Here is a 230686-nt window from a genome sequence, read left to right as displayed (position 1 = left end):
TTGAAACGGTTCAACAACCTGCTGAAAATGCAGTCGTTGCTGGAAATGTCGATGTAGAGCCAGCTGTATTAACTTTATCGAGTGGTGAAGGTAATCAATTATATGCATGCCGTATCAGCGCAGGTAATGATGCGTTAAATGATACAATCATGTCTTCAATGAATGAAGTGTTTGCAGATGAAGCTGATAAATGTCGTGCTGATATTGATGACAACTTTGCAACTGATATGCCAGCAGCACAGTACCTAGGCGCTATATTACCGCTTATTAAGAATACACCTAATGCAAACGTTATCATTAAAGGTGAGGACATCATCGTTAATTCACCAGATGATGCACAACTTCAGCAATTAGTTGCAGATTTGAAAGAGGCAGCGCCAGGCCTAAATGTTATGGCTGAAGGTCCACTTGATTTGCAAGGTGAAATTGATCGCAGTATCACCGAAGCGAATGCTGGACTTGATGCATTAGGTGACAATCCAGATCCTCGTGACGTTGCCCGTGCGCTAAGTCGCCAAGTGGTTAATTTCGAATTTGATGACTCTGCTATACCAGAGGTTAATAAACCTGTTCTAGATCGCGCTGTAGAAATTATGAAGAAAACGCCTGATATGGAGTTAATGATCGTTGGCCATACCGATGCAATTGGCTCTAATGATTACAATATTCCTTTATCTCAGCGTCGCGCTCAGTCTATTAAAGACTATATGGTCTCTAAAGGTGCTGATGCTAATCGTTTGAAAATTAAAGGTATGGGTGAATCTGATCCAATTGCCACCAATGAAACGGATCAAGGTCGTTTCCGTAACCGTCGTATCGAATATGTCGTATATGATGAGTCGATGGGTAAAGCCGATGACAATGGTATTGTGGTAGCGCCAGATTCAGAAATTCGTGAGACTGAAGTAAAAAATAAGGGTACTTCTGCTCCAACGGCTTCTACTCCTGAAGTTTCTAATGACACTGGTATAGAAGTAGATCCTGACTTAAATCCATTAGATGATAATAATGATGATTTATTGGCCCCTGAGTCTGATACTGCTCAATAAATTTTATTGAATAAATCTAAGTCAGTTTAGATTAAGATAATCATAGCCATAATTAAATACCGTCCATATTGGGCGGTATTTTTTTAGAAAAATTAGGTGTAAATTCACTTCATTAATAGAGTGATAGGTAAGCGAGAGTAAGTACCATTCTAATATGATTAATAAGGCTAACACTGTCGTTCTTAAGTTTGTCTACTTCTATATCATTTCTACTTGTATAGATTCGACTAGCTCAAATAATTGGTCGGATCTTTATCTAAATTTGCCGTTATTGACTCCTTGAAAAAAGCCTCAATGATATTTTGCTTAGCTTGCGTCCAGTAATCAAACTGTGCACAGGTAGCCTCCAAACTTCCTTGCCACTGTGGAATGATACTACGCATGGTATGTATACGCTGTTGATGAGGCTTAGGTAATTGATCTGCCATTTCAATGGCTTGTATAGCAGCAGCGCGGTCATTACAAATCAGTGCCATATCACATCCTGCGTCAAGAGCAGCAGTGACTCTCGCTTTGATGTCCCCTGCAATATGAGCCGCTTTCATAGACAAATCATCTGAAAATAAAACACCTTCAAAACCCAGTTGTTGACGGGCTATTTCCTGTAGCCATATTTTTGAAAATCCAGCAGGCTTATCATCTATCTGTTTAAAGATAACGTGAGCTGGCATCAAAGCATCAAGCCAAGGCTGGCACTGAATAAAGGGCTGTAAATCAGTCTTCATTATTTCCTCAAAGCTGCGCTCATCTATCGCTTCTGCCACATGAGAGTCTGGAGCTATTGAGCCGTGACCGGGGAAGTGTTTGCCTGTGGTGGCCATACCGGCAGTTTTCATACCCCGCATAAACTGCATAGACAGTGCAACAATGGCCTCAGTATGCGCATGAAAACTACGATCGCCAATGACTTTACTAACCCCATCAATATCCAATACCGGAGCAAAGCTGATATCGATGCCTACCGCCATCACCTCTGCTGCCATTAAATATCCGCAGTCGTAGGCTAAAGCGAGAGCGTGGCAAGGGTTATGATCGAACAGCTTACCCAACTTTCCCATAGCAGGTAATGGCGTAAAGCCCTGACGTAATCGAGCAACTCGACCGCCTTCTTGATCAACACCAATAATAAGCTCAGGTTTTAGCATATGGATGTTATCGCATAATTCCCGGACTTGCAGAGGGGTGTCGACATTACGTCCAAATAATATAATGCCGCCAACTTCTTCTCTACTGAGTACTAAACGATCCGCTTCAGTCAGTTCGGTGCCTGCCACATCTATCATTAATGGGCCATACATAAGGTGATTCCTTATAAAAATTAATAACATTCGCTGGTTATTATTACAGTATTCTTATTGAATACCAACTCTGCATTGTAGGTAAGTAGGATATTATATAAGGGTATGAGATATGGATATGAGAAAACGTTAAACCTTTTTAATAAAATAACCTATCTTTGTCAGTATGCCAGAACCTACTATTGCAAACATTTGATTAGATTCGTTGAATGGCCTTCCTCAAGAGGTAAATTTTCTAGATTTAGTATTATTTATAATTGTGACCTTTTAGATTTAGTTTCTTGGTTATATAGTCGTAGGCAAACTAAAGAGCTACAGCGTTAGTCTCATTAGCCCTACTAGGATAGTACTTCCGCTAGCTTGACTTATATATCATTTAATTACTTATGACTATACTTTAAGTTTTTCTTAAATTTTGATAGCTTTATTTTAATTATGTATTTAAATTATTAGCCATTGGTTATGAATATGATTAGGTAAGAATGCTTATACAGTTTTAGACTGTTTATTATTGATTGTTATGCTAATATCGGGTCATTATATCCATTATGTAAACATATTAGGTTAAGTGAGATTCTAAATGAGATTTCAACCAACACAAATAGCCTTAAGTGCTGTTGCCATAGGTATTGCAGGAATCGTTTTTTCACAGAGTTATACAGAGGCGGTTGCGGCAGATCATTCTGCATTTGTCGCCACCCCTGAGCAACAATTAACAACCCGTCAAGTTGCTGCCCTATTAGATAGAGCTCATTATTCAAATAAAAGACTTGATGAACAAATGGGGCTCAACATACTACAGATGTATTTTGACCGATTAGATCCAAATCATACGTTATTTTTGCAGTCTGATATCGATGAATTTACTAAGAAATATGGTTACTCGTTAGCCTCTCGATTGAAAAAAGGGGACTTAAGCGCGGCACAAGATATCTTTAAGCGATATACCCAGCGATCCAATGAATACTTTAACTTTGCCAGTGAATTGTTGAGCAAAGATATTAATTTAAATCGTAATGATTATGTGGTTTTAGATCGTGAAGATGAGCCGCGGTTTAGGAGTAAGGCAGATCAACGTACTTATTGGGAACGCCAACTTACCTTACAAATTATTAACTTAACGCTCGGACAAGAAGAAGATAAAGCACGTGATGATCTCTATAGACAAAACCCTGAGTTAACCAAGGGTAATGATCTTATTCTCGCAGAGGATAGAAGCCCTAAAGAGATTCTTTTAAACCGTATAAAGCGTCAGCAAGAGCAGTTAGATCGTATTAAAAGCGATGAGATTATGGAGTCAATCCTCAATAGCGCCACGTTGACCTATGATCCTCACAGTAACTACTATGCGCCTGTTCAAGCAGTTGAAATGCAAGTTCAGTCAAATCTACAACTTGAAGGCATCGGGGTATCTATTCGGCCCTATAGAAAAAATCCTGATTACACTCAGATTGTCACGCTGGTTGATGGGGGCCCTGCCTCAAAATCGGGTAAAATTCAGCCTAATGACTTAATTATGGCAGTCGCTAAAGATGGTGAGAACTTGCAGGACGTCGTGGGTTGGTCTACACGAGAGGTAGTGGCGTTAATCCGTGGTAAACGAGGTACGGATGTCACTGTCAAAGTGAAGCAGCCTAATTCGCCAGATGCTGCGGCACGTACTATCGTACTGACTCGGGATGTCATCGAGCAAGAAGATGCCGGAGTTAGAAGTCGCGTTATTACGGTCAATCCAGAAAGTACCAATGAAGAGAAGCGTATCGGGGTATTAGAGATTCCGAGTTTTTATTTAAACTATCGTGCGCGTCGTAGTGGAGAAAATTACCGCAGTGTCAGTATAGATACCCAAAATGAGCTAAAAAAATTAAACGAACAAAACATCGATGGGCTAGTGGTCGATCTTCGCAACAATCCAGGTGGATCTTTAGATGAAGTCGCCAAAATGTTAGGTCTATTTATAAAACAAGGTCCATTGGTTCAGATACGGGACAATCGAGGCAACGTACAGATTTATCAAGATGAAGATGGTGGTAAACAGCTGTATTCTGGCGATATGGTCGTGGTTGTGAACAAGGCATCAGCCTCTGCCTCTGAGATTTTTGCCGCCGCTATTCAAGATTATGGTCGTGGATTGGTCGTGGGAAGTACCACAACGGGTAAGGGGTCTGCGCAAATTCAGCTGGATAACTTAGCTCTAGGCTCAGCGACCTTAACCCAACGCAAATTTTATCGCGTGACTGGCGGCAGTACCCAAAATAAAGGGGTAGTACCTGATGTTGAGATGGTTAATATTTATGATGGTGCTGAGTTTAGTGAACGTGATCAAAAAAATGCCATGGCATGGGATACTATAAAGACCTCTCCGTTTAAGCCAGAAGGTAAGTTCACTAGCAATACCTTAGCGACTTTAAATCAGCAGTCTAAAATTCGTCAAAATACCAATCCGCAATTTATTTATTTAGATACGTTGAATAAAGTTCGAAATATGGAAGATGATAAAAAGCCTGTTAAGCTTAATATAGAGGAGCGCCGTGATCATCAAAAGCAAGTTGAGTTAAGAACGCTTGAAGCTGAAAATGCGCGACGAGTAGCGTCTGGTAAAAAGCCTTATGCTACTTGGACTGAGTATCAAGCTGCGGTAGAGGCCCAGTTTGAGGTGCGTAGTCGAATGAAAAATGATGCACGTCCTAAGCTACCAGAAGATGAAGCTTATGTGATAGAAGCAGCTAACATTATGCTAGAGGCTAACAAATTACAAAGTCCTTAAACCTTAAGCGAGTGAGACTCTATAAGTCTATATATATGATTATTAAGGTTTATTTATGTAAAGCTGCTAATGACTTCCAAAAATGTAAGCATATGCTTACGTCACTAGACGCTTTAGCGACTTTCATTCACCTTATTAATTTGCGATTATAGTACTACGACATCAAGGATGATAACTCAAAGGATAGAGTGCTTTAGTTGACAACATTCATTTGTTCGATAATAAAGAGTTGTTCAAGGATGGGATAGCTACTTCTGAGTTTTAAATGGATTTAAAGTTCTGAAGATAGTCATTATGCGTCTAATATCTAGCCTGATATGAGAACATAAGTCATCAAGTCAGGATAAAGGGAATATTATTTAGCATCGGATTAATGGTTCTTCAGGTGCTTTAAATGAGCGGGATGCTCACTATTGTTAACTATTCTTGGATGGGGTAGTACGCAGTAGCCAACATGATGACGACAGCATCAGCCACATGACGAAAGTTATGTGGCTTTGTTGTGTCTAGTCTATATCTGGTACACCAATCTCTCCACTAAATGTGCATGTAAGCATATGCTTACACCATTAGACGCTTTAACGACTTACATGACTCTTTAAAATTTGACACTATAACTCTACGGCATCAAGGATGATGACTCAAAGGATTGAGTGCTTTAAATGAACCTTTTAGGTGCAACTACTTAATAGGTTTCAAAAGAAGTTTCCGTATTATGGATAAATATCTATAACAGTGATTCATTATGTTAAGTCACTGTGTATAGAGCTTATGAACAGATATCTAGTAAGATACTTGAACATAAGGTGAGTAAGGAAACAAACACTTTATATTAGCTTCATAGGATGTGATGTTTAGTATAAAGGGTAATGCAATGAGTTGAGCAGGATGCTCACTATTATCACCTATACTAGGATGGGGTAGGAAATAATAGACAGTCAGGATGACAACAACAAAAGCCGCATAACGTCAGTTGTGCGGCTTTGTTGTATTCTGCTAATCTCAAAAGTCTGTAAAACCTTACGAGTATGAATTAGACAATGGATTAACTGTTATTTCGCCCCACACTGCCTTGTAACGCAGTTGGTAGCGCTAAAACGTCTAACTCAGAGGCTTCGATATCATCAGGTCTCGCAACTACTAATGCCTCAAATCCTGAGTTATCACTACTAGGAACGGCATTGACTACTTTAATTTTATCCAGACTATCGCCAGCTTTAGGGGTGTTACCTTGACCTTTAACCCGGTGTAAAAAGGATTTTGGCGCCGCTTTAAAGTATATTCGGGCGATAACTTCTTGTCCTAAGTAGCAGCCCTTATCATAGTCCACGCCGCCCCGCTGATGTAGACGAAGCTCTTGCGGTTGGAACATACCTTGAGTGGCTTCAACAATCCAATAGTTACCTGTCGCAATACTTAGTGCCATCCAACCTTCCGGATCGTTTTTATCTGCACTATGACTAAACGAGGCCTCAGCAGTTTCACTATCGTTCATATGAGTGGATTGGTTATCCGTCTTGTCTAACACGCAGGGATATACCTCGATTGCCTCAGATGTGGTAAATTTTGAAAAGGCACCATATTTCTTGAGATGCGCTTGTAGACTCGGCAAACAGTCACTGCTTATGACGATATCAAACTTATTCTCAGCTTGTTTTTTTACCCAAATACCAAAGGCAATACGCCCTTTTAAATCAGCAATAGCTGCTGGCTGGTAGCTGAGATTAAGCTTGATGATATTCACCGTTAATTGGCTTTGTAAAAATTTACCGGCATCGTCACCCTCTAAGGTGATTTGATTAAAACTTACTGTCGTCACATTTAACGTCCTTATAGTAATTACAATGAAATATCTAAAATCTTATATAAAAAAAGGTAGGGTCTAATCACCTATACCCCCATTTCTGTATGAATTAGGCTACAATATGCCTATATAATATGCGATATAAATTCAACATTTCAAATGAGGATAAAATGAGCCTACCAAATTGCCCAAACTGTGATTCTGATTTAACCTATGAAGATGGTGCTTTACTGATTTGCCCTATGTGTGCTCATGAGTGGACTGCTGCCGAATCTGAACAGTCTACCACTGAAGAAGCATCAAGCGTTATTCGTGACGCGGTAGGCAATGAATTGCAAGATGGAGATACGGTAACAGTTATTAAAGACTTGAAGGTAAAAGGCTCTTCTACTCCCCTTAAAGTGGGTACCAAAGCTAAAAATATTCGTTTACTACACGATGCACCAGATGATCATGATATCGACTGCAAAGTCGATGGATTTGGGCCGATGAAGCTCAAGTCTTCAGTGGTTAAAAAAGCCTAAGTCTTTAACGTATTATCAAAGAGATTTTTAAGTAAAGCCGTATCTTAGGATGCGGCTTTACTAGTTTATAACGCTTGAATATGAAATGGGTTATGGCAGTTAATCAAAACTTTAGCTACTGATGAATTATAGAGGGTAATACCTGCTTTAGGTAGAGTTATAAAATGAGATTAGAAGAATGCTTCACTTATAATATCCTAACCAGATTAACGACATCAGTGACATAGACAACATGAATAGCATAAATCATGCCATAAAGGATTAAATAGGTTGTAAGATGTTAATCCATAACTTATTTAAGGGATTTGAGGCTTGAGTCATAAAACAAGGCATCAATAGAAGGATTAACTAAATAATGGCATTAAAAATTGCTATAATGGCATAAGATTTCAAATTTTCTTTACAATTTTTAATATACAGAGGTGATTATGTCAAAAAAGAGCAATAAAGCCGAAAAAATTGAAGACGGTTATATCACCGATGAAAAAAAGATTGAGAAGTATGAAACGACTAAGAAAAAAGAAGGGGCGCAAGTCAGAACCAAAGAGGTCATCGATGACGTGCTGTTAAAAGATTTAACAGACGGTAACATTGAAGGTCTATCAGATCATCTGCAAGCATTAATTCATGATGCTGCGCCCGATGATCTTGTCAAGCTCAAAAATTTATTTGCTAAACATGCCCTTGCCAATCAGGTTAAAACTGGCATAAAAAAAGATGACGAGCTCTCTGATAATTGGCGTGAAGGGGGTTATCCTTATAAAAACCGATTATCACGTAAGACTTATGAAAAGCAAAAATACCACCTGCAAGTTGAGCTTTTAAAGCTACAAAGATGGGTACGTGAGACAGGACAGAAAGTCGTTATTATATTTGAAGGCCGTGATGCTGCCGGTAAAGGGGGATCGATCAAGCGCTTTATGGAGCACTTAAATCCACGTAGTGCTCGAGTTGTGGCGCTCGAGAAACCGACAGATCGTGAATTGGGTCAGTGGTATTTTCAACGTTATATCCAACACCTTCCTTCGTCAGGTGAAATGGTATTTTTCGACCGTTCATGGTATAACCGCGCTGGCGTTGAGCGTGTGATGGGCTTTTGTACTGATGAGCAGTATCAAATCTTTATGAAACAGACTCCAGAGTTTGAGAAGCATCTCATTGATTCTGGTATTCATCTTATTAAGTTTTGGTTCTCTGTCAGCCGTGATGAACAGCGTCGTCGCTTTGCCCAGCGGGAAGCACACCCATTAAAACAGTGGAAGTTATCCCCCATTGATATGGCGTCGCTTGATAAGTGGGATGACTATACTCTTGCTAAAGAAGCCATGTTCTACAATACTGATACCGCCGAGTCTCCTTGGATTGTGATTAAATCGGATTGTAAAAAACGGGCAAGATTAAATGCGATGCGCTATGTGCTTAATAAACTGCCTTATGACGGCAAAGACAAAAAACAAGTCGGCAATGTGGATCCGCTAATCGTTGGTCGTGCTGGTGCGTTATATGAAGTTGGTGAAAAAGATGACTTAGCCGTGTCTTAAGTTTAGACTTCAGATTTAGGCAGTTGCTTTAAAGCCATGATGTTAATGCCAATCACGCTAATCCAAAAGAGATAAAGGATCTGAATTTACTCCAAACCCTTTAATATAAGGGTAGTATAAAACTACGTTTAAATACGTATAAACAAGTCGACAAAGTGAGCTCATCAGAGCTCACTTTTTTTTGTTAAAATAGGTGCCAGTCTGAATGGTCATCCAATTTGATTTTTCTTCCTATTACCTTCTTAAATACTATTTCTAAAATAATTATCTGTTGATAGCCGAGTTAATATTATGAGTACTAAAAACGAACAACTATTTTTACAAGCCAAAAAACATATACCAGGAGGAGTTAACTCTCCTGTTCGAGCCTTTGCAGGTGTTGGAGGCACGCCTATTTTTATGCACAAAGCAGCGGGCAGCAAGATTTATGATACACAAGACAATGAATATATCGATTACGTCGGCTCATGGGGTCCGATGATCCTAGGTCACGCGCATCCTAAAGTTATCGATGCTGTTAAAGCAGCGGCTGAAGATGGCTTAAGCTTCGGGACGCCGACCACGTTTGAAACCTCGATTGCCGATACCATCTGTGAGCTGGTACCCAGTGTGGAATTAATTCGGATGACCAACTCAGGTACAGAGGCGACTATGAGTGCAATACGTTTGGCACGGGGCTATACTGGCCGTGACAAAATTGTCAAGTTTGAGGGGTGCTACCATGGTCACTCTGATAGCCTTTTAGTAAAAGCGGGTTCAGGGATGCTTGATATCGGTGAGCCGACCTCGAAGGGTGTTCCGGCAGACTTTGCGAAGCACACCATTACCTTGCCCTATAATGATCCGCAAGCAGTGAAAGACTGTTTTGAAAAGTGGGAAGATGAGATTGCGTGTGTCATCGTTGAGCCTATCGCCGGTAATATGAATATGGTGATACCGACACAAGAATTTCATAATACGTTGCGTGAACAGTGCACCCAAGGTGGGGCGGTATTAATCTTTGATGAAGTAATGACAGGGTTTCGCGTGGGATTACATGGCGCACAAGCGCACTTTAATATTGAGCCGGACTTAACGTGCTTCGGTAAGATTATTGGGGCGGGGTTACCCGTCGGTGCCTTCGGGGGTAAGCGTGAGATTATGGAGTGTATTGCCCCTATGGGCGGTGTTTATCAGGCCGGTACGCTATCTGGTAATCCATTGGCGATGCGTGCTGGTATCGCGATGTTTGAAGACCTAACGGTCGAAGGCTTTTATGATGAATTGGCTGATAAGGTCAGCTATCTAGTAGAGGGCATTCAAGCAGCGGCAAATAAACATGGCATTGAGATCCGTTCGACAAAGCTTGGTGGTATGTTTGGCCTATTCTTTGTCAAAGATGACTCTACTGGTGTGCCGCAGAATTTTGAAGAGGTGACGGCATGTGATATGGATAAGTTTAATACCTTCTTCCACGGCATGATAGGCAAAGGGATTTACCTCGCGCCTTCAGCGTATGAGGTTGGTTTTATGTCTTCAAAGCATAGTACGCAAGATTTGGACGCCACGATTAAAGCCGCCGATGAGGTGTTTGCTGAGATGGTAGGTTAAAGGGTTGTCTTAAAGAAGGTTGTCTTAAAATAGAGCTGATTAACTAGTTCACTAAAGCCTCATATAGGGGCAAGTCCTAATAAAGACTATGTTAATTTAAAAAAGACAGTGTTTCGATAGGACCACTGTCTTTTTGATCAATCGAATTATATGGGTATTGCCAACTCTTCAAAATCATAGAGCCAAATATCAACGTTATGACTGTCAATGTAATAGACTTTGCAATCCTTGTGATATTGGATGATAAATATCCTATTAATTAGGGTCAACTTGCCACTGTTTGTTATAAGTGATTTAATGATGATCGAGGTATGAAGTGTACCGATTTTCTTGTTTATGCCATAACAGGCAGTTTAACCCATTTAAGATAGTTTGACCGATTGCATATAGTTTGACCAATTAAGTATTGAACTAATTTTTTTCAGCGAAAATTTGATAGAATTATGTTTAAATTCTATGATTTAGTAGTCCCTAGAAAGATCCTAATTATTGATTAAATTAAGGTTAAACAATTGCATATGCCCAATAATTTTCTTGCGAATGATGAGCTCATGGCGGCCATTGATATTGGTTCGAACAGTTTTCACCTAGCCATTGCTCGTCTAGATCATGGCGAAGTCCGTAAAGTGGCTTCTATGTCTGAGAAGGTGCAGTTAGCTGCCGGATTAGATGAAAATAGAATTCTGAGTGAGGAAGCGCAGCAACGGGGGCTTGATTGTTTAGCTCGTTTTATGGGGCGATTGGGGTCTGTCTCTCCAGATAGACTGCGTATTGTGGCCACAAATGCTTTACGTCAGGCAAAAAATGCAGAAGACTTCATTAAACGTGCCAATGAGATATTACCAAAACCCATTGAAATTATTGCAGGTCGAGAAGAGGCACGTTTGATTTATCTGGGAGTTTCGCATACCAATGCCAGTAGCGATCAACGATTGGTCATTGATATTGGTGGTGGTTCAACTGAATTTATTATCGGTCAAGAGTTTGACCCCTTATTGACCGAAAGTCTGCAAATGGGATGTGTCGCCTTTACTCAGCGTTTCTTTGAGTCAGGGGTTATAGATGAGCAGTCCTTTAATAATGCCATTGCTGCTGCGCGTAAAGAGATTTTGAGGATTAGCGGTGCCTATCAAAAAGCAGGATGGAGCAGTGTGGTTGGCTCAAGTGGTACGATTAAAGCGGTACGCAATGTTTTAGTCGCTGAAGGATGGGCGGATGATCAAGAGCGCATTACCTATCAAGGCGTCAAAAAACTACAAGCGTGCTTGCTTGAGATCGGTGAAGTGGATGATATTGACTTAGACGGTGTTAAAGAACACCGTAAAGCGGTTTTTCCAGCCGGTGTGGCAGTGTTACGTGCCGCCATGAAAGTATTGGGTATTGATACTATTACTTATTCTGATGGTGCCCTGCGTGAAGGGGTAATGTATGACATGTTAGGGCGTTTTGCCAGTGAAGATGTTCGTGACCGTAGCGTACAGGCTCTTGTAGAGCGTTATTCAGTCGATAAAAAACAAGCGAGACGTGTGGTGCAGAGCTGTGAGCAATTATTTAACGATGCGCATGACGCTCTAGGCTTGGGCAGTGAAGATAATGATTTGCTACGTCGCGCCGCTTATTTGCATGAGATAGGTTTGGCAATCAGCCATAGTGGATATCACCACCATAGTGCTTATCTATTAGAGCACTCCGACATTCCAGGATTTTCTCAAGTTGATCAGTTGCGTATGTCACAGTTAGTGCGTAATCACCGACGTAAGCTGAAATCAGAGAGCCTAGAACACGCACAACTTATTGGAGGCCAGTCTCTGGTTTATTTATGCTTGTTATTGCGTCTGGCAGTATTGGTTCATCGCAGTCGAAGTGATCGAGATAACAATGCATTAAGACTCAATGTACTTGATAAAGATCGCTGGCAAATTAAAGTCGAGTCAGATGATTTAGATGAAAATGCGTTGCTGGTCTCCGATCTACAAGACGATATTGATCAGTTTAGTAAATGGGGCGTTGAGCTAAGTGTCGTGTGTGATTAAACGTTGGCTGATGTCGTAGAACTTCTTTTAAACTTAAGTTCATTAAGATTTCAAGACCATAATAATTTTAAAGTTTTAAGGACATATCATGAGCTCAGTATGGGAAAGCGTTAGTTTGGCAAGACATCCTAAGCGCCCCCTCTTTTTGGATTACGTCGGTCAGTTATTTACTGAGTTCGATGAGCTGCATGGGGATCGAGCATTTGCAGATGATAGAGCTGTCATTGGCGGGTTGGCTCGGTTTGATGGGCATCCTGTCTTAATTATAGGTCAGCATAGAGGCCGTAGTACGCGTGAACGTATTGCTCATAATTTTGGTATGGCTTATCCCGAAGGGTATCGTAAAGCAATTCGACTGGTGAAATTAGCAGAGCGCTTCAAATTACCGGTGATGACCTTTATCGACACGCAAGGGGCTTATCCTGGTGTGGGTGCAGAAGAGCGTGGACAAGCACAAGCTATTGCTGAAAGCATTGCTACTTTTAGCAGTTTAAAGACCCCGATCATAGCGACTATTATTGGTGAAGGTGGTTCAGGAGGTGCATTGGCGATAGGGGTGGGTGATAGAGTCAATATGCTACAACACAGTATCTATTCCGTGATCTCGCCAGAAGGCTGCGCCTCTATTTTATGGAAAACGGCTGAGAAGGCACCAGAAGCTTCAGATGCTTTAAAGCTAAATGCGGACAACCTGTATCAATTAGGACTGATCGACAGTATCGTAGATGAAGGGGTTGGGGCGCATATTGATGCCAAGCCGGTTATGGAGAATTTGCAAAAGCTATTAAGTGAGCAATTAGCGGAGCTGATTAAAATAGACACTGACACTCTGGTCGAGCAGCGTTACCAAAAGCTAAAAAGCTTTGACTCCACGGTGAGTCTTGCATAACCTCATAGGATAATCTAACTATGGTCAAAAAGGACAGAGTTTCGCTTTGTCCTTTTTTTTATTGGGTTTAATCTTGTGGCGCTTTCATTTTAAACGCATCTTATAACGTTTTTAATTAGTCAAAGTATAGATAGGTATATCACGTTTTTTCTCATTTTAACGTTTAAATGCGATTTTCTTTGACTTGGTTTAAGTACCTAGCTTTAATTCTTGGCCAAATTTGCTGACGAAGCGTAGAGCAAGCTTATTGTATTGTATGCAAATTGCTACTAACGGTGACACTGTATATCCGTTTGTCCTATACTAAATATACCATTCAAATTTGTTCTATACTTTTTTCTATAACTTTATACACAATCTCTATATACATAGCAGCGATTTGGTAATTGGTGAATAGCGAACACCCTTTTGTGATTACTATCTTTGCGATATATAAATTTAAAGGACTTACGCAGCATCTAATTAACAGCAATTAGGATAATTTTTTTACTGTTGAATAGGTAGCGCCAGACGTTTAGTAAACAATCCCAAATCGCCTTTAAGTGCTTCAATACCGTTATTCGCGTAGCTCCTATGTATAAGTCACCTTACTCTTTGGTCAATTAATGAGGTCTGTCATGCGTAAAATACCCGTTTATAACCACCCAGCGGCTGGTTGGTCAGCTTTAGTCGATTCCTCTCGTGTACTCATGGATTACAAGGCATTTTTGCGAGGGAGCGTTAGTGTATTAGGCAGTAATCAGCCGACATGGGGCTTTGACTGTCCAGGCTGTGCATGGCCTGATCATAAAACGCATAAAACGATTGATGTTTGTGAGACAGGCATAAAAGTTTTGGCGAGTGAGACAATGAGTGCGCTGGCAGATAAGACTTTCTTTGCGAAGCACAGTGTGACGGAGTTACAAGGGTGGACGGGCTACCAACTTGAGCAGGCAGGTCGTTTGGCAGAGCCAATGATATATGATGCGGCGCAAGATAAATACGTGGCTATTGCTTGGGAAGAGGCTTTTTCACGTGTTGCCCAGCAATTAAAAAATCTTGACTCAGCTGATGACGCCTTGTTTTATACCTCTGGCCGAGTTACCAATGAGCCCGCCTTTTTGTATCAATTGTTCGTGCGCCTATTTGGCACCAATAACTTACCTGACTGCTCAAACATGTGTCATGAGCCTACCTCTGTGATGTTGTCTAAACAGATTGGCGTCGGTAAAGCGACTGTGGTATTGGAGGATTTTGAACAGGCAAAACTTATTTTAATGTTTGGTCAAAATCCCGCCACTAACCATCCACGTATGCTTGAGATGTTAGCCCATGCTCACGATCAAGGCTGCCGTATTATCTCGATAAACCCAATGCGTGAGCAAGGCTTAAGTCGATTTAGAAATCCGCAAAAAGTGACGCACATGGTAGCAGGGTCCAGTGATGACATGGTAGATGAAGTCATTCAGATCCAGATCGGTGGCGACGCTGCGCTACTCACTGGTATGGCAAAATGGCTGATAGAAAATGACAAAATAAGTCTAGATTTTATTAAAGAACAAACCTCTGGATACGATGAGTTCTGCAAATGGATAGGAGATCAGAGCTGGTCGGATATAGAACGAGGCTGTGGTATTAAACAGGCTGAGATCATTGGCTTGGCAACTTTAGTCGCTGATAGTTCAGCGACTATCTGTACGTGGGGCATGGGTATTACGCAGCATGTGCAGGGTGAAGACAATGTCGCTATGATTACCAATCTATTGTTGTTGATGGGTATGATAGGCGTTGAGGGTGCAGGGGCGTCCCCAGTCCGTGGGCACTCCAATGTACAAGGTGACCGCACCATGGGTATTCATGAGCGCCCCGCCCAATCCTTGTTAGATAGCTTAGAGCGAGTATTTAAGGCACCGATGCCTCAAGAGTCCGGTTATGATGTGGTAAAAGGCGCACAGGCAATGACTCAAGGTAAGCTTAAAGCCTTTATGGCTATGGGCGGTAATTACTCAGTGGCTGCGCCAGATAGCAAGGCGATTCAGCAGGCGCTTACGCGTAATCAATTGAACGTCTTTGTGGGCACTAAGCTAAACGAGACCATGCTCTATCCTGGTGAGAACAATATTATCCTGCCTTGTTTGAGTCGTACGGAGCGCTATGTGACCGATAAGGGCAATCAATTAGCCACGATTGAAGACTCAATATGTCAGATTGTGCCCACTCAAGGGCAGCTTAAACCTGTCAGTGCCTCCCTTAAGTCTGAAGCACAGATTATTGCAGGAATTGCGGTGCATCTATTCGGTGAAAAGAGCGTCATTGACTGGAAAGCGTTGAGTGAGGACTATGAGCTGGTACGTGATTATATCGCGCAAACTATCAAGGGATTTGAAAACTTCAATGTGCGTATTCGCGAAAATAAGCGAGGCTTCCATCTATATCATCCCGCCCGTCACCATGTCTGGAATACGGACAGTGGTAAAGCTCAGTTTGTTGTGCCGCAATATCCGATAACCTATGTGGCAAATGATATGCAAAATAAGGCAACTGCTTATAGCGAACGTTCAACAAAAGAGGCTTCGTCCGATCATAGTCAGGATTCTCAGCAGGCCATTTGGCAATTTACCAGTGTGCGGGGTCATGATCAGTTTAATACCACGATTTTTGGTCATGAAGACCGTTATCGCCAGACTAAGCGCCGCGATGTGTTGTTTATGCATCCGGATGAAATCAGTCGTATGGGCTGGCATGAAGGCGATAAAATCGAAGTTATTCGTCAGGATAGCCAAGGCAAACGTCGCACATTGGGGCCGTTGATATTGACTAAAATGGATATTGCCTCAAATGCCGTTGCTGCTTATTATCCAGAATGTAATGACTTAATGGACTTAGACAGCCATGCCCCTGAGTCGCATATTCCTTCTTATAAGTCAGTCACGGTTGAGCTACAGCGTATGGCGGAGTCAGCGTCAGTTGCTTAAGTGACTTAAGGTCGCTACAGGCTAGTATCGCCATAATATCAGCAACATTAGCAGCATTAGCAAGGATACATATGATGACGGGTCGTAAATGATAGCCAATAGCATAACGATAGACGATAATCTAGAGTCTGCATCAGCAGAGGTTTCTTTTGAAGATGAGTTTACGTTCAGGGATATAGATCAGCCTGCTACTTTATCCTGTCAACACCTGACTCAGCGCCACTATTATCAATTAAGCAGCTTAAATAGTGTGGGTAACTTAAATAGCTTAAGTAGTTTGAGTAACTCAAGTAGTCAGAATAAAGACTCATTAACAGCGCCTAACGTCGATCAAAGGTCAGAAAGTTTAGCGATTGAAGCAGCAGTCGCCATAGTGATTAATGGTATTCATTACGCGGTACTGATGGCAAGCCCAAGCGACCTTGAGTATCTGGCAGTGGGTTTCTTAATGAGTGAAGGTCTTATTGACAATAGCCAAGATCTATTAGATTGGGAAATTTCGCATCTAACCCCCTCGTCAAACTTACAAGCGTTTACCAGTCATCGTTTTGATGAGTCAATGACACTGACTTCACTCGCCAATCAGTTACAGGATTATGAGGCGTATGTGGTAGAGTTGACTTTGAATCAACGCAGTCATCAGCGTATTAAAGCCCAGCGGCGGCAGCTTTCAGGTCGTACAGGGTGCGGCATGTGCGGGATGACAGGATTGAGTCAAGCATTACCAGATTTAAGTGGCTATCTTGATAAAGACTTGAATTTAAATGATCCTGATGCCCATGGCAATCATGCCCTTAAACCTAAACTAGAAGAATTACTTGCTCTGCGAGAGCAGATAGCCACAGCTCAGCAAACGCATCAGTTAACGGGCGCGGTACATGCTGCGGCCACTGTGTATAAGGGTCAACTTAAAATATTTGAAGATGTTGGGCGTCATAATGCTCTTGATAAGTTGATCGGCTGGCAACAACGGCACAATGTTACCCTTAACTGCGTGGTAATGACGTCTAGACTGTCTATTGAACTGGTTCAAAAAGCCATTCGTGCTCGGTTGCCTTGGTTAGTGGGTATGTCAGCGCCTACAAGCACAGCGGTGCGTGTTGCAGAACGTTATGGTCTTGGTTTGGCAGGGTTTTTGCGCGATGATCGTGTTACCTTTTATTCAAGTTTTGAGCGTTTTCCAGAAAATCCTGATTATAAATAAACGTTGGCCGTGTATTATTTATTGATATTATTGTGTAGTTGATGAAATATACTGAATTGGCTTAATCTAATTATCTTAATCTAATTATCTTAATCTAATTATTTTAATCTAATGAGCTATTTATATAGACAAACTAATGACTAAAATTCAATGACCTTTTTTTAATAAGTCTTTATTGTTAAGCCTCTATTTAAGTCCTTCTATTTAAGCATCCCTATTGAAGCATCCCTATTGAAGCATCCCTATTTATGAGCCTAACCGAGTCACCTTTAACGCAAGCCTTACTGGCCAGTCTTGATCGTTATCGTTTGTCTTTAAACGGCAGGCGAGTATGGTTAGCCTGTAGTGGTGGGCGAGACTCGTTAAGTCTGGCGATGCTGTGTCGTCAATTATTTAATGATGGCGCTCTGCCATTTTTGCCGCAGTTGTTGCATGTTAATCATGGTATACAAGATGCCAATGCTGCTTGGTCAAAGCAAGTAATGAACTGGGCCAATCAGGTGCAGATGCCTTGTCAGGTTATTACCTTAGATTTAAAAGATAAAAGTGAACTATCAGCTCGCACTGCCCGTTATGACGCCATGATAAAGGCAATGAACTGTGACGATGTCTTATTATTGGGTCATCATCAAGATGACCAAGTCGAGACCGTATTAATGCGTTTATTTAAGGGTGCGGGTGTCAATGGTCTTAGCGGGATGCAAGAGTGGTCGGTCAAATACAGTCCTGTCAGACACCATCAGATAGACGATTCTGAAGACAATTATGAGCGTCTCAACACACACAGCAGATTGCAAAAAAAGGTGGTATTATGGCGGCCGTGGTTAACGGTTAGCCGTACTCAAATTACGGACTATGCACAGTCGCACAATCTGGCTTATATTGATGACCCGACCAATGTTATAGCGGATTTAAATAATTATCCCGATGCAGCGGATTATCCTTTAAGCATGACTGCCGACAACTTTTCAAGTAGGCCTTCACTTCATTCTTTCAACACGCCTTTAAATGATCTGGATCTGACACGCCATGCAATAAATGATAGAGCATGGCTGCGCAGTGTGTTACTACCCCATATTATCCAGCGCTATCCGCAGGCTAAGCAGGCGATAGCGAGAAGTAGTCAGCTTATTCAAGCGGCAAGTCGTATTGTTGATGAACAGGTCGCTGATGACTTAAAGAGTATCATCATATCTAACCCATGTCTTGATAACCCTATCTGCACTGGTAGCACTACCTATCGAAAGGACACGTTTAATAGTCCTACAATTTATGAGCCTACAACAGACAGTGCTTGGCAGTCCATTATTGATATTAATAAACTTCATGAGCTATCTGACGCTCGGCAGTCTGCCCTTATTCATGCGTGGTTAAGTCCGTTAGACACAGAGATGCCCCCGTCACAGAGACTGGTTAATGACGTCTTGGCTTTAAGTAAGCGTCGTGATCCTAATCATCAAACGTGCTTATATTGGGACAGTGGTCAGTATGGTTATCAAATCCGTCGCTATCAACACAAGCTATATCGTCTACAGCAACAATGGCTAGACTGGCTTGATTTACCCCCTAAAGTGCAGCAATTAACGGTTAAATTTGAGACGCCTTGCTCTCTTCCTGACAACGTAATACTTAAGCAGTGCCGCTATGGGGTTCAGTGGCATTTAAAAGGCATACATCAACTGTTTGATAGCCTAAAGCGGATGATACAAGATCAAGATATTATGCAGCGCACGAATAATAATATCGATGCGCAAACGGATACTATCACGCTTATGGTGCAACCTCTACCGCGAGATTTAAAACTAACCTTAGCGGGCCGAGTAGGGCGTAAGGCTGGAAAAAAACTATTGCAAGAACTGGATCAACCGAGCTTTCAGCGTCAATCAGTCGTGGTATGTTCATTAAAAGTAAAAGGTCGTGGTAACGATGCCGTACCTTTGTTTGTGATCACGGTAACTGGCATTGTTGTCTTACAAAGTCCTTTTTTCACCTCGATTATCCAACTGGTTGAGCAGCAGTATCTAATGAGTCAAATTATTAAGACTAATTGTTAAGTCAATCCCGCTTAACTATAATTAGACGATGGTTTGATTACCGTTGAGGGTTGTCAGCACTAACCTTGTTTAGCTAATTAATGATATAAGAAGCCTTTGATGTATGGTTTTAGTAGCACTGGTCTGATTATTTAGACGTGCTGGGCTTGACTATAGAATACTTTTAAACCAAGGCATTTTTAGGCAGATGGCTTTCATCCAAAAATTGATGTGCTACACTAACACCCGCATATCGATCTTAGGGGCTGTATAAACTGTCACTCGACAATATCAATGTAAAATATCAGTGAAAACTATCAGTGATAAATACAGATATTAAATACAGTTGTTAAAATTAATAATAAAACTAATAAATTCTAATAAATGAAATATTTGAGGTAATGGAGCAAATAATGTCAGACTTAACTGGGAAAAAAATCAGCTTTATCGGTGGCGGCAACATGGCTCAGGCCTTGATAAGTGGTCTAATCGGACGCGGTATTAAACCCTCCGATATTACAGTAGCAGATCCTTCTGCCGAAATACGTGAGAGCTTAAGAGATAAAAGAATTAATACGGTTGATCCAACGCAAAATACGGAAACAGATAACGCTTTAGTGGCCGTAAAATCGGCAGACTTGATAGTACTGGCAGTCAAGCCGCAAGTCATGAGTAAGGTCGTCGCAGAGTTTGCCCCGGCGTTAAAGCAGCAATTGGTTATATCAGTGGCTGCTGGCTTATCAACTGATTCTCTAAGCAGTATGTTAGGGGGCTATCAAAACATAGTACGCGCCATGCCCAATACACCGGCAATGATTCAAAAAGGGGCAACCGGTCTTTATGCCACTGACAGTATCAGTGAAGCGGACAAACAGTTAGCAGCCTCGGTCATGGCAGCCTCTGGTTTGGTAAGCTGGGTGGCAGATGAAGCACTATTGCATGCTGTTACCGCCATATCGGGCTCAGCGCCTGCCTATTTCTTCTACATGATAGAGTCGATGATTGCGACTGGTGTTGAGATGGGGCTAGACGAAAAGCAAGCGGCTGCATTGGCGATGCAAACAGCATTAGGGGCGGCTCAAATGGCCATCACCAGTCATGAAACACCTGCAGCACTGCGCCGTAAAGTTACGTCACCAAATGGCACCACCCAAGCGGCAGTAGAATCCTTACAAAAAGATGATTTGGCTCAAATCATGAAGTCTGCCATGCAAGCTTGTTATGATCGCAGTGTGGAGATCAGTGAAGAGCTGTCTAAATAGGGCTTATCTGTTATGCTTTGCTTTATATAGGATGAATTGTATAGGGTACTTTATCGAGAGTACTTTATAGAGAGTACTTTATAGAGAGTACTTTATAGAGAGTTTCGTATAGAGAGTTTCGTATAGAGAGTGGCTTATAAAGAGCTTTGCAAATTTTTAACTTCGTCTAAGTCCTATGTATTATAAGCACCTATTATAATAAACACGTATGTATAATAAGCACCTTATAATAAGTACCTATGTATACTAATCAGTTAAATATAAATAATTATTTTAAAATAAAAGTAAATCCAAGGGTTAATAGCCTGTTTATCAGTCAAATTGTAAGAGTAGGTTGAATGACAAGTCTTTCGAGTGCCCTATTTAATATGGTTATCAACTTTGCCATGTTACTTATTTTTATTCGTTTTATGCTTCAGTTTTCGGGGCTAGAACGCAATCATCCTTATGTTGAGCCTGCCTACAAAGCCACTCGAATTGTGGATGTCTTTGGACGTATTTTTCCAACGGTAGGCGATGGGCGAGTGAGTTTAGCGGCTGTCGTGTTGCTATTTTTACTTAAGTTGATCGATATTTCAGGTAATGCTGCCTTAGTGGGTCATGGTTACACCCCTATCAGGCTGTTTTTTGAAGGATCATTATCGCTTATACTCAGTTTTTTAAGTGTGGCACGCTATTTAATTATTGGTTCCATTATTATTAGCTGGATTGTGGTATTTACCCAGAAGATGCATCCTATCTTTGAGCTAATTATTCAGATGGCAGACCCTATACTGGCGCCATTTCGTCGAATTACACCTAATCTAGGTATGCTTGATCTTTCGCCTATTGTGGCTATATTTGGATTATTACTGATAGAGATCTTTGTTGAAATTATTGCCACTAATTTAATGCCAATGATAGGTTGATTTTAATAAACTGAAAAACTTACTTGCAATGACGTTTTATTTTGCTATAATACTCGCCCACAACGTAAGGTAACTGACCAGTTTAACTGGCCACTTAAGTTGTGTTTTAGTAGTTTCGGTGAAGTGGGTGAGTGGCTGAAACCGCACCCCTGCTAAGGGTGTATACGTTAACGCGTATCGAGGGTTCGAATCCCTCCTTCACCGCCATTTATTTTTGAATTGGTTGAATTAATTCAAAAAAATTATTGACTACTAAGAAATTATGGCTATAATAGCCATCCTGTTAACAACAAGTCATTAGAGTTTTTTTTCTTTTGATAGCGTGAGTTAACTTGTTGTATTCGTTATAAAAGTCTAGTTAATACTAGCAAACGTTAGACAGTAGAGTACGTTAGATAATTGTTGAAAGACAAATAAGCGCCTGTAGCTCAGCTGGATAGAGCACTTGGCTACGAACTAAGGGGTCGGGAGTTCGAATCTCTCCAGGCGCACCATCTAGCATACACTTCAAATTAATCGCCCATTGTTAGGCGATTTTTTTATGCCTGTTATTTTATTCTAAGTTTATTTAATTTTGCATTCTTATCTAATATCCTATTCTATAATGCAACTTATCTTTGTCTGGTTTATAAAACCTACTATTTGTCGCATCAGTATACGCCTTCCCCGATATAGTAATTTCTAGATTTGCTATAAATATATTATCTTCATTTCATACCTGCTAGGTCTTTAAAAATAAGCTACAATATCTTTTTGGTAGCTTACACCTTTGTCATCACCGGGTTGTCTTTAAAACTATGTCAAAACGAAGTAAACCTAAGCTTTCGAGCCGTCCTAATCTACTTTCAAGCAGTCGCAATGAGCCGTTACGCCCCTCGGGTATAGAAGGGGTAAAAGTGTCTGGTGAGCCTGAAATCGCTAAGCCGAGCACTCGCGTGATCGCCATTGTTTATGACGGCATGTTGATATTAGCGTTGTTATTTTTAGTGGGTACCGTACTCACCGTCATAGGTACATTAATGACGATGCAGACGGGTGTCACCTCAGATGAGGCGCAGACATTGCCTCGCTGGTATCAAAATCTAGTATTAACCCCAGCCTTTATCTTAACCTTGATTGGATTCTACGGACTATTTTGGCGCAGAGCAGGGCAGACACTGGGCATGCAAACGTGGCGACTGAAAACGGTAGACAGTAAAGGTCAATTGCTCTCATGGCCTAAATCCATTAAGCGTATTTTAGCAGCGTGTCTGATACCAGTTTTGTGTGGTTTGATCGGTTATCTATTGCATGGCTCGCGCCCTGCAATGCTTGCTAGTGCCATTTTTGGCTTAATGTTTAACTATATCTTTTGTCTATTTAATAGCCGCGGCTTGGCAGTCCATGACATGCTATCCGACACCGTCACTTTAAAGATGCCAAAAATTCATCATGAAGGACTTATAAAATCCTTATCAAAGAAGCGTCGTGCTAATAAATAACGGTTAAGTAAGAGGCGGTATTGTAATTAGACCAAAATCTTGATATGAATTTAAAGGCGGTTAAAACGGTTGATATTTATGAGGCGCTAAATAGGAATGGCTTGCATTATTCACATCCTCACACAAAACTAAGGGTAATTAAGACAGTATTTTTGTCAATATCTGCTTATAATTAAGATTAAGCTTTTAAAACGGTAATCTTAAATAGGTACTTTTGAAACGGTACTTTTAAACGGTACTTTTGAAACGGTACTTTTGAAACGGTACTTTTGAAACGGTACTTTTGAAACGGTACTTTTGAGATTAAATTGTGTGACTTGTTATTTATTTTATTTGAAGACTTTGGAGAAAGATAATGAAGGAAGCTACTGGAGTAGATTTTGACCAAGATATTTTTGCGGCATTGAAGGCGAAGCATGAACGACAGCGCGATCTATGTGAGTCGTTAGAAAAAGCGACTGATAACGCAAAGCGTAAGACACTATATACTGATCTAAAGCTTGAGTTGCAAGCACATGCCGCGGCTGAAGAGCGTCATCTGTATATTCCAGTGATGCAGCACGATGAAGGTTTAGACTTGTCACGTCATGCGATTACGGAACACCATGAAATGGATGAGTTGATGGAAACGCTTGACGATGGCCGTATTAGTCAAGACACTTGGGATACGACATGTTCTGACTTAATCGAAAAAGTGCGTCATCACCTCAAAGAAGAAGAAAATGAGTTCTTTAAACAAGCGCGTAAAATACTTGATAACGATTTGCAGCAGCGTCTAGGGGCACTGTATCAAGTTGAGCACGATGAGTTTATGAAAACGCATGCCAATGACTAAATTAATACATCACAACAAAGATTTGGTTTTTGCTTAAAAATAGGCTAAATAATAAACCTCAGAACCAACCCACTAACCTTAGTGGGTTTTTTATTGTGTAAATATAATAAATTGTAACGACCGGTCTAATCGAACGCAAACTAAAATATAATACAGCGTAATATAGTGATGTTGATAGTAATGTTGAAAGATATCGGTAGGATGGTGGGTAGTCTAAAAGATATAAAAATAAGGATTTATTAGATATCATTTTATTAGATTTCATTTTATTAGCTATTTATTAACTTTCGCTTTATTAAATAACCTGACAATCAGGGTCTGTTGATCATTCAAATGTGGAACAGACCCTATTAATAAAAAACACACATTTAAATCTTAAAGGAAAGAAACATGGCTTATGCTCGTTTATTTGACCCTATAAAAGTCGGTAACCAAACCTTAAAAAATAGAATCTTTATGGCACCGCTGACACGCCTGCGTTCGATTGAGCCAAGTGATATGCCGACCATATTGGCCGCAGAATACTATGCCCAACGCTCTGGAGCAGGGTTGATTATTAGTGAGGCGACTCAAGTATCTTTACAGGCAAAAGGCTATGCAGGAGCGCCAGGACTACATAATCAAGATCAGGTGACAGCGTGGAAAGTCATTACTGATGCCGTGCATGCTAAGGGTGGTAAAATGGTGGTGCAGCTTTGGCATACTGGATTAGTATCGCATGAAAGTGTGCAGCCGGAGCATAAAGCGCCAATCTCAGCGTCCGATGTGCATGTCGGCGTTCGCACCTCTCTGCGCGATGACACTGGTAAGCCGATTCGTGTTGAAAGCACCCCGCCAAGACCCGCTAGTCTCGATGAAATTAAACAGGTAGTTGCAGACTTTGCGCAAGCGACTAAGTATGCTCAGCAAGCCGGCTTTGATGGGGTAGAAATACACGGCGCTCATGGTTACTTGCTACATCAATTTTGGGCGGAGCATACCAATAAGCGTGAGGATAACTATGGAGGCAGTCGTGACAATCGCGCGCGCCTGATGCTTGAGGTGATTGATGCCTGTGTCCAAGCGTGGGATAAAGATCATATTGGTATTCGTATCTCGCCGCTTGGTAGCTTTAATAATGTTGACGTCGGTTATAATGAAGAGGAAGCCATTTGGCTGGTTGAGCAGATTAATGAAAGAGGACTCATGTATTTGCATTTATCAGAGCCAGATTGGGCAGGGGGTCAACCTTATTCAACCGAATTTAGACAAAAGCTACGTCACGCTTTTGATAACACTATAGTGGCGGCAGGAGGTTACACAGCTGATAAAGCAGAATCGTTAATCGAGGCAGGTGTTATTGATGCGGTGGCGTTTGGTCGTGATTATATTGCCAATCCAGATCTGGCTGAGCGTATCCAAAAAGGCGCGCCTTTAAATGAACAGCGTCCTGAAAGTTTTTATGGTGGCAGTTCAGAGGGCTATACTGATTACCCTTATATGAAGGATTAAAGTCATATAAATGATGGAAGTCTATGATATCAATAAAGTCTCGCTAAGACTTCAGTAGTGAAAGTTTATAAGCCTATTAAGACATAAAGCATCTTTTTGAAAGCTGCTAATTAATCGATTGGTATTTTAGGAGGCGTTACTTTCAATAGACTGTTTAACAGCCCCTTTACAGATAAACTAAAACAGCCTTACTGATATGTCAGTAAGGCTGTTTTTTTATGGTTCAAACGTTTGTTGCTCAAAGTAGCGCATTAAACCATTTAATAATAAGTTTTCACGAATATGAATCGGATGAGTTAGGTGCTGTGCCAAAATACAGGCGTCGCCGCCTGTCAGGATAAATTCAAAGTTTGCATGGCGTCTAGTAATCTCGTTAATGGCGCCAACGATGGACAGCAATATACCACGGTGGACTGCATCAGAGGTGGTGGTACCCTGTTGAATGCTATTAAAGGCTCCGTCGCTAATACTAATTTGTTTGGTGCCAGAAAATAAGGCGTCGCGTTGCAAATATATACTGGGAAAAATATAGCCGCCCAGATGGTGAGCGTGGTCTGTCAGATCGATAGTAAGTGCGGTACCGCAGCCAATGATACACTGACGTTTTTTGCGATCGACAGCGCCCAATATTTGTAGCCAGCGGTCCACACCTAATTGCGCGGGATCATAATCGCTACTGAGTAGCTCATGACTGGCATCCACATGCACAAACTCAAAAGGGATATCTAAAGTAGCGAGGGTTTCTGAGACTTGGGCATTGACCGCTTCACCCAGTACAGATGAGACGCCGATAAAGTCTGGTGCCAGTCTTGCAAAGCGGTCTGTCAGCCCTATCAATAGCTCTGCTGGCGCTTGCAGGTGTTGTTTGGCAGCACTGGTAATAATTTGGCCAACGTCATCTGTTAGCCAGTACTTCAGTCGTGTATTGCCTAAGTCAAGCCATAGCTTTGCCATAGGTGTTCCTCAAAAGTTTTAAATCCAGCTTTAAACATTATCATATTTAAAGCAATAAGTAATAGGGGTTGTCTAGTATTGATGATGACTCTTGATAGCTAAAATTTGGCGTATTGTAAGCTTAAGATTATATCGTTTCAAGGAGGTTGCACGGTTAAAAAGTTATTTCAATGTCTATCAAAATTAATATGCACGTTCTAAGTTAATTTTGGGCTATCTTAACGTTTTCTTTTATTTGAATTTTATTTTTGATTACTATTTTTAAAACTTATTATTTAAGGTAAACTTAATGATATATAAGAAATAAATCTTATTTTTGATCCACTATTTTAAGGAAAGATATGCACACCGTTAATCTACCCCGTGGCTTTTGCCGTCATAACATCATGCTATTTAGCTTAATAATAGGGTTATCAATATTTTCAATCTCTACAGCTCATGCATTGGATTTCCAAACGACTGAGAAAATGGCAATGGCAGGAGATTCAGATGCTCAGTATAACTTGGCACTAATGTACGATACAGGGGAGGGTGTGGCTCAAGATTATAATAAGGCCCTCATGTGGTATATGAAAGCGGCGGATCAAGGTGACGGCGAGGCAAGCTATAATATCGCGACAATGTACTACAGTGGAGATGGCGTAGAACAGAGCTATCAGATTGCCAAAAACTGGTTTGAACTCTCCTGTGAGGCAAAAGATGAAGATGGCTGCGCCGCTTTAGCAGAGCTTGAAAGTCAAGGTTACTAAGAGTAAGTCCATTAAAAACAGGTCTTTAAAACTAGGTCTTTAAAAAAGCAACATACGAAAAAAGACGCTAACGGGCGTCTTTTTTATATTTAAAATTTTGTGGCTCGTTAGTGGCTCATAAAGGGGTTAATCTAAGGTCATTGAGCGCCTCAAATCATTAACGCTCACTGAGATCACGTGCCACTAATTTTTTAAGCTCTTCAGGTGAGGACCATAGACCTTCTAAGTCGTAAAATTCACGGGCCTGTTTGGTCATAATATGTACCACCACAGCCCCTAAATCAACCAAGGTCCAGTCGCTGTCTTTTTCACCTTCACGGCCAAGAGGCATAAAGCCCGCTTTTTTAGAAATAGCGCCTAACTCATCGGCAATGGCATTGACATGGCGCTTAGAAGTGCCCTCGGCAATCACCATATAATCCATTACATCAGTAAGATCTGAGACATTGAGCACGGTAATGTTTTTCGCTTTCATATCGCTTAGAGCTTCTTGCGACATTTCAAGACAATATTGCAGTCTTTCATCGGTCATTGGGGTTTTTTGATTCATGTCTATCGTCATAGTTATCCTATAAGGTTGTCTGTATTGTCTTCAATAACGTTGTTGCAACGTGTATTTTACTGTTTAAGGCGGTTTATTTTGAATTTAGTGTCTAAAACTTCTCGTTAAATAGTGGCTCAATATCTTAATTGGTAAGTCATCATGTCCTGTTGGAGCAGTGCAATTACTAAATGAGTCAACTCTAGCTTAAGCTTACTGACTAACTTTAAATGTTAAAAAAAGTCTTAAAGGCGTATATGTTTTAAAAAAGAAGGCTCAAAACTATTGTTTTAAAAAGCTAACAAAGTTAAATGATAGGTTGGTGATGTTGTCATGATTATTTAGGGGTTTAGTTATTTATGGGTTTTGGTATAAATTATTTTTCATGATATACGAATATACAGGGTGTGGCAAAGCTGTTTTTGCAATATTAAAGTTACCCTGTGCAATAGCCTGACGGATATCACTGCTTGATAACGCAGGAACAGGCTGTGAATCTATATAAATAAGTCCTTTGCAATGACTTTTCAAGTCCGCTATTGAGCCTGTCACCTGAGCTTTTAATCTATCCGGTAAAAGAGCCATAATATCCGCTTTTGTCTGAAGATTATGGCGAGGAATCACCCATAAATGTGCAAACTGAGTGAGTTTATCGCCCTCTCTCCATTTCGGTAAGCTGTCAATATTATCCGCGCCTACTATAAATATTATGCTATCCGTCGGATTCTCTTCTCGCAGTGCCGTTAGGGTATCAATGGTATAGGTTGGCGGTGTTTGCCAGATCTCATATTCACTAACAGCAAAAGGTGAAGGCGAGGGTTGTGGTGATACAGAGGGAGATATAGAAGGTGAAGAAGATGCAGTTGAAGTTGAAGGTGATGCAATAGAGGTAAAAGATAAAGAGGGTATCGATGCAGGTGAGTGACTAATAGAACTCAAATGGGTAGAACTCAAATGGGAGCTTAAACTAGAACTACTAATAGAAGACTGACAGTCTGAAAATACGCCACTCTCCGCCTGTAATACTTCTGTGGCTAGCTTTAACATATGGAGACGATGGGATGGGTCGCTGCTATTTTGCTTTAAGGGCGAGCGTGACGTTGGTAGGAAATAAGCATAAACGTGTGCATCAACGGCAACCTGAAATGATGAATGACACGTATTCTGCAATAAGGGCATAAGAGGAGCCCGATAATCATAAATAGAAGGATAAATAGACGAATAAATAGAAGGATTAAGAAAATTATAATGACAATAAGAAAGATAAGAATTCAGTTGCCAAGTGGGCGGACACGTTATCAGGCTTCGATACACATGCTTAAGTAGAGCCAAGTGGCCGTTATGGACAGGATCAAAAGAACCTCCTAGATAAAGGTTAATAGCTAGGGGCGATTGATTTAAATCTGGGTGAGAGGTCGAAGCTGTTTGATCTAGCGACATAGAGGTTTCTTATTAATAAGCCTATTTTTTTACAATTAGGATTAATTCCAATAACGGTTAAACCCGAGCTTTTAATATTTAGCCTAAGTTTTAACCTAATAGTTTCTCGTATTGTCTCATTATATTCTAAAAACTTCCTAACGTTAGCTTATGACTATTGCGCTAAAGCAACCCGATAAGATGTAATGGACAAAATTCAGGCTGACACACCCCTTAAAGCTATATACTATATGTATTTGCAGGGTTTGAAAGCCATGAATCAAAACACTGCCATTTTTATGGTGAAAAACGCGGCGAATAAAAAATAGCCAACAGTATCCCTGTTGGCTACCACCGATAGAAAAGGCATACTGCTTGCGGCGGTGTCCTTGAGGCATTAATCGCTAGTGAATGAGCTAAGCACCAAACCGCTTTTTAACCTAATTGGCTCTCATAAAGCCCAACCAAACCCAGTCAAACCTATTAGACATCAGGGCTACTGGCTTGGATGGCCGTTAAGGCAATAGTATATACAATATCATCCACCAATGCGCCGCGAGACAAGTCATTCACTGGTTTGTTTAACCCTTGTAGCATAGGCCCAACACTGACAACATTGGCACTGCGCTGAACCGCTTTATATGTGGTATTGCCGGTATTTAAATCGGGGAAAATAAAGACGTTTGCTTGACCTGCAACAGGAGAGTTAGGGGCTTTTTGTTTACCGACACTGAGTACAGAAGCGGCGTCATATTGTAAAGGGCCGTCGATAACAAGATCTGGGGCACGCTCACGGACAATGTCAGTCGCTTTTTTCACTTTTTCAACGTCTGCACCAGAGCCCGATACCCCAGTTGAATAACTGATCATTGCCACTTTAGGATCAATACCGAAAGCTTTTGCGGAAGCGGCTGATTGAATGGCAATTTCAGCCAGTTGTTCAGCATCTGGATCGGGGTTAATCGCGCAGTCCCCATACACTACGACTTGTTCGGGCAGTAGCATAAAGAATACTGAGGAGACTAGTGAATATTGTGGGGCAGTTTTGATCAACTGGAAAGCGGGGCGTACCGTATTGGCAGTGGTATGGATAGCCCCTGATACCAAGCCGTCCACTTCATCTAAATGAAGCATGGTCGTTCCCAATACCACATTGTCCTGTAACTGTGCGGCGGCTTGATCTGGCGATGCCTTGCCTTTACGACGCTCAACAAATGCGTCTATATATTTGGTAAGCTTGATCTTGGCCGGATCGATAATTTCGATAGTGTCCGGCAGCTTGACGCCCCTATTTTCAGCCACTTGTTTAATCTGTTCTGGATTACCCAGTAGCACGCATTGAGCGATACCACGACTTTGACAAATCGAGGCTGCTTCAATAGTACGGGGCTCTTCACCTTCTGGTAAGACCACACGCATAAGATTACTTTGAGCTTTTTTGACGATCTGATGGCGGAACGCAGAAGGGGACAGTCGAGGCTCATAGTCGCGCTCGAAGTAAGTTTTTAACCAGTCTAAGTCGAGGTGAGCGGCGACAAAGCGGGTGACAGTTTCAGCCCGTTCGATGTCGTCTTTTGGAATCTCATTAGTGATATTTGAGAGTTTCTCAACAGTCTCAAAGCTATTCGTTGGCACACTCATAATTGGCAAGCCAGTTTTTAATGCTGGCTGGCATAGCTTAATGACGGTGTCATTCGGTACGATGCCGCCTGTAAGAATGATACCCGCCATCGGGATTTCATTGATGGCTGCCAGTGCAGTGGCTAGTAACAAATCATCACGATCGCCCGGCGTAACGATTAAAGTACCTCGCTTAAATATTTCTCCGACTCGAGAGATAGTACGGGCCACCAGACTGGTTGAAAGGACACGGCGTTGTTTGGCCTCGCCTTCACTCAGCCAAGAGGCATTTAACTCTTGTGCAATATCCCAAGTACGAGGAACGGATAAGCTATTACTGAAAGGAACCACGCCAATAAGGTGGAAGGCTTCGGTGGCAAAGCTCGGCGAGTGTGATTGCATGGCTTTGATAAAGGCTTCATCGGGATCAAGCGTAGCTTCACCAGGCGCCACAGGCTGATTGTCGAAGGTATTGGGTACATTTCTAGCCCGCATAAGGATACTGCCTAACGTCCGCTCTCCCGTTAAGCCACCAAATATACGGGCATGGACATCGAGCTTATCTGCTAGCTGTTTGGGGTTTTCAATATCGGCCATACTCACAAAAATAACTTTGGCATCCAAAGCAGTAGCAAGTGCGTAGTTCACTTGTGAGGCGTAGTTGACCTCTTCTGTTGGTACCAGTCCCTCACAGATGACGACACTATAGTTGTCACCTTCAAGTTGATGGTAGTTTGAGACGACCTCTTCCATTAGGTCATCAACATTGCCTGCATTCATCATGCGCTCAACGCGCTCACGAGGAATAGAGTCAGGTGGGTTGAGACCAAAGGCTTGGCGTGCAAGCTCACTTGAGCTATCTAGCGTATGCTGTGAGTCATGCGAGTCATCTTGTAAAAACGGCTTAATAAATCCCGCTTTTAAACCGATATAATCTAACGCTTTGATGAGCCCCAGTCCAGCAGAGGTTAGGCCAATACCACGGGCGGTAGGGACCAGTAAAATAGTTTGCATCTTATTATCCTTAGTCGTTCAGTAATCGTTATTTAATTTTTATGACACCCAATTAAAAAGCAATTAAAAAGCAATTTTATGGTTATATTGACTAACCAGCTAAAGGTTTACAGGCCTAATACTTGTCTCGTTTCTTGCGCAATTTGGTACTCTTCATCGGTCGGGATAACCCATAGCTCATATTGACTAGACTCGCTATGGAAGGTGCCTTCGCCGCCGCCATAGAGTGCTGTATTTTTATTTTGATCTATTGCTAAGTTGAAATGACGCATAACATCAAGAATGCCGGTACGAATGGTCGCCGAATTTTCACCAATCCCTCCAGAGAAAACAATGCCAGTCAATGTGGGCAGAGCACAGGACAAAGACGCCAAGTACTTACCAGCGCGGTAGCAGAACATCTCAACGGCCAATTTAGCATCTTGCTGATCAGGATGGCTGTCGTCATTGGCAATAGCTTCAACGGTACGCATATCGTTAGACACCCCAGATACTCCAAGAAGGCCACTTTCTTTATTTAAAATGGCATCAATTTGTTCTAAGGTCAGACCTAAAGTACGCTTTAAGTGAATATGTAAGCTTGGATCGACATCGCCACATCGGGTGCCCATCATCAGGCCTTCAAGTGGCGTTAATCCCATACTGGTGTCTAAGCTTTTACCTTCATAAACCGCGGTCGCGGAGCTGCCATTGCCTAAATGTGCGATAAGCCACCCATGAGGCCCTTCTTGATCTGTTAATTGGCTGGCACGTTCTGATAAATAAGCATGAGAGGTTCCGTGGAAGCCATAACGGCGAATGAAGTCTTTTTCATACATCTCTTTTGGAATGGCATAGCGGAACGCTTTTGGTGGCATAGTTTGGTGAAATGCAGTATCAAATACCACCACTTGCGGTAGGTCAGGGTGAATCGATTGTACTGCCTCGATACCGACAGCATTGGCAGGATTATGAAGTGGAGCCAGTGATTTTAAACGTTTTACTTCTTCTATGACATGCGGGGTGACTTGTACGGCAGCGCTAAATTCTCGACCCCCATGTACCACACGATGCCCCACTGCAATAGGAGACTGATCGCCAAGCAAGTCCATAATGCGTACCAAAGCTGCTTTATGATTAGCGCCCGGAATGCTCACCTCACTCTTTTCACCGTCTAGGTCCTTATGAACAATGCGGGCATTATCTAATCCTAAGTTTTCTGCAAGGCCAGTGATGCGATGCTGATTATCGTCACTAATTAAGGCATATTTAATGGATGAAGAACCACAGTTAATGACTAGGGTAGGTTTAGAGATAATGGTATTGTTCATCTTGCATCCTTACTGTATCTATAAAAAATGAAATAGATTTAGAGAAGATTAAATTTGATAAGATTGAATAGATTGAGTGTAAGCCGTGTTCGAATAAGTAGCTTTTAAATTACAATATTCAACTAGCCTGTTTAAGCAGCAATGTTTAAGCAGCAATGTTTAAGTAGCAATGTTTAAGCAGCAATGTTTAAGTAGCTCTGTTTAAGTAGCAATGTACAAGGTCAATGGTTAAAAGCTGTTGGTGAAAAGCTAAGAATATCATAGAGCGGTGAATGCACCATGACAAGCTTACCTTTTAAATACACCTTATCTATCAAATCTTTTCAAGTATATCTTAGATTAATGACGAAAACAGCGGATAAGTGCTTAAATTTAATAGCAACTTCAACGCAATTGTGTTTAAAAAATGAAAAGCTTTTAGGCAATTATTCATAAGTTTGCTACTATAGCCAGTCAGTTGTGTTTATATTGAACTGGTAGTGTCTTGTTAGTCAAAGGAAGTCTATCCATGCCAAATGTACCCCCTCAAACCCCTCTTAAGCGTTTGCTTAACGATAATCTGTTAAAGCAAAAGAATATATTGAAGCCAAAGCGAGCTAAAGCTGAGGGCAGTTCAATGGGCAATAGTTCAGTGGAGAAGAAACACCTTAGTCTTTTAACTTTTTCGGGTCTTTTTTCGGTTCTGGGTATGGGGCTTTGTTCATTATTATTGACAGGTTTGCTAACGGCTTGTGGCCAAAGTGGCGCTTTATACTTACCAGAAGAGGCACCTAGCAACACCGATTTTATTTTATATAAGAAAAATAAAGCCCAAGATGAAAATCGCTCTTACACCTCTGAAGATGTGGAAAAGGCAGCGGCAGAAGACCCAGAAGATTATTAATCAAATAACTCAAAAGACTATTAATTAAACAAACCAAAAGACTAGTAATGAAATAACTAGTACGAACTACTAGCATAAATGACTAATACGAATAGCTAACCTGTATTAATTTGATATATAAATAGCACTTAAGGCGTCTTTTATACAGCCCCTAAAAAACACATGCCCTAATATTTGCTAACTTTACTTGGATACCCCATTATTATGAGTCATACCTCTCACGCGTCAACAGTCGTACAAAATTTAGAATCTGGATTACGTATCAACCCTCAGTCATTTGTTAATAAATTACCTGGTCTACGTTATGATCAGGATACCTTGTTAACTGAAGATGTGAGTGTCGATACGTTGGTTAAGCAGTATGGTACGCCTTTGTATGTCTACTCTAAGCAGGCCATTTTAGAGGCTTATCACGCCTATACTGATAGTTTTGCCAATATAGCACATCAGATATGCTATGCCGTAAAGGCCAATTCAAATTTAGCGGTATTGCAAGTATTGGCGAATGCTGGCGCCGGGTTTGATTTGGTATCCGTTGGGGAGTTGGCTCGGGTATTGGCAGTGGGGGCAGACCCAAGCAAGATTGTGTTTTCAGGTGTGGGTAAAACCGTATCAGAGCTTAAAACAGCCCTTCAAGCGAATATTGGGTGCTTTAATGTGGAGTCGCTAAGTGAATTAGAGACTCTAAATACAGTGGCAGCAGAGCTTGGGGTTCAAGCGCCAATTTCAATTCGGGTAAACCCGAATGTAGACGCCAAAACGCATCCTTATATTTCAACAGGCCTCAAAGACAATAAATTTGGTATCAGTCATGATATCGCTGTTGACGCTTATAAGCTTGCTAAGAGTTTAGGAAATCTGAATATCATCGGTATTGACTGTCATATTGGCTCTCAGCTTACCGAAATAGATCCTTTTGTGGCAGCGCTAGATAAGGTGAGTGAGCTGATTAATACCCTTAAAAGTGAGGGCATTGAGCTTGAGCATATCGACTTAGGGGGCGGTTTAGGGGTGCTATATATTGATGAGCAGGTCGCCGAAGTCAGTGAATTTGCCGCAGCCTTACTGCCTAAGCTGAAACAGTTAGGTCTCAAAGTATATTTAGAGCCTGGACGTAGCATTGTGGCAAATGCGGGTGTACTACTGACATCAGTAGAAGTGCTAAAGCCTACGGCGGAAAAGAACTTTGCTATCGTCGATGCCGCAATGAATGACCTGATTCGTCCCGCGTTGTATCAGGCAGATATGGCTGTTATTCCCGCCAGCATATTAGATTCGACAAAAGAAGAGCGCAGCTGGGATATTGTTGGCGCCGTATGTGAAACTGGAGACTTCTTAGCCAAGAGACGTCTACTGTCATTGGCAGTAGGTGATATCTTAGCCATCACTGGCGCAGGTGCTTATGGCTTTGTGATGAGTAGTAACTACAATACGCGTCCTCGTCCTGCAGAAGTCATGGTCTCTGGTGATAAACATCAAGTGGTACGTCAACGTGAAACTGTGGCGCAATTGTTCGAAACAGAATCTATATTTCAGGCAGAATAGCGGTTTAATAAAGCCCAATAGCTTTGAAAGGTGTGATTAATAAAATAAAAAGTAGTGATTTAAAGCGTTGCTATTGATTAACCGATATGAAGCCTGCATTTAATCTGCAGGCTTTTTTAATGACATTTGAAAAGTACTGGCGTATAAACGGCGTTGCAAATTGGCATATTAACCTTTTTCTATAAAACAACCTATATTTCTTAAACTCGGTCAGAACTTAAACTCGGTCAGGCTAATAAACCTATTGTTTGTAACGTCTGCTTTGTTATGTTTAACTGGCCTTCCTCGATAGGTTAATTTATAGATTTGGACTAAAATATACGCAGTATTATTGTTAGTAAACCGTTGTTAAGCATTATCATTGTCATATTCTGCATGGTAAGATAGAGCATAAATAAAATCTAAGGAATAGAATAATGCTAATTGAATTTACAAAAATGCATGGTCTAGGCAATGATTTTATGGTCATTGACCTCGTCACTCAGCGCTTAGAGCTGACACCAGAGCTTATTTCACTACTTGCAGATCGTAATCTAGGGATTGGTTTTGACCAACTTTTAGTGGTTGAGCCGCCCATGCGCCCTGATGTTGATTTTCGTTACCGTATATTTAACTCAGATGGGAGCGAAGTGGAGCAGTGTGGCAATGGGGCACGCTGTTTTGCGCGATTTGTGCAAGCTCGTAAGCTGTCGTTCAAGCAGCGTATTCGAGTAGAAACGAAGTCTGGTATTTTAACCCTATCAACCGACGATTATGGCTGGGTAGAAGTCGATATGGGCAAGCCTCGCTTTGAGCCTGCTGAGATACCTTTTACGCCAAAAGCCATTACTAAAATCCAAAATGCCTATCATTTGGATGTCGATGGCACCCCGGTTCAATTGTATGTGGCGAATATGGGCAACCCCCATGCTGTTATTAAGGTCGATGACATATTAACCGCAGAGGTGGAAAAACTGGGTAAAGCCATTGAGTCACACCCTGCGTTTCCAGAACGGGTTAATGTGGGCTTTGTGCAAGTGATGAATCAGCGTCATATTCGTCTGCGTGTCTATGAGCGTGGGGTCGGAGAAACACAAGCCTGTGGTACCGGTGCTTGTGCCGCTGTGGCAACAGGTATTCGTGAAGGCTGGCTTGATGAAGGTGAGGAAATACGTGCACAGCTTTATGGTGGCAGCTTGTTGATTCGTTGGTCACCGGGTTATTCTGTGATGATGACAGGTCCCACTGCCTTTGTGTATGAAGGGGTGTTTAGTCCAGATGGTATTATGGCTCAAGCGGGCATTAAACCATCTGCTTCGTAAACCCTTGTTATAAAAAATAAAATAACAGTATATCAATCAGCCTTAAACCAACTCGTTATCCTATATTAAGATAAAGACCAATGAAAAAAAGGTCAGCAGCATCAAACTCAATACAACCAAGTTTGACACAATATCCGTCTAATAAACGGAAGCAGTCAACATTTGCGAGTGAGGATAGTCTACAACGTTCTGATAATGAGCAAGATGCGCAACTGTCCGCTGAGCTTGAGGCATTATTGTTGTCTGTTGAGCAGTGGCTTGAGGAGCTGAACGTTCGCCAGTTCTCAGCGCATACGATTGATGCCTATTATGCCGGTGTATATCAGCTTGCCTCTTTTTTAGAAGCCGGCAAGCTGAACTGGACACGTTGTGACAAAAGGCAACTGGCTAAGTTTATTGGTAAACGATTAGATAGGGACGCGTTATCCATAGCCAGTGTGCAACAAGAGTTGTCAGCCATCCGCCACTTTTATAGTTGGATGATTGATCATGGTCATGCTCGTATTAATCCGACAACGGGTTACCAGCTAAAGCGGGCGCCACGACCACTGCCAAGTATTGCAGACGGTGATTTGATTGCGCAGTTGCTTGAACAGCCTATGCCCGATACACCGGAACAAGCGAGATTGTGGATTCGCGATAAAGCTATGTTTGAGTTGTTATATAGTTGTGGCTTACGGGTGGGTGAGTTGGTCGGGTTGAATGTCGCTGATTTGCGTATAGATGATCAGGGTGAGCGTGGTGAAGTACGGGTCACAGGTAAAGGCAATAAAACTCGAATAGTGCCTGTAGGGCGTCAAGCGTTAAAGGCGATTAACACCTATTTACCGCATCGATACTTGTGGGAGGAGCAAGGGGATACCGCCTTATTTATTAGTGAAAAATTAGGGACTCGATTGACTACTCGTGCTGTGCAACAGCGGTTGAAAATCGCAGCGACACGAGCGGGTATTGCCCAAAACATGTATCCGCATTTGCTACGACATTGTTTTGCCTCTCATATGTTATCAGGCAGTGGCGATCTGCGTGCAGTGCAAGAGATGTTAGGCCATAGTGATATCAGTACTACCCAGATTTATACCCATGTAGACTTTGCTAAACTGACTCAGGTCTATGATAAAGCCCATCCTAGAGCCTCTCATCCGTCGTCTAATTCTACAAAATAATAGTCTCTCTTCTTTTATTTTCTATTTTCTTTCTCTTTTCTTTCTTTTAATCTGTTTACCCTATTTTGTTTAAGTCAATTCTATACACTAGCTCTTAACGTTGGCTCTCTAAGTTAACGGACTGTTGTAAACTCATTTCAAAAAAAATGATAGCAAATCTAGAAATTAATCTGTCGAGGAAGGCGAGTGTAAACGGTACAAATAGTAAGTTTAACGAGCCTGACAAAGATAGGTTAGTTTATAGATTAGGTATTAATACCTCTTTCACAACTTATTAAAACCCATTGTAGGCTGGCGCTTTTAGCCCAGCAAATCAAAGCCTTTAATCTAAAATGCTGGGCTAAAGCCGCAGCCTACGTTAAGAGTTGAGAATGGGGTATTAATGCCTTTTCAACATTGGTATCACTAGGGTAGTCTATGACAATGATGGATGGGCATATTTTGACGCCAGCTGTGTTGAGCTTGTTGGTCAAATGGAGCAGTAATGAGAGTATAGCCTTCTGTTATGTTGGTGTTGGTTTCACCCGTCTCTATCACCAGTTCGCCATTGGCATTGGCAATGGCACTGTGTCCCCAAGTTTCCCGTTGAGAGTTGGCCGTCTGATGGGTACCCCCTTGCGCCGAACCCACGACCAAACACTGAGAATCTAAAGCACGGGCCTGTAATAGCATTTGCCAGTGTGCTTTGCCCGTTTGATAGGTAAAGGCTGAGGGAGCGGTTAGTATATCCGCACCGCCAGTGCGAAGCTGTTGTGCCAAAGCAGGAAAACGCAAATCAAAACAAACCATCATGCCCACAGCCAGGACTCCCTTATGGGTTTGACACTTGACGGAGGATTCGGACTCGGCGTGTTGTAACAGGTTGGCCATATCGCACTGGGCCACAACTGTGGTATCCCCCGGCTCAAATGTTCTCCCTTCATCATAGCTTCCAGTACTATCTGATACCTCAGCTTTAAACAAATGAATTTTGTCATAGCGAGCAATGCGCTTACCATCAGGCGCGAAAAGTTGACTCACTTGCCTTAAACGTTGATTAGGAACAAGGCGACCATCCGGTCTATAAGGGCAGGGTAGAGTACCTGCGACAATGAACATCTGATGCTCGAATGCCAGATCAGCATACCATTTTGAGATCTCATCAAAACGCTCTGCTAGCTGATGCTGACTACCCATACGGCACGCATTCTCAGGAAGCACCAGTAAATGTACCTGTTGCTGCTTTGCCTGTTGTATCGCCCTCTCAATCGTAGCTAAATTAGCATCGATGTCGAATTGACTGCTGAGTTGCACACATCCAATAGTAGGTAAGGTCATTATTAATTCGTTAGTCTCAGTAAGTTAGATTCATTAAGTTATATGCTAAAAAGTGACATAATAAATCGAAAAAGTTTGCAATGATTAATTTTCATTAAGACTTTCTAAAGCCTATGAACTTGTTTCTTTAATCTGTATTATAAATTAGAATTGTTTTTAACGACTTTATGTTATCACGATTTTAGCTTATCACGCCTAAGTCGATGAATCTAATGGTTTGTTATTGAAGGATGCTTTGTTGAATTGTTTTAGCGATTGAAGTCAGCAGGGTTAGTCCAGAGGATATAAGTTCATTGTTTGCTGAACTAAGATGATGTCAACATTTATCAACAGGCAAGTACTTTAAACCAATAATTCAAACGACCCGTATGTTAACTAACTCATATTCTAACCAACCCATAATTTAACAACTAAATTATCACTATATAACCAAGCAATTGGGTAATTGGGAAACACACATACCTTATGATGAGTAATTCGTTTAATTTAGGATTTAATCTTACTACAGCACAAAAGCTAACCCCGCAGATGCAGCAGGCTATTAAGCTATTGCAGTTATCAAGCCTCGAGCTTGAGCAGGAGGTGCAGATGAAGCTTGATAGCAATCCTTTGCTTGAGCGAATAGAAGATGATGACATCAATGCAGAAGATTTTAATAGCATTGAAGAGATGACTCGATTAGAGCTGAGCGCTGAGGATGCGGCATATGAAGTTTACCAAGACAGTTCAGATGACTTTGATACAGGTGACTTTCATATAGACGACTATGACGTCAATGATTTTGGCATAGAGGACGATTCCACCCATAGCCATGATGGTGATGATGTGATTGATACAGGCTTTATGAATGACAACAACGATGACCTAACTTATGATGATAGAGATATAGAAGGTAGCCTTTCAGAGTCTATTGATTATGAGAACTATGGGTCTAAAAGTGGCGTCAGTGCTGAAGAACGTACGCCCTCTAGTTCTGAAAATGATGGAGCCGTACACAGTGAAGATATCGGTTTAGAGTCTACGCTTGGCGATAGCCTTAGTGATACTTTAGGTGAGTTGTCAATTGATACGGATTGGGACGATATCTACACTCACAGTCCCACGGGAATGGCGAGGCCAGATACGGAAGGAATGAGCGACTATCAAGGAGCGACTTCTACTAGTCTTCAAGATCATATTCGTTGGCAACTTAACTTCAGTCATCTATCTGAGACTGAGGTATTAATTGCGGATTATCTGATAGATGCAATGGACGACTATGGGTTTATCCAGATCGATGTGGCTGAGCTGAAAGACAACTTCGATGAGATGGCAAGCTTCTATCAGTGGGAGGAAAAAATCGAGTGTGAGCAGATCTCTACAGTGATCACCCTTATTCAATCCTGTGATCCTCTAGGTGTCGGGGCGCGGGATCTGGCGGAAAGTTTACAAATCCAGCTTAGAAGCTTGGATGAAAAGGTCGCTTACCGAGACAAAGCAATACGATTACTGGATGAACACCCGCTACTGGTAAGCAATAATATAAAAGAGCTCATTAAAAGAACCGGCATCAAAAAGGATGAGATAAGTGGTTGTATTGACTTAATCAGAACACTAAACGCCGCCCCAGGGCTGGCCTTCTCAAAGGCACAACCTGAGTATGGCTCAAGCCCTGAGGTCTATGATATCCCAGATGTGATTGTTCAATTAAAGTCCAATCAAGCTGATGGTAAGGCTGTTTGGAAAGTTGAGCTAAACCCAGAAACATTGCCTAAGCTTAGAATCAATAATGAATACGCCAGTCTTGTTAAGCGCGGCGATGACAGTCCGGACAATGTTTATTTAAGAGATAACTTAATTGATGCGCGTTTATTCATTCGTAGTATTGAAGAGCGCAATCAAAATCTTCTGAAGGTTGCAACGTGTATCGTTAAGCTACAACAAGACTTTTTATTAGAAGGTCCCACTGCAATGAAGCCCTTAATTTTAAAAGATGTGGCTGAGGCTGTGGATTTACATGAATCAACGGTTTCCAGATTAACCACCAATAAGAGCATTCTAACCCCACAGGGCCTATTCTCACTTAAACATTTCTTTTCATCGCATGTCTCAAGTGATCAAGGTGATATCTCTTCTACCGCTATTAGCGCCATGATAGAGGCGCTCATTCGTGATGAAGATCCGCAAAAGCCATTGTCAGACAGTGCTTTAAAGCAGCATTTGGAAGATCAGGGGATTGATATAGCAAGGCGTACAGTCGCTAAGTATCGAGAGGCTATGAATATTGGATCATCTACCCAGCGTAAGCAAAAGTTTTAATAATTCAATAGAACACAAGAAAGAAAGGTAATTCTAAAAATAAAAAAATTTCAGATTATAAAGGATATAGATTAAAAAGTAGGTTTTTTTTACATTATATTACAATTAACATCCTTGTATAAAATTAAATTTCATGTCAAATTAAGGGTGTCCCAACAAAAGTTTTATCAAAAACATTGTTGTGGATATCAAGGTTTTAATAAGGATATTAAAACCACAACTTAACCGATATATCAGTTTTTTATTCATGTAATGTTGTTTAAAAACAATGAGATATCAAATGACATAGACAGAAGTAAGTGTCATTAACATATGCACTATATGTAGTGTTATAAATAACAGTGACTTGTCATTTTATACCACGTTATTCTGAGCTTATTTCAAGGCTCAAACCATAAAAAGGATGTAAGAATTATGAACATTTCAATCAGCGGCCATCACATCACAATTACCGATGCTATGAGAGACATGGTAATGGATAAGCTTTCTAAAGTAGAGCGCCATTTTGACCAAATTCAAAGTATCAAAGTAATTTTATCTCTGGATAACCATCGAACTGATGCCAGTCATAGTGGTAAAAACAACCATAAAGCAGAAGCAATTATGCGAGTGGCTGGTCAAGAAATGTTCGTACAGTGCTATGATGATGACATGTATAAAGCCATCCATGAAATGGCAGATAAACTAGATCGCCAAGTGCGTAAATATAAAACTCGTATTGAGCGTAAGACTCGTTCCTCAAAACGTAGAGAGCCTATCGCTGAAACGACTCCAGTTATTGATGAGTCATACGCTTATTAATCAGTCGCTATAACTTGAGCTATATATTTTAACTATATATCTTAATACTGAGTGATTTCTAATTAATACCAAATCTAAATTTTCTCCAAAGGTAAGCCCCTATTTTAACTCATTAAAATAGGGGCTTTTTTAATTTTAGGAATTATACTTTAAGTCAAAATTTGAGTTAAGTCGCGAATGTAAATAACTAATTTAAGAGGCTGGGTTACGTGATTAAGTTAAATGGCTCATTTAAGTAGCAAAGTTGAGCAAATAGTTAAGCAAACAGCTTCGCAATAGAAGATCCTTAACCGCCACCGACCGCTTGTACTACTTCAATGACCATGCCTTGTTTAAGTTCAGTGAGATCTAATTCTGATTTGGGTACTAGCTCTCCATTAATCTCAACCGCATATCGGCCTTGTGTCAGCTGCAGCTCATCAAGCATGGGCTTGACGGTGTTATAATCGGTATCCATGCTTTGTCCATTTATCGTCACGCTAACCATACTTTTATCCTGTTTTTTTATCCTAATCATTTTTAATCTTAGTTATATTTGTGAACATGCAAAAATTTTCATTAATATAAAATTAAACTTGTGCGATTAGTGCAATGATGACCAGCGAAAAGGGCTAAATGTTTGCCCGTTTAAACGCCGTATATGCCAGCCACAACCACCCAATAATCATCAATGTACCTCCGATCGGTGTGATAGCACCGAACCATCTAGGTGTACCTAATGTCATTGCAAACAAACTACCGCAAAATATAAGGATACCAAGCTGTAATAACCATGCCGTGGTACTGGTGGTATAGCCAAGTTTAATAAGTATAGCGACCGCAAGTAAACCTAGTGCATGGTAAAAGAAATATTGAGTCCCAGTATGCCACCATGCCATTTGTTCGGGCGATGTGAGAGACTTAAGACCATGCGCACCAAAAGCGCCTAAGGCAACGGCAAGGGCTAGGTTTAATGCGGCAGCAGTTATCCAGTTCATAAATAGTCTATCCAAAGCGACATAAATATACTGACAGAAAAAGAGTAGATTAAAGGGCAGTCTTATAATAAGCGATAAGATGAATCGTCGAACCACTCTTTAAACAGTCAAAAATTACAGCGAATCTTCATTTGGCATGATGACACTATCAATGGTCATGGCTTCACGAATCTTATCCATCGCATTTTTTTCAATCTGACGCACGCGCTCCGCTGAGATATTATAGACAGCTGCCAATTCATGTAATGTTGATTTTTGCTCAGATAACCAACGCTGTTCAACGATATCTCTTGAGCGATCGTCTAAAGTATCCATGGCATCCATTAGTGCATTGGTATTGTTCTCCTCCCAGTCTGCATCTTCTACCACTTCAGCAGGGTCAATACCGTCTTCTAAAAACAATTGTGGTGCGTAATGCCCGTCATCATCGTCACTTGACTGTGCTTCAAAGGAGGCATCGTAAGACGTCAGACGTGACTCCATTTCTAGCACTTGCTTGCGGGTGACATTTAAGTCAGCCGCAATGGCATCCGCTTCTTCTAACGTCAGCTGATTATTAGTTTTCTTCAGGCTACGTAAGTTAAAGAACAGCTTACGGTGCGCTTTGGTGGTCGCTACTTTGACAATACGCCAATTACGAATGACAAACTCATGAATCTCCGCTTTAATCCAATGCACCGCAAAGGATACCAGACGTACCCCTTTATTCGGATCAAAGCGCTTAACGGCTTTCATAAGCCCCAAGTTACCTTCTTGAATTAAGTCAGCTTGAGGCAAACCATAGCCTGAATAACTGCGCGCAATATGAATCACAAAGCGTAGATGTGACATGACCAAGATACGAGCGGCTTCCACATCACCCTCATCATAATAACGATGCGCCAGTTCCTTCTCTTGCTCGGGGGTCAAGATAGGTATTTGATGCACTGAGTTCATGTAAGCGCCAAGATTGACACCGGGTGCCGATAGGTTGATCGGCATCGCAGGCACCAAGTCGCGAGTATTGGTTGTTGGATAGTTGCTTACCCAATCCTCTGCAACTGGATCTGCCACTGGCAATCCATCTACGAGCAAATCCTCATCCACATCGTCGAGTGTCTCATCATCCAATGTGTCATCGTCCAACGTCTCATCGAGAGGCAGTTCTTCCACTTCTATATCCATATCGATAGGCTCAACTTCGGCAACCTTCACAGAGGATGTCTTTTTTGAGGAATCTTTTTTTGTCGTTTTCGCTTTGTCAGTTTTAGGAGTAGCCATATTTTGACCTTAAAAAGTAATATCTTTAATGAGATCTATTGTAAAGGATACTACCAACTAGTTACCATTTGTTTTGGTAATCATGACGTGAAAGATTGTATCGAGTTTTTCTAAACTATCGGTAGATCCGGCACCACTTTGAGTGCTCATCACCATTTTAAGTCCAGATTGCTGACAAAATGCGGCCAAATCAACTTGAGAGTTGGGGTCAGTAGCTAGTACATAAACACTATCTTCCTCCTGCATAGAGCGTAGTGCTACTTTAGTTTTTAGTAACGGCATAGGGCAGGCAAGCCCTCGACCATCCACCAATGCCGTTATTTTTGTAGCGTTTGCGTGTTGCTCAAGAGTACGCTTATCGGCTGTGTCTAAATAGTCAATATATTGCTGGAGTAGGGTATGTTGATTAGTATCAGGTAAGTCAATAGATATCATAAATTCAGCTTATATTATTAAATTTAAATTAGGAGCATTAAAAAGGGTGCGACAAATTATATTACGTTGCTAGTAACGGCTAAAATATCTGCTTTAGATTAAAAAAATTACAACTCAGAGACGATGGTACAAGGTTAATTGGTTAAGATGTAAGATACGATATTTGAAAGCTATTTAAAATGCTGATACCGTTAAAATCAAGCCTTCTTAAGGTCAACAGTTTTTTAAGTCATACAAACGTCAAGGAATAGATATTGAGATGGTTTACTATAATCACCACATTAAACCAAATGAGTGGTAAGTCAATGCTTTATATAAGGCATCAATATATAAGGAATCATCGTTTGTTCTCAATGCCGATTTTACGTTTGGGAGTAGCCGTACTCTTGTCAAATATATTATTAACGAATATGGCCGTTGCTGCCAATGAATCACCGAGTGTAGTCAATTCTAACTCGAGTCGTTCTGGCTATCAAAGCTTTGATATGCCGCCGCAGTATGTGTTTAATTCAACTTATGAGAAGCCTAGCTTTACGCTGCCAGAATTAGGAAGCGGGGGCACTCGATTTATTGAGGCCAACCAGCACAAAGCGCTAGGTGAGTGGTCATTACAGCAGTTAGCTAGAAATGCGCCGATGCTAAATGACCCTTGGGTACAAGAACAACTCGAAATCATGGCGTGGCAGATTAACGCCCAGGCACGCAATCAAGCGCCTTTAGCCTTGCTGGTCATCAACAATCCTACTATTAATGCTTTTGCGATTCCCGGTGGCGTAATGGGCATCCATACCGGTACGGTTATTGAATCTAATAGTATGGATGAGCTTGCCAGCGTGGTCGCCCATGAGGTTGCTCACTTAAGTCAGCGTCACTATGAGCATCGAGATGAGACGAATCGAAAAGTACTACTCATGCAAATTGGTGGTCTATTAGCAGCTATCGCTGCCTCCGCTGCTGATCCGGATGCCGCTACTGCCGTGATGATGGGTAGTCAGACAGCCGCTTTAAACAGTCAAATGGCATTTAGTCGTAGTAATGAGCGAGAGGCCGACCGTATTGGCATGCAACTGATGGAAAAAGCGGGCTATGACCCGAGAGCTATGCCAAGATTTTTTGGTACTTTAAATCAAAAAACGCAACTTAACACTACGCAAAATGCTTATTTGCCCAGTTTTATTATGACGCACCCCTTAAGCTCTGAGCGTCTTAGTGAAGCGCAAAGTCGTGCGAATAGCTATGCTGAAGTAGGACTTACTGAGCAGCGCAGTCCGTTAACGTTTGACTTGTTAAAATGGCGCGTCAATGTGCTGACAAATCGGGTTACTGAAGGTGAGTTGTTAGCGGCCTCGCAAACAAATAGGGGGGCTGCCATTGCATTGGCTTATTGGTATGGTACTCAGGGCCGTTATAAAGAGGCATCTGATCTTTTTAATCAATTAAAAAATAGAGAAACTTCACAACTTAGAGCGTATTCTACTGCTGACTATAACGATCAAGTGACCCTTGATATACTATTGGCGATTACCGAAGCACAAGTCGCCGGTATGCAAGGCAAGTGGCAACAAGCCGAACAGCTGTTATTACCGTATAGCACTTTATACCCAGAGCGTAGAGATATAAAGCTATTATTGACTGAGGCATGGTTACAGTTAGGCAAGTATAACGAGGTAATCACCGCGCTCAAACCTATCGTAACTAGTAAACCTTATGATTTAGAATCTTTATCTCGTATGCAGCGGGCTTATGAGCTTATGGCACGTCAAAGCGTGATGCCAACGAATAGTGCTAATCAAAATATCGCCAACCAAAATAACATCGCTCAGTCTAATCAGTCCTTAGCAAACATCTCTGCGGTCAATGCCTTACGCTATCGAGCTAAGGGTGAGTTATGGCGGGGTCGATATAATGATGCCTTAGTCTCGTTGCAACAAGCTAAAACGCTTATTGAGACTCAGCAGCCTAATAGTGCTAACACTAACACTTATAATTTAGCCCCTTTACTTGCCAATATAAATAGTGATATAGCAGACGTAAAAATAGCTAGAGACTTCAGTCCCTAGCATTCGTAGTAGATATGCAGTTAAGTTGCCATCAAGTGCTATCACTAATGTGGTAAATGCAACTACCCCATTAATGCTTTTTTGACCAACTGCGACATCACCGCAGGGTCTGCGCGTCCAGCAGTCTTAGATTTTAACGCACCCATTACTTTTCCCATATCTTGCATTGAACTGGCACCTTGTGCGGCTATCTCAGTGTTAATCAATTCAGCCAGTTCAGATTCACTCATTTGCTGCGGCATAAAGTCATTAATAATGTCGATTTCGAACTGTTCTTTTTGAACCAAGTCTTCACGACCATTTTCTTGAAAGATAGATAAAGACTCTTGGCGCTGTTTAAGCTGTTTTTGCAATATTTCTAAAACGCCGGAATCATCAAGTTCTACTTTGCGATCAATTTCAATCTGTTTAATAACTGATTGAATATTACGTAAAACCTTAACCTTTTCAAGCTCTCGTGCTTTCATTGACGTTTTGACTTGTTCGGTAATGGTATCTTTTAGTGCGCTCATGATAAGTTCCTATTATTATATGGTCGTATTATAGTGTATGCATTTAAAATTAACGTTAATAAAATTCTAGCATAAAAAAACCACCTATATTATGTCATCATCAGCAATAAGCTAGGAAGAGGACAAAGTAGGTGGTTTTCTTATGAATACTTATAAGCTAGCACTTAACCTTTTACAAGATTTAGCCTTTTAAAAGATAGCTATTTAAGGCTTGATCAAATGCTAGATAAATACCAATTAGTACATACGCGTGGTGCGAATAGACTCACGTTGTAATTTTTTCTTATAACGTTTTACGGCTGCTGCCTTTTTACGCTTACGCTCTTGCGTTGGCTTTTCGTAGAATTCGCGCTTACGGACATCAGATAAAACACCCGCTTTTTCGCAGGCACGCTTGAAGCGACGGATAGCGATATCAACAGGTTCGTTCTCTTTAACCTTAACTGAAGGCATGCAGACTCCTTAATGTAGTAGTGGAAATGAGAGACAAGAAACATTAGCAAGGCTGTATGATTGGTATTAGCCACAGTGTCTCAAAGTGATGTGGCATCAGCTCTTGCTAGGATTAAGTTACAATATTCTATTGGAAATATTAGAATAAGAGCGAGAATATAGCAAAAATGAAGTTAGTAGTCAAGTATTTATCTTGTCGCTGTTGAGTGATAATAGCGAATATTGATGATTCGCCTTACTACTCATGAGATAGTGTTATGGGAAATTAATAGAAAAATATAGGGTTAGATGATGCATACGAAATAAACGCTATAATAGGTGACTAAAATGGCAATAAAGGGTGTTGTCATTAAGAAGTGACGGGTATAAAGTACTGTAATAAAGTCATTCGTTACAATATCTAGTTTAATACCCTTTATAAGACTTAATAAACCTTTAAAAATCATTCATCCTTTAAAATCATCAACCCTTGTCGGAGCGAACAATGTTATTCACTAATCAAAACTATAGTCAAAAATCTACCAACGGTCATCTGTTAAAAGTAGCTGCTGTGATGCTAGGTACCGCAGTAACCTTGACAGCCTGCGGCGGACATGAAGAAGAGGTGAAAGCGGTTGATAAAGTAGAAGAGGCCGCTGAGCTTGCTAGAGCAAACGCGCCTGAGCCTGAGCCCCTTGTCATTGATGAAACAGCCGCTAGCGAAGCGACTGCAGCCACGACAACTGAAGGTGAAGCTACTGATGGAATGGCAACTGATGCAGCAGCGACTACTGGTGAAGCCACCGCTGCTGAAGGAGCCACCCCTGCTGAAGGAGCCATGACGACTGAAGGAGCTGAGCCAACTGAAGGTGCCGCATCTGCTGACATGGCAGGAGCTCCAGCATCTACAGAGACACCTGCAAGTGATACGCCAGCCGCGACGCAGTAAGGTCAAACTATAAGGTTAAGTAAACAGTTACTTTATGTGCTATCAGTGCTAGAGGGTATAGATGTGTTGAATGAAATTAGTCCTTTTTAGGAGCAAATTATGTTATTCACTAACCAGCAAACTCATCAAAAACCTACCAACCGTTATATACTAAAAGTAGTCTCTATGATGCTTGGCGCTGCTATTACTTTAACAGCTACTTTGACAGCCTGTGGCGGACAGGAAGATGTCAATGATGCTAAAAAAGCAGCAGAATCCGCCGTCACCAATACGCCAGAGCCTGCCGTGGTAGAAGACACCGCAACTGCTGCGACTGAACCTGCTGCGATTGAACCTGCTACTACTGATGTAGATAGTACTGAGGCTACTGAAGCGACTGAGAGTGCCTCTGCTGATGATGATGTTACTGAACAAGTAGCGGCATCCACTAGTGATGCACCATTGGCCGCTGATGCGGGCAAAGCACTCTATGAAAGTAAGTGCAAGGTATGTCATGAACAGGGACTATTAGAGTCTCCTAAATTTGGCGATGCTGCGGCATGGGCACCTCGTATTGCACAAGGTAAAGACGTGTTATATAAGCACTCAGCAGAAGGCTTTAAAGCCATGCCAGCCCAAGCTACTGGCGATGTCTCGGTGGAACAAGTTCATGCTGCTGTCGATTATATGGTTGAGCAAGCCAGTTAATCGAACCGAACCGTACTTGGCTTTAGCATTTCTTGGCTTTAGCACTGACATTATCGTACTTAGTTGAACTAGTGAAGCCAGTAACAGATACACCCCTTGATAATCTGATAAACTACCGCCATGGTGTATACACTCTGGCGGTTTTTTAATTCGCTGATTAGGCGTGTGATAGATAACACAATTTAGGTCTACATGCCATAATCGTAAATGCCTTAATAGCGTTTTATACGAACCCCACTCAAAAAACATGACTCAATTATTCATAAAAGTAGGTGCGCGTTGAAAGTATTAGGTTTAGAGACATCTTGTGATGAAACAGGGTTGGCCATCTTTGACAGTGAACGAATCGATCAAGGTGACAATGGCTTGCTTGGACAGGTGTTATATTCGCAAATCGAACTGCATGCCACATATGGCGGCGTAGTACCGGAACTTGCCAGCCGAGACCATATTCGAAAGTTGGTGCCACTGTTAGACGAGTTACTGACCCAATGCGACATGACAAAAGATGACATAGATGCTGTCGCCTTTACCAAAGGTCCTGGGTTAATCGGGGCCTTGATGACAGGGGCATTATTTGGTCGTAGTTTGGCATATGGTTTAGGCATTCCCGCCATTGGTGTGCATCATATGGAGGGACATTTGTTGTCACCTCTATTAGGGCCAAATCCACCCCAATTTCCTTTTGTATCACTATTGGTTTCAGGGGGTCACACCTTACTGGTTGCCGCCCATGCAATTGGTGAGTATGAGATATTGGGTGAAAGTATCGATGATGCCGCTGGTGAGTGCTTTGATAAAGCGGCTAAAATGTTAGGACTGCCGTACCCCGGTGGTCCCAATGTGGCTCGTTTGGCGGAGCAGGGAAACCCTAATGCTTATGATTTGCCCCGACCTATGTTGCATAAAGGATTGGACTTTTCGTTTAGTGGTATGAAGACGGCAGCCCATAATTTAATTAAAGACACGGCTGGATCAGATTCTGATGATAGCATTCGAGCCGATATTGCCGCGAGCTTTCAGCATGCGGTTGTCGATACGTTGGTCAAAAAATGTGTCAAAGCTTTAAAGCAAACAGGGATGTCGCAATTGGTTATTGCTGGTGGTGTGAGTGCCAATATTCATCTACGTGAAAGCTTAGAGACAGAGTTGGCGAAAATAAAGGCGACGGTTCACTACGCCCCATTAGCCTTATGTACAGATAATGGTGCGATGATTGCTTATGCAGGATATCAGCGACTACAAGCGGGTCAGTCCGATGATCTGTCCGTAAGCTGTGTGCCAAGATGGAATATTAGCGAGCTTCCTGCATTGACATAGTCGGGAGCCTAGACTGAGACTAGGCGCTCAGGATTGTAAACGATGCCCTAGTTGCTAGCAGTAGTCGTAAGCTGTTGTTGGTTTATTATAGTCAGCGAACTATAAACGGTTACGGCGTTAACCTCGTTAAGCCTACTCCAGTAGCACTTGCACTCGGTTGCCTTGTAACCATTTTAGACTTCTTTGACTATATTTAGTTTGTCATTTTTAATTCAGTCATAAGTTAGGTGTGCTGATTTCTTATTATACTTACGGGGGCGTTACTATGCAGTGGATAGCGATTGGATTAGGCGCTGCTATAGGGGCATGTTTGCGTGCTTTGCTTGCCAAACTCAATCCTCTACATCATTGGATACCGTTAGGAACGCTGTGGGCCAATATACTAGGCGGACTATTGATCGGCATCGCAATGGTGGTTTTTTTAAAAGCCGGCGAGACATGGCATCCCAATGTGAAATTGTTTGTGGTCACTGGTTTTTTAGGCGGCTTAACGACCTTTAGCACTTTTAGTAGTGAGGTCTTTGGGCTGTTAAACTCAGGCAAAGTGTTTGCAGGTTTTGCGTTAATTGCGCTACATGTGGGATTGACCCTTGCGGCTACTGCCATTGGCTTTTATTTAACGAAGCTTGCTTTATAGCCTGACTTATAATCGTTTGCTTCTATAAGCAGTTGTTTTGTAGTCATTTTTATGAGTCCCTTAAAGTACCTAACTTTTAAGCAAGCCAGTACGTTTAATCCCGCCATAAGAAACCAGCAATAAAAAAGCACATTCCCCTAATAAGGCTTAACGAGCTCATCTAATAGCTTGGCAAACCCTTCCATATACGCAAGCTCTGAGCTACTTTGACGAGTCGCTGCAAACAATTGACAGTAGACACCCGTATCTTTATGAGCGTCAGAACTGGACTTTTGCGAGGTTTGTTTTAATGGTTTTTGAGTCGACTTGTCCTCTATAGAATGCCGTTCTTCAGCAGCGGCAATTAAGGGGCGCGTCACTACCCACCCTTTCTTTTCATACTCGGCTGCCACCCAATCTGGTAAAGCAGCTACGCCTCTTTCACTAGCGACCAATTGGATCAGCATGGCGGTAAGCTCTGTAGTGCGAATTTTTGCAAAGCTAAGCCCAGCTGGTGCCATAAACTTAGCAATGACATCTAGTCTCTTAGATTCCACGGGATACGCTATCAGTGTCTGATCCACTAAGTCTCTAGGAGCGATGCTTGTCTTACTGGCTAAAGGATGGGTAGGCGCTAACACCAATCGGCTTTCATAGGTAAATAAAGGTTGATAGCTGATGCCTTCGATGTCCAAGTCGCTGGTAGTGATCAACAAATCGATTTCACTTTCGGTAAGTAAATGATGTGGCTCAGGTTCAAAGCCTGTGGCAAAGTCCAACTCCACATCTGACCACTCACGACGGAACTGATTTAAAATAGGCATGAGCCAATCAAAGCAGCTGTGGCACTCGGAGGCCAAACGTAACCTGCCTGCCTGCCCGTGCGCCAATCTTTTAAGATTATTTTTTGTTCTGATAACTTGCGGTAAGATACTGTCGGCTAACTTTAGTACCACATTACCTGCTGGGGTAAAACTAAGCGGACGGGTTCGTCTATTGACTAGTCTGACACCATAGTAGTTTTCAAGCTCTTTTAGCTGATGAGAAACGGCTGACGCAGTGACGTGTAATTCGTCGGCAGCTGCTGCTAGTGAACCATGAGCGCGTAGGGCAGTTAAAGTCTGTAAGTGGCGAAGCTCAAGCATAAGAATAGGTCGTTTTTATTGATTGAGGTTTTGTCTATTTTAACGCATTACCCCTCACTTGTTTATCTTGTTCATTTATTCTTTTTGAATAGCGATATTCAATATCAATTAAACTAATTCAGAGATAAAGATGCGTTTGAATATCAAAGAAGTGAGAGTAAAACAAGATACGTCTAATTATCTATTATAAAAATAACTTGCGGGGACTATAACTTTTAATTTATATTGACTGCATACCAAACAAACACATTGATTTACTTTATAGCAAGATTTGGTTTAGCATCATCGTCTGGCTGAATAAGCGATGTTTTAAGTCTGACACTGACTACGCTTTATGAAAGCAATGTGAATAAAAGGCAGTATAGAATCAAAGTACACGTTGAAACTGTTTTATAGGAACTCTACAGCCAGAGCTTAATGTAAGCTTTGTGTCAGAAACTATAAGTAGTTTCTTGTTCTAATAAGTGAAAAGGGATTCTCACTGTTGACCAGGTTTTAAATAATTTAGTTTACTCATAATTAGTTTAAGTTATGAACTGGCATATTTTATCTTTATTTATATAGTGAACTATTTAAACAATGATTTAGTTAAACAAGATAGCTAATACTCGCGAAAATCTTGTTTTTGAGGAAAACCTTATGTGGAAAAATATGGGTCTGACCGGTAAAATTCTGGTCGCAATGGGTCTCGGTATTATTATCGGATTAATAATCAACGTTTTTGCCCTCAATGCTGAAGGTGGTTTTATAGACACTTACCTTATCAATGGTCTATTTAGTATCATTGGTAAGTTGTTTGTTAATTCCCTAAAAATGTTAGTGGTACCTTTAGTGCTTATCTCATTGATTTGTGGGGTTTGTGGTATTGGTGATATTCGATTATTGGGCCGAATTGGTACTAAGACTTTCTTTATTTATATGTTAACAACCGCATTAGCGATTGCGACTGCTATTGGCCTAGGGTCAATATTTGGTATTGGTAAGGGCATGAATTTAGTTGCTGATACCACGTTCGAAGCCAAAGAAGCCCCACCCTTGATAGACGTGTTCTCAAATATCGTGCCGTCTAACCCAATAAGCGCAATGGCAAATGGCGATATGTTATCGATCATTTTCTTTGCGATATTAATTGGTATTAGTATTTTGATGGTAGGTAAGCCTGCCAAGGGCTTGGTGCAAAGCTTAGAGCTGATTAATGAAGTTATCTTAAAGATGGTCACTATCATTATGAACCTCGCGCCCTATGGTGTGTTTGCGCTCTTAGTTAGTGCGATGTCAGAACTCGGATTAGATTTATTTAAGTCACTTATAGGCTATGTTGCTGTACTCATTGGCTCGTTGGCATTTCACTATTTTATTACCATGATGATAATACTGAAGGTGGCATCAGGTCTGTCGATAAAAACGTTCTTGGCAAAAATGCGCGAAGTTCAAATCTTTGCCTTTAGTACCTCAAGCTCAAATGCCACTATTCCGGTGACGCTACGCACGGTGACTAAGCGCATGGGTGTGAATAACTCAGTGGCATCGTTTACCATTCCTTTTGGCGCCACTATTAACATGGATGGTACGGCTATTATGCAGGGTACTGCGACCATCTTTATCGCTAACTTGTATGGCGTAGACTTAGGAATAGCGGAGTACTTAACGGTTATATTGATGTCTGTATTGGCATCTGTTGGGACCGCTGGCGTGCCAGGTGTCGGTCTCATTATGCTATCGATGGTGTTTGCGCAAGTTGGTTTACCTATCGAAGGTATTGGCTTAATCCTTGGCGTGGATCGTCTGCTTGATATGTTACGTACAGCTGTGAATGTGGGCGGTGATGCTGCGGTGACGGCAATCGTTGCGAAGTCTGAAGGTAAGATGGATTTAGCAGTATTTGCTGACCCTCAGGCGGGAACGAAAGACGTATTTGATGGTCATATCGATGAGGATAATGAGCGTGAATTCAGTGGTATCTTGAATGATGGGGTACTTGGTAGTGAATATGATGAGTTAGATAAGCGTTAGATTTGTCTCTATCAATTTGCTAAAACGGATAAATTTAAACTAAATAAAAGCCCCAATTGGGGCTTTTATTTTATGATTTAAGTGACGTTTAACTGTTTTATTGTTTTATTAAATTAAAAGAACAAATTAAAAAAAATTATCCAAGCACGTATTTTGTGACCATAGCCAAACATACAATAACAATCATAGGCCGAATAATTTTACTGCCGCCTTTAATGACCATGTGGGAACCGGCATACGCTCCTATAGTTTGACCGACCATCATAGCAAGACCGACCTTCCAAAGTACGTTACTCCCTAATATAAAAAATATGAGTGACGCAATATTGGTTGATAAATTGAGTATCTTAGCGGTACCCGTAGAGGCGATAATTTCACGACCACGTAATGCCACATTGCCCAAAGCAAAAAACATCCCAGTGCCCGGACCCACATAACCATCATAAAATCCAATCAAAGGCGCCACTACGCGTTGCCAAGTGGTTTCTTTTATTCTCGGTTCTGCCTCGACTTCTCCTAAGCTTGGCGCAAATAAAGTATATATACCAATCGCAGCAATCAAAAAGGGAATGAGCTTCTCAAGTAAAGAGGGGGGCGACATTTGAACAGCAATAGTACCCAGTACCGATCCTATAAAGGCGCCAGCGATCGCCATTTTCATTGTTGCAGGTTTGACAACGCCTTTTTTAATCATCGTAAAAGACGCAGCCAAAGCCCCCGAGGCCGCTTGTAATTTGTTGGTACCTAAGGTTAGAACGGGTGGGATATTAGCCAATAACATGGCGGGAATAGTCAGTAATCCACCACCGCCTGCAATGGCATCAATAAATCCTGCGACAGCAGCAACTGCGGTTAACATTAAGATGACTTCAAGAGTTAAGGAGAAATCCATAAATGACGTTCCATATTTCACAATAAACAAGCATATTAAAGCAGATATCGCCAGTGACAAGGTGTGAATACAGGTTCTTAAAGAAATGTTTACATTTGTTGATGGTCAATGAATAATACCTTACCTCATTATGACAAGCAATAAGGACTACGCTCATTGAAAACAGCAATTAATAATACCGTTTAGAAGCTAGAAGCCAAATAAAACAGTCTAATTGCTATAAATTAAAATGGAACGATATTATCGAAGCTATTGTGAACTGCCTTTGATGCTTATTAACTGTTAACTATAAAGATGTCTTGGTATCAGAGTTCAAAAAAATATGAACCGATACTGTTACCAGTAGTAAATTACCACCTGACAATTTAAGAAGTACAGATCAAGGAGTACAGAGTTTTAGAAAATATTATTACGCAAATTTTGTCGCGATAATGTTGACTTTTCTGCTACCATAAAAGCAAATAAGCAATAACAAATTATAAAACCCCATTGGTGGGATACCCTATTGTTGAGATAAGAGTGCCCCATCAGCTAGGTAGAGAGGTAAAGGGTGTTACAAAATTTAAAAAAACTCTTTGAGTATGAAGCTGCTGGAGGCATTGTTCTTGCGTTAGCTGCCATTGCTGCCATGATAGTGGCAAACTCACCATTACACCATTGGTATGAGTCTTTTATCCATGCGCCAGTTGTGGTACAAGTGGGTAGTCTGGTCATTGATAAAGACGCTCATCACTGGATTAATGATGGCCTAATGGCTATATTTTTCTTTTTGGTAGGGCTTGAGCTCAAGCGAGAAGTATTAATTGGCGAGCTGTCAAACGTTAAACAAATTATCTTACCTGCTGCGGCAGCTATCGGTGGTATGTTGGTACCAGCTTTGGTTTATGTGGCATTCAATTTTAAAAATCCAGAATATTTAGCAGGTTGGGCTATTCCTGCTGCAACCGATATTGCCTTTGCGATTGGCATCTTAAGCCTATTGGGCAGCCGAGTGCCGAACTCACTTAAAATATTTTTGGTCTCTATTGCTATCTTTGATGATATCGGTGCGATCTTAATTATCGCCTTGTTTTATACCAGTGACTTGTCATTGACCTCCTTATTGGTAGCAGGACTGTGCTTACCCTTTTTATATTTTTTAAATAAGCGTAATGTTACCGCGATTACCCCGTATTTATTCTTCGGTATCATCATGTGGGTTGCTGTACTAAAATCAGGGATTCATGCTACTTTAGCGGGCGTATTATTGGCATTGTTTATTCCGATGATTAATGTTGACGACCCTGAGCACTCACCCCTAGAAGAGCTTGAACATGACCTTCATAGTACCGTCGCCTTTGCTATCTTGCCATTATTCGCTTTTACAAACGCAGGCATTTCGCTACAAGGCGCTGGATTTGCTCAATTATTTCACTCAGTGCCATTCGGCATCGCTGCGGGTCTATTTATTGGTAAACAAGTTGGTATTATGCTGATGTCTTGGGCGATCATTAAGGTGGGCCTGGCAAAACTTCCCAACGGAACGAGTTTTAGACATTTATATGGTGTGTCCTTGTTATGTGGCGTTGGCTTTACAATGAGTTTGTTTATTAGTGGTTTGGCATTTAGTGAGGGTACTGAAGGTTTTGATCCGCGTCTGGGAATTATTCTTGGTTCGATTATTTCTGGGGTAGCGGGATACCTACTCCTTAAAGCCACGTTAAAAGAAGAGGTATCTACCTCGACGCTCGATTTAACAAAATTGACCTCTCGCGAATCTTAATAGTTCTTATATATAATCAATCAATAAGCCTGAAGTTAATCTTTCGTAGATTAACCTTCAGGCTTTTTACTATGAGGTTTTAACGAATTTAACACTCCATTTAACTAAGCACTTAAACCCTATTCTCCTCTTAACGTAGGCTGTGGCTTTAGCCCAGCATTTCTGATTAAAGGTTTTTATTTGCTGGGCTAAAAGCACGAGCCTACAATGAGTTTTAATAAGTTTAGAACGAGGTAACTTAATTATCCCCTTAAAATAGTCAATGAATTTATCAAACTTTCTGGCTCAAACAGTGATAGTTAGACGAACTACGTTATTTGGTTACATAAATTAATCAAAAACATGAACTTCAGATTAAAACTGAAGACAAGAGATAACAAACTTATTAGTTCTGATATCTATAATATGATTATATATTTCAAAATTATTAAAAAAATTAATTAGGGAGATAAAAGTACTACATTTTATTGAATACTATTTGTTGGAAACTAAAGCTTATTGTGCTTATAGTATGGTATGACATCGATGATGATGTTGTGACAATAAAAATAATTTGTGGTTTGCAACTTAGGAATAAATAACATATCTGTATAAATCACAAATTCAGAAGAATTACTTAATCCTAAACTCACTTTTTTATTCAACTCTTGGAGTTATATTATGAAAAAACTACTTACTTTGTTACCCTTAAGCGTAATGCTCGCTGCCTGTGCGTCAAATACTACTCAACCTAATACAACTACAGCACAACAAGTTAATAAAGCTTATGATCGCATGGCACCTGAGCGCTTTGTTTGTGAAGACAATGCTACTGTGATGCCAAAGTATTCACGAGATGGTCAACAAGCTATTGTCACTGCGAGCTTACCAAAAGCTAAATGGAACAACCAAACTTTGGTCATGGATATTGCTCCTTCTGGCTCAGGCGCACGTTATGTCAATTCAGATAACCCTAATGTTACCTATGAATGGCATACTAAGGCGAATATGGGGCTTATGGGGATTTCATGGGCAAACGGTGATGAGTATATCGTCAATTGTGAACGCCAATAAGTCAATAGGTTAGATAATCTTAATTTTCATTTTTAAGTGTTATAGTAATATAAAACAGCCATTATTCATTGAATAATGGCTGTTTTAGTATTAGGTTAGCTTGGTTTAGTAAAGCCTAAGTTTTGCTATCTTATTTTTTGAGGTCTGCTATAATACTTCGCTTGGTAAACCAGACGATCGCCGTTTTGATTATACAGAAGGGAGGAAAGTCCGGGCTACATAAGGCAGCGTGCCAGCTAACGGCTGGGCGGGGTAACCCGACGACAAGTGCAGCAGAGAGAAGACCGCCCCGCTACTAAATTGCTTGTCAATTAAGTAGCGGGGTAAGGGTGAAAGGGTGCGGTAAGAGCGCACCGCATGGCTGGCAACAGTTCATGGCAAGGTAAACTCCACGCGTAGCAAGACCAAATAGGTGTCCATTACTTGTCGCCTGCAAGGGACACGGGTAGGTTGCTTGAGCGTACTGGCAACGGTGCGCCTAGATGAATGATCGTTCTCGACAGAACCCGGCTTATCGGTTTACCAACCTTATTAGCGTCTATAAGAGGCATTAGTGTCTCAAAGAGACATTATAGTATACATGTACGTCCTTGTTATTATACGGACACTGTAGTCGTCACCTTAAAGTTTCAGATTAATTTTAATTAATTTCATTTTAGGGGTTGACGGCATACCCTGTTTTAGGGATAATACCGCCCTCAAAAGGCGATGTAGCTCAGCTGGTTAGAGCGCACGACTCATAATCGTGAGGTCAAGAGTTCAAGTCTCTTCATCGCCACCATATTTAGTTTAAACGCACCTCACTATTTCAGCCTTAAGTGCTTATTGTAGCCAATTACTTTGCCATATCAAGCCAAGTAGTTGGCTTTTTTTATGCCTGAATGTTCCGATAATCTAAAGTCGTGTAATATAATACCAAATCTTGAAATTAACCTATTGAGAAATGCAAGTCCAAACTCTATAAATCAAACACTAAAAATAGTAGGTTTAATGAGTCTGACCGAGTCTAATAAGGATAGATTATTCAATCGTGCAGGTATAATGTCGCAACGTCCAAAATTTTTTAAGATACTGACTATAAAATGATAGGTTAATAGATAGATTAACCGCTCTATTCATTAACATTTCATTTCTACCACTTACAAGCCTGCGTAAAGCTGATAGAATAGCTGGTCTTAATAATTATTTTATTCTTATCATTCATAATTTTGAACACAACAACTAGGTAGCCGCAAGACGTGACCGCATTATCAAATATTCGAAACTTCTCCATCATTGCCCATATTGACCATGGTAAATCCACTCTGGCTGATCGTTTTATTCAGACTTGTGGAGCGCTGCAAGATCGTGAAATGCAGGCCCAAGTACTGGATTCGATGGATATTGAGCGTGAGCGCGGGATTACTATCAAAGCACAGTCTGTAACGCTGTATTATGACCATCCCAATGGTGAGCGCTATCAGCTGAACTTCATTGATACGCCAGGTCACGTTGATTTTTCTTATGAAGTATCACGCTCATTAGCTGCTTGTGAAGGTGCGCTTTTGGTCGTTGACGCAGCGCAAGGCGTGGAAGCACAGTCTGTTGCCAACTGCTATACCGCAGTTGATTTAGGCCTAGAGGTATTACCAGTCCTAAATAAAATTGACTTGCCACAGGTAGAACCTGAGCGGGTTATTCAAGAAATAGAAGATATCATTGGTATTGAGGCGATTGATGCGCCTCGGGTTTCAGCAAAGTCTGGTGTCGGTGTTGATGAGCTTTTGGAGGCTTTGGTAGAACATATTCCTGCACCCACGGGCGACCGTGAAGCGCCACTGCAAGCCTTGATTATCGACTCGTGGTTTGATAACTATTTAGGTGTTGTGTCTTTAGTACGTGTACGCCAAGGTACCATTACGAAAGGCGACAAAATTTTTATTAAATCTACTAAGGACGCACATTTAGTCACCTCTATTGGTGTCTTTACGCCTAAACCCTTAGAGACAGGCAAGCTTGAAGCGGGTGAGGTGGGTTTTGTCATCGCAGGTATTAAAGACATACACGGTGCGCCTGTAGGGGATACCATTACTCATGCGAGTACCCCTGATGTTGATTTTATTCCTGGGTTCAAGCAGGTAACGCCTCAGGTATATGCGGGTCTATTTCCAGTAGATTCAAATGACTTTGAGAAGTTTCGTGAGGCATTGCAGAAGCTTCAAATCAATGATTCAGCACTGTTTTTTGAGCCGGATACATCTGATGCACTTGGTTTTGGTTTTCGTTGTGGCTTCTTAGGTATGCTGCATATGGAGATCATACAGGAGCGTTTGGAGCGAGAATATAATCTTGATTTGATCACCACCGCACCTTCTGTAATCTACGAGATTAAACGCAAAAATGGTGAGGTTGCCTTAATTGATAACCCTTCTAAATTACCAGATCCTGGGTTTGTTGAAGAGTTTCGTGAGCCTATCGCCCGTTGTCATATATTAGTGCCGCAAGACTACTTAGGAAACGTGATGACCTTATGTATGGAGCGCCGTGGTGTTCAGGTGGATATGCGCTTTATGGGTAAACAGGTCCAATTGGTATTTGATATTCCATTAGGTGAAGTGGTGATGGACTTCTTTGATCGTCTTAAGTCTGTTTCACGAGGTTTTGCGTCACTCGATTATGAGTTTGATCGTTATGAAGTTGATAAGCTGGTCAAAGTTGATGTGTTAATCAATGGCGATAAAGTAGACGCTTTAGCGATGATTTGTCACCAAGAGCAAGCACGCTATCGCGGCAATCAGCTGGTAGAAAAGATGAAAGAATTAATACCAAGACAGATGTTTGATGTGGCGATTCAGGCGGCGATTGGTAGTCAAATTATCGCCCGAAGTACCGTGAAAGCCATGCGCAAAGATGTCCTTGCAAAATGTTATGGTGGGGATGTGTCGCGTAAGAAAAAACTACTATCTAAGCAAAAGGAAGGTAAAAAGCGCATGAAACAGGTCGGTAGTGTTGAAATCCCGCAAGAGGCATTCCTTGCAGTATTGCAAGTCGACAACCAGTAGTAACCTTTACTTTTGGACCTATGTCGTTTAAACAATGGTTTGACCTTAACAAGTTTTTAGCATAACAAGTTTTTAGCATAACAAGTTTTTAGCATAACAATTTATGAATACAAAAAGAGTAGTGTAAGACGTAGTATTAAATATAGGAATGATTAATATAGGCTTAAGGTTTTAAGACGTAAGCTTAAGAACAATAATTGAGTGGTTAAGGCTGTAGTATGGACTTTGATTTTAATGTGATTTTAGTGCCATTAACCTTGTTACTTGGGGTAATATGGCTGCTTGATAAATTGTGGTTTAAGCAACATAAACGTAAAGGCGCTGGAGTCACAACCAGTGCAGAGGTGCAAGCCGCTCAATTAAATCTTGATAAAAAACGCCATGCATATGAAAGCACGCTGTTATCTCATGACTATATCAGTCAGGAAGAGGTGGGTGATGTAGCGATATTAGAGGGCATTAAAGTTGATGATGCTCCAATGCCTATTAAACTTGCTGAGCGTGAATATCGTGAAGCCAAACGTCACCTACATCTCGCAGCGGTCACTACAAAGCCCAAAGGTTCACAAGCACACTTTTTAATTCGCTGGGCTCATGATTACTTTCCTGTGTTGGCGATTGTGCTTATCGTTCGCTCATTTATTGTAGAACCGTTTAATATTCCATCGTCCTCAATGGTGCCAGCGCTTTATACCGGTGATTTTGTGGCGGTCAATAAATATGCATACGGGATACGTCTGCCACTCATCTATAATAAAGTCATCGATACGGGCAGTCCTGAACATGGAGATGTGGCCGTCTTTCGGTATCCAGAAAATCCCAAAATTTATTATATTAAACGGGTGATTGGTTTACCTGGTGATACGTTAAGCTTTGATAATGGTCAGTTGTCAGTGAATGGTAATCCTGTCCCAACGACACCTTCGGATTTTGTAGCGGATCCTGTGCTAACTGATCGCTTGTATACCGCAGGAAATGAGCCTGGGTTAACCCCTGAGAAAGCTGTTTCAAGAGGTAGAGAGGAAGAAGAAGTAGCACAGTATTTCCAAGAGCAGTTAGGCGACCATACTTATTTACGTCGCTATCTTTCAGGAAATATGTCGTATAATTCGCCATGGAGTATCACTGTACCAGAAGGTAATTATTTTGTAATGGGTGATAACTCAGATCGTAGTGAAGACAGCAGGTTTTGGGGTTTTGTTCCAGATAAGAATTTATCAGGAAAAGCAGTATATGTGTGGATGCATAAGAAGCCTGGATTAAATCTACCCACCTTTAAATACAATCGTGCTATCGATTAGTTTTGCTATTGATTCGTTTTGTTGATCAGCTTTGTGCTTAGTTCGGATAAAGCAAAATGAATACTGCCAAACTAAGTCATAGAATGACTGTCAATTTTAGCCCTTAACTTTTATAAACGTGCCTATATCGGACCTAGATGATAGGCCTGATAATAGCTTCATAATGTGTTTAACTAATATGCCAAAAGTATTTAGAACAGAGCATGGTAAAAGTAGCAAGGATGTAAACTCTATCAAAAGTGTCACTGCAAAAAAGATGTCAAAGCCAACTCAGCGATATACCAGTTTTGAGCAAGGCTTGGATAATCTACAGTCTAAACTAGGCTATACGTTCAATGATGCCAGTTTGGCTAAGCTTGCTTTGACACATCGTTCATTTGATGGCAAGGTAAATTATGAGCGCTTAGAGTTTTTAGGGGACGCGTTGTTAGGAATGATCATTGGCGAAGCATTATACTACCAATATCCCAATCAAAATGAAGGTCGCCTGACCCGTATGCGTGCGACACTTGTTCGTCAAGAGTCATTGGTTGAGGTGGCTCAAAAGCTTGGCTTATCGTCTCATTTGATATTGGGTGTGGGCGAGCGAAAAGGGGGCGGACGTGAACGTGCATCAATATTGGCTGATACGGTTGAATCATTAATTGGCGCTATCTATTTAGACTCTCAAAGTGTCGATATGGTAAAAAAATGTGTTCTTGATTGGTTTGTAGAGCTTATCGATAACGTGAACGATCAGCGGGTGTTAAAAGACGCCAAAAGTCGTTTACAAGAATGGCTACAAGGTCATAAATTTGATTTACCCAATTACGATCTATTAGAAACCCAAGGCAATGCGCCAAACCAGGTATTTGTGGTTCGTTGTGCAGTTGATGTACCACACAGTACCGCTATCGTAGAGTCTGGTGAAAGCCGTCGTATTGCGGAACAAAAAACGGCTGAAAAAATGATCAATCAACTCAATAAATTGGTCAATGATCGTGTTATAAAAGTCAAAACTTAAAAATAAATAATAACCCAATTAAATAGTATATTGAATATACAATGACTAAATACTGAAACGTTAAGTCAAACCAATTTTAAAGCAGCTATTTCAAGCACTTACTTAATAAAAGCTCACTTAATAAAAGCTCTTACTTAATAAAAGCTCTTACATAATGAATGCACTTACTTAATTAAGTCACCTTTTACGCATGTTTTTCCAAATATATCGGATAAAGATTTATGGCAAACGAACCACAAAACACAGCTGATTTAGGCAATGACGCCGCTTCAAATTCTGATACTTTATCAGATAATCTGCTAGACAGTTTTTTTACCGAAGAGGGTAAATCAGAAGTGCCTAAAGGCTATCGTACAGGCTATGTAGCCATTGTGGGTAGACCTAATGTGGGTAAATCGACCTTGATGAACCATATGTTGGGTCAAAAGCTCTCTATCACCTCGCGCAAGCCGCAAACGACGCGTCACCGCATTCATGGCATTTTATCGAGTGAAGATATGCAAGCTGTGTTCGTTGATACTCCTGGTATTCATCACAATGAAGTTCGTTTGATAAATGAGCGCATGAATAAGGCGGCATTTTCAGCTTTAGTGGATGTTGATTTAGTATTGTTTGTGGTCGATGGCGAGCAATGGCGTGAAGACGATCTATTAACCCTAGAGAAGATTGGTGAGACAAAAACTCCCGTTGTGTTAGTGATTAACAAGGCAGATACCATTAAAGATAAAGGCTCAATTCTACCATTAATCGAAACGTATCACGAGAACTTCGATTTTTCTGATATCGTGCCTGTTTCTGCCCTAAAGAATCAAAATTTAGACCGCTTGCAACAGGTCATTCGTTCACACCTACCCGAAGGTAGTCCTATTTATAATACTGAGCAAATTACAGATCGTAGCGAGCGTTTTTTGGCCAGTGAAATTATTCGGGAAAAAATTATGCGCCTGGCCGGCGATGAAGTGCCTTACGATTTAACAGTACAAATCGATGAGTTTAAAGATGAGCCTGCGCACATTGACCCTAAAACAGGACGTAAGCGTAAAGCGGTTACCTTTATTGATGCCACAATATTTGTTGAGCGAAATGGTCAAAAAGCCATCGTTATTGGTGATAAAGGGGCTCGTATTAAGCAAGTGGGTATTGCCGCTCGTGAAGATATGGAAGCTTTGTTTGATCGAAAAATAATGCTGAACCTTTGGGTGAAAGTAAAACAAGGCTGGTCCGATGATGCCCGTGCATTAAGCAGTTTAGGATATTAGGGTCTGTTGAACATTAAATACTGACTCTACTATTTGTCGCGTTTGAATGAGCTTTAATTGATAGGTTGGTTTCTAGATTTGTTCTAATTTTTTAGTGCATAGTTAGGTATAAGGTCATTAGATAGTTGCAAGGGGTATCTTGACAGTGCGAAATGAGCCACTACATGCCTATAGCTTGCATCAACGTCCTTTTCAAGAAAAGCGCACTATTTATTATCTGTTAACTAAAGAGTATGGCGTGCTACATGGTATCGGTAGAAAAGGCATTCCACAGTTTGCGCCCTTAACCCTTTTTGCAACGGGTAAGAAGTCTCTTAAGACTTTACAGGAAGTTAATATTGCAGATGTGGTACCAAGTTTAATTGGTCAACAGCAATATGCCGCATTATATGTCAACGAAATCACATTAAAGCTATTGCCTTTAGAGGACAGCGTACCGTCCGTCTATGCACAATATAGTCATACGATGCAGCAGCTTCAACGTCCACTTAACCGTGAGGAGCTAAAGCTGGTTTTACGTCAGTATGAACAAATATTGTTTAATGAGTTGGGTGTTGCCATTGATTTAGAACAAGATTCTGAACAAGCGTTAATAGAGCCGTCTGCTAGCTATCGTTTTGCGCCAGATAGAGGGTGGTTAAAGGAATACGAAACAAAAGAGCACGAAATAGCTAACACCCCACTGAGTACTGATAATAACACTCAACATGAGGCAACCACGTCGAACCGAAATCCCTCATTTTTAATGCAGTCAACGCCAGTATTAGGCGAGACCATCATTGCGATGCGTGAAGGCATAACCTTAGCCACACTAAATAGTTGGTCTCTTATTCACCGTCAGCTTATTGATCATCTATTTGATTATCAACCGCTCCAAAGCCGTATTTTGTGGCAGCAGTTTTATCAGTATCAGTGATGACATTATTCGTGGCTTAGTTGAGAGTCTTAGTTGTAGAGCTTAATTGTAGAACTTAATTGTAGAACTTAATTGTAGAACTTAATTGTAGAACTTAATTGTAGAACTTAATTGTAGAACTTAATTGTAGAGCTTAATTGTAGAGCTTAATTGTAGAGCTTAGTTGAGTAGCTTAATTGAAGAGACTGGTTGGAAAATTCAGCTGAGCGGCATAGAAGAATGAAAGCTATAGCTTATAACTCACTCCAGTTACTATAAACCCCGTTAACACTGTTTCTTAAATAGGTAGTATAGGTTTTGATAATGACAACTCAGACGATAGAGTCAACTCCCTTATTAGGCGTTAATATTGATCATATTGCGACACTGCGTCAAGCCCGCGGGGTAGGCTATCCTGATCCTGTAGAAGCTGCACTACTGTGTGAGCAGGCAGGCGCTGATGGCATCACATTGCACTTACGTGAAGATAGACGGCATATCCAAGATGCGGATGTGACTCGCATGAAGCCACGCTTAAAAACGCGAATGAATTTGGAGATGGCGACGACTCATGAGATGTTGGAAATTGCTATTAAGATTCAGCCAGAATGGGTGTGTTTGGTACCCGAAAAGCGTCAGGAGTTAACCACTGAAGGTGGGTTAAACGTCACTGATCAAGTCGATAATCTTACAACTTATATCACCGCGTTACATGATGCAGGTATAAAAGTCTCCTTATTTATCGATCCAGAAGTGACACAGATTGATGCGTCAGTAGCATGTGGCGCAGATGCTATTGAGCTACATACGGGTCAGTACGCCGAGGCGACATTAAGCCAAGATGACGCTGCCATACGACACGAGCTGAATAGAATTAAGCAAGCTGTAGACTATGCGATATCGAAGCGTGAGACACTTATCGTCAATGCAGGACATGGTTTAACACGGGACAATGTCTATGCTATTGCTAGTATACCTGGGATTTATGAGTTGAACATTGGACATGCTCTAATTGCCGATAGTCTCTTTATGGGGCTTGAAAATGCGGTTAAAGCTATGAAAGCGGCAATGCAGGGATATTAATGATTCTAGTGACGATATTTCAGTAACATTATCTAATCTAGCTTTATTCAATAAATTGATGATCATCGTTACTGATGAACGACTTGAATGTAGATAATCGTTCATTTGTTTTGATTTTTAATTTTCATTACGGGCAGCTTTTATTACGGGCAGCCTGTTTTTATATAACGATAGGGTTTAAAACGATGATTGCCTTGTGGATTGAGGGAGATTTGATAAGTATTAGCGGTATTGAGATCATAGGGACAGTATTTAATATGCCCAAAGTGTCCGCGTGGTAGCCCAGTATCACCAAAAAACTTAATATAATGTCGATTCCCAAATCTAAGATATAAACGCCCATAGTCTAAATTTAAGGGCTCATTCAGCACCAAGTTATCAATCGCGGGATCAAATTGATGATTACCATCCTTATCACTAAATACTAAAAGATAGCGTGATGCATTTTTGTGACAATGATAGTCATCATCAGTTAGACACATCAGCGTATTATGATGGTTTATAAAGCTCTGAGCTCTCGACACTCTAAAGGTATTGGTAAGATGACCACGCACTTGTTTAGCTTCCCACGCTTTTAATCCTGTCAAAAATGAAGGAATTGCGATAACGCTAATCACAGTCAGTATGATGATGGTGACCAGAGTTTCTAAAAGGCTAAATCCTTTCTCGGCTATAGGCGTCATGGTATTTATAGAGTGTAAACGATGCGGTTCTATTTCTGTTTCTAGTTCTACTTTAAACATAAATTGCTTACCAAAGTTATGAAGTAAGAGATAAGCATTATTTGCTTAGTAAAGCGTTTAGAATGCTAGAAGTTGCCAACCACTTATTGTTTTAAGGTTTTCGAGAATATCTGAGTCTAATCATTTTGATATAAGGCAAAGATTACAATGTCAGCCACAGCATTGAATATGATATCTTTTATATAAATAATACCTTTTAGCTTAATACCTTATCTTTGTTAGACTCATTGAACCTATCCTACTGTGTATCACCTGCTACCGGTTTAGCGTTAACAATCGTCTTCCTTGATAGCGTAATTTCAAGTTTTAAATGAATTAAGGATGCCATAATATTTTCTATTGTCAAATTTTGTTACATTTGGTGAAAAATGATAGAGTAAGGATAGAACTATTTCATCGTATGTATTAGAATTACCTTTAGTAGCTCTTTTATCACATTAATGTTTAAGTTAACAAAAAAAATGTGTATTAATAAGGATTTATTTTAAACAGTGTTTTTTTATTTGGTTTTAAGTTAGTCTTTAAGGTTCAACTTTGTCATTAAATAGTAAATGTGACTTTAAAGTAAACATAGGTCACTTGATGTGAAGTTAATGACGATATGTCAAAAATATGTTGTAAATTTTTTAATTTATAGATAAGCTATTATGCGAAAGTATAAGTGCTTTGTTTCTATTTAAGTAAGAAACTGTTTAAATGCGTTCCTATTTAGAAAGAGCTTAGTATTACAAATAAAGATATTAAGTGTTTTTTTGCACACAAACCATCCCTTGGAGGAAGTTTATGAAACTTAACAAAATGACTTTAGCTATCATTGCTGCAACTGCAGCACCAATAGCAGCGACAGCTGGTGTAACTGTCAGCCCACTTTTACTTGGTTATCATTACACTGAAGCTGATGATACTCGTGAAAAGCAAGGCGAATTATTTGGTAACCAAGGTAACACTGGTGTTTATGAAAACGCTGATGAAACCAAAGGTGGCGTTGCTAAAGAAAGTGGTTTATACACTGGTGCAGCACTAGGTATCGAACTAACACCGTCAACTCAGTTCCAGGTTGAATATGGTATTTCTGATACAGATGCTGAAATTGGCGATGACAAAGTCGGTGATATGGAACATGAAATGATCACTGGTAACTTCCTAGTTGGTTTTGATCAATTTGGTGGTTATAGCGACAGCGCTTTCCGCCCATATGCTTTGATCGGTGCTGGTCAATCTAAACTTAAATATGAAAGTGAAAATGGCCAAAGAGAAGCTGAGACTAAAGATACCATCGGTAACTTAGGCCTAGGTGCTATGTATCGTATCAATGACGCATTAAGCCTACGTGGTGAAGCGCGTGCGATCCATAACTTTGATAACGATTGGTGGGAAGGTATGGCTCTTGCTGGTCTAGAAGTCGTTCTAGGCGGTCACTTAGCACCTGCAGTAGTTGCACCACCTCAAGTACAACCTACTCCAGTTGTAGAACCAACGCCAGTTATCGTAGTTGAAGCGGACCAAGATAGCGATGGTGATGGCGTTCTTGATAGCGTTGACCAATGTCCAAATACTCCAGCTAACGCTGTTGTAGATGCTAGAGGTTGTCAGAAGCAGATTCCAATGACGGATGAGTTAAAAATGGAATTGCGTGTATTCTTTGATAACGATAAGTCAGTTATCAAACCTCAGTACAAGCCAGAAATTGCTAAAGTAGCTGAAAAAATGCGTGAGTATCCAAACTCTACTGCTAGCATTGAAGGTCACGCCTCTAAGACTGGTCCATCAGCTCGTTACAACCAACGTCTATCTGAAGCCCGTGCAATTGCGGTTAAAACGTCATTAACCAATGAATTCGGTATTGCACCAAATCGTCTAAGCACTATCGGCTATGGTTATGACCGTCCAATCGCGCCAAACGATACTGAAGAAGGTCGTGCAATGAACCGTCGCGTATATGCGGTTATCACAGGTAACAAAACAGTGACTGTTGATCAAACTAAAGATATGAACGTACGTTAATATCTAATGATGTTTTAGTAGTTATTCAAAAAAAGCTGCCAATTGGTGGCTTTTTTTTATTTATTACTAGTAATCTTTGCTTTTTTCTTTAACGAACTTAAAATACTGTTTATATAGTGTCATATAATAATGCTATACTGCAGTCCAGAAAATTAGGTTACTAATTATTACCCGTATAAAATTGAGTCTTTAAAATATGTCTAACGAAATAAAAAACTTACGTAATATTGCTATCATCGCTCACGTAGATCATGGTAAAACCACCTTAGTTGATAAATTATTACATCAGTCTGGTACGTTTGATGACCGTGCAAATATTGCCGAACGCGCAATGGATTCTGGCGCTATTGAGCAAGAACGTGGTATTACTATTCTTGCAAAAAATACTGCTATTAAATGGCAGCACCCTGATCGTGATATCGAATACCGAATAAATATTGTAGACACCCCAGGTCACGCCGATTTTGGCGGTGAAGTTGAGCGTGTGATGTCGATGGTTGACTGTGTATTATTAGTGGTAGACGCGGTCGATGGACCAATGCCACAAACTCGCTTTGTTACTCAAAAGGCGTTTGAACAAGGTCTTAAACCGATTGTCGTTATTAATAAAATTGACCGTCCTGGTTCACGTCCTGACTGGGTAATGGATCAAATTTTTGATTTATTTGATAATTTAGGTGCAACGGATGAGCAGCTTGATTTCCCTGTTGTATATGCCTCAGCGTTAAATGGTGTTGCTGGACTGGATGCAGATAATCTAGCAGATAACATGGTGCCGTTGTTTGAGACAATTGTTGATGTAGTAGAGCCGCCACAAGTAGATGCTGACGCTCCTTTCCGTATGCAAATCTCAAGCCTTGACTATAATAATTTCGTTGGGGTTATTGGTATTGGTCGTATTGAGCGTGGTCGTATTTCTACCAATACACCCGTTACAGTAATTGATAAAGAAGGTAAAACTCGCAACGGTCGTATCCTTAAGATCATGGGTTATCATGGATTAGATCGTATTGAAGTAGAAGAAGCTCAAGCTGGTGATATTGTTTGTATTACGGGTATAGATGCCTTAAATATTTCAGATACTATTTGTGATCCTAATAACGTAGAAGCATTACCACCATTGACTGTCGATGAACCGACAGTGTCAATGACGTTCCAAGTCAACAACTCTCCTTTTGCCGGTCGTGAAGGCAAGTTCGTAACTTCGCGAAATATTCGTGAGCGTTTAGAGCGTGAATTGATTCATAACGTTGCGTTACGCGTAGAAGATACGGACTCTGCTGAGAAATTTAAAGTTTCAGGACGTGGTGAGCTTCATCTATCCGTCTTAATTGAAAACATGCGTCGTGAAGGATTTGAGCTTGCAGTATCTCGTCCAGAAGTTATCGTTAAAGAGGTGGATGGTAAACTTCAAGAGCCTTATGAAAATGTTATCTTTGATGTGGAAGAAGAACATCAAGGCTCAATTATGGAACAAGTCGGCTTGCGTAAAGGTGAGATGACGGATATGCAGCTTGATGGTAAAGGTCGTATGCGTATCGAAGCGACCATGCCAGCACGTGGCCTCATTGGTTTCCGTTCTGAGTTCCTAACACTAACTTCAGGATCTGGTATTTTAACGTCTAGCTTCTCGCATTATGGTCCACAAAAGATTGGTGAAGTTGGCGGTCGTACGAATGGTGTATTAGTATCAATGGCAAACGGTGTTTGTCTTGGCTACGCCTTATTTAACTTACAAAAACGTGGTAAGTTATTTGCTGAGCCACAGCTTGAAGTGTATGAAGGGATGATTGTTGGTCTTAATTCACGCAGTGATGACATGGTGGTAAACCCAACAACCGCTAAACAATTAACGAACGTCCGTGCTAGCGGTACTGATGAAGCCTTAACTTTAGTGCCTGCTGTTAAGTTCACTTTAGAGCAAGCTCTAGAGTTCATTGAAGATGATGAACTGGTTGAAGTCACACCAAAGTCGATTCGTCTACGCAAACGCTATTTGACAGAAAGCGAACGTAAACGTCATGGCCGTAAAAAAGAAAAATAACTAACTTCTTTAACATTTTTGTAATGTAGTTTCGTTAAGTTATTGTTTAAATTAACGTTAAAGTTAATAGTCATTTTAAAAGGTTAACATATAATTATCATGTTAACCTTTTTTTGAGTGACTTTATAAAAAAATAGTGTATATTATGTACTTTTATTTCATTAAGTATAATGAAATTTTAAGCAATAGGTATCAGTAGTATTCGTTTATAAGGCTATGAGTAAAATTATCCCTTTTCTTTAAAACATCCCTTCTTTGTTAGGCGCACTGAACCTACTATTTGTAGTGTTTGATTCAATGTGTTTGGATTCGCCATGCTTGATAGGTTAAGTTTTAAATTGGTATTAGTTTTATGGTTGATCTATATACGGATGTCTGTTCGATATTAAATAATCCCTTTTCTGTAAAATAAGCTATTTTTGTCAGGCTCACTGAACCCTCTATTTTTAGCATTTAAATTATAGTGTTTGGACTTGCCTTCCTCGATAGGTTAATTTATAGATTTGGCATAACATTTATATAGGAGTGATATCATGAGTATGATGTCAGAGTTTAAAGAGTTTGCTTTAAAAGGCAATGTGATGGATTTAGCGGTTGGTGTTATCATTGGTGGCGCATTTGCTACTATTACCACCTCGCTTGTTGAAGATATTATCATGCCTATCGTTGCCGCTATTTTCGGCGGTGAAATTAACTTCAAGAATATGTTCATGGTCTTAGGAGATATTCCTGAAGGTGTCGCACAAAATTACGATGCTTTAAAAGCGGCGGGCGTTCCTATACTAGCGTATGGTAACTTTATTACTGTCTTAATAAACTTCTTAATCTTAGCCTTTATTATCTTTATGCTTGTTAAGGGCATGAATAATTTACGTCGTAACAATGAAGCTGAAGAAGGTGTTGAAGAGCCTACAGATGAAGTTTTATTATTACGTGAGATTAGCAATAAGCTAAGTAAGTAATTAATTATTTTATTATTTAATTATTTAATGAGTATAGCCAGTTATATTTTCCGGCCTCAACTATAGTCGGCGAACTTATAAAGAGTCACGGCGTTAACCTCGTTAAGCCTACTCAAGTAGTACTTGCACTCGGTTGCCTTGTGACTACTTTAAAGTTCTTTGACTATATAGTGATGAGTATGGAATATAACGAAGAGTAAGCTAATTGAAAGCATTAAAAAAGAGGGTAACGACAGTTAGCCTCTTTTTTTATTCACATTTAATTTTATAGTAAAGCTAGGTTTGGGATTATTATTCAGTCGCATCAAGTTGGCAGGCAGGACAGTACGTACTTGCCCGGCCGTTTATAGTAACTTTCTCAATCTGCGTACCACATGTAGGGCATGGCTCCTTATATTTTCCATAAACTAAGAGGGTTTGTTGAAAATAACCTGTCGTACCACTAGCCACCGTAAAGTCACGTAATGTAGAGCCGCCCTGTTGAATCGCCCGTAGAAGTATCGCTTTAATATGATCGACTAACGTACGTAGTTGTTTTTTACTTAAACTATTTGCGGGAGTAATCGGATGAATACCAGATAAAAATAAACTTTCAGTGGCATAAATATTTCCCACCCCGACCACAAACTCTTGATCCATAATGACCGACTTAATAGGACGTGAAACAGATTTGAGAGCGGGTTTGTTATTTTTATTTTTAAGCTTATTTTCTGAGACTCTATGTATTTTGTGATACAAGTAATCTCCAGAAAAAGTCTCGGTAAGAGGCTCTTCACCTAAGTGGTTAAATAATTTATCTGCATAGTCAGCATACCAAAGTATCGCACCAAAGCGCCGTGGGTCATGATAGTGCAGCTGGATAGATTGACTGCTATTTTTATCGGACAAGTACTCAATAATCAAATGATCATGCTTACGCTTGGAAGTTCCAATAGGGAACTGTTGAAGGCTACCTGACATACCAAGATGAATGATGAGTGACTTAACATCCTCAGTTTCAGGCTGTCTAAACGTTAATATGAGATATTTAGCCCGTCTTTTAACGTCAGTTAAGACGTAACCCTTCAAAGAGTTAATGTCATCTGGGACTGGCCAACGCAATTTCGGCTGAAATACATTGACCTTTTGGACTCGACGATTTAATAAAGGTTTGAGACTGGTCTTGGTTGTTTCTACTTCGGGTAGTTCTGGCATAATTAGACAGCTCTTCTCGCATGTATTACACCTGGCTGCTGCTCTAGCTTAGCCAGTAGCTTAGATAACTGAGATAACCCTGTCACCTCTAAACGAAACTTTAGATGTGCTACGTTATCATCATCACTATTGGTATCGACACCGCGAATATTGACATCTTCTTTGTCTATAACTTGGGTTAAATCGCGTAGCAATCCTCTTCTATCATAAGATTCGATTATTATTTCAACTGGCTGATAACTGGCGCGCTGTGATATCCAAGATGCTGAGATTTGACGCTCAGGTTCACGTTCTATCAATCGGGCATATTCAGCGCAGCCTCGATTGTGAATAGATACGCCACTGCTTTGCGTAATAAACCCAGCGATAGGCTCACCGTAGACGGGCTGACAACAGTTTGCGAAACGAGTTTCAATGTTGTCAAGCCCATCAATATGAACTTTTAGAGCCTCTACCCTGTCTGTAGATTTGTGATGGACGATTGGAACGTGCTCTTGCTCTTCTTTATCGGTAACGAGATCAAGCTCACGAGAGATGTGTCCAGTTAATTGGTGAATACCAATATCACCCGTCACAAGACCCACTAAAATATCATCAGGACTATTTACATTAAAGTGTTTCACGTAGTCTTTGAGACTGATGCTATTGGGATGAACGGCCAAACGAGTCAACTCTTTAGCGAGCATCTGCTTCCCAATCTCTAGGTTCTTATCGCGATCTTGTTTATTGAACCATTGACGTAATTTAGAGCGTGCTCGAGAAGTTTGAATATAGCCTAAAGAAGGAACGAGCCAATCACGATTGGGTTCGCGAGAAGATTTGGTAATGATTTCAACTTGCTCACCTGTTTTAAGTTGATAGGTAAGTGGCACATAGCGCTGATTGACCCTTGCTGCTTGCGCGCGATTACCAACTTGGGTATGAACGTAGTAGGCAAAATCAAGAACCGTAGCCCCTTTGGGTAACTCAGTGATATCGCCATCACGGCTGAAAATATAGATGTGCTCAAGTTCACCAAAGTCGACCAATTGTTCCTCTTCATCAAGCTCTTGATCAAAGCCATCAACCAATCCAGTCGCCACTAAGTTTTTATTCGTTGTATCGCTACCTGTGAGGAGTAACTGACGTAAAGAGCTGATTTTTTGGTTCAAATAAGCATCTTGTTTATTCTTACCACCTTCTTTGTAATTGACATGGGCACACATACCCAGCTCAGCTTCAAAGTGCATTTGATGGGTACGAATTTGAATTTCTAAGGATTTATTTTCTGCAATAACAGCCGTGTGTAAAGATCGATAGCCGTTAGATTTTGGATTGGTTATATAATCATCAAACTGTTCAGGAATATGTCGCCATAAGCCATGAACGAGACCTAACGTGTGATAACATTCTGGTTGAGTATCGACCAATACCCTTAAAGCACGAATATCATAAAGTTGATCAAAAGACAGGCCTTTGAGTTTCATTTTACGATAAATAGAATAGATATGCTTGACGCGTCCAGATACCTCGCCTTTAATACCGGCCTCTTTTAAGCATGCTTCGAGCTGGGCACGGACACGCTCTATATACTCTTCGCGCTCGCTTCTTTTTTCAGACAACAGCTTAGCAATTTCTTTATAACGATCCGGCGCCAAATAGCGGAATGCCAGATCTTCTAATTCCCATTTTATCTGGGCAATACCCAAGCGGTGTGCAAGCGGCGCATAAATCGTCATGACCTCACGAGCCACGCGTTTCCTACGCTCCTCGCTGGCATAAGACAGCTCACGCATAGCAAAGGTACGTTCTGCAAGCTTGATGAGCACCACACGCACATCGTTGGTCATAGAGATTAGCATGCTGTAGATGTTGGACAGCTGCTCGCGCTGATTATTCACAAAATGATCTTCTAGTCGCTTATTACTTTCGATCGTTTCAGAAAGCTGTCCCATTGCTAGAGCGTCTTTAACAAGAGTAGCTACTTCTTCACCAAAAACGTCATGAATACGGTCATGAGGAATAAGATTAGTTCGAGCAGCACGGTAAAGCATTGCGGCGGTTAAGGCGTCTTCATCTTGATAGAGATAGGTTAAGATATCTGCCATACCAATACCGGTCATAAACGCACTTGAGCGGCTCCCTTCTTCATCCGAGCTTGACTTAGTGCCGATTAGATCACATGCTTTAGCTAAATCAGGTAAGTCAGGTAGATTAACTCGATTAGCAACAGCTTTTAACCAGGCGGGTAGGTCGATAAGGGTATTATCGGCTAGGGCAGTATTGTTCTCATCGGTATTAGATGAGTATTTGTTATCTGATTCATTATGATTAAGATGAAGAGACGAGGTTAAGCCGTCTGATCCCAGCTTACTTTCAGAAAAAGTTAACGTATCAAGTTGAACTTTTTCAACTAAAGACACATCGTTAAGAGGTAAGAATTCTGCCTGTATCGAGCGATCCATTGCTGTGGTCAGCTTTGTGGTCGCTAACTGTTTTTTTAAATCTGCATTAAGCATTCCAAAAGAGACACGGGCAGGATTATAGTAGCCATGTTGCTGTTGAGCAATCATCTGCGCTGCTAAGGAGGCACTATCTTCAGTTGTTGTTTGACCATCGATAAGTGGCAACCCTTCACGAACTTTTACCACGTTTTCCTCCCTTAACCTGTATTGAATCTATTAAGAAGCTGCAGGTAATTCAATCACAGTGTTATTATAATAACTAAACTCTGTATTAGTATTATCTTTTCAATAAAATTTATGTCAATATAATATCTGTGAACAGTTGTAAACTATAGCTTTTGCTGACTTAAGTTCTCTTATTACATAAATAATACTAAGAAGTTGGTTATCTTGATAATATTTAAAAAAAATCCCTAAAGTCTCATAGAGTGAATCACTGCTCTAATCATCAAGTCATACTAAATGGTTTCGATTTTTTCAAAACGGGCTATAGATTCAACATGACCAGTATGGCAGAACATATCCATAACTCCCGCATCTGTTAATCGATAACCTTGCTCAATAAGCGCCTTAGTATCACGTGCTAATGTGGCAGGATTGCAAGACACATATACAATGCGTTTGGCATCAAAGCGAGGCAAATACTGCATAACCTCCCAAGCCCCTGAGCGTGGGGGGTCAATCAAAATTGCATCAAACCCTTGTTGTGCCCATGGCTGATCACTAAAGTCTTGCGTCAAGTCTTGATTATAAAACTCGGTATTGGAAATGCCGTTACGCTTGGCATTGTCAGCGGCGCGAGCTGTCATAGCATCAGAACCTTCAACCCCAATAGCCAGACCTTGCGTACCATCTTCTCCGCCGACAAGACGAGCTAAAGGCAAGCTGAAGTTGCCTAAACCACTGAACAAATCTAGAACACGTTCACCAGCCTTAAGGTCAAGCAAATCACATGCCAATTTAGTCATTTTACGGTTAACAGATAGATTAACCTGGGTAAAGTCGGTCGGAATAAACTCATAGGTCAAACCAAATTCTGGCAGTTGATAGTACAGTCGACCAAACTGCTCGCTGATATCGTCCCCCTCATGTAATGCAATACGCTTAATGCTGTCAGGACCTTTCGACTGTAAATATAGCTGCCAATGACGCGCTTTAAAAAATTCTTTTAGTTTGTCAATATCATCGTCAGAGAGTGGCTCAAGATGGCGTAATATTAGGGCAACTGGCTGATCTCCATCTGCAAGATGAGGTAGTAATTCGCCCATAGCCAACTCAATCTGAGCAATATGTGAACGCGCCTCTAGAGAACTTATCAATTGTTTTAAGTTTTCAAGTTCAAAACCAATACGCTCATCTAAAATATGACATTCATTTAGCTCGGCTAAGAAGTTACTATTTCGCTCACGAAAGCCCACTAACGCTGTTTCTTTTTTGGCAACATAACGTACTCCCATTCGGGCTTTGGTTCGATATCCTAGGCGATCCGCTACCACAGGTTCAAGCCAGTTCTCAGGTTGCACATTGGCTTGATGCTCTAGCAGCTCTGCAAGTACGGTTTGCTTAAAAGCAATTTGACCTTCAGGTTGCCAATGCTGCAAGCTACAGCCCCCACAAGTTCCGAAATGTGGGCAGGGAGGGGTTTGACGCTCCGGATGCGCATTGGCAATAAGCTCAACGGCGTCCCCTTCCTCGAAGCTTTTACGACTGTTAGTTAGACGGACATTCACGGACTCATTAGGGAGTGCAAAGCTAACAAAGACTTTTTTACCATGTTTGTCCTCATTGTGACCTTCGTCAACGCCAAACTCATTGCCATACACAGCCACACCACGTCCATCATGAGACAGACCATCAATCTTAAATGCTATTGGCGGCGTATCTTTTAAGCGGCGACGTACACGTGAGCTAGGTTTAGACAGCTTTTTACTTGGTGCGGTGGCTAAAGAGGTATGATTATCTTTGCCATTAGCGTTGCTATTAGCTTTAGTAGGTTCACTATTATTGTGTGAAACGTTATCGGTGGGCTGCATAAACCTGCCTATTTATTTAAGATGTTAATAAAGGTGCTGATGAAAGGTCTAAAAAATGAGGTATAAGTCATAAGGTATAGGTCATAAGGTATAGGTCATGAGATATAAGTTTGGGTATGGATTTTAACACATAAACCCTTGTCTCGAATTGCGAGTATGTCATACCCTTATTCTTATGACAGTGTGATAGGTAAGACTTGCTAAAATAATAACAGTATAAGAGTTAAGTGTTTAAAGACTCTAATGCCAACACTCCAAAAACTCTTGATGGCGCACACTGCCATCTTTTTCAAGTTTGGACAGTAAAAAGCGTCGAGTCTCTGTTTGCCACATATCAAAGTTTTCAGTAGTTAATGTGCCGATCAAGCGTAGCCAGCGTAAATAAATAAGCCACGTATTGATGACATCAGACTCGCAGTAGCGGGTTAAATCTTGCCACTGTTTCTGAGCCACCATATCTGCAACATCACTTCCATCAACGTCCATTTTCCCTGGCAGCCCATAGAGGCTGGCGACAATAGTCATGGCTTCACGACGACTGGCGCCATATTGACTAAATCTATCCATCAAATCAAGGTGACGGTCTTGGAATCGGTTGACGTAATTGTTATAACGCATGTTGTTAATTCGACTCCCTTCTTCAAATAGTAAAGGAACGCTTACATCATATTGCATAGCCCGATAAATAAGCACAGGGATATCAAAGCCAGAACCATTCCAACTGACGATCTGAGGCAGGTGCTCTAAGTCTTTAAATGCGCGGAAAAAGGTCGCTATTATTTCTTTTTCGCTCATTGTTTCGTTGGATAATGAAAACAGTGAGAACTGTCCATCCTTGATATAAAATACTGAGATACAGACGATGCGCTGTAAGGGTAGACGCATGAAGTCATGTCCGGCTTCTTGTACCCGCAAGCTGGTTAAGGCAGTTAGGGTGTCATCATCGTTAAGCTTTGCAAGTTGCGGATACACCCGTCGGGCGCCTTCAATATCGGGCACGGTTTCAATATCAAAAACCATAACAGGCGTACTAGAAAAATCGGTCATAGCGTATCTACTGAGTCTGATAAGAATTATACTAAAGTTTTTATACTAAGCTCATTGTACTAAGTTCATTGTACTGAGCACATTATATTAAGGTGCTGAACTTAAGGTAATGAGTTACATTGTGTTTAAGATTACTCAGCAGTAAACAGACCCGTCGATAAATAACGGTCACCACGATCACAGACAATAAATGCGATAATAGCATCAGATTGGCTCTCAGAGATCTCTTTGGCAATCTGAATGGCTGCCCAAGTTGCTGCGCCAGAGGATACGCCAGCCAATATACCTTCGGTTCGCGCCAGTTTACGCATATACACTTCGGCGGTATGTTGGTTAATATCTATCACTCGGTCGATGACGCTGGCATCGTATATTTCTGGTCTATATGCTTCAGGCCAGCGGCGAATACCCGCAATAGAGGACTCATCATCCGGTTGTAAGCCAATGACTTGAATGTCTGGATTTTGCTCTTTTAGATATTTACCAGTCCCTGAAATCGTACCCGTGGTACCCATTGAGCTCACAAAGTGGGTAATACGTCCCCCGGTTTGACGCCATATTTCAGGGCCAGTTGTGGCGTAATGAGCAGCGGAGTTGTCCGGATTTGAAAATTGGTTGAGCACCAGACCTTTTCCTTCGGCTTGCATTTGTAAAGCAAGATCACGGGCGTCTTCAATACCTCCTTCAACCTCAATTAAAGTTGCGCCATAGGCTGCCATAGCGTCCTTACGTTCTTGAGTAGACTTAGCGGGCATGATCAAAATCATTTTATAGTCGCGCATGGCAGCAACCATCGCCAATGCAATACCTGTATTGCCACTAGTTGCCTCAATTAGGGTATCACCTGGTTTAATATCGCCCCTTTTTTCAGCTTGCAAAACCATATTAAAAGCAGGACGATCTTTAACTGAGCTTGCCGGATTATTGCCTTCAATTTTGGCCAGCACTTGGACTTGGTTACTAACGCCTTCAAGCTGAGGCAAGCGTTGTAAAGAGACAAGCGGCGTATTGCCAACGCAATCAGATAACGTGGTGACTTGATCAATAAAGTTGACGGAGTGTGTTGAATTTGACATAGGAGTTTCTCAGTACATCTATTGGTAAATTTTAGCCAAAGTGTGTTGTATGATTCTAAAGGTTAAGTTATAAAGGTTAGGAATTATAACATTTTGAACAGCAACTGGTTATCTGCAATACGTTGAAAACCTGTTACACTCAATGACAATGTAGATTAATGGAATAACACATTAATTGAATGAGAGGTTAATAGTTCGTGACCTTGTCATTTTATCCAAGTTTTGTGAATCGATACTTAAGATTATTTACCTCAAAAGAAGTTTATAAACGATGAGAAAAAGAACACTCGTTTTTAACAGTGCTTATGCGCAATTAATACTATTGGTATTTTTACCGATCGTATTGCTGGCAGCTGTGGGCGCCTATTTAGTAGAGAAAGAGTCCAGTAAGTCCATCGAGTCTGAGCAGCGTACCTTAGCGACAGCAGCTTTGATACGCTATGAGCCAATGGTAAAGCAGCTACTGCCGGTTATCTTAACTGATCCAACTGTATTGGAGGCTAAGCGTAAAGACACAAATACGTCTGCATCCGAAGAAACGCCTATAAAAACGCCCATAATTTCAAACACAACCCCCTCAAGACATCGCGACGCCTCTGTAGAAGATGTGGCCGATATGATCACTACGGGCAATCTCATCAATACTGAAGTCTTAGTGGATAAACCCATCATTGAAGAGCAACTACAGTCTTTAGATGATGTACAAAAGCGCATCAGCTATATTTTGTCTTCTATGAATAATAGCCAGCATATTCAACGAGTGGCTATCTTGGATGAGCAAGGAAAGGTTCTGGCCTCGTCTGGGGGGCAGACGGCTATGCCATGGATAGAGATGAACATTCACCAAATGGATGAAGAACAAGGTTTTATCTCGGGAATACCGACTAGTGAAGGGACCGCCTATGGTCACTTGCTGGGTGAGTATCAAGGTATTAATTATTGGCTATTTGTCGATATGGATAATGAACCCTTAACCATTTCTCGCTTAAAAGTATGGTTGGGCTTGGGTGTCACAGGTTTATTTACCTTACTCGTGCTACTGCTTAGTCTAAATATTTATGCGAAGCGCTGGATTGCGCCAATCTATGATTTGCGACTGCATTTACAGCAAATTAACCCTGAGAATATGTATTTGCCTGTGAATACCGACTCAAGTGGAGAGCTTAATCAACTGCAACAAGACTTGGTAAAGACACTGCGCCGATTATACAGCGAGTTTCAAGAGCTTAAAGACTATTCTGATCAAACAGAAGAAGATTTACGCGATGCCTTCGATGAAATGGAAATGCAAAATATTTTTATTCGAGAGGCCCGTGATCAAGCCATATCTAGTAGCCAAGCCAAATCTGCCTTTTTAGCCAATATTAGTCATGAGCTGCGGACACCGCTAAACAGTATAGATGGCTTTATCAACTTGTTGGCACGTCATGGCGATCTAACAGCGGAACAGGACTTATACGTCCAAACCATACGTAAATCATCGGCGCATCTTTTGGCATTGGTCAATGATGTCTTGGACTTTTCTAAAATTGAAGCCGGTAAGTTGGTGCTGGATAAGCATGAGTTTAACTTGTATTCTGCCATCTACGATGTGATGGATATGTTGTCACCCTTGGCTGCCGAAAAAGGGCTGCGGATGGCAGTACTGTACTATAACGATGTGCCTGATACGATCATTGGCGATGCGCTACGAGTCAAACAAGTTCTTACCAATCTGGTCGGAAATGCCATCAAATTCACCGATGTCGGCGAGGTAGTAGTCCGAGTGGGCATTGATGAGGTTGATGACAGCCCTGTGACTCAACAGAATGTCAATAACAGAGCTGAAATCACATCAATAGATATGATTCATATTGCTATTCAGGACACGGGGCAAGGCATATCTGAAAAAGCCAAAACTCAATTATTTGAAAGCTTTAGTCAAGGTGATCCGTCCATTACTCGCCAATATGGTGGCACAGGTTTGGGGCTTGTGATTTGTAAACAACTCACTCGATTGATGGGCGGGAAAATTGGCTTTTATGACAATGAGAATAGTAACTCTAATGGTCAGCTTGTCTTATCAGAGTCAGCAATACAAAACCCTACCGTCAATAAAACATCCGTAAGATCAGGGGTTACCTTTTGGTTTACGATACCATCGCATGTTGAAGTGGATGCGTCCTCTGATACTGAATTTGGTAGCAATTTTGAGTCAATGGATAATGACGATCCTATGCAGTTGCCAATTTTGCGTCCTTTTGCAAAGTCACAGAATGACGATGATAAACCCTTTGATATGCTGGTATGGATAAACCATGCAGCAAGTATGCAGGTATTTCAGGCAGCAGTCAGGCCCTTAGGTATTACAGTCACTATGGTACGCTCTTTAGCAGGAGCACTTGAAAAGCTTAAAGAAGAAGGCAATCGGTGGGACTGGGTGGTCATTGATAGTGGCGAGAGTGATGCGCATGAAGACAAGGTAGCGCTGCTTAAACAAATACGCTTACACTATCAAGGAAAGCTTGCGGTTTATGGTTATCAGGTTGCTTTAGATACCAATCTACTACAGCGCTATAAAGCCATTGGCTTATACCAACCACTGGATAAACGCCAGCTTTATCGAATGCTAGATACCCGAACGACCAATGTCTCGACCATGGTAGCACCGCCAACGTGGCAAGGAGTGACTATATTAGCCGTTGACGATCATCTTCCCAATCTTTTGGTGTTAGATGCGTTACTAAGTGAGCTTGGTATTAAAGTTATTACAGCGGGGAGTGGTTATGATGCTGTGGATATTATCAGTAAACAATTAATGCTCCAGAGTGCTGATAATGACGAAACTGAAGGGGTTGATGGGCAATGGGTAGATGAACAAGGTGTCGATGAACAGGGCGAGGCTGACAAACAAGTTAACGTAGCGTTTGATACAAACGTGGTTGCATCGACAAGTGACGTTAAGCATAAAGACAAAAATAAGGTCAACAAAGATGAGACAATTGACTTAATCTTTATGGATGTACAAATGCCGCGCATGTCCGGCGATGAAGCTGCTAAGAAAATTCGTCAGCTAGAAGCAGATGCCAATAAATATCAAGACGCCTATAAAAAAATACCTATTATAGCGCTAACGGCTCATGGTCTAGCAGATGGCAAAGATAAGCTCATTGCCGCTGGTATCGATGATTATGTTGGAAAACCTATTAGTCGACCGCAGCTGTTGCAGATTTTGCAGCGTTGGCTTGGGCGTGGGGGTGATGCACCTGTTGCCTTAATGAGGGATTATAATGAGTCTCAAAAACAGTTTACGACAGAGGACTTTAACACCTCAAGCCAGTCGTCTACCAGTCTGAGACTGCTCGACGCGAATTCCGATAATGCTAATAATGACAATATTGCTAATATTGCTAATAATAATGAAAATGACGTTAAAGAGGACAATATACCCATAGTAGATTGGCGAGATGCCCTTGTACGCTCAGCAAACAAGCCAGAGCTTGCCAAACAGCTTCTACACATGATGCAGCATTCAGTTCCAGATGAAATAAAAGCGCTAGAGCATGCATGGGAAGCACGAGATCGAGAACAATTAGCACAAGTCGCTCATCGAGTACTAGGGGCGAGTCGTTATTCGGGTGTTCCCCAAATCCGTGAAGCCAGTCAAAATCTTGAGGACAAGTGTTTGCTCAATGTTCAACACACGACACCGAGCCAATTTAGTATGTTAGAAGAGCATTATATGGCGTTAATTTCAAGCTTACAATCTCTGGAGTCTCTCGATTTAGAGGCTCATATTTCAGAGCAAAAAAAGTCACTAGAAGAGGGTATGCTAAGCGAAAACGATATGACTTGGAAAATGATTTAGTCCCTATTATTGATAGTAAAGTCATGCTTTCGATATGAACACTGCCATTATAAACACCACCATTACAAACACTGTCATTCACACGTTTTAAAATGATGTTAATACATTTTTAAACTCTATAAAAATAATATATAGCGAGGCTTTTATGTCAGCAGTCCTAACAAAAACCTATCAACTGCTTGAACTAAATGAGCACAACAATATTCTAACAATAACTCTAAATCGTCCTAATAAAAAAAATGCCATGAGCTTTTTGATGATGAGAGAGCTGATAGAGGTCGCTAGTCATCTCAAAAAAGACAGAGAAATACAGGCGGTTATTATTAGGGGAGCAGGGGATGTGTTCTGTGCGGGTATAGACTTGGGAGATTTAAATAATCCTAAAAATGCGGTTATGGGCGTGGTTGAACTGTTAAAACCAACGCAAAGTATATTCCAGCGCGTATGTTTGATCTGGCGCAAGGTGCCCATGCCAGTGATTGCTGTCACCCACGGATATTGCATTGGTGCTGGTATGCAACTTGCGCTGGCGTGTGATTTTCGGATTACCGATTCTAATTGCCAGTTCTCGATTATGGAGACCAAGTGGGGTCTGGTGCCTGATATGGGCTTAACCCAGTCCGCCTTACAGCTAATACCAGTGGATACGCTCAAAGAGTTGACCATGACGGCACGGTTAGTTAAGGCAGAGGAAGCTAAACAGTTAGGGTTAGTGAGCCATGTCGATGACCAACCTTATGAGCGTGCTCAGTCATTGGCGCAGGAAATCGCCAGTCGTTCGCCAGATGCTGTACTAGCAAGCAAGCGGGTGATAAATCGTATGACCCAACAAAATGCTTGTGCGTTATATTTTGAAAAAATATGGCAACTGAAACTAATGGCAGGTGGCAAGAACCGTAAACAGGCTATTAAAAAAGCGAAAGACAGCAGTGTTGAGTTTTTAAAACGGCAGTTTAAATAAGGGAAGCATTAAGATCTGCTGATAAGTTAATAAGGTGGTGGCATGTTTATATAGTAGGACACCTTCCAATTACTAGAAAACTTATAATAACAGAACCTTATATAAACAGAACCCTAAATAAACTCATGTTAGAATCCGTAGTATCTAACTGGGTATTTTGTTTTATTTAACCTGTAATTGAGTCTTTAGTTATATTTAGCCTTTTAGCCTACTTTATTAGGTCAACGTATTTTTATGTCAAATAATAATATGCACCACTCATCTCCTAAAATGCCCACCGCATGGATTATGATGCTGGGTCTGATTGTTGCCATCGGTCCGCTATCCATTGATATGTATTTACCTGCCATACCTACTATGGCAGATGATTTTGGTATCAGTACGGCAGCAATGTCAAACTCAGTACCTGCTTATTTTGTCGGTTTGGTATTTGGTCAACTGGTCTATGGGCCATTAAGCGATAGGATTGGTCGTGTCAAGCCCTTATATTTTGGTATGATCGTCTACGTTATTGCTTCAATCATATGTGCCACGACTCAAAACGAGTATATTTTATTTGCGGCCCGCACCCTGCAAGCGTTAGGCGCTTGTGTGGGAGCAGTGGTAACCCGCGCGGCCATTCGAGACGTCTTGCCGCCCAAACAAATGGCAAAGGCCTTCTCAATTATGGTATTGGTCATGGGATTGGCCCCTATCTTAGCGCCGTCTTTAGGTGCCGCTTTCTTACATTTTTTTAGCTGGCACGCTATTTTCTGGTTTTTGGCGGGGTTCGCTGTCCTAAATTTAGTATTGACGAAGTTCTTTTTTAAAGAAACGTTGACCGATGAAAACCGTAGTCACCGACCCTTTAATACCATCATTAGCCAATATATAGACCTTTTAAAAGATCCCTCATTTGGCTATCCGGCTATAGGTGCAGGCTTATTAATGGGGTCAATGTTTGTTTATATTAGTGCTGCTCCTGAGCTATTAATGGACGGTTATGGTTTAAGCGAAAGTCAATTTAGTATTGTGTTTGGCACAAACGCGGCAGGATTTATTGGTCTGACTCAGTTAAACCAGTATTTAACCAACCGATATCGGCTGATATCCCTATTACGCTTTGGTGCAGCGATGCAAGCTATATCGGCAATTTGTTTGTTATTGTTAGGCGTGATTTATGGTGCTGACGCCTACTTACCTTTTGTGCTTGCTTGCATTTTCTTTTGTATTGCAGGATTAGGATTGACCCAACCGAATGCTTCTGCGATTGCATTGGCATTTCAAAAGCATCGCGCTGGTATGGCGAGTGCGTTGCAAGGGTCATTAATGTTTTGCGTCGGTATATTTGGCGGGGTGCTGCTTAATCTTTTTCCTGTAAACCCAGTTTTTAAGCTAGGAGCCACTATGGCGATATTGATGTGTTTGGGTACACTGTTGGTTTATCGAGTCGATAAGGATTTAAATCTTGATCATGCCACCTAACGGCTTAATACTTAGTATTTAATACAATGGTATTAACAAAACGGCTGAGTCTGAAAATGCTGAGTTTTAAAATGTTGAGTCTGAAAATGCTCAATCTGCTAATAAGGTTGAGCGATAAATATTAGCTGACTTTCAGACTATCAGACTGTATTACCATCTGCGCGGCCAAAAAGGGGAGTGCCAGTATCGTGGACCATATCCATAGTGACCATATCCCCAAGGATACGGAGTGCTAAGATAGTCTAAATCACGTTGACGTAAATAGTAAAAGCGCCCCTGATTGTAAGCTTCTTCAAGCTTCTCAATACCTTCTATGGGGCAGACGGGTTGCCAAGCAAAGCCTTCTCTACCAAGCTTATAGGCATTGAGCTCAGTACAAAACTCTTTTAATCCCTCTTGCCGACCTGCTTCCCAAAGCTCACGGTTTGGCGTGTTACCAGTAAGTGGTGCACAATTATCAACATGAGTACCAAAGTAGGCGCCAGAGCGTCCAACTGTGCCATCAGCATAGCCTATATCTTTCCAATTAGCGGCTTGGCATTGTTCAGGGGTTAATGATGGAGTAGTGACACACCCTGAGAGCATCAGCATACTGACAGATAGGATACTACTGGCAAAAGTGAACGGTAACAATCTCATGGCTTGCTCCTACTATTTAATACAGGGTAGTATTGATTGTACAATAGTGAAATAGCGGCTTTATCTAGGGTTTAGACTCTATTTTAATGTTTTATAAAACGATAAGACAGATATTTATATTAAATTTATTGGGTTATGATATCTAAACTGGTAAATTATTGATTTTAATGACAACTTTGTAGGCGATAGACATGAAAACAGTATTAATAGCAAATCAAAAAGGGGGCTGTGGTAAAAGTTCAGTAGCGATCACACTGGCTTCAGCTTTAGCGAATCAAGGTCAAACGGTAGCATTAGCCGATGCAGACCCACAGAAGTCAAGTTTGCGTTGGTTAAAGATTAGGCCTGATTCGGCGGCAAAAATCTACGCCGTCGACTGGCGTGATGAAGATGATATCGGAGATTTGCCAAAAAAAGCAGCAAAAAACTTAGGTAAAAAAGATTGGTTAATAATTGATGCACCCGGCTCAGTGAGTGCCAAGCGTGCTGAATCTTTAATCAGTGAGGCAAAAGCGATTTTAATTCCTGTATTGCCATCTATATTCGATGCTGATAGCACCAAACAGTTTTTAAACTCTATTCAAGATATCAAGCGCATTCGTAAAGGCAAAGTTGATATTCATTTGATTGCCAATCGCATTCGCCCCCAAAATAGCAACAATCAAACCTTACAAACTTTTTTTGAAGAAATAGGACAACAGCCTTTGGCTTGGTTGAGTGAAAGAAGCTTATATCCACAGCTTGCCGAAGAGGGACTTAGTATTTTTGATCACAGTCAAAAACGCTATCGAGATATACAAGCTCAATGGCAACCTATCATGGATGCATTAATGCCAAAAGTTGCTAGTAAGTATGAGGAAGTACTGGCAGATGCGACTATACCGGTGAGCTTAGAGAAGTTAGCCAACTCAAGCTCTGAGAAGACACCAGAAGATAGCTCAACTTGGTATGAGTAACTCGATAGTACACACTCAAAATGAAATCATGCACTCAAATTAATTATTAGCTGTAAAGAGCAACTATCAAAAAGTGGCTGTTAATAAGTAACTATCAAACAGTAGCTATAAAAAGTGGCTATGAATAGGCCTTAAAACCGACTACACTTATGCCGTTCTAATTTAACGTTTCAGTATTTAAGAATGGGATATATATGGGTATCTGGGTAGCAGTTGCGATAGGACTATTCGTTTTGGGCAGTATCACGGCTTTAAAGCCTAGTGGTATAGATGTGCGCTTAGATAAGCTTCGTATGTCAGCGCGCCGGCTAGAACTTAATCCTAAGCTCATTGCCTGTCCTAATTGGATTCGTGGTCGCAATAATGAATTTGGTAAGGGAATGATGGGTCAATATGCCTTGATAGTAGACGGTATGAAGTTGCCGGAAACGCGATATCAGGTTATTGATGGTCAACTAAGACCTCTTAACAATAATCAAGATGTCGGAGACAGAGATTCAAACCTCCGCAATTTAGATAATAGCAGTGTACATAACGCGAGTCTTAAAAGTGGTATCAATAATAGTAGCGAAAATAGCGAAACTCAAAACTTAAGTTATCTTGAGCAAGGGAAAACCCAAAAACTAAATATACCCAAAACTCAAAACCCTATTTATAACTCTACTTACACTAACGACACGCATGATAATACTGACTTAAACAGTAGGGTTAATTTTAATTTGGATCGTGAGCCCCTTAATTTACCTGAGACTATCGCGCCATTTGTTAAAGCAGTATACACAAAGGCCAATAGCTTGGTTGTCTTTTGGGATGACAGTAGTTATGTCAAACCCAATACCAATCCACATTACGATCAACGTCAGATAGAGCCTGACTTGCTGGCTTTAAAAACAAGAATGGCGGACTGGGCAGAAATAGTGGCTACAAAATCATCACATTAAGTGTGTAAAATTTTTAATATAGCTTGCCCGTCAAGGCAATAACTTGAAAAACTTGGTTGACAGCGCAACGTTAAGCAGTGTAAGTTCAAGACAACTCAAATATCAGGGTCTTGTAAATTGCACAGAATAAGCCCATATCAAGCTTAAATCATATTATTAAAAAAATATTTTATAAGAAAGTTAAATTAGGACTGTAATATCAATGGTAAAAACCACCAGTAAAAAAGCAACAAGCAGAGCCCCTGCCAGTGCCAAAGGTAAATCCCTGGTCATTGTGGAATCTCCTGCAAAAGCAAAAACGATTAATAAATATCTTGGCAATGATTTTATTGTCCGCTCAAGTATTGGTCATGTGCGAGATCTACCTACCAGTAGTGGTGCAAAGAAAAAAGCGACCAAAGCAGATGATACTTTGAGTAAAGAAGAAAAAGCGCAACAAGCCCTAGTTCGTAGAATGGGTATTGACCCTGAGCATGGTTGGAAAGCGGTGTATGAGGTGTTGCCCAGCAAAACCAAAGTGATTAAAGAGCTTAAGTCTCTAGCAAAAGATGCTGATAAGATCTATCTGGCAACGGATTTGGATAGAGAAGGGGAGGCCATTGCGTGGCACCTGCGGGAAGTTATCGGCGGCGATGACAGCAAATATCAACGGGTGGTATTTAACGAAATCACCAAAACTGCCATACAAAATGCGTTTAAACAACCCGGTAAGCTAGATATAGATCGAGTAAACGCCCAACAGGCGCGCCGCTTTCTGGACCGTGTAGTAGGCTTTATGGTCTCGCCACTGTTGTGGCAGAAAATAGCACGTGGTCTATCTGCAGGGCGAGTGCAGTCAGTAGCGACCCGTCTGGTAGTAGAGCGTGAACGTGAAATTCGTGCCTTTATCCCAGAAGAGTATTGGCAAATTTTCGCCGATACTACTATGAAGGGCAATGACAATGCTAAGGTTGCCAAGGACACCCCTATACGTCTAGAAGCCGTTAAGCAAAATGGCAAAGTCTTAAAGCTTGGCAATAAAGAGCAAACAGACGCTGTATTGGAGGTCTTAAAGCCTGCAAAATATGTGGTGAAAGAGCGTGAGGAAAAACCGACCCAGTCGAAGCCGGGTGCACCTTTCATCACCTCAACTCTGCAACAAGCGGCCAGTACGCGATTAGGCTTTCCCGTCAAAAAGACAATGATGCTGGCTCAGCGTTTATATGAAGCCGGGCATATCACTTATATGCGTACCGACTCAACCTTCTTGTCAGGGGATGCTTTGGCTAGTGTTCGCGGCTTTATTGAAGACAGTTATGGTAAGAAATATTTGCCAGAAAAGCCAAATTTTTACGGTAGTAAGCAAAATGCGCAAGAGGCGCATGAAGCCATTCGACCGACTAATGCCAACTTAAAGTCTACACAGCTAAAAGGGGTCGAGCGTGATGCCATCCGCTTGTATGAGCTGATTTGGCGCCAGTTTGTGGCGTGTCAGATGTTACCCGCCAAATATAAGTCGGTTAATCTTTTGGTAGAAGCTGGAAATGTCGAGCTAAAAGCCCGTGGTCGCACAATGACCTTTGATGGTTTTACCAAGGTTATGCCGCCCGCTAAAACAGATGAGACCTTATTACCCGATGTCAAAAAGGGAGATGAGCTTAACCTGATTAAACTGGATCCCAGTCAGCACTTTACTAAGCCACCCGCCCGCTTTACTGAGGCAAGCTTGGTTAAAGAGCTTGAGAAAAAAGGCATTGGTCGCCCTTCAACCTATGCATCGATTATCTCAACCATTCAAGATAGAGGCTATGTTAAATTAGAAAACAAACGCCTATACGCTGAGAAGATGGGCGATATCGTCACTGATCGATTGACAGAGAGCTTTCCTGACTTGATGGATTACACCTTCACCGCTGGGCTTGAAGGTGAATTGGATCATGTGGCTCAGGGCGATCAGGATTGGAAAGCGGTATTGGATGACTTCTACGGTGATTTTAAAGTCAAACTTGAGCATGCTAAAGATAAAGACGGCATGCGCCCAAATGATCCGACCGATGTGCCCGATGTACACTGTGATTTATGTGACAGACCGATGCAACTGCGTAATGGCTCCACGGGCGTCTTCTTAGGATGTACGGGCTATAACTTACCACCGAAAGAGCGCTGCAAAGGCACCAAAAATCTAATGCCCGTAGAAGCGTTTGCCAACTTAGATGACAGCGAGATAGATGATAGCGTTGAAGTCAAAGAGCTCATGGAGAAGAAGCGCTGCCCTAAATGCAGTACTGCAATGGATGGTTATATCGTCGATGGCGGCTTAAAGCTGCACATATGTGGTAATAATCCGGACTGTGACGGCTACTTGCTGGAAGAAGGCAAGTTTGAGGTACCAGGCTCGGATGCACCAACCATTGACTGTAATAAATGTGATGGTCAAATGGAACTAAAAACAGGTCGATTTGGTCCTTACTTTGCGTGTAATAAATGTGACAATACCCGCAAAGTTCTTAAAAACGGTGAGCCTGCACCGCCGCGCATGGATCCAATCGACATGCCAGAGCTTAAGTCAACTAAGCATGAGGATCATTTTATTTTGCGGGAAGGGGCGGCAGGATTGTTCTTAGCAGCGTCGAAGTTTCCTAAAGTTCGTGAAACGAGACCGCCAAAGCTTGCCGAATTACGAGCCATTAAAGATAAAATGGAAGATAAGTTTCAGTATTTGTTCAATGGTCCAGACGAAGATCCTGACGGCAACCCTACTATTCTACGCTGGTCACGTAAGCAAAAAGAGCAGTACATCGGCTCAGAGAGCTTAAAGACAGGAAAAGCAACGCGCTGGGGAGTCTACTGGCGCAATGGCGAGTGGGTAGAGCAGTAGGCCGAATTATTTAAGCCTTAGCATTTAATAGTAAAAAGCCCAACCTTTAAAAGGTTGGGCTTTTTGTGCTTACTATATTCTGGAGCTATTCCCGCTTTCACTTGTATCTGCCTCGTCAATGGCGTGCGGACTATCGTGGCTAGATAGGTTCCTGTTATCTCGATACCCTACCTATCCACAGTCCGCAACGCCATTGTTGTCAGCAGGATACCGCTGCAATCGGGGCTAGCGGTAACATCAAACCATAACCGCTATTTATCGTGGTAATTGCCTTGAACGGTATTAAATACCAAATAAAATAACAAGACCTAAGGACAAAGTTAGTCTTTTTTCTGATCCAATTTTGCTTTTAATTTTTGCTGTTTACGCGCCTTAATGACCTCTTTGACTTCTGAGCCAATATGGGCTTCACCACGCTGCTTTGCCAATTGGACTTGACGTTGACGCTCACGAAAGCGGGCACGTTGTTCCTCTGTGGCTTTATCGATACAGTGAGGGCATGACTCGCCTTTGACATAGGCAGGATCTTGCTTGTCTTGCTCAGTAATCGGCATTCGGCAGGCATAGCATTGGTCGTAGTTGCTTTTTTCAAGGTTGTGATTGACCGCCACTCGGTTATCGAACACAAAGCAGTCACCTTCCCATAGTGACTCTTCGACAGGAACTTCTTCTAGGTATTTTAAGATACCGCCTTCTAAATGATAGACCTCATCAAAGCCTTGTTCACGTAAGTAGGCGGTAGACTTTTCACAGCGAATGCCACCGGTACAAAACATAGCGACTTTTTTATGCTTATTGGGATCTAGTTCATTTTTGACATAGTTTGGAAATTCACGGAACGTTTCCGTTTTCGGGTTGACTGCATTTTTAAAGCTACCGATTTGAACCTCATAATCATTACGGGTATCGATTAATAGAACATCGGGATCACTGATTAAATCATTCCATTCTTTAGGTTTTACATAGCGCCCCACGGACTGAAGGGGGTCGATTTCTTCAACACCCATGGTGACAATTTCTTTTTTAAGTTTTACTTTGGTGCGAAAAAAGGGCTGGGTATCGGTAAAAGATTCTTTATATTCCAGTTGACCAATGGCAGGAATATTTTGAATATAGTCTAATACTGCATCAATGCCTGCTCGATCGCCCGAGATGGTACCGTTAATGCCTTCTGAGGCAATAAGTAGCGTGCCTTTGACAGCATTATCAAGCATAGTCTGACGTAAAGGCTCACGGTAAGATTCAAAGTCATCAAAACGTGTGAACTTATATAGGGCAGTGACCACAATAGGCCCCGCTGAATTTGGGTTATCAACCGCGGTGGTGGTATTGGTATTCATCGTTATTCTCCAGCTGGCTAGGACGTAAACCTAGTGCGAGTTGTAGGAAAGCTTAAATCTAAAAAGAAAATCGCTATGAATGATAGCGATTTTACTCATAGGATACAACCATCTCTACACTTAATAAAAATCAAGAATCCAGTTAGCTACCAATTCACCAGTGCGCGGTTGAGTCGTGGGGTAAGGTCGCAGTTAATTCACCTGCTCACTACTTGACCGGTTTGCTTCATTATTAGTAGTGGTATTAGTCGTCTGTTTGGGCGGATTTGCGGCGGCGGGTGGCTCTACAGGCTTAGGCGGCTTACGTTCACTCAACGAAGCTCTTGGCGGGGTTGTAACTTCGGTATCACTGCTAGTCGTACTTTCAGCGCTCGTAGCACTACGGGTGCTATTTCTATTACTACTTGGGTTAGAAGAGGTGTTTTTGTTATTAGAGGTATTATCATTAGTCAATGTGACAACCTTAGGTTGCTGCCGCTTTGATTTATCCTTTGTATCAAGCTTGACCCACCGAACGGGTGTTGATTTCAATGCCGAACGCATATAGTCCATCCAAACAGGTAACGCAGCAACACCACCATATTCGCCTCTACCCAAAGTAGAAGGCTGATCAAAACCTAACCATACAACGGTGACTTGGGTGGGCTGAAACCCTGCAAACCAAGCATCTTTCATATCGTTAGTCGTACCCGTTTTACCCCCAATATCACTCCGTCCTAAGGCTTTCGCTCGAGTCGCAGTACCCCGTTGTACGACATCTCTAAGCATATTTGCCATTTCATATGCCACGATAGGCGTCAAAATACGAGGCGCTTGATCTGCTGGACGATAGGTCACAGGAGCAGGTTTTAAACGGTCTGATTTAGGGGAGGCGTTATAACGTAAGTCATCCAAGGAGGTCTGAATAGAGGCCGTACTTTTCGCATCAGTGTCCTCATCTGCCCCCGTACTTTTCGGATCACTGTCATTGGCTGTTAATAACTCAGGATTTTCTTCTAATGCCTTGAGCGTCGCTTCACGTTGTGCTATCTCATCTTCCGTTTGCTTATCAAAGTCTTCTATAGCCTTAGCGTTAATCTTGTCTAAGTTTTCATTAAAGCAGGTAGCACAAGCCCGTTGAGGATTGGCCAAATAAAGTAAATTATTTTGGTAATCATATATTTGATCAATAATATAGGGCTGAATTCGATGACCACCATTGGCAAAAGTGGCATAAGCTGTGGCCATCTGTAAGGGCGTCGCTTGACCTGCGCCTAATGCTAAGGATAGGGTGGTGGGTAATTTGTCTTTGTCTAAGCCAAACTGGTCTAGCAACTGACGCGCATCTTCAGTACCGACTGCTTGTAACAGACGGATAGATACTAAGTTGCGTGAGAGGATAAGACCACGGCGTAAGGTCATAAGTCCATAAAATCGGCCATCAGAGTTTTTAGGCTTCCAGCTACCAATGCGTAAAGGACCATCAGATACCATACTGTCAGGGCGATAGCCTTTTTCAAGGGCGGCAGCGTAGTTTAATGGTTTGATGGTAGAGCCTGGTTGGCGCCAACCTTGTGTGGCTCGATTAAATTTACTGTATCTATAGTCAAAGCCACCGATTAGCGCTTCTATCGCCCCTGTCTCTGGGTCCAATGCGACTAGACTACCTTGCACTTTTGGTATTTGAGTCAGTCGCCATGCCGTTTGGTCTTCGTTAGCAATTAAGCGCACAATGTCATCTTTTTTGACAATATCAGACGCTTGATTGGGGTAGCGTTTAATTCTGTTGGCATCTAAGTATTGTTTGGCCCAGCTCATACCAGACCAAGGTACTGTCACCACATCACCATTTTTTAATTGGGCTTTAAAGCTACGATAACTGACCTCAGTTACTTTCGCAGGCACCATGTTGGAGTGAGTAATGAATTTATCCAAAGGCTCACCATGCGCTTCAGCACCACGCCAACCATGGCGTCTATCGTAGCCAATTAATCCTTTTTTGACTGCGGTATCGGCAGCACTTTGATGCTCACTATCTACTGTCAATTTAACCCGCCAACCTGAGTTAATAATCTCTTCCCCATACTTATCAACTAACGAGCGACGGGTCATTTCGGCCAAATACGGCATATTCACATCAAGTCGTTCTTGATAGAGATGGACACTTATAGGGTCATCAACGGCGTCATTATATTGAGCTTGGGTAATATATCCAAGCTCTAGCATACGTCCAAGAATCCAGTTGCGTCGCTCTAACGCCCCTTCTGGATTAGACACAGGATTATTTTGAGATGGCGCTTTAGGTAGCCCTGCTAAAGTCGCCATTTCAGCAATGGTGAGGTTATCTAGTGATTTGCTAAAGTATTTTTTGGCTGCTGCACGGATACCATAGGCTCCTTCACCCATGTAAATCTTGTTGACATACAAGGTGAGGATTTCTTGTTTACTCAGCTCATTTTCAATATTACGTGCTAAATATAATTCGGTAAGCTTACGGCTAAAGGTGCGCTCTGAGCTTAAAAAGTAGTTTTTAGCGACCTGCATGGTAATTGTTGAGCCACCCGTTTGACCGTCATCATCAGTAATAATTTCGGTGACAGCACGGCCCAAGCCTTTGATGCTGATACCACTGTGCTCATAAAAAGAGGAGTCTTCGGCCGCTAAGAAAGCATTAATGAAGTTTTTAGGAATCTCCTCATAGGTCACAGGCAAGGACATACGATTGCCATACTGGCCAATAAGTTTATTGTCTTTGCTGTATATCTGTAACGGCATTTCTAAAGTAGAGGTTTGGATTTTAGAAATACTGGGTAGATTCGGCTCAATATACATAGCCATCCCATAAAACCCAATAGGAAATGCCAGTACCAAAATGAGGGCAAGCGCAATGATTGCCAGTAGTATAGACACAATATGATGGATAAGATGAGAGGCAGTGGAAGTCTGAGGCATGGTGACTCTATTATTTAGAAACTGAAGTATTATGCGTAATTATTTTCACAATAATCCTATTTAATCTGAGGTCTTTACAGGTTTTCCGTAAATCCGATTAACTTTATTAAAGATTGTGAACTCATGATTACGCTGATGTCGGCACTTAAAATCAAATTATAAAACAAAACATAACGTAAATAACAAAGTAAATTATAAAGCAAATTACAAAGTTTGGGAGTGATATCTTAGAACGTTAATATTATCAATACATAATTAAGGACAGAGTTATCTCTTAACCTTTATTCAAAACCTTTATTCAAAACCTGTATTCAAAAATTCTTATTATGTCAGTTTGCCATTGAAATTGAATAACTATGACAAAAGTTAACTAAACGTATTGTATCACTTCGTAACCCAATAATTAATCTTATAATTATCCTAATAAGCCGTTTAATTGTTATTCAAGTCATCATATATACCAAACATTCATGATATTATTAATCGTTTATAATATTTAAATAAAATTTATCTTGACAAACTTCGAGTAAATTAATAGGGTTACAGGCAATAATTTTCTAAACGACACTCCTTACAATATTAATATTCATAAGCGCTCTATTAAAGTCTGTTTCTAAGAGTGGTTATCAATAGACCCTAAAGTAGTCGTGTTTATCACAGCATAAAAGGGTTTACTTTTTGACATTATTTTCGAGCAAGACGGACTCTTTGTTGTTAGGCGTCAGCGTAACAAGCACTCGGTTAACTATCGTTGAATTAACTTATTATCAAGACATTTATCATCTAAAACATTATGGTATTCAAAAGTTAAACCCAGGTGATGTGGTGGATAATACTATTGTTGACACTGAGCAGATGGGTCTGACCATCGCAGGCTTAGTTCAACAACTCAACGTCGGAAAAAAGCGAGCTGCAACCGATATTCCTCATGCACAAGCTATTAGCAAACTTATTGAACTGCCTGCTGAATTAATAGATATCGAAATAGAAGCACAAATTAGAATAGATGCTGATCAGTATATTCCTTATCCTTTAGCAGAAGTGAGCTTTGACTTTGAAGTAATAGGACCGTCTCCCTTAGACAGTGATTTTGTCCAAGTGCTGTTGGTGGTGTCTCATAATGATCATATTGAACAGCGGGTGGACAGTTTAGCATTTGTAAATATTGAAACTAAAGTTGTGGAAGTAAATTTGCATGCTATCGAGCGTGCTTTTCAGTTAATGTATCCTCGTTCAATACCTACGACATCCATACCTCCATCAATCATACCTCCATCAAACAAATATCTGACATCCAAAAGTCAGTTATCTAAAAGTGAGCTAACAATAGCGTCATTAGGCGTGGCTTTAGTCGATATTGGCCATACCCGCACCACAGTATACGTTGCGAAACAAGGTGAGTTTGTTTTTCAGCATGAGCAATTGTTTGGCGAGGCTCAGTTATCGGAAGCTATTCAAACGGGTTATGACCTTGATTTTGAAGCAGCACACAAAGCTCAATTAAGGTGGGGTAACGACGAATCAGATACACCAGATAGCTATACTAAACTGTACTTTGAACCCTTTGTTGAACACCTTGTTGATCATATTAAGCAAGCATTGCAGTATTATTTTGACGCGGAACCATTAACGGAAGAGTCAATTCTAAGTAGCTTGAACCCTGACGATAAGACTCATACAGACAGTCAAGATGATTCGGGGGTAGATGACATCGCAATTGATGATAATAATGCTAATAACCTTAATTACCTCAGCCGTCAGATAGAAAAAGTCTTGTTATGCGGTGAAGGTGCTTTGATAGCCGATATTGAACACAGCTTACAGTCTAAATTAGGTCTTGATGTTTGCATCGCTAATCCTTTTATAGACATGACTATCCATCCAGATATTGACAGGGTGCAGTTGAATAAGGATGCGCCACTTTTAATGACAGCGTGTGGGCTTAGTTTAAGACGTAACAGCTACCAAGACGGTCAGTTAAGGCAGTCAATATAGTGGCTTATATTAATCTACTGCCATGGCGTGAGCAACGACGACAGCAGCGGAATAAACAGTTTTTAAAGATTATTTATCTATCTATAACCCTAGGATTACTAGGTGTCAGTGCTATTTGGGGTTACTTAAATCATATCCAGCGTAGCCAGCAACAAACAAATGCAGATCTCATGCACCGTAATAGTGAGCTTGCAAAAACGCTGGTCGAGACGAAGACTTCAAAACAGCAACGACATACTACTATAGTGCAAATAAATAGGATTTACGAGGCCAAAAATAATCGTAAATTATTGGTTCATATTTGGAATGAAATTGCCAACACTTTACCCAACACCTTAAGATTGACAGGATTAAATAGACAAGGTGAGTTAATCACCTTTCGTGGAAGGGCAGAAAGTACCGCCTCGGTCTCTGACTGGGCAAATCGTTTAGCGTTAAGCCAAGGAATACAGAAAGTTCAAATCCAATCTGTTAAGCAGGTCAAAACAGGGGATTTAAGTATTGATCAGGAGGATGTTTATCAGGAGAACATTTATCAGAAGAATACGAGAGTTGCTCAAACGGTAGCGGAGCAACCCCCTATGGCAGTAAACGACCTAGCCACTCCTTTTGAGTTTGTGGTCATCGCCGAAGTGGTCGATATTACCCGTCAACAAATTGAACTACAGCAATTGGTATCCTCAAAGTTGGTAGATAGAGAAGATATAACCTCGATAAATCAATCAGATAGAGATTTGTCTGCATCGAGCTTAGATAGTGAGCCAACTCACACAAGCCTGTCACCCGATGGGGGTACTCCATAATGAGATTGGCTAAACGGCTTACCAACCAACTCACTAACCGCTGTAATCATGCCACTTCAGCATCTGGATTGCAAACAAAAGGGCATCGTTTAAAAGCATTTTGGTACAGTCTGCAAAGCTTAGATAGAGAAAACTACGGCAGTTGGCCACTGGTGATAAAGGGGGCTGTTATTGTTTCTCTGTTAGTCCTTATTATGCTTATCAGTTACTTTATACCTATCAGCAGTCAACTTGAACAAATTAAAGCGCTAAAAACTCAGCAGCACATATTGATTGAAACTCAGCATGAGTTCAGTGCGAAAGCCTCTGCTAGAGCGACAGACAGTCTTCAAATAGAACAAGCGAACCAGACACTTAATCACTTACTTAAACCATTGTCTCAGCCCAATCAGAAGGGGGCACTAATGGCGTCAATAAATACAATAGGCTTGGCGGCTGGGGTAGTGTTCCAAGAGGTATCGACAGGTGAGGGGCTTAGACAACACGTTAATCAAGAGTTAGGTCAACAAATTAATCAAAAGTCTGTTCAGACCTTAAATCAGAAAGCAGGTCAAAGAGCAGGACAAAAAAATAGCGAAGAATATCTTATAGAGCAACCGATGCGTATGGTGTTAATCGGCGACTATCATGATTTTGGACGTTTTCTTAATGGTCTCGCAAATTTGCCGTATGTCTTGACGCTTCATGATTTTGAGCTTGCTTACGTCGATGATAGACGTACTCGCCTTAATCCTGCAACGTCAAAAGATCTTTCTAGAAACCCGAATAGAAGAGCTCAGCTATCTCTAACCTTACACGGTAAGCACTATTACTTAGATAAGAATTACTTTGATAAGAATACGAATGCCACCGCCTCAGAAGTGAAAATTTATTAAAAGTGATACTGTTTATGCTCTTTATTGACAAAAGTCAGGCAAGCATTCTTTTAATGGTCCTAGTAGTGGGTATAGGTCAGCTACTAATAGCCTGCGAAGATTCTATCGACACAGTCAGTGATGGCACCCTTGAGGAGGTTTTAGAAAAAGATGTGACAATACAAGAGGATTTGGTTCAGAATAATCTACCAGAAGATATACCTTTATTGTCTCAACAGCTTATTGCGCAGGCAGAGCAGGCAAACTTAATTGAGTATGATGCCACGGATAAACCTTCTCCTTTTTATATGCCTCTTATTACTGTCAACCAACGTTCTATTTCCAAGGATAAGACACAACTTGACGTAGAACAAAAAATCGCGGAACAGCTAGAAGAGCAAACACTAGAGCCAGCAAAAGAGCAGTTACACCACCAGATTAAACAGCAAGTAGCAACAGCATCACAGCAAAACGAGTATATAACGCAAGGCAATCCGAGCTCTAAAACGGTATTTGAGTTAATGACTAGACCAAATACGGGACGTCCTATGCAGCCTTTAGAGCACTATCCGCTTTCACAACTTACCTACCGAGGTCGGATGTTTTTTGAACATGACAACCCTCAAGGTTTAGTGCAGCGTCCTGATGGGATGGTGGTTAGCGTGGAAGTTGGTGACTATGTGGGCAGTCGTAATGGACGCATCATAGAGGTTGCCTCAAACCAGCTTAATATCGTTGAGGTGATGCTAGACCAGCAAGGCAACCGAGTTGAAGCCTCAGTTTCTCTAGTGTCACCTAGGTAGCCGTCTTTACAGAAATTATGACTGATAAATTACTGTCGGTATCTATTTCACTGTCTATTTATATTATACCCCGTGCTCAACTTATTAAAATTAACTGTAGACTGGTGCTTCTAGCCCACTTTAATCAAAAATAGTCTATGTAAAGAGTTGAGAACGAGGTCTATTTATCTACTTCTTATCATTGTTACAGGGATAAAACATGACTCTCAATACCCTAACCCTAAATCTAGTGCGGTTGGGTTTACCTTATTTTTTAGTGGTGTTAACCCTGTGTTTAATGCTTACCAGCATTTTGTTCAGTGTAAAAGCCTCTGCCGATGTCGAGCCACCCTCGATTGTATTAAGCAATCCGCTCTCAATTCAGGCCCAGACTCAATTACAGTCGCACTCACATTCACAATCATTGAGTCTGGCACAGAGCGAAACACACAAACAAGTACAGACCCAGATAGCGCCCCGCTTAACAGAAGATACGCCTTTATTAAATCCTGCTCATTATGATAATCGTCAATCAGCGCCGTATTTTGGGCTAAATAAACTTAAGGTGACAGATTGGGCTCAAGAGGGAGGTATGGTGGATCTGACATTGAGTAATGAAACGGCTCCCCTAGATATTCAGCGTCAGGGCAATAAAATAACCTTGTTAATGACAGGAGCTAAGATACCAGCGACCTTAACGGGTCAACACTTCAGCAGTAGTCAGCTTATACAGTCAGTGTCGGCTTATAATAGGGGGATGAATGGTATTGTGACTGTGGAGATGAGTAAAGATTTTGACTATCAAAGTTACCGCACAGGAACAGAAGTAAACCTTAGCATAAGCCCATTAAAGACAACGGTTAAACCGGCAGAGGTAGCCAATAAAATCTACACTGGGCAGCCTATTTCAGTTGATTTTCAAAATGTCGAGATTCGTAGTGTTCTGCATTTACTTTCTCAGTATACAGGCACTAATATTGTTGCCAGTGACAATGTAAAGGGCACTGTCATGATCAACCTGGTCAATGTACCGTGGGACCAGGCGCTAGATATTATCCTAAGTAGTAAAAAACTAGGTATGCAGCGACAAGGTAATGTTCTCTTAGTTGCCCCATTAAGTGACATTGCTGCGCAAAATATAAGCTTACTGCAATCTCAGCAAGAGTCCATTGCTGTAATGCCTTTGCAGCATGAGTATATACGCCTAAACTACGCCAATGCCAACGATGTCCTATCTTTAATTATCAAGGCCAGTCAGTCTAGAGGCGGCTCTTTCTCTTCTGCTAGTACAGTACCAGTAACACAAGCAGTGACGGCACCAGTTGCGTCATCCGTAATGGCACCAGTAAAGTCATCTGATACCATGTCTAATGGTACCAACTCTCAAGACTACCGTCTTAATTATCCCCATAATAATCCTCATAAGAATGAAACACTGCTGTCTCATCGAGGTGTGATCACTGCCGATGCTCGGACTAACACCCTTATTATCAAAGACACCTCAGCCAGCATTGATAATATTAGAGCATTAATTGCTAAGATTGATATACCAGTACGGCAGGTCATGATTGAGGCCAGAATAGTCAGCGCCAGTGATAGCTTTAGTCAGGAGATTGGAACGAAGTGGGGAATTTTGTCTAGTGGCGTGGCAACTAATAATGATTTGTTGGTGGGCGGTAGTGATCAAACGTTAGCCGACCTAAAGCAATTTAGTGTCAATAAAACCACTTATAAAGGTGAGTCGGTTGAATACCCAGACTATAACGTTACTCGTCCGGATAACTTAAATATAGACTTGGGAGTCGCCAATCCAGCAGGGCGAGTCGCATTTAGCCTACTAAGTATGTCTGACTTGATGATAGATCTGGAATTATCTGCCATGCAAGCAGAGGGTAGGGGTGAAGTCATTTCGACACCTAAGATTTTAACCTTGGACAAGCAAAAGGCCAGAGTATCTTCAGGTACTAAGATACCTTATCAGAGCGAATCTGAAGGGGGCGGGACAACCACACAGTTTGAAGAGGCGGTATTAAGTTTGGAGGTTACCCCAAATATTACCCCTGAAGGCAGAATTTCATTGCAAATACATATTGAGAATGGCAGACCAAATCCAGTTAGTAATGGGGTGATACTGATAGACACTGATACCTTAAGTACCAATGTGACCATAGATGATGGGCAAACCATTGTTTTGGGCGGGATATATCGTAATCAAGTCTTTAACAATGTGGAGAAGGTGCCCTTTTTTGGGGATATACCTTATCTAGGCAGGTTATTTAAAAAAGATTTTCAAAGAAATGACAAGCAAGAGCTGCTGATTTTTATTACCCCGAAACTCATTCATCAAGCCTTATAATTGAGTAGGTTTAATCTCGTTAAGTGTATTTTAACGTTTTTAAAATTTAGCTTATGGTTTAATATAGGGTTTATGCCTAATAGATATTGTGAGTAATTTTAGAACTAGAAAGCACGAATCAGCACCAACGATTATAGAACTAACGACACAAATATCTGTATAATCAGTGAATTTATGTGAGAGAAAATAATGCAATCAGTATTACCGTCATTATTTATTGTTGGACCTATGGGAGCAGGGAAAACCACGGTTGGTAAGCTATTGGCTAGGCACTTAGGGCGTGAGTTTATTGACAGTGATCATTATATCTGTGAACAAACGGGGGCAGATATACCCTGGATCTTTGAAAAAGAAGGCGAAGCTGGCTTTAGAGAGCGAGAAGCTCGTGCTATTGATGAGTTAACAGCCTTGCCAGATATCGTGTTAGCAACAGGTGGTGGTGTCGTCACCCAATCACAAAACCGCGACCATTTAAACAATCGTGGTATTACGATTTATTTGCGTGCCAGTGTCGACATACAGTTAAAACGCACCTCTAAAGATAAATCTCGCCCTTTATTAAATACTCCCAATCCAAAGGCCGTTTTAACCTCTTTATTTGAAGCACGTGACCCTTTATATAAGGAAGTAGCGCACATTGTCGTTGAGACGGGTGATGGATATCCTAAGTATATGCTTAGAAAAATTATTGAAACCTTAAAGCAGCACTACCCTGAGTATGCAGCACTATTATGAGTCAGAGGATAGGGTGTGTTCCATACGCCCTAATGTTCGGTAAAGTAGAGTGTCGTATCTATAACAAAGTTTGATTTAATGTAGAGTTTGAGAGTCCTATGAAAGTAAGTTTAACCGTACATACCCAAAGCCATGATTACCCTATAGAGATTACCAGTCAAAGTCATATGGCCGCTGAAATAACGCCTTATATTAAGGGTAATCAGGTGATGATAGTGACCAATGATACCGTAGCGCCATTATATCTACAGCCTCTTGTTAAGGGTCTTCAATCTCAGTTTAAGGTTATGTCCGTCATATTGCCAGATGGAGAGCAGTATAAAAACCAAAAGCATATTGACTTGATATACGATGCGCTCATGGACAATCATTGTAATCGTGATGTCACTTTGGTGGCACTAGGTGGTGGGGTGATTGGTGATATGACCGGGTTTGCCGCCGCGTCTTTTATGCGCGGGGTAGATTTTATCCAAATTCCGACCACCTTGTTATCCCAAGTGGACTCTAGTGTTGGTGGTAAAACAGGTATCAATCATCCCAAAGGTAAAAACATGATTGGCGCCTTTTGGCAGCCACAGATGGTACTAGCAGATATGCATACGTTGACTACACTGCCACCACGTGAGCTTTCAGCAGGTATGGCTGAGGTGATTAAATATGCGCTGATTATGGATGCTGACTTTCTTGATTGGTTAGAAGGCAATATGACCGCATTAATGGCGCTGGATAAGGCGGTATTGGCAGAAGCGGTTGCCAGATGCTGTCAATATAAGGCTGATGTGGTCGCACAAGATGAAAGAGAGGCGGGCAAGCGGGCATTACTGAATTTTGGCCATACCTTTGGTCATGTTATCGAAACCCACCAAGGCTACGGTCAGTGGTTACACGGTGAAGCGGTAGCCGCTGGGATGGTACAGGCAGCAAGGCTGTCACAAAAAATGGGTTGGCTGACTCAGATAGAGGTTGATCGTATTCGTGCTATATTACAATCAGCTAATCTGCCTGTTGACCCACCTAATATTGATGCTGACACTGCCTTAGCAATGATGCAGCATGATAAAAAAGTTAAGTCAGGACAAGTGCGTTTGATTTTGTTAAAATCGTTAGGACACGCAGTCGTTACTGCTGAGTTTGACCCAGCACTGCTTAAACAAGTGTTGCGCGGTACGGAATAACGAGTATTACCCTTTTATTTTGTTTAACCATTCCATTATTTATCTGTTTACTGGATTTGCTCTATGGCAATCACACAAAGCTCTTCTCCTGATAAAAGCATTAAACCACAAAAAAAGAAACGTCGCGCCCTTGCCAGTGTCTGGTTGATTATGGCGTTATTAACGGGTGCCGCGGCTTTAGCCATATGGATGTTTAGCTCAGCCCCAGTATTTGAAGAGGAGTCTGAAAAAGAGCAAGAGCAACCGGCAGAAGTGGCCGCCTTCAATATAGCTCAAGTTACGCAAATAGATAATTTGCATGAGCTTGATCAAGATGTGCAACCTATCTCCTTTGATAACTTAGTAAAAGACTTGCGTGACTATCCGCCTGAATTTAAAGATTCAAGATATTTGAAGAAGAATAAGGGCAAATGGACGCTGCAAGTCATGGATGTGTCTGAGCATGAAATCATCACTGATTATTTAAGTTCGCGTAAAGATAGAAACAAATTTGCTTATTTTCGCTATCGGGATGAGAGTGATCAACCCCATTACATACTGACTTATGGTTCAATGAATAGTGAGTCTTCAGCGACAGGCACTGCCAGTAGTATGGAATTTGGCTTACCTTCAAATGTTGAAGTTGCGCCAAAACAATTTGCCAGTTACCTTGATGTTATTGAAAACTACGAGCTATCTGCGCCAATCAAAGACTTATCTAGTAATCGTACTAGACAAGTTAAACTTCAGCCTACTAAGCGTGAGTTAGCTGCTAGACAACGTGCTAAAGCCGCTCAGGATACCAGTCAAGACAGACAAAGCACAGGTAGTGAAAGTAGTACAAGTCCGAACCCAACGACAAGCGCTGAGGAGCAACGTGTGGCGCCTTCTTCTACCAATACTAATATTAAGGGGTCAAACAATACCAATGATACCTTATCAGTAACAGAAGAACGTAAGGTCGTTGCCCCTGAGAACAACGGAGGGGATAAACCTTCTAGTTCGGCAGCTTCTTCAAATCAGACCAGTACTAAACCTAAAACAAGCGAGCCTGAGACGACTAAACCTCAGAGCAATAGGAATGCAAGCGGTACGACCAAACCGCCACCTGCGAACAATGGTAGCGACGTCGATAAGATTAAAGAGTTGATTAACGAAAAGACTCAGTAGCTTTATTACGGTCGTAAAATATTGACGGTACTCAGACGTCAGGTCATGTTGCAATGTTTCAATGTTATAAAAAGGAGGCACTCTTGAAAAGAGTGCCTCTTTTTATATTGTTCTAAATCTTATAACTCATCTATATTTATCCTTGTTATCCTAAATCTACTCACTCACCTGTCGAGGAAGGCAAGTGCGAATGCACTAAATCATACGCTACATCTATTAAATTTAGGAAGCCTAACAAAGATAAGTTATTTTATAGAGAAGGTATTAGACTCGCTAAATCAGCTATAGACATCTATAGACAGCAAGAAGGATCGAATAAATATAAGGCATATTTGTTAACATCATAGAGCTTAAAAAGCCATTGGCTATTAAAAGGTTATCCTTACAGTACAGTAATAAAATGTGACGTCAAAGTTTATGGTATCTTTAAATTTTACTGGATTTTATAGTTATGATTCTCTAGTATGGTTTATATGACGTTTAGCAAGGTTATTGCAGGTATTTAATATATTTATAGTGACTATATTAATGTTTCACTGTATTGTTTTTACCTTTAATATTAGGGGTATATATCTTAAATACTTTTTTTAACGTATTTTAAGAAGGCTAATGCTCGAAATATTTTATATGTCTAATGCGCAAGATTGCGTAGTAAAATAACTTTAGTAAGTTAATAACTATATATATGATAGCCAGTAGCAATTCATTCCTTAAGATATAATCAGAAACAAATTTAGTTACTTGAGATTAAGCTACTATAAATCAAGCTACTAACTATAAGTTAAGCTACTATAAATATAGTCAATAATGAATAGTGAGCATTACGTGTGCGCTCCATGTTGACTCATTTCACAATACAGTTGCGTCACCTATCCCTATAACTGTACTTATATAGAACCCCATTTAGAGGTGTGTATTTAACACCGCTTAAATAAAGGACATGCCATGACCCAGACTTACACAGCCAATCCTAGTACACCAAATTATGGCGATAGCCACTCCTATAACTCACCAACAGATGAGCTGACCTACCTTGCATCACCTGATGATTTTACCGATAACTGTGGTTTCGGTCTTGTGGCCCATATTGAGGGTAAGCCCAGTCATAAATTAGTCAAGACTGCTATACATAGTTTAAGCTGCATGACGCACCGCGGTGGTGTCGCTGCCGATGGAAAAACAGGGGATGGCTGTGGGTTATTATTGGCAAAACCTGTTGATTTCTTTCAAACGGTTGCCAAAGAGCTAGGCTTTGAGCTGAGCGAAAACTTTGCTGTGGGTATGGTGTTTTTAAACCTAGACGACAGTCTTGCCGCTCATAGCCAAGAAGTTCTAAACAAAGAGATTGCCGCTCAAGGATTGACAGTTGCTGGCTGGCGTGATGTCCCAGTAGATTTATCAATCGTCGGTGAGATTGCCCGTGAGACTTTGCCTCAGTTTAAGCAAGTGTTTGTTAATGCAGCAGATGACTTAAATCCAGAAGACTTCAACCGTAAGCTATATGTGGCTCGTAAAAAAGCTGAGCTGGCTTTGACTGAAGATCCTCTGTTTTATGTCACCTCTTTAAATTGCCAAACTGTGATTTATAAAGGGCTGGTAATGCCTTCCGATTTACCTGCTTTTTATAGTGATTTGCAAGACAGCCGGTTGCACTCGCATATTGTGGTATTCCACCAACGCTTCTCAACCAATACCTTGCCGCGCTGGCCATTGGCGCAGCCATTCCGCTATTTGGCGCATAACGGTGAGTTGAATACGATCACGGCTAACCGTAACTGGTCAGTGGCACGTACACCGAAGCTTGAAACGGATAAATTACCCGAAATAGCAGAGCTACATCCGCTTGTTAACCGTACAGGTTCAGACTCTTCAAGCTTAGACAATATGCTAGAGGTTCTTATATCAGGGGGCATGTCATTATTCCATGCCATGTCAATATTAGTACCACCGGCGTGGCAGAACGTCGACAGTATGGACATGGATCTGCGGGCGTTTTATGAGTTTTACTCACAGCACATGGAGCCGTGGGACGGTCCTGCCGGTCTTGTTATTCAGGACGGTCGCTATGCGGTGTGTATGCTAGATCGTAATGGCTTACGTCCTTCACGCTGGGTGACGACGAAGAATGGCTATATTACGGTGGCCTCTGAGATTGGTGTTTGGGATTATGATCCAAATGACGTGATTGCCAAAGGTCGTGTCGGACCAGGGCAGATGCTAGTGATCGATACCTTAAATGGTGAAGTGTTAGATGACCAAGTCATTAGTAATCGTCTCAAAAAAGCGCATCCTTATCGCAAATGGTTACGTGAAGAGGCGACGCGAGTGCGTGATAGTGAGCAACTTGAAGAAAAATTGCTTGAACAAGGCGTGCGTGGAGAGCCTTTAAAAGCCTTACAAAAAATGTTTAATATTACCAATGAAGAGCGTACAGAGATTATCCGCCCAAATGCTGAAAACGGTCAAGAACCGGTCGGCTCAATGGGGGATGATACGCCAGTCGCCGTACTGTCTAAGCAAGTACGCAATGTCGCTGACTTCTTCCGTCAACAGTTTGCGCAGGTGACTAACCCTCCAATCGACCCATTGCGCGAGTCGATTGTTATGTCATTACAGACTTGTTTGGGCGCTGAAACCAACATATTTAATCCAACACCGCGAGATGCCCATCGTATTATTTTGTCATCACCCGTGTTGTCACCTAGTAAAATGCAGCAGCTTGAAGCACTTGATGACCCTGCCTTCTACAGTCAGCGCATCGATATCAACTATGACGAGACGCTTCCTTTACAGACGGCCATTCAACAGATATGCGAAGAAGTTGAGCGTGCGGTGTTAAACAACAAGACGCTCATTATCTTATCCGATAAAGGGATCGAAAAAGGTAAACTGCCTGCCAATGCCGTATTGGTAACAGGTGCGGTACATCACTATTTAATTGCTAAGGGTCTACGTACCGATGCCAATATCATTATTGAGACAGGTGTGGCACGTGATTCGCACCAAGTAGCGGTACTGATAGGATTTGGTGCAACGTGTGTCTACCCCTATTTGGCCTATGATGTTATTGCCGATCTGGTGGCGTCAGGTGAGCTATTAGGTGATCCACTTCATGCCCGTGCCAATTTCCGTAAAGGCTTGGATAAAGGGTTACTCAAAATCTTATCAAAAATGGGTATCTCAACCATTGTGTCCTACCGTGGTGCTCAGCTATTTGAAGCGGTTGGTCTGTCTGAAGAGATTGTGGAGATGTGCTTTAAAGGCGTCCAAAGCCGTATTAAAGGGGCGACCTTTGCTGACTTAGCCAAAGACCAAGCACTGTTGGCGAAAAATGCCTTTAGCCGTCGCACGCCATTAGACCAAGGCGGTATGCTCAAATTTGTCTTCAATAAAGAGTATCATGCCTTCAACCCTGATGTGATCAACACATTACATAATGCTGTGCGTACCGGTGACTATGAAAACTACCGTGCGTATGCTGCATTGGTCAATAATCGTCCAGTGGCAACCTTGCGTGACTTGTTAAAACTCAAAGAAGGCAACAGCATCGACATTGATGACGTAGAAGGTATAGAATCCATTTTACCCCGTTTTGATTCAGCAGGTATGTCGCTAGGTGCTTTATCGCCAGAAGCTCATGAGGCCATTGCTATGGCAATGAATACCATTGGCGGTCGTTCAAACTCAGGGGAAGGTGGTGAAGATCCTGTACGTTACGGCACTATGCGTAACTCAAAAATCAAACAAGTGGCATCAGGACGCTTTGGTGTAACTCCGGCTTACTTACGCTCTGCACAAGTGATGCAGATTAAAGTGGCACAAGGGGCAAAACCTGGTGAGGGCGGACAGTTGCCGGGCGGTAAAGTGAACTCACTGATTGCCCGTTTACGGTATTCGGTACCGGGCGTGACCTTGATTTCACCACCGCCACACCATGATATTTATTCTATTGAAGATTTAGCGCAGCTGATTTTTGATTTAAAACAAGTTAATCCAGAAGCCTTGGTGTCTGTGAAGTTGGTCTCTCGTCCAGGTGTTGGTACTATTGCCACTGGTGTGGCAAAAGCCTACGCTGACTTGATTACCATCTCAGGTTATGACGGCGGTACAGCGGCGTCACCCTTATCCTCTATCCATCATGCAGGCTCTCCATGGGAGCTTGGTTTGGCAGAAGCGCATCAATCCTTAAGGGTGAATGGGCTACGTGACAAAGTGCGCGTACAGACGGATGGTGGCTTAAAAACAGGACTTGATGTGGTAAAAGCGGCCATATTGGGGGCAGAAAGCTTCGGCTTTGGTACCACACCAATGATCGCAGTCGGCTGTAAGTACTTAAGAATTTGTCATCTTAATAACTGTCCGACTGGCGTTGCAACTCAACAAGCTCGCTTACGAGATGAGCACTTCATCGGCGAAGCTGAGATGCTGATTAACTTCTTTAAGTTTGTCGCAACTGAAACCCGTGAGTGGTTAGCTTTCCTTGGCGTGCGTAGCATGGAAGAGCTGGTAGGTCGTACTGATTTATTAGAGCTGTTAGAGGGCATTACAGAGAAGCAGCGCAATCTTGATTTATCGCCATTATTACGTAGTCATCCTGCCGCTGAAGGTAAGCCGCAGACCTGTCAAGTCGAGCGCAATGAGCCCTTTGATAAAGGATTGCTGGCTGAGAAGATGGTAGAAGATATGATACTTGCCATCCGTCAAGGTCAAGGCGGTACCTATAGCTATCAAGTCGGTAACTGTGACCGCTCTATTGGTGGACGTCTATCAGGTGAGATTGTGCAAGTATGGGGCAACTTAGGTATGTCAGATAGTCCTATCAAGTTGCATCTGGTTGGTACCGCAGGTCAAAGCTTAGGCGTTTGGAACGCAGGCGGCTTAAATATTGAGCTTGAAGGCGATGCCAACGACTATGTTGGTAAAGGTATGGCAGGGGGTGAAGTTGTGATTTATCCGCCCAAAGGCTCTACCTTTGCGTCACAAGAAACCGCCATTATAGGGAACACCTGCTTATATGGTGCAACCGGTGGTAAGCTTTATGCGGCAGGTACCGCAGGCGAGCGCTTTGCGGTTCGTAACTCAGGCGCTCATGCGGTAGTCGAAGGTGTCGGAGATCACTGCTGTGAGTATATGACTGGTGGTGTGGTGACCGTGCTGGGTAAAACAGGGCTAAACTTTGGCGCTGGTATGACAGGTGGATTTGCGTTTGTACTGGACTTAGACAATACTTTCTTTGATCGCTGTAACCATGAGTTGATCGACTTGCATCGTATTTCTAGCGAGCAAACCGAAGAGCATCGTATTTACTTAAAACAAATTATCGAAAATCACGTTGAAAAAACGGGCAGTGCGTGGGCGCTTCAAATCTTGGCAGACTTCGAGCACTATGTCCGTAAAGTGTTCTTAGTGAAGCCAAAAGCTGCCAATATGGCGTCACTACTACACAGTACGACAGCAGATCCACAGTAAGCTTTTCGTTAGGATAGACTTAAGCCCTTATACCTCACTTTATATAGAATTTGGTATAGAGGCTTAAGCAAGCACGATTATCTTTAGCCAGTTTTCATAAGCTTGCCAAGATATGCCCGTAAGGTTAAATAAGTACTGTTGAACGAGTAAGGTTAAACGACTGCTATCAAACAAAAAGCTCAACGATACTGATTAAATGAGTCATACTCATTGACTTTAATGATAAGCGACTTGATAAAACACCCAGAATATTTTGTCCAACTGAGGGATATTCCCTCTTGCGGCAGGTTTTACGACTTGATAGAAACCAACAGGCTGACCCTATTTAAGTGCCCTGTGTTTCAAGCGTAATACCAACTTAAGGAGACAAAACCCTAATGAAGCGTATCAATAACAATTTCCAGTTTTTAGATGTACCGCGTAGTGAGCCTGAGAAAAAAGACATGGTCACTCGGTCAACTGAGTTTGTAGAAATTTATAAACCCTTTGACTCTCAGCACGCTGCTCATCAGGCGCACCGGTGTTTAGAGTGTGGTAACCCTTATTGCGAATGGAAATGCCCGGTACACAACTACATTCCCAATTGGCTCAAACTAGCCACAGAAGGTCAGATTTTCCAAGCGGCAGAGCTCTGCCACAGTACCAACACTTTACCCGAAGTGTGTGGCCGAGTGTGTCCGCAAGACAGACTATGTGAAGGTGCGTGTACGCTCAATGATGGTTTTGGGGCAGTGACGATTGGTAATGTCGAAAAGTATATCAACGACACCGCCTTTGCATTAGGATGGCGTCCTGATATGAGCGATGTGCAATGGACCGACAAAAAGGTTGCTATTATCGGAGCAGGCCCTGCTGGTCTTGGTTGTGCCGATATCTTAATTCGGGCAGGGGTCAAGCCTGTTGTCTTTGATAAGCGCCCAGAGATTGGGGGTCTGCTAACCTTTGGTATTCCAGAGTTTAAAATGGAAAAAGAAGTGATGCGTAACCGCCGTACCGTATTTGAAGGCATGGGTATTGAATTTCGACTCAACACTGAAGTCGGTACTGACGTCACTATCGATGAGTTGATGGAGGAGTATGACGCCATCTTTATGGGAATGGGAACCTACACCTATATGCGTGGCGGCTATCCGGGCGAAGAGCTTGACGGAGTTTATGATGCCCTTGATTACTTAATTGCCAATGTCAATCGCTGTAATGACTGGGAACAAGATCCCGATGAGTATATTAATTTAAAAGATAAAAAGGTCGTGGTGCTCGGTGGTGGTGATACCGCCATGGACTGTAACCGTACGGCCATTCGTCAAGGAGCAGAGCGCGTGGTTTGTGCGTACCGCCGTGATGAATTGAATATGCCCGGCTCACTACGCGAAGTTAAAAATGCCAAAGAGGAGGGGGTTGAGTTTTTATTCAACCGTCAACCTACCGAAATTATCGGCCTAAATGGCAAAGTCACTGGCGTAAAAGTAGTGACCACTCAGCTGGGTAAGCCTGATAATCGTGGTCGTCAGCGCCCTGAGCCAATTCCAAACTCAGAAGAGATTATTGACTGTGATGCAGTCATTATGGCTTTTGGTTTCCGTCCAAGTCCGGCAAACTGGTTCGGCGATAGTCAAATTAGCATGGACGAATCGGGCCGTGTACTTGCGCCAGAAGAGCAACCATATAAGTTCCAAACCAGCAACCCCAAAGTGTTTGCCGGTGGCGATATGGTGCGTGGTTCCGACTTAGTGGTGACAGCTATATGGGAAGGACGTGAAGCCGCCAAAGGCATTCTAGACTTCCTTGACGTGTAGCGTATTCAATTAGAAGTATTACTAAGCCCTCTTTGTGAGGGCTTTTTTGATGTTAGTCCTATAAGATAAAAGTGTGATAAAAATAAAATACAGAACATAAAGATAGCTTAAGGAGCCAATCCTGCCATCCGCTATATCTACCAGTCTAGGCGGGGCGGGGACACGGTTTGAGTGGTTGCTGTTGCCTCGACACCCGCTCAAAACCTAGACCCCGCAACCCGCCCAAACTGGCAGTATACCGCTCCTGTCAGGGCTAAAATGCCGTACGTAAGCCCAATCCATGAGTGTTATAAAAGCTCACTATTTAGGTCTGAAAGGTAAAGGTTTAGTTCTCAGCCGTTCTTTTGTACAGAGCTTTGCCTCTGTGGTGATTGTGTTATAGATAGTCAGTCAAATTTTAATAGCGAGCGTCATCATCATGTGGTTATGATAAAATCTACTGGCTATAGATTTTTAAGACCTATAGCCCTTTAATATCTATAGACTTTAAATATATGGTTCTAAAGATATAGCCCTAATGCTAATGTCATGAAAGTTAATGCCCTTTGAAGATGAGACCCAAACTATGACCTCAAAATCTGAATCAAACCGTCCCAAAACTGGCGATGACGCCCTAAAACTGTTAGAGCAAGGAAACGCTCGGTATGTCAAAAGTCTAAGCGAAACCGAGCAGATGATGCAAAATCGTCCTGAGTTGGTAGCCGAACAAGATCCTTTTGCCATTATCTTAGGCTGTTCTGATGCCCGCGTGCCAGTTGAGATTGTGTTTGATCAAGGGTTAGGCGATTTATTCGTGATTCGAGTCGCAGGCAATGTGGTAGCGCCGTCCCAAATTGGTTCAGTAGAGTTTGCGGTAGAGAAGTTCGGTACGCGTTTGGTAGTGGTATTGGGGCACTCGCATTGTGGCGCAGTGACTGCTTGTGTAGAAGCCTTGATAAATCCAGAACAAAACTACACCCCTAATTTACAGTCTATCGTCGATCGGATTCGACCCAGTGTTTATAACTTACACGAGTTAGCGACTGCCACGGGCGCAGACATTGATGCCCAAGAGCTGATAGATCGTTCAATCAGTGCCAATGTGCGTATGTCAGTCAGTCAGCTTAAGCATGGTTCAAGACTTTTAGAAGACATGCATCGTAGTGGCGAGCTTTTAATAGTCGGGGCAGAATATGACTTGACTACCGGTAAGGTTGAATTTTTAGCCGATTAACGATATCAAATCTAATAAGCCCTAGATATCTCTTCACTTGAGTAAACCAATATAAAGTATCATCATTGACAACTAATCGGCAACTTAATGAGAGACTAAATCAGAGACTAAATCAGAGACAAAGTAACCGAGTGCAAGACCTACCCTAGTAGGTTTAGTTAGGTTAACGAAGTCGCTCTTTTATTTAACCATGACTCTAGCAATGACTCCAACAGGAAATTATTATGTCTATCAATAGTATTGAGCAACCCCAATCCTCATTAAAAGTTGAGGGCGTTCAGCCGATCGCTACCGCCACTTCTGGTTTTACCTTTAACCATACCATGCTACGCATAAAAGACCCTAAAGCGTCTTTAGCGTTTTATACCGGTATCTTAGGCATGACGCTATTAACCATCAAAAAATTTCCCGACATGGCATTTGATCTTTATTTTTTAGCCAAACTAACGGATGAAGAACGGGCAAATTTACCAGCTGATGAGGATTTGGCTATCTACACCTTTCGTCAACGCGGTATCTTAGAGCTAACGCATAACTATGGTACCGAAGACAACGCAGACTTTAGCTATCACAATGGCAATTCAGAGCCACAAGGCTTTGGGCATATTTGTTTTAGTGTGCCAAACTTAGAAGAGGCGATCGCTTGGTTTGATCGCAATAAAGTTGAGTTCCAAAAACGTCCAGAAGACGGCAAGATGAAAAATATTGCCTTTATCAAAGATGTGGATGGGTACTGGATCGAAATCGTACAAGCCGACCTTATGAGCTAATGATTGATGAGCTAGTGATTGTGTTTGAATGACAACTGCTTAAATGTCTTTTTGAGTGATTACTTGAGTGTTTGTTGAGTCTTTATTAAATGGGTTCATTATTGAGTGATTGCTAATACGTCATTGTTAAGCTGGCTATCAGTCATTACTATCAGTGATTGCGTTTAGCACTTGGTTTTTAATAGGACAAACCAAGTGCTTTTTTATAAAGGGTATTTATCGTTATAGAGGATGTTTAAACAGCACAATTAGGTGCTCAATTTGATACTATAAAAATTAAAGGTTAGAATTTAGCCAACATAGTTTAAAAAGGATGTGGGAATGCCTGAAGTGGGTGTGTCAGAAAAAGTAAGCGAGAAGATAGTCGAATATCAAACCATAGCGTCGTCTGCAAACGGGATGTTTGGAGACTTTATGGCGAGAGTACCTTACTTTGTTGTTGCTCTAGTAGTACTTTTAGTTTTCTGGTTATTGTCCAAGGTCTTTAAAGGGGTCATTGGGAAGGTACTGGTCAAGAGTCATACCCATCGCAATTTGGTTCGAGTATTTGAGCGCATAGGCGGCGCCTTAATATTATTTGTGGGCTTTATGATCGCTATGGTCATTGCTATTCCTGGTTTTACGCCCGCTAAATTAGTTGGCGCGCTAGGGATAGGGTCAGTGGCCATAGGCTTTGCCTTCAAGGATATTTTTCAAAATCTATTGTCAGGGATTCTATTATTATTGTCGGAGCCATTTCGTATTGGCGATCAAATTATCTCAGGAGATTATGAAGGCACGGTAGAAGATATTAAGGTACGGGCAACCACAATTCGTACTTATGATGGTCGTCAGGTAGTTATTCCAAACTCCCAGCTTTATACTGGCGCATTGACCGTTAACACGGCTTATAAACGTCGCCGCTTAGAGATTACGGTTGGGATAGGGTATAACGATGATATACGGGCAGCCAAAGAAGCGATACTCAAAGCCTTAAAGAGTGCGGAAACGGTATCCAAGCTGGCAGAACCCTCAGTAGTGGCTTCTGAATTTGGAAGCTCCAGTATTGATTTAAAAGTTCGGTGGTATATTGACAACGGGACTCAAGCAAATAAGGTGGCCTCGATTCACGAAGTAATCGTTGAGGTCAAAGATCATCTTGACGCAGCTGATATCAATATTCCATTCCCAATACGCACGCTCGACTTTAGTGATGGCTCGGCTCAAGTACTTGCCGATCACATTATGAAAAATCAAACCGCTAAAAAAGATGAGATTCTGGATGACAGTTATCCATTAAGAAATAACAACAGCTAACCAGATGTTGATTTAAGACTTATTTTTATTAAAGAATCTTTTTATTAAAGAATCTTTTTATTAAAGAATCTTTTTATTAAATCGTCCAAGTTTATGAATCAGTCATCTAAACAAACGGATTAGAACGGATTAGACAGGTTTAAAAAAGCCCTAAACTATTTGAAATAGGTTTAGGGCTTTTATGTTATTTGAAAACAACGATATGGATTTAATTGTTAATGAACTCACTACTTCATTCATTAACTATCAAGAATATAGTCAGAGAAGTCTAAAATGGTTACAAGGCAACCGAGTGCAAGTGCTACTGGAGTAGGCTTAACGAGGTTAACACTGTAACCGTTTAGTAGTTCGCTGACTGTATTAATCATTTGGCGCTTTAAATTCTTTGTGACAAGACTTACAGCTTTCACCGACCTGTGCGAATGCAGGCATCACGTCATCGGCAGAGGTTGCATTTCGGGCAGCCGCTTGGAGCTCAGCAGTTGCTTGCTCAAAATCTTCAGCCGCCGCTCTAAACCCTTCTGAATTAGACCAAACGTCAGGTTTTGCACCACCAACATCGTTTTCATCACTAAAATGCTGCCAAGGTTTCGTAGCATCTTCTGCTAAAAAATTGGCTTCTTCTTTGAATTTTTCAGCATCAAAAGTCTCTGGCGCTTCAACCATTTTCTTCATCACACCGGTGGCGTCTTTCCAGTTTTTCATCGAGTCAGTACGTGCCTTGACAGCATCGCTTTGAGTCGCTGTGCCACCATTACAGGCAACAAGAGTAAGACTTAATGGCAAGATAGTGGCTAGCAATAATGATTTTAGTTGCATGGCTAATTCCTTTTACATTTTAATGGGGATTTATAAAAGTCTAGGGCGTGTCCTCATTTTGGAAATGGTGATAAAAATAAGGACACGCCCTAGTAGTACTCTTAAATAATTCTAGCATATCCTTTTTGATGTCACATATCGAAAAGGTTGTAAATAATATCCAAATAGTAATCAAAAAGGGAAATAGTCATCAAAAAGGTAAATAGTAATCAAAAAAGGAAGAGCGCATAATTTAAACGTTTTTTAGACTTATCCCAAGTTTAGCCAGTCTTGTGGCTTTAAATAAAAGTCCGTAAGCTCATACTCTGGCGTACCTATTTCTGGCTCATAGCGATATTGCCAACCGGTTAATGGCGGTAGGCTAACCAAGATCGACTCAATACGTCCATTACTCTGCAAACCAAACAAGGTACCTCGGTCATACACTAAATTATACTCAACATAGCGACCACGGCGATATAATTGAAAATCGCGTTGTTGCTCAGTGACTGGTGTATGTTTACGCTTTTCAAAAATTGGAATTATCCCCTCCAAATAGCCTTGACCAACTGCCTGCATAAATTTAAAACAGGTTTCAAAGTCCCAGCCTCGACTTTCGGTGTTCACATCATCATAAAATAATCCGCCAACGCCGCGCTGTTCATTACGGTGGCGAAGATAGAAGTAATCATCACACCATTTTTTAAAATCTGGATAGACCGTATCGCCAAAGGGCGCACATAAGTCATGACACACTTGGTGCCAATGGACACAGTCTTCTAAAACAGGGTAGAAGGGCGTCAAATCAAAGCCTCCGCCGAACCACCAAATAGGGGCTTCACCTTCTTTTTCAGCGACGAACAATCGGACATTGGCGTGACTGGTTGGCACATGAGGATTGCGAGGATGAACCACCAATGAGACGCCCAATGCTTGTGCTTTTCTACCTGCAATATCTGGATGGCGGGCGGTAGCAGTCGCCGGTAAGTTGTTGATATGAATATGACTAAACATCACTCCCGCTTTTTCAATAACCTCACCGTCAGCCATCACACAGGAGCGACCACCACCACCTTCAGGACGATTCCAGTCATCAGGGGTAAAGGTTGCAGAGCCACCACCGTCGGCCTCTTGCTGTTCTAGCGCTTGGCATATATCTGCTTGCAACTGCAATAACCATTCTCGAACTCGATGGATGTCTTGCACGTCAGGATGTCTAGTTTGAGTCATATCACTCGCGGTTGAATTACTGTTTATGCTTGTCATAGTCTAAGTCATGTGTTGGTAGGTAGGTTTGGGACGTCAGATCTGTCGCCAAATGATGGCCCATTCGTTCTCTTTTAGTGGTTAGATAATCGGCATTAAAGGGGTTTAAACCAACCACTAAAGGAATGCGCTCTACAATGTCAAAGCCTAACTCTTCAAGGTAGTTGAGCTTGTTTGGATTATTGGTCATTAATCGCAGCTTCGTAATACCGACATGTTCAAGCATAGGCTTACACATCTCATAGGTGCGAGCGTCGGCAGGCAAGCCTAATAATAGGTTTGCATCCAAAGTGTCATGACCTTGATCCTGCAGGGCATAGGCGCGAATTTTATTGGTCAATCCAATTCCGCGTCCTTCTTGACGTAAATATAAAATAGCGCCACATCCTTCGGCCTGTATCGCTTGCATCGTGGCGTTTAATTGGGGTCCGCAGTCGCATTTAAGCGATGAAAAAGCATCACCTGTCAGGCACTCGGAGTGAATGCGAACCAAAGGTGCTTTTGTCAGTTTGTTATCAGTATCTCTGCCTTCTATCTCCACAACCCTATTAGTGTCAGCAACGATTGGTAAACCACAGGTCAGCATGACATGCTCCTGTCCGTCATCGTTTTCGAAAACATGGATATCAAAGTCGCCATGAGCGGTGGGAAGTTTTGCTTTACTAATGAAGCGAAATGGCGATTGAGAAGTATTTTTATTTGTGAGTTGAGACATTGCAGACCTAAATAGTCATATTCGTGAATAAAGATACGTAAATAAACAGAGCGGGTATATGTTTAATCGATAATAACCAAAATTTATAACAACCAAGCTAATCAGGTTCAAATGACCTTAAATATTATTAGATTGAGTTAAAAACATAGAAAATTCACATACGGTGAAGTATGAATAAAGCGTTAAATGAAAAAAAATGCTATTATGCCATATTCTTAATACCGATACAGTGTTGGCTTAGCCTGAGATAAAGTTGATAAAAATCACACCGTTATTAACCGAGCATGATTCGTGTGGGACAAAGGTACAACCGACTGTCAGACCGTGCATTATCGAAATTTTATTAGTTATAGTTAGGTTTTATAGCATTATAAGTATACCCTATCACTGATAGATTAATGACGGCAAATAGTTAAATATCAAGTATATTAAGTCATCATAGGGCTATTACAGAACGGACGCAGAATTAAAATGAACAGTCACTGAGCATTATTTATTTGCACTATCTAAATGAAGGCGTCAGAAACTTAATAAAAAATTGCCTTTAAGAGCTTAAATACCGTTATTTGCGTTAGTCTTATATTAACTGTCAAACATTAAAAATACTCAAAAAATGCTTTATTCTGGTGCAGAAGATGCACAGGTCTGATATCTTATAGATAAATAGCCATTTACTATAGTCATTTAACATAGTTATTTAACATAGTTATTTAATAATGATGACAGTTAGCGGTTGTTTTAAAGGTACAGACAAATTATTTTCATCTATATTCACTCATATTGATGCTAAGCTTAAGGTTTTAGGTAAACCCTTTTTCTTAAAACATCTTTTCTTTGACAGACTTGCATAACCTACTAATAGTAGCCTTTGCAATGATCTTTTCGATAGGATGGTTTTTAGATTTTATATAAGGGTTACCAAAATAATAAGCCCTCAGACTATCGAGTTGGTTTTATCAACCCGATAAGTAGCATCTATACACTAAGATTAGTAGGTTTTGTAAGGTCTATGCAGCAAATTTCAAACTCAACTACGCCCAAGCCTGCGCCCTCGCAACAAGTGGATTCATCCACTGAAGACAGTCGTATTGATGTGCCTAATGCAACTACCAAAACTTTTAAACCCCTAGCCATGCGTCACTTTTCAGAAATTCCAACATCGCGCCCTGCCACCCCAACATTGGATAAGATAGAGTCTCCCGCTGATTTAAAGGGTCTGAATCAACAACAACTGCTGACATTAGCAGATGAACTGCGTGAGTACTTACTGTATTCAGCCGGTCAAAGCGGTGGGCATTTTGGTGCAAATTTGGGTGTGGTTGAATTGACCATTGCTCTGCATTATGTATTAAATGCACCCGATGACAAGCTGGTCTGGGACGTGGGACATCAAGCCTACGCACATAAGGTGTTAACCGGTCGCCGTGATCGTATATCGACCATTCGCTCGAAAGATGGATTAACTGCTTTTCCAGAACGTCAAGAGTCAGAATATGACACCTTTGGTGTTGGACATTCTTCTACTTCTATTTCAGCCGGCTTGGGCATGAGTCTTGCCCTGCGTCATTTAGGCAAGCAATCAAAAGTCGCCTGTGTGATCGGCGATGGTGCGATGACCGGCGGGATGGCCTTTGAAGCCATGAATGATGCGGTGCAGCAAGATGCCGATATCATGGTCGTATTGAACGACAATGATATGTCAATCTCTCAAGCCACGGGTGGGTTCTCGAAGCATCTAGCTGTCTTATGGCAGCGCGGTCTGGCAATTGATATTGATAAGTCAGGTAATCCTGTTTTAACTAAGCGTACCATTGACAGTGCAGACAAGCGTTTCCGTCATTATGTGCATATGGCAAATGGTGCTATTAACGATTGGTCAGCGCGCATTCCTAACAAAATCATTACGAAAATTGCCAAGCAGTTTGCTGAGGGCACCATACCACGCCCAAGCGATCTTGAAGGGCTGCCTGATAAAATTGCTAATAAAATCGTAGATGATTTATTTGCAGACAACTTATTCAAAGCAATTGGCTTTAAATATTTTGGTCCTTTTGATGGGCATGATGTGGTTAAGCTCACACAAGTATTGGAGCGCGCCAAAAACTTGAGAGGCGCGGTACTGGTACATGTGCATACCGTCAAAGGTAAAGGCTTTGTACCTGCAGAAGCTGACCCTGTTGGCTACCATGCTATTAGTAAAGTCCCCAAACAGTCAGAAGCAACTGTAGAATATGAAAAAGCCGATAAGGCATCTGCTGAGCCCATTCACAAAAAGAAATATTCCCAAGTATTTGGTGAGTTTATTTGTGATAAAGCGGCTACCGACGCTAACTTGATGGCAATCACGCCTGCGATGGAAGAAGGGTCAGGCATGACGGAGTTTGCTCAAAAATTCCCGAAACGTTTTTTTGATGTGGCGATTGCAGAGCAGCATGCAGTGACTGTGGCAGGCGGTATGGCAACCCAAGGGGTTAAGCCGATTGTCGCTATCTATTCCACCTTTCTTCAGCGCGGTTATGATCAGCTTATTCATGATGTAGCACTACAAAATCTTGATGTGATGTTTGCAATCGACCGTGCCGGATTGGTCGGTGAAGATGGCGCAACCCATGCTGGCGTATTTGACCTAGCTTATATGCGCTGCGTGCCAAATCTAGTGATTGCTACGCCCAAAGATGAAAACGAGTGTTATCAATTATTAAATACTTGTTATGAATATGAAGGCGTAACCGCAGTCCGCTACCCAAGGGGCACAGGTCCTGGAGTTGCTATAGATAAGCCTGCGCAACAATTTACGGTGGGTAAAGCTGTGATAGATGCGGTTTATCATTCTAATAACACAGCTGAGCAATCCAATGCAGATAAGGTAACCAAAGTTGCTTTATTGGGCTTCGGCTCTATGGTCGCCACAGCGCATCAAGCCGCTCAGAACCTTGTCTCAGCAGATAATAACGATAGCAACCTTGAGATTAGCGTGGTCAATATGCGCTGGGTTAAGCCGCTCGATAGCGAGTTGTTAGATCAGCTGATTGAGCAAGGTTATACTTATATCGTCACCTTAGAAGAACATGTGGTTATGGGCGGTGCGGGCAGTGCAGTCAATGAATACCTGCTGAATCAAGCATCAAGTGTTGCTGCTAATTTACGTATCAAAAATATCGGTATTGCCGATGAGTTTATTGCTCATGGAAGTCATTATGAACAATTAGCAGACTGTGGTTTGGATGTCGCTGGCGTGACAGATAAGCTACAACAGATGCTACATCTTAAGTAGAATAGATTAACCGCTGCTCTTTTATCACCTTATGTCCTCTCTATTGTAGAATGGATATTAGCTAAATAAACGAGCAGCACTCATCAGTTATCTATGATGAGCATTCTACTACATATACCCATCAGGCAAGGTGGCTGATTTTTATTATCAACTACCCTTAGCCGTAAATTTAATCAAACCTCCAACTGACACTTCAATACATCTCGTAAAGTAAATAGGAACATTATGGAACCAATGGTTGTCATTGCAGCACGTGCTGCTGAGAAAGTCGGCGCTGAACTTCTTAAAGCGCATCAAAATCGTCATAAAATTGAGCTTGATATCGAATCAAAGGGTTTAGAAGGTCTAGTAACTAAGGTAGACCGCTTTAGTGAAGAGTTGACCATTGAGACATTAAAGTACAATTATCCAAACCACTCCTTTTTGGGCGAAGAGTTTGGTATGCAAGAAGGTCAAGGTAGCGACAGTGAATGGTGCTGGATTATTGATCCTCTAGATGGTACTCATAATTTTGTGCATGGTGTGCCTCACTTTTGTATTTCAATCGCTGTACAGCACAATGGTGTGACTGAACACGGAGTTATCTATGACCCAGTTCGTGACGAGATGTTTTCAGCCAGTCGTGGTAAAGGGGCGCGTTTAAACCAACGCCGCTTGCAAGTTAGTCAACGTAAAACTATTGAGGGAGGCTTGTTTACAACGGGTCATCCTTTGGAACGTCAAGAAGGCGATAAAGTGGTGTCTTATGCTAAAGAGCACTTTGCTACGTTACAGAAGATTGCAGAAGAAGGTGGCCAAGTGCGTCGTCTCGGCTCTGCTGCCCTAGACTTAGCATATGTGGCAGCTGGTCGATTTGATGGTTACTTTGAGATGAAGCTTAAGCCATGGGATATTGCGGCGGGCGAGCTTATCGTTAATGAGGCGCGTGGAGTAGTTGTTGATCATAATGGTGCCCCTAAAGCCATGGAAACAGGCTCTATTTTTGCTTGTAACGTCAAGCTATTAAAACCATTAATGAAGATGGTCGTTCCAACATGGGGTAATGCCGTTCGTGGTTAGTTGCACGATAGCTGTAAAGATTTAAAAAGTCAGCCATTAGGCTGACTTTTTTATGCCAAATTTAGACATTAACCTATCGAGAAGGACGGGTGCAAACGCGACAGATAGAAGGGTCGACAAGTTTGACACCGAGTTCGTCAATGTTATTACGACGATAGCTTATTATATAAAAGCACTTATTCACGCTTTAACAATAGCTTAAATCAACTGCTTCCTATTTCTAATGTACATAAACACCACAAACCCTAAAGCAATCCAAAATGCTAAACTAAAGTAGGATGGTAAGGAGATGTTTGAATGAAATATAGGGGTTAGTAGAAACACTAAGAATGCTGCCGATACCAGCATACCAAGGCAACTTATGATAACGTCCTTACGACCCTCTGCAATCTTATAAGCACACAAACACGTCATAAAGTATGCGACAGAGGCACCGATCGACGACAAGTCAACAAACCAAAGTAGGGCAGTACGACCAAAGAAGGGCACAATGATAGCGCACGCCCCGATAAAGTAGATGACCCATCTTGGAATAGTGCCATTACCTGTCTTTAAAGCACCCTCACGTTTACCCACACTGTAATCATCACTCATTGTATCTACCAGTCGGCTTGAGCTAATAAAGAAACCATTTAACCCGGAAACCACAGCGCCAAACATAGCAATTGCCAAGAAATAGAAAATCCCTTTGCCTACTAAATTTTTAACCGCTTCGCCAGTCGCCCATGCAGAGTCAGTAAGCGCATCACTGGGGATGCCTAGCGCGGTTACTACATTTAACACATTGTAAATCACTGCACCAATAACTATCGCTAGCATGGTAATTCTAGAGACGGATTTTGAAGATAAATTATGGTCACCAGACATCTGTGCAACCGCATCAAAGCCGATAAATGCCCAAGGTGCAAAGGCGATAATCCGTACAATTGATGAGGTGTTTAGCTCCCCCCAATTAGAGTCTAAGCTTTGCATCTGAGTGCTTCCGATATTGAACATCGCAATGAAACAGATTAATAATAGCGAGCCAATTAATGCGAATACCAGCAGGTTTTGGGTTTTAAGCGCCCCTTTAATTCCCTTAATATTAATAAAAGTAAATAAAACAATAATGCTGATAGATACTAGAATGTCATTTAAATAGACGGGGTAGCCGGAGACGGAATAGAGAAATTGGCCTTTATTGTAAAAGGGAAAGACTGCATCCAATACCATGGGTACAGCAGTAGCGTTAAGTGGGATAATCGAAAGGTATGCAAGCAATAATCCCCAACCAGTAATAAACCCTGATTTTTTACCCAGTAATGTGGTGGCAAAACTATATTCACCGCCAGACTCAGGAACTTTGGTCATCACTTTTGAATAGCTGTTTTCGATAAATACCAGCATGATGATGGCAATCATAAAACCAATTAAGGTATTAAGCACCCCATAGTTGGGGAGGAATACATTGCCGGGAAGAATAAACGCACCCCAACCGATCACTGAACCTAATGCAATAGTAAAAATTTCCTTTTTACCCATATAACTCATATACTTTTCCCTTATTGGCAACGATTAGAATTTATCTTAACTAAACACTACTGTCTTATTACCAGAGACAATCACTCGGTTTTGTACATGCCAATTCACCGCCCGTGCTAATACATTGCGCTCGACATCACGGCCAATGGCACGCAGTTCAGTGACCCCTTGACGGTGGGTGACTCGGTGTACATCTTGCTCGATAATAGGGCCTTGGTCTAATTCAGCGGTCACATAATGAGCCGTGGCTCCAATCAGTTTTACCCCCTTATCAAACGCCTGACGATACGGGTCAGCACCAACGAACGCGGGTAAGAAAGAGTGATGAATATTGATAATCTTCATCGGCCAGCGATTGACAAAGTCTTCTGACAAAATCTGCATATAGCGGGCTAGCACCAACAAATCATTGCCCGCCATGATTTCATGAATGTCTGCTTCAGCCTCTGCTTTATTGTCTTTGGTTACTGGAACGTGATAAAACTCAATACCAAAGTTCTCAACCGCTTGACGTAAGTCATTGTGATTACTCACTACGCAAGTAATATCACAGTCTAACAATCCTCGTTGATGACGCCACAATAGATCTAGCAATGCATGGTCAAACTTAGACACCAAAATACCGACTTTGGTTTTGATAGCATTGTCATGCAATCGCCAGTCCATATCATAACGTCTAGCAACCGTATGAGCAAAGCTGGCTTCAAAGTTATCAATGATTTCGCTGAGTCCTGCTAATGCAAACTCCAGACGCATAAAGTATTGACCGCCTTCATGTGCCGTAGAGTATTGATCTAGCGTAATGATATTTGCGCCATAGCGATGAATAAATTCTGACACAGCTTGCACGATACCTGCCTTATCTCGGCATTTAATGAGTAGGGTAGCGGTGTCCGTTCTATCCGCATTGTCAGGATTTAATGATGTTTTTATCGCATTTTGGATTGGTTGTGGGTTTTCTGACATAATGACCTTGGGTTTTGATAACCTTAATAACAAGTTGTTTTTATAGTAATAGTCAGTCATTTTATATTAAAAATGAGTTTGAGACAGTAAAAACATCTTAGTAAAGGGAATGAAAACTGTATGTGCAACGCATAAAAAAAGCAACGCATAAAAAAAGCCAGGGAATCCCAAACAGGATTACTGACTTCTTAAAAAATTTGGTCGGAACGGCAGGATTTGAACCTGCGACCACTATATTCAAGATAATTATAGTATTTAAGATAGTTATAATTCATGCAACGAGTTAGCGAATTAACTCATCACTATGCAATAAGTTCATTAGATTTTGATTAATAAAGAGCTTCTCTTTACCTACCTTTTTATCTGTTAATATTCCAATATCTACTAGTGTTTTTAGATAACCACTGGCAGTTTGGCGCTTGGCAATATCTCTATCGACAAGATTGCTAATTCGACAATAAGGCATCTCAAATATAACATTGACTAATTCATGGCTATAGATGTTGTTGGCCTTTTCTTTTATCAGCTGACTGGTATTAGCATGTAACTCTTTAATGGCCAATATTTTATCTGTCGTCCATTCGCTTGTTTCTCGGACTGCGTTTAACATATAAATCAGCCATGTCTCCCAGTCTTGACGTTCTGTGACACCCTTTAGCCCATTATAATAACCTGCTTTGTTATTGATGATGTATCGGCTTAAATATAATATCGGTAAATCGAGTAATTGTTTTTCGATTAAATATAAAATATTTATTACTCTACCTGTACGACCGTTACCATCGAAAAAGGGGTGTATCGCCTCAAATTGATAATGAGCGACGGCCATTTTTACCAAAGGGTCTAAATCATCATCGCTATGTAAAAACGTTTCCCAGTTATCCAATAAACCTTGTATTGATTTAGGGTTGTCTGGTGGCGTATAGATGACCTCGCCAAAACTATTTTGTAAAACAGTGCCCCCGTTACAATGGTTATTGCGAATATTAAGGTTTGTTCCCTTAATAGTTTGGCAAACTTGAAGGGCAGTTAGGCTGGTAAGAGGTCGGTTCTTAATGGCATTTATGCCGTCGTATAAAGCAGTTCGATAACGTAAGGCTTCTTTGGTTGCATGATCAGCAACGTTGTCATCATAGGCATATTGGAACAGCTTGTCTTTGGTAGTGACTATATTCTCAATCTCACTACTACCTTGAGCCTCTAACATCGGGATAATATTAATAAGCATCGCTTGATTGGGTATCAGTTTACCTGCCTGTTTGAGGCATGCTAATGCGGTGCGTGCTTCGATGCAGAGTTTTAGAACGAGTTTGGTTTCAAGTTCATGATTAGGAGGTAGGTAGGGTAAGTCATTATAAGGTTCTTCAGCCTGCCAGTTTGTATTAACTTGCATGGTCTATCTCTCATGTTTATAAAAGAAGAAATTTTAAACATGATACCACTTATATGTCGATTGCATAAACATGACATTTAGCTCATGTCGATAAAATCGCAAAACGTAAACATGACATCACTAGCATGTCGATAGCATAAACATGATATTTAACTCATGTCGATAAAACTTTAAAACGTAAGCATATTAAACTATTAAATTAAATAAATGTGGAAAGCTAACCTAACATAGGCTTACATAGCGTCCTTATTCGTTGCACATTTTAGACCTAAGATGGTTATCAAGTTAAAGGATAAAACGTAATCTTTAACTTAACACTAAACGTTTTAACTAAACTATCAAAAGGTATTGAAATGAAAAACACAATGATGACGTCAAAAGTAAAATCGACAATGTTAGCATTAAGCTTAGTATTGGCAGCAGCAACAGGCGCTAATGCCGCTTCAAGCCAGGCGCACGACCATAACGGCCAAGAGCGTGGTCAACCGCCTTCAGCTACTGAGATATTTGCTAAATTGGATGCCAATAAGGACAACAAACTATCACAAAGTGAAGTTAAAGGCCCTTTAAGCCGACATTTTACGCAAGTAGATAGCAATAACGACGGTTATATTACCAAAGCAGAATTGGAGGCCAATAAACCTAGCGGACACATGAAGCGTGGTGGACAACGACATGGTCAACCGCCATCAGCAACTGAAATATTTGCTAAGATGGATGCCAATAAGGACAACAAACTATCTCAAAGTGAAGTCAAAGGTCCTTTAAGCAGACATTTTGCACAAGTAGACAGTAATAACGACGGTTATATTACCCAAGCAGAATTGGAAAATGCACCAAAACCTGAACGTCAAAGACGCGGCTAGGTTGCATAGTTGATATTACGACAATAGCAATCTTATCTTGTTACAATAAAACTCAGACTAATACTTTAGTCTGAGTTTTTGGGTTAATACATCATTCAGCAAACTTTATAATAAGATAATGAAACCTAACTTGGTATTAAGATGGTCAACACAATAAAAAAACTTACTGACTTTTCTGCGTCATTATCTATCCAGAGGCGATTGCAATTATACTTTATATGCTTTGCCATGTTTTTACTGTTGACTACTACAGCATTAGTCAATTACCGAGTTCAATCTGATTTCACAACCTATCTTAATGCTGAAAAACGTCAAAGTTTGGATACGTTAGCTGAACACGTGCAGCAAAATTATGCAACCGACCCTGTTAAATGGCAAGAGTTTATCAGTCAGCCTGATCTATATATAACGGAAATAAAGGAAGCTTTTGCCCATTTTACAAGACAAGATTTTATCAATGAACCAAACAGATCTTTACCGCCACGCTTAGGTAGACCACCCCTAGATAGGGGCGAAAACCGTACCCCAGAACGTTTAGAGGTTAGAGGTGAGCCGAATAATTTGGTTAATCAACCGCACCTTTTACCTCCGCTACCCTTCCCAGAGCAAGCACCACAACGTCGCCCTAAAGAACTGCCGATGTTACCCGTATCGCTGGTAGATAATGAGAACAATTTAATCTTCGGTCGTAGTATCGGCAATAGTGACACTCATTTTCTTAGCCCCGTAACAGACAGCTCTGGTGAAGTTATTGCCACGTTTGCTTTACCAAAAAATAGTGAATTTAGTAGCCTACAGCAGCAAGCTTATTTGGCGTCTTTTAAACGTACCTTATGGATTATATTGGCGCTTGGCATTGGGTTTAGTTTCTTGTTGGCAAGGTATTTAGCAAACACTTTTACCCAGCCAATTAAAAATTTAAATCAAGCCACTCAAGCACTTAAAAATAGAGACTTCCAAACCCGCATTCCTGTTGTTAGTCACGATGAGCTTGGGCAGCTTAGCCAATCATTTAACCAAATGGCGCATAAGCTGGCAACTTTTGATGAACAAAAAAGGCTGTGGATGGGCAGTATATCGCATGATTTACGCACACCTGTTGCCGTACTAAAAGCAGAGGTTGAGTCCATGCTAGATGGTATTAAGCAACCTGATAACGAATCGCTTGAGTCGTTACAGCAGGAGATTAATAGCTTAACGACGATGCTTGATGACTTTCATCACGCAGCAATGAGTGATATCAGAAATCCTCTAAAAGATTTAGCTCAAAATGACTTAGATAGTGACGTTACAAACTCGTTATTAAGTACTGATGAGCCAAATACCAATAATGTGCAAGGTCGAATGAGTAATGAACATTCTCAACGTTTAAATCCTAAACCATTACTAATGCAGCTCACTAAACGTAGTGAACAATCAATCACCAATGCGGGTTTGAGTTTTTCTACTAAGTGGCACAATAAAGAGGTAGATGTGTCGTTGTCAGAATTAGCGTTGACTAAGATTTGGCAAAATTTATTGCAAAATTCTTTACGTTATACAGATAGTACGCCGCCGCAAAAAGGCAGCATAAAAATAGAGACAGTCGTAGAGCATAATAGGCTGATACTGACTTGGGAGGATAGCGCGCCTAGCGTGCCAACAGAGCTCTTACCTAGGTTATCAGAGCCGTTGTTTCGAGTAGAAAAAAGCCGTAATCGGCAGTTTGCCGGTAGCGGTTTGGGACTGTCAATTGTCAATGATATTGTAATCGGTGCCGGTGGTCGTGTTGACTTTAAACACTCTAGTTTGGGCGGATTAAAGGTTGTTATCATTTTGCCCATAGTTAAATAATCTAAAAAAATTCGAGTAAACCATATGTCAAAAAAGAAGGTGTTAATCGTAGAAGATGAGGTGAAGCTTGCCACAGTGTTGCAAGACTATCTGCGAGCCAGTGAGTATGATTGTCGACTGGTGCATGATGGCGGTGAGGCAGAAGACGCGATAGATAGCTATCAACCTGATTTGATTATTTTAGATTTAAGCTTGCCCTCAGTAGATGGCAATGATATTTGCAAACAAGCCCGTTCGCAAAATTATAATATGCCAATATTAATTACCACAGCAAGAGTTGCTGAAAATGATCTAATTACTGGATTAGAGATAGGTGCTGATGATTATTTGCGTAAGCCTTATAGCCCAAAAGAAGTGGTGGCTAGGGTCAATGCCTTGATACGTCGACAACAACACTATTCACAAGCAAGTGTTCATTTTGACGCCCCAACCTTAGAAGATGATTTACTAGAATTTAAATATCAGGACAAAAGCATCACCTTGTCAAAGGTCGAGGTTTCATTATTAAAACCGATGATAGATAACCCAAAGAGGGTCTACAGCCGTGATCAGCTTATGGACAAAATGTACGATGATTTCCATATTGTCAATGATCGTACGATTGACAGTCATATAAAAAAGATTCGTTCTAAGCTAGCGGGTGTCTGGCCAGATATCCAGTTTATTCATTCAGTCTATGGAGCAGGCTATATGTTTGATGTGAAAATTGATAGTTTAGCGCATTAACCAAAGACCTAGTCTCACTTATCAATATTGGTATTGCTCGACATCCACCATTTAAGCGGATTACCACGGATTAAATCGGATAACAAGGTAACTGTTAAGAGGTTCGGTTAGCTAAAAGGCAGGCAAAAAAAGGGCAGACGGTCAATGACGGTCTGCCCTTCCTATAACGTGCAATCTTTTATAACGTGCAATATTTGGTCGGAACGGCAGGATTTGAACCTGCGACCACTACACCCCCAGTGTAGTGCGCTACCAGACTGCGCTACGCCCCGATGGATTGACTATTTTACTTACTATTATTTTTTTTGCAAGGATATTTTTTGCACTAATTTATAGGTCATTAGTTAAACATCAATCTTAGAATGTAGAACCCTTACTTTTCTCTCTTTTTTAACTTTCAGTGCTTTTTTTACATTATGCAAATTATACAACCCCTCTTTTAAAGAGTTTTCAAGGTTAAACCTTACATCTGAGAGAAGCTTATAATACTTTTTTCCAATTTCTTTTATATGTTCTTCATCAGCCTCTTTAATCTCACTACCTATAACAAATGTTATTTGATTCAAGTTTTCTAATATTTCATTTGTTGAATCATCAAGCCATAGATTATCTGAAAAGCTATGCATAAAGTTATGAAGAAATCTGTAATAGCCGTCCTCACCTTCGCTCATAAATATATGATATGGTAAAGAGTTTGGATGTTCTGTATCTAAAATTACTCCTTTTAAGTCAGATATTATTATTTCAAGATTTTGATACGCATTTAATCTACGTTCTACAATTTGCTTATAATATTCGTTTTTAAAATCTAAGTCTTTGAGCTTTACTGATACAAAATAAGAAACAAGAGTTGAAACCACACTAGTGACAAGTACGTTAGTCAAGATAACGTTAATTAGTTCAGAGTTCATAGTAAAGCCCTATAAAAAATAATGAGCTTTCATATTTCCATAAAAGCTCATTAAATATTTAACTTGTTAACTACCCCAAAAGCTCTTTCAAAATCTCATTGACCTGTTTAGGATTCGCCTTACCACGGCTGGCTTTCATCACCTGACCGACCAGACCATTAAAGGCCTTCTCCTTACCACCTCTATACTCATCGACCATCGCCTGATTATTGGCAATCACTTCCTCAACCATTGCCTTTATTGCGCCAGTATCGGTCTCTTGCTTCAAACCTTTGGCTTCAATAATTTTATCCGCCGCATCATCACCGTCACCACCTTCGCCTTCATACATGGCAGTAAACACCTGCTTAGCCAGTTTACCAGACAAAGTATTGTCGTTTAGACGCTTCAACAATCCCGCTAACTGACCCTCACTAATAGGGGAGTCAATAATAGTCTTATCATCTTTATTCAACGCCCCTAACAGATCGCCCATCATCCAGTTAGCGGTTAGTTTGGCATGCTGAGTACCGACAGACTCAAGCACCGTTTCAAAATAATCTGCAAGCTCTCGGCTATCGGTTAACACACGGGCATCATATTCTGATAAACCAAGCGCTTTCTCAAAGCGCTCACGACGCACCACAGGCAATTCAGGCATTTTTGCACGTATTGCATCGACGGTTGCTTGCTCAATACGCACAGGCAACAAATCAGGATCAGGGAAATAGCGATAATCATCCGCATCTTCCTTAGTCCGCATAATACGGGTTTCGTCCATTTCTGGATCGTACAACATCGTCGCTTGAATGATTGAACCACCGTCTTCAAGAATATCAATCTGACGATCAATCTCACGATTTATTGCATTTTCAATATTACGGAACGAGTTTAAGTTTTTCAGCTCAGTACGAGTACCAAATTCTTCCCCCGGCTTGCGTACAGACACATTACAGTCACAGCGGAACGAGCCTTCTGCCATAATCGCATCGGAGATATCCAGCCACGTGACCAGTTGATGAATCGCTTTAATATAAGCCACCGCTTCTTTTGACGAGCGCATATCAGGCTCAGACACAATCTCAATAAGTGGCGTCCCAGCACGATTCAAATCCACACCGGTCATGCCCGCAACCGCATCATGCACTGACTTGCCCGCATCTTCTTCCAAATGCCCACGGGTGATGCCGATACGTTTTTTATATTCGTCTTTTTCGCCCTCATTAACGATCACATCAATGTAGCCTTTACCCACGATTGGGTTTGCCATTTGCGTGATTTGATAGCCTTTTGGCAGATCAGGGTAAAAGTAATTTTTACGGTCAAACGTATTGAGTAATCCAAGCTCCGCATTCACCCCAATACCGAATTTCAATGCACGTTCAATAAGCCCTTCATTCAATACTGGCAACACACCAGGCAAGCCCAAATCAACAATATTCGCTTGCGTATTTGGCTCATTACCAAACTTCGTTGGCGAGCTGGAAAAGATTTTACTGTCCGTATTCAACTGGCAATGAATCTCAATACCGATGACCACTTCATAGCCATCGACCAACAACTCTTTACGCGTTTCTATCTCTCGAAATTCGTTCATACCTTTTCCCATCACTCAATGTATTAAATTTAAAATGTTACTGTAAAATATATATTTAGACTGACGCAAATTTAGATTGGTAGCGATTGGTAATCCTTTAATTGCGCTTGCTGTACAGTAGTTCCAGAGGCGCAATAAATAATCCCCAGTCGCTATTTATGATTGAAATCGTGACATTTGCATAAGTCTTATTAATAAAAATTATTATTTGGAGCCAATCCTGCCATCCGCTATATCTCCCAGTCTAGGCGGGGCGGGGACACGGTTTGAGTGGTTGCTGTTGCCTCGACACCCTCTCAAAACCTAGACCCCGCAACCCGCCCAAACTGGCAGTATACCGCTACTGTCAGGGCTAAACCGCACTTGAAATTCACATTTGCGGTTCTTAACCCATCCCATCACTATAGTCATAGGCAACTAAATGAGATACAAGGCAACCGAGCGCAAGTACTGCTCTAGTAGGCTTAGCGAGGTTAACGCTGTCGCTCTTTAGTTTGCCTACGACTATATGTTGGGTCTCGTCCCTCGACACCTACCTACATACTCTTAAGATTATACAAGGGTATGTGAGTTGCGTAGCGTAGGTACAACGCAGTGTGAAACCCACGTATTAACAGAACAAGTCGTGGGTTATTACCCACGCTACTCTCTAAGCCCCAGACTGCGCAACAGGCGACAACTTCGTATGATAATCAGTATATTGTTGGAACAAATGAGCCGTAGATAATAATTTACTATCATCCCAATGATTACCGATCAATTGTAGTCCAACGGGTAAACCAGATTCAGTGAATCCGGCAGGCATACTAATAGCAGGCAGACCGGCTAAGTTGACACCAATAGTATAGACGTCACCTAAATACATCGCGACAGGGTCAAGAGCTTCACCCAGCTTATAAGCGGCAGTCGGTGCTGTCGGACTGGCAATGAAATCACAACTGGCAAATGCTTTGTCGAAGTCGTCCAATATTACACGGCGCACTTTTTGCGCTTTGGTATAGTAAGCGTCAAAATAACCAGCGGATAGGGCATAAGTACCCATTAAAATACGGCGCTGAACCTCATCACCAAAGCCTTCAGAGCGAGAGCGAGTATATAAGTCTGCTAAGTCTTTTGGATTCTCGCAGCGATAGCCAAAGCGTACCCCATCAAAGCGTGATAAGTTGGACGAGGCTTCAGCAGGCGCTAACATATAGTAGGTTGCTAGGGTAATTTTGGGGTCTGTAATATGTACTTCTACGATAGTCGCCCCTAAGTCTTCATATTGTTTCAGTGCTGCTCGAACTTTAGATTCAACCTCAGCATCCAATCCGTCACCGAAGTATTCCTTAGCCACACCAATGCGTAATCCAGCAAAAGGCTTGTCAGCATCGGCTTGCTCTACAGCTGATTTCATATCGCTGATATAGTTTGGTACAGGGCGATTAATTGAGGTGGCGTCACGAGGGTCATGACCTGCCATCGGATGCAATAGATAAGCACAGTCCTCAGCACTACGCCCAAAAGTGCCAGCCTGATCTAAACTCGACGCATACGCAATCATCCCAAAGCGAGACACACGTCCATAAGTTGGCTTGATACCCGTTAAGCCACAGAATGAGGCAGGTTGACGAATAGAGCCACCCGTATCACTACCCGTCGCAAAAGGCACAAACCCTGCTGCGACGGCTGCCGCTGAGCCCCCTGAGGAGCCACCTGGCACACGATCAGTATTCCATGGGTTATGGACAGCACCATAATAGGAGCTTTCATTATCTGAGCCCATGGCGAACTCATCCATGTTTAATTTACCTAGACACACTGCCCCTGCTTCACGGATATTAGCAACGATGGTCGCATCATAAGGCGACACGAAGTTATGAAGCATCTTTGAGCCACTGGTAGTCAACAAACCTTTGGTACAGAATAAATCTTTGTGCGCCATAGGGATACCGAGCAAGGGTGAATTCTTAGCCGCTTCTGTATTTGCGGCACGTTTTTCATCGGCTGCTTTAGCCGCATGTTGAGCGCCTTCAGCATCCACGGTAATAAAACTATTAATTTTAGAATCAAGCTTTTCAATACGATTTAAAAAATGTTCCGTGAGCTCAATACTACTAAATTGTTGACTTTGTAAGCCATCGGCAAGCTGGGCAATAGATAAATGATGTAGGTCAGACATAAAGGCGTCCATTTAGTCGATTTAAAATGAATTTTATTGATATTACAAATATTGATATTGGCAAATATTGAAAATAGATAGTTTGATAACGTGCACGTTACTGTCGCTTATTTACTATTTATTAAGTTATTATTTATTGAGTTGCTATTAATGTAGACAGGTCAATAAAGACAGGGCCTAGTCAATAACTTGAGGTACCAGATACAGTCCCTGCTCAACGGCAGGCGCAATAGATTGATTAAGCTCACGATCAATATCCGCATTAGGTATATCAGCTCGCAACTCCTGAGCAGCTTCATGCACGTTGGAGAGGGGTGTTAAATTATCAGTATCGACCTGTGCGATGGTTTGCATCATCTTTAAGATCTTATCAATATCATCTGCAAAGTGTTGCGCAGTGTCCTCATCTATAGCGAGACGGGACAGTTTGGCGACTTGTAGGATATCTGCTGTGCAAATTTGATCTTCTCGAATATCGCTTATCGAGCTTTGGTTAGTGTCTGATTTATCGGTACTCATGAATTAAATATCCTTCTTAGCATTTTTATCGTAAACCATTTGTATTGTAAACAATGGTATTGAGCTTTAAAATTAAAGTTTTAAAGATTTGGCTTAAGTTAAACGTAAAGTTTTAAAGGTTTGGCTTAAGTTAAACGTTTTAATAGGTTTTAATAGAAGGTATAAAGATGTTAAATTATATAAGCTTTTAAGTTATGTTAAAATATAACTTTTTTTTTAGAGCTTTAACACGCATAATGTCTAAAAATATGTGACGCTATTATAAAGTAACTGAAGCTTATTTTCAGGGCTTGCTTATTTAATAGCTTACTCTAGGAAGATTGATGGGGGTAACACTGTTGCTCTTTAGTTTGCCGACAACTATTGTAGTCAAACAAACTGAGCAATCAATAGTACATCAATTTGCCAGTTAATTCTCAAGGTAATGATGGTTTAATCTATTATATCACTTGCAAATTAATGGTCACATAGAGGTACTATGTTACTGAAACAATCGCTAAGTTATGAAGCGTATATAAAACCTAGATAGACGCTGTAAAATCTTTTAACATGGTTAGAAACCAATTAGTTTACAATAATAGTGTGAAAATTAAGAGAATGGCATGATTTATCATGAATTAAACGCTATAATTTGTGCCACTGTATTTATAGATTAATTTATACATTAGACTTTTTGAGTTTAGCTTGTCGTCATACTTAACTTCGGTTAGAGTGTGCGCTTGTTTATGCTAGGCGATACTTCAGAATATATTTTAGTAACTTTATATTATTAACTCACTTATGAGAGCCGTTTATTACAATGCTTATCATTTATTTTGATCAGCGGCTCTCTTTAACTCGCAATACGCTGGAACACGATACATGAACCCGTTTGGATTTCTATCTAACAACATCGCCATTGATCTTGGTACTGCCAACACTTTGATTTTTACACCTGGAAAAGGAGTGGTTCTTGATGAGCCTACGGTTGTTGCACTACGTAGTAACCGTACTCAAAATCCAACGGTGGCCGCTGTCGGTATTGATGCAAAACAAATGTTGGGCCGTACCCCAGATAATATTACCGCAATTCGTCCTTTAAAAGATGGCGTTATCGCAGATTTTGAAGTCACTCAAAAGATGCTAAAACATTTCATCAATAAGGTTAAAGCTAGACGCTTTTTAGCTCAACCAAACGTCGTCGTATGTGTGCCTTGCAAATCGACTTTAGTAGAGCGACGGGCTATTCGAGAGGCTGTTTCATCAGCTGGTGCGAACAAAGTATTTCTTTTAGAAGAGCCAATGGCTGCTGCTATAGGGGCGGATTTGCCTGTCCATGAAGCCAGTGGCTCAATGGTAGTGGATATCGGCGGTGGTACCACTGAGATTGCCGTTATATCTTTGTCAGGCTGTGTTTATGCGGATTCTATTCGCATTGGCGGTGATATATTTGATGAAGCGATCATCACTCATGTACGTCGTAATCATGGCTGTGTGATTGGTGAAACTACCGCTGAGCGTATTAAGCACAGTGTTGGCTCTGCCATAGATGAAGATGCTAAACTTGAAGTTGAAGTACGTGGCCGTAGTATGGCAGAAGGGGTACCAAAAACTCTGACTGTCACCTCAGAAGAAGTACAAAAGGCACTCAGTGACTCATTGACAGGTATTGTCAGTGCTGTTAAGACTGCCTTAGAACAAACGCCGCCTGAGCTGTCCTCTGATATTGCTGAGAGAGGCATAGTGTTAACGGGTGGTGGTGCCTTACTACGTAATATCGACAAACTAATCTCTAAAGAAACGGGTTTGCCAGTTACAGTGGCTGAAGATCCATTAACCTGTGTGAGTCGTGGTGGTGGTGCAGCCTTGGCTTTTATTAATAATAAAAGTCTTAATATGATTTTTGTATAGTCGATAAGTTAGTATATTTAATATGGCAAGCATATTTGCTCATCAAAGTCTCTCGCTTCGTAAAACAGCAGCGGTACTATTAGTTGCTATGATTTTAATGTTGCTTGACAGCAAAAGCCCTGATTGGTTTACACCTTTACGGGGAGCTAGTCATGCCGCAATGCAGCCTCTTTATCAAATGTCTGTATTACCTAGCTTTGTCAATCATTGGGCTGATGGGACCTTGAAGAGTAAAGAGGCATTGCGTCGTGAAAATATCCAATTGCATGCACAATTGCTTCATGCTCAAGCCAAACTACAACAGCAAGACTATATTTTAGCTCAGAACGCACGTTTACAAGGTATTTTGTCTACAACCAAGCCTGATCAGTATGAGTTAAATCTTGCTCAAGTTATTGGTACCGATACCAACCCTCTTAAACAGATAGTTGTTATTAATAAAGGCAGTAAAGATGGTGTTGAAGTAGGTCAAACTGCTATCGATGAAAATGGTATTTTGGGTCAAATCATTAATGTTTATCCAGATACTAGCCGCTTACTGCTCATTACTGATGAGTTGCAGTCTGTTTCAGTTACCGTAAGGCGCACGGGCCAAAGGGCGATTGTCACTGGTACAGGTTCCCCAAGTTCACTAAAATTGGACTATATATTTAAGACGTCTGATATTCGAGTGGGAGATGAGCTAATTTCATCAGGCTTAGGAGGACGTTTTCCTGCAGGTTATAGAGTAGGGCGTATTGAGTATATCAATCCGCAACAGAACGACAACTTTATGAATATAGAAGTGAAGCCTGCTGCTGATTTTGTTAACAGCTCCTATGTGTTGATTATGCAAGATAGTGAAAATGCACCTAATTTTACAAATGATAGTTTTACAGGATCTTTAGAGTTAACTGATATGCCTTATGTACCAGTTAATCGATCTACTGAACCATAACTTACACAACACTTTAATGTATACACCTTATTAGTGGCGATTGTTTTGTGACAGTCTATTACCGAACTGCCTGCCACTTTATAATGAGCGTTATTAATAGCTGATATTAGCTGATGGCGGTTCATTAATAAGCGCTACCGGTATCATAATGAAAACTCGTTTAAGTCCTATACAGACTGTACTGATCGTTATCGTAAGTTTTGTCATTGCCTCTGTTGTTAATATTTATCCCCTTAGTTTACAATCTTCGATATTGCGTCCAATGGCGCTTATTATGGTGCTTGCATTTTGGCTGATTTTTAAGCCTCGCTATGTGGGAGTCGGCACGGCATTTGCGATAGGTATTATTGCAGACTTACTGTTAGATACCCGTCTAGGTCAACAGGCGTTTTCTGCTACTTTAATGGCTTTCTCAATTCGACTAATGGTGCGCTATATTAGGCAACTAAATCTGTCGCTAGCTTGGATACTAGCTTCGGCTGGTTTAATAGTATTTCAATTAAGCCTTTGGACAGTACAATATTTGACTCAAAATATTTTTTTCACTCCTGCAATATTCAGCCTACTAATCAGTATTGCCGCTTGGCCTGTAGTATTTCTGGCACTCATTCGCTTTATTAGATAGACGTCGAGAGTTATATAAACACAACATCTACGTCTCTTTATTTAGGCCAGTTATTTTTTATTTAGGCCAGTTATTTAAAATCCAGTAGTGTTTAAAATAAGCAGCCTTTTAAATGTCATTTTATGAATGGGGGATATGCCCTAGTTTAGTGACTCGTAACTCTATGAGGCGCTATCACATTTTGGCGTCTTACTATTTTTAGATTAAATGAGCTTACCTAAAAGAAAAAAATATTTGAATGTTCAACAGACTCTAGATATGGCAATTTTATGATTGAAATTATTTTGGCATCCACCTCGCCACGAAGACAACAACTGTTAGGTTTATCAGGTCTGAAGTTTGTCACATTTTCAGTAGATGTGGATGAGACTGTTAGACCCAATGAATTGCCCCAAGATTATATCGTGAGAATGGTAGAAGCTAAAGCGCAACAGGCTTGCAAGCAACTGTTTGATACGGCAAAAGAAAATAATCCATCAAACATAAATAAGACAGATGTGAACAATCCTCATAGCTCTAAATTAATTATCACCGCTGATACCATAGGCGTGTTGCCAGATGGTAAGTCTATTTTGATTAAGCCGAGGGATAAGACAGATGCGTTCGCTATGTGGCGTAGCATGTCAGGCGTACAACATGCGGTGTGGACAGCTGTAAAATTAACATTTGTTAATGAGCAGGGTAACGTTAGCTTTCATGATACTATTTTAGAGAAAACTGAGGTCAAGTTTATACCCTTAGACGAAAAAGCTATGGAAAATTATTGGCAGACAGGAGAGCCTGTAGACAAAGCGGGAGGGTATGCTATCCAGAGCAAGGGAGCATGTTGGGTAGAGCGGATTAATGGGAGTTATACCAATGTTGTAGGGTTGCCATTGGCCCAAACCTTACAAGCGATTGAGCAAATCACTCAACAACAGAATAATTTAAACTCATTATAAGGCATTGAAGGGTTAAGCTTAGTTTCCACACAGATATACACAACCCCTATATAACAATTTGCCAAGCTCAATGGTACACTGTCAAACTTTAAAGATTAGAACAAACGATTAGAACAAACCATGATCATGATATAGGTTGTGAAACAGCCCGCATTACACCTTATAGTCAACCGTTAGCATCTAAAATATTAGCATCTAAAATAATTGGTAATAAGTATCCTCGTTACGCTTAACATCAAAATACAATCATCTCAATAAAAAATAAAAGGTCTGCTATGTCAGAAGAGCTACTCATCAATGTCAGTCCAATGGAATCTCGGGTCGCAGTCTTAGACAACGGCGTGGTCAGCGAGGTTTATATTGAACGGCATAATAAGCTTGGACTGGTAGGAAATATTTATCTGGGTACAGTGGTTCGTGTCTTACCTGGAATGCAGGCGGCATTCGTTGAAATTGGACAATCACGTACCGCTTTTTTACACGTTAATGATATGCGGCGTGTTGCACGTGCTTCTCCTCAGAAGACGGCATCTCCATCTGTAGCACGGCACAAGACGAAGCATGAACCTAGTATCTTGGCAAGTATGCCAGTCGATCGCTATGAGCATATTGCCGAAAACAATACCGATATTGAAGATGGTGAGTGTGCCGATAAGGCTTCAAATACTGAATCATCACCTTCCGCCACATCCCCAAATATTACCTCAACCACAGAGGCATCAGCAGCATTACATTATGCAGATCAGGATTCTTCTTTAAGTCTTGATGATAACAATGCTGCCACTATCACTAGCAAAATACAGCCTGAAAGCAATGGTCTTAGTGAAAAGCAGTCAGCAATGGCAGATGAATTGGATAATCTGCAAAATGACTTATTAGATAATAGCTTATATGACGAAGCAACTAGCGAGGTAACAAGCGGCGCAACTAGGGACGCAACAAGAGACGACGATTCCCCAGATATCGTTGGAAATGCCATTACTAAAGCAGATGTCAAGTCTGCACCAGTTAAAGAGCGTAAGGTTATTGAGCCCCCTAGACATGAGCTGATTCAGTATCGTCTGCAAGAAGGTCAAAAAATCTTAGTGCAAGTGACTAAGGATCAGTTAGGAACAAAAGGGGCACGGTTAACCACAAATATATCTCTGCCGTCTCGCTACTTAGTCTATCTGCCCTCAAGCGAGCACATAGGTATTTCACAACGTATTGATAATGAAGAGGAGCGCCACCGTTTAAAAACGGAGCTTGCGTCACTGATGCAGACGGTCAACTTAACGGGTGGCCTTATCGCAAGGACAGCAGCTGAGCGCGTGCCAGTTGCCAAACTTGAAGAAGATATTTATTATCTGGTCCAGCTATGGCGCACCATCCAAGCGCGTAAAGATGCCTCAGCGATCAGCAGTCAGCCTGCAGTACTCATTTATCAAGAGTTATCATTACCGCTTCGCTCGATCCGCGATCTGGTGCATCCCGATACTGAAAAGGTCATAGTTGATCATGAAGGGATGTACAATGAAGTGCGACAGTTTGCTAAGGAGTTTGTACCCTTTATTTATCCGCGTATTATTCCATATTCGGGTGAGCAGCCTTTATTTGATGTCCACCGCGTTGAGGAGGATTTAAGAGATGCCCTCAAAAGAAGAGTCGATTTAAAATCAGGTGGCTACTTGATTATTGATCAGACAGAAGCAATGACAACCATCGATGTCAATACAGGCTCGTTTGTGGGTGGGCGCTCACTTGAGGATACCGTCTATAAGACTAATCTAGAAGCAACACATGCGATTGCAAGACAGCTACGATTACGCAATTTAGGCGGGATTATCATTCTTGATTTCATTGATATGCTTGAGCAAGAACATAAAGACGATGTGTTAGAAAATTTGCAACACCAGCTGTCACAAGATTATGCCAAAACTAAAATCACTCAGGTAAGCGAGTTGGGGTTGGTTGAGATGACTCGCAAGAGAACCCGCGAATCGTTAGAACAACAGCTGTGTGAGCCTTGTAAAACTTGCGATGGTAAAGGATTTATCAAAACAGCAGAAACGGTTTGTTTTGAAATATTTCGAGAGATTATGCGCTGTGCTCGTACGTATAATTCTCCGAAGAAGTTCACGGTGGTAGCGCATGCGTCTGTTATTGATTTATTATTGTCATCAGAGGCAGACACTGTGGCAGATCTTGAGTATTTACTAGGACGCGTGATTACCTTTGAAGTTGAAAATCTCTATACGCAAGAGCAATATGATATTGTACTCGACTAAGTTCAAGCGTTTAATATCTTTAAAAGAGTCAACCTCTCATTAATTTTTTATATTGGTCTTGCAATTTATTGCAAGCTCTGTATAATACATTCCACTGAATTTATATGAGCGTTTCAAGTCAGTGTCATGCAAATATGGCAGCATATTTAGCAATTAACACATAAAAATCTTGACGTTAATACAGCCGAAGCATCGTTTTTGGCACTAATTTCATTCTTCTTTGCTACCTTCCGATTTTGGAAATGGTGGGCAAGGATTAAATTTATTTTGTTTTTTGAAAATGTTGAGTGTGATTAGCATCACGATTTAACCAAAAAATAAATCATTTATATAACGGCTATTTATCATTAAAAACCTATTAAAGGCTATTAATAATGATAAAACCACTTATTAGGAGCTTGCTGGCATGGCTAACCAGAGAATCCGTATCCGACTAAAATCTTTTGATCATAGATTAATCGATCAGTCGGCACAAGAGATTGTCGATACCGCAAAGCGCACTGGTGCGCAAGTTTGTGGTCCTGTACCGTTGCCTACTCGCATTGAGCGTTTCAACGTCCTAACCTCGCCACACGTCAACAAAGACGCGCGAGATCAGTACGAGATTCGTACTCACAAGCGTATGCTTGACATCGTGCAACCTACTGATAAAACCGTAGATGCATTGATGAAGTTGGACTTGGCTGCTGGTGTAGACGTTCAAATCGCATTGGGTTAATCAAAGGCGCGTCAATAATTAAGCGTAATGATTAATATAGCGCGACTTTTAGATATTACCCCAAACTATTAATTGAAGATATTAAAGAGGTTTAACATGGCGATCGGTTTAGTCGGTAAGAAATGCGGCATGACCCGTGTCTTCACTGAAACAGGCGCTTCTATTCCTGTAACAGTCGTTGAGGTCGATGCAAACCGCATTACTCAAATCAAAACGAATGACACTGACGGCTATCAAGCCATCCAAGTCACCACAGGTGAGCGTCGTGACAGCCGCGTAACAGCAGCACAAAAAGGTCACTTTGCCAAAGCCGGCGTAAAAGCAGGACGTGGTGTATGGGAATTTCGTGTTACAGAAGAAGAGCTAGAAGGACGTGAAGCTGGCGGTGAAATTGCTGCTGACCTATTTGAAGCAGGGCAACTTGTTGATGTTACAGGTCAAAGTAAAGGTAAAGGCTTCCAAGGTGGCGTAAAGCGTCATAATTTTAGTATGCAAGATGCGACTCATGGTAACTCTATTTCGCATCGTGTACTAGGGTCAACAGGTCAGAACCAAAGCCCAGGTAAAGTTTTCAAAGGTAAGAAAATGCCAGGGCAAATGGGTAACAAACAAGTTACCGTTCAAGGACTTGAAGTCGTGTCAGTAGACGCTGAAAAAGGTCTTCTCGTCATTAAAGGTGCCGTACCTGGTGCCAATGGTGGCGATGTCATCGTACGTCCGTCAATCAAAGCCTAAGCAAGGGGATTAACGTGAATTTAAAAACTGTTACAGGCGCAGCGGTTGAGCTGTCTGACACGGCATTTGGTCGTGAATTCAACGAAGCCCTCGTTCACCAGGTCGTCACTGCTTATTTAGCAGGCGCACGTCAAGGTACCCGCGCACAAAAGACTCGTGCTGAAGTTTCTGGCGGTGGTATCAAGCCATGGCGTCAGAAAGGTACAGGTCGTGCTCGCGCAGGCTCTATTCGTAGCCCTATCTGGCGTAGTGGTGGTCGAGCATTTGCTGCCAAACCACAAGATTGGTCACAAAAAGTGAACCGTAAAATGTATCGTGGTGCTATGCAGTGTATTTTAGCTGAATTAGTTCGCCAAGATCGTCTTATTTTAGTGGATGAAATAACTGTTTCAGCTCCAAAGACAAAAGAGCTGATAAGCAAATTGGCAGAACTTAATGCACCTAAAGCATTAATCGTGACCAATGAAGTTGATGAAAACCTTTATTTAGCTGCTCGTAACATTCCACATGTGAATGTACTAGGCACTAATGAAGTGGATCCTGTTAGCTTGATTGCGTTTGATAAAGTCATCATGTCTGTTGACGCAGCGAAACAATTTGAGGAAGCACTAGCATGAATAACGCAAGACTTTATCAGGTCTTAAAAGGGCCTGTGTTCTCAGAAAAATCTCAGCTGCTAGGTGACTCGCTAGGTGTACAAGTATTTAAAGTAGATAAGAATGCCACTAAGCGTGAAATCAAAAAAGCAGTCGAGTTAATGTTTGATGGTGTTGAAGTAACTAAAGTAAACACATTAAATGTTAAAGGTAAGACGAAGCGTTTTGGTAAAAATATCGGCCGTCGTAATGACTATAAAAAGGCCTATGTTACCTTAAAAGCTGGTCAAGCAGCTGTTCAAAATGGTCAAATGGCTGATGCTGGTGAAGAGGTTGCAGATACTGCAGCATCGACTAGCGAAACAGCGAACAACGAATAAGGATACAAATTATGCCTATCGTAAAAGCAAAGCCAACATCACCAGGTCGCCGTTTTGTTGAGAAAGTGGTGCATCCACACCTTTATAAAGGTCGTCCGCATGCTCCACTTGTTGAAGCACAAGGCAAATCAGGTGGTCGTAATAATAATGGTCGTATAACCTCACGTCATATCGGTGGTGGGCACAAGCAACACTATCGTATCATCGACTTTAAACGTACTAAAGACAATATCCCAGCGACAGTAGAGCGTATTGAATACGATCCTAACCGTACTGCTCATATTGCATTACTTAAGTACGCTGATGGTGAGCGTCGTTATATTATTGCACCTAAGAAATTACAAGTTGGTGATTCAGTGATGTCTGGCGAGACTTCTCCAATTCGTCCAGGTAACTGTCTACCCCTTAAGAATATCCCAGTAGGTACGACGATCAGTAATATCGAACTTAAAATCGGTAAAGGCGCTCAACTTGCGCGTTCAGCCGGTGCTTCAGTTCAGTTACTCGGCAAAGATGGCATTTATGCTATTTTACGTTTACGTTCTGGTGAAACTCGCCGTGTACACATTAATTGCCGTGCAGTCATTGGTGAAGTTTCTAATACTGAAAATAACCTAAAATCACTTGGTAAAGCAGGTGCATCACGTTGGCGTGGTGTTCGCCCAACGGTTCGCGGTACAGCGATGAACCCAGTCGATCACCCACATGGTGGTGGTGAAGGTCGTACAATGGGTAAACATCCAACAACGCCATGGGGTCAGAAGACCAAAGGTCTTAAAACGCGTTCTAACAAGCGTACTGACAGTATGATCATCCGTCGCCGTCGCGCCAAGAAGAAATAAAGGAAAAATTTCATGCCTCGTTCATTGAAAAAAGGTCCATTCATTGATGCGCATCTGTTTGCCAAAGTAGAAACTGCTATCGAGTCTAACTCTCGCAAGCCAATTAAAACTTGGTCACGTCGCTCGATGATTTTACCACAAATGGTTGGTCTAACTATTTCTGTTCATAATGGCCGTACTCACGTACCGGTTATTATTAGTGAGCAAATGGTTGGCCATAAACTAGGTGAATTTGCCCCGACTCGCACATACCGCGGTCACGGCATTGACAAGAAAGCAAAAAAATAAGGTGCTCACTATGGAAGTAACTGCAAAATTACGCGGTGCCGCCATTTCGGCACAGAAAGTTCGACTTGTCGCAGATGAAGTTCGTGGTAAGTCTATCGAGCGTGCTTTGGATATCCTTGCGTTCAGCAACAAAAAAGGCGCAGTATTTGTCAAGAAATGTCTTGAATCTGCAATCGCCAATGCTGAGCACAACCACGGTCTAGATATTGATACCCTAAAAGTATCAACTATCTATGTGGATGAAGGCATCACGCTAAAGCGTATCCTACCACGTGCAAAAGGTCGTGCTGATCGTATCAGTAAGCGTACCTGTCACATCACAGTTAAGGTAGGAGAATAATTCATGGGACAAAAAGTACATCCAATCGGAATTCGTCTTGGTGTTGTCAAAAAGCACAACGCTAACTGGTATGCAGACCCTAAGCAATACTCTGAATATCTTTTAAATGACATTCAAGTACGTGATTATCTTCGCAAAAAGCTAGATAACGCTATGATAAGCCATATCATGATTGAGCGCCCTACGGGTGCCGCTAAAATCACGATTTCAACGGCGCGTCCTGGTATTGTTATCGGAAAAAAAGGTGAAGATATTGAGAAGTTACAGAAAGAGTTGACCAACATGATGGGTGTTCCTGCTCAGGTTAATATCGAAGAAATTACTTCTCCTGACTTAGATGCTCGACTAGTTGCTGAAGGTATTGCAAGTCAATTAGAACGCCGTGTTATGTTCCGTCGTGCTATGAAACGTGCGGTTCAAAACAGTATGCGTTCTGGTGCTCAAGGTATTAAAGTTGAATTGTCTGGTCGTTTAGGCGGTGCTGAGATTGCTCGTACTGAGTGGTATCGTGAAGGTCGTGTACCTTTACATACGCTTCGTGCAGATATTGACTATGCATCGGTTCGTGCTGAGACTACCTACGGAACTATCGGTGTTAAAGTATGGATTTTCCGTGGTGAAATTCTTGATGGTATGGATAGTGTTTACAATCCTCCAAAGAAAGAAGATAAGCCTCGTGCCCCTAAGCGCCGCGGACGTGGAAACCGTCGTTCAGACAGAGCAAACACAGATAGAGGTTAAGCTATGTTACAACCAAAACGTACCAAATTTCGTAAAATGCATAAAGGGCGTAACACGGGTTTAGCACATCGTGGAAGCACCGTTGCATTTGGTCAATTTGGCCTTAAATCAGTTGGTCGCGGTCGTATGACCGCTCGTCAAATTGAAGCGGCTCGTCGTACTATTACTCGTAAGGTTAAGCGCGGTGGTAAGATCTGGATCCGTGTATTCCCTGATAAGCCAATTACTGAAAAGCCATTAGAAGTTCGTATGGGTAAAGGTAAAGGTCCTGTTGAGTACTGGGTATGCGAAATCAAACCAGGTAAAATGCTTTATGAGATCGAAGGGGTTTCAGAAGAGTTAGCACGTGAAGCGTTTACGCTTGCTGCGGCTAAGCTTCCCTTCAAAACTACCATTGTTAAGCGGACGATAATGTAATGAAGATCAGTGAATTACGTGAAAAATCAGTAGAAGAGCTGACTGGATTACTAGATGAGAAGCAGCTTGATGCCTTTCGTCTTCGTATGGCCAAAGCCACCGGTCAACTAGGTAGCACCCACGAAGTCAGAGCAAATCGCCGTGCGATTGCTAAAATCAAGACTTTGATTAATGAAAAACAAAGAGGCGCCTAATGAGTGACGATATTCAACAAACCGAACAATCGGGCACAGATGTAGGTATTGTTACTGGTAAGGTTGTCAGTAACAAGATGGAAAAGTCTATTACAGTATTGGTTGAACGTAAAGTTCGCCATCCTCTGTATGGTAAGCAGATCCGTCGTTCTACAAAGATTAAAGCCCATGACGAAGACAATGTCTGTAATGAAGGGGACGTGGTTCGCATCGTTGAAACCCGCCCAATCTCTAAGACTAAATCTTGGAAGTTACTAGACGTTGTTGAAACAGCTAAAAAAATATAAGCAAATTGCAATTGGCTTTAATTACTGGTAAAATACGCCCCCTTGTGGTAACACTAAGTGAGCGCTTTATTTAAGTGTTAATTATATAAAGTTATTTTACACAGTAGTTAACGCCTTTTCGCATATGATTGGAGTAACGCAATGATTCAGACTGAAACAATTCTGGAAGTTGCAGATAATAGTGGTGCACGACGCGTTCAATGTATCAAGGTTTTAGGCGGTTCACATCGCCGTTATGCCTCTGTCGGCGACATCATTAAAGTATCTGTGAAAGAAGCAATACCGCGTGGTCGTGTTAAAAAAGGCGATGTTATGAATGCTGTGGTTGTACGTACCAAAAAAGGTGTACGTCGTCCAGATGGTTCAGTCCTTCGCTTTGACGATAATGCTGCTGTGTTGCTTAACCAGAATAAAGCCCCGATTGCCACTCGTATCTTTGGGCCGGTAACTCGTGAACTACGTGGTGATCAATTCATGAAGATTGTATCACTAGCACCAGAAGTACTGTAGAGGTAACCCATGGCTAAATTACGTAAAGGCGACAATGTTATTGTTATTGCTGGGAAAGACAAAGGCAAACAAGGCGTTGTGCTAGCGGTAAAAAATGACCGTATTAAAGTAGAAGGCATTAACATTGTCACTAAACATCAAAAGCCTAATGCGGCAACTGGTGTTGAAGGTGGCATTCTTAAGCAAGAAGCATTTTTACATATCTCTAACGTCGCAATTTTTAATGCGCAAACCCAAAAAGCTGATCGTATTACTTACCAGTTTGACGAAAATGGCAATAAGCAACGTGTCTATCGTTCAAATGGTGAAGTAGTGGCGACTGCGTAAAACACTAAGGGTGTAATAGCAATGGCTAGATTAAAATCATTATACAATGACAAATTAAAGCAACAGATTCAAGATGATTTGGGCTTAAAAAATGTCATGCAAGTACCAAAGATCACCAAAATTACTCTTAATATGGGTGTTGGCGGTGCTTCTCAAGATAAAAAGATTTTGGAAGGTGCCGTGGCTGATATGACGGCAATTGCCGGTCAGAAACCAGTCGTCACTAAAGCACGTAAATCTGTCGCAGGCTTTAAAATTCGTGAAGAATGGCCAATTGGTTGTAAAGTGACACTTCGTGGCGAGCAAATGTATGAGTTTTTAGATCGTCTCATTGCTATCGCAATCCCACGTATCCGTGACTTCCGTGGTTTTTCTCCAAAAGCATTTGACGGACGCGGTAACTACTCGTTAGGTATCAAAGAGCAAATCGTTTTCCCAGAAGTTGACTATGATAAAATTGATCGCCTTCGTGGGCTTGATATCACTATCACGACATCTGCTCAGACCGACGAGCAGGGTCGCGCACTGCTTAAAGCATTCGGCTTCCCATTCAAATAGGAATAAAGCATTATGGCAAAAAAGAGCATGATTAATCGCGAATTAAAGCGCGAGAAAATGGTTGCTAAGTATGCTGAGAAGCGTGCGAAGCTTAAGGCAATCATAAGTGACATGAACGCAAGTGATGAAGAGCGAATGGAAGCCATTCTTGAACTTCAATCACTACCGCGTAACTCGTCTCCAGTAAGATTACGTAACCGTTGTGGTGTTACTGGTCGTCCTCATGGTTACTTCCGTAAGTTTGGTTTATCACGTAACATTTTACGCGAGCGCGTAATGCAAGGTGATGTACCAGGCGTTCGTAAAGCAAGTTGGTAAGGGAGTAATACTATGAGTATGCAAGATACCGTTGCAGATATGCTAACCCGTATTCGTAACGCACAAATGGCACGTAAAGTTTCAGTCGCTATGCCAAGCTCAAAACTACGTAAGTCAATTGCTGATTTACTAGTTTCAGAAGGTTACATAGCATCTGCTGAAGTAACTGATGAAGGTAATGGCAAAGCAACATTAAGTATTGAATTAAAATACTATGAAGGCAAGCCTGTTATTGAAGTAATCAAACGCTTTAGTCGTCCAGGACTTCGTCAATACCGTGGTAAGGATTCAATCCCGTCGGTACAGCAAGGTTTAGGTGTGGCTATCGTATCTACCAGCCAGGGCATCATGAGTGATCGTGCTGCGCGCGCTGCTGGTATTGGTGGCGAGATCATCGCATTTGTCGCCTAAATTTTAATTTGTATTATTTAGCTTTTTAAAACACTGTTAATCAGTTATAATAGGCGCCTTTATTTAGGCCTCTATTAACTCTAATAGTAAAAGCTTGAGTAATATAGAGCTGATTATTTAAATTAACAGGCCTAGTGCCTGTTAATTTTTTCGTAATCATTCGTTATTTATCTGTTATTAAAGGATATTCCTATGTCTCGTGTGGCTAAAGCCCCAGTAACACTGCCTAAAGGCGTAAGTGTTACTTTGAACGGTCAGCAGGTTGAAGTTAAAGGCAGCAAAGGTACAATGTCTTTACACCTGCATGATTTGGTCGAGCTAAAACAAGAAGATGATCAACTGATCTTATCACCTGTTTCTGACTCAAAAGATGCGTGGATGCACACTGGTACTATGCGTTCTACGTTAAACAACTATATTATCGGTGTTTCTGATGGTTTTGAAAGAAAACTTCAGTTGATTGGTGTTGGTTACCGTGCTCAAGTTGCTGGTAATAAAGTAACATTGAACGTTGGTTACTCACACCCAGTCGAATATACACTGCCAGAGGGTGTTACTGCTGAAACGCCAAGCCAAACTGAAATCGTTTTAAAATCAAACGACAAACAAGCTTTGGGTCAAGCTGCTGCGAAAATCCGTGGATATCGTCCACCTGAACCATATAAAGGTAAAGGTATTCGTTACAGTGACGAGCATGTGGTTCGTAAAGAAGCTAAGAAAAAATAAGGTGAAATGACATGTTTGATAAGAAAGCTGCTCGCTTACGTCGAGCTAAAAAAACACGTGCCCACATCCGCTATTTGGGTGTGCATCGGTTAGTAGTTAACCGTACTCCACGCCATATCTATGCTCAGATCATTTCTCCAACCGGCGGAGAAGTTTTAGCTCAAGCGTCGACGCTTGATGAAACATTGCGTTCTGGTGCTACTGGTAACGTTGAAGCAGCGACAGCTGTGGGTAAACTTATTGCTGAACGTGGTAAGTCTGCTGGTATCACTAAAGTCGCCTTTGACCGCAGTGGTTTTAAATACCATGGTCGTGTTAAAGCATTGGCAGAAGCCGCTCGTGAAAATGGATTGGAGTTTTAATCATGGCTAAAGTAGAACAAAACGACGGATTAGTAGAAAAATTAGTTTCTGTTGACCGTGTATCGAAAGTAGTTAAAGGTGGTCGTATCTTTTCATTTACTGCATTAACAGTAGTAGGTGATGGTAATGGTCGTGTTGGATTTGGACGTGGTAAAGCTCGCGAAGTGCCAGCAGCCATCCAAAAGGCACTTGAAGCTGCAAAACGTAACATGATCACAGTAGATCTTGATGGTGTTACGTTACAGCATCCTATCGTAGCCCGTCATGGTGCAAGTAAAGTTTATATGCAGCCTGCTAATGAAGGTACTGGTGTTATTGCCGGTGGTGCTGTTCGTGCAGTGCTTGAATCTGCCGGTGTGGAAAACGTATTGACTAAGTGCTATGGTTCAACGAACCCAACCAACGTAGTTCGTGCGACTTTTAATGGTTTACGCGATATGTCTTCTCCTGAAAAGGCGGCTGCCAAACGTGGTAAATCTGTTGAAGAGATCTTGGGCTAACCATTTTTAAATATATATAGTAGGTGAGTTACGATGAAAACAATGAAAGTTACTCAAATTAAATCTGGTGCCCATCGCCTTAAAAGCCATAAAGCTTGTCTTATGGGGCTAGGTTTACGCCGTATCGGACAAACAGTCGAAGTTGAAGACACCCCTTCAACCCGTGGAATGGTGAATCGCATCAATTACATGGTTAAAGTGGAGGAAGCGTAATGGGACTTAAATTAAACGAATTATCACCAGGTGTTGGTGCTAAGAAAACGGCCCACCGTAAAGGTCGTGGTATCGGTTCTGGTCTTGGCAAAACAGGTGGACGTGGTGTTAAAGGTCAGAAGTCACGTTCAGGGTCAGGCGTTCGTCGCGGATTTGAAGGTGGTCAAATGCCTTTATTCCGTCGAGTACCTAAATTCGGCTTTACCAGCCAGATGGCAATGACAACGGCAGAAGTACGTCTATCAGAACTGAACAAGATTGATGGTGACGTAGTGAGCGTTGAAACCCTTAAAGCATCAAACATTATCCGTCATGATATGAAACGCGCGCGTATCATCTTGTCTGGCGAGATTACTAAAGCTTATACATTTAAAGGTGTTAAAGTGACCAAAGGTGCTAAAGCGGCTATTGAAGCTGCTGGTGGCACAGTTGAGGAAACTGAGGAGTAATTTAAATGGCTAAGCAATCTGGGCCTACCTCTGCTATTCCTATGAATCCACTTGCGTTTATTCGTAAGTATGATGAGCTTTGGAATCGCTTGTTGTTCTTAATGGGGGCGTTGGTTGTTTACCGTTTGGGTTCACATATCCCAGTACCTGGAATAAATCCAAATAGCCTAGCTGAACTTTTCTCTAGAAACGAAAACACCATCTTGAGCATGTTTAACATGTTTTCAGGGGGCGCGTTAGAGAGAATGTCAATTATGGCTTTAGGAATTATGCCTTATATTTCTGCCTCTATTATTGTGCAAATGATGTCAGCGGTATTGCCATCACTTGAGGCTTTAAAAAAGGAGGGAGAGGCTGGTCGACGTAAACTGAATAAGTATACACGGCAGGGCACTCTCTTTTTGGCATCAATTCAAGCCATTTTCATGTGTACTGGACTGATTAGTCAAAATCTGACCTTATCCTCTGGATTGACGTTTTATATCCCTGCTGTCAGTTCACTTGTTGCAGGTGCCATGTTTTTGATGTGGCTCGGTGAGCAAATAACAGAGCGCGGTGTCGGCAATGGCATATCCATGCTTATTTTTGCCAGTATTGTATCAAGTGTTCCTAGTATGCTAGGTCAGTCTTTTGATATGGTTAAGAACGACCCTCAAAGTCTCATCATTTTACTCGTATTTGCTGTTTTGGGTATTGCAGTGACTGCTGGTATTGTTTATATAGAAAGAGCCCAACGTCGAATTCCGGTTAACTATGCGCAAAAACAGCAATTAGGTCGTAAAGTTTACGCAAATCAACAGTCTCATTTACCACTAAAGATTAATATGGCGGGTGTTATTCCCGCAATTTTTGCTAGTGCTCTGTTGATGTTTCCAGCAAGTTTGGGTCAATGGGTAGGTAACTCAGCTGATCCTAGTATGTGGCAGCAGTTTTTGCAAACGATGTCATTAGTTTTAGCTCCGGGTCAGCCTCTTTACCTAGTCCTATTTGGTGCAATGATTATCTTTTTCTGTTATTTCTATACCGCATTGGTTTTTAGTCCTCATGATGTTGCAGAAAATTTAAAACGTAGCGGGGCATATATACCTGGTATCCGACCTGGCATGCAAACCCAGCGTTATCTAGATCACGTACTAAATCGACTTACCTTTATTGGTGCGATTTATATGACTGTGATTTGTTTAATGCCAATGTTATTACAATCCTCATTTGGTATACCATTCCATTTAGGTGGTACCTCATTATTAATTATGGTTGTTGTTGTGATGGACTTTATTTCACAATTACAGGCTCACTTAATGACACATCAGTATCATGATCAGACGCTTATTAAATAGTGTTTCAAAGAGATTTTGAAGCAAAGCGTTTGTTCTATAGGAGATAAGTATGAAAGTTCAAGCATCTGTAAAAAAGATTTGTGGTAGCTGCAAAGTAGTACGCCGTAAAGGTAAAGTACATGTTATTTGTAAAGCAGAACCACGTCATAAGCAACGTCAAGGTTAATCCTTAATTTGTATTTAATCAGTATTCAGAATACAAAGAATAGAGTTTATACTTGAATATTTATGGCGGATGAGTTATCATCCGCCACTTGCCGTCGTTTGCATAGTTTTTGATATTATATTTGGTAGTGACTGAATATAAAGTATTAACTAGTCAAATGGCACAATCTGAAACATAAGTCGTAAGGTTATTTTTTTAGCCAAGACTCATTTTTCACAACTGGAGAGAAATCAATGGCTCGTATTGCCGGCGTCAACATTCCGGATAACAAGCATGCAGTGATTTCATTGACTTATATTTTTGGTATTGGTCGTACTACCGCTCAGCAGATTTTAGATGCGGTTGGTATTGAGCCTACGACAAAAATTAGTCAGTTAGATGACACGCAGCTTGATGCTATCCGTGCTCAAGTTGGTAACTACATGACAGAGGGTGACCTACGTCGTGAAGTTTCAATGAATATTAAGCGTTTGGTCGATTTAGGTTGTTACCGTGGTATTCGCCATCGTCGTAATTTACCTGTAAGAGGTCAAAACACGAAAAATAACGCTCGTACTCGTAAGGGTCCGATTCGTTCAATTAAAAGATAATTAACTTAGGAAGCTAAAAGATGGCAAAAGACACCCGTGGTCGTAAAAAAACGGCTCGTCGTTCGGTATCAGAGGGCGTAGCCCACATTCATGCGTCTTTTAATAACACCATTGTAACGATTACTGATCGTCAAGGTAATGCATTGGCTTGGGCCACCTCAGGTGGACAAGGCTTCCGTGGTTCACGTAAATCAACACCATTTGCAGCTCAGGTTGCCGCTGAAGTAGCTGGTAAAGCTGCTCAAGAATATGGTGTGAAAAATGTCGATGTTCTGGTTAAAGGTCCAGGACCGGGTCGTGAGTCTGCGGTAAGAGCTTTAGGTGCATTAGGTTATAAAATTAACAGCATATCTGATGTTACCCCAATCCCACACAACGGTTGCCGTGCGCCTAAAAAGCGTCGCGTTTAAACTATTATTACCCTATATTTTGCTATGTCGATAGAGAGTAGCAAATGTAAGGTGTGTGAATTAAGACGAAATTACCGTTACAAGTTACTATTAAGACGTAACTCAAGGAGACACAAGCATGGCCCGTTATATAGGTCCAAAATTAAAGTTGTCGCGTCGTGAAGGTACTGATTTACAATTAAAATCAGGTATTAAGCCTTATGATGTAAAGACTAAGAAAGCAGGTCGCGTGCCTGGTCAACATGGCAATACGCGTAATAAAGCTTCTGAATATTCATTACAGCTTCGTGAGAAGCAAAAAGTTAAGCGTATGTATGGCGTATTAGAGCGTCAGTTCGCTAACTATTATAAAGAATCTGCACGTGCACGTGGTGCAACTGGCGAACATCTATTGCAGATGTTAGAACGTCGTCTAGATAATGTTGTATATCGTATGGGTTTTGGCTCAACTCGTGCTGAAGCACGTCAGTTGGTAAGTCACCGTGCCATTATGCTAAAACGAGCTGGACGTGATGAATTTGTTCGTGTGAACATTCCATCAATTCAAGTTCAAGATGGTGATGTTATTGCCATTCACGAAAAAGCGAAAGAACAGTTACGTATTAAGAATGCTATCGAACTTGCTACTCAACGTGGTATCCCTGAATGGTTAGATGTTGATCATAGCAAAATGCAAGGTACATTTAAGCAAGCGCCAGATCGTATTGATCTACCTGCAGAAATCACCGAAAGCTTAATCGTTGAATTGTATTCTAAATAATCGCTAACAATAATTTGATTAACACATCGAGGTGACAATATGATGCTAAATGCTACCGAGTTTCTGACCCCTAATGCCATTAATGTGGATGCGGTGGACGAAACAAATGCAAAAGTCACGCTCGAGCCGTTAGAACGCGGCTTTGGGCATACCTTAGGTAATGCCCTTCGTCGTATTCTTTTATCTTCATTACCTGGTGCAGCTGTAATTGAAGCAGAAATTGAAGGTGTGGATCACGAATACTCTACCCTTGAAGGTCTGCAAGAAGATGTTTTAGATTTGCTTTTAAATCTCAAAGGTCTTGCAATTACTATGCATGATCAAAATGAAGTATTTTTAACTCTAGATAAGAAAGGTCCTGGTACCATCACTGCGGCAGATATTGATTTGCCTCACAATGTTGATATTGTAAACCCTGAATTAGTTCTAGGTACATTAGGTGATCGTGGTCATCTAAAAATGCGCTTACGTGTGGTTATGGGCCGTGGTTATGAGCCTGCTAATTTACGCCGTGAAGATGGTGACACTAAAGCAATCGGCCGTTTGAAATTGGATGCTAGCTTTAGCCCAGTTTCACGTGTGGCTTATCAAGTTGAAAATGCTCGTGTTGAACAGCGTACGGATCTTGATCGATTAATCATTGAATTAGAAACCAATGGTACGATTGATCCAGAAGAAGCAATTCGCAAAGCAGCAACAATTTTGCAGCAACAAATCTCAATTTTTGTAGATTTAGAAGCAGAAGAAGCGCCAGAGCCTGTGAAAGAGAAAGAAGAGGTTGACCCTGTGCTATTACGCCCAGTGGATGATCTTGAACTAACGGTTCGCTCAGCAAACTGTTTAAAAGCTGAAAACATTTACTATATCGGCGATTTGGTACAGCGTTCAGAAACTGAATTGCTTAAGACACCAAACTTAGGTAAGAAGTCATTAACCGAAATCAAAGACGTATTAGCGTCTAAAGGTCTTGAACTGGATATGCGCTTAGAGAATTGGCCACCAGCAGATCTACGTGTTGATGACCGCTTTTCTTATCGTAGCCGTTAAACTATAAAGGATATTTGACCATGCGACATCGTAAGAGTGGAGTTAAGCTGGGTCGCACCGGCAGCCATCGTAAGGCAATGTTCCAGAACATGACAAACTCATTGTTTGAACATGAACTGATTAAAACAACATTACCAAAAGCAAAAGAGCTTCGCCGTGTGGCTGAGCCTCTTATTACCTTGGCAAAAGAAGATTCAGTAGCTAACCGTCGTTTAGCATTCAGCCGTATGCGTGACAAAGCAATGGTTGGTAAGTTATTTAGTACATTAGCACCTCGTTATCAAGAGCGCCCAGGTGGATACATCCGTATCATCAAATGTGGCAATCGTGATGGTGATAATGCACCGATGGCATATGTTGAACTTGTTGATCGTGATTAATATTTTAAAATCCAATGTTTTTAAGGATAATGTTTTAGAAATATTGATTTTAGAAACATAGATTTTTAAAATAGATAGCAACATCGAGTTTGATTAACAGTCTGCTGTTAATACTAAAAACCTCGATAGCTTGGAAAATAATGTTTAATACATTGTTTATTCTAGCTATTGAGGTTTTTTATTTTTACATGTTATTTAAAGTCACAAAGCAGCTACGAGATAAAAAGTAATGCAGTATAAAAAAATACCGTAAACTGGAATAAAACTAATAGATTACTCAAAAATGTGTGAGACGTCTGCAGCGCCTTGACGTATCAATTCCGGTGGGAATGACGTCATGTCAATAACAGTGGTAAGTTTGGTGGTCAAAACACCCGCATTAATCATCAAATCGATGTGATTAGCGAGCTTCTCTTCGATATCAAAGGGATCATCTAATGCGAGCTCCATCTCAGGTAAAATTAAAGAACTTGTGAGGATTGGTTCTCCCATCGACTCTAAAAGCATTTGCGAGATTGTATTTTCTGGTACGCGGATACCGATCGTTTTCTTTTTTGGGTGTGACAGCTTTTTAGGCACATCTTTTGTCGCTTCCAAGATATAGGTAATTGCCGCCGGTGTATTCGCTTTTAGCAGTTTAAACTGTTGATTGTCGACTGTGGCATAGGTGGCTATTTCGCTTAAATCTTTGCACAATAAAGTGAATTGATGCTTATCATCAAGTTGTCGAATAAATCTAAGGGTTTCGATAGCCTTTTTAGAGCCAATTTTGCAGCCAAAGGCATAGCTTGTATCGGTAGGATAGACGATCAGTTTATCGTTATGCAGTGCATCGACCGTTTGTGCGATAAGCCTTGGTTGAGGGTTTTCTGGATGAATATATAACGTTTGCATAAGGAGTCTCTCATAACTTCTTCTTTTGATTATAAAATGATAGCTCAGTGAAAAGCTAAACGAAAAAGTCTATTTAAGCAGGGGAATATGGTTTATGTATTGTCTATTTAATATTGATATTCACGCAGTATCTATATCATGACACAAATAGGCAAGCGCTGTTAACAGTATTTTCGCATCCTGAGGTAATAAGTTAGGTTGGTTAATAAATAGATTGGCTTTAGTATAGACATCTTTTGCAAACGTACTGTCAGTGGTATCAAAGTTTGCGTGCAAATTATCCTGAGATACGCTAAATGTTTTGCCACAAGCTAAAGTAAACAAGCACTCAATGGCTTGTGGTTTAACTTCAACCTTTTCAAAAGCTTTTTGCTGTGCTTCAGTGCGACCATCAGGGGCATACCAATATCCAAAGTCCGGCAAGGTTCGCCGATGACGGCCCGCAATACTCCAGTGACTGATTTCATGTAGAGCACTTTGGAAATAACCATGCGCAAATTCGATTCGTGCAGGCTCGCCATGACATGAAGGGAAATACTCAGGCTCATGACCACCCCGTACCAATTGAACGTTTTTAGAAGCAAATAAGGCATTAAATAAGGTAATTAACCAGTTTACTTCAAGAGTTTCAATATAGTTATCATCGACCTCTAAATAAGCTGTACCTGGATATTGCTTATATTTATGTTGCTTACTTTGCTGTTGCTGAATTGAAAGCCAGTCTTGTTTTAATTTCGGCAGTAAATTATCGACGTCGCTAACGTCATTCAACGTGCTGTATTGGAAGCGTTGATCACTTGAATGGAGTCTATCAAGAGTAGGCCTTATTTTATGGTCAGCGAATCCTAAAGGATCTTTATTTGAGACGATAAGCGCTTTGATTAGCAGGTCAATGGGTAGGTTATTAAAATAATAAGACGTCATACAACAGGCTTTTAATATGATGTGATTGAAATTGAGTAATTTAACTATAAAGTGGGCAAATTACATCAAAATTTAAAACGTTAAATTGAAAATATTCAAAACGCGTGATAAACAGAACTGAATACAGGTTGATTGCACAAGAGTATGGCATAGAAGATTGTATCAAAGACGGTGCAAAAAATTGTGGGTATTTTAACCACTCATTTTTAACACCCTATAACTATTTTAAATATGATTCTGTCGGTTGCTATGTAAAAGAGCGATACCTATAAGCCATATCATTATCAAAAAGAGTCATTATAATAATAGGAATGGAGGTATGTAAGGGTTAAAGTATCGAGAATTATCCACAGCAAACTGCCGAATTAAGTTTTAAACCAGAGAGAAATATGACAAAATATAGTCCAGATAATAAATCCACTAACTTAATGGATGCTACCTTGAGTAATAATACAGAAAAAAGCGCTCAGCAGTTACCTAACCATGTGAATTTGGAAAAATGGGAAGATAGCGGGTATATATGGTCAGGGACTATCACACCGAGCTTATTAAAACGTTTGGACGATATTGTACCTGAAGATTATCGAGATAAGCCTATTGAACTAAAATGTGAGCTTAAAAAGCAGGGTCAGTTATTGACTTTAATGATGCAATTCACGGGTGAGGTTTGGGTGATTTGCCAACGTTGTTTGGCACCTATGTCTATCGATATCACACACGAAGCACAGTTAGTTTTATTACAGCATGCAGATCAAGAAAGTTTGATAGATGAGTCAGACGACTATCTGCTACTTGAAGAGCTGTTGGCAGATCAACCGGAAAATAAAAAAGGTGACCGACTACTGCCACTTAAGAAATTAGTGGAAGATGAGTTGCTACTCGATGTACCTTTATCAGCGAAACATGATGATTGTGAAATGGCTGTCGAACAAGTTGGTGAAATAGTTGAAGAAGAAGCTGAGAGCCCTTTTGCAGCTTTAGAAGTTCTTAAGGGTAAGTTATAAACCGTTACTCAATTTAAGGCTTACTATTTAGAGAGTTTAGAGCCATTAGCATGCTTAAAGGTGAAGTAGAGATTAACCCTTTATTTTATACAATAAAGCGGGTATAATCTCTCGTTTATTATTCCCAGATTCATAACCTATTTGATTTTTAATAAGAGTTGCTCTTATTGAGGTCAATAGAGAACTCATTTTGCAAAGTGCTATTATATTTTATCTGATTAATTGATTAACGATATAATACGTATCTTAGCAGTATATTTTTAGAATAGGAGCAAGACCCATGGCTGTTCAAAAAAGTCGTAAAAGCCGCTCACGCCGTGATATGCGTCGTTCACACCATCATATGGAAGTTGCTGAGCTAAGCATCGATGCCACTACTGGTGAAAAACATCGTCGTCACCATATGACGAAAGATGGTTTCTATCGTGGCCGTCAGTTGTTCAAAGTGAGTCAAGAAGACTAGTTACCTTCAATTATCATGATTGTGGTGTAGTATAAGAGCTAAGCCCTACCAATAATCCAATATTATTGGCGGTGCTTAGCTCTTTTTTATATGTATCTATTTAGATACCTATTGTCATAAGAAGGCTTACAATGTCATTAAAACAGTCTCTATCCGTAAAAAAACATAGTCAACCTGATATACCGCGCCGTATTGCTGTTGTCTTTCCTGGACAAGGGTCTCAAACTGTCGGGATGCTCAACGAGCTTAGTGAGCTATATCCTATCGTTAAGCAGACATTTAGTGAGGCCAGTGATGCCTTAGGATTTGATTTATGGGCAGTCTGTCAAGATGATATTGCATTGGCTAAAACTGAAAACACACAACCAGCCTTGTTAGCCGCTAGTATAGCCATATGGCGAATTCTAAAAGATAACACTCATTTTGAGCCTCTGTTTTTAGCAGGCCACTCATTAGGTGAGTACAGCGCATTATGTGCGTCAGGTGTGTTAAGTCTGGCGGATGCGGTAAAACTGGTGCACGCACGTGGTCAATATATGCAACAGGCAGTTGCAGGAATAGAAACTAAAATGGCTGCGGTACTTGGCTTAGATAATAGTCAAGTAATTAGCATTTGCGAACAAGCTCAAAGTAGTCAGGACAATGCTATAGTGAGTCCAGCTAACTTTAACAGTCCAGGGCAAGTTGTAGTCGCAGGAAATGAGCTAGGTATGGACTTATTAAGTCAACATATTCAGTGCATGGGTAAAAAGATGGTGCCACTAAAGGTAAGCGTTCCATCACATACTGAGCTGATGCAACATGCCAGTGAAGCGCTCTCAGAAAAGCTGAGTCAGGTTGAGTTTGAATTGCCAGTGAGTCCTGTTTTGCAAAATAGACATGCCAATGAAGAAAAAACAGTTGCCGGTATCAAAAAAGCACTGATAGAACAGCTGAGTCACCCGGTACTTTGGACCCAAACGATGCAAAAGTTGGCGGATAAACATATTAACTTAATTATAGAATGTGGTGCAGGTACTGTGTTGAGCAACTTAGCTAAGAGACAAGAGACCCCGATAATGGCATATCCAACTGATAAGCCTGAGCGTCTCATGAAGTTATTTGATAAGTTGAATGAGGAGTCATCATGAGCCGTACTATTATATTAGTTACAGGTGCCAGTCGTGGTATTGGGAAAGCCATTGCAAAACGCTTTGCTAAAGAAGGCCATTTTGTGATTGGGACAGCGACCTCTACTGAAGGGGCTCAAGCCATCGATGACTATTTACATGATGCGGGAGGGATTGGCCGTGTATTAAATGTTACTGACCAACTTCAAATCGACAAGCTGTTTGAAGAGATCGAAAGTGTGTACGGTAGTGTGCAAGTATTAGTCAACAATGCAGGTATCTCTCAAGATGGTTTGCTCATACGCATGAAAGATGAAGACTGGGATACGGTCATCGATACAAACTTAACCGCCATTTATCGTATGAGTAAACGAGCTATTCGCGGTATGATGAAAGCCCGTAAAGGACGCATTATTAATATCTCATCTGTCGTGGCACAAATGGGAAATGCCGGACAAGCCAACTATGCTGCTACTAAAGCAGGTTTAGAAGGTTTTAGCCGTACATTGGCACGTGAGATAGGGTCACGTCAGGTCACTGTCAATTGCGTGGCGCCTGGTCTTATTGAAACAGATATGACGGATGAGCTAGATGAGCGTCTACTTAACTCAATGTTAGATGCTGTGCCAGTAGGGCGTCTAGGACAACCCGAAGACGTGGCAGCGACCGTGTCTTTTTTAGCAAGTGATGAGGCGAGCTATATTACTGGCGCCGTTATACCGGTCAATGGCGGGATGTATATGTAATATCATTGTTGAAATGTAATAATTTAGAATTGTAAAGTGTCTGTGTTTATTATAAGCAGTGAGTCGTGTTATTATTAAGGTAATGCTTTCTTCTTATAATTTCTTATATACTGGAAACAGATAGTCTTTGAAGGGTTGAGATAGATTGAGTCAATATTACCCTTTAGGCCTTAAATACTTAAACATTAATTTAGATAATATTTAACAATAATAGGATGGAGATTCCAATGAGCGAAGAAATTGAATTAAAAGTAAAATCAGCAGTTGCTGAGCAGTTAGATGTGAATGTTGAAGACATTAAAAATGATTCATCATTTATTAATGATCTTGGTGCTGACTCATTAGACTTAGTTGAGCTTGTGATGACTTTTGAAAATGATTTTGACATTACCATACCTGATGATGATTCAAATGAATTAACAACGGTGCAAAAAGCGGTTGATTATATTAAGTCAAAGTTAGATTCTTAATCTAGGCAATAAATAGCTTATTAACATAAGCTTAGTATTATTAGCTTAGTATCATTAGCTTAGTATCATGAAAAGACCATAATAACTTATGGTCTTTTTTATGTTTGAACCTATTTAATCAATTATTAGCATAATAAAATTTAACAATTAACTACATTCGCTTAGTAAACTGTTAATTAAGTTATAGGTATACTTTAGGGGTGACATTCTATCAATATAGATTATTTTTAGGTTATCTGACAGGTTATGTTTAAACTCTTTAATCATAATTTTGACATAAATGGTAATCAGATAAATAATAAGATATTATAATAACGTTATTTATTAATAATAATTTATAATCTATATCATAAACAGTAATTTTAAGGAGAAAACAATGGGAATTTTTAGTTTTGCAAAAGACATCGGTGATAAGATTTTTAATCGTGAAGATGCGGACAAGGAACAAGCGTCAAATGCGGATGCCTCTAAACCTGCAGCTTCTACTGAGCCCTCAGCTCAGTCAGTTGCTAATCTTTTATTAAAGCGTATTCAGCAACAAAATTTAGAGATTAGCGATCTTAAAGTTAAATATAATGGTTCATCAGATACTGCTGAAATCAGTGGTAAAGCCAAAACGCAAGCAGACCGTGAAAAAGCGATTATCGCTATTGGTAATGTACAAAACGTTGCTAAAGTTATCGATAACATTGATATTGAGCAAGATGCACCTGAGTCAACTATGTACACCGTGAAGTCTGGTGATTCACTGTCTAAGATTGCTCAAGAAGTATATGGCTCTGCAAATGAATACAACAAGATTTTCGAAGCCAACAAGCCTATGCTTACCAGCCCTGATAAAATTTATCCTGGTCAAGTTTTACGTATTCCAAAGCCTTAATTTAAAAGCAATAGCTTGATAGTTAATTAGATTTTTACTATTTAAATGACATAAAAATATTAAATGACATAAAAATAAAGACGTTTACTCTAAGAGTAAGCGTCTTTTTAGTTCTGTTTATGATGATTTAGATGCATGTAAAAGTAGACCAGTTTTAAATGGATTGTTTTGTTTATTATTTTATTAAACCCTATTCATTATTCTCAATTGCTCTAAACGATTACTCTAAAATGGAAATTGAGCTTTTACGCCAGTGATGCTTACTCTTCATTCTTTAATATTTGTTCATTAATCGCCCAATGGATATGCTCATCGAGTATGTCGTTGTGCAGACCTAATCGGGAGGATAATAGCCTATTATGTTCAGGGTCATAGGGAGCATTACCGATAGCGATGGCTATATTCCTTAAGAAATTAAGATAGCCGGTGCGACGTATGGGGCTGCCTTGTGTTCGCTCTAAAAACTCAGCTTCCGTCCACTGCCATAGCTCAGTTAATAAACGGTTATCAAGACCATGTCGGGCATGAAAGTCATCAATAGGACTGACTTTAGCATATCGATTCCATGGGCATATCAGCTGACAGTCATCACATCCAAATATTCGGTTACCTATTGCCCGGCGGTACTTCTCTTCAATGATCCCATCATGTTCTATCGTTAAATATGAGATGCAAGCACTGGCGTTGAGCTGATAGGGTGCAATGATAGCTTGGGTCGGACAAATATCTATACAGGCACGACAGCTGCCACAATGCGCTGATACAGGCGTATCTTCAGGTAAAGTTAAGCTTAGAAAAAGCTCGCCTAATACAAAAAACGAACCAGATTGCCTATTGATCAGTAACGTGTGCTTACCTGTCCAGCCTAAGCCCGCTTGATCGGCTAAAGGCCGCTCAAAGATAGGCGCAGAATCGCTAAAGGGTCTAAAAACAAAAGGTAAGTCTGCTCCCACCGCCAGATGGTGCCACTGAGGCAGCATGGTCTCAATCTGTTGCGCCAGTTGCTTTAGGCGAGAGCGCATGGTTTTATGATAGTCACGCCCACGAGCATAGCGGGCAATGATGGCATGATTAGGACGCAGGTTGTCCTCAACTTGACGCGGCTTTGGTGGAATTTCAAGATAGTCCATGCGCACTGAGATAATAGTGCGTGCGCCTTCTACTAGTAAGGCAGGATTGGCGCGCTTGTCATGATTGTTCTCCATAAATTGGAGCTGACCATGATGACCCTGTGCCAACCAGTCACGAAGTCCCTGCATTTGTGCTTCGAAAACGGGGTTGTCAACACTGACAAAGCCGCAATCTGCAAACCCAAGCGCCAACGCCTGATCATGAATCCAAGTTTTAACGTCATGGGCATCGTTAAAAGGATTAATGGTCAGCTCATTATCAGCAGCCGGTTGTGTGCTTACAGAGTTAGACATATTAAGTTAGGACTCAAGGGAGAACAATAAAGGCAACGTGTACAATGATGTTGGTATGATAAGCTATTAATAGGAAAATATAAAATTTATGTCAAATTCCAAACGAGCATTAAAACTGTCAGTCAACTCAATACAAAATAGCACGTCACATTATGTCATAAATGAATATGCCAGAATAAAAAATGCCTACATTAAATAAATAGGAGACGCCCTAAGATGTCAAATTCAGCACGTTTACATATTAAACCTAAACTAAAATACTCAAGTTTAAGTCTACCTTTGTTCACCCCTGATCAAGTTTATGATATTGAAAAAAATTGGTTTGACGCAGGTAATCAAAGCTATGGTCTTATGCAACAAGCCGCTTGGCAAATCTCACAATGGATTTATCAGTCCTATTTGATCAATGACGTAGTAAAAGAGGATCTAGTAAAGCACACTTTTAATGTGAGTGTCTGGGTAGGTAGCGGAAATAACGGGGGTGATGGCTGGTGTGTGGCATATTATTTGAGCCAAATGGGCGCTCAGGTATCGGTCGTAGAAGTGGCTAAAGCAACTACGAGTGACGCCACGGCGGCTAAGAACACTGCCATCGAGCAAGGTGTAGAGGTCATCGATTTTCATCAAGTGTTAGATCACCAGTACCCATTAAACGCGGATATTATTATCGATGCGCTGTTTGGTATCGGTTTGGATCGTGCGCCTCAAGATGATACTGCAAAAGCCATCGATTATATCAATACTGCAAGGCGTGAAGCTGGTAGTGCGGGACTTCAGGTTATCAGTATTGATGTGCCAAGTGGGTTAGTATCGAGTACCGGTCAAGTCTTTGAAAGCTGCGCTATTAATGCTGATATTACGTTATGTCTGGTAGCACGAAAGATTGGGTTACATCTTAAGGATGCTGCGGACTATACGGGGGATATCGTTGATATACCTTTGATACCGAGTGTGCTGACACAGCGTCCTATTGCACAATTACAATATAATGCGTTACCCATTCGGCGCCGAAAAAATAATACCCATAAGGGAAGCTTTGGTCATGCCTTGATAGTAGGGGGCAATCAGGTAGATGGCTCGCAAGGTATGGGAGGCGCTGCCATATTGTCTGCAAGTACAGCCATGTCTGTAGGACTAGGTAAATTGACCGTTGCTTGCCACAACACCTTTCATAGCAGTCTGATTGCAACTGTGCCCAATGCAATGACAGTGGATTTACATGACACGACAGGGGTTAAAGCCTTGATTGGGGAATGTAATGTCATGGCAATTGGTATGGGTCTAGGACGCGATAAAAAAAGCTTGTCGTTATTCGAAACCTATTTACGCACTGCCATGGAGGAGGGGGTGGATATGGTGATTGATGCAGATGGGCTGTATCATCTGAATACCCTCTCTGAAAAAAGCCAAACCTTGATTGATCATCTAAAAAAACATTCACTTGAGCATCAAGTGTGGTATACACCGCATAGTGGTGAGGCGGCGAGACTATTGAATACGGATGCAGAACATATAGAATCAGATCGACTGGCGTCAATAAAGCGCTTGGCTGATAAGTATCATGGCAGTTGGTTGCTCAAAGGGGCAGGCTCTATCGTTATTGAGCAAAGCCAGGAGAATGAACAAGGTAAGCCACAACCACAGGCATACGTATGTGCAGCGGGCAATCCTGGTATGGCAACAGCAGGTATGGGGGATGTATTATCTGGATTGGCGGCTGGGTTACTTGCGCAAACAGCTCTAGAGCCAGAATGTCGCAGTTTGCAGCAAGCGGTTTTAATCCATGCTATGGCAGGTGATAGGTTAGAAAAAGAAGTCGGCGTTTGGGCACTACAGGCCACTGATATGCCAAGCGCTGTAGGCAAAGTTATGCAACAATTGACCGTTATGTCATAAGTAACGATTGGCGTAAAACTACAATAGTGAGCAACTGGGAGTTATTTATCAGCGCGGGCTGTACGGTAGTTGCAGAGGTGATATAAATAACTTTCAGTTGCCTATAATAAGGCGCTATTCACTTTTTCGCTAAACTCAAGAGAGAACTTAATAGCAAAGAGAACTTAATAGCGCTTAATGCTTTTATCTTTTGAAATGATTTCTTGATGGATAGGGAAGGTGTTATGACTATCAAACGATTGACGATCTTTAAAATAATGATTCAACGTACGTCTTACTGCCTCAAAGGCAATCTCATCCCAAGGAATATCTTTTTCTTCGAACAACGCACATTCAAGACTTTCAGGCCCAACATCATATCGACCTTCTTTTAAGTCGGACAAATACATTACATAAATTTGACCAATATCAGGAATGTCATACAGACAATATAGATGAGGATTGATGGCGACAGCATCCGCTTCTTCAACTGTCTCTCGAGCAGCACCCTCAGCCATGGTTTCACCAATTTCCATAAATCCGGCAGGCAGCGTCCAATACCCATATCTGGGTTCGATCGCACGGCGACACAGCAGTACTTTGTCATCATGAATAACGATAGCCCCGCATATAACCTTTGGGTTTACGTAGTGAATATAATGACAATTTGGACAAACCAAACGTTCATTATGATCGCCTTCTGGAATTTTGTATTCTGCTTGATGTCCGCATTGTAAACAGTACGCCATACAGGTGTCCTTCTCTTTAAAATATGCTGCTAATTTTATTTATTATCGGTAAAGCTTATATTAAACTGACTATTTACATCCTTCAAAATTAACGTCTTTAAAATTTAAAGGGTGAATCTTGAGCACTTAATTATTTTAAGAAATTGATCGTTTTAAGCTGTTTTATTTTCAGTTATTTAATCAAATAGTGTACCGTAAATGAACTAAATATTGACTAAAACGACCCAGTCATCAAGATAGCATAGTTACTCATTATGCGTTAGTCTAACAACAATACCTCACTTATTGTTAACGGTTTATTGTGACTTATGAAACCTAAAACTGAATCAAATGTTGTCTTTGGAAACTCTAAGCATAACCAACACTCGGTACGCTTCGACGAATTGGCAATTGTGCTGCCTGAACACATTGAACAGCCTTCATTAAAGCAATTGGCTCAGAAAGTTCAGCAAGCCATGTTTGAGGAGGAGGTACGGCCACAAGATAGCGATCGCCAGAATAAGGATGAAACCAATAACCTTAGCATCTACAAAAATGATGAGTTCGATTCGAACAGTCAACACGCATCACAATCTATGTCTGGAGATATCGGAAAAGCCAGAAATATATTACGCAAACTGGTAGATACACCCAATGCAAACGCGGCGGTATTGGTGCTCATTACCAATGAAGCCCATCCTAAGCTCATGTTGACCCGCCGTGCTGCTCACTTAAATAGCCATGCAGGTGAGGTGTCATTTGCAGGTGGTAAGCATGATCATGGTGATGGCAATAATGTGGTGACAGCTTTGCGAGAAGCATGTGAAGAAACCGCATTACCGCCCAATAAAGCACAAATTATCGGTCAATTACCGACACAAGTCTCTAAAAAAGGGTTGATAGTCCGTCCTATCGTTGCTTTAGTTGAGCCCCCTGTCACTTACGTACCAGAGCTGGGTGAGATTGCCCGTATTTTTTGGGCTGATTTTGAAAGTTTAATGACCCAGCCTACTACGGATCATATTATACCTTTGCGCATGGGAGATGAGTCGATGATGATTAAGACACCGAGCTGGCAGGTGGATGGTGAGGTAGTATGGGGGCTGACAGGGCGGATACTTGCAAGCCTTCTAAAAATTGCCTTTGATCGAGACGTTGACTGGTATTATGAGTCAGTTGATTCGCCTTAAGCTCGTTTTGATAAGAGGGTAAATGAAACAAAGCCCTAACAACGTATTAGCCATTATCACTAATACGAATCGTTCCCGTATAGACATCAGTGGTTTGTGTGCTATTTTCATCACCTTGACGTATTTTCAAGCTACCGTCAGGATTGATACCGACGACCACGCCGTCTAGATAAGTTTGTTGTGACTGTTGTGTCCCTTCCTTGGATTCTACTGGATGACCAATGAGCTGTTGTTGAATATGAACATGACGTCCTACCAGTATATTCACGTTATTATAATCATTTAAAAACCTAGTCACTGCGTAAGCGGAGTGATGAAAGCTATTGTATTGTTCAATCGCACGAAGAATAGTAGCACTTACAGAGAAGTAAAGGTCTTCCGCACGTGGTAGGCTTGACGAATCATTCGAAGCGTCATATAAAGCATCCTTTAAAGCATTGTTTGGAGTGGCATTGGAAGCGGTGTCTATCGTTGATTGTTGAGGGCAGTGCTGGTTATTATATCGCGCTGAATTGCGTTTGTTGCCGTGATGATTGTCTTCTTGCCTGTTTCCTTCTTGCCAGTTCCCTGCTTTATGGGCCCTCACATCCCCTTGAGTTTGTTGAATAATTTGGCTTAAACTCACTGCTTGATACGCCATTTTCTCTTGGGTCTCAGTAGTCAATTCAGGCGCAGCATGAATATTCATCCCCACTCCTACAACCACGCCGGTAATTTGATTGTCTGTTAATACCGGTTCTATGAGAATGCCTGCCAGTTTTTTAAAATGCATCTCATCAGACTGAGCTAATGGGGCATGTGGTGGGGTATGGTAATACCCAATATCATTGGCCCATTTAACCCCAATGATAGGCGCACCATAAGCTATGCGTTGACGATTTAGCTTTTGAATAATCGGTAGCTGGGTCAGATGATAGCCAATCACTAAAGACAGCAGTCCTGATAAAGGGGTTATTAAAGGGTGGTAAAGCGACAAATAAATATTGCCAATCGGAGAGTGCCAACTGCGACTGCGTTGACCGCGTCCCGCCGTTTGCATACCGGCCGTTAACAGGTAGGGTTGGCTTTTATCAACTGTACCGGATTCTAGCGCCTGTAGAAGTTCACTATTCGTCGAGGAGATGACGGGTACATGATGGTGTAACAGCAATTGCTTGGGGCTAGAATTAGAATAACTGGGCATACATTCGCCTATTTTTGGACTTAGATGAGCACTAGATTATTGTATTACCGATAGTTTAAAGATGGGCTTTTGATTTACTAATAGCTTATACCAAATCTAGACATTAAACTATCGAGCAAGGCGAGTGCAATCGCTACAGCTAATAGGCTCACTGACACTGATACCAACCTTGAAATGACCATAGCTTCAAATAATAGGTTACTCTTAGATAGTGGTTTTACTTCTGATCTAACGCATCTAAACCCAAACGCATCCACTGTATTGCCAGATCGTTTCGATCACTAATCATATTCCACAGCCCATCTTCACTAAAGATAGAATGAGCAGTGCCAGAATACTCAAGCTCACTATCCGCTTCGCGATCCTCTACCCACTGTTGACTTTGATAATACTCGGTGAGTTCTGCAAACAAGGCTTCGGCTTCAACCCAGCGTTGTTGCGCCTGAACTTGCTCGCGGTGTAGCTCTTGCCAGCGTTCGAATTTCTGTTGCAGCTGTTGAGGGCTATATTGAGAGATAGGTTGTGGGCTGTTTTCAAAGCTTTGTTGTGTCATGAGAGTCTCAATTAACTCGGGAAGTTCCTTCAAATATTAGGCAGTATCAGGGTTAAAGTCAATCTGACTAATTAAGTCAATCTGACTAGGGCACTTCTGCTAATAAAACATAACGCTGCTTATTTGAAAGTGGCAATGTCGCCATAAATTGCCAGTAAAAATTGTCGCCGATTCTAAAGCCTGAAAAATAGTTAGATTTCAGGTAAAATGAGCCTCTTTTACGTCATATTGTTACCGTTTATTAACCTATACTTGCGAGATCCATGCGTCTAAAGTCACTCAAACTGGCAGGCTTTAAATCCTTTGCCAATCCCACTACCTTCACTTTTCGTCATGGTATTACTGCCATTGTTGGGCCGAATGGCTGTGGCAAATCGAATGTGATCGATGCCATACGCTGGGTACTAGGTGAGTCGTCAGCCAAGCAATTACGTGGCGGTGCGATGAGTGATGTGATTTTTGCAGGTACTCAAAATAAAGCGGCTAAAAGCCTTGCCAGTGTAGAGCTAACATTTGAGCATACTCAAGATGAGCAGACGGGTATTCGCCACGAGTTAAACCTATACCATGAGCTCTCTGTCCGCCGTCAGGTCAATGTAGAAGGCAAATCGGATTATTTTATAAATGGTACCCGGTGCCGACGCCGTGATGTGGTGGATGTATTCTTAGGTACGGGGCTTGGTCCACGCAGTTATTCAGTCATTCAGCAAGGCATGATAGGGCGCATTGTTGACTCAAGTCCGTTGCAATTGCGAGAGTATATTGAAGAGGCGGCGGGGGTCTCTCGTTACCAAGCAAGGCGTGAGGAAACTCAGAAAAAACTGCTAAAGACTCGTGAAAATCTTGAGCGCCTGACAGACATCGAAGCTGAACTGACCCGCCAGAAAAAAAAGCTGGTTAAGCAGGCAGAAAGTGCCAATCAATACCAAGCTTTAAAAGAGCAATTAAGCCAAGTGAAAGAGCAGCTGGCTATAGAGCAGTTGTATCGGGCCAAAGCTTCCCAAATGCAGTATAAGTCAGAGCAAGAATCATTGAATAAAATGGTCAATGATCTACAGGCTAGCCATGAACAATTAAAAAAGAAGTTAGCGAAGGTCAGTGAGCGTTTGGCTGAGGAGCAATGGTTAAAAGATGAGGCACGAGACAAGCTTCACACACAAGATATCGAAAAGCAACACCTTACCCATAAGCGTGACACTCTTCAATCATCACTCGATCAGCTAGAGCGGCGTCTTCAAGGTAACTTAGATCGACAGCAGCAAGTCAAAGACAGTATTCAAGACGCTAAACAGCAAAGCCAATCTCATAAAGCGACTTTAGAGAGCTTAGCCCCTAAGGTGTCGGATCTTGAGAAGCAGACGCAACACACTCAGGCTAAATTTGCCCCCTTACAAACTCAGTGGGAGCAAAGTCGCGATCACGTAGCCAAGCTTGAATCAGAGAAGTCCCAACTTGAACAGGCACTTGCGCTTAATCAGCAAGCCCATACCCGACTGCAAAATGATCTTGCAAAGTGGCAAAACAAAGATAAAAACTGGCATGACGAAGCGCTTACGTGGGGTATATTACTTCCTGAGATTGAGACTTCTCATGACGATATTTCAACTCATAAAGAGCAGCCAAGAGATAGTCATCGACAAAGCCAGATTGGCCAGAGTCTGTTTGATGAACAGGATGAGCAGGATACACTCAATCAGAGCGCTCGTTTTAGCAGTCTAACTGAGCTTGAAGAGGCGCTAAAGCAAAACGAAGCCAATCTTAAAAGCTTAACCAATCAACAAGAGACTCTCTCTGATAGACTGGATATTGAAAAGCCGGTATTAAGTAATTTACATCAAGCGTTAGAGGACAAGCAGACTAAACGGGTTAAGCTTGAAAAACACCATGCCAGTCTCATTGCTGAGTATGATACGTTGCATGCTATCGTTCATCCGCCAAAAGCGTTACATACCCAAAATTCACAAGACCAGTCGTCTCTGATGAGTAATGGGTCTGTCAAGGCAACAGCAACTTCTCAGTCAAATGCGTCGGTAAATAAAGCTAAGAAGCAAAAGCAACGACCCGTACAGCTTTTAAATTTATTACCAGAGCTGCATCGACACATCAAACTGACGAAGGCAGGCGAGCAATATGCAGAGTCGCTGGATATGTGGCTTGGGTTTTGGCTGGATGCCCGAATCTATGACGCTCAATATCAATCGGCTGATGCCCCTAACATGACATCATGGCAGGGGTTATTAGCGGAACTATTAACTGTTGCTGATAGCAATGCGGGTCTATCGGATGACGCAAAGCAGAAGCCTAATGCTAATAAGACCGACGCTAAGACTGAACCTAATGCTAAGACAAAGTCTAGCGCCAATAGTGTTTTGTTAACGATTGAAAGCAGCTCTGAGTCCTCTATTGACGAAAGCGTAACGCAATTATGGGAAAGTATAGATAGTCAACTTGAGCCATTAAGTCGCTTAATTGCTGCACCACATTTAAAAGTATGGCAACAGTGTTATCTGTATATTGATAATACTGAAGATGACCATGAAGATAACGACAATGTAGATAACGATAAAGATGTCAAACCCGACCTTCAAGATGCTCAAAATATTGAAATAGCAAAAGTTGAAAAGATCGCCACATTGATAAATGAGCTACCGCAAGGAAGCCTTATTCTGACTCAAGCAGGATGGCTCATTAGTCGTGTGGGGGCACTGCACATTAGTAAGCTCACAGGTACTGCTAATAATGAGCAATTTTTAGCACAGCGTGTACAGCAACAGGCACGCTTAGCGGAACTAGAAGAGGCGCTCAATATACTAGAAGATGAGATTGATACTCTGACTCAGTCGATTAAGGCAGACAAGACCCAATATGATCAGGCGTCAATCTATACCCAAGAGCTGTCTGCACAACTTACCTCTCTAAGTCATCAAATCACTGAGATTAAACAGTCTTATGTTGAATTAAAATCTAAGCGAGACAGACAGCAGCACGAACAACAGCGATTGCAACACCAGCGTGACGAGCTTGATACAGAAAAACAGGGGCTACTAGTTGAGCGTGATGAGCTTGAGAACAGTATTAGTTCAGCAGAAGTTTCTCTTAACGCACTGACTCCTGAATTAGACACGGCAAGACAATCACAGCAACAGATGGAGCAACAAAGACTAGTCATTAGTCAGCAAGAGCGTGAAGAGAGCGAACAACTTCGGCAACTGCAACTAGAATTAAACCAAGCAAAAATAGCGGCAGAACACCATAAAGAGGCACTTAATAAGCGACAGTCGGAGCTTGACTCTTTAAAACGCACTCAAGACCAATTAGGCATTGAGATCGAAAAAGCCAGTCTACAGCTTCCTAATATTGACAGCCAATTGCAGGTTGCCAATACCCAGTACCATGCACTAAAAATAGACTTGGAGGAGCGTAATGGTATCATTGGCACATTGCAAGTTGAGAGCCGTCAATTGCAACAGCAGCGAGATCAAACGGAGCAACAGCTAAAGCAGTCGCAAGAGCAACTAGCGCAGACCACCACGCAAGTAGCCCTTGCTAATGAGCGTATTAATGAGGCCAGTCACTCTCTACAGCGGTTAAATAGCCAGATAAATACCAGCCGTTTATTGACGGATTTTATCGCGCATGGACGTCGTATGTCAGAGGATAAGCTGCACAGTTTGCAACAGCAAGAAAGTCAAGTAATCGCTAAGCTTGAGAGTATGGGGCCAGTTAATTTAGCGGCCGCAGCTGAGCTTGCTGACGTTGATGAGCGCCTATTACCTTTAGAACAACAAGTTATCGATATTACTGCTAGTATGGATACGTTAACCGATGCGATTACCTCCATTGATGCCAAAACTAAAACGTTATTCTTACAGACCTTAGATTCCGTCAATGAGTCGTTGACTCACTTGTTTACCAAGGTATTTGGAGGCGGTCAGGCAAGCCTGACTTTAATAAAAGAGGAAGCGCTTGACTCAAGTGAACAGTGGCGAGCGGGGCTTGAGCTGATGGCACAGCCCAAGGGTAAAAAGAACAGCCGATTGGCTGTATTGTCTGGCGGTGAAAAAACACTGACTGCTTTGAGCCTCATTTTTGCCATATTCAAACAACATCCTGCTCCGTTCTGTGTACTCGATGAGGTCGATGCGCCGTTAGATGATGCCAATGTCGGTCGATTTACTAACTTAATCACTGAGCTTGCAGATGACGTACAATTTATCTTTATCAGTCATAATAAGCTGGCAATGCAAATTGCGGATGAGTTAAAGGGAGTGACTATGCCGCAGGCAGGCATCTCAACCCTGGTCAGTGTCAGTTTAGAAGAGGCTGAACACTACTTAGAGGCTAGTGTATAAGGCGTCATTTATACCAACTTTAAAAGACTCATTGCCCGTTTTGACTCAATGCCAGTTTTTAGATTAAGTGCTAACTGTAAGATATAAAAATTCAGCTATAAAAAAGTGCGGTGCCGTTAAGAAATGTTGCTGTAAAACAAGTCAGGTATAGTAAAATAAACACCTGCTAAATACGCCTTTATAAAAAGTTGACATACGCGGTCACCGTTTGATGACGATGTGAGTAAAGCGTGCTAGACTAGGGGCTGTATAGAATTGATTAATTAAGACTGCTGATAGCTATTTTTTGCCCATACATTGGGAATTGTCTCACTTAGAATAACTAAGCGTCAAAAATTTCACTACGTATTGTCTAAAAAATAGCGACCGCCACTGACATGAATCAATTCTACACAGCCCCTAATACCGTTTAAATCATTTTAACTTTGGGACACGAATATCATGACCACCGTACAATTTATTCTAATTATCATTGCAGTTGTCATTATGGTAGTAGGTCTGTATATGATTATTCGTGGAATTGTCAAACAAAAAAAGAGTGCAGACTCTCAAGGCATTATTCGTGATAAAAACGGTATCCCAATTATCCCTCGTCATGAGCGTAAACTGGTTGAAGATGCAGATGAGCAATTAGAGTCAGGTGAAACCATTATTTCTCCAGATCGTAAGCATCTGCAGCCCGTCATAAATGACGAGATGCACGACGATGCGAACGACTATGATAATGCCAATCAGAACGCTGCGACTGTCTCTGAGGAAAGGGGCGACTTCGAGGAAACAGATTTTCCTGAAGCTAGCTATTCTAACACGACTCAAAATTTAGAGAGTCATCCTGTCGATACTGGGTTAAATACTCATTCGAAAACTGCTGATCAATCACACAGCCATCAATCACACAACTATCAATCAGATACTCGTCAAAGATATGTAGCAACAAAACCAGTAGGCTCAAATTCACCTGACTCACATTTAAATGCGATTCATGAAGACGATGCTGAGGATGACTTATTTTCAAATTTGGTATCTGCCACTGAAAAATTGATGCCTGTTATTCAAACTGCCGAAGAACCTGAATTCGTTAACAATAGTCCAATGCTTGATCAACACCTTCTGGCAGAAGCTGATCAAGATCAAAATAGTCCCCTTAATCATGCTCAAGAAAACATCAATATTACGTTGGTACCAAGAGAAGAATATGGCAACGTTGATGGCAAAAAAATATTGTCGTTAGTGTCACAATATGGTCTTAAATATGGTGCAATGAATATGTTCCATCGTTATGAGAATAAAGATGGCTCAGGTATCTTATGGTTTAGTATGATGGGTGTGACTGAGGACGGGATTACGCCCTTTGACTTAAATATGTTACCAACGTCACACTATAATGGCTTAGTCTTCTTCTTATCACTTCCTCATCCGAAAGCAACTCAAGGGTTTGATAGCATGATGAGTGTGGTCAATCTTATTTCAAATGATCTTAATATGAATGTCTATGATGAAAATAATGAGATATTAACCCGTGAACGACGACAGCAACTTCGAACACAAGTTCAAGAGTATCAGGCGAGTAATTTCTAAATTGCCCGTTTCAGATGATTAATAGTAGTTTGAAGTGAATGAGATATAATCAAAAAAACCGTGTCGTTTTATGACACGGTTTTTTATTGACACTATCACTATACAGTCCAATGATTAACACAGTTGATTTATCCCAACTTATTAACCAAGTGTAGTGGTAATATTTTCATTGCTTTACCGACTGCCAACCAAGGTATGGCAGGGACACATGCCTCATCCACGCCAGTTTCAATAGCGGCAACCAACGCATTACTTCCCGTTTCTTCATCAACCTCAAAAGGTAGCTTTGGCGCGCCTTCATTGATTTCTGTTCGAATATAACCGGGATAAATAGTCGTGACTTGTATAGGCAGATTGTCAGCGATCATCTCGGCTCGTATGCCTTCGGCAAGATGGGCGAGTGCTGCTTTACTGGCCGCATAAACGGTTAAATGCTTTGGCATACCACGCATTGCAGACATACTCGATATAACGACAAGATGGCCGAAGTTTTGTTCACGGAATATCTGCATAGCAGCTTCACACTGAGCTAAGGCAGAGATAAAATTGATCTCTGCCGTACGCTTATTAATATGAAAGCGTCCTGTACCCACTCGTCGCCCTTCACCCACCCCTGCATTGACAATAACTCGATCTATGGTGCCAAAGTCATGTTGGAATGCTTGAAAGACCTTAAATACGGCTTCATAATCACTAACATCTAACACTTTATATTCAACACGAACATTGGGATTTTCCGCTAAAATCTTAGCTTTTAACGTCTGCAACCGATCTTCACGCCGCGCGCAAATCGCAAGATTATAGCCAAGTTTGGCAAAAATGGTTGCCATGCCTGCACCTATGCCAGAGCTCGCTCCTGTAATAAGAATGGTTTTGTCTTTGCCTGACTTAAGATTAATCAAGTGACTTAAATCCTGATTTTGAAGTAAGGCTTTAGTGTCCTGAAACTTGCTCTGGATGCTACCCATCAGACTGTGTTGTACGGTACTCAATAAGGATTTTTTCATAAGGGTCTCGGTTATTGCTTCGATAAAATGATATAGTCGTAGCCAAACAAAAGAGCGACAGCGTTAACCTCATTAAGCCTACTAGAGTAGTACTTGCGCTCGGTTGCCTTGTTTCTCATTTAGTTGCCTATGACTATAGGAGTGTGAGTTAATACGTCATTTCATGCTATATCTCATGCTATTTTAAGTCTCTTTATTCAATACTAGTTACTGCCAATCGTTACTGCCAATAGTCACTGCCACGACTTAAAGCTTTGTCCTTGATCATACAAATGACTGTGCTCATTTAAAGACAGTAGGCGAATTTTATTGGGTTTTGAGATGAGGGACGTGACGCCAGTATTCACCAAGCTGCGGTTTATCTGATAGGCTGTTTGGCTACCTTGGTTAAGTAGGCTTGCCGCTATTGCAGCAATAACACCACCAGAGGTAACAATAAGGACATTGTTGGCTTCTAGCCGCTCGGTCTGATGGATAACCTGCTGCAATGCGCCTTGTACCCGTTGATTAAATTGTGTCCAGCTTTCAAGATAGTCCTCGTCATGCTCTCCAGAATGCCAGCGCAACATCGCGTCATTAAACAGCTCAGCCAAGCGTACTTTAGGTACGGGTGCTTTAGCAATAGCCGCTAACACCCCAAATTCGGTTGCAAAGGTAGGATCAAATTTAACAAACACATCTTTGTGGTTAAATTCGTTTAGATCTTCAATCATGAGTTGCTCAATAGAGCTGTTACTTTGATATGCCTCTAAAAAATGCATTGCCGTATCTTGCTGGCGGGTCAAAGAGCCTGTAATAACGGCGTCAATTTTGCGCTGGCTGAGGGCATATTGTGCCCCCAATAGCTGAGATTGCTTGATACCAAGATCTGATAGCTTATCGTAGTTTTGTTGACCAAAAGAGGCCTGTCCATGTCTCGCAAATAGTAAGGTTGTCATATCATCCTTAAAGGTTTAATGGGGTTGATAATTGTCTATTGTTAACCCGTTTTAAAGGTTTTAGTATCAGCATTTTTTGATTAATGATTAATCTAGCCAACGTTTGGCGAGTGAGTGAATAGGTTTTGGTAACTGACCGCTCTTAACTGCTTTGGTCGCTTCATGCTTGGCAATCAGTTTGAGTGCCCGCGCATTAATAGCGTGGGTGATAATCCAAAAGTTCTTAAAAGCAGGATTGTCGGTTTGTTTGTTGTAGTATCGATAGTAGATTTGCTGAGCAATACCCGCCAAACGAAACAGGCCAAATACTTCGTAAAAAGCCCAATTGTCAGTGGTCATACCCGTCTTTTCTAAATAGTAGCTCACCACTTCCTCGCGTGTCATCATACCGTCGAGGTGAGTCGGCTGGCGGCGGGATTGACGCATGATGATGTTGTCATCTTTTTGTACCCAGTACGCAAGAGCACCGCCTAAATCCATTAAAGGATCGCCTAGGGTTGCCATCTCCCAGTCAAGCACACCAATGACCGAGGTTGGATTATCAGGGTCTAAAACGACGTTATCAAAGCGCCAATCATTATGAATCACACAAATGCGGCTATCTTTAGGAAGGTTGCGTTTTAACCATTGGCGCACGACATAGAAGCTTGGGACGTTGGGTGTTTTCGCCTTTGTATAGCGTCTCTCCCAGCCCATGACTTGGCGTTTGCAGTACCCATCCCCTTTACCGATGTCTTTTAATTGCGGATTATGTTGATAGTCAATTTGATGCAATTCAATCAGCGCATCAATGACATTGGTACATAATTCGCGAATCTCTGAGCGGTCTAACTTTAGCTGTTTAGGTAGATTGGCACGCGGAATTATCCCTACTAAGCGCTCCATCACATAGAAGTCGCAGCCTATCACAGACTCATCAGTACACAGGGCTATCATATCTGGCACATACGGATAGTCGTCATGTAGTGCTTGCTGAATATTAAATTCACGCACCATATCATGTGCCGATTTGGCTTTAGTACCCGCAGGAGGACGACGCAGGATAAGATCTCTGTTGTCATAGTGCAGGCAATAGGTCCAATTGGAAGCACCACCAGAAAACTGCGTAACTTTTGGATCGCCTTGAACATCGATATGTTGTGAGATTAGCCAGTCAGTGACCGCGTTAGCATCTAACCTCTCAGTTTCTCTAACAGTCGTAGGCTTATCGATCAGTGTACTTTTTGTGGCGTCATCGGCAGTGGACTGATTTGAAGGTTTGGCAGTGCTCATAAAATTCCCTTTAATATGGCAAAATTGAATAAAAAAGTTCGAGAATATAATCGGCAATTGAGTTTAAATGTCATCCCTGTCGTCATTATTCTGATTTAGAACGACTATAGCCATGTCTTTTAAGCTCTAATTTGGCAATCATACCTCTATGAACCTCATCAGGCCCATCTGCTAAACGTAAACTACGGGCTTGGGCATAGAACGCTGGAAGCATCGTGTCTTGGCATACGCCCATACCGCCATGGATTTGCATCGCCATATCCACCACTTCTTGCAGGACATTTGGGGCGACGACTTTTATTGCTGAAATTTCTGTCAGCGCATTCATAACACCATCAGTATCAATTTTATGAGCGGCATACAGAGTCAGTAGGCGTGCTTGATCGATTTTGATACGGGCTTCAGCGATTCGTTCCATATTGCCACCAAGCATCATAATTTTTTTACCAAAAGCGCGTCGATTCATCGCACGGTGTACAGCAAGCTCTAATGACTTTTCCGCAGCGCCTATACAGCGCATGCAATGATGAATACGTCCAGGTCCTAAACGACCTTGTGCAATCATAAAGCCCATACCCGGCGCACCAATAACATTGCCTACCGGCACTCGCACATTATCAAATACGACTTCACCGTGACCGTGTGGTGCATCATAGTCGCCAAATACGGTTAACATACGCTCAATGTTGACACCTTTTGTGTCAATGGGGACGAGTACCATGGAGTGTTGTTGATGACGGCCAAGATTTTCATTTGGGGTGTGCGCCATAAAGATGATGAAATCAACATCGGGATCACCTAAGCCGGAAGACCACCATTTACGACCATTGAGTACAATCTCATCCCCTTCCACGATGGCCGTCGCTTCCATATTAGTGGCATCACTTGACGCGACATCAGGCTCGGTCATACAGAATACTGACCGAGTTTCACCGTCTAACAAAGGCTTTAAAAAGCGCTCTTTTTGCTCCTTATTGCCAAAGCGCCATAATAGCTCCATATTGCCACTATCTGGCGCATTACAGTTGAAGATATTCGGAGCAATCAAGCTACGTCCAGTCAGCTCAGCAATAGGGGCATAGTCAGTCACTGATAAGCCTGCCCCAAGGGTATCGTCGGGTAAGAAAAGATTCCACAATCCGGCATCTTTCGCTTTTTGACGCAAGGTATAATATTGTTCAGGCCACTGCCATTTTTTCCAGTCGCCATGATTGTTTGATTGGTGACTGGACTTAATTAGGTCGGCTTCAATGGGGTCGATTTCTATTTGGATAAAGTCTTTGACGCGGTTGTAAAATTCTTGTCCACGTGGGGTGATGTCGAACATCATAAAATCCTTTTTATGGTTGATTGAAAGGTAATTAAAGATTGATTTGTCTTAACAACACATTGGCGACGAATTGATTGCGAATTTATTATGAGTTGATTACCAATTGAATAGAGGTTGAGTCAATTCTTAACTATAGTCATAGTGTGACATGTCTATTAGTATCCTTTAAGTTTATCATTAATTCAAAGGCTTATTAACCATTGATAATGGCGTCGCGTTTCATTTTTTAAATATAGTCAGCGAACGACTAACGGTAACAGCGTTAACCTCGTTAAGCTTACTCCCTTATTACTTATTACTTATTACTTATTACTTATTACTTGCTACTTGCACTCGGTTGCCTTGTAACCATTTTAGATTTCTTTGAGTATAAAGTATTGCCTGCCTCTGTTTTATTTCGACAGGGCATGACCAAAATTGGTATCATAATGTCATTTATTTATTTGGCCTAAATGGCAAATCAAGGGCATAAAACCTAAGGCAATGACCATGACACAGACTGCTACAAACTCAGATAATCATCATCAAATGAATAAAGAGACAAAACCCATTATCGATGAGATGCGCACCCTCATTAAACAAGTGCGACTGCATAATAATGCCTATTATGTCATGGATGAACCGGTTATCAGTGATAATGAATATGATCAATTGCGACTGCGTTTGATTGAGCTTGAGGAGCGTTACCCAGACTTAACCCAGCCTGATAGCCCAACGGCTAGTGTAGGAGATGCCCCGCTACCGTCATTTTCACAAGTTCAGCATGACATCCCTATGCTGTCATTGGGTAATGTGTTTAGTCAAGATGAGCTTGCAGAGTTCATGCGCCGTGTGAATGATCGGCTTAGCGAGGCTGAACAGAATCCCACCTATGAGATGGAGCTCAAGCTTGATGGTTTAGCCGTTTCTCTTAAATACCATAACGGTCATTTTGCGCGGGGCGTGACCCGTGGCGATGGACAAACGGGAGAGGACATTACCCAAAATGTCAAAACGATCAATAACATACCGCTAGTGCTAGAAGCAGCTTATGATATAGAGGTGCTCGAAGTACGTGGTGAAGTGCTGATGCCTAAAGCAGGGTTTGAGCGTCTTAACCGTGAAGCCAAAGCGGTAGACGGCAAGGTATTTGCCAACCCTCGAAATGCGGCTGCGGGTAGCTTGCGTCAGCTTGATCCTGCTGTCGCAGCCAGTCGTCCATTGGCCTTTTATGCCTATTCCGTCAATCAGGGGCTGCCTGACGGGATAGACACTCAGTCACAAGCGCTGGCATGGCTGAAAGATATTGGCTTTACCGTCAGTGCGGTTAAAGTGGTTAAAGGACTTGAAGAGGCGCAAGCGTATTATGAGTCGGTCATCGAGACCCGTGCAGAACTTCCCTTTGAAATCGACGGTACCGTTATCAAGGTTGACAACTTAGCATTGCAAAGTCAATTGGGTTATTTGTCACGTGAGCCGCGCTGGGCAACCGCTTACAAATTCCCCGCCGAAACCGTCATGACCACCCTCAACGCTATTGAATGGCAAGTCGGACGAACGGGTCAAATTACGCCAGTCGGTAAGCTTGAGCCTGTGCAAGTCGGCGGCGTGACCGTTAGCAATGTCACCTTGCATAATATCGGTGAGATTCAGCGCCTAGATGTGCGGGCAGGGGATACCGTCAGTGTACACCGGGCAGGCGATGTGATACCTAAAGTGACTAAAGTGTGGCATGAGTTTCGTCCTAAAGACACCCATCCCGTAGAGCTACCGAGTCATTGCCCCGTTTGTGATTCACCAGTTGAGTTACCAGAAGGTGAAGCCTTAGCACGATGTACAGGAGGGCTATTTTGTCCCGCTCAGCAGCAAGAGGCGCTTATTCACTTTGTCTCACGTAAGGCAATGGATATCGATGGACTGGGTGAGCGTTGGTTAATTAGCTTCTTTGATCAAGGGATCGTTAAGACAGTTGCCGATATTTATCAATTGCAAGCACATAAAGACGAGTTGATGACCTATGAGAAGCTCGGCGAGAAGTCAGTCAATAATATATTAAATGCCATCGAGGTCAGTAAAAGCACAACGCTATCTCGATTTATCTACGCGATAGGCATTCGCGGCGTCGGTGAAACAACTGCTCAAAACTTAGCACAGTATTTCGGGGATTTGCCTGCCCTGATGGAGGCCAGTATTGAGGCATTGGAAGCCGTACCAGATATCGGTCACATTACCGCTGAGCAAATTTTTAACTTTTTCCGAGCGGATCATAATGTCGAGGTTATTAATGCCTTAATAGCCGCAGGCGTGCACTGGGAAAAAGTAGAGCAAGTGGCTTCAGACAACTTACCTTTAGACGGTCAAACGTGGGTTATCACTGGTACTTTAGTCAACAGTGGCATGTCACGAGACGAGGCAAAAGCCAAACTACAAGCCTTAGGCGCCAAAGTATCTGGTAGCGTCTCTACAAAAACGTCTGCATTATTAGCCGGTGAAAAGGCAGGCTCAAAACTGACCAAAGCCGAAAGTCTTGGGGTAAGAGTGGTTGAAGAAGCGGAGTTTTTACAGTTGATTGGGGAGTAGAGTGTGAGGGTGTCAATTGACATTTTATAACTCTCTCAAAAGGGGGAGCTAATCTTGCTTTTTCGCTTATAGTTAGCAGGCTGTGGCGAACAGCACCTACACACAATCGTGTTCCTGTTACCTCGATACCACGCCTTTGTAAGGTGCTGTATGCGCCACAGCCTACTAAGCTACCGCTTCAATCAAGGCTAAACCGCTCTATTCTTTAGCGTTCGTGCAAAGTCAAAGCGTAACCGATTAAAGGCATACGCTTCATAGATTAGGGCGTGTGGAACATTCGCAAATTAGCACTGCTGATAGCTAAAATCGTTCCAGACTAGGCGCAAACTGACGCTAATGTCTAGACCTTGGCTAGGTTTGTAACAACGTCTGGGGCGATTTTAGTATCAGCCCGAAGGGGCGGGACTCTTTTTTGCCAATATATGGCGAAATTTTCTAACTTAGAATGACTAAGCGTCATAAATTTCACTGCATATTGACTAAAAAATAGTCTCCGCCAGTGCCATGGTCGAATGTTCCACACGCCCTAGTTTATTGTCATCACTTTCTACATTCGTTCTCAAAGACGTAAATCGCTAAGTAGACAGCTACTTATATGCAAAATGACGCTATCGATCTCAAAGGACTTTAATTCAATAAATTTAATACACCCGTCCGCTTAAAATAGCGTTATCATAAAGCATTAAATGCCTTAAAAGTTAATGGCAAACAGACCCTAAGGTGATGATTTGTTTCAATGAATAAAAAAGGATATTTTATGCAATATGACGTTATTGTGATTGGTTCAGGAATGGTAGGCACATCCATTGCATGGCATCTACAAAAAAATAATTCTGAAGTGTTACTGTTAGATAAAAAAGCACCCGGTGAAGAAACCTCCTATGGCAATGCGGGATTGATACAGCGAGAAGCGGTATTTCCGAAAGCGTTTCCAAGACAACTGGGTGAAATAGTTAGAGTACTGCCGAATAAAAGTACTGATATTCGATACCACTGGTCTGCTATTTTCAATTATCAAAGTGCATTGTATCGATACTGGACTAGCTCTGCGAAAAACAAACTGACTAAAATCGAAGACGAGTGGGCGACTTTGATTGCCCATTGTACCAATGAGCACGGCGTGATGATCGAAGCGTCAGGCGCCGGCGAGCTGGTACGCAAAGATGGTTTTTTTGAGTTATACCGCCACCAATATAAGTTGGATGAAGCGCTGATAAAGGCAAAGCGGGCGCAACAAAAAGGGGTTCAGTTTAAAGTCGTGAGCGTCGATGAGTTAAAACAAGCAGAGCCTAATGTTAACTTTTCTGACTTTATTGGTGGTATTCACTGGCAGAATACTTGGCAGATAAAGAACCCAAGTCGATTAGTGAAAACCTATGCCAAAAGCTTTGAGGCATTAAATGGTACGATCAAGCAGGCCACGGTAACCGATCTTAAACAAGCAGACGATGGAAGCTGGCAGGTCGACGTGGAAATTCAGACAGACTCAAGCTTAGAGACTCAAACCAAAACATTTCATAGTACGCATGTTGTTATCGCTGCAGGCCCTTGGTCGACGCAGTTTACCGCGCCTTTAGGCTATAAAATTCCGCTATTTCCAATGCGAGGTTATCACCAACATTTTAAAGTGAGTCCGGAAAACAGAATTGGACATAGCTTATATGACGCAGAAAAAGGCTTTATTATGGGGCCAATGGAACAAGGTATTCGTATTACCACTGGGGCGGAGATGACATTGATGAATGCGCCAAAGGATACCACTCAGCTTGAAGCGGTGCTTAAGGTCGCTAAGAAGGTCATACCCATTAAAGATGCGGTGGAATCTGAAGCATGGCACGGCTCTCGACCCTGTATTGCCGATATGAAGCCTGTTATCGGTCCTGCCACTCATCATAATAACTTATGGTTTGCCTTTGGTCATGCGCATCAAGGATTTACCCTAGGGCCTGCGACAGGACGGTTGATCGAAGAGATGATTCATAATAAACCGTTGTATATCGATCCAACACCGTTTAGTGTTGAACGCTTTGCTAAGTAGGCAAGGTTATTGAACATATCTTGAGACTCTGAATAAGATTCTAGCCAATTGAAAGAAGTGCTAGAAAATTATGGTAATACATTAATTATAAACGGCTTAACACACAAAACAATTAACAAGGAAAGATTCATGCAAAAGTTACATAGCAACCAACGTATGAGCAAGATTGTCATCCACAATGAGACGATTTATTTATGCGGACAAGTCGGCAATGCCGAAGATGATATTTCTGCTCAAACCTTGACCTGTCTTGAGAAGATTAAGGCATTATTAGAAGAGGTGGGTAGCGACAAGTCAAAAATGTTATCAGTAACCGTGTGGCTAAAGGACATGGCTGATTTTGACGCAATGAATGCGGTATGGGATGAGTGGTTTAGTGATGTGGCACCTCCGGCACGTGCTTGTGGCGAGTCAGCGTTAGCACGTCCTGAGCTACTGGTAGAAATGATCGTCATTGCTGCCGTTTAAAGCAGCATACTTAGAGATGATATAGTAGAAAGCAACAGGTTCTAAGTATGGAATTTTTTCTAGGTTAGGGATCATAATTTATCTATTTATGAGCACTTTTTGAGGATTGTTCAGACCCGTGTGTTACCTCAATAGGTAAGGTCAAACCCTTCGCAAACTCGTGAGAAATGACATAGTTATGAGTGCTGGGTGTGACATTAGGAGTGGTATACACCGTAAGCTTAGCGTCACTTTCAGAGTAAGTGTGCGATAGGTAGCTGTCACCTAATTGATCAATAATCTTTTCCAAAGGCTCGTTGCTGGCCATACCCACCGTCAAGCTGTACTGGGCTTGTTTGGGGGATATGTGTGAATACTCTGCTTGAGCTCTGACAGGCTCGCTGTCTAAGCCGAATGGATAGTTGAAGCTAGCAGGATCGATGGCTGTCTCCCCAGAGTCGACCGTGTTCCAGTCTATTGATAAGGGTTGGTTTCGAGTTGAAAACTGTTGCTCTACCGTTTTCTCTTCATTGTTCTCTATGTTCTCCATATTCTCAACGCTATCTGTATTGTCATGATTATTCATAGTGTCAATCCCCTCTGCGGATATGTTCTGATTTTCAGAGGCAGGGGGACGCTTATCATCGGCTTCTGGCGTGGCTTCTTTATTACATCCAGATAGTAAAACAGTGGTACTAAGCAAAGCCGTTAATATAACGGAGCTTAAGGTTGACGTTGAAAAGCTCGGTTTATGTGCTTGCAGAGGTGATTTAAATAAAGGTGAATTGAATAAAGGTGACTGGAATAAAGGTGAATTGAATAATGAAGGTATAACAAAAATCGGTTTAGGCATCGCTTAACTCTCATAAAATTTAGGATCGAATATGAGTTAACCTTGATATCGACAGTGGTTAACTCATGACGCTCAAACAATATACAGCCCCTAATATATCAAATAACCTTCATTTAGACTGCATTTAGGTTGAAATTTTAGGTTCTATTATCTATTAGGTTCTGTTACAACTACCCTTAACCTGCAGAGTTGGTTAATCGAGTATCTCTGCCAATTCAACTAATTTAATGAATTCAGCACGGCTACCCGTTGTGTCCATTTCACTATTCACCCCTGATTCTGCCAAACGGGAGACTTGCGCATAGGTTAGGCCATTCACATACTTGCTTTTTGAAAGCAATTGCCCGTATCCGGCTACTGCCATCGCAAAGTTGGTATCGGCAGAGGCTTGGCTAACATGATTGGCAATTGGGAAAGATAGTAATGTTGAGGTATTAGCATTTGGCGCTTTATATCGAATCTTTAAAAAGCCCAATTCGCTTTTATTGGACGTGCTAAGCGGCGCGGATTGTTGATAACGACTTGGCTCTAACAAGCCTTTTTCGCCTACTGGGGTAATCTCAAATAAAGCGATAACTGATTTTCCAGCACCAAGTTCGCCGGCATCAACCTGATCATTATTAAAGTCTTCTTTGGCCAATACGCGGTTTTCATAGCCAATTAAACGCCATTCAGACACAGTAGCAGGGTTAAATTCTAACTGAATCTTAACGTCTTTGGCGACCGTATTAAAGGTAGAGGACATCTCATCTATTAATACTTTCTTTGCTTCGGTTAGGCTGTCAATGTAGCTATAATTACCATTCCCATTGTCGGCAACCTGTTCCATCATATGATCATTATAGTTGCCCTGCCCAAATCCTAATGTAGATAATGAGATGCCTTTATCTCTATTGTCCCGAATAATATCCAGCATATCATCCACATCAGAAACCCCCACGTTAAAGTCGCCATCCGTCAGCATTAAAATACGGTTAATGCCCTCTTTCTTAAAACTCTCTTGCGCTTGCTGATAAGCCAGCTTAATAGCGGCCTCTCCATTGGTTGAGCCATTGGCATCTAAAGTATCAATGGCATTGAGTATTTTTTGAGTTTGGCTGCCAGAGGTAGCGGGCAGTGCCACTTGTGTATTACCTGCATAGGTGACCAGGGTAATGGTATCCTGAGGTCGTAGCTGTTGGGTTAGCATTTTTAGACTTGATTTGGCCAGCGGTAGCTTGTCAGCAGATGACATAGAGCCTGAAACATCGACCATAAATACGAGATTTGCAGGGGGTCGGAGTTGTCCATTTGCTACTGTGTCCTCAGCTTTAATACCCACTTTGACAATACGATTGGTCGGATGCCAAGGGGATTTGACTACCTCGCTACTCACTAAAAATGGCGCATTCGCTTGTTTTTTGGCATGGCTAAAATCATAGTTAAAATAATTAATCAGCTCCTCAACTCTTATGGCATCAGACGGTGGTAAGCTTCCATTATTCAGGAAACGGCGGACATTGGCATAGCTACCTGTATCGGTATCAATGCTCAAAGTAGCAAAGGCTTGCTCTTGTGTTGCATGAACGGCATTGCGCTCAATTTCCGCATAATTTTCGGTGTTGTCGCTATTCATTATTGCTGGCGCAGGCATAGGAACGTGATTCGGCGCCATTTTAGACACTGGTGCATTGTACTGGATGACCGGGCTAGGCGCTGCTTCTTCAGCGACCACTAATAATGGGGTGTTTTCAACCACTCCAGCAGCCTTAGTAGATTCTAATGTGGGCGATGCCGGTTCAGCAGTCATCACCTCATTTTGTTGCTGACTACAACCGCTTAAGATGGCGATAGACAATATGCTACTGACCAGTAATAGAGGTTGTGTGCGTGGTTTGTGAGTTTGTAGACAACTGAGACAGCTAAGACAACTAAGACGAGTAAGTGTTTTCATAAAAGGACCTTAAGGGGTGCGTAAAGTTAAACCTGTGAAGGTTGATGTTAAAAATCATATTAACAATACTATCAAATAAGGCTAATAAATAATAAGCTTTTAATGATTGTACTTAGTTTATAGTTTTTTTACGACTTACAGCGTGTTCATCCATACATTGCTAATATTTGTGTAACGTCACATAGTTCAATCATAAATGTAAACATAAATGTTAAATAGCGCCCTACTCTAACGTCAGGATATGACGTTCTAAGAAATAGCATCTTAACAATGAGCGGCTTACTTACAATCGTCATATGGTTTTCAAATGAATACGAGATAAACTAAGTCTAAATACGTAATAAATTTTAATAATCGTTATCTAACTAAGGAGATTTTATGGCAGCTGGTAGTCTATTAATGCTACTCGATGATATTAGCTTACTCATGGACGATGTATCGGTCATGACCAAAGTTGCCGCCAAAAAAACGGCAGGTGTGTTAGGGGATGATTTAGCACTAAACGCCGAGCAGGTGAGTGGGGTCAAACCCAGTCGTGAGCTTCCAGTAGTATGGGCGGTAGCGAAAGGCTCATTTTTGAATAAGCTCATATTAGTACCCGCTGCGCTGATCATTAGCTTCTTTGCGCCTTGGCTTATTACCCCCTTATTGATGATGGGTGGGCTTTTTCTATGTTATGAGGGGGCAGAAAAAGTCATTCATAAGTTTTGGCCAAAGCTGCTACCAGAAGACGAAGAGCATCAAGCGCGAGTGGCAGCAAATGTTGATGAGACAGTTGATTTAGTGGCGCTGGAAAAACAGAAAATAAAGGGCGCCATCCGAACAGATTTTATTCTATCTGCTGAAATTATAGTCATTAGCTTGGGAACGTTAAGTGCCGCAAGTTTATTAGATAAAAGTCTCGTGCTGACTATTATCGCGATCGGTGTGACAATTGGTATCTATGGCTTGGTAGCGGGTATTGTCAAAATTGATGATGTCGGCCTGCATCTTATTGAAAAGCCTGGTGTTAGCCGAGCCACTAGGAAATTTGGTGAGTTTTTGTTAGCAGCAGCGCCCAAACTCATGAAGTTCCTATCTATAGTTGGTACGATTGCGATGTTCTTAGTCGGTGGTGGGATTATCGTGCACGGTATTAGCCATCTGCATCATGCTGTCGAAGATCTTGCGCATTTAACCGGTATCTTTGAGGGTGTATCAACTACCTTGCTCAATGGGGTCATTGGATTTGCCGTTGGTTTGGTTGTGTTGGCATTAATCACAGTGTTTAATAAACTGCGTCATGCTGCGGATTAAACATGAAATGGTAAAAACCACTTTAAAATTCACTACTCATTGTATTTCACCCTAAAATAAAGTGTCCCGTTCTAAAGTAATTAAAAAAGGCCCTTGTAAATTTACAAGGGCCTTTTGTTTAAACAACTTTTATTAAACGCTATTAGTTATCTTTATTTGGTTCTATGACCATATCAGAATATCTAATACCTTATCTATAAAACAACCTATCTTTATCAGGCTCACTAAACTTAATATGTGGCATTTACACTGGCCTTCATCGATAGATTAATTTCTAGATTTAGTATAACAACTTTCGCCTAATTATCTCGCTCTAGCTAATCCTCATTGGTAGAGTGATTGTGATTATCTGAGCGGTCATTAGACTGAGTCGTCTTTTTTTGCTCGTCTTTCGGCTTACGACTACGTGCCTTCGGAACTTTTGGTGACGTCAGATTTAATAGACCTGTCTGAGGTAACAGTTGCTCAGAGATGGTCTCGATCATGCTCTTATAGGTCTCAATACTGGTTTTATTAGAAGCTTGAGCAGCCTGTTGTTCATGAGACTGATCACTTTCAGCATGAGACGCTTGAGCTTGATTCTCTTCTGGCTGCGCGTCACTGTCACCTCGACTTTCTGAATGTTCCTCTAGTTTTTGCTCACTGACTTCATCAGCATGAGGCTCACTCACTAACGCGGTCGCTGGCTGCTCTAGGCTTTGTTCGATAACCGCCTCTTCATCGTGCTGAGTCTGACGATCATCTACACCATTGTCAGATTGAACATTATTAGTGTTCTGAGACACAGGTGCAGGCTTATCGTAAGGTTGACGAAGGGCCTTTAAGAAAGCAGCTTCTGTTTGACCGCTACTAATCAAGTCCTTGCCTTCTTGTCCTAGTACTTGAGCCACAAAATCACCCACATTCAGCTTAAGCAAGCCCGCCATTGCTTCTGCGGCAGATTGAGAGGCGTTAGTAGCCTGCGTTTCAACCTGAGGTGTTTGGGCATCAGTAGATTCTGAGTCACCTGATTCAAGCTTGGTCTCTTGCTTCACTGCTTCTTGCTGAGCAGGAGGCGTATAGTCAGGATGCTGACCACGCGGATCATTTGCCGCACGAGCACCAATCGGCGTCGGCGCCACGTCAGTTTTACCTTGCTCGATGTTATGAGCGGCGACAGGGGAGGTCATTTGCGTAAAGCGTTCGAGATAGCTTGGCGACAGTGACTGATAGCCATAGTTCACAAAGCTAAATGAGCCAAATGAAGCTTTGTCTTCAGCGCTATCCTTAGCCTCAGCAGTATCGACTACTTTGGTCTTGGTCACTGGTTTGGCTTGGCTGCCCGAGGTTTCTTTATGCGCATTTAACGCCGCTAAGAAACAAGTTATGACGCCGTCTTTAGCAAGTCGCATACGTGGCTGAGCCAGATGGGTATGAATAAACTGACCCACTGTACCACTAATTGCAGTGGTGACAGGCTTAGTAGTAACCGGCCCAGTAGCAGTAGCTACCGACTCAGCACGCTGACTACGCTCACTGAGCTTGTTTTGCATAGCCGCTTTGATGAGGCGAGGATCATTAGCCGCTTGTCCGTACTTTTTGGCTGCCACATAACGATCTGCAAATAGAGTCTCTGTATCGAAACTCATGGTGGCAACCTCACCCTCTGAGACACCGTCTACTGAACTCTGAGAGATCTCTTCAGATTTTTGATTAGGCGTCTCTTTGCTATCTTGAACGTCATGAGTGCCATCACGGCCTTTAGTCGTCTCCGCCCTTGATGTCACCGGCTGACTATCCACTGGCTTATTATCCTTAGTGAATGACTGATCAGCTGTCTTACTAGGGTCTGGTTCTGATTTAGCTGATACAGAATCGTTAGAATCTACTTTTGATTCAGATGATTCACGGTTAACAGACGCATGATTATCAGTATCAAGCTTAATAGTGTGCGATTGCTGATCTTTACGATCCGACTCACTATTAACCGGTTGTTGAGTCTTATCATTACCATGCTCAGCAACCTCTTTAGCGGGCTTACCAGACTCTTTAGTAGTATCTGAGGCTGATTGAGCTGACTGATCCGCTTTTGTATCTGGTTTTGGACTGTCATTGTTAGTATGTAAATTATCATCTAACGAGATATGAACCACTTCTGGCTCTTTGAGTGTCACTTCCGCTTCAGTCACCTTTAAGCTAACTTCATTCGGATCGACATTGCGTTCATGTTGTGAACGGTTATTGGACTTGTCAGATGACTTATTAGTATTGTCATGTTTTGAATGACTGTCAGAACGGTTTGAACCATTAGCAGATTTATCTTGAGACTGCTTATTTTGATCGTGCTTGTTCTGATCCTGCTTTGAAACAGGTTGTTTGCTATCACTGCGCTCTATTGGGCCACGTGACTCACGTTTGCTATTAGGCTCGCGCTTTGGCAAGTCAGCTGAGCCATTATTAGCGCCATGAGTAGACGAGTTGCTGTCCACGTTGTTTCTCTGGTGTGACGTCGCACTTGAGGATGCATTATTGTCATCAGATTTATCGTCTTTATCTTGATAGCGGCGACGATTATCAGGTTTGCTACGCTCGTTACGTTTGTCGTTTTTACTGCGGCCTCTGTTATTGCGTGATCGACGACGTTCTTTGTCTCTTTGACTATCAGAGCTGTCATTGCGACTGTCTTCTTCACGGGTACCACCAGTCTCTGAGTCACTCGCTACCTTAGCTTGTGGTGCAGCAGCAGCGACATGACCAAATGCCCCACGGCTTTGAGCGCCAGTATTTACAATAGCTTCGATAGCCTGAGCGGCCTCGGCACTGCTTACCGTCGCTGACATTTGTGCTTCAGGCGTTGGGGCGAATAGATTAGATAGCCAAGCAACCGCAGCAGGTTTGGACTGTGTCACTTGTGCTTGATTAGGCGGCGCAGCGGTAACGCTTGCAGGGGGTAGCGTTGGGTTGGCAACAGCGCCCGTATTATCGATAGACTTTTGATCAGAGGTAGACTTATTTTTCGAAGTAGACTCTTGTTGACGCGGCTGACGGGTAGGCTGTTGTTCTGGACGTTCAGACTCCGCTGTTTGCCAATCAACATCATAACCTAGGCCACTGGTTTCTTGTAGCTGAGTATCAGTCACCCGCTCGTAGCTGGCAGGCGCAAACCCTTGATGGTTAAAATGAAGGTTGAAATTAGGCGACTCTAAATGGGCATGCGGTAAAATAGTGATGCGAGTACCACTATCTTGCTCCAAATATACAATGCTTTCGCGTTTTTCATTAAGCAAGAAGGCAGCGACATCAGTAGGTACTTCGGCCTGTACCTCACCATGACGCTCTTTTAGGGCAGTCTGCTCAATTTGACGCATAATGGACAATGACAAAGAGCGTAGGTCACGAATCATACCGTTACCATGACAGCGGGGGCAAATATAGCCTGTCGACTCTTCAAGCGATGGACGCAGACGCTGACGACTCATCTCCATAAGGCCAAAGCGTGAAATCTCACCAAACTGGACGCGTGCGCGGTCATATTTAGTGGCTTCAACTAAGCGTTTTTCCACCTCTTTTTGGTGTTTGTTATCGTTCATATCAATGAAGTCGATAACGATCAACCCACCCATATCACGTAGGCGCAATTGACGGGCAATCTCATCTGCTGCTTCAAGATTAGTATTGTAGGCAGTTTCTGCAACATCAGCACCTTTGGTCGATTTGGCTGAGTTGATATCAATTGATACTAAGGCTTCAGTTTGATCGATCACAATGGAGCCACCTGAGGGCAGGCGTACTTCGCGTTGATACGCGGTTTCGATTTGACGCTCGACATTAAAGCTTGAAAACATCGGCTCAAAGTCGGTGTATTTACGTAGCTTATCAATTTGAGTCGGCATAACCGCTTTTATAAAGGTTTCGGCCTCAATAAAGGCTTCTTCATTGTCTATCCAAATTTCAGAGATGTCATCACGCAGGTAGTCACGCACCGCACGCGTGACAACGCCCGCTTCTTGGTGGACTAAGCGTGGTGAGGCGTATTTTTTGTTTTGATCTTGGATGGCATTCCAAATATTGAGCAAATGATTAAGATCATGTTGCAGATCATCTTGCGTTTTTCCGATACCCGCAGTACGCACAATGACACTCATGCCTTTCGGTAAGTTAAGCTCACCTAGCATGCGCTTCATGTCTTCACGTAATTTACCTGAGATTTGACGAGAAATGCCGCCCCCTTTAGGGTTGTTTGGCATCAATACTAAATAGCGGCCTGCTAAAGAGACATAAGTTGACAGCGCAGCGCCTTTATTACCCCGCTCTTCTTTTTCAACTTGGACGATGAGCTCGTCACCTTCTTTAATCAGTTTGCGAATATTTTCTTCACGAGGATTGCCAGATAGGTATTCACTGGCGATTTCACGAATGGGTAGAAAGCCTTGACGTTTTGAGCCATATTCTACAAATACCGCTTCTAACGAAGGTTCGACACGGGTGACATGACCTTTATAAATATTGGCTTTTTTCTGTTCGCGGGTGCGGTTTTCAAGATCGAAGTCATAAAGATGGTTGCCTTTACAAAGTGCAACACGAACTTCTTCGTTGTGAGTAGCGTTAATAAGTATGCGTTTCATTGCTGTGTCCTAGTTTAGGTCATGACACACAATGGCTATTACAGGGGGAGTAAAGCTTGGCAAGACAGAGCGCTGATATATTTGTGCTCTGGGAAATGACTGCTTTTACCGATAAAACGGTGACTAGACAGACATTTCATAATTAAGAGACTGAAGGTAAAACGGTTAAAACTAAACATTAAAAGCGTATGAGTATCATACTATAACTGATTGCTTTTAGACTATGGGCAGGGTAGTGCAGTATCTGCATTTGCCTGTTGAAATTAAGTTTGCAACTTTTGGTGATATGCTTTTGGTATTAGGCTAAGGCTGTAGGTCCTTAGATTATTCCAAAATGACTCCTATCACATTTTAAACATATGTCATGAGTATTTTGTGTTAGTTTCCAGCCACTTTTTAAGTCACTGTCGCTGTTACGTGAATGCTTACGTTATATAAATGTTTAAGGTTGCCAGTTTATAGTCATGTTAGCCAGTATTTTTATCGCTATGTAGTATTTTTTTAGGGTTAATTATTACTAATAATAAAGTCATTATCGATAGTTTGATAGATAGTTAGGTAAGTTGTAAGGTCACCCTTCTATGCTTATGGTCTTATACAATCGTTAGCGAATGATGATAATCAGTTGCATAACGTCTGTGATCCATTGAAAGACTCTTTTATATCAATAATATTATCCGCAAAACTAATAACGCTAATAGTATCTGGGTAAATGAGGTAAACTTAATTTTAAAGGTTAAAGTTTTATCTCGTTTTAAATTGTGGACTAAGTAGGCGGGGCGTACTTGGCAAATAACAGCTTATTTTATGATGACAAAACGCAATTTATAATGTGTTTTATTAAGGTTATTTGACCGCCTCATTAGTACCGTGTCGTCTCTTATTATCATGCTTATTCGCAGTTGATGTTAAGCGGTAGCCTAGGCTTGATGTCTAACGCAAGTTGTAAGGTTGCTGGTAGAGTCAATAAGTCTAGAAGCGACGTTGTAAGATCAACTGGGCTTTTTAATAGTGGGGATCACTGACCCCCTTCTATTGTTATCCTAAGACAGTAAAGCATTGTGCACATGTTAAAGTTAAATGGGGGTTGGGGCGCCAAGGTGTTAAAACAAAGAGGCAAATTTAATAGCGTTTGGCTACTAAAACCGCAAACCCAAAATTTAGTTGTTTAAAAAATTATGTTGTGGGCTGACTTTAATAGTGTTGTTATTATTAGTGTCCCTACTATTAGTGTAACTATTATTAGCGTAACTCTTATTAGCGTTTCTAGGAGTAAACTTAAAAACGATAGATGTCTGTGTAAATAGACGGCTCTAAGTGACTAAATAGTGACTAAATTTAGGTAATTAATAATGCTATGGGTATTGTTATCAGCGTATGCAACAACTGAGCTTTCACTCGCATTGTTAAATTTAAAAATTAACATAACGGGTAAAATATTGACAAACACCACAAATAGTAGGTTTGGCAAGATTAATAGTGTTAAGTTGATTTTATAAAAGGTATAACAATACACGAGACATAAAGTCAACGTGTTAGACTATACCAAATCTTTTGCCAAACGCCTAACAAAATATGTCAAAAAATCACCATAACCCTAAGAATGATGTAGAGAAAATGAGTAATAGAGACGAGAAGATAGAGCAAGACCTTGAGGGTCTAATGAGCAGTGTGGGTGCTGAACCCACCCAAGTAAGACGCCATTCTACCAAAGCCCGACCCCAAAGTGCGGATGAGGATATTAAAGACTTCTCGCAAGTCAATCACCTTGAGGTGACGCGCAATCAACATGGTCAGCGTGTCGATAACTTTTTATTAGCCCGACTCAAGGGTATGCCGCGAGCCCATATTTACAAAATGATTCGCTCTGATGAAGTGCGCATTAATAACAAACGCTGTAAGCCTTATGACAATCTTGAGCGTGGAGATGTGGTTCGTATTGCCCCTGTGCGCTTGGCGACTCGTGAAAAGCCCGTCATTAGTGACAGCTTTGCTAATAGCTTACTGGAGCGGGTCATCTATGAAGATGATGGGCTCATCGTCCTAAATAAACCCTCAGGCATGGCGGTTCATGGTGGTAGTGGTATCGACTTTGGGGTGATTGAGGCCATGCGCGACGTCACTAATAAAAAATATCTTGAGCTGGTGCACCGTATTGACCGAGATACCTCAGGTCTACTAATGATTTCCAAAAAGCGCTCTGCTTTAAAAGTATTGCAAGAGCATTTGCGTGAAAAAACCATCCAAAAGCATTATCTTTGTCTTGTAAAAGGACAACCTGCTTTAAATGATATTAAAATTGATGTGCCATTACTGCGCTATACCTTAGCCAGTGGAGAGCGACGAGTCAGAGTCGATAAAAGTAGTCAAGACGCTAAGCCAAGCCAAACGCTCTGCCATGTATTAGCAAGGTTTGATATTAACGGTGAGCCGGTCAGTCTCATTGAGGCGATGCCATTAACCGGTCGTACTCATCAAATCCGTGTGCATCTCGCTTATTTAGGTCATCCGCTACTGGGTGATGATAAGTATAATCCGCAAGATCAATCTGGGGTGCGCCGTTTATGTTTGCATGCTTGGAAGCTCGATATTCCTGAGTATGAGACCCTTATTGCACCTCTGCCAGATGACATGCAGGACCTTATTCCCAGTGATGTACATTTAGACAGTTAAGCTAACAAACCTTAGCATTACCTAAGTAATTTAAATTAGAAATGAGTAATATGACTTCTCAAGCAAAACTCAATACCATTAAAAACAGTAATAAAAAACACTCTGCGCATCCATTAAGCACCAAGTCCTTAATTATTTTCGATTGGGATGGGACGCTAATGGATTCAATCGGTCTCATTATAAAAGCCATGCACGTCGCTGGCGAGGCGCATGGCTTTAAAACCACAGATGAGGCGGTAAAATCTATCATCGGACTAAGTCTTATCCGAGGCATACAAATGTTGTACCCGCAGGCTACAGATGAGCAGCACGCTGCGATTCAGCAAAGCTATGCCGACTTTTATATTAAGGCGAGTACGGAGCCAAACCAGCCACATTCGCAGTTTTTTGAGGGTATAGAAGATATGCTCCAGCTGTTGCAGTCTCAGGGTAAAAAGCTGGCAGTGGCAACGGGGAAAAAACGCGCGGGCTTAGACAGAGTGATGGATTATGCCAATAGCCGTCATTATTTTGTCACTAGCCGCTGTGCAGATGAATCTGGCTCAAAGCCCAATCCGCAAATGCTACTCGATATCCTAAAGGAAACCGGTCAAGATATTGACGATGCCGTGTTTATTGGCGACAGTATTCATGACATTCAGATGGCGAATGCTATAGGTATGACGTCTATCGCTGTCAATTATGGCGCGGCAGCAGGCAGTGTATTGGCCGATGAGAATCCCACTTATCAAGTTGAAACGCCACAGCAGTTGATTGAATTATTAACGACAAACTATAGCGCCTAGATCTTATTCCTAGAGTACTGTTTTTTAGGAATTAACTAATTGGGGTACAATAGGGCGTAGTCATTCAGTTATTAATTCGGCTACTTAACTGGATTTTTAATTCGGCTACTTGCCTTATGTTTTTAACTAAGTTTTTAATTCAGTTGCTTAAGCAATACAGCTACTTATTCATGGACTAACCCTGTTGGCGCACTATGACTCAAACTCAATCAACCTTCCAAAATAAGCTACAAGCCTATATTCATCTAACTCGCTTTGATAAGCCCGTTGGTATTGAGCTGTTGCTTTGGCCAACCTTATGGGCAGTGTTTTTAGCCTCTTTTGGGGCAGGGCAGTCTTTAACAAATGACGTGTCAAATAACATGGCAACCGACATGGCAAATGATATGGCACAGGCCTCACTTGCACTGCTACCAACATGGTCTTTGCTAGTTATCTTTGCGCTAGGTGCTATTTTGATGCGTGCAGCAGGGTGTGCTATTAATGACTTTGCCGATAGAAAGGTGGATGGTTCGGTCGCTCGCACCAAAGGGCGACCATTGGCAGATGGACGATTGTCAGGTGTTGAAGCTGTCGCTGCCTTCTTAGTCTTGTCATTGATTAGTGCCAGTTTATTGTTCTGGTTACCATTAAAGGTATTTTACTGGTCTTTGGGCGCCGTCGCATTGGCCTTTATTTACCCTTTTATGAAGCGCTTTACCCATCTGCCGCAAGTGTTTTTAGCAGCGGCGTTTGGTTGGGCGATACCGATGGCGTATGTGGCGGTACAAGGCGCGCCTGATCGATGGTGTTGGTTGTTATTTGCGGCCTATATGTGCTGGACTATTGCCTATGATACCCAATATGCGATGGCGGATCGCGATGATGACCTTAAGATCGGGGTGAAGTCGACTGCGATTTTGTTCGGACGTTTTGATGTGCTTATTATTTCACTATTGCAGACGGCCTTTTTGTTACTGATGGGCGTGGTGCTGTATCATTACTTCGCTCAGACGATATTAGGTCTTATCCCTGTCTATGCGTTAGGGCTAATAGCCATTCTGTTTGCTCAGCAGAATAAAGCCTGTGCGACTCGTGAGCCTATGTTATGTTTCAAAGCGTTTTTAGCCAATGTCTGGGTAGGTCGTTATTTATTTGTGGTTATTGCTTTAAGCTGTATTTGGGTCGCTTTAAAAGGTTAATAGTTTTTATATAAGATTACCTTTTTCATAAAATCACCTATCCTTTTCAGGCTTGGTAAAGTTCATTTAACCTACTATTTATAGCGTTTGATTTGTTGTGTTTAGACTTGCCTTCCTCGATAGGCTAGTTCTAGATTTGGACTAACTCAGCCTTCTACAAGACGCAAGTGTTCATAGCATTAAGTGCACGACTCTATACTGCATGTAAACCACATTGTATTTAATCTATTCTATATCCAATTAACCAAACCGACTTACTCACTTAAGAAGCTATATTCTCATAAGAAACCATATTCACATAAGAAACCATATGCCAAAACGTTCTGATCTAACGGTTAATGCTAACCCCAATAATGATATTCAGATCACTGAAAATCTACGTCGACAAGGCTTAAGCAAACAGCAAGTGATCGAAATGGAGCGCCGTTTGGCAAAGTTTGCCAATACGATGGATTCGCTCGTGCGTATTCCTTTTACCAAGCAAGGGGTGGGGGCAGATGCGGCATTATCTACAGTACCCGTCGCAGGAGATATTGCCGGATTGGTATTGACCGGTTACGCGTTTATGTTGGGTCTGAAGATGGGAGTGCCTGCTCGCAAGTTGACTCCTGCCGTTAGACTAGCGCTAATAGACTTGGTTGTGGGCGTGGTTCCTGCTGCGGGCACTCTAATGGATATCTTTATCCGTCCTAGCCGCCGCACGCTTGAGATCGTACGAGAGCATATCAGTACGGAATATGGCATTGAAGAAACGGCTCATATTGACCGTCCATTCTTGCACGAAGCCCTACAAAAAAAGCAGCAACGTTCCAAGTTTTGGCGAAACCCAATTGTTGCGTGGATTTATCTGCATATTCCCGATATATTGGGATTGATATTTTTAATATTAGTTGCCGTGGCTGTTTGGACTATTATTAGCTGGCTGGTGGGATTATTTAATACATAAAGCGTTTAGGGCATGGCTTTATAGTTTAAAGCACACATAAAAGGGTCTGTTCAACAGACCCTTTTTCTATTTATCAGAATTAACGATTTGGCTTTACTTATTTCTTAGGTTTGATGACTTCGGCATCGGCACTGACCGCTGTCATGTTAATCGACTGACCTTCAAAAATAAAATCGATTTTCTTGCCGCCTGCATGCGTCACCAGTTCGACACTACCATCTGCTGAGCTGTATGTAGGATTGTTACCTTGTCCTGGCGGCGCGACGAGTAATAGACTCTTGCCTGAAGGCATTCTTAAGTTCGCTTGTAATACTGACGCTGCCGACGTTTGAAAGGTGACATGGATACTGCGTCCCGCTTCGTCTTTATATTCAACTTCAGTCACTTGGGTTTCACTGCGGGGTGCGGTAGGTTTCTTGCTATTCGGGCTAGAAGTATTCGACTGATAGGGCTGAGACGGGGCAACTGCACTGTTATTCGATTGAGCTTCAATCTCTGATGGGTCTGTTAGTTGATAGACTGATCCATTAGCTGCTGAATTGCCAGTTGAACTTTCGGTGATCGTCTCAATCGGCGGTAATGGTTCAAGGCCTTGGTAATCTGTTGGCTCATTAGCTTGTGGTGATGTCAGCTGACTGTCAACAGATTCTGAATTGTCAACGATAGCGCCATCGCTTGTATCTGTCATCGTATTGATTGAGTTGGTAGTAGCCTCAGCTTGTGAAGACGTTTCAACTTCTGGCGTCTCGCTGTCTTTAGATTTTTGACAGGCTGTAATACTAAGCGCTATCGATGCAAATAAAACTGCGCAAACAACGATATTAGATTTAGACTTCGATAGGCTCTTGGATTTAAACGACACAAGATTTGTTCGGTGGTTGTTTAACATAAAGTTCTCATTTTCAATTATATTTAGGTTTAATTTAAAATCTGATTAACGTCCAATATTTGATTGAGTGACGATTTAATTTTTATTGATTTTTTGCAAGACTTTAACTGACTTGCTGCTTTTTAGAAGGCTTGAAAGCGCACTGTTAATGGAATCTTGCTAAGTATGGACGGTGATCACTAAATTGCGACGACCCGCATGATTGCGATGTTCACATAAGTAGACCCCTTGCCACATACCTAGGCCCAGTTTACCGTCGACTAGTGGGATATTTAAACTCACCCCAAGTAGCATGCTCTTAAAGTGAGCAGGCAAGTCATCATCACCTTCTAACGTATGGCGATAGTCAGGCTGATTTTCCGGTGCAATCTTGTTAAGCCAATCCTCAGTGTCTAAACGCACATCAGGATCCGCATTTTCATTTATAGTCAGACTCGCTGAGGTATGTTGCAAAAATAAATGCACCATGCCGATATTATCATTGCCTTGAGTACCCTCACGAGACAATAAGTCTGATATAGCTTCATTAATAAGTGGTGTAATAATATGTACGCCTCGAGAATGGGCGGGTAATACCAACGTTGTCTGATAATAAGCCATGCTAGATCCTAATATAAACCATACTCAATCATGTAACGACACTCTATATTTAAACGACACTCTATAACTTAAAAAACCCACTGTCCAATAAATACTGCGCCTGAGAGTGTTTGCTCTTCAGGGTATTTTGTAAGCTTTTTAGATCTGCGGCAGGGCTGCCCGTTTGATATTGTTGGTCGGCGACTTTTTCTAGACGCTTTAAACAGTCCTCTAACAGCTGCTGAATACGTGCAATTTTTTGGGTAATGAGGGTGTGCTCCGTGTCTGAAAGTTGATTTTTCTCATTTTCAGAGCCATTCTCGGTATGTTTTATATGATCAGCGACTGTTTGACGCAGCAAGTCTGGTATAGCCGATGCGATAATCCTATCAAAGGCAGGTAACGCTTGATCATTTGCAAGGAGTGCCTCGTTATAGATAAGGGTTTGCTCAGCAGTGTGGGTAAGCGTGCCCAGTTGGGTCAATAGATCATCGCCCAACAAAGGCGCATATTGGGTTAAAGCCAGATCATTTGGTGCAAGATTATCACAGTCTGCCAAATAATCTCGTCCCCGCTCAATCAACACCTTAGAGGTGGGTCGTTCAAGCAACTCTAAAGCGTCTTGCTCAGGAGCTTTGAGTCCTTGTAAGCTAGTATTTGACACCTCTGACTGATGGAACTCACCATACACAGATTGTAAATAACTGCGATTGGCTAAGATATTACTCGCCACTTGCTCTTGTCCATCGTCTTGCACGCGCTGCATAAACTCAAGCATTGAGGTGAGCTGACCATAGGTTAAGTCTTGACTGGTTAAGTTGTTTTGCGGGTCAATGATGCTGGTTTCAGCATAGTCTTTATCGAGGGCTAAGTAGTCTTCAAGTATCTCGGTCAAACGTGTCCCTGCGAGCTTGTCAACAACAAAGCGCTGATCTGGGGCCAGTTTAACAGTATTTAGGGTCTGATATTGAGCATGAATCTTTGCAAGCAGTTGGCGGAAGCTGATCGGCAAGCTTGGGTGGTTGCGATAGTGAGAAATAGTATTGGCAATCTGTAATTGTTCAGCGGTTGCTCGTCCTGAGCCATCTGAGCCATCTGAGCCATCTGAGCCATCTGAGCCGCCTGAGGGATTTGAAGTACCTCGGTTTGAGGCATTTCCAATATACTTTTGATCCCGATTTTTGTTAGCCAACAGCTTTTGCTTTGACTTGCCCTTAACCACGAATACCGTCGGCACGATGACAATTAAGCTGATAATCAGTAGCAGTATGGGATAGGACATAGTAGGGGTAACTTATATTTAGTGGGAAACAAAGAAGTTTTTTTATGGCTCGAGTTTAATAGTACGATCTTAGGGATAAACCACGTTTAAGAGGTGCTATACACACCATCATGGGCTATTTTGACCTTAACTCACTACTTGGTTCAACAGATCCTAGTCTTTAAGTGTAAACAAGCGGGCGGGGGGTTTAAATATTGCTTATGTAACTGTCGATTATAGAGTGAATGATAGAGTCATTGATAGAGTTATTGATACAGAGGCGAGCTTGCGACGGTTTACAGGGTGTTTAAAGGAGGTGCGGTTTAGCCCCGATTGTAGCGGTATCCTGCAAGTCTGGACGTGTTGTAAGGGGTAGGTCTTAGCAGGGCTACGCGAAGCAAGAGACCTGCTAAGCCTTATCCCGCACCACGGGTCAGCCTTGCAGATACAAGTGGAAAGCGGGAGGAGCTACATCATCAAAGTCGCCATTTGCGTCAAAATTTGTGTTTAAAAATAAAAAAAGCCAGCCCCATAAGCTTTATGAGACCGTTATCAGGTGTATAATAGCCACCCAAAGGTCACAAGGCATAGGAGACTGGCGTCACGATAGAGTGTGACATGCGCGACTAGATTTCTAAGAGCATCAAGACATTAAACTAGTTGCTCACGCGAGTTTGATATTCACCGGTACGGGTGTCGACACGCACGACTTCGTTTTGTTGCACAAATAACGGCACACGAACCACAGCGCCTGTTTCTAAACGAGCTGGCTTGCCGCCGCCACCTGAGGTATCACCGCGAACGCCAGGATCGGTTTCAACAATTTCCAGCTCAACAAAGTTCGGTGCAGTAACCGATAATGGCACACCATTAAATAGAGTAATGGTACATAAATCGTTACTATTCTCTTTTAACCATTGCTTCGCATCTTCCATTGCATTAGCATCGGCTTGCAGTTGCTCAAAGGTCTCAGGGTGCATGAAGTGCCAAAACTCACCGTCGCTATAAAGGTAGTTCATTTCGGTATCGATGACATCGGCGCCTTCTAAGCTTTCCCCTGATTTGAAGGTTTGTTCTAAGACTTTACCAGTGCGCAAGTTACGTAGTTTGACACGGTTAAAAGCTTGGCCTTTGCCTGGCTTCACAAACTCGTTATCAATAATGGCGCATGGATGCCCATCATACATAACTTTAAGACCGGCTTTAAATTCGTTGGTTGAAAAACTTGCCACAATAGTGCTCCTGATACGTTGCAAATAAATACTTTAAAATGAATGATAAAAAATCACATATACCACATTGAACAAATATAATAGGCCCTATGATAAACCATTTACCCCAACAAAAAAATAGGCAAATCCCTTTTACATCAGTCGATACTCGACAATCTAAGTCGTCATCGACATCGCCGTCGAGTGCTTATGATAAGCGTTCTAAGAAAGGTGTTGTGAGTGGCGAGTTGACATGGCAATCCAAGTTTGCAGATGTTATTACAGATATTGATGAGTTGCTAGCTATTTTAGAGTTAAGTCACATAAAACCTTCGTTATATGTGCCTAAAGACTTCAGTTTGCGTGTGCCAAAAGACTTTGTGGCAAAAATGCATAAAGGCGATGCCAATGACCCGTTACTTAAGCAAGTCCTACCAGACAAGGTAGAGCAGATTGCGGTGAGTGGTTATGAGGCAGATCCTTTGGCCGAAGAGCAACATAATCCGATTAAAGGACTGTTGCATAAATACCACTCGCGGGTATTACTGACGGTGACGGGAGCGTGCGCCATTCATTGTCGATATTGCTTTAGACAACACTTTGATTATCAAGGTAATTTACCAAAGTCAGATCAGTTGACGCTCATTGAAGATTATATTAGTGCGCATCCAGACATTTGTGAGGTCATTCTTAGTGGGGGTGATCCGTTAAGTGTCTCAAACCGTCGTTTGTTTATATGGTTAGATAGGTTAGAGGCGTTGTCGCAGATTAGCACCATTCGATTGCATACCCGCATGCCGATAGTGATTCCAGAGCGTTTGTATGAGGCGTTATTGCAGCGGTTGCAGGCCAGTCGTTGCCGTATTGTGATGGTGGTGCACAGCAATCATGCCAATGAAATAGATGCGCATACCGCAACGTTTCTGCAAAAGGCAAGACAGCATGGCATTACTTTGCTGAATCAGGCGGTGTTATTGACGGGCGTTAATGACACCCTTGAGGCGCAAGTCAATCTAAGCGAGCGTTTGTTCGAGGCAGGGGTATTGCCCTATTACTTACATGTCTTAGATAAAGTAGCGGGGGCTGCCCATTTTGATATGCCGCAGCAAAAAGCAGTGGCATTATACTGGCAAATGCTAGCCCAATTACCCGGATATTTGATGCCGAAACTGGTGCAAGAGCTGCCGCATAAACCCTTTAAAACCCCAGTTGATTTGTATGCTTTTCAATCAGATCTTGAAACGCCGACCCTCTAAATGGGGCAGCTATTAGTTTAGGATTTGTTCAACATTTAGAGCGTATTTTTATTACCATCTACTATTTTATAATAGCGTGTCTAAAATAGCGTGATAAAACCTTGCAAAGTGAGATAACCATGTCGTCTTTAGAGCATCTTAAATCTAAAATAAGTCCTAAATCTAAAACACCTCGAAAGCGCTTATTACCCCTAACTGACGCTAAAATCTGGATGATCTTTAGTGCGGCGTTAACAATTGTGAGCACGGGTTGTACGCCTAAGCCCCCTGATTATCGCGCTCAAGTGACCGCACCCGTTTATGAAAATGGCGATGCTCAACGCGGAAAAATACTGTATGAGGACAACTGTGAGCAGTGTCATACCTTAAAGCCTGGCAGTAATAAAAAAGGCCCGCAACTTGTTGGTGTCTATATGGCGCCGTCTGCTGAGCTTGAGGATTATAACTATAGTGAGGGGTTGGATAATGCCCATTGGGTGTGGGATGCCGAAACCTTAGATAAATATATTGCAGACCCTGAGGTGGTATTACCGGACACACGTATGCTCTCAGATCCCATGCCCAATGCACAGGATAGGCAGGATATCATCGCCTATTTATCGACGTTGGGCCGTGATGCCCCGCCACCACCGCCTGATTCAGAAAAGTAGCCCTTTTAAAATAGCCGTTTTAGAAGTAATCCTTTTAGAAGCAGTCCTTTATAAGCAGACCCTTTTAAAAACAGCCGCATGACATGGAGCCCAGCCCGTTTTGGACGACTATCTGCTTGTCTGTCTGTCTGTTTAAAAGGGGCAGTGGTCAAAAACCAAAGTACTACAGCGTTGTTCGTTACTAGAGCCAACAAGGTAGTGTATGCCGCTAGTTTTGTTTTACCAATAAGGGGTAGGGGTTTACCGCTCCTGATTTGGTGTATATACCGTAATGGACATGTGGCGGCGTACCTTTGGCATTGCCACTGTCACCCACATATCCAATCACCGTACCAGCCTCAACCCAGTCGCCCTCTGCAATATCTGCAAAGCGCTCTAAATGGGCGTAATAATGTCCCACACCGCCTGGCCCAACGATAGTGACCACATTACCACCTAGCTGATTTTCACCGACTTTTCGTACCACACCGGGCGTTGTGCTATGGATAGGCGTGCCTCGCTCCGCAAATATATCAATACCTTCATGCGTACGACCGCCGCTACGGGCAGCGCCCCAGGTGTCTGTCAAATGAGCACCGAGAATGGGATTGGGTAAGCTATCGGGCTGAGGTGGGTCTTGTTGCAAAAGCTTAGCTATCTTATAGGAGTGGGTTAGATAGTTTTTTATCTTAGCCGGGCTATCCGTCTGTGTGGCGTAAGGTAGCACACCATATAATAGGACGCCGATGACAGCCCCTATTATGATGATGGACAGGGCAAATTTAAGTAAGGCGTTTATTAGTGACGCTATTCGACCAAAAAAGCCCTTCGGTTTAGGAGACGAGACCCCTTTGCCGTGTGGTCGCTTACCTTTTGGCTTGTTAACTTTTGACATATGATACCTTTTCTACCCTGTTTTCAACTTATTGTAATTCACTGTACGCTGGTGCTTTTAGCCCAGCAGCTAACTCTTCTTATTTTACATAAGTCTTCAGTTAATAAGGTTAGTCAATAAAGTCAGTCAATAAGAATAGAGGTAATTTATAGACGCAAAATAATGTATAGGGCGTGATGACAGTAATGATAGACAATATGGTGCTATAGACTATAGGTAATTTAAGTAAAAACAGCGTTAGACTGATGAAATAGTGATGGAAAAATTGATGAAAAAAGGGATCAAAAAATGGATAAAAAAATGGATAAAAAAATGGATAAAAAAAGGGATAAAAAAAGGGATAAAAAAAGGGATAAAAAAAGGGATAAAAAAAGGGATAAAAAAAGGGATAAAAAAAGGGATAAAAAACCGTGCACTGGGCACGGTTTAAAAAAATCTACTATTGAAATCAAGATGCTATTTCTATCATTTACTTATAATCAGCATCTTTACGACGTTTTTGCAGTTCATCATGACGGTGATTGCGCGCCATACGCTCTTCTAACGTCATTTCAGCATCGCGGATGCGAGAGTCATCTCGATATGAATCTAAGGTGTCCCTCTCGTTAAAGTCAGTCTGATCGACTTTCTCATTCAAGCTTTCTTGCTCAGACACCATTTCTACATCTCCATCCTGCTCGTAACCGTGGGTACTATTGTTATCTCCTGTTTCTTCTTCGATAGGGCTAGCCCCTTGAGATGTGCCAAATTTTTCAGAGTTATGCAGGTTTGATTGAGCGGCTGAGTCCATGTCATTTTCAATCTTTTCGATCACATAGGGGGTTAAGTTTTCAGCTGCATTCTCTAAGGTATGTGGATTGGGACGAGGTAGCGCATGCTCTAAGTGCTCATCAAACACGTCAGTGAGGAGCGCATCAAAGCGTACAGCATTGTATTCAATCAGCTGTTCAGATTCCTCTTCGGTAATCACCCCATCTTTTAAGGCAGTCAGAACATGATCCTCAAAGGTTAGACCCACAAAGTTACCTTTATGCTCCGCTTTTTTGAATTTTTTCCATAATGGTTCGACGTCACGAAGCATTTGGAAGGCATTTTCAATACGACCGATATTATTTTCTGGGTCACGCGTATAATAAGTCAGTGTCTTAAGCTGTTCACGGAATGGGTTTTCAGCGCCATCGACCATGATGAGCTCCCCGACTTCACGCTTCAAGGCATCACTTGGTTTGGTCGTAAACGTGCCGCCTGGGAAACAGACAAATTTCACCAATCCTGCTGCCAGACGATTTGGGAAGTTGGCAAAGAAATCAAAGAAGGCTTCTTGAATAATGAATAAGCAGTTCTCCAGCGCCAAACGGGCGTGTAGCTGTTCTGACTTAGACTGAGTGCCTTGCTCATAGAATTTCAATAGGGCAGTCATTATAAATAAGTGGGCATGAATATCAGCCAATCGCCCCGATAGCAATTCTTTACGTTTTAAATCGCCTGCAAGGATACCAAGCGCCATGTCTGCGGTTAGGGCGAAGTTTGCACTCAAACGGTTGATCTTTTTGTAATAAGGACGAGTAAAGCTGTCCGCGAAATTAGGCGCTTTACCACTTCCGCCAAAGTAACCTGCGACAAATGACTTCGCCCCACGGTTAAAGGTATAGCCAAGGTGCTTAAAGAACATATCGTCAAATTGTTTTTGCGCGTCTTTTTTATTGTCGCTCTGTAACAGTTGCAACTCATCAAATAAGTAAGGGTGACAACGCATCGCCCCTTGACCAAATATCATTAGTGAGCGGGTTAAAATGTTGGCCCCTTCAACGGTAATTGATACTGGTATCGCTTGATAAGGCAGGGCAAGGAAGTTACGAGGTCCCATCTGAATAGCACGGCCACCCACGATATCCATACCGTCATTCACCACTTTACGCATGGTTTCAGTGGCATAATATTTTGCCATGGCCGTCATGACAGAGGGAGTACCCCCTTCATTAAGACCGCAGGTTACTAAGTGGCGAAAAGCTTCAAGCATATAGGCGTTGCTCGCGATGCTGCTACTAGCATCTTGCACTCCTTCGAAATTACCCACTGGGATTTTGAACTGTTCGCGCACTTTGGCAAAAGCACCGACAGTTAGATAGCTCATTTCACTGGCTGAGGTAGATAGTGAGGGTAATGAAATACCACGACCGACAGCCAAGCATTCCATCAACATACGCCAGCCTTTACCCGCGTTTTCTACCCCGCCGATAATGAAGTCTAGTGGAATAAACACATCTTTGCCGACTACCGTACCATTCATAAAGGGAGAGCCTGGGTTATGACGTTCTCCCGTTTTCACTCCTTTATAGCTGGCAGGAATGAGCGCACACGTAATACCATAGTCTGTTTTATTTTTATCCCCTAACAGACCTTCAGGATCATGTAGTTTAAACGCTAAACCAATGACGGTAGCGACAGGCGCAAGAGTAATCCAGCGCTTAGAGAAGGTCATATTAAGACCCAGAACCTTTTTGCCTTCATAGGTGCCGTAGCAGACCACACCCGTATCAGGGATAGCGCCTGCATCAGAACCGGCTTCAGGGCCCGTTAGACCAAAGCAGGGAATTTCTTCACCTTTTGCTAAACCGGGCAGCCAACGTTGCTTTTGTTCTTCTGTGCCATAATGCATGAGTAGCTCGCCTGGCCCTAAAGAGTTAGGGACCATACAGGTGACTGCTGCCGTTAAGCTGCGTGAAGCAATCTTACTCATAATACGGCTTTGAGCGTAAGGACTAAAGTCACGCCCGCCATAGCTTTCAGGAATGATTAATCCTAAGAATCCGTTATCTTTAATATACTGCCACGCTTCAGGTGACAGATCTTTGTTATGATGATGGATTTGCCATTCGTCAAGCATGGCGCATAAGGTTTCCACCTCATTGTCTATAAATGACTGCTCTTTTTCAGATAAGGTTGGGTACTTATAGCCACTAAACTTATCCCAGTCTGGCGCCCCCATAAATAGCTCTTTTTCCCACCAACTAGTACCGGCATCCAGAGCTTCACGCTCTGTATCACTCATGCTAGGCATGGCCCCAGCTAGGGTATTATAAGCAGGCTTACTAATAAGCGACTGACGTAAAGCAGGAATTAATATTATTAAACTACCGAGAATCAACGGCACACCGAGTAGAAGTGACCAAGGCGCAATAAAAGCGGCGACCAAAGCAATAACAATAATAATGATCGAGCCGACAGTTCGGCTAAGCCCGTATAAAAACACTAATAATAGGGCAAAAAGTTGCAATAATATGGCAAGTATAAAAAATCCGACTAAGGTTAATGGGGACATAGTTCACAACCTAATGTTAAGAAAGTATAAAGAGTAAACGATCAAGCTTATGCTTTAAGTATAGGCTTCACAAAATAATAGAGCAAAACTTAAATGCGCGGTATAGATAAAATTTATTTAGATAACGTTTATTAATTAAAGGTTTATCGTTTAAAGGTTTATTGTTTAAAGAAAACAGGCACTATCGAATAAAAATCGAGTAATATTTATAAGGAATATCAATATTTTCAGCTTTATAGTGACAGAGTAAGTAGGTCGTCACAGATAATCAAGATAATAATCTTTACAAATGGTTACTCTCATTATCAATTATCAAAGCTCTAGGATGACTATCCTGTGCGATACGCCGTCATCAATGATGTTATTGACCATTATTGAATCGCCGTTGTTAATCAAAAAGGCGAGGTACCGCTTTCTGCAAAAGATAACGTCTGATTACGGCCTACGATGATATGATCGGCTAACTTAAGATCTATGACGTGGCAGGCCTCTTTAAGCGTTTCCGTCAGATGAATGTCGGCATTTGAAGGCGTGGCATCTTGATTGGGATGATTGTGAGCGATAATAAGCTGACTGGCGCCTTGATCTAGCGCATGACGCAGCACCTTTTTGACGCACACAGAGCACGAAGACAAGCCTCCAACAAACAATACTTTATAGTCCAAAAGATTCAGACCGTTATCCAGACATAATACCGCAAAGACCTCATTCTTTTCGCGTCTAAGCTGGGTGGTGACGTAGTCTTTCACCACTTGCGAGCGGTTTAAACTATTTCCGGATTTAAGTTCGCTGTTTAAATAGCGTTTGCCCATCTCTAGGCTTGCCAATAATTGAACATATTTAGCAGGACCAATACCATGACACGCTAAGACGGACTCTTTTGGGGCAGCCAACAGTTCTGCAATACTACCAAACTGATCTATTAGAGCGCGCGCCAGCTCAATAGCAGACTGTTGTTTGGTACCTGTTCTTAAAAATATGGCCAGTATTTCAGCATCTGACAGTTGCTCTGACCCTAGCTTAAGTAGCTTTTCTCTAGGACGATCATCTTCGTGCCAATCTTTTATTGCCATTATTTATGCCATAAGTTAATTATAGAGTGATTATCTGCGCAATGATTTAAAGCGCAATATTTTAAGACGAGATGCTTTAAAGCAAACAGTTTCTTTAAAAGAAGATAAAACAGATGTTAGTTTAATAGCGCAGTTTAGCAAGTTGTGACTTGGATGTGCATAATAATCCGATAAAAAATTAAATAACGCTCTTAAGCTGTCCTTTTTATTGTTATATTAGGCCTATTGTTTGATAGGCACCTATGAATAACGAGAAGACATGATGAATAACATGAAGAATATAAGCTCCTCAGTAACTAGTGCCTCAGTAACTATTAGGGCTTTAACCACAGCGGATTATGAAAGCTGGCGACAAAATTGGCTCAATTATTTAGATTTTTACAACACGAGCCTGAGTGAAGAGACCAGCCATGCGACGTGGGAGAAAATATTGGACGGCACCGTGCCAATATATGGTTTCGGTGCTTTTATAGACAACAAGCTTGTCGGTATAACCCATGTGGTGATCCATCCGAACACATGGAATACGACAGAGTGCTGCTATTTAGAGGACTTGTATGTCGATAGTCGTGTTAGAGGCAAAGGCGTTGGTCGGGCGCTTATCGAGCACGTTTATGACTTTGCAAAGGGTAGGGATTGCAATCGGGTGTACTGGGTGACGCAACAGGATAATGACCCTGCTCGAAAACTTTATGACAGTCTCGCTGATTTAACCGACATGGTGCAATACCGTCATAACTTATAACGTTTATAAGCAAAATTTATAACGTTGACAAGCAAAAAAACGATTCAAAAGTCTTGTAAACTTGCTACCATAAGTGCATTTTTATTTTAACTATCTTGCTTTAATAGGAGCTGTATAGAGTTGTTCAGCAGACCCTAGTTATTATTGTGCAATTATTGAACTAATTTTATCCCTTAAAGAGTATATCCCCTTATGAGTTTAATCTTCACACCGGTCGATGCGCCTGCCAAACATATTAGCCATGTTATTCTAGCAATAACTGGCGGTATTGCCGCCTATAAATCTGCTTTGCTTGCCCGTCTGCTTGTCAAAGCAGGCTTCGAGGTTAGAGTCATTATGACCCAAGGCGCACAAGAGTTTATTACCCCATTGACCTTACAAGCGTTAACAGGCAATGAAGTACATACTGAGCTACTCGATACTTCCGCAGAAGCAGGGATGGGGCATATTGAGCTGGCAAAATGGGCAGACTTGATTGTTATTGCGCCTGCATCAGCCAATACGTTGGCGCGTTTGGCAATGGGTATGGCGGATGACCTACTGGCGACAGTTTGCTTAGCGACGACGGCTCCCGTGATGCTTGCACCCGCTATGAATCAGCAGATGTGGGCACACCCTGCCGTTCAGTTAAATATAGAGACTTTAAAAGACTTGGGCTATCATATTATTGAGCCTGACAGCGGTGTACAAGCGTGTGGGGATGTGGGCGCAGGACGGATGCCAGAGCCTGACGAGTTATTAAGTCATGTGATCGACCTTAAGACCAAGATGACGGTGCGTCAGAGTCTTAAAGGTAAGAAAGTGACTATTACGGCGGGGCCGACAATAGAGGCCATCGATCCTGTGCGTTTTTTATCCAATCATTCCTCAGGAAAGATGGGATTTGCACTGGCAAAGGCGTGCTGTGATGCGGGTGCAGAGGTCACGCTGATTGCAGGTGGTAAAATAAGTTTGCCAACCCCATTTGGCGTGCATCGTGTGGATGTCTTATCTGCTAATGATATGTTACAAGCTGCCACTCAAGCCACAGATACAGGCTGTGACATTTTTATTGCCACAGCGGCAGTCGCAGATTATCGTACCCGAGATGCTGCCCCGCAAAAGATCAAAAAGACGCAAGACGAAATGACCCTTGATCTGGTGAAGAATCCCGATATCTTGGCGACGATATCGCATAACCATCCCGATATGTTCGTGGTAGGATTTGCCGCGGAAACTCAGGATATTGAGAAATATGCCCGCGGGAAACTGGCCTCTAAAGATTTGGATATGATTGCTTGCAATGACGTATCAAGATCCGATATCGGCTTTGCCAGTGATGAAAATGCGATGACGGTTTTCTTTGCTGATAAATATCAAAAACCATCCGTTGAATTAGAAAAAATGAATAAAAATAACATAGCGGAACATTTAGTAAACTTAATAAGTACCGTCATTAAGTAAACATTCGTTTAAAATTAACAATGGTTATTTAAAGCTAAAAATTTAAAGCTGAAAATCTTAAAATCCTTACTAAAACAAGTCTTTAATAGCCACTTTAAAAATTATGAGAACACGAATTTTTTACAGATTATGTCTTAGAAATAAATTGACGAATTATAAGGATACGCTATGACAGACGTTTCAGATAAAATTAAAAATATGAACTCGACCCTGAATGCTATGCTAGATCACCGCTCGGTACGTAGCTTTACTGATGAGCCAATTAGTGACGAGATGCTCGAAGCCGTACTACAAGCAGGACGTGCGGTCTCAACCTCAAACTATATGCAGTCGGTCAGCGTGGTTCGTATCACTGACCCTGAGCAGCGGGTTAAGTTTCACCAAATCTCGAATGGCATGAGCGAAGAAGAGTACAACAAAGCCAAAAGTGAAGGTAAAGAGCTTGCGCATCCCTATATTTTAGAATGCCCAGAGTATTTAGTATTCTGTATGGATAATTATCGCCATCACTTAGTGGAACCTGATGCTCAGCTGGACTGGATGGAAGTGGTGTTAATTTCTGCAGTGGATGCCGGCTTATTTGCCCAAAACGTACTTGCCGCTGCGGAGTCGTTAGGTTTAGGCGGAGTGTATATCGGTAGTATGCGTAATGATATCGAGCGCGCAGGCGAGGTGATTAATGCACCAAAGCATGTCGTACCTATTTTTGGTATGTGCCTTGGCCACCCAAGTGATGCGCCTATTAACGCCTCGCAAAAGCCTCGTTTCCCATTATCAGTATTGGTATCAGAAAATCAATATCAGCCTGCCACACAAAAAGAAATTGATGAATTCAATGAAAAAGTGAAGCAGTATTATGTCGAGCGCGGTAGTGAAGATCATAAGCTATGGGAAGCTCAAGTCACTAAAACCTTTGGTAAACCTGTACGTCCTCATGTCATGGACTATATGAATAAACAAGGCTTTGCCAAACGTTAAATCGTTTTTTAACAGGTCTCAGGGATAGACTATGTTCGACGCCGAACACCTGCTATTAACCTTTATATTTGCCGTTGCCTCATTGCTACATGGAATTAGTGGCTTAGGGGTGACGTTAGTTGCCACGACGGCATTGGCAAGTATGTACCCGCTGCAACATGCCATTATTCTCATTATTCTTCCCTCATTTGCGCTAAACCTGATGACGTGGCTCATCGGTGGCGAGCGTAGTGTCTGGGGCAACTTCACCTATTACCTTAAGCATTATTGGCTACTGGCACTCATGAGCTTGCTTGGCAGTCTACTCGGCGTCAAGCTGTTGATGTGGGTAGATAGCAGCTATATTTTACTGCTATTGGCGGCGGTCATTGCTTTTTATGTCATCAGTCATGTACTTGGTAAAAGAATTATTCTGCCAGCGACGACGCCGGTGTTAATTGCTACAGGTCTGATAGCCGGTATTATTGGCGGCTCAACCAACGCCATGTCAACGATATTACTGATGTATTTGCTTGGTAGTAGTAATAATAAAAACACCATCGCCAAAGTAGGCAATATGTGTTATTTATTGGGTAAAGTGGCACAAATCATCATATTACGTGAGCCAATAATGGCACTACCCACCAGTGACTGGCTACTGATTGGTTTATTAACGACCGCTTCAATCGTTTTTTTATTGATAGGTATTCGCTTACGCCATTATCTTTCGCCCGATAGATTCCGACAGTTGGTACTGTTGATTTTGACTGTATTAGGATTGCGCGTCGGCTGGCAAGGGATACTCGGTTTACTCGCTTAGCTCAGTTAAGTTCATCTAATCTCATCTCAGCTCAATTTGGTTTAGTTTACTCTCTCCATTCTATAATAAACCCTCTATGGTCTGACCCTACCCAGTCAATAGCCTGAGTGGTCACATTGTCCGTGTTGAAGTTAACTAAAACATGATCAATCCCAATGCCAAAAGGTCGCCATGTGGGCAATCCTGTTAGCGTCGTCCGCTGCAATGACGTCGCTTTGACTAACGATTTATTTAAATTCTCATTAAAAGTGCCATTTAACGTCCCATTTAACGTTCCATTTAACGTCCCATTTAACGTCCCATTTAAATAGCTACTAGAGGGTTGGGTCTGACTGATAAAGTCTCGATAAACAGGCGAAAAGGCAGATAGATTAAAATCTCCCACTACCATAACCGACTGCCCTTGATCAGCCTGTATTAAATGAGCCAACTGGTCAAGATAATCGTTTCGAGCGGTGGCAAATGTACCCCCTAAAGGCGGAGGAGGGTGAGCGACATATAACACTTTAGATTGGGTGTTAAGATTATCAGATGATGAGTTTGAAAATACCAGTCTTGCCACAGGAAAGTCAGAAAGCATAATGATATCGCACTGTGTAGCGTTAACTTTACTAAATATTTGCAGGGCAAAAGGGCTGTCTTTATCAACACCGCAGTGAGCCGGATAATGTTTGGCAAGGTTGCTTAGTGTCGGTTGCCAATTTGATCCGCCTGCCTCAACCAATGCGATGATGTCAGGGTCGGGCTGTGCAAGCGAGCTTGACGTTATCTCAATGTCGGTTAAATGTTTGAGAGTTTGTTTAGGATACTGATTGGCGATATTTACGTTTTGATAGCTAATGATGAGGGGTTTTGAAGGGTCGCTGTTGTCTGAGGTAGCTTTATACAAAGACGTTTTAGACCGGGCTTCGACCTTACTATCAATTTTAGAATTGAACGGTACTAGTTCGACAGATTTTGAGAGAAGTAGGGATAATGGCTGTAAACTCCACATTATCAACAATAACCCAATGAATAAATATACCACTCGTATGACCCGTATACTGCTAACATTCAGCTTGAATTTGGGGTAAAAAACAGTCGCTAATATTGTCAAAATAGCCAAATGAGGCACATAATGGCTAAATAGCTCCAATTGCCAACTATAACGACCCAATAGCTGGCTTAAGGTCATTAACAGGATGCCAGCAGTAGCGAGCCAAAATAAACAACGACTGATAAAGCCATACAATGTTGTCATCTTATCCCTTAATTCAATGTCCAGTTTCGAGCCCAGTTTATAGCTGAATTTATAGCCCAATAACAGACTCTATTTAAATAAACCATACAAATATAATAAGCAATCATCATGACCTTACTCCCAAATGATATACCCTCCTCACTGACGACGATCACAACCATTGAGACGCCAAAAGATTTGCAGTCGCATATCAAAAAGCTAATCAAGATTGAGCCTAGATTTGAAGCGGTCTACAAACAAGTGGGCGTTCCCAGTTTACGTCGTAATGACGGCGGATTTGATCAATTGATGCGAGCCATGGTCGGACAACAGCTCTCTGTTGCTGCTGCCCGTAGCATATGGAATAAACTTGAGACGGCGGGTCTATCAAGTCCGCAAGCTATTTTAGCGGCAGAAGATGACGCCCTAAAGGCAAACGGACTGTCATGGCAAAAGATTCGTTACATTCGTTCCTTAGTCGAGCACAACATTGACTATGAGGCGCTGATAACTCTGCCCGATGCTGAGGTTATCAAGATATTAACGGCAGTCACTGGCATAGGGAAATGGACAGCGGAAATGTACTTATTATTTAGCTTGGGACGGGCAGATGTGCTGGCAGTAGATGACCTTGCCATTAAAGTTGGCGCTATGCAATTACTAGGACTTGATGCCAGACCCACCCCAAAACAACTGAGAACATTATCCGAACCGTGGTCGCCGCACCGCAGCGCCGCCAGTTTATTATTATGGGCGCATTATGGTTGGCTAAAAGATAGAGAGGCGGTGCCTGTTTAAGGGTTGAATTTACCGTTATGTTGGGTGCGGTTAGATCTTTCAAACCTTGAAGAGGGACAAAAAGACGTAACTCAGTTTTGTTTGGTGTAGAAATAATAGTTATGGTCTATATTTGGTGGGTTACTAACACCATCCTTGTATCGCTCACAAATTTGATAAGGGTTTGTAGGTTGGCGTCGAGGTACGAGACCCAACATTTAATATCTATAACGTAACATTTGCTATGCTCAATACTCTCATCTACAATCCAATGACGTTCATTATTTATAAGTCATTATGCAATATCGGCGACACTATCAACAAGGTGCGACTTACTTTTTCACGATTGTTTTGCAAGATAGGTATAGCGACTTGTTAATAGCTCATATCGATATATTGCGCCAAGCCTTTCAAACCGTTAAGCAAAAACACCCTTTTCATATTGATGCCGTTGTTATTTTGCCTGACCATGTGCATCTGTTATGTACGATGCCACCTGACGATGATGATTTCTCTAAGCGTATTAAATTGATTAAGTATTATTTTTCGTACCATATTAAAAAGACCGAGCATATTTCAAAAAGTCGATTACGCAAGGGAGAGCGGGGTATTTGGCAACGTCGGTTTTGGGAACATTGCATTCGCGATGATGCAGAGTATCGTGCCCATGTTGCGTATATTCATATGAATCCTGTTAAGCACGGTTATGTGCCACAGGTTAAAGATTGGCAATATTCATCGTTTCATTGGTACGTTAAGGATGGTTTAGTTGATATAAATTGGGTTGGATAGGTTTGAGGTTATGTGACGTGATGATGTTTTAATTCATTTGTTGGGTGTCGCAAACTCCACCCAACCTACGGATCGTGCACAAATTTGATAAGGGTTAGTAGGTTGGCGTCAAGTTACGAGACTAAGCTAATTGTAATCGTTCATTATTAATTTCATTAAAATGAGAAGAGGCTATAAAGAGCTCGCTACCTAACCTTTTAGCTTGCGCACTATAATAAATATCAAACTGATATAAGCGGAATTCACTATAAAGGCTACATATTTCTGGTGTATTATCGTAAGTTAGTAGCCAAGGAATATGTGTTCTTTTTAAACATTCTGAGATTAAAGCATGATCTTCATGTTCATAGAAATTTGTATATAAAGTTTTTCCCTTTTTGTAATAAGGTGGATCTACCATGAGCAATGGTTTAGGAATATTAAAACTCTCAAGCTTATTGATGAATTCGATAGCATCTAGATTATAAATATGGATTTGGTTTTTCTTCTGTACAATTTGGTTAATTCTAGCGATGAGAGACTCTTTATTGAAACGGCAATCCATTTTATAGTTACCATTTTGCTTCTTACCGCCTATAACACCAGCTTTTATAATTCCTGAATGATTTGTTCGATTAAGGTATAAAGTCGAGAAAGCTAAATCTAAGGGGTCAGCATTTAATTTGTGGCTTTGAATTTCTTTCTGTATAAGCCATTCATCCATATTGATTTTGCAGTTTGAGATACGGTCTATTAATGCCGTGGGATTTTCGATTATTACTTTCCATAAAGTTGCTATTGAAGGGTCTATATCATTAAGATAAAGCTCATCTACAATACCGTCGAATAATAACAACAGAGCAAGACCGCAGCCTCCAGCGTAAGGTTCTGCATATTGACTACCTGTCATATCATTACTAGTAATAATATCTTTAGCCATAGAATATATACTAGCTTTACCACCAGGGTAACGTAGAGGGGATATTGAACGTTTCATTTAACTACCTAGTATAAGTTAAGACTACTATTTGAATTCGACTGCATCTTCTAAATTTTGGTAAGCTACATTAACGGCTTTTTCAAGTACTTCGATAAATGTATCTATTTGTGCTGAATTTGCTTCACACCAATGGTGTAATAAATTAACTTCATCGAAAAATTTTAAATTTTGCTTAAACCATGTCTTCATGTTATGTCTATTATGTTTTTGTTGATTATTTAGATTAAGAACGTGTTCTTCAACGTAGTTGGTAGTATATGAACCCATATTAGTCCAGAATTCAGTTTCAGAGTTCATATTATTATATTTGTCTTCTAAAAAGTCGTATAAGAAATATTCAGGAGTCCTCTCTTGAGAAGATGTATTATCATTAATATTTTTACTTTGAGGTAATACACAAAAGTTACTATTACTATTGATGATCTCACGATTAGATCTTTTGGACGCTACATCATTATCTGCGACTAAAACAGCAGTTTTAAAATAATTATCAGCTTGAGCTAATTTAATCAATATTTCTGAACCAATTTTTAAGGAGATGCTTTCTAAAGGCCTTCCAAATTCGATTGATCCACTTTTTATTTGCTTATATTTTAGTATGTTGTCAAAGAAGTATTTCGCTTCATCATCTTCTAAATATACTTTTATATTGTCTTGCTCTGCTATATATTTAGGTTCAGTTAAGAGCATATCTGACTTGATTTTAGTATAGTTTATATCAGACATATTTCTTGGTATATTTGTGTCCATCAAATAAACTACACCATCAAGTTGCTCTTTTACTGGTATTTTGTTGTTACTATCTAGAATATATTTCATAACAGTTAATGAATGAGAAGTAACGATGACCTGTAAGTCTAACTCTCTAGCCTGTTTTTGTATAACACCCATTAATTTAAGCTGAGCTTTAGGATGAAGACCTGCTTCAATTTCATCTATTATTAAAATACCACCTCTATAGTCGTCAGCTAATTCCAATTTTAATTTCTTAAAAGATGCCAAGGCTGTAACTATAGCACTTAAAGAGTCTTGCCCAAGAGATATACTTAAAGATGAATGTTCAAAATTAGGAACTAAAGATTGTTTATTAGTTTTGGCAAAGGTATGAGAATGTATGTCTTTAGAAGATGTAGGTTGCAATAAAATTACTTTGTTAAAAGTATCATATATATATTCTGCTATAGATTCATCTAAGTTTTTAGATTTTACTGTAATTTGAGATGTTTCAAATTCTCCTATCGGACTGACTCTACTCATTCCCAAATATATTGTAGGAATTGGTACTTTAGCCGATCCTTCAATGCCATACTCTTTTAAAACATCTAAATTAGTATTTGGATGTTTAATATCAGTCCTAGGAATTACTCTCATTCTATAAATATAGATAAAGCTATTATTAGGGTTCTCAGCTTCTTTTGATTCTAAATCTTGTTTTTGTTTCTCAGTCAGCTCTGAATTATCGACTTTTTTTATAAAGGGCTTTAGAGCTTTTTTATTGATAAGGATTTTCTGACTACCTGTAACCTTACAATCTTTCTTAACTTCGCAATTATCTATGCTATATATTAAAGTTGCATTAGAAGAATCTTTTGTGCGATTCTGAATATCGTCTTCATAATTTAAATGAAAAATTTCAGAGAAGTCAGATCTAAAAGATGTGTTTAGTACTGTTTTTTGAGATTTTAATTCGGAGCCATTTGCTATTAGGCCTAAGACTGTAGATTTTCCGATTCCATTGTGTCCTGCTATAACAGTAATCCGCGGAGCTATATTTATCTCTAAATTACGAAGGTTCCTAAATCCTGTCGAGTCAAAAATTACCTTTGTGACTTTCATGTTTCCGCAACTCCATTTTGCAGCCAACGAGGCAAGAAAGGGTCTTTAAATATACACAGTTATTAAAATTTATACAAATATCTTATCATTATATAACTTATAATAAGGTTGATGATGAGAGGAATAAACATGTTCCTGCATTCACTAATTATGCTAGTAAACCGACTAAATAATAATAGTTTCTTTCTACTAGTAGGTATGTCAAGAGTAGATGTCCTTATTGGAGTAAAAGATATGATGTCGCAAGAAGGCCTACTTCTGCCCTGCATATTTATCACTGTCTAAAGACCGCCGATATTAAGATTAATCTTTTTTGTACTTAAACAACACTATACTTTTTGCAGCTCTAGCAAGCGTTGATACAATGCATTCTTTTTAACGCCGGTAATGTCAGATGCCAATGCGGCTGCCTTTTTTACCGATAAATCCTCAAGTAAGCGAAGCAGCAATGTATCATGGATGCTGTCATCATCAGACACATTGTTCACATTGCCGCCGACGACCAATACAATCTCACCTTTTTGCTGATTATTGTCAGATTCAACAAAATGTATGAGTTCGCCTAGGGTAGCCTTTTTGACGGTTTCAAATGTCTTTGTCAGCTCGCGGCATAACGTCGCGGGGCGGGTGTCACCAAATACCGCCGCCATGTCTTTAAGGCTGGCTACGATACGGTGCGGGGCTTCATAAAAAATCAGCGTTTCGGTTCGATTGGCATAGTGCTCTAACTGCTTAACCCGCCCATGCGTCTTAGCGGGTAAAAAGCCGACAAAGCTGAATTTGTCAGAGGGCAGACCGGCGACACTTAAAGCAGCAATAGCAGCACTGGCACCGACAATAGGCACAACACTGACACCAGCGTCATGCGCGGCTTGAACGAGCTGATAGCCAGGATCGCTAATGAGTGGTGTGCCAGCATCACTGATAAGGGCGATCGAATGACCACGCTGAATCATCTCAATAATCTTTGGAGTTTGTATCTCGCTATTGTGCTCGTGATAAGCCCACGTCTGTGTGCTGATACCGAAGTTTGAGAGTAGCTTGCCTGAGGTGCGGGTGTCCTCACATGCGATAATGTCTACTTGATTTAGCGTCTCGATAGCACGCGCCGTAATATCTCCCATGTTGCCTATTGGGGTCGCGACTATGAATAGGTAGGCTTTGGCAACAGAGCTGTTGCTTGAATTCAATATGCTGGATGGTTCGGAGGATGCGGGATTATGAGTGTCGTCTTGTGCTGTCATATAAGACCTTAATACAAATAGTAATGGGATAAAAACAGTTTGGTATCGTTAAGCTACGCTCAGTTTACCATGATGTGCTAATATATCACCTGTCAGCTTTTAGTTGATTTATATTACCTGTCCTAAAGCCACATCCAAATTTAAGTTGTCATTATGCCTTCTAAACATTCTCGGCTTCGTTCCCCAAAGCAGCGTCATGGCGGAGGTTATGAGAAGTCTGCAGCGGAATTTTTGCAGCGTCAAGGATTGATCGTTATTGCGAAAAACTGGCAACAGCATAAGGTGGGTGAAATTGATTTGATATTACTGCATCCGGGAAGGTCATGGGATACGTTGGTATTTGCGGAAGTACGCAAGCGAAAGCTGGCAGGATATGGGGATGCACTCATGAGTGTGACCAAATCGAAGCAGCGAAAACTGATAAAAACGGCGCGTTACTTTATGCAGTATCATCCTCAATATGCTGATTTAGAATGTCGCTTTGATGTGGTGGCGTATAATGAGACGTTGAGTTTGAGAGATTCAAATCAACGACGAGCTCATTCTGATTTAGTTCATTCATCTCAATCAACCCCTGAGCTATCGAATCCTTATACAATCAGGCTTGATGAACCATACCCTAACCAACTAAACCCTAATGAACAAAATCCTGACATCTGTACTACGACCTATCATAGTCAGAACCAGAATGTAGATCCAGAATGGGTGCAAGGGGCTTTTATCGCGTCAGCATGGTAGTTATAAGCCGATTAGTTAGAGTCGGTTAATTGTAAGTACATTGGTTTTTAAACATGATTTAAAAGTTTGTTTTAAGGTAAGCAGGATTGCGGTAAACTAAGATGCTCATAATTTTATTTGAAATTATGTACAGTTTTAGTTGAGCACCGTTTTTGTCGAATACAAATTGGGTATCATGCCATATTAGGTTAATGCAGAAATGATGCATAAATACTGATGTATAAATATAATACGAACGATTTAGTAGTAAGCTATCAATAAGGATATTTAAAATGGTGAGAGCTTTGTTATCCCATAAATTCTCTATGTCAACTAAGACTATTCAACGTACGACGTTGGGTGCTTTATTAAGCATCAGCCTGTTGTCTGGCTGTACTGCCATTCAAACGATGAATTCACCAGAGGATACCTACGGTGTGGCCGTTACTGAGCGTTCGTTAGCCCAGCGTCTTTTGGATAGGGGTATTGAAAATACGGCACTGGTTAATATAAATCGTATGGATCCTACTTTGCATCAGCGTAGTCGTATTAGTGTGGACAGCTTTTTTAGTACAGTTTTGGTGACAGGGGAAGTTCCTGATGAGCAAACCAAACAGCAGATAAGCAGTATTATTTCTTCGATGCCAGATGTCAAACAGTTTTATAATCGACTCAATGTGGCCAATGCCAAAGGGGCCAGTTATACCATCCATGATGGCTATATTAGCTCTAAAATCAACGCCAAGATCTTGGCAAATAATGCGATAAGTACCAGTCAGGTGAAGATCGTTACCGATGACGGGGTAGTCTATGCGATGGGTAAGCTAACGCCTTCTCAACGAGGTCATTTACTAAATATTGTTGACAGTACGGTTGGTATTAAAGAGTTGGTGCTATTAACTGAGCTGATAGATGACAATGGTGCCCCGATTGATGAAAACAGTATTTCTCAAGAGACCGGGCTTGAGCCGCCTGTAGCGCGTTATAGTGAAGCGCCAGTAGTGGTGGCATCATCGCCTGCTCAGGGAGCACAGCAAGCACAAGGAGCGCAAGGATCTAGTAGTAACAACCAAGCTGGCTATTCTCCTTCAACACCCACCTCTTATGCAACGCCTACAACATCCACAGCAGCATCTGCAGTGCCGACCACAGTGGCCCCAACTATCGCACCTCCGCAAGGTCAGCCCCCTCAAGGTCAAGTGGGCACAAACCAAGGAGCTGTTGCGCCTGCAGCTAATCGTCAAGACTCGCAACCTTATGCCAGTCCTTATATTGAGATGTATAAAGAGCAGGTGCCAGGCTGGTAGACCTTTTTGTTATTCTCACTATTGATATCGCTATTATCAGCCGTATGGATTTCAGTATTGCTATTAGCATTAAGGTCAATTAGGTAAATTGCTCTAACCCTTGTTATAATTATCATTCTACTGCTTGAAAACGGTAGTGTGCTGATTGATGACAACATAAAGCCCAGTAAGTAGCCATATTTACCCAACTTTATTCAATTAACTTTATTCAATTAACTTTATTCAATTAACTTTATTGAATTAACTATGTTCGGTCAACTATCGTTCAACCAACCACATTCACCCAGACTATTATTATAGGTAGACTTTATGAGCATGAACGCTGATGATTTAATTGCATTTTTACAAACCCATTATCCCGATGCTTTCATTCAAGCTGCCAACCAAGGCAATAAGTTTGATGTGCGCGTGGTGGATGACAGCTTTGAAGGAAAGCGTTTGGTACAGCGTCAGCAAGCGATTTATGCTTTAGTGAATGACATCATTGCCAGTGGTGAGATTCATGCGCTAAATATTCAAGCGTTAACTCCCAAAGAATGGGAAGAAAAACAAGAAAGTCACTAATTTTGAGTTTAATACGCTTATGAATCAATCATATACGTACGCTCATCAATCTAGCAATAAGGTTAAACAATTTAACTTACATTTTGTTTGACACGTTATTTCACACTTTATTCAACACTTTATCCAATGCTATTAAGCAACCACAGTTTTAGGAACGTATTCAATGGATCAATTTTTAATCAAAGGACGCAGTCGCATTGCAGGCGAAGTTAAAATTTCAGGTGCAAAAAATGCCGCTTTACCGCTTCTTGCAGCGATGATATTGGCAGAAACGCCGACCACATTGACTAATGTGCCTTCATTGCAAGACGTTCGTACCTTGATTAAATTGATCGCCGGTATGGGTATCTCAATCAGTAAAGAGGGGAATACGGTTACCTGTGACACCAGCAGTATTGAAAACTATTTTGCGCCGTATGAACTGGTGAAAACCATGCGTGCCTCAATTTTAGTATTAGGGCCATTATTAGCGCGTTTCGGCGAGGCAGAAGTGTCTCTTCCAGGCGGCTGTGCAATAGGGTCACGTCCTGTGGATCAGCATTTAAAAGCCTTTAAAGCGATGGGTGCAGATATTGATGTTGAAAATGGTTATGTGATTGCCAAAGCACCGCAAGGGGGACGTTTAATCGGCTGTCAATATAGTTTTGATATGGTGACGGTTGGTGGGACTGAAAATGTCCTGATTGCCGCCACTTTAGCCAAGGGCACCACTGTATTAGAGAACTGCGCACGCGAACCAGAAGTGGTCGACTTGGCAAATATGCTAGTGTCAATGGGTGCCAAAATTGAGGGTATCGGCACGGCCACTTTAACCATCGAAGGGGTGGACAGCTTACATGGTTGTGAGCACTCTGTGGTTGCGGATCGCATTGAGACAGGCTCCTATTTGGCGGGCGCATTGATGACTGAAGGCGATGTGACTACGACAAATACCAACCCACTGTTGCTGCAACCCGTATTACAAAAGTTTGAAGAGATGGGCGCCTTGATCACCACTGGTGAAGACTGGATACGCGCGCAAATGACCGGTCGCCCTAAGCCTGTCAATATTCGTACGCAGCCACATCCAGGCTTCCCAACCGATATGCAAGCTCAGCTTATGGCAGTGTGCTGCTTGGCTGAAGGTACCAGCACGATTATTGAGAATATCTTTGAAAATCGCTATATGCACGTCCCAGAATTAAAGCGTATGGGTGCTGATATTCAGGTGGATGGTCATACGGCGATTGTCAGAGGGGTAGAGGCTTTTAATGCAGCACCTGTGATGGCAACGGACCTACGTGCTTCAATGTCACTGGTAATGGCAGGCGCTGCTGCCGAAGGTGATACGTTGATAGACCGTATCTATCATATTGATCGTGGCTATGAGCATGTCGAAGAAAAGCTACGTGGTTTGGGGGTTAATATTGAGCGCTTTAACCCTGTGAAAGATCTTTAAAACCTGTTGATCTTTAAAACCTGTATCCGCAAGCATCAGTGGTCATTTGTCTACATAAGCGATTGCACATTTATATGTGCCATATCAGCAATGTTGTTGGCGAAATAGACTACTTTAATTTAGGTTAGGTTGTGAATACAGGTTATACCAAATCTAGAAATTAACTTATCGAGGAAGACGAGTGCAAACGCTACAAATAGTAGGTTCAGCGAAACTGACAAAGATAGGTTATTTTATAGAAAAGGTATTATTAACAGCAGAAGTAGACCGTATAAATCAACCATTCCAAAAACTATTACCCTTATCTATTAAAGACTTGTCTTACTATGACTAAAACCAATGAAATATTGAATAAAGCAGATAAAGATTATGATGGTCTGACTTTAGCGTTATCCAAGGGCCGAATTTTAAAAGAGACGTTACCCTTGTTAAAAGCTGCGGGTATAGAACTATTAGAAGACCCCGATAAGTCTAGAAAATTAATATTCCCAACCTCACATGACAAAGTTCGTGTCCTTATTTTGCGTGCCAGTGATGTTCCTACTTATGTAGAGCACGGTGCGGCAGACTTTGGTGTCGCTGGAAAAGACGTTTTATTAGAGCATGGCGCTAAGCATGTCTATGAGCTTCTGGATCTAAAAATTGCACAGTGTAAGCTAATGACAGCTGGCATTAAGGGAGCGACGTTGCCTAATCGTCGATTGCGTATTGCCACAAAATACGTCAATGTGGCACGTGCCTATTTTGCCAGTCAAGGCCAACAAGTCGATATTATCAAATTATATGGCTCGATGGAGCTTGCGCCTTTGGTGGGATTAGGGGATTTAATCGTGGATGTGGTGGATACCGGCAATACGCTACGTGCAAATGGATTGGAGCCTCATGATCATATTTGTGACATATCGTCTCGTTTGATCGTCAATCAAGTCAGTTATAAACGTAAGTTTGAACTTCTCGAGCCGATATTACAAAGCTTTAAGCAAAGTGTCAGTGAGTCAAGTTGAGTCAAGCGTAGACGAGTAGCTGGGTAACATTCGCCTTAGTATAAGCGAATCGAATTAACTGAACCATTCTAAGGTCTTGTCTCTAAAATGTTATCTTTAAACCTTTATTTCAAAAATAAGTGCAAAATATAAAAAATACCACTGGGTTAACCAGTGGTATTTTTTTAATGAAAACTAAGTTAGGTTCAAATCTACAGCAGTGTTAAGCTAAATGAATAAAATGATAGCAGTTGCTGAATATCAATCTCATTAATAGTCTAAACCAGTGGCAATATACAAGCGATTGGCGTCTTCAACCGTTTTTGCGGTATCAAGATGTTTTTGTTCAAGGACACCATCGGTTGACCAAGTGGCAAAGTCATCATCGTTTATTAAGCCAAGACGGCCATTGCCCATTAGCCACATGCCTTCTAACTTATCATGAGGATAATTGAAGGCTTTAACCGCATCTAAGACCAGCTTTTTACTCACTGGTTTAATACCCGTACGCGTGAGTTTATCCCAGCCAGACTCTGTACTACCAGCGTCCATAAGGTATTGCTCGACAGTTTTTCCAGCAAGCATTAAGCCAAGCTGACTTTCTTGTTTGACATTGTCGGTCTCTACAATGGCTTCTAGATCCGTTGCGCCATTTAGAGAGATTTTGTAGATATGCTTTTGCGCCCCAGGTTTTTGTCGCTCAAAGCTGCCATCACGCTCAATGACTAAGAAGGTATTGTTATCGAGCGCGACAATGCCGGAGTTCGAATTTTGTGCTTTCTCTTGCTTATACAGATACTGAGAGACCTTACCCGTCTGCAAATTCAGGGTCACGATACGAGTGATATCTTGTTTGCGAACCGCTTTGGATGGGTTGTCCATTGTCGATTGCATGATGCCAACTAACGTGGTTTCATCAGGTGTTATGGTAAGACCTTCCATTCCACGGTTGGCACGGCGGTTGGAAAATTCAGCGGGTAATAAGATCTTTTTGCCATTTACTACGACGTTATTACGGGTATCTGTAGCAAAGGCATTAATACGGTTGATTTCACGGCCATTGGCATCAAAGTGGACGATATGAGGTCCATATTCATCGCTGACCCAAAATGTCCCATCTTTAAGCGCAACCAAACCTTCGCCATCTAAGCCAAAGTCGTCTGTGACGGTAGGATTGGTCGTGTCGTTAAAGGGTTTATTCTTATCAACGACAATAGGTTTGCCTAGTAAGTCATAAGGAGTTTCACCCGTACCCCCTAAGTTGGCTTTATTGGGTAGACCTGAAATTGGATTACCGGCCGTATCCTTTAATAATATATCTTTTACTTTAATGACTTGACCGTTTTGCGTCAGTTCAAACAATCCAATACGCGGGGTATAGTTAGGCGTCGGGAACATTTTACCGTTGCCCAACTCACCTTTAAAGCTGGCATTAGGACCACGGTCGGTTAGGGCGTAAAATTGCATCGGATTAGTGGGGTGGGCGGCAGCATCGGAGCCATAACCCCCATTACGTATCTCAAGCTCAGTCCCCGAGGACGCATTTCGTACTTTAAGCATGGGCTGATAAGGTAGAGTAGCCCCTTGCTGATAGGAGGCAATAATACTGTTCAATTGTTGACTTGTTAATTGTTGATTTGAGACAACAGTAGAGGGAGACGTTTGATGTGATGACTGTGTAGACGCGCAGCCACTTAAAGCGAGTAATACAGCACTAGATATCGACGTTAAAAACAGTTTTGATGATAATTTTTGTGTAAGATTCATCTTTTTAATCCAATTTAATTGAGTTCAGTTAATGATTGCTTAAGGTATAGGTATTTAAAGTACGGTTGTTTAAGGTGCTGTTATTTAAAGTACGGCTATTTAAACTGCAGCGGGGTGATGACATCAATTATGTATTAAGCGACTGACGACTGCTATGCAAATAACAGCAGCTTTTAACACGTAATAATTGTCTTTAAAAACCAGTAGCAATATTAGAAAATATAAATTGTTACACTACATTAACATTGTGTCAGTATAGTGAAATAGTGAGTTAATAGGCACAGTTACCCACAGTATGCACTTTATTTAGTATCTCATTAACGCAATGATTTACGGATTGAATTAACCTTATTAGACATACCGATTTGATTTTTAAGATGGCTTGTTTCTAGCTTATAGCCTTTTATTGTGTGCAACACCTTTAAGGTGTTATTGGTTTCATTAATTACAATTATTAGTAGGTTGTTTAACGTGAATGGTTTAAAATTTAACAGCTCATTGATGTAATAAAAATTAATGAAAACAAAACTTATGCGTCAATAAAACGCTATGTAGTGCGTGCTACACTAGATTGCTAAATCGTTATAGACCTATAAAAATCTTCTAATGCATTAAAGTAACTATTTTAAAGTAACTATTTTAAAGTAACGGTATTAGAAAACCACTTTGCTTAGAGTGATACTAGTCATTAAACATTGCCATTAAGTTGTATCTTGTCATAACTCACCTGTTTAACCGTTTTAACCATTA

At 41.5% G+C, this 230686-nt stretch carries 188 protein-coding genes, 4 tRNA genes, 1 other RNA gene and 1 pseudogene (1 of these 194 only partly in view); 132 read left to right on the top strand and 62 right to left on the bottom strand.

The window, feature by feature from the left end; all coding sequences use genetic code 11:
- A protein-coding gene (locus AC21OG_RS03090; RefSeq protein ID WP_487377193.1) for an OmpA family protein crosses the window boundary here: on the top strand, window positions 1-1049 show its 3' portion. 730 nt of this gene lie to the left of the window's left edge; only the last 1049 of its 1779 coding nucleotides appear in the window; the start codon falls outside the window, past its left edge; its stop codon occupies window positions 1047-1049.
- A 227-nt stretch (window positions 1050-1276) separates the two neighbouring features.
- Here the strand turns inward: AC21OG_RS03090 and nagZ are convergent, their stop codons facing one another.
- Entirely contained in the window at window positions 1277-2347 is a 1071-nt protein-coding gene (nagZ, locus tag AC21OG_RS03085; RefSeq protein WP_487377194.1) for a beta-N-acetylhexosaminidase, read from the bottom strand.
- Between the two features lie 580 nt (window positions 2348-2927).
- Between nagZ and AC21OG_RS03080 the strand changes: the two genes are divergently transcribed.
- A complete protein-coding gene (locus AC21OG_RS03080) occupies window positions 2928-5114 on the top strand; it encodes a carboxy terminal-processing peptidase (protein ID WP_487377196.1) in 2187 nt (728 codons plus the stop codon).
- Between the two features lie 1045 nt (window positions 5115-6159).
- On the opposite strand, the gene ygfZ is transcribed toward AC21OG_RS03080, so the two are convergent.
- A complete protein-coding gene (ygfZ, locus tag AC21OG_RS03075) occupies window positions 6160-6933 on the bottom strand; it encodes a CAF17-like 4Fe-4S cluster assembly/insertion protein YgfZ (RefSeq protein WP_487377197.1) in 774 nt (257 codons plus the stop codon).
- A 155-nt stretch (window positions 6934-7088) separates the two neighbouring features.
- Between ygfZ and AC21OG_RS03070 the strand changes: the two genes are divergently transcribed.
- The 15 genes from AC21OG_RS03070 to AC21OG_RS03000 all read left to right on the top strand — a co-directional run bounded on the left by AC21OG_RS03070 (window position 7089) and on the right by AC21OG_RS03000 (window position 25663).
- Window positions 7089-7442, top strand: coding sequence for a zinc ribbon domain-containing protein YjdM (locus AC21OG_RS03070; RefSeq protein ID WP_486546135.1), 354 nt, complete (start codon window positions 7089-7091; stop codon window positions 7440-7442).
- A gap of 428 nt (window positions 7443-7870) precedes the next feature.
- Window positions 7871-8983 carry a polyphosphate kinase 2 gene (gene ppk2, locus AC21OG_RS03065; RefSeq protein ID WP_486546134.1) on the top strand — a complete coding sequence of 371 codons (1113 nt, stop codon included), beginning with the start codon at window positions 7871-7873 and terminating at the stop codon, window positions 8981-8983.
- A 291-nt stretch (window positions 8984-9274) separates the two neighbouring features.
- Window positions 9275-10573, top strand: coding sequence for a glutamate-1-semialdehyde 2,1-aminomutase (gene hemL, locus AC21OG_RS03060; protein ID WP_487377199.1), 1299 nt, complete (start codon window positions 9275-9277; stop codon window positions 10571-10573).
- Window positions 10574-11091: 518 nt separating this feature from the next.
- Window positions 11092-12606: an exopolyphosphatase gene (gene ppx / locus AC21OG_RS03055; RefSeq protein WP_487377200.1), complete on the top strand. Its 1515-nt coding sequence runs from the start codon at window positions 11092-11094 to the stop codon at window positions 12604-12606.
- An 88-nt stretch (window positions 12607-12694) separates the two neighbouring features.
- The gene (locus AC21OG_RS03050) at window positions 12695-13495 is read left to right on the top strand and encodes an acetyl-CoA carboxylase carboxyltransferase subunit alpha (protein ID WP_487377202.1); all 801 of its coding nucleotides are present in this window, start codon (window positions 12695-12697) and stop codon (window positions 13493-13495) included.
- A gap of 617 nt (window positions 13496-14112) precedes the next feature.
- Window positions 14113-16449 (top strand): FdhF/YdeP family oxidoreductase, encoded by a 2337-nt coding sequence (locus AC21OG_RS03045; protein ID WP_487377203.1) that lies wholly within the window; start codon window positions 14113-14115, stop codon window positions 16447-16449.
- Window positions 16450-16537: 88 nt separating this feature from the next.
- Complete coding sequence (gene fdhD, locus AC21OG_RS03040) at window positions 16538-17653, top strand: formate dehydrogenase accessory sulfurtransferase FdhD (protein WP_487377204.1); 1116 nt, start codon at window positions 16538-16540, stop codon at window positions 17651-17653.
- A 248-nt stretch (window positions 17654-17901) separates the two neighbouring features.
- Window positions 17902-19707 carry a tRNA lysidine(34) synthetase TilS gene (gene tilS, locus AC21OG_RS03035; protein WP_487377206.1) on the top strand — a complete coding sequence of 602 codons (1806 nt, stop codon included), beginning with the start codon at window positions 17902-17904 and terminating at the stop codon, window positions 19705-19707.
- A 392-nt stretch (window positions 19708-20099) separates the two neighbouring features.
- Window positions 20100-20948 carry a pyrroline-5-carboxylate reductase gene (gene proC, locus AC21OG_RS03030; RefSeq protein WP_487377208.1) on the top strand — a complete coding sequence of 283 codons (849 nt, stop codon included), beginning with the start codon at window positions 20100-20102 and terminating at the stop codon, window positions 20946-20948.
- 338 nt (window positions 20949-21286) lie between these two features.
- Complete coding sequence (locus AC21OG_RS03025) at window positions 21287-21856, top strand: YggT family protein (RefSeq protein WP_486546126.1); 570 nt, start codon at window positions 21287-21289, stop codon at window positions 21854-21856.
- 117 nt (window positions 21857-21973) lie between these two features.
- A tRNA-Ser gene (locus tag AC21OG_RS03020) sits at window positions 21974-22063 on the top strand.
- A gap of 210 nt (window positions 22064-22273) precedes the next feature.
- Window positions 22274-22350, top strand: a tRNA-Arg gene (locus AC21OG_RS03015).
- Window positions 22351-22653: 303 nt separating this feature from the next.
- Window positions 22654-23337: an RDD family protein gene (locus AC21OG_RS03010; RefSeq protein ID WP_487377210.1), complete on the top strand. Its 684-nt coding sequence runs from the start codon at window positions 22654-22656 to the stop codon at window positions 23335-23337.
- A gap of 355 nt (window positions 23338-23692) precedes the next feature.
- The gene (locus AC21OG_RS03005) at window positions 23693-24172 is read left to right on the top strand and encodes a hemerythrin domain-containing protein (protein ID WP_486546124.1); all 480 of its coding nucleotides are present in this window, start codon (window positions 23693-23695) and stop codon (window positions 24170-24172) included.
- A gap of 390 nt (window positions 24173-24562) precedes the next feature.
- Window positions 24563-25663, top strand: coding sequence for an alkene reductase (locus AC21OG_RS03000; RefSeq protein WP_487377212.1), 1101 nt, complete (start codon window positions 24563-24565; stop codon window positions 25661-25663).
- A gap of 216 nt (window positions 25664-25879) precedes the next feature.
- Here AC21OG_RS03000 and AC21OG_RS02995 read toward each other — a convergent pair whose 3' ends face one another.
- Window positions 25880-26617 carry a pantothenate kinase gene (locus AC21OG_RS02995; protein WP_487377213.1) on the bottom strand — a complete coding sequence of 246 codons (738 nt, stop codon included), beginning with the start codon at window positions 26615-26617 and terminating at the stop codon, window positions 25880-25882.
- Between the two features lie 341 nt (window positions 26618-26958).
- Between AC21OG_RS02995 and AC21OG_RS02990 the strand changes: the two genes are divergently transcribed.
- Window positions 26959-27366 carry a tetratricopeptide repeat protein gene (locus AC21OG_RS02990; protein ID WP_486546121.1) on the top strand — a complete coding sequence of 136 codons (408 nt, stop codon included), beginning with the start codon at window positions 26959-26961 and terminating at the stop codon, window positions 27364-27366.
- 157 nt (window positions 27367-27523) lie between these two features.
- On the opposite strand, the gene rsfS is transcribed toward AC21OG_RS02990, so the two are convergent.
- The 5 genes and pseudogenes from rsfS to AC21OG_RS02965 all read right to left on the bottom strand — a co-directional run bounded on the left by rsfS (window position 27524) and on the right by AC21OG_RS02965 (window position 33270).
- Window positions 27524-27928 (bottom strand): ribosome silencing factor, encoded by a 405-nt coding sequence (gene rsfS / locus AC21OG_RS02985; protein ID WP_486546120.1) that lies wholly within the window; start codon window positions 27926-27928, stop codon window positions 27524-27526.
- Window positions 27929-28264: 336 nt separating this feature from the next.
- Window positions 28265-29086 carry a nicotinate-nicotinamide nucleotide adenylyltransferase gene (locus AC21OG_RS02980; protein ID WP_487377428.1) on the bottom strand — a complete coding sequence of 274 codons (822 nt, stop codon included), beginning with the start codon at window positions 29084-29086 and terminating at the stop codon, window positions 28265-28267.
- A gap of 156 nt (window positions 29087-29242) precedes the next feature.
- Window positions 29243-29347 (bottom strand): annotated as a pseudogene (locus AC21OG_RS02975) (hypothetical protein); the annotation flags it as partial.
- Between the two features lie 462 nt (window positions 29348-29809).
- The gene (gene pta / locus AC21OG_RS02970) at window positions 29810-31960 is read right to left on the bottom strand and encodes a phosphate acetyltransferase (protein WP_487377214.1); all 2151 of its coding nucleotides are present in this window, start codon (window positions 31958-31960) and stop codon (window positions 29810-29812) included.
- A 107-nt stretch (window positions 31961-32067) separates the two neighbouring features.
- Window positions 32068-33270: an acetate/propionate family kinase gene (locus AC21OG_RS02965; RefSeq protein ID WP_487377215.1), complete on the bottom strand. Its 1203-nt coding sequence runs from the start codon at window positions 33268-33270 to the stop codon at window positions 32068-32070.
- A gap of 508 nt (window positions 33271-33778) precedes the next feature.
- Here AC21OG_RS02965 and lptM point away from each other — a divergent pair.
- The 4 genes from lptM to AC21OG_RS02945 all read left to right on the top strand — a co-directional run bounded on the left by lptM (window position 33779) and on the right by AC21OG_RS02945 (window position 38165).
- Window positions 33779-34153, top strand: a complete 375-nt coding sequence (lptM, locus tag AC21OG_RS02960; RefSeq protein ID WP_487377216.1) for an LPS translocon maturation chaperone LptM — start codon at window positions 33779-33781, stop codon at window positions 34151-34153.
- Between the two features lie 204 nt (window positions 34154-34357).
- On the top strand, window positions 34358-35698 hold the full coding sequence (gene lysA / locus AC21OG_RS02955) for a diaminopimelate decarboxylase (protein ID WP_487377218.1): 1341 nt from the start codon (window positions 34358-34360) through the stop codon (window positions 35696-35698).
- A 416-nt stretch (window positions 35699-36114) separates the two neighbouring features.
- Entirely contained in the window at window positions 36115-36999 is an 885-nt protein-coding gene (dapF, locus tag AC21OG_RS02950) for a diaminopimelate epimerase (RefSeq protein WP_486546114.1), read from the top strand.
- A gap of 80 nt (window positions 37000-37079) precedes the next feature.
- Entirely contained in the window at window positions 37080-38165 is a 1086-nt protein-coding gene (locus tag AC21OG_RS02945; RefSeq protein ID WP_487377220.1) for a tyrosine recombinase XerC, read from the top strand.
- Between the two features lie 405 nt (window positions 38166-38570).
- Here AC21OG_RS02945 and AC21OG_RS02940 read toward each other — a convergent pair whose 3' ends face one another.
- A complete protein-coding gene (locus tag AC21OG_RS02940) occupies window positions 38571-39482 on the bottom strand; it encodes a nitrilase-related carbon-nitrogen hydrolase (RefSeq protein WP_487377222.1) in 912 nt (303 codons plus the stop codon).
- 468 nt (window positions 39483-39950) lie between these two features.
- On the opposite strand from AC21OG_RS02940, the gene rpoN reads away from it, so the two are divergent.
- Together rpoN and hpf are read left to right on the top strand one after the other, a co-directional pair.
- A complete protein-coding gene (rpoN, locus tag AC21OG_RS02935) occupies window positions 39951-41780 on the top strand; it encodes an RNA polymerase factor sigma-54 (protein WP_487377429.1) in 1830 nt (609 codons plus the stop codon).
- A gap of 414 nt (window positions 41781-42194) precedes the next feature.
- Window positions 42195-42581, top strand: coding sequence for a ribosome hibernation-promoting factor, HPF/YfiA family (gene hpf / locus AC21OG_RS02930; protein ID WP_486546110.1), 387 nt, complete (start codon window positions 42195-42197; stop codon window positions 42579-42581).
- A gap of 286 nt (window positions 42582-42867) precedes the next feature.
- Here hpf and thiS read toward each other — a convergent pair whose 3' ends face one another.
- The 4 genes from thiS to AC21OG_RS02910 all read right to left on the bottom strand — a co-directional run bounded on the left by thiS (window position 42868) and on the right by AC21OG_RS02910 (window position 45253).
- Window positions 42868-43068, bottom strand: a complete 201-nt coding sequence (gene thiS, locus AC21OG_RS02925) for a sulfur carrier protein ThiS (RefSeq protein WP_487377223.1) — start codon at window positions 43066-43068, stop codon at window positions 42868-42870.
- Window positions 43069-43192: 124 nt separating this feature from the next.
- Window positions 43193-43558 (bottom strand): DUF423 domain-containing protein, encoded by a 366-nt coding sequence (locus tag AC21OG_RS02920; protein WP_487377225.1) that lies wholly within the window; start codon window positions 43556-43558, stop codon window positions 43193-43195.
- A gap of 114 nt (window positions 43559-43672) precedes the next feature.
- Window positions 43673-44539 carry an RNA polymerase sigma factor RpoH gene (rpoH, locus tag AC21OG_RS02915; protein ID WP_486546329.1) on the bottom strand — a complete coding sequence of 289 codons (867 nt, stop codon included), beginning with the start codon at window positions 44537-44539 and terminating at the stop codon, window positions 43673-43675.
- Between the two features lie 336 nt (window positions 44540-44875).
- Complete coding sequence (locus tag AC21OG_RS02910; RefSeq protein WP_487377226.1) at window positions 44876-45253, bottom strand: sulfurtransferase TusA family protein; 378 nt, start codon at window positions 45251-45253, stop codon at window positions 44876-44878.
- Window positions 45254-45639: 386 nt separating this feature from the next.
- Between AC21OG_RS02910 and AC21OG_RS02905 the strand changes: the two genes are divergently transcribed.
- Complete coding sequence (locus AC21OG_RS02905; protein ID WP_487377228.1) at window positions 45640-47313, top strand: M48 family metalloprotease; 1674 nt, start codon at window positions 45640-45642, stop codon at window positions 47311-47313.
- Between the two features lie 62 nt (window positions 47314-47375).
- Here the strand turns inward: AC21OG_RS02905 and AC21OG_RS02900 are convergent, their stop codons facing one another.
- Both AC21OG_RS02900 and rpsU read right to left on the bottom strand, forming a co-directional pair.
- Window positions 47376-47825, bottom strand: coding sequence for a GatB/YqeY domain-containing protein (locus AC21OG_RS02900; RefSeq protein ID WP_487377229.1), 450 nt, complete (start codon window positions 47823-47825; stop codon window positions 47376-47378).
- Window positions 47826-48062: 237 nt separating this feature from the next.
- Complete coding sequence (gene rpsU, locus AC21OG_RS02895; RefSeq protein WP_007394316.1) at window positions 48063-48278, bottom strand: 30S ribosomal protein S21; 216 nt, start codon at window positions 48276-48278, stop codon at window positions 48063-48065.
- Window positions 48279-48762: 484 nt separating this feature from the next.
- Between rpsU and AC21OG_RS02890 the strand changes: the two genes are divergently transcribed.
- The 4 genes from AC21OG_RS02890 to crcB all read left to right on the top strand — a co-directional run bounded on the left by AC21OG_RS02890 (window position 48763) and on the right by crcB (window position 51850).
- Window positions 48763-49206 carry a hypothetical protein gene (locus AC21OG_RS02890; protein WP_487377231.1) on the top strand — a complete coding sequence of 148 codons (444 nt, stop codon included), beginning with the start codon at window positions 48763-48765 and terminating at the stop codon, window positions 49204-49206.
- A 99-nt stretch (window positions 49207-49305) separates the two neighbouring features.
- Window positions 49306-49893: a c-type cytochrome gene (locus tag AC21OG_RS02885; RefSeq protein WP_487377232.1), complete on the top strand. Its 588-nt coding sequence runs from the start codon at window positions 49306-49308 to the stop codon at window positions 49891-49893.
- A gap of 279 nt (window positions 49894-50172) precedes the next feature.
- Window positions 50173-51213 carry a tRNA (adenosine(37)-N6)-threonylcarbamoyltransferase complex transferase subunit TsaD gene (gene tsaD, locus AC21OG_RS02880; protein ID WP_487377233.1) on the top strand — a complete coding sequence of 347 codons (1041 nt, stop codon included), beginning with the start codon at window positions 50173-50175 and terminating at the stop codon, window positions 51211-51213.
- 265 nt (window positions 51214-51478) lie between these two features.
- A complete protein-coding gene (gene crcB, locus AC21OG_RS02875; RefSeq protein WP_487377235.1) occupies window positions 51479-51850 on the top strand; it encodes a fluoride efflux transporter CrcB in 372 nt (123 codons plus the stop codon).
- Between the two features lie 137 nt (window positions 51851-51987).
- On the opposite strand, the gene AC21OG_RS02870 is transcribed toward crcB, so the two are convergent.
- Entirely contained in the window at window positions 51988-52974 is a 987-nt protein-coding gene (locus tag AC21OG_RS02870) for a LysR family transcriptional regulator (RefSeq protein WP_487377236.1), read from the bottom strand.
- A 639-nt stretch (window positions 52975-53613) separates the two neighbouring features.
- Here AC21OG_RS02870 and AC21OG_RS02865 point away from each other — a divergent pair.
- Window positions 53614-54987, top strand: a complete 1374-nt coding sequence (locus AC21OG_RS02865; RefSeq protein WP_487377237.1) for a dicarboxylate/amino acid:cation symporter — start codon at window positions 53614-53616, stop codon at window positions 54985-54987.
- 136 nt (window positions 54988-55123) lie between these two features.
- Here AC21OG_RS02865 and AC21OG_RS02860 read toward each other — a convergent pair whose 3' ends face one another.
- The gene (locus AC21OG_RS02860; protein WP_487377239.1) at window positions 55124-55879 is read right to left on the bottom strand and encodes a TSUP family transporter; all 756 of its coding nucleotides are present in this window, start codon (window positions 55877-55879) and stop codon (window positions 55124-55126) included.
- A gap of 550 nt (window positions 55880-56429) precedes the next feature.
- Here AC21OG_RS02860 and nhaA point away from each other — a divergent pair.
- The 10 genes from nhaA to AC21OG_RS02810 all read left to right on the top strand — a co-directional run bounded on the left by nhaA (window position 56430) and on the right by AC21OG_RS02810 (window position 67276).
- Window positions 56430-57641, top strand: coding sequence for a Na+/H+ antiporter NhaA (gene nhaA, locus AC21OG_RS02855; RefSeq protein ID WP_486546093.1), 1212 nt, complete (start codon window positions 56430-56432; stop codon window positions 57639-57641).
- 660 nt (window positions 57642-58301) lie between these two features.
- Window positions 58302-58694 carry an MliC family protein gene (locus AC21OG_RS02850; RefSeq protein WP_487377241.1) on the top strand — a complete coding sequence of 131 codons (393 nt, stop codon included), beginning with the start codon at window positions 58302-58304 and terminating at the stop codon, window positions 58692-58694.
- Between the two features lie 161 nt (window positions 58695-58855).
- An RNA gene (rnpB, locus tag AC21OG_RS02845) (RNase P RNA component class A) lies at window positions 58856-59224 on the top strand.
- Between the two features lie 174 nt (window positions 59225-59398).
- Window positions 59399-59475, top strand: a tRNA-Met gene (locus AC21OG_RS02840).
- Window positions 59476-59932: 457 nt separating this feature from the next.
- On the top strand, window positions 59933-61735 hold the full coding sequence (gene lepA / locus AC21OG_RS02835) for a translation elongation factor 4 (RefSeq protein WP_487377242.1): 1803 nt from the start codon (window positions 59933-59935) through the stop codon (window positions 61733-61735).
- A gap of 218 nt (window positions 61736-61953) precedes the next feature.
- Window positions 61954-63036, top strand: coding sequence for a signal peptidase I (lepB, locus tag AC21OG_RS02830; RefSeq protein WP_487377243.1), 1083 nt, complete (start codon window positions 61954-61956; stop codon window positions 63034-63036).
- A gap of 256 nt (window positions 63037-63292) precedes the next feature.
- Window positions 63293-64039, top strand: a complete 747-nt coding sequence (gene rnc, locus AC21OG_RS02825) for a ribonuclease III (protein ID WP_486546327.1) — start codon at window positions 63293-63295, stop codon at window positions 64037-64039.
- Between the two features lie 221 nt (window positions 64040-64260).
- The gene (era, locus tag AC21OG_RS02820; RefSeq protein WP_487377245.1) at window positions 64261-65298 is read left to right on the top strand and encodes a GTPase Era; all 1038 of its coding nucleotides are present in this window, start codon (window positions 64261-64263) and stop codon (window positions 65296-65298) included.
- A gap of 145 nt (window positions 65299-65443) precedes the next feature.
- On the top strand, window positions 65444-66214 hold the full coding sequence (gene recO, locus AC21OG_RS02815) for a DNA repair protein RecO (protein ID WP_487377430.1): 771 nt from the start codon (window positions 65444-65446) through the stop codon (window positions 66212-66214).
- A gap of 303 nt (window positions 66215-66517) precedes the next feature.
- Window positions 66518-67276 (top strand): pyridoxine 5'-phosphate synthase, encoded by a 759-nt coding sequence (locus AC21OG_RS02810; protein ID WP_487377246.1) that lies wholly within the window; start codon window positions 66518-66520, stop codon window positions 67274-67276.
- Between the two features lie 143 nt (window positions 67277-67419).
- On the opposite strand, the gene AC21OG_RS02805 is transcribed toward AC21OG_RS02810, so the two are convergent.
- Entirely contained in the window at window positions 67420-68019 is a 600-nt protein-coding gene (locus AC21OG_RS02805) for a pilus assembly FimT family protein (protein ID WP_487377247.1), read from the bottom strand.
- Between the two features lie 783 nt (window positions 68020-68802).
- Here AC21OG_RS02805 and AC21OG_RS02800 point away from each other — a divergent pair.
- From AC21OG_RS02800 to mscL, 3 genes are all read left to right on the top strand, one after another.
- Window positions 68803-70023 carry an OmpA family protein gene (locus AC21OG_RS02800; protein ID WP_487377248.1) on the top strand — a complete coding sequence of 407 codons (1221 nt, stop codon included), beginning with the start codon at window positions 68803-68805 and terminating at the stop codon, window positions 70021-70023.
- A gap of 196 nt (window positions 70024-70219) precedes the next feature.
- A complete protein-coding gene (gene typA, locus AC21OG_RS02795; RefSeq protein WP_487377249.1) occupies window positions 70220-72067 on the top strand; it encodes a translational GTPase TypA in 1848 nt (615 codons plus the stop codon).
- Window positions 72068-72600: 533 nt separating this feature from the next.
- Entirely contained in the window at window positions 72601-73029 is a 429-nt protein-coding gene (mscL, locus tag AC21OG_RS02790; protein WP_487377250.1) for a large conductance mechanosensitive channel protein MscL, read from the top strand.
- A 291-nt stretch (window positions 73030-73320) separates the two neighbouring features.
- Here the strand turns inward: mscL and mutM are convergent, their stop codons facing one another.
- From mutM to cysM, 5 genes are all read right to left on the bottom strand, one after another.
- Window positions 73321-74223, bottom strand: coding sequence for a bifunctional DNA-formamidopyrimidine glycosylase/DNA-(apurinic or apyrimidinic site) lyase (gene mutM, locus AC21OG_RS02785; RefSeq protein ID WP_487377251.1), 903 nt, complete (start codon window positions 74221-74223; stop codon window positions 73321-73323).
- A 2-nt stretch (window positions 74224-74225) separates the two neighbouring features.
- Window positions 74226-76853: a RelA/SpoT family protein gene (locus tag AC21OG_RS02780; RefSeq protein ID WP_487377252.1), complete on the bottom strand. Its 2628-nt coding sequence runs from the start codon at window positions 76851-76853 to the stop codon at window positions 74226-74228.
- Window positions 76854-77125: 272 nt separating this feature from the next.
- A complete protein-coding gene (gene rlmD, locus AC21OG_RS02775) occupies window positions 77126-78700 on the bottom strand; it encodes a 23S rRNA (uracil(1939)-C(5))-methyltransferase RlmD (RefSeq protein ID WP_487377253.1) in 1575 nt (524 codons plus the stop codon).
- A gap of 240 nt (window positions 78701-78940) precedes the next feature.
- Window positions 78941-79747 (bottom strand): 3'-5' exonuclease, encoded by an 807-nt coding sequence (locus AC21OG_RS02770; protein ID WP_487377254.1) that lies wholly within the window; start codon window positions 79745-79747, stop codon window positions 78941-78943.
- A 131-nt stretch (window positions 79748-79878) separates the two neighbouring features.
- A complete protein-coding gene (cysM, locus tag AC21OG_RS02765) occupies window positions 79879-80823 on the bottom strand; it encodes a cysteine synthase CysM (RefSeq protein ID WP_487377255.1) in 945 nt (314 codons plus the stop codon).
- 271 nt (window positions 80824-81094) lie between these two features.
- On the opposite strand from cysM, the gene AC21OG_RS02760 reads away from it, so the two are divergent.
- From AC21OG_RS02760 to AC21OG_RS02750, 3 genes are all read left to right on the top strand, one after another.
- Window positions 81095-84670: a histidine kinase dimerization/phospho-acceptor domain-containing protein gene (locus tag AC21OG_RS02760; protein ID WP_487377256.1), complete on the top strand. Its 3576-nt coding sequence runs from the start codon at window positions 81095-81097 to the stop codon at window positions 84668-84670.
- 145 nt (window positions 84671-84815) lie between these two features.
- The gene (locus tag AC21OG_RS02755) at window positions 84816-85631 is read left to right on the top strand and encodes a crotonase/enoyl-CoA hydratase family protein (RefSeq protein ID WP_487377258.1); all 816 of its coding nucleotides are present in this window, start codon (window positions 84816-84818) and stop codon (window positions 85629-85631) included.
- A gap of 234 nt (window positions 85632-85865) precedes the next feature.
- Window positions 85866-87095, top strand: a complete 1230-nt coding sequence (locus AC21OG_RS02750; RefSeq protein WP_486546066.1) for a multidrug effflux MFS transporter — start codon at window positions 85866-85868, stop codon at window positions 87093-87095.
- Between the two features lie 150 nt (window positions 87096-87245).
- Here AC21OG_RS02750 and AC21OG_RS02745 read toward each other — a convergent pair whose 3' ends face one another.
- Entirely contained in the window at window positions 87246-87734 is a 489-nt protein-coding gene (locus tag AC21OG_RS02745; protein WP_487377259.1) for a DUF2799 domain-containing protein, read from the bottom strand.
- Window positions 87735-87925: 191 nt separating this feature from the next.
- On the opposite strand from AC21OG_RS02745, the gene AC21OG_RS02740 reads away from it, so the two are divergent.
- From AC21OG_RS02740 to topA, 3 genes are all read left to right on the top strand, one after another.
- The gene (locus AC21OG_RS02740; protein WP_487377260.1) at window positions 87926-88690 is read left to right on the top strand and encodes a ParA family protein; all 765 of its coding nucleotides are present in this window, start codon (window positions 87926-87928) and stop codon (window positions 88688-88690) included.
- Window positions 88691-88884: 194 nt separating this feature from the next.
- Complete coding sequence (locus AC21OG_RS02735; RefSeq protein ID WP_487377261.1) at window positions 88885-89631, top strand: hypothetical protein; 747 nt, start codon at window positions 88885-88887, stop codon at window positions 89629-89631.
- Between the two features lie 202 nt (window positions 89632-89833).
- The gene (gene topA, locus AC21OG_RS02730) at window positions 89834-92488 is read left to right on the top strand and encodes a type I DNA topoisomerase (RefSeq protein WP_487377262.1); all 2655 of its coding nucleotides are present in this window, start codon (window positions 89834-89836) and stop codon (window positions 92486-92488) included.
- A gap of 320 nt (window positions 92489-92808) precedes the next feature.
- Here topA and trhO read toward each other — a convergent pair whose 3' ends face one another.
- Together trhO and AC21OG_RS02720 are read right to left on the bottom strand one after the other, a co-directional pair.
- The gene (gene trhO, locus AC21OG_RS02725) at window positions 92809-93828 is read right to left on the bottom strand and encodes an oxygen-dependent tRNA uridine(34) hydroxylase TrhO (protein WP_487377264.1); all 1020 of its coding nucleotides are present in this window, start codon (window positions 93826-93828) and stop codon (window positions 92809-92811) included.
- Between the two features lie 192 nt (window positions 93829-94020).
- Entirely contained in the window at window positions 94021-96759 is a 2739-nt protein-coding gene (locus AC21OG_RS02720) for a penicillin-binding protein 1A (protein WP_487377265.1), read from the bottom strand.
- A 678-nt stretch (window positions 96760-97437) separates the two neighbouring features.
- Here AC21OG_RS02720 and pilM point away from each other — a divergent pair.
- From pilM to AC21OG_RS02655, 13 genes are all read left to right on the top strand, one after another.
- Window positions 97438-98754 (top strand): type IV pilus assembly protein PilM, encoded by a 1317-nt coding sequence (gene pilM, locus AC21OG_RS02715; protein ID WP_487377267.1) that lies wholly within the window; start codon window positions 97438-97440, stop codon window positions 98752-98754.
- A complete protein-coding gene (locus AC21OG_RS02710) occupies window positions 98754-99557 on the top strand; it encodes a PilN domain-containing protein (protein WP_487377268.1) in 804 nt (267 codons plus the stop codon). The genes pilM and AC21OG_RS02710 overlap by 1 nt, the downstream gene beginning before the upstream one ends.
- Window positions 99557-100432, top strand: a complete 876-nt coding sequence (locus tag AC21OG_RS02705) for a type IV pilus inner membrane component PilO (RefSeq protein ID WP_487377269.1) — start codon at window positions 99557-99559, stop codon at window positions 100430-100432. Before AC21OG_RS02710 ends, AC21OG_RS02705 begins: the two co-directional genes overlap by 1 nt.
- Window positions 100433-100446: 14 nt before the next feature.
- Window positions 100447-101214, top strand: a complete 768-nt coding sequence (locus AC21OG_RS02700) for a pilus assembly protein PilP (protein WP_487377271.1) — start codon at window positions 100447-100449, stop codon at window positions 101212-101214.
- Between the two features lie 199 nt (window positions 101215-101413).
- Window positions 101414-103549 (top strand): type IV pilus secretin PilQ, encoded by a 2136-nt coding sequence (locus AC21OG_RS02695; protein ID WP_487377272.1) that lies wholly within the window; start codon window positions 101414-101416, stop codon window positions 103547-103549.
- A 189-nt stretch (window positions 103550-103738) separates the two neighbouring features.
- Complete coding sequence (gene aroK, locus AC21OG_RS02690; RefSeq protein WP_487377273.1) at window positions 103739-104284, top strand: shikimate kinase AroK; 546 nt, start codon at window positions 103739-103741, stop codon at window positions 104282-104284.
- A 98-nt stretch (window positions 104285-104382) separates the two neighbouring features.
- Window positions 104383-105459 (top strand): 3-dehydroquinate synthase, encoded by a 1077-nt coding sequence (aroB, locus tag AC21OG_RS02685; protein WP_487377274.1) that lies wholly within the window; start codon window positions 104383-104385, stop codon window positions 105457-105459.
- Window positions 105460-105522: 63 nt separating this feature from the next.
- The gene (locus AC21OG_RS02680) at window positions 105523-106608 is read left to right on the top strand and encodes a hypothetical protein (RefSeq protein WP_487377275.1); all 1086 of its coding nucleotides are present in this window, start codon (window positions 105523-105525) and stop codon (window positions 106606-106608) included.
- Between the two features lie 945 nt (window positions 106609-107553).
- Window positions 107554-112077: a glutamate synthase large subunit gene (gltB, locus tag AC21OG_RS02675; RefSeq protein ID WP_487377277.1), complete on the top strand. Its 4524-nt coding sequence runs from the start codon at window positions 107554-107556 to the stop codon at window positions 112075-112077.
- 377 nt (window positions 112078-112454) lie between these two features.
- A complete protein-coding gene (locus tag AC21OG_RS02670; RefSeq protein ID WP_487377278.1) occupies window positions 112455-113873 on the top strand; it encodes an FAD-dependent oxidoreductase in 1419 nt (472 codons plus the stop codon).
- Window positions 113874-114438: 565 nt separating this feature from the next.
- Window positions 114439-115086 (top strand): carbonic anhydrase, encoded by a 648-nt coding sequence (locus tag AC21OG_RS02665; RefSeq protein ID WP_486546041.1) that lies wholly within the window; start codon window positions 114439-114441, stop codon window positions 115084-115086.
- A 224-nt stretch (window positions 115087-115310) separates the two neighbouring features.
- Window positions 115311-115856 carry a lactoylglutathione lyase gene (gloA, locus tag AC21OG_RS02660; RefSeq protein ID WP_486546039.1) on the top strand — a complete coding sequence of 182 codons (546 nt, stop codon included), beginning with the start codon at window positions 115311-115313 and terminating at the stop codon, window positions 115854-115856.
- Between the two features lie 321 nt (window positions 115857-116177).
- The gene (locus AC21OG_RS02655) at window positions 116178-117152 is read left to right on the top strand and encodes a mechanosensitive ion channel family protein (RefSeq protein WP_487377280.1); all 975 of its coding nucleotides are present in this window, start codon (window positions 116178-116180) and stop codon (window positions 117150-117152) included.
- Between the two features lie 360 nt (window positions 117153-117512).
- Here the strand turns inward: AC21OG_RS02655 and AC21OG_RS02650 are convergent, their stop codons facing one another.
- The 3 genes from AC21OG_RS02650 to ribA all read right to left on the bottom strand — a co-directional run bounded on the left by AC21OG_RS02650 (window position 117513) and on the right by ribA (window position 119931).
- Window positions 117513-117971 carry a c-type cytochrome gene (locus AC21OG_RS02650; RefSeq protein WP_487377281.1) on the bottom strand — a complete coding sequence of 153 codons (459 nt, stop codon included), beginning with the start codon at window positions 117969-117971 and terminating at the stop codon, window positions 117513-117515.
- A gap of 249 nt (window positions 117972-118220) precedes the next feature.
- Complete coding sequence (gene hemF / locus AC21OG_RS02645) at window positions 118221-119180, bottom strand: oxygen-dependent coproporphyrinogen oxidase (RefSeq protein WP_487377282.1); 960 nt, start codon at window positions 119178-119180, stop codon at window positions 118221-118223.
- A 16-nt stretch (window positions 119181-119196) separates the two neighbouring features.
- Complete coding sequence (ribA, locus tag AC21OG_RS02640) at window positions 119197-119931, bottom strand: GTP cyclohydrolase II (RefSeq protein WP_487377283.1); 735 nt, start codon at window positions 119929-119931, stop codon at window positions 119197-119199.
- Window positions 119932-120940: 1009 nt separating this feature from the next.
- On the opposite strand from ribA, the gene AC21OG_RS02635 reads away from it, so the two are divergent.
- A complete protein-coding gene (locus AC21OG_RS02635) occupies window positions 120941-123205 on the top strand; it encodes a 1-deoxy-D-xylulose-5-phosphate synthase (RefSeq protein ID WP_487377284.1) in 2265 nt (754 codons plus the stop codon).
- 225 nt (window positions 123206-123430) lie between these two features.
- On the top strand, window positions 123431-124264 hold the full coding sequence (locus AC21OG_RS02630; RefSeq protein WP_486546030.1) for an inositol monophosphatase family protein: 834 nt from the start codon (window positions 123431-123433) through the stop codon (window positions 124262-124264).
- Between the two features lie 198 nt (window positions 124265-124462).
- Here the strand turns inward: AC21OG_RS02630 and AC21OG_RS02625 are convergent, their stop codons facing one another.
- From AC21OG_RS02625 to fic, 3 genes are all read right to left on the bottom strand, one after another.
- On the bottom strand, window positions 124463-125794 hold the full coding sequence (locus tag AC21OG_RS02625; RefSeq protein ID WP_487377285.1) for an APC family permease: 1332 nt from the start codon (window positions 125792-125794) through the stop codon (window positions 124463-124465).
- Between the two features lie 36 nt (window positions 125795-125830).
- Window positions 125831-126751, bottom strand: coding sequence for a formyltetrahydrofolate deformylase (purU, locus tag AC21OG_RS02620; protein ID WP_487377286.1), 921 nt, complete (start codon window positions 126749-126751; stop codon window positions 125831-125833).
- 283 nt (window positions 126752-127034) lie between these two features.
- Window positions 127035-128144: a protein adenylyltransferase Fic gene (fic, locus tag AC21OG_RS02615; RefSeq protein WP_487377287.1), complete on the bottom strand. Its 1110-nt coding sequence runs from the start codon at window positions 128142-128144 to the stop codon at window positions 127035-127037.
- A 353-nt stretch (window positions 128145-128497) separates the two neighbouring features.
- Here fic and AC21OG_RS02610 point away from each other — a divergent pair, with 353 nt between their 5' ends.
- The 3 genes from AC21OG_RS02610 (at window position 128498) to AC21OG_RS02600 (ending at window position 131569) form a co-directional block, all read left to right on the top strand.
- Window positions 128498-129010: an EF-hand domain-containing protein gene (locus tag AC21OG_RS02610; protein ID WP_487377289.1), complete on the top strand. Its 513-nt coding sequence runs from the start codon at window positions 128498-128500 to the stop codon at window positions 129008-129010.
- Window positions 129011-129238: 228 nt separating this feature from the next.
- Window positions 129239-130843: an ATP-binding protein gene (locus tag AC21OG_RS02605; protein ID WP_491185055.1), complete on the top strand. Its 1605-nt coding sequence runs from the start codon at window positions 129239-129241 to the stop codon at window positions 130841-130843.
- Window positions 130844-130867: 24 nt separating this feature from the next.
- Complete coding sequence (locus AC21OG_RS02600) at window positions 130868-131569, top strand: response regulator (RefSeq protein WP_487377291.1); 702 nt, start codon at window positions 130868-130870, stop codon at window positions 131567-131569.
- Between the two features lie 195 nt (window positions 131570-131764).
- Here AC21OG_RS02600 and AC21OG_RS02595 read toward each other — a convergent pair.
- The 5 genes from AC21OG_RS02595 to gatC form a co-directional block, all read right to left on the bottom strand.
- Window positions 131765-131841 (bottom strand) — tRNA-Pro (locus AC21OG_RS02595).
- A gap of 72 nt (window positions 131842-131913) precedes the next feature.
- Window positions 131914-132480: a hypothetical protein gene (locus tag AC21OG_RS02590; protein ID WP_487377293.1), complete on the bottom strand. Its 567-nt coding sequence runs from the start codon at window positions 132478-132480 to the stop codon at window positions 131914-131916.
- 70 nt (window positions 132481-132550) lie between these two features.
- Window positions 132551-134056 carry an Asp-tRNA(Asn)/Glu-tRNA(Gln) amidotransferase subunit GatB gene (gene gatB, locus AC21OG_RS02585; protein ID WP_487377294.1) on the bottom strand — a complete coding sequence of 502 codons (1506 nt, stop codon included), beginning with the start codon at window positions 134054-134056 and terminating at the stop codon, window positions 132551-132553.
- A gap of 649 nt (window positions 134057-134705) precedes the next feature.
- On the bottom strand, window positions 134706-136217 hold the full coding sequence (gatA, locus tag AC21OG_RS02580) for an Asp-tRNA(Asn)/Glu-tRNA(Gln) amidotransferase subunit GatA (RefSeq protein ID WP_487377295.1): 1512 nt from the start codon (window positions 136215-136217) through the stop codon (window positions 134706-134708).
- Window positions 136218-136394: 177 nt separating this feature from the next.
- Window positions 136395-136736 carry an Asp-tRNA(Asn)/Glu-tRNA(Gln) amidotransferase subunit GatC gene (gatC, locus tag AC21OG_RS02575; protein WP_486546011.1) on the bottom strand — a complete coding sequence of 114 codons (342 nt, stop codon included), beginning with the start codon at window positions 136734-136736 and terminating at the stop codon, window positions 136395-136397.
- A gap of 861 nt (window positions 136737-137597) precedes the next feature.
- Between gatC and AC21OG_RS02570 the strand changes: the two genes are divergently transcribed.
- From AC21OG_RS02570 to rplQ, 33 genes are all read left to right on the top strand, one after another.
- Window positions 137598-138626: a rod shape-determining protein gene (locus AC21OG_RS02570; RefSeq protein WP_486546009.1), complete on the top strand. Its 1029-nt coding sequence runs from the start codon at window positions 137598-137600 to the stop codon at window positions 138624-138626.
- 22 nt (window positions 138627-138648) lie between these two features.
- On the top strand, window positions 138649-139563 hold the full coding sequence (gene mreC, locus AC21OG_RS02565) for a rod shape-determining protein MreC (protein ID WP_487377297.1): 915 nt from the start codon (window positions 138649-138651) through the stop codon (window positions 139561-139563).
- A gap of 148 nt (window positions 139564-139711) precedes the next feature.
- Window positions 139712-140188, top strand: a complete 477-nt coding sequence (gene mreD / locus AC21OG_RS02560) for a rod shape-determining protein MreD (protein WP_486546007.1) — start codon at window positions 139712-139714, stop codon at window positions 140186-140188.
- 269 nt (window positions 140189-140457) lie between these two features.
- Window positions 140458-141129 carry a Maf family protein gene (locus tag AC21OG_RS02555; protein WP_487377299.1) on the top strand — a complete coding sequence of 224 codons (672 nt, stop codon included), beginning with the start codon at window positions 140458-140460 and terminating at the stop codon, window positions 141127-141129.
- A gap of 275 nt (window positions 141130-141404) precedes the next feature.
- On the top strand, window positions 141405-143396 hold the full coding sequence (locus tag AC21OG_RS02550) for an Rne/Rng family ribonuclease (RefSeq protein ID WP_487377300.1): 1992 nt from the start codon (window positions 141405-141407) through the stop codon (window positions 143394-143396).
- A 406-nt stretch (window positions 143397-143802) separates the two neighbouring features.
- Window positions 143803-144114, top strand: a complete 312-nt coding sequence (gene rpsJ / locus AC21OG_RS02545) for a 30S ribosomal protein S10 (RefSeq protein WP_007394248.1) — start codon at window positions 143803-143805, stop codon at window positions 144112-144114.
- 96 nt (window positions 144115-144210) lie between these two features.
- Entirely contained in the window at window positions 144211-144849 is a 639-nt protein-coding gene (gene rplC, locus AC21OG_RS02540; RefSeq protein WP_486546004.1) for a 50S ribosomal protein L3, read from the top strand.
- A 14-nt stretch (window positions 144850-144863) separates the two neighbouring features.
- A complete protein-coding gene (gene rplD, locus AC21OG_RS02535; RefSeq protein WP_486546003.1) occupies window positions 144864-145466 on the top strand; it encodes a 50S ribosomal protein L4 in 603 nt (200 codons plus the stop codon).
- Window positions 145463-145825, top strand: coding sequence for a 50S ribosomal protein L23 (gene rplW, locus AC21OG_RS02530; RefSeq protein ID WP_486546001.1), 363 nt, complete (start codon window positions 145463-145465; stop codon window positions 145823-145825). Before rplD ends, rplW begins: the two co-directional genes overlap by 4 nt.
- 11 nt (window positions 145826-145836) lie before the next feature.
- Window positions 145837-146667: a 50S ribosomal protein L2 gene (rplB, locus tag AC21OG_RS02525; protein ID WP_486545999.1), complete on the top strand. Its 831-nt coding sequence runs from the start codon at window positions 145837-145839 to the stop codon at window positions 146665-146667.
- A 12-nt stretch (window positions 146668-146679) separates the two neighbouring features.
- Window positions 146680-146955 (top strand): 30S ribosomal protein S19, encoded by a 276-nt coding sequence (gene rpsS, locus AC21OG_RS02520; protein ID WP_486545998.1) that lies wholly within the window; start codon window positions 146680-146682, stop codon window positions 146953-146955.
- Window positions 146956-146965: 10 nt separating this feature from the next.
- Window positions 146966-147295: a 50S ribosomal protein L22 gene (rplV, locus tag AC21OG_RS02515; RefSeq protein WP_011959717.1), complete on the top strand. Its 330-nt coding sequence runs from the start codon at window positions 146966-146968 to the stop codon at window positions 147293-147295.
- Between the two features lie 3 nt (window positions 147296-147298).
- A complete protein-coding gene (gene rpsC / locus AC21OG_RS02510) occupies window positions 147299-148036 on the top strand; it encodes a 30S ribosomal protein S3 (RefSeq protein WP_486545996.1) in 738 nt (245 codons plus the stop codon).
- A 3-nt stretch (window positions 148037-148039) separates the two neighbouring features.
- A complete protein-coding gene (gene rplP, locus AC21OG_RS02505) occupies window positions 148040-148453 on the top strand; it encodes a 50S ribosomal protein L16 (RefSeq protein ID WP_486545995.1) in 414 nt (137 codons plus the stop codon).
- A complete protein-coding gene (gene rpmC / locus AC21OG_RS02500; RefSeq protein WP_486545994.1) occupies window positions 148453-148647 on the top strand; it encodes a 50S ribosomal protein L29 in 195 nt (64 codons plus the stop codon). The genes rplP and rpmC overlap by 1 nt, the downstream gene beginning before the upstream one ends.
- Window positions 148647-148934, top strand: coding sequence for a 30S ribosomal protein S17 (gene rpsQ, locus AC21OG_RS02495; RefSeq protein WP_487377303.1), 288 nt, complete (start codon window positions 148647-148649; stop codon window positions 148932-148934). Before rpmC ends, rpsQ begins: the two co-directional genes overlap by 1 nt.
- Before the next feature lie 141 nt (window positions 148935-149075).
- On the top strand, window positions 149076-149444 hold the full coding sequence (rplN, locus tag AC21OG_RS02490; protein WP_007394238.1) for a 50S ribosomal protein L14: 369 nt from the start codon (window positions 149076-149078) through the stop codon (window positions 149442-149444).
- A 9-nt stretch (window positions 149445-149453) separates the two neighbouring features.
- Window positions 149454-149771 (top strand): 50S ribosomal protein L24, encoded by a 318-nt coding sequence (gene rplX / locus AC21OG_RS02485; protein ID WP_486545991.1) that lies wholly within the window; start codon window positions 149454-149456, stop codon window positions 149769-149771.
- Between the two features lie 21 nt (window positions 149772-149792).
- Window positions 149793-150329, top strand: coding sequence for a 50S ribosomal protein L5 (rplE, locus tag AC21OG_RS02480; protein WP_486545989.1), 537 nt, complete (start codon window positions 149793-149795; stop codon window positions 150327-150329).
- Window positions 150330-150341: 12 nt separating this feature from the next.
- A complete protein-coding gene (gene rpsN / locus AC21OG_RS02475) occupies window positions 150342-150647 on the top strand; it encodes a 30S ribosomal protein S14 (RefSeq protein WP_486545987.1) in 306 nt (101 codons plus the stop codon).
- A 12-nt stretch (window positions 150648-150659) separates the two neighbouring features.
- Window positions 150660-151058: a 30S ribosomal protein S8 gene (gene rpsH, locus AC21OG_RS02470; RefSeq protein WP_486545985.1), complete on the top strand. Its 399-nt coding sequence runs from the start codon at window positions 150660-150662 to the stop codon at window positions 151056-151058.
- A 192-nt stretch (window positions 151059-151250) separates the two neighbouring features.
- Entirely contained in the window at window positions 151251-151784 is a 534-nt protein-coding gene (gene rplF, locus AC21OG_RS02465; RefSeq protein ID WP_486545984.1) for a 50S ribosomal protein L6, read from the top strand.
- Between the two features lie 11 nt (window positions 151785-151795).
- Complete coding sequence (rplR, locus tag AC21OG_RS02460; protein ID WP_486545983.1) at window positions 151796-152146, top strand: 50S ribosomal protein L18; 351 nt, start codon at window positions 151796-151798, stop codon at window positions 152144-152146.
- A 2-nt stretch (window positions 152147-152148) separates the two neighbouring features.
- Window positions 152149-152646, top strand: a complete 498-nt coding sequence (gene rpsE / locus AC21OG_RS02455) for a 30S ribosomal protein S5 (protein WP_486545981.1) — start codon at window positions 152149-152151, stop codon at window positions 152644-152646.
- A gap of 33 nt (window positions 152647-152679) precedes the next feature.
- Window positions 152680-152859 (top strand): 50S ribosomal protein L30, encoded by a 180-nt coding sequence (rpmD, locus tag AC21OG_RS02450; protein WP_486531042.1) that lies wholly within the window; start codon window positions 152680-152682, stop codon window positions 152857-152859.
- Window positions 152859-153308 (top strand): 50S ribosomal protein L15, encoded by a 450-nt coding sequence (rplO, locus tag AC21OG_RS02445; protein WP_486545979.1) that lies wholly within the window; start codon window positions 152859-152861, stop codon window positions 153306-153308. The genes rpmD and rplO overlap by 1 nt, the downstream gene beginning before the upstream one ends.
- 5 nt (window positions 153309-153313) lie before the next feature.
- Window positions 153314-154645, top strand: a complete 1332-nt coding sequence (secY, locus tag AC21OG_RS02440; protein WP_486545978.1) for a preprotein translocase subunit SecY — start codon at window positions 153314-153316, stop codon at window positions 154643-154645.
- 49 nt (window positions 154646-154694) lie between these two features.
- Window positions 154695-154811: a 50S ribosomal protein L36 gene (gene rpmJ, locus AC21OG_RS02435; RefSeq protein ID WP_007394227.1), complete on the top strand. Its 117-nt coding sequence runs from the start codon at window positions 154695-154697 to the stop codon at window positions 154809-154811.
- 233 nt (window positions 154812-155044) lie between these two features.
- Window positions 155045-155401, top strand: coding sequence for a 30S ribosomal protein S13 (rpsM, locus tag AC21OG_RS02430; RefSeq protein ID WP_486545976.1), 357 nt, complete (start codon window positions 155045-155047; stop codon window positions 155399-155401).
- A gap of 20 nt (window positions 155402-155421) precedes the next feature.
- Entirely contained in the window at window positions 155422-155811 is a 390-nt protein-coding gene (rpsK, locus tag AC21OG_RS02425) for a 30S ribosomal protein S11 (RefSeq protein WP_486545975.1), read from the top strand.
- A 118-nt stretch (window positions 155812-155929) separates the two neighbouring features.
- Window positions 155930-156571, top strand: coding sequence for a 30S ribosomal protein S4 (gene rpsD / locus AC21OG_RS02420; protein ID WP_486545974.1), 642 nt, complete (start codon window positions 155930-155932; stop codon window positions 156569-156571).
- A gap of 39 nt (window positions 156572-156610) precedes the next feature.
- A complete protein-coding gene (locus AC21OG_RS02415) occupies window positions 156611-157618 on the top strand; it encodes a DNA-directed RNA polymerase subunit alpha (RefSeq protein ID WP_486545972.1) in 1008 nt (335 codons plus the stop codon).
- A 20-nt stretch (window positions 157619-157638) separates the two neighbouring features.
- A complete protein-coding gene (rplQ, locus tag AC21OG_RS02410) occupies window positions 157639-157998 on the top strand; it encodes a 50S ribosomal protein L17 (protein WP_486545970.1) in 360 nt (119 codons plus the stop codon).
- 273 nt (window positions 157999-158271) lie between these two features.
- On the opposite strand, the gene AC21OG_RS02405 is transcribed toward rplQ, so the two are convergent.
- The gene (locus AC21OG_RS02405; protein WP_487377307.1) at window positions 158272-158892 is read right to left on the bottom strand and encodes an L-threonylcarbamoyladenylate synthase; all 621 of its coding nucleotides are present in this window, start codon (window positions 158890-158892) and stop codon (window positions 158272-158274) included.
- Window positions 158893-159012: 120 nt separating this feature from the next.
- Window positions 159013-159816, bottom strand: a complete 804-nt coding sequence (locus AC21OG_RS02400; RefSeq protein ID WP_487377308.1) for an elongation factor P hydroxylase — start codon at window positions 159814-159816, stop codon at window positions 159013-159015.
- Between the two features lie 389 nt (window positions 159817-160205).
- Here AC21OG_RS02400 and AC21OG_RS02395 point away from each other — a divergent pair, with 389 nt between their 5' ends.
- The 6 genes from AC21OG_RS02395 (at window position 160206) to lysM (ending at window position 164488) form a co-directional block, all read left to right on the top strand.
- A complete protein-coding gene (locus AC21OG_RS02395) occupies window positions 160206-160820 on the top strand; it encodes a YceD family protein (RefSeq protein ID WP_486545965.1) in 615 nt (204 codons plus the stop codon).
- A gap of 280 nt (window positions 160821-161100) precedes the next feature.
- The gene (gene rpmF, locus AC21OG_RS02390) at window positions 161101-161283 is read left to right on the top strand and encodes a 50S ribosomal protein L32 (RefSeq protein ID WP_486545964.1); all 183 of its coding nucleotides are present in this window, start codon (window positions 161101-161103) and stop codon (window positions 161281-161283) included.
- Window positions 161284-161414: 131 nt separating this feature from the next.
- A complete protein-coding gene (gene fabD / locus AC21OG_RS02385) occupies window positions 161415-162413 on the top strand; it encodes an ACP S-malonyltransferase (RefSeq protein ID WP_487377310.1) in 999 nt (332 codons plus the stop codon).
- Window positions 162410-163138, top strand: coding sequence for a 3-oxoacyl-ACP reductase FabG (gene fabG, locus AC21OG_RS02380; protein ID WP_487377312.1), 729 nt, complete (start codon window positions 162410-162412; stop codon window positions 163136-163138). The genes fabD and fabG overlap by 4 nt, the downstream gene beginning before the upstream one ends.
- Window positions 163139-163365: 227 nt before the next feature.
- Window positions 163366-163608 carry an acyl carrier protein gene (gene acpP / locus AC21OG_RS02375; RefSeq protein WP_486545961.1) on the top strand — a complete coding sequence of 81 codons (243 nt, stop codon included), beginning with the start codon at window positions 163366-163368 and terminating at the stop codon, window positions 163606-163608.
- A 376-nt stretch (window positions 163609-163984) separates the two neighbouring features.
- Complete coding sequence (lysM, locus tag AC21OG_RS02370) at window positions 163985-164488, top strand: peptidoglycan-binding protein LysM (RefSeq protein ID WP_486545959.1); 504 nt, start codon at window positions 163985-163987, stop codon at window positions 164486-164488.
- A 260-nt stretch (window positions 164489-164748) separates the two neighbouring features.
- Here the strand turns inward: lysM and queG are convergent, their stop codons facing one another.
- A complete protein-coding gene (queG, locus tag AC21OG_RS02365) occupies window positions 164749-165912 on the bottom strand; it encodes a tRNA epoxyqueuosine(34) reductase QueG (protein ID WP_487377314.1) in 1164 nt (387 codons plus the stop codon).
- 216 nt (window positions 165913-166128) lie between these two features.
- Here queG and AC21OG_RS02360 point away from each other — a divergent pair, with 216 nt between their 5' ends.
- Window positions 166129-167808: an NAD(P)H-hydrate dehydratase gene (locus AC21OG_RS02360; protein WP_487377315.1), complete on the top strand. Its 1680-nt coding sequence runs from the start codon at window positions 166129-166131 to the stop codon at window positions 167806-167808.
- A gap of 164 nt (window positions 167809-167972) precedes the next feature.
- On the opposite strand, the gene AC21OG_RS02355 is transcribed toward AC21OG_RS02360, so the two are convergent.
- Entirely contained in the window at window positions 167973-168536 is a 564-nt protein-coding gene (locus AC21OG_RS02355) for an NUDIX hydrolase (protein WP_486545954.1), read from the bottom strand.
- A 308-nt stretch (window positions 168537-168844) separates the two neighbouring features.
- Here AC21OG_RS02355 and AC21OG_RS02350 point away from each other — a divergent pair, with 308 nt between their 5' ends.
- Entirely contained in the window at window positions 168845-169705 is an 861-nt protein-coding gene (locus AC21OG_RS02350; RefSeq protein ID WP_487377317.1) for an NUDIX hydrolase, read from the top strand.
- A 46-nt stretch (window positions 169706-169751) separates the two neighbouring features.
- Here AC21OG_RS02350 and AC21OG_RS02345 read toward each other — a convergent pair whose 3' ends face one another.
- Both AC21OG_RS02345 and AC21OG_RS02340 read right to left on the bottom strand, forming a co-directional pair.
- On the bottom strand, window positions 169752-170888 hold the full coding sequence (locus tag AC21OG_RS02345; RefSeq protein ID WP_487377319.1) for a biotin--[acetyl-CoA-carboxylase] ligase: 1137 nt from the start codon (window positions 170886-170888) through the stop codon (window positions 169752-169754).
- 217 nt (window positions 170889-171105) lie between these two features.
- On the bottom strand, window positions 171106-171441 hold the full coding sequence (locus tag AC21OG_RS02340) for a DUF4298 domain-containing protein (protein ID WP_487377320.1): 336 nt from the start codon (window positions 171439-171441) through the stop codon (window positions 171106-171108).
- 263 nt (window positions 171442-171704) lie between these two features.
- Between AC21OG_RS02340 and AC21OG_RS02335 the strand changes: the two genes are divergently transcribed.
- Both AC21OG_RS02335 and AC21OG_RS02330 read left to right on the top strand, forming a co-directional pair.
- A complete protein-coding gene (locus AC21OG_RS02335) occupies window positions 171705-175793 on the top strand; it encodes an AAA family ATPase (RefSeq protein WP_487377321.1) in 4089 nt (1362 codons plus the stop codon).
- 441 nt (window positions 175794-176234) lie between these two features.
- The gene (locus AC21OG_RS02330; RefSeq protein WP_487377322.1) at window positions 176235-177371 is read left to right on the top strand and encodes a cell division protein ZipA C-terminal FtsZ-binding domain-containing protein; all 1137 of its coding nucleotides are present in this window, start codon (window positions 176235-176237) and stop codon (window positions 177369-177371) included.
- Between the two features lie 128 nt (window positions 177372-177499).
- On the opposite strand, the gene AC21OG_RS02325 is transcribed toward AC21OG_RS02330, so the two are convergent.
- From AC21OG_RS02325 to AC21OG_RS02310, 4 genes are all read right to left on the bottom strand, one after another.
- On the bottom strand, window positions 177500-178201 hold the full coding sequence (locus tag AC21OG_RS02325; RefSeq protein WP_491185066.1) for an SDR family oxidoreductase: 702 nt from the start codon (window positions 178199-178201) through the stop codon (window positions 177500-177502).
- Window positions 178202-178611: 410 nt separating this feature from the next.
- Window positions 178612-179316 carry a histidine phosphatase family protein gene (locus AC21OG_RS02320; RefSeq protein ID WP_487377324.1) on the bottom strand — a complete coding sequence of 235 codons (705 nt, stop codon included), beginning with the start codon at window positions 179314-179316 and terminating at the stop codon, window positions 178612-178614.
- Between the two features lie 87 nt (window positions 179317-179403).
- Window positions 179404-180588 carry a phosphotransferase family protein gene (locus AC21OG_RS02315; protein ID WP_487377325.1) on the bottom strand — a complete coding sequence of 395 codons (1185 nt, stop codon included), beginning with the start codon at window positions 180586-180588 and terminating at the stop codon, window positions 179404-179406.
- Window positions 180589-180673: 85 nt separating this feature from the next.
- Window positions 180674-181915, bottom strand: coding sequence for an acyl-CoA dehydrogenase family protein (locus tag AC21OG_RS02310; protein ID WP_487377431.1), 1242 nt, complete (start codon window positions 181913-181915; stop codon window positions 180674-180676).
- A gap of 492 nt (window positions 181916-182407) precedes the next feature.
- Between AC21OG_RS02310 and ligA the strand changes: the two genes are divergently transcribed.
- The 3 genes from ligA (at window position 182408) to AC21OG_RS02295 (ending at window position 186983) form a co-directional block, all read left to right on the top strand.
- Entirely contained in the window at window positions 182408-184477 is a 2070-nt protein-coding gene (gene ligA / locus AC21OG_RS02305; protein WP_487377327.1) for an NAD-dependent DNA ligase LigA, read from the top strand.
- A 757-nt stretch (window positions 184478-185234) separates the two neighbouring features.
- A complete protein-coding gene (locus AC21OG_RS02300) occupies window positions 185235-186515 on the top strand; it encodes an NAD(P)/FAD-dependent oxidoreductase (RefSeq protein WP_487377328.1) in 1281 nt (426 codons plus the stop codon).
- A 129-nt stretch (window positions 186516-186644) separates the two neighbouring features.
- Entirely contained in the window at window positions 186645-186983 is a 339-nt protein-coding gene (locus AC21OG_RS02295; RefSeq protein ID WP_487377330.1) for a RidA family protein, read from the top strand.
- A gap of 82 nt (window positions 186984-187065) precedes the next feature.
- On the opposite strand, the gene AC21OG_RS02290 is transcribed toward AC21OG_RS02295, so the two are convergent.
- A complete protein-coding gene (locus AC21OG_RS02290) occupies window positions 187066-187815 on the bottom strand; it encodes a hypothetical protein (RefSeq protein WP_487377332.1) in 750 nt (249 codons plus the stop codon).
- Window positions 187816-188008: 193 nt separating this feature from the next.
- A complete protein-coding gene (locus AC21OG_RS02285; RefSeq protein WP_487377334.1) occupies window positions 188009-189748 on the bottom strand; it encodes a vWA domain-containing protein in 1740 nt (579 codons plus the stop codon).
- A 378-nt stretch (window positions 189749-190126) separates the two neighbouring features.
- Between AC21OG_RS02285 and AC21OG_RS02280 the strand changes: the two genes are divergently transcribed.
- Window positions 190127-191044 carry a DUF808 domain-containing protein gene (locus tag AC21OG_RS02280; RefSeq protein WP_487377335.1) on the top strand — a complete coding sequence of 306 codons (918 nt, stop codon included), beginning with the start codon at window positions 190127-190129 and terminating at the stop codon, window positions 191042-191044.
- 317 nt (window positions 191045-191361) lie between these two features.
- Here the strand turns inward: AC21OG_RS02280 and AC21OG_RS02275 are convergent, their stop codons facing one another.
- Window positions 191362-195648 carry an Rne/Rng family ribonuclease gene (locus tag AC21OG_RS02275; RefSeq protein ID WP_487377337.1) on the bottom strand — a complete coding sequence of 1429 codons (4287 nt, stop codon included), beginning with the start codon at window positions 195646-195648 and terminating at the stop codon, window positions 191362-191364.
- Between the two features lie 1575 nt (window positions 195649-197223).
- Here AC21OG_RS02275 and AC21OG_RS02270 point away from each other — a divergent pair.
- From AC21OG_RS02270 to AC21OG_RS02255, 4 genes are all read left to right on the top strand, one after another.
- Window positions 197224-198321, top strand: coding sequence for an RluA family pseudouridine synthase (locus tag AC21OG_RS02270; RefSeq protein WP_487377338.1), 1098 nt, complete (start codon window positions 197224-197226; stop codon window positions 198319-198321).
- A 50-nt stretch (window positions 198322-198371) separates the two neighbouring features.
- The gene (locus AC21OG_RS02265) at window positions 198372-199106 is read left to right on the top strand and encodes an HAD family hydrolase (protein WP_487377339.1); all 735 of its coding nucleotides are present in this window, start codon (window positions 198372-198374) and stop codon (window positions 199104-199106) included.
- 194 nt (window positions 199107-199300) lie between these two features.
- Entirely contained in the window at window positions 199301-200287 is a 987-nt protein-coding gene (gene ubiA, locus AC21OG_RS02260; protein ID WP_486545927.1) for a 4-hydroxybenzoate octaprenyltransferase, read from the top strand.
- Between the two features lie 415 nt (window positions 200288-200702).
- Window positions 200703-201233, top strand: coding sequence for a DUF4112 domain-containing protein (locus AC21OG_RS02255; protein ID WP_487377432.1), 531 nt, complete (start codon window positions 200703-200705; stop codon window positions 201231-201233).
- Window positions 201234-201330: 97 nt separating this feature from the next.
- Here AC21OG_RS02255 and AC21OG_RS02250 read toward each other — a convergent pair whose 3' ends face one another.
- The 4 genes from AC21OG_RS02250 to efp form a co-directional block, all read right to left on the bottom strand.
- The gene (locus AC21OG_RS02250; protein ID WP_487377342.1) at window positions 201331-202122 is read right to left on the bottom strand and encodes a hypothetical protein; all 792 of its coding nucleotides are present in this window, start codon (window positions 202120-202122) and stop codon (window positions 201331-201333) included.
- A gap of 159 nt (window positions 202123-202281) precedes the next feature.
- Window positions 202282-202722, bottom strand: a complete 441-nt coding sequence (locus AC21OG_RS02245) for a secondary thiamine-phosphate synthase enzyme YjbQ (protein ID WP_487377343.1) — start codon at window positions 202720-202722, stop codon at window positions 202282-202284.
- Between the two features lie 61 nt (window positions 202723-202783).
- Complete coding sequence (locus tag AC21OG_RS02240) at window positions 202784-203983, bottom strand: hypothetical protein (RefSeq protein ID WP_487377345.1); 1200 nt, start codon at window positions 203981-203983, stop codon at window positions 202784-202786.
- A 635-nt stretch (window positions 203984-204618) separates the two neighbouring features.
- On the bottom strand, window positions 204619-205194 hold the full coding sequence (gene efp, locus AC21OG_RS02235; RefSeq protein WP_486545922.1) for an elongation factor P: 576 nt from the start codon (window positions 205192-205194) through the stop codon (window positions 204619-204621).
- Between the two features lie 89 nt (window positions 205195-205283).
- On the opposite strand from efp, the gene epmB reads away from it, so the two are divergent.
- Window positions 205284-206429 carry an EF-P beta-lysylation protein EpmB gene (epmB, locus tag AC21OG_RS02230; protein ID WP_487377347.1) on the top strand — a complete coding sequence of 382 codons (1146 nt, stop codon included), beginning with the start codon at window positions 205284-205286 and terminating at the stop codon, window positions 206427-206429.
- Window positions 206430-206548: 119 nt separating this feature from the next.
- Window positions 206549-207079 (top strand): c-type cytochrome, encoded by a 531-nt coding sequence (locus tag AC21OG_RS02225; protein ID WP_487377348.1) that lies wholly within the window; start codon window positions 206549-206551, stop codon window positions 207077-207079.
- Between the two features lie 208 nt (window positions 207080-207287).
- Here the strand turns inward: AC21OG_RS02225 and AC21OG_RS02220 are convergent, their stop codons facing one another.
- A complete protein-coding gene (locus AC21OG_RS02220) occupies window positions 207288-207953 on the bottom strand; it encodes a M23 family metallopeptidase (RefSeq protein WP_487377349.1) in 666 nt (221 codons plus the stop codon).
- A 268-nt stretch (window positions 207954-208221) separates the two neighbouring features.
- Here AC21OG_RS02220 and AC21OG_RS02215 point away from each other — a divergent pair, with 268 nt between their 5' ends.
- Entirely contained in the window at window positions 208222-208383 is a 162-nt protein-coding gene (locus tag AC21OG_RS02215; protein ID WP_487377350.1) for a hypothetical protein, read from the top strand.
- A 39-nt stretch (window positions 208384-208422) separates the two neighbouring features.
- On the opposite strand, the gene AC21OG_RS02210 is transcribed toward AC21OG_RS02215, so the two are convergent.
- Window positions 208423-211275, bottom strand: coding sequence for an acyl-CoA dehydrogenase (locus AC21OG_RS02210; RefSeq protein ID WP_487377352.1), 2853 nt, complete (start codon window positions 211273-211275; stop codon window positions 208423-208425).
- 392 nt (window positions 211276-211667) lie between these two features.
- The gene (gene radC, locus AC21OG_RS02205; RefSeq protein ID WP_487377353.1) at window positions 211668-212348 is read right to left on the bottom strand and encodes a RadC family protein; all 681 of its coding nucleotides are present in this window, start codon (window positions 212346-212348) and stop codon (window positions 211668-211670) included.
- 259 nt (window positions 212349-212607) lie between these two features.
- Here radC and AC21OG_RS02200 point away from each other — a divergent pair, with 259 nt between their 5' ends.
- The 4 genes from AC21OG_RS02200 to AC21OG_RS02185 all read left to right on the top strand — a co-directional run bounded on the left by AC21OG_RS02200 (window position 212608) and on the right by AC21OG_RS02185 (window position 216313).
- Window positions 212608-213093, top strand: a complete 486-nt coding sequence (locus tag AC21OG_RS02200) for a GNAT family N-acetyltransferase (RefSeq protein WP_487377354.1) — start codon at window positions 212608-212610, stop codon at window positions 213091-213093.
- Between the two features lie 192 nt (window positions 213094-213285).
- On the top strand, window positions 213286-214536 hold the full coding sequence (coaBC, locus tag AC21OG_RS02195; protein ID WP_487377356.1) for a bifunctional phosphopantothenoylcysteine decarboxylase/phosphopantothenate--cysteine ligase CoaBC: 1251 nt from the start codon (window positions 213286-213288) through the stop codon (window positions 214534-214536).
- A 168-nt stretch (window positions 214537-214704) separates the two neighbouring features.
- Complete coding sequence (gene nfsA, locus AC21OG_RS02190; protein WP_487377358.1) at window positions 214705-215514, top strand: oxygen-insensitive NADPH nitroreductase; 810 nt, start codon at window positions 214705-214707, stop codon at window positions 215512-215514.
- A gap of 31 nt (window positions 215515-215545) precedes the next feature.
- A complete protein-coding gene (locus AC21OG_RS02185) occupies window positions 215546-216313 on the top strand; it encodes a sulfite exporter TauE/SafE family protein (protein WP_487377359.1) in 768 nt (255 codons plus the stop codon).
- 46 nt (window positions 216314-216359) lie between these two features.
- Here the strand turns inward: AC21OG_RS02185 and AC21OG_RS02180 are convergent, their stop codons facing one another.
- The gene (locus AC21OG_RS02180; protein ID WP_487377361.1) at window positions 216360-217553 is read right to left on the bottom strand and encodes an endonuclease/exonuclease/phosphatase family protein; all 1194 of its coding nucleotides are present in this window, start codon (window positions 217551-217553) and stop codon (window positions 216360-216362) included.
- A 108-nt stretch (window positions 217554-217661) separates the two neighbouring features.
- Here AC21OG_RS02180 and AC21OG_RS02175 point away from each other — a divergent pair, with 108 nt between their 5' ends.
- On the top strand, window positions 217662-218330 hold the full coding sequence (locus AC21OG_RS02175) for a DNA-3-methyladenine glycosylase family protein (protein ID WP_487377363.1): 669 nt from the start codon (window positions 217662-217664) through the stop codon (window positions 218328-218330).
- A gap of 276 nt (window positions 218331-218606) precedes the next feature.
- On the top strand, window positions 218607-219101 hold the full coding sequence (locus tag AC21OG_RS02170) for an REP-associated tyrosine transposase (protein WP_487377364.1): 495 nt from the start codon (window positions 218607-218609) through the stop codon (window positions 219099-219101).
- A 121-nt stretch (window positions 219102-219222) separates the two neighbouring features.
- Here AC21OG_RS02170 and AC21OG_RS02165 read toward each other — a convergent pair whose 3' ends face one another.
- The 3 genes from AC21OG_RS02165 to rsmI all read right to left on the bottom strand — a co-directional run bounded on the left by AC21OG_RS02165 (window position 219223) and on the right by rsmI (window position 223160).
- Entirely contained in the window at window positions 219223-220077 is an 855-nt protein-coding gene (locus tag AC21OG_RS02165; protein ID WP_487377366.1) for a DNA adenine methylase, read from the bottom strand.
- A 27-nt stretch (window positions 220078-220104) separates the two neighbouring features.
- Window positions 220105-221916 (bottom strand): ATP-binding protein, encoded by a 1812-nt coding sequence (locus tag AC21OG_RS02160; RefSeq protein ID WP_487377368.1) that lies wholly within the window; start codon window positions 221914-221916, stop codon window positions 220105-220107.
- Window positions 221917-222245: 329 nt separating this feature from the next.
- Window positions 222246-223160 (bottom strand): 16S rRNA (cytidine(1402)-2'-O)-methyltransferase, encoded by a 915-nt coding sequence (rsmI, locus tag AC21OG_RS02155; RefSeq protein ID WP_487377370.1) that lies wholly within the window; start codon window positions 223158-223160, stop codon window positions 222246-222248.
- Between the two features lie 153 nt (window positions 223161-223313).
- On the opposite strand from rsmI, the gene AC21OG_RS02150 reads away from it, so the two are divergent.
- The 5 genes from AC21OG_RS02150 to hisG all read left to right on the top strand — a co-directional run bounded on the left by AC21OG_RS02150 (window position 223314) and on the right by hisG (window position 228190).
- Window positions 223314-223898: a YraN family protein gene (locus AC21OG_RS02150; protein WP_487377372.1), complete on the top strand. Its 585-nt coding sequence runs from the start codon at window positions 223314-223316 to the stop codon at window positions 223896-223898.
- A 305-nt stretch (window positions 223899-224203) separates the two neighbouring features.
- Window positions 224204-225184 (top strand): BON domain-containing protein, encoded by a 981-nt coding sequence (locus AC21OG_RS02145; RefSeq protein ID WP_487377374.1) that lies wholly within the window; start codon window positions 224204-224206, stop codon window positions 225182-225184.
- Between the two features lie 309 nt (window positions 225185-225493).
- Window positions 225494-225748 (top strand): BolA family protein, encoded by a 255-nt coding sequence (locus AC21OG_RS02140; protein ID WP_486545893.1) that lies wholly within the window; start codon window positions 225494-225496, stop codon window positions 225746-225748.
- Between the two features lie 163 nt (window positions 225749-225911).
- On the top strand, window positions 225912-227186 hold the full coding sequence (murA, locus tag AC21OG_RS02135; RefSeq protein ID WP_487377375.1) for a UDP-N-acetylglucosamine 1-carboxyvinyltransferase: 1275 nt from the start codon (window positions 225912-225914) through the stop codon (window positions 227184-227186).
- Window positions 227187-227512: 326 nt separating this feature from the next.
- Window positions 227513-228190 (top strand): ATP phosphoribosyltransferase, encoded by a 678-nt coding sequence (gene hisG / locus AC21OG_RS02130; RefSeq protein WP_487377377.1) that lies wholly within the window; start codon window positions 227513-227515, stop codon window positions 228188-228190.
- Window positions 228191-228439: 249 nt separating this feature from the next.
- On the opposite strand, the gene AC21OG_RS02125 is transcribed toward hisG, so the two are convergent.
- Window positions 228440-229936 (bottom strand): esterase-like activity of phytase family protein, encoded by a 1497-nt coding sequence (locus AC21OG_RS02125; RefSeq protein WP_487377379.1) that lies wholly within the window; start codon window positions 229934-229936, stop codon window positions 228440-228442.
- Between the last annotated feature and the right edge of the window lie 750 nt (window positions 229937-230686).

This window comes from Psychrobacter sp. CX5 (assembly GCF_057621535.2).
Note: the sequence above shows the minus strand (reverse complement) of the source record. Positions and strands in the feature narration are given on the sequence as shown.

What these genes read in the sequence shown, in the direction of transcription:
- nagZ (WP_487377194.1), bottom strand. Translation starts at nt 2,347, where the DNA reads ATGTATGGCCCATTAATGATAGATGTGGCAGGCACCGAACTGACTGAA.
- AC21OG_RS03080 (WP_487377196.1), top strand. Translation starts at nt 2,928, where the DNA reads ATGAGATTTCAACCAACACAAATAGCCTTAAGTGCTGTTGCCATAGGT.
- AC21OG_RS03070 (WP_486546135.1), top strand. Translation starts at nt 7,089, where the DNA reads ATGAGCCTACCAAATTGCCCAAACTGTGATTCTGATTTAACCTATGAA.
- ppk2 (WP_486546134.1), top strand. Translation starts at nt 7,871, where the DNA reads ATGTCAAAAAAGAGCAATAAAGCCGAAAAAATTGAAGACGGTTATATC.
- hemL (WP_487377199.1), top strand. Translation starts at nt 9,275, where the DNA reads ATGAGTACTAAAAACGAACAACTATTTTTACAAGCCAAAAAACATATA.
- ppx (WP_487377200.1), top strand. Translation starts at nt 11,092, where the DNA reads ATGCCCAATAATTTTCTTGCGAATGATGAGCTCATGGCGGCCATTGAT.
- AC21OG_RS03050 (WP_487377202.1), top strand. Translation starts at nt 12,695, where the DNA reads ATGAGCTCAGTATGGGAAAGCGTTAGTTTGGCAAGACATCCTAAGCGC.
- AC21OG_RS03045 (WP_487377203.1), top strand. Translation starts at nt 14,113, where the DNA reads ATGCGTAAAATACCCGTTTATAACCACCCAGCGGCTGGTTGGTCAGCT.
- fdhD (WP_487377204.1), top strand. Translation starts at nt 16,538, where the DNA reads ATGATAGCCAATAGCATAACGATAGACGATAATCTAGAGTCTGCATCA.
- tilS (WP_487377206.1), top strand. Translation starts at nt 17,902, where the DNA reads ATGAGCCTAACCGAGTCACCTTTAACGCAAGCCTTACTGGCCAGTCTT.
- proC (WP_487377208.1), top strand. Translation starts at nt 20,100, where the DNA reads ATGTCAGACTTAACTGGGAAAAAAATCAGCTTTATCGGTGGCGGCAAC.
- AC21OG_RS03025 (WP_486546126.1), top strand. Translation starts at nt 21,287, where the DNA reads ATGACAAGTCTTTCGAGTGCCCTATTTAATATGGTTATCAACTTTGCC.
- AC21OG_RS03010 (WP_487377210.1), top strand. Translation starts at nt 22,654, where the DNA reads ATGTCAAAACGAAGTAAACCTAAGCTTTCGAGCCGTCCTAATCTACTT.
- AC21OG_RS03005 (WP_486546124.1), top strand. Translation starts at nt 23,693, where the DNA reads ATGAAGGAAGCTACTGGAGTAGATTTTGACCAAGATATTTTTGCGGCA.
- AC21OG_RS03000 (WP_487377212.1), top strand. Translation starts at nt 24,563, where the DNA reads ATGGCTTATGCTCGTTTATTTGACCCTATAAAAGTCGGTAACCAAACC.
- AC21OG_RS02995 (WP_487377213.1), bottom strand. Translation starts at nt 26,617, where the DNA reads ATGGCAAAGCTATGGCTTGACTTAGGCAATACACGACTGAAGTACTGG.
- AC21OG_RS02990 (WP_486546121.1), top strand. Translation starts at nt 26,959, where the DNA reads ATGCACACCGTTAATCTACCCCGTGGCTTTTGCCGTCATAACATCATG.
- rsfS (WP_486546120.1), bottom strand. Translation starts at nt 27,928, where the DNA reads ATGACGATAGACATGAATCAAAAAACCCCAATGACCGATGAAAGACTG.
- AC21OG_RS02980 (WP_487377428.1), bottom strand. Translation starts at nt 29,086, where the DNA reads ATGCCCTTATTGCAGAATACGTGTCATTCATCATTTCAGGTTGCCGTT.
- pta (WP_487377214.1), bottom strand. Translation starts at nt 31,960, where the DNA reads ATGCAAACTATTTTACTGGTCCCTACCGCCCGTGGTATTGGCCTAACC.
- AC21OG_RS02965 (WP_487377215.1), bottom strand. Translation starts at nt 33,270, where the DNA reads ATGAACAATACCATTATCTCTAAACCTACCCTAGTCATTAACTGTGGT.
- lptM (WP_487377216.1), top strand. Translation starts at nt 33,779, where the DNA reads ATGCCAAATGTACCCCCTCAAACCCCTCTTAAGCGTTTGCTTAACGAT.
- lysA (WP_487377218.1), top strand. Translation starts at nt 34,358, where the DNA reads ATGAGTCATACCTCTCACGCGTCAACAGTCGTACAAAATTTAGAATCT.
- dapF (WP_486546114.1), top strand. Translation starts at nt 36,115, where the DNA reads ATGCTAATTGAATTTACAAAAATGCATGGTCTAGGCAATGATTTTATG.
- AC21OG_RS02945 (WP_487377220.1), top strand. Translation starts at nt 37,080, where the DNA reads ATGAAAAAAAGGTCAGCAGCATCAAACTCAATACAACCAAGTTTGACA.
- AC21OG_RS02940 (WP_487377222.1), bottom strand. Translation starts at nt 39,482, where the DNA reads ATGACCTTACCTACTATTGGATGTGTGCAACTCAGCAGTCAATTCGAC.
- rpoN (WP_487377429.1), top strand. Translation starts at nt 39,951, where the DNA reads ATGAGTAATTCGTTTAATTTAGGATTTAATCTTACTACAGCACAAAAG.
- hpf (WP_486546110.1), top strand. Translation starts at nt 42,195, where the DNA reads ATGAACATTTCAATCAGCGGCCATCACATCACAATTACCGATGCTATG.
- thiS (WP_487377223.1), bottom strand. Translation starts at nt 43,068, where the DNA reads ATGGTTAGCGTGACGATAAATGGACAAAGCATGGATACCGATTATAAC.
- AC21OG_RS02920 (WP_487377225.1), bottom strand. Translation starts at nt 43,558, where the DNA reads ATGAACTGGATAACTGCTGCCGCATTAAACCTAGCCCTTGCCGTTGCC.
- rpoH (WP_486546329.1), bottom strand. Translation starts at nt 44,539, where the DNA reads ATGCCGATCAACCTATCGGCACCCGGTGTCAATCTTGGCGCTTACATG.
- AC21OG_RS02910 (WP_487377226.1), bottom strand. Translation starts at nt 45,253, where the DNA reads ATGATATCTATTGACTTACCTGATACTAATCAACATACCCTACTCCAG.
- AC21OG_RS02900 (WP_487377229.1), bottom strand. Translation starts at nt 47,825, where the DNA reads ATGAGCGCACTAAAAGATACCATTACCGAACAAGTCAAAACGTCAATG.
- rpsU (WP_007394316.1), bottom strand. Translation starts at nt 48,278, where the DNA reads ATGCCTTCAGTTAAGGTTAAAGAGAACGAACCTGTTGATATCGCTATC.
- AC21OG_RS02890 (WP_487377231.1), top strand. Translation starts at nt 48,763, where the DNA reads ATGTTATTCACTAATCAAAACTATAGTCAAAAATCTACCAACGGTCAT.
- AC21OG_RS02885 (WP_487377232.1), top strand. Translation starts at nt 49,306, where the DNA reads ATGTTATTCACTAACCAGCAAACTCATCAAAAACCTACCAACCGTTAT.
- crcB (WP_487377235.1), top strand. Translation starts at nt 51,479, where the DNA reads ATGCAGTGGATAGCGATTGGATTAGGCGCTGCTATAGGGGCATGTTTG.
- AC21OG_RS02870 (WP_487377236.1), bottom strand. Translation starts at nt 52,974, where the DNA reads ATGCTTGAGCTTCGCCACTTACAGACTTTAACTGCCCTACGCGCTCAT.
- AC21OG_RS02865 (WP_487377237.1), top strand. Translation starts at nt 53,614, where the DNA reads ATGTGGAAAAATATGGGTCTGACCGGTAAAATTCTGGTCGCAATGGGT.
- AC21OG_RS02860 (WP_487377239.1), bottom strand. Translation starts at nt 55,879, where the DNA reads ATGGATTTCTCCTTAACTCTTGAAGTCATCTTAATGTTAACCGCAGTT.
- AC21OG_RS02850 (WP_487377241.1), top strand. Translation starts at nt 58,302, where the DNA reads ATGAAAAAACTACTTACTTTGTTACCCTTAAGCGTAATGCTCGCTGCC.
- lepB (WP_487377243.1), top strand. Translation starts at nt 61,954, where the DNA reads ATGGACTTTGATTTTAATGTGATTTTAGTGCCATTAACCTTGTTACTT.
- rnc (WP_486546327.1), top strand. Translation starts at nt 63,293, where the DNA reads ATGTCAAAGCCAACTCAGCGATATACCAGTTTTGAGCAAGGCTTGGAT.
- era (WP_487377245.1), top strand. Translation starts at nt 64,261, where the DNA reads ATGGCAAACGAACCACAAAACACAGCTGATTTAGGCAATGACGCCGCT.
- AC21OG_RS02810 (WP_487377246.1), top strand. Translation starts at nt 66,518, where the DNA reads ATGACAACTCAGACGATAGAGTCAACTCCCTTATTAGGCGTTAATATT.
- AC21OG_RS02805 (WP_487377247.1), bottom strand. Translation starts at nt 68,019, where the DNA reads ATGTTTAAAGTAGAACTAGAAACAGAAATAGAACCGCATCGTTTACAC.
- AC21OG_RS02800 (WP_487377248.1), top strand. Translation starts at nt 68,803, where the DNA reads ATGAAACTTAACAAAATGACTTTAGCTATCATTGCTGCAACTGCAGCA.
- typA (WP_487377249.1), top strand. Translation starts at nt 70,220, where the DNA reads ATGTCTAACGAAATAAAAAACTTACGTAATATTGCTATCATCGCTCAC.
- mscL (WP_487377250.1), top strand. Translation starts at nt 72,601, where the DNA reads ATGAGTATGATGTCAGAGTTTAAAGAGTTTGCTTTAAAAGGCAATGTG.
- mutM (WP_487377251.1), bottom strand. Translation starts at nt 74,223, where the DNA reads ATGCCAGAACTACCCGAAGTAGAAACAACCAAGACCAGTCTCAAACCT.
- rlmD (WP_487377253.1), bottom strand. Translation starts at nt 78,700, where the DNA reads ATGCAGCCCACCGATAACGTTTCACACAATAATAGTGAACCTACTAAA.
- AC21OG_RS02770 (WP_487377254.1), bottom strand. Translation starts at nt 79,747, where the DNA reads ATGACCGATTTTTCTAGTACGCCTGTTATGGTTTTTGATATTGAAACC.
- cysM (WP_487377255.1), bottom strand. Translation starts at nt 80,823, where the DNA reads ATGTCAAATTCAACACACTCCGTCAACTTTATTGATCAAGTCACCACG.
- AC21OG_RS02760 (WP_487377256.1), top strand. Translation starts at nt 81,095, where the DNA reads ATGAGAAAAAGAACACTCGTTTTTAACAGTGCTTATGCGCAATTAATA.
- AC21OG_RS02755 (WP_487377258.1), top strand. Translation starts at nt 84,816, where the DNA reads ATGTCAGCAGTCCTAACAAAAACCTATCAACTGCTTGAACTAAATGAG.
- AC21OG_RS02750 (WP_486546066.1), top strand. Translation starts at nt 85,866, where the DNA reads ATGTCAAATAATAATATGCACCACTCATCTCCTAAAATGCCCACCGCA.
- AC21OG_RS02745 (WP_487377259.1), bottom strand. Translation starts at nt 87,734, where the DNA reads ATGAGATTGTTACCGTTCACTTTTGCCAGTAGTATCCTATCTGTCAGT.
- AC21OG_RS02740 (WP_487377260.1), top strand. Translation starts at nt 87,926, where the DNA reads ATGAAAACAGTATTAATAGCAAATCAAAAAGGGGGCTGTGGTAAAAGT.
- AC21OG_RS02735 (WP_487377261.1), top strand. Translation starts at nt 88,885, where the DNA reads ATGGGTATCTGGGTAGCAGTTGCGATAGGACTATTCGTTTTGGGCAGT.
- topA (WP_487377262.1), top strand. Translation starts at nt 89,834, where the DNA reads ATGGTAAAAACCACCAGTAAAAAAGCAACAAGCAGAGCCCCTGCCAGT.
- trhO (WP_487377264.1), bottom strand. Translation starts at nt 93,828, where the DNA reads ATGAATACCAATACCACCACCGCGGTTGATAACCCAAATTCAGCGGGG.
- AC21OG_RS02720 (WP_487377265.1), bottom strand. Translation starts at nt 96,759, where the DNA reads ATGCCTCAGACTTCCACTGCCTCTCATCTTATCCATCATATTGTGTCT.
- AC21OG_RS02705 (WP_487377269.1), top strand. Translation starts at nt 99,557, where the DNA reads ATGAGATTGGCTAAACGGCTTACCAACCAACTCACTAACCGCTGTAAT.
- AC21OG_RS02700 (WP_487377271.1), top strand. Translation starts at nt 100,447, where the DNA reads ATGCTCTTTATTGACAAAAGTCAGGCAAGCATTCTTTTAATGGTCCTA.
- AC21OG_RS02695 (WP_487377272.1), top strand. Translation starts at nt 101,414, where the DNA reads ATGACTCTCAATACCCTAACCCTAAATCTAGTGCGGTTGGGTTTACCT.
- aroK (WP_487377273.1), top strand. Translation starts at nt 103,739, where the DNA reads ATGCAATCAGTATTACCGTCATTATTTATTGTTGGACCTATGGGAGCA.
- aroB (WP_487377274.1), top strand. Translation starts at nt 104,383, where the DNA reads ATGAAAGTAAGTTTAACCGTACATACCCAAAGCCATGATTACCCTATA.
- AC21OG_RS02680 (WP_487377275.1), top strand. Translation starts at nt 105,523, where the DNA reads ATGGCAATCACACAAAGCTCTTCTCCTGATAAAAGCATTAAACCACAA.
- gltB (WP_487377277.1), top strand. Translation starts at nt 107,554, where the DNA reads ATGACCCAGACTTACACAGCCAATCCTAGTACACCAAATTATGGCGAT.
- AC21OG_RS02670 (WP_487377278.1), top strand. Translation starts at nt 112,455, where the DNA reads ATGAAGCGTATCAATAACAATTTCCAGTTTTTAGATGTACCGCGTAGT.
- AC21OG_RS02665 (WP_486546041.1), top strand. Translation starts at nt 114,439, where the DNA reads ATGACCTCAAAATCTGAATCAAACCGTCCCAAAACTGGCGATGACGCC.
- gloA (WP_486546039.1), top strand. Translation starts at nt 115,311, where the DNA reads ATGTCTATCAATAGTATTGAGCAACCCCAATCCTCATTAAAAGTTGAG.
- AC21OG_RS02655 (WP_487377280.1), top strand. Translation starts at nt 116,178, where the DNA reads ATGCCTGAAGTGGGTGTGTCAGAAAAAGTAAGCGAGAAGATAGTCGAA.
- AC21OG_RS02650 (WP_487377281.1), bottom strand. Translation starts at nt 117,971, where the DNA reads ATGCAACTAAAATCATTATTGCTAGCCACTATCTTGCCATTAAGTCTT.
- hemF (WP_487377282.1), bottom strand. Translation starts at nt 119,180, where the DNA reads ATGACTCAAACTAGACATCCTGACGTGCAAGACATCCATCGAGTTCGA.
- ribA (WP_487377283.1), bottom strand. Translation starts at nt 119,931, where the DNA reads ATGTCTCAACTCACAAATAAAAATACTTCTCAATCGCCATTTCGCTTC.
- AC21OG_RS02635 (WP_487377284.1), top strand. Translation starts at nt 120,941, where the DNA reads ATGCAGCAAATTTCAAACTCAACTACGCCCAAGCCTGCGCCCTCGCAA.
- AC21OG_RS02630 (WP_486546030.1), top strand. Translation starts at nt 123,431, where the DNA reads ATGGAACCAATGGTTGTCATTGCAGCACGTGCTGCTGAGAAAGTCGGC.
- AC21OG_RS02625 (WP_487377285.1), bottom strand. Translation starts at nt 125,794, where the DNA reads ATGAGTTATATGGGTAAAAAGGAAATTTTTACTATTGCATTAGGTTCA.
- purU (WP_487377286.1), bottom strand. Translation starts at nt 126,751, where the DNA reads ATGTCAGAAAACCCACAACCAATCCAAAATGCGATAAAAACATCATTA.
- fic (WP_487377287.1), bottom strand. Translation starts at nt 128,144, where the DNA reads ATGCAAGTTAATACAAACTGGCAGGCTGAAGAACCTTATAATGACTTA.
- AC21OG_RS02610 (WP_487377289.1), top strand. Translation starts at nt 128,498, where the DNA reads ATGAAAAACACAATGATGACGTCAAAAGTAAAATCGACAATGTTAGCA.
- AC21OG_RS02605 (WP_491185055.1), top strand. Translation starts at nt 129,239, where the DNA reads ATGTTTTTACTGTTGACTACTACAGCATTAGTCAATTACCGAGTTCAA.
- AC21OG_RS02600 (WP_487377291.1), top strand. Translation starts at nt 130,868, where the DNA reads ATGTCAAAAAAGAAGGTGTTAATCGTAGAAGATGAGGTGAAGCTTGCC.
- AC21OG_RS02590 (WP_487377293.1), bottom strand. Translation starts at nt 132,480, where the DNA reads ATGAACTCTGAACTAATTAACGTTATCTTGACTAACGTACTTGTCACT.
- gatB (WP_487377294.1), bottom strand. Translation starts at nt 134,056, where the DNA reads ATGAACGAATTTCGAGAGATAGAAACGCGTAAAGAGTTGTTGGTCGAT.
- gatA (WP_487377295.1), bottom strand. Translation starts at nt 136,217, where the DNA reads ATGTCTGACCTACATCATTTATCTATTGCCCAGCTTGCCGATGGCTTA.
- gatC (WP_486546011.1), bottom strand. Translation starts at nt 136,736, where the DNA reads ATGAGTACCGATAAATCAGACACTAACCAAAGCTCGATAAGCGATATT.
- AC21OG_RS02570 (WP_486546009.1), top strand. Translation starts at nt 137,598, where the DNA reads ATGAACCCGTTTGGATTTCTATCTAACAACATCGCCATTGATCTTGGT.
- mreC (WP_487377297.1), top strand. Translation starts at nt 138,649, where the DNA reads ATGGCAAGCATATTTGCTCATCAAAGTCTCTCGCTTCGTAAAACAGCA.
- mreD (WP_486546007.1), top strand. Translation starts at nt 139,712, where the DNA reads ATGAAAACTCGTTTAAGTCCTATACAGACTGTACTGATCGTTATCGTA.
- AC21OG_RS02555 (WP_487377299.1), top strand. Translation starts at nt 140,458, where the DNA reads ATGATTGAAATTATTTTGGCATCCACCTCGCCACGAAGACAACAACTG.
- AC21OG_RS02550 (WP_487377300.1), top strand. Translation starts at nt 141,405, where the DNA reads ATGTCAGAAGAGCTACTCATCAATGTCAGTCCAATGGAATCTCGGGTC.
- rpsJ (WP_007394248.1), top strand. Translation starts at nt 143,803, where the DNA reads ATGGCTAACCAGAGAATCCGTATCCGACTAAAATCTTTTGATCATAGA.
- rplC (WP_486546004.1), top strand. Translation starts at nt 144,211, where the DNA reads ATGGCGATCGGTTTAGTCGGTAAGAAATGCGGCATGACCCGTGTCTTC.
- rplW (WP_486546001.1), top strand. Translation starts at nt 145,463, where the DNA reads ATGAATAACGCAAGACTTTATCAGGTCTTAAAAGGGCCTGTGTTCTCA.
- rplB (WP_486545999.1), top strand. Translation starts at nt 145,837, where the DNA reads ATGCCTATCGTAAAAGCAAAGCCAACATCACCAGGTCGCCGTTTTGTT.
- rpsS (WP_486545998.1), top strand. Translation starts at nt 146,680, where the DNA reads ATGCCTCGTTCATTGAAAAAAGGTCCATTCATTGATGCGCATCTGTTT.
- rplV (WP_011959717.1), top strand. Translation starts at nt 146,966, where the DNA reads ATGGAAGTAACTGCAAAATTACGCGGTGCCGCCATTTCGGCACAGAAA.
- rpsC (WP_486545996.1), top strand. Translation starts at nt 147,299, where the DNA reads ATGGGACAAAAAGTACATCCAATCGGAATTCGTCTTGGTGTTGTCAAA.
- rplP (WP_486545995.1), top strand. Translation starts at nt 148,040, where the DNA reads ATGTTACAACCAAAACGTACCAAATTTCGTAAAATGCATAAAGGGCGT.
- rpmC (WP_486545994.1), top strand. Translation starts at nt 148,453, where the DNA reads ATGAAGATCAGTGAATTACGTGAAAAATCAGTAGAAGAGCTGACTGGA.
- rpsQ (WP_487377303.1), top strand. Translation starts at nt 148,647, where the DNA reads ATGAGTGACGATATTCAACAAACCGAACAATCGGGCACAGATGTAGGT.
- rplN (WP_007394238.1), top strand. Translation starts at nt 149,076, where the DNA reads ATGATTCAGACTGAAACAATTCTGGAAGTTGCAGATAATAGTGGTGCA.
- rplX (WP_486545991.1), top strand. Translation starts at nt 149,454, where the DNA reads ATGGCTAAATTACGTAAAGGCGACAATGTTATTGTTATTGCTGGGAAA.
- rplE (WP_486545989.1), top strand. Translation starts at nt 149,793, where the DNA reads ATGGCTAGATTAAAATCATTATACAATGACAAATTAAAGCAACAGATT.
- rpsN (WP_486545987.1), top strand. Translation starts at nt 150,342, where the DNA reads ATGGCAAAAAAGAGCATGATTAATCGCGAATTAAAGCGCGAGAAAATG.
- rpsH (WP_486545985.1), top strand. Translation starts at nt 150,660, where the DNA reads ATGAGTATGCAAGATACCGTTGCAGATATGCTAACCCGTATTCGTAAC.
- rplF (WP_486545984.1), top strand. Translation starts at nt 151,251, where the DNA reads ATGTCTCGTGTGGCTAAAGCCCCAGTAACACTGCCTAAAGGCGTAAGT.
- rplR (WP_486545983.1), top strand. Translation starts at nt 151,796, where the DNA reads ATGTTTGATAAGAAAGCTGCTCGCTTACGTCGAGCTAAAAAAACACGT.
- rpsE (WP_486545981.1), top strand. Translation starts at nt 152,149, where the DNA reads ATGGCTAAAGTAGAACAAAACGACGGATTAGTAGAAAAATTAGTTTCT.
- rpmD (WP_486531042.1), top strand. Translation starts at nt 152,680, where the DNA reads ATGAAAACAATGAAAGTTACTCAAATTAAATCTGGTGCCCATCGCCTT.
- rplO (WP_486545979.1), top strand. Translation starts at nt 152,859, where the DNA reads ATGGGACTTAAATTAAACGAATTATCACCAGGTGTTGGTGCTAAGAAA.
- secY (WP_486545978.1), top strand. Translation starts at nt 153,314, where the DNA reads ATGGCTAAGCAATCTGGGCCTACCTCTGCTATTCCTATGAATCCACTT.
- rpmJ (WP_007394227.1), top strand. Translation starts at nt 154,695, where the DNA reads ATGAAAGTTCAAGCATCTGTAAAAAAGATTTGTGGTAGCTGCAAAGTA.
- rpsM (WP_486545976.1), top strand. Translation starts at nt 155,045, where the DNA reads ATGGCTCGTATTGCCGGCGTCAACATTCCGGATAACAAGCATGCAGTG.
- rpsK (WP_486545975.1), top strand. Translation starts at nt 155,422, where the DNA reads ATGGCAAAAGACACCCGTGGTCGTAAAAAAACGGCTCGTCGTTCGGTA.
- rpsD (WP_486545974.1), top strand. Translation starts at nt 155,930, where the DNA reads ATGGCCCGTTATATAGGTCCAAAATTAAAGTTGTCGCGTCGTGAAGGT.
- AC21OG_RS02415 (WP_486545972.1), top strand. Translation starts at nt 156,611, where the DNA reads ATGATGCTAAATGCTACCGAGTTTCTGACCCCTAATGCCATTAATGTG.
- rplQ (WP_486545970.1), top strand. Translation starts at nt 157,639, where the DNA reads ATGCGACATCGTAAGAGTGGAGTTAAGCTGGGTCGCACCGGCAGCCAT.
- AC21OG_RS02405 (WP_487377307.1), bottom strand. Translation starts at nt 158,892, where the DNA reads ATGCAAACGTTATATATTCATCCAGAAAACCCTCAACCAAGGCTTATC.
- AC21OG_RS02400 (WP_487377308.1), bottom strand. Translation starts at nt 159,816, where the DNA reads ATGACGTCTTATTATTTTAATAACCTACCCATTGACCTGCTAATCAAA.
- AC21OG_RS02395 (WP_486545965.1), top strand. Translation starts at nt 160,206, where the DNA reads ATGACAAAATATAGTCCAGATAATAAATCCACTAACTTAATGGATGCT.
- rpmF (WP_486545964.1), top strand. Translation starts at nt 161,101, where the DNA reads ATGGCTGTTCAAAAAAGTCGTAAAAGCCGCTCACGCCGTGATATGCGT.
- fabD (WP_487377310.1), top strand. Translation starts at nt 161,415, where the DNA reads ATGTCATTAAAACAGTCTCTATCCGTAAAAAAACATAGTCAACCTGAT.
- fabG (WP_487377312.1), top strand. Translation starts at nt 162,410, where the DNA reads ATGAGCCGTACTATTATATTAGTTACAGGTGCCAGTCGTGGTATTGGG.
- acpP (WP_486545961.1), top strand. Translation starts at nt 163,366, where the DNA reads ATGAGCGAAGAAATTGAATTAAAAGTAAAATCAGCAGTTGCTGAGCAG.
- lysM (WP_486545959.1), top strand. Translation starts at nt 163,985, where the DNA reads ATGGGAATTTTTAGTTTTGCAAAAGACATCGGTGATAAGATTTTTAAT.
- queG (WP_487377314.1), bottom strand. Translation starts at nt 165,912, where the DNA reads ATGTCTAACTCTGTAAGCACACAACCGGCTGCTGATAATGAGCTGACC.
- AC21OG_RS02360 (WP_487377315.1), top strand. Translation starts at nt 166,129, where the DNA reads ATGTCAAATTCAGCACGTTTACATATTAAACCTAAACTAAAATACTCA.
- AC21OG_RS02355 (WP_486545954.1), bottom strand. Translation starts at nt 168,536, where the DNA reads ATGGCGTACTGTTTACAATGCGGACATCAAGCAGAATACAAAATTCCA.
- AC21OG_RS02350 (WP_487377317.1), top strand. Translation starts at nt 168,845, where the DNA reads ATGAAACCTAAAACTGAATCAAATGTTGTCTTTGGAAACTCTAAGCAT.
- AC21OG_RS02345 (WP_487377319.1), bottom strand. Translation starts at nt 170,888, where the DNA reads ATGCCCAGTTATTCTAATTCTAGCCCCAAGCAATTGCTGTTACACCAT.
- AC21OG_RS02340 (WP_487377320.1), bottom strand. Translation starts at nt 171,441, where the DNA reads ATGACACAACAAAGCTTTGAAAACAGCCCACAACCTATCTCTCAATAT.
- AC21OG_RS02335 (WP_487377321.1), top strand. Translation starts at nt 171,705, where the DNA reads ATGCGTCTAAAGTCACTCAAACTGGCAGGCTTTAAATCCTTTGCCAAT.
- AC21OG_RS02330 (WP_487377322.1), top strand. Translation starts at nt 176,235, where the DNA reads ATGACCACCGTACAATTTATTCTAATTATCATTGCAGTTGTCATTATG.
- AC21OG_RS02325 (WP_491185066.1), bottom strand. Translation starts at nt 178,201, where the DNA reads ATGGCAACCATTTTTGCCAAACTTGGCTATAATCTTGCGATTTGCGCG.
- AC21OG_RS02320 (WP_487377324.1), bottom strand. Translation starts at nt 179,316, where the DNA reads ATGACAACCTTACTATTTGCGAGACATGGACAGGCCTCTTTTGGTCAA.
- AC21OG_RS02315 (WP_487377325.1), bottom strand. Translation starts at nt 180,588, where the DNA reads ATGAGCACTGCCAAACCTTCAAATCAGTCCACTGCCGATGACGCCACA.
- AC21OG_RS02310 (WP_487377431.1), bottom strand. Translation starts at nt 181,915, where the DNA reads ATGTTCGACATCACCCCACGTGGACAAGAATTTTACAACCGCGTCAAA.
- ligA (WP_487377327.1), top strand. Translation starts at nt 182,408, where the DNA reads ATGACACAGACTGCTACAAACTCAGATAATCATCATCAAATGAATAAA.
- AC21OG_RS02300 (WP_487377328.1), top strand. Translation starts at nt 185,235, where the DNA reads ATGCAATATGACGTTATTGTGATTGGTTCAGGAATGGTAGGCACATCC.
- AC21OG_RS02295 (WP_487377330.1), top strand. Translation starts at nt 186,645, where the DNA reads ATGCAAAAGTTACATAGCAACCAACGTATGAGCAAGATTGTCATCCAC.
- AC21OG_RS02290 (WP_487377332.1), bottom strand. Translation starts at nt 187,815, where the DNA reads ATGCCTAAACCGATTTTTGTTATACCTTCATTATTCAATTCACCTTTA.
- AC21OG_RS02285 (WP_487377334.1), bottom strand. Translation starts at nt 189,748, where the DNA reads ATGAAAACACTTACTCGTCTTAGTTGTCTTAGCTGTCTCAGTTGTCTA.
- AC21OG_RS02280 (WP_487377335.1), top strand. Translation starts at nt 190,127, where the DNA reads ATGGCAGCTGGTAGTCTATTAATGCTACTCGATGATATTAGCTTACTC.
- AC21OG_RS02275 (WP_487377337.1), bottom strand. Translation starts at nt 195,648, where the DNA reads ATGAAACGCATACTTATTAACGCTACTCACAACGAAGAAGTTCGTGTT.
- AC21OG_RS02270 (WP_487377338.1), top strand. Translation starts at nt 197,224, where the DNA reads ATGTCAAAAAATCACCATAACCCTAAGAATGATGTAGAGAAAATGAGT.
- AC21OG_RS02265 (WP_487377339.1), top strand. Translation starts at nt 198,372, where the DNA reads ATGACTTCTCAAGCAAAACTCAATACCATTAAAAACAGTAATAAAAAA.
- ubiA (WP_486545927.1), top strand. Translation starts at nt 199,301, where the DNA reads ATGACTCAAACTCAATCAACCTTCCAAAATAAGCTACAAGCCTATATT.
- AC21OG_RS02255 (WP_487377432.1), top strand. Translation starts at nt 200,703, where the DNA reads ATGGAGCGCCGTTTGGCAAAGTTTGCCAATACGATGGATTCGCTCGTG.
- AC21OG_RS02250 (WP_487377342.1), bottom strand. Translation starts at nt 202,122, where the DNA reads ATGTTAAACAACCACCGAACAAATCTTGTGTCGTTTAAATCCAAGAGC.
- AC21OG_RS02245 (WP_487377343.1), bottom strand. Translation starts at nt 202,722, where the DNA reads ATGGCTTATTATCAGACAACGTTGGTATTACCCGCCCATTCTCGAGGC.
- AC21OG_RS02240 (WP_487377345.1), bottom strand. Translation starts at nt 203,983, where the DNA reads ATGTCCTATCCCATACTGCTACTGATTATCAGCTTAATTGTCATCGTG.
- epmB (WP_487377347.1), top strand. Translation starts at nt 205,284, where the DNA reads ATGATAAACCATTTACCCCAACAAAAAAATAGGCAAATCCCTTTTACA.
- AC21OG_RS02225 (WP_487377348.1), top strand. Translation starts at nt 206,549, where the DNA reads ATGTCGTCTTTAGAGCATCTTAAATCTAAAATAAGTCCTAAATCTAAA.
- AC21OG_RS02220 (WP_487377349.1), bottom strand. Translation starts at nt 207,953, where the DNA reads ATGTCAAAAGTTAACAAGCCAAAAGGTAAGCGACCACACGGCAAAGGG.
- AC21OG_RS02215 (WP_487377350.1), top strand. Translation starts at nt 208,222, where the DNA reads ATGAAAAAAGGGATCAAAAAATGGATAAAAAAATGGATAAAAAAATGG.
- AC21OG_RS02210 (WP_487377352.1), bottom strand. Translation starts at nt 211,275, where the DNA reads ATGTCCCCATTAACCTTAGTCGGATTTTTTATACTTGCCATATTATTG.
- radC (WP_487377353.1), bottom strand. Translation starts at nt 212,348, where the DNA reads ATGGCAATAAAAGATTGGCACGAAGATGATCGTCCTAGAGAAAAGCTA.
- AC21OG_RS02200 (WP_487377354.1), top strand. Translation starts at nt 212,608, where the DNA reads ATGATGAATAACATGAAGAATATAAGCTCCTCAGTAACTAGTGCCTCA.
- coaBC (WP_487377356.1), top strand. Translation starts at nt 213,286, where the DNA reads ATGAGTTTAATCTTCACACCGGTCGATGCGCCTGCCAAACATATTAGC.
- nfsA (WP_487377358.1), top strand. Translation starts at nt 214,705, where the DNA reads ATGACAGACGTTTCAGATAAAATTAAAAATATGAACTCGACCCTGAAT.
- AC21OG_RS02185 (WP_487377359.1), top strand. Translation starts at nt 215,546, where the DNA reads ATGTTCGACGCCGAACACCTGCTATTAACCTTTATATTTGCCGTTGCC.
- AC21OG_RS02180 (WP_487377361.1), bottom strand. Translation starts at nt 217,553, where the DNA reads ATGACAACATTGTATGGCTTTATCAGTCGTTGTTTATTTTGGCTCGCT.
- AC21OG_RS02175 (WP_487377363.1), top strand. Translation starts at nt 217,662, where the DNA reads ATGACCTTACTCCCAAATGATATACCCTCCTCACTGACGACGATCACA.
- AC21OG_RS02170 (WP_487377364.1), top strand. Translation starts at nt 218,607, where the DNA reads ATGCAATATCGGCGACACTATCAACAAGGTGCGACTTACTTTTTCACG.
- AC21OG_RS02165 (WP_487377366.1), bottom strand. Translation starts at nt 220,077, where the DNA reads ATGAAACGTTCAATATCCCCTCTACGTTACCCTGGTGGTAAAGCTAGT.
- AC21OG_RS02160 (WP_487377368.1), bottom strand. Translation starts at nt 221,916, where the DNA reads ATGAAAGTCACAAAGGTAATTTTTGACTCGACAGGATTTAGGAACCTT.
- rsmI (WP_487377370.1), bottom strand. Translation starts at nt 223,160, where the DNA reads ATGACAGCACAAGACGACACTCATAATCCCGCATCCTCCGAACCATCC.
- AC21OG_RS02150 (WP_487377372.1), top strand. Translation starts at nt 223,314, where the DNA reads ATGCCTTCTAAACATTCTCGGCTTCGTTCCCCAAAGCAGCGTCATGGC.
- AC21OG_RS02145 (WP_487377374.1), top strand. Translation starts at nt 224,204, where the DNA reads ATGTCAACTAAGACTATTCAACGTACGACGTTGGGTGCTTTATTAAGC.
- AC21OG_RS02140 (WP_486545893.1), top strand. Translation starts at nt 225,494, where the DNA reads ATGAGCATGAACGCTGATGATTTAATTGCATTTTTACAAACCCATTAT.
- murA (WP_487377375.1), top strand. Translation starts at nt 225,912, where the DNA reads ATGGATCAATTTTTAATCAAAGGACGCAGTCGCATTGCAGGCGAAGTT.
- hisG (WP_487377377.1), top strand. Translation starts at nt 227,513, where the DNA reads ATGACTAAAACCAATGAAATATTGAATAAAGCAGATAAAGATTATGAT.
- AC21OG_RS02125 (WP_487377379.1), bottom strand. Translation starts at nt 229,936, where the DNA reads ATGAATCTTACACAAAAATTATCATCAAAACTGTTTTTAACGTCGATA.